Consider the following 230,686-nt stretch of genomic DNA (forward strand, 5'->3'; position numbering starts at 1 on the left):
AACATGCACTCTCAGGTGCGCGGGCCGCCCAGCCGGTAACGCCGCACGTCGTACGTGGTAACCCACGCGGGACGGTAGACCGCGATCAGCGCGGTAGCCATACCAGTGAACCATGCTTCGCCGGTGGCGAGCAGCAGCACGCTGAGTGCGTAGCCGACGGGCACCACCGTCATCGAACCGCCGGAGACCGCGATATGAACGCCGAGCGCTGCGGCGGCGGTCAGCGACACGGCGATGGCGGGTGAAACGAAGCCCTGGCCGCCGATGAACATGAAGAGATTGCGTGGCAGCCACGCGGTGCAGATGCGCTGCAGCAAGGTCGAGATCGCGACGGGCAGTGCGCCGTATACGAGGAACGTCAGCGCGATGCCCTGCCAAGGCGCATCGAAGACGACGGCGGCCAGACCGGTGACCACCGCCATCGCGATCAGGGCGAGCCCCCAGTCGAACAGCGTGACGACGAGCGTGGCGCCGAGCAGGTGCATGACGGTGCCGTCGTCGAGCCAGGCGTTGCTCGCCCACAGCACCGATACGGCGACGATTATTGCGAGCCAGACATGCTGGAGCGTGCCGTCCTGAAGTCTTTTGAAAGGGTTTTTCCACAGCGCGAGCGCGATCACCATCGCAGTGGCAATCCAGCCACCGACAGCGACCCACAACGGAAGCGGTGTGTAGAGGAAACCCATGAATCTCATATTACTCGTTGGACGACAAAAGGTGTGAGCGGATTCCATGCCAGCCTACCGTCAACCTGCGCGCATGCGCATGATCTAGCCGATATGCGCGGCGCGACCCGGCTCATGCGGAGCCCGGCCCGACCGGCTTCGGCTCGGGGCCGCCATGCGGGGCCTCACCATACGACTTGGTGGGCTCCGCGGCCATCGGTAGCGCACTGCTGGTGTCGCTGCCGGGCAACGGATACAGGAAGCGCCCGCGGTTGCGATGCCGGAGCGGGACCGGGCCAGGCTGCCCGCGTATGACGGGCCGCGCGCTGCTCTCGCCGTCGTTGCGTAGAACTTGCAAATGATTCGTGAGCCAGCCGTTGTAAAGCGCGACCGCGGCGGCGCGATTGGGTGCGCCGAGTTGCTGGAATATGCTGGTGAGGTGGATCTTGACCGTGCCTTCGCTAATGCCGAGCGTGCGCGCAATCATCTTGTTGGTGCTGCCCATGTGCACGCACCGCATGATCTGCTCCTGCCGCGGCGACAGTCCGCTCGAGAGTTTGTTGCGGCGGGGCGGCGGAGTTTCTTCATCGAAGGTACGGATCGTGGTGTCGGTCGGCAGCGGCGGATCGATCGCCAGCGCGCCGGGCGGCACATAGTGTCCGCCGAGCAGCACCATTTCCAACGCGCGCACGATCAGGCGCGGATCGGTGTCGCGTGGCACGACGCCGAGCACACCTTCGTCCATCAGCGCGCGCACCAGCGCGGGCAACGTCCCATCGGTGAGGACGCTGATGCGTAGGTCGGGAAAGTGGCTGAGCAACGCGCGAACTTGCGCAACCGACATCCAGTCCTCCCAGTCGATCACGACGAGATCAGGCCGATAACGCTTGAACGGACGTTCGAGCAGGCGCCACTCATCGGCTTCGGTGAAGCGCGCCAGCCGGTCGATCTGCCGCAGCAACGCTTTGAGTCCGTCACGTCGTTCTGCGTTTGAATTGAGAATCGCGAAGCGCATGCATGTCTCCAGATGTATCGGGCGAAATGGCGCGACGCATCTGTGACTCGTGAAGCTGACTTGATCACGGCGATGCGTCGCCGTACCTATGATGACAAATTCCCTTCGTTTTGACGGCTGTCCAAAAGGCATAAGAAAGCCGGACATTTAAAAAAAAGCCCCGCTTGTACGGGGCTTTTTCGCGATAAGGCGTGGATGGCGACGTCGGGATCAGTGGAAATGGGGTTGCGCGGACTCGGCGTCCTCGGGCATTTCCGCATGGACGATTTCGCCGAGCGGGTCCGCATATAGCGGCACGCCGCAGTCGTCGCAATATTCCGGCTCGAAGCGGCCCGCGTGGCGGCGCACATCTGTGATGCCGGTTTCCTTGAGCAGCGCGACGATTTCCTCGAGCGGCTCGTCCGAGCCGGTGATTTCCTGCGGCTCTTCGTCGATGCCCGGCTCGCCGTTTTCGCGGCCGTAGAGTGGCCACACCACCCCGTAGATGACGTCGTTGCTGCCTTTGCGCGTGAAGCCGACGCGGTATTCGTCGATGCGCCGTTCGCCGAAGCCGGCGACCACTGCGCGCAGGTCCTGCGGTGCCGCACCAATTGTGTCGAAAAGATAACGCACGGCGGTACGCACGGTGTGCGGACGCACACTTTCGTCGGCGTCGCGGCAGGCGGAGTAGTACGCATCCGGCAGCAGGCACTCGAACTCGCAACCCGGCAGCACGGCCGACAGATTCGCGCCGCCTTGCGTGGCCCATTGCTCGAGACATTGGCCGCGCTCGATACGAGTGCCATGCTCTTCTTCCTGCCAGCGGAACGTCGCTTCGCCGATGGGCGCGACGACTACGGCGAGCAGGAAGCGCGGGTCTGCCAGAATTGGCGAAGTCTCCGGCAGTTCGCCAAAATTGAGTTTCGCGTTGCCGCCGCTGAGCGCGGCTTGCGCGAGTTGCTGGGCGATGCGCCATGTCTCGACGTGATGGCGCGGCAACTGGTCGATGCTGTAAAGGAACGGAGCCATTGCCACGCGCGTGTTGGCGGCGAGCACGTGCGCTTGCAGGTGCGCGCGCAGGACGTCGGCGGCGTCAGACTTGAGCGGGCCGGACGGAATCACGTAGCGGGTCCAGGCGAGCACGGGCGCGGCGATCAGCAGCGCTTCGTAAGACGCGCCTTCGTGTTCGATGACGAACGATTCGCTATGCGTTTCGGCCATGTCGGCCAGCGCGCCGTAGGCATCGGGATGGTTTTGCTGCAGATGATCGAGCGCGGCATCCAGCGTAGTCTGGTTGGCGTTACGCACGATCTTAGCCAGCAGCGCGTCGAGCTTCGCTTCCCAGAAGCGATCTTCGGTACGGCTGCCCGACGCGAAGAGCGCGAGCGAGAGACCGACGAGCTTGTCGGCGTCGGGAGGGAGACGTTTGGCGATTCGCGAGCGCATAAATCCACAAAATTGGGGGCACGTAACCTTATATTGTAGTCTTTTCCACGGAGCTACATCGGTTGGTCGGCAATCGGCTGGCGATTTGGATACTTTTATCTCAAAAAAATACGTGTGCCATCGGCACGTCGCACTCGACGCAGGTTGCGCTGGCGGGATGGTATAAGACAGCCGCGGACGTCCGACTCGCTTCTATACTGACGGCGTTCAGCGGGCGCCTGACGGGCGTGTGTCATTTTCATTGCCACGGTCTGGCGCTATAGGAGATCCATCGTGAAATCGGACCAACTGATCGAACGACTTGCCGCGGTATTCGCATTGATTGTGCTTGTGGGCGGGTCGCTGCTGGTACTGGCGCCTTTCACGACCGCGTTGCTGTGGGGGGCCATCCTGAGCTACAGCTCCTGGGGACTCTACCGGCGACTCACCGGTGTGGTTGGCGGCCGGCGCAAGTTGGCTGCGACCTTGATCGTGTTAATCATTCTGGTCGTGGTGCTCGGGCCATTCGTCTATGCGGGTTTCGCGTTCGGCGCGCATGTTCACGATATCGTGGCCTTGGTGCAAAGACTTTTCGAGTCGGGGCTGCCCGATCTGCCGCGGTGGGTGCAGCGGATTCCGCTGGTTGGTTCGAGCATCGAGGCCTTTTGGGAGCGCGTGACCAGCAGCAATTCCGAGCTGATCGCGCAAGCGCGCACGCTCGCCGCGCCGGCGGGCAAGTGGATTCTCGCGGCGGCGCTTGCGGTGACGCATGGGCTGGGACTGCTCGCGTTGAGCATCGTGCTCGCGTTCTTCTTTTATACCGGTGGCGAGGGGGCGGCCGCCTGGCTGAACGCAGGCATGCGGCGAGTCGCCGGTGAGCGCGCCGAGTATCTGCTGGCGCTGGCGGGCAGCACCGTGAAGGGCGTGGTCTACGGGATCCTTGGTACGGCCCTCGTGCAGGCGGTTCTCGCGGGATTCGGCTGCTGGATGGCGGGCGTACCGGCGCCGGCGTTGCTTGGGCTCGCGACGTTTTTTCTGTCGGTGATACCGGGCGGTCCGGTCATCGTCTGGTTGCCCGCTGCGATCTGGCTGTATCAGGGTGGCTCGACGGGATGGGCGATTTTTCTGGTCATATGGGGTGTGCTGGTAGTCAGCATGGCAGACAACGTCGTCAAGCCGATCCTGATCGGCAAGAATAGCGACATGCCGTTGATCCTGGTGATGCTCGGTATTCTGGGCGGTGCGTTGGCGTTCGGGTTCCTTGGTGTTTTCATCGGCCCCACGTTATTGGCGGTCGCTTATACCGTGCTGCATGACTGGACTATCGGCGCGTCCGCCGCGCAGCCCCTGTCGCCTGAGGTGAAAAGGCCGGCGATAGACGATCCGGGTCGTATCGGAAAGGCGCCCTAAGGAAAACCCTTGGATTTCGCTTGCATGTTCGAGCTGCGGCGACTAGAATCCCGCTCTTTCGTGCTCCGGATGCCGGGCACGGAGAAGCGGGAAGCCTTTGATGGCGAGGGTTTCAGCGGGTGGGCAGGTTGATCGAGTGATAAAAACCTGTTGACGATCCGAAGGAAATTCTCCATAATCCCGCTTCTCTGCTGCTGATGCAGCGACGCCAGACGAAGCAGTGCCGGGTAGCTGTCATGCCGGTACGGCGGGTTGGGCGGACCGATCTTTAAAAACTAACAGTCGATAAGTGTGGGCGCTTGATGCGCAATGCGGCAGCGGGTTCTGCGGAATCTGCTGTCAGGCAGAAGTATCAAGAAGCCTCACACAGTATCAGAGGAAGGTTGATCTGTCGGAAGACGGATTGATCATCGTCAGTACGTTGAGTGAGCGACCGGTTCAGAGATGGACCGAAAACAGTAACAGGTTTGAACTGAAGAGTTTGATCCTGGCTCAGATTGAACGCTGGCGGCATGCCTTACACATGCAAGTCGGACGGCAGCACGGGGGCAACCCTGGTGGCGAGTGGCGAACGGGTGAGTAATACATCGGAACGTGTCCTGGAGTGGGGGATAGCCCGGCGAAAGCCGGATTAATACCGCATACGCTCGGGAGAGGAAAGCGGGGGATCTTTCGGGACCTCGCGCTCAAGGGGCGGCCGATGGCAGATTAGGTAGTTGGTGGGGTAAAGGCCTACCAAGCCGACGATCTGTAGCTGGTCTGAGAGGACGACCAGCCACACTGGGACTGAGACACGGCCCAGACTCCTACGGGAGGCAGCAGTGGGGAATTTTGGACAATGGGGGCAACCCTGATCCAGCAATGCCGCGTGTGTGAAGAAGGCCTTCGGGTTGTAAAGCACTTTTGTCCGGAAAGAAAGCATCCCTGTTAATACCGGGGGTGGATGACGGTACCGGAAGAATAAGCACCGGCTAACTACGTGCCAGCAGCCGCGGTAATACGTAGGGTGCGAGCGTTAATCGGAATTACTGGGCGTAAAGCGTGCGCAGGCGGTGCTGTAAGACCGATGTGAAATCCCCGGGCTTAACCTGGGAACTGCATTGGTGACTGCAGCGCTGGAGTATGGCAGAGGGGGGTGGAATTCCACGTGTAGCAGTGAAATGCGTAGAGATGTGGAGGAACACCGATGGCGAAGGCAGCCCCCTGGGCCAATACTGACGCTCATGCACGAAAGCGTGGGGAGCAAACAGGATTAGATACCCTGGTAGTCCACGCCCTAAACGATGTCAACTGGTTGTCGGGCCTTCATTGGCTTGGTAACGAAGCTAACGCGTGAAGTTGACCGCCTGGGGAGTACGGTCGCAAGATTAAAACTCAAAGGAATTGACGGGGACCCGCACAAGCGGTGGATGATGTGGATTAATTCGATGCAACGCGAAAAACCTTACCTACCCTTGACATGTATGGAATCCTGGTGAGAGCCGGGAGTGCCCGAAAGGGAGCCATAACACAGGTGCTGCATGGCTGTCGTCAGCTCGTGTCGTGAGATGTTGGGTTAAGTCCCGCAACGAGCGCAACCCTTGTCCCTAGTTGCTACGCAAGAGCACTCCAGGGAGACTGCCGGTGACAAACCGGAGGAAGGTGGGGATGACGTCAAGTCCTCATGGCCCTTATGGGTAGGGCTTCACACGTCATACAATGGTCGGAACAGAGGGTTGCCAAGCCGCGAGGTGGAGCCAATCCCAGAAAACCGATCGTAGTCCGGATCGCACTCTGCAACTCGGGTGCGTGAAGCTGGAATCGCTAGTAATCGCGGATCAGCATGCCGCGGTGAATACGTTCCCGGGTCTTGTACACACCGCCCGTCACACCATGGGAGTGGGTTTTACCAGAAGTGGCTAGTCTAACCGCAAGGAGGACGGTCACCACGGTAGGATTCATGACTGGGGTGAAGTCGTAACAAGGTAGCCGTATCGGAAGGTGCGGCTGGATCACCTCCTTTCCAGAGTCGAGCATTGCTCGCGTCAAGTGCTCACGCTTATCGGCTGTGGTTAAGAAAGCAACGCAGACAGGCTCAGGGGTCTGTAGCTCAGCCGGTTAGAGCACCGTCTTGATAAGGCGGGGGTCGATGGTTCGAATCCATCCAGACCCACCATCCTTGTCTGTGGTGCGGGGCCGGGGGAGTGTGCCCGGGTCTGTGTGGGGCCGGGGGGATTAGCTCAGCTGGGAGAGCACCTGCTTTGCAAGCAGGGGGTCGTCGGTTCGATCCCGTCATCCTCCACCAATCCTCAATGCCAAGGGTTCAGCGCGAAGTGAGGCTGAGTACTTGGCATTGGCGATTGAGCCAGTCAGCGCGGTACGCGATGGAATGTGATACCGGCTGTCGTTCTTTAACAATCAGGAAGAAGTAGTAAGGAGATTCACGAAAGCGTGCCTGGAGATGGGTGCGTGAGTAGGTGAATCAGGGTTGTGATTGTATCGATGTATTTTAAAGGTGATCGAGAGATCGCCTTGGAATACGGCGCAACACGAATACTCAACCTGTAGCGAGTGCGTCTGTCCCCTGCGGGGGATGGGAGCCACGTTAAGCGCCAAGGCGCTAACGTGGGTCGACACAGAGACACACCCGTTATAGGGTCAAGCGAACAAGTGCATGTGGTGGATGCCTTGGCGATCACAGGCGATGAAGGACGCGGTAGCCTGCGAAAAGCGGGGGGGAGCTGGCAAACGAGCTTTGATCCCCCGATATCCGAATGGGGAAACCCGGCCCGTATGGGTCATCCTGAACTGAATCCATAGGTTCAGCGAAGCGAACGCGGTGAACTGAAACATCTAAGTAACCGCAGGAAAAGAAATCAACCGAGATTCCCAGAGTAGTGGCGAGCGAAATGGGACCAGCCTGTACTCTTTATTTGTAGTGCTAGCCGAACGCTCTGGAAAGTGCGGCCATAGCGGGTGATAGCCCCGTAGGCGAAAGCATTATGAAAGAACTGGGTGTACGAGAAGTAGGGCGGGACACGTGAAATCCTGTCTGAAGATGGGGGGACCATCCTCCAAGGCTAAATACTCGTGATCGACCGATAGTGAACCAGTACCGTGAGGGAAAGGCGAAAAGAACCCCGGGAGGGGAGTGAAACAGATCCTGAAACCGCATGCATACAAACAGTCGGAGCCTTTGAAAGAGGGTGACGGCGTACCTTTTGTATAATGGGTCAGCGACTTACATTCAGTGGCGAGCTTAACCGATTAGGGCAGGCGTAGCGAAAGCGAGTCCGAACAGGGCGTCCAGTCGCTGGGTGTAGACCCGAAACCAGGTGATCTATCCATGGCCAGGTTGAAGGCACGGTAACACGTGCTGGAGGACCGAACCCACTAACGTTGAAAAGTTAGGGGATGAGCTGTGGATAGGGGTGAAAGGCTAAACAAACCTGGAAATAGCTGGTTCTCTCCGAAAACTATTTAGGTAGTGCCTCGTGTATCACCTTCGGGGGTAGAGCACTGTCATGGTTGTGGGGTCCATTGCGGATTACTACGCCATAGCAAACTCCGAATACCGAAGAGTGCAATCACGGGAGACAGACATCGGGTGCTAACGTCCGGTGTCAAGAGGGAAACAACCCAGACCGCCAGCTAAGGTCCCCAAATATGGCTAAGTGGGAAACGAAGTGGGAAGGCTAAAACAGTCAGGAGGTTGGCTTAGAAGCAGCCATCCTTTAAAGAAAGCGTAATAGCTCACTGATCGAGTCGTCCTGCGCGGAAGATGTAACGGGGCTAAGCCATATACCGAAGCTGCGGATGCACATTTATGTGCATGGTAGGAGAGCGTTCCGTAAGCCTGCGAAGGTGCACTGGAAAGTGTGCTGGAGGTATCGGAAGTGCGAATGCTGACATGAGTAGCGATAAAGGGGGTGAAAGGCCCCCTCGCCGTAAGCCCAAGGTTTCCTACGCAACGTTCATCGGCGTAGGGTGAGTCGGCCCCTAAGGCGAGGCAGAAATGCGTAGCTGATGGGAAGCAGATTAATATTTCTGCACCATTGTGAAATGCGATGGGGGGACGGATCGCGGAAGGTTGTCCGGGTGTTGGAAGTCCCGGTCGCTGCATTGAAGAGGGTGCTTTGGCAAATCCGGGCACAGGACTCAAGGGTGTGGCGCGAGCTTCTTCGGAAGCGAAGCAACTGGAAGGGGTTCCAGGAAAAGCCTCTAAGCTTCAGTTTCACAGTGACCGTACCGCAAACCGACACAGGTGGGCGAGATGAGTATTCTAAGGCGCTTGAGAGAACTCGGGAGAAGGAACTCGGCAAATTGGTACCGTAACTTCGGGATAAGGTACGCCCTGCTAGCCTGACTGGCCTGCGCCAGAAGGGTGAAGGGGTTGCAATAAACTGGTGGCTGCGACTGTTTAATAAAAACACAGCACTCTGCAAACACGAAAGTGGACGTATAGGGTGTGACGCCTGCCCGGTGCCGGAAGATTAAATGATGGGGTGCAAGCTCCTGATTGAAGTCCCGGTAAACGGCGGCCGTAACTATAACGGTCCTAAGGTAGCGAAATTCCTTGTCGGGTAAGTTCCGACCTGCACGAATGGCGTAACGATGGCCACACTGTCTCCTCCCGAGACTCAGCGAAGTTGAAGTGTTTGTGATGATGCAATCTCCCCGCGGCTAGACGGAAAGACCCCATGAACCTTTACTGTAGCTTTGCATTGGACTTTGAACCGGTCTGTGTAGGATAGGTGGGAGGCTGTGAAGCGTGGACGCCAGTCTGCGTGGAGCCGACCTTGAAATACCACCCTGATCTGTTTGAGGTTCTAACCCTGGTCCGTGATCCGGATCGGGGACAGTGCATGGTAGGCAGTTTGACTGGGGCGGTCTCCTCCCAAAGTGTAACGGAGGAGTACGAAGGTACGCTAGGTACGGTCGGAAATCGTGCTGATAGTGCAATGGCATAAGCGTGCTTGACTGTGAGACTGACAAGTCGAACAGGTGCGAAAGCAGGTCATAGTGATCCGGTGGTTCTGTATGGAAGGGCCATCGCTCAACGGATAAAAGGTACTCTGGGGATAACAGGCTGATACCGCCCAAGAGTTCATATCGACGGCGGTGTTTGGCACCTCGATGTCGGCTCATCTCATCCTGGGGCTGTAGCCGGTCCCAAGGGTATGGCTGTTCGCCATTTAAAGAGGTACGTGAGCTGGGTTTAAAACGTCGTGAGACAGTTTGGTCCCTATCTGCCGTGGGCGCTGGATATTTGAAGGGGGCTGCTCCTAGTACGAGAGGACCGGAGTGGACGAACCTCTGGTGTACCGGTTGTCACGCCAGTGGCATCGCCGGGTAGCTATGTTCGGAAGAGATAACCGCTGAAAGCATCTAAGCGGGAAACTCGCCTTAAGATGAGATATCCCCGGGGCTTCGAGCCCCTTGAAGGGTCGTTCAAGACCAGGACGTTGATAGGTCAGGTGTGCACGTACAGTAATGTACTGAGCTAACTGATACTAATTGCCCGTAAGGCTTGATCCTATAACCGGTGTGTGCCGGCAGCCGTTAGCGCTTGAGCGCTTATGGATGCCCCACCCTGCGCAAGGCGCAGGGTCTTATGCAGACCCCACACGGTTGAGACCGGTGTTGTGCCAGAAACACCACAACCCCCCACACGAATCCCTTACGCTTCTTCCCGATTGGCTGTGGCGCGCCCGGCTGGCTCCAGCCCCGCGACGCAGCAACCCGTCATGCCTGATGACCATAGCGAGTCGGTCCCACCCCTTCCCATCCCGAACAGGACCGTGAAACGACTCCACGCCGATGATAGTGCGGATTGCCCGTGTGAAAGTAGGTAATCGTCAGGCTCCCCAGCACCTCAGAAACCCCACCCCCGCGGTGGGGTTTTTGCGTTTACGCGGCCGTCACCGGAAGAAGCCGGTTTTTCCGTGACGAGCCGACTTTCTTCTGTCCAGCCTGCTGCTTCGCTATCATTCCCTTCACGCAGGCGGCCGGCTCAAACCCGAGTCGCAGGCCTCCGCCGCGCAAGCGCGGCCAGCACCCAGACAGAAATGGGTGAAAGCGTACCTCGGGCCGTGCGGTCCGGTCGCCGGGCTTGCACTCAAGCACGAGGGAGCGCCAACCTGCTGCGCAAATGGACCCGGCTCCACATCCGCAGCGCCTGGCAGACACGTCGCTACAGCCGGCGCCGGCTTGCCACCGCGTGCGCTCCGGTAGCCGGGGTCGCCAGTCACGAAGCGGTGATTGCACCCGAGCCTGCGCGTCACGATGACAACTCCGCCTCGCTAATTCCGCAGGGGTGCGGATCAACGATGCCGAACTGGTTGCCCTAGCAGTCGATGGCTGGCAAAACTGTAGCCGTAGCCTTCGGGCTCCTACGCCCCGTACTCGTTCGACAGCAGGTCGAGCGGTGACGTCTCGAGCCGAGCTCACGGTGGACCAGCGGCCAGTTGCGCAGTTGGCATATACGGCTTAACGACGGTGGCGGCCGAAACAGCTAACGCGATCGTTTACCGAAATCCAGTAGCGCGAGGCGGGACGATCGAGGTAGTCCCCCGACCGACGCGCTCGACAAGTCGATCGTCGCCGCGATCTCGCGCTGGCCGCGTTCGCACATGAAGCGCAGCCGCAGCACTTCCTTGATTTGATGCAAGGATGGCTTCTATTCGGCATTCGCGCGCGCGATAAAAATCGCCGAACGTCCATGGTTAACCCCGCACCGTCCTTCCTCCAGCTCATTTTCGCTTACGTGTGGAAGTCGCGTTCGGCCCATCATGGAATACACAATTTACAGTCGGCAGAAGAGCTGGCTCTTCTATGACACGGTCGCAGGACCGAGAGCCGCAGCCAGCCTGAGTTCCCAGGTCCTGCCCTCCAGGACACATGGCGTCTAACCGTATCGGTATTTCGTTGCGGCGTTTAACGACCTACCGCTTGCAGAAAGAGCCGACGACCACGAGACCCCGGCGCATTGGCCCCTGGGCCCCGGCAGACCAGCGCGCCTTCATTCGCCTTGCATAAGCGACGTCGTGCATTGCCCGCTTACCACCTGCCGGATCGCGATATCGAACGGTGTGCGTCGGCCGATTTGAAACGCCTCCAGACGGCTCGATGCCAGATGACAGTTGTGCGGGCGCGGCGTGGCATCGGTGGCTGCGCGCTGGGGCGTCAGCTGCGCGTCGAGTTGCAAGGCTTTTGCCAGACACACGGCGATTTCGTATTTGTTCATCGGTTCGTCGCCCGACCATTGCACGATGCCAGAGATCGTTTGGCCGCGCGCGTGTCGCTCAAGCATCTGTCGGATGACGAAAGCGACATCGGGCGTGAACGTCGGGTAGCGGATTGCCCAGGCGTCCATCGCGGCGGCTTGGCCGTTCGGCGCGGCCGATGCCACGATCGCAGGCACGAGGCTAGTCACGGCTGATTCCGACCAACTGATAACCGGCCCATACAACAGCGGCAGACGCAGCACGCATCCGCGCTCGGCCGTTTCGGCCAGCGCTCGCTCGCCTTCCAGTTTGCTCCGCCCGTACGCGTTGAGTGGCGCGGGTATGCTGTCGTGACGATAGGGCGGGTGCGTGCCATCGAACACGTAGTCGGTCGAAATCAACAGCGTCCACGCGCCGTGTCGGTTCGCCGCCGCGGCGATCGTCCGCACGGCATCGACGTTGAGCGCACTTGCAAGCTCCGGATCGCGCTCGCAGACATCGGGACGACGCTCCGCCGCGGCAATCACGACAGCATCCGGCGCCACGTGGTCGATGAAACGCTCGACCGCAACGCTATCGCGAACATCCAACGGGATCATCTGCGGCGACGGCCGGCTAAATGCGGTGGCGACGCATTGCCAGCCGGCCTGGCGCGCAAGTTCGTCGTTCAGCGCGCGGCCGAGCAGCCCGGAACCACCGATCACGGCAATCTTGAACATGATCGGCGTGATCAGCCGACAGACTTGACCGTGTATCCGGCTTCTACGATCGCGGCCTTCAACGCATCGACCGGTTGTGCGGACTCCGTGATCACGCGGCCGGTCGCGAGATCCACCTGAACCTGCGCGGCTGCGTCATGCTCGCGAATCGCGTTCGTAACCGCAGCAACACAGTGTTGGCAGCTCATGCCTTCTACATGGAGTTCGATTGTCATTGCAAAGACCTCGACGGAATCAGATAGCGGATAGTCGAATTATGCCTGCTGAGCGATGCGTGGGTAGCTGACTTTCCCACCATGGGAAGGTGTAGGATCGGCTCGGGGTCGGCCATAACTTTGGGGAAACAGCCATGAACATTGGGGAAGCCGCCCGCGCGTCGGGCGTTACGGCAAAAATGATTCGCTACTACGAAAGCGTCGGCCTATTGACCGCAAAGGCGCGCACGAGCGCCGGTTATCGCGTATACGGCCCGCAGGAAGTGCATTCTCTGCGCTTCATTCGCCAGGCGCGCCGGCTCGGATTTCTGGTCGAAGATATCCGACGACTGCTAGCGTTATGGCACGACCGCTCGCGTGCAAGCGCGGAAGTAAAGCGCATTGCGCTCGAACATGTCGCCGAGCTCGATCGCCGCATCGCCGAGCTGACCGACATGCGCGACACGCTCGCGCACCTGGCCGATCACTGCCACGGCGATGATCGCCCGGATTGTCCGATTATCGAGCGACTAGCGGATACGGATCTTGTTTCGGGACACGGTTGCCACCCGCTCTAGCCGTCGGCCGAACGGCAGGCGGAACCAGATCGTATGTTATGCCGGCAATCTGCGCACTGGAACGCGAACAACAAGCGCACGGTCGTTCCGATTGAATGCGCCAAACTAGTGCAACATGCCAAAAAGAATGCACTGCGTGCGGGCATCTCACGAATCGGACCGTGCTTTTGAGCTATAATGCGGGTTAACCCTTTACGGGAAATCCCTAGTGCCAATCACCGGGGGGTTCATCTGATTCCTTGGAGAACATCATGTTTGCATTCATTCTTGACAAGCTCAGCACGTGGTTCGAAACCGCGGAACGTAGCCGTCGCGAGGCGTATCTGGCATCGTCGTCGGATATCGTCCAGCTCGAACAGCGCATCCGTTCGCTGGAGACCAACGGCTATTCACTGTGAGTTTGCGCTTTGCGTTTGATCCGGCGGCGCCTGCTTTTGCGTGGCCATCGCGGTACCCCTGTCGAGCCCCGTCAAAGCGGGGCTTTGTCGTATCTGGACGTCGAAAACAACACGCTTTTGGAGCGGACGGCGCCAGATAGCTGCTGATGGCGAATATCGACTAGCTTCGTAACGCGGGTCGCGGTAAGGTGGGGCGATCTTTCGCGCACGACGGCATTCATAACTCATCGGGGCTGCCCATGTCCTCTGTCCATTCGCTCCAACTTTTCCGACCCGTGATGGCAGTGGCCGCCGTGGCGACGCTCGCGACTTTGTGCGTCGCGTCGGACGCATTCGCGGGCTCCCGTAACGACCGCGCTCCCGTGGTTCTCGATACGCTTGGCGGCGTCAACGATGGCCAGAGCGGCACCGTACTGCTGAGCTCGCCGCCTGCGCCGGAGCCGATCGTCGCCGCGCCGCCGATTGCGGCACCGGTCGAACTACCTCGGGAATCGCCGCCACCGTTCGTGGTCGCGCCGTATATCCAGTTGCCGTCCGCTGGCGGCGCACCGCCGCGGCCGCTGCCTCGGCCGGTGCCGCTTCCATAACAAGGGAGCAAGGCACGAGAGTTCATCGGCGACGCCTCCAGTCGATCCTCTTTCTTCCGCATGCGCGAGCCTGCCTCGCATCCGACACCTCATTCGGGTTTCGGCGCATGGCGCCCGTGAAACCGTCAGACGACAATCGTTGCGCGCGTTGTCGCCGTCAGCGTCGACCGTGGCATATGCGCCTGCATCACCGTTCGAACGGAAAACCAACCAGGAGACGTCCCCATGCCGAATCACTGGATGCAGCGTGCGACGCGCGCCTGCCTGATGCTGCTTGCACTGGCCGCGCTGCCCGGCGCCGGGTTCGCGAAGGACACGCCGGAAAAGCCGACACTGACGATGGCCGTCGGCGGCTTACCCGGCCTCTACTATCTGCCGGTCCTCGCCGCGCAACAGCTCGGCTACTTCAAGGACGAAGGCCTGAACGTCACGCTCGAAGATTTCGCGGGCGGCTCGAAGGCGCTCGAAGCGGTAGTGGGCGGCAGCGCCGACGTCGGCGCGGGGGCGTTCGAGCACACACTATTCATGCAGGCCAAGGGGCAACATTATCGGGCCTTCGCATTGATGGGCCGTGCACCGCAGATCGTGATCGGCGTGGTGAAATCCAAAGCCGACCAGCTCAAGTCGCTGGCGGACTTCAAAGGCGCGAAGGTCGGCGTGAGCGCGCCGGGTTCGTCGACGGATCTCGTCCTCACCGTTGCATTGCGCAAGGCCGGCGTGCAGCGCAGCGATATTTCCGCGATCGGCGTCGGCAGCGGCGCGACGGTGCTGGCCGCGGTGGGCAGCGGGCAGATCGACGCGCTGTCCAATGTGGATCCAATGATGACCAAGCTCACGCGTAGCGGCGCGATCAAGGTGCTGGTGGACACGCGTACCGTGAAGGGCACGAAGGCGTTGTTCGGCGGCACGATGCCCGCGGCGACGCTTTACGCGCCCGAGAGCTTCATCCAGAAAAATCCCAAGACGACGCAGGCGCTGACCAACGCGATCGTGCGCGCGAATCATTGGCTGCAGACCGCGAGCGACGCGGATCTGCTGAAGATGGTGCCGCAAGCCTATCTGTTGGGTGACCCAACGCTCTATCTCGACGCTTTTCACAATGTGCGCGACGCCTATTCGCCGGATGGACTGATGCCCGAGGATGGCCCGGCGACTTCCCTGCGCGCGTTGTCGTCGTTCGATAGTCGGCTCGATCCGAAGAAGATCGATCTGAGCGCGACCTATACGAACCAGTTCGCGAGCAAGGCGGCCGCGCAGCTCAAGTAAGCGTAAGCGGACACCAGCTTGTGCGAGACAAGGTGATGGGCAACCGCGTGCGGCGCGCGCACGCGCCGCGCGTCACGTTCAATTGCCGCGATACTCGACCTTGAACGTCGCTGCCTTGTCCTCGCCGAGCGTCTTGACGAGCCACGGCATCTGATCCTTCAGCGACTTGCCGAGCGTATATGGCGGATTCAGGATAAACATGCCGCTGCCGAACAGGCCATAGCCGTCCTCCGGGGGATTGCTGACGGTCAGGCTGACGTGCAGCCAGTTGTCCTTCTGCAACTGCTTTAGCTGGTCGGGAAACCGCTGCGACTCGGGGCGCTTGACCTGCGGATACCAGACCGCATACGTGCCGGTCGGAAAACGCTTGAGACTTTCTTCGACACAGCGCAGCGTGCGCCCGTAATCGCGCTTGTCTTCATACGACGGGTCGAGCAGGACCAGCGCGCGCCGCGGCGCCGGCGGCAGCAGCGCGAGAATGCCGTCGAAGCCGTCGCCCGCGTACAGCATCGCGCGACGGCCCGCGTCGCGGAAATTGTGGCGCAGCACGTCGATTTCGGTGCTGTGCAATTCGAACAGCCGCATGCGATCCTGCGCGCGCAACTGCCGCCACGCGAGGTACGGCGAGCCCGGATAGAAACGCAGTTCGCCATCTGCGTTGAGCGCGCTGACTTCGTCGACGTATTCGGCGAAAAGCGGCGGCAAATCGTTGCGGCCCCACAGTTTCGCGATGCCCGTCTCGAACTCGCCGGTCTTCGTCGCGTAGCCTTCCTTTAGCGAATACACGCCCGCGCCCGCGTGCGTGTCGATGTACCAGTAGGCCTTGTCCTTCTGGCCAAGGTAGCGCAGCAGCTGCACTACGACGGCGTGCTTGAGAACGTCGGCGTGATTGCCGGCATGAAAGGCGTGGCGGTAGCTGAGCATGATGAAAGGACACTGAGAGAGCGCAGGCCGGCTCGAACGAGCCCGCAACGCGCGGTCGCGTATTGTACGCGACCGGGCGTGCCCGGTTGGCCGCTCGGTGCCTGCCGCTGCGCGCGATTCACTCGTGCGCGTCGCCGATGATCTCCTCGATCCGCTGCTTGATTTCCGGCGTGATGCGCTCGGCCACCTCGGCTGACCGCATGTTTTCGCCGATCTGTTCGACTCGCGAAGCGCCCGTGATCACCGTGCTGACATTCGGATTCTTCAGAATCCACGCGATTGCAAGCTGACCGACCGTGCAGTCGAGCTCATCGGCGAGCGCGCCGAGCTGGCCGACCACGTTGTTTCTCGTCGGGTCGGTGAGTTGCTGACGCAACCAGTCATAGCCCTGCAACTGCGCGCGACTGTCGGCGGGCACGCCCTCACGGTATTTACCGGTGAGCAGACCCGATGCGAGCGGACTCCACGTGGTCAGGCCAAGCCCGATGTCCTCGTAAAGCCGCTGGTATTCCTGTTCGACGCGTTTGCGGTGAAACAGGTTGTATTGCGGCTGCTCCATGACCGGCTTGTGCAGATGGTGCCGCTCGGCGATTTCATAAGCGGCGCGAATTTCGTCGGCGCTCCATTCCGAGGTACCCCAGTACAGCGCCTTGCCGCGCGCGATCATGTCGCTCATTGCCCAGACCGTTTCCTCGACCGGCGTGTTCGGATCGGGACGATGACAGAACACGAGATCGACGTAATCAAGCTGCAAGCGCTTCAGCGACCCGTCGATAGCGTTCATCAGGTATTTGCGGTTCAGCGTGTGGTACTGGTTCGGCGCTTCATTGAGTCCCCAGAAAAATTTCGTCGACACGACGTAGCTGACGCGCGGCCATGCCAGCTCCTTCAACGCATGGCCCATAATTTCCTCGGATTTGCCGCCCGCGTAGACCTCGGCGTTGTCGAAGAAATTGACCCCCGCGTCGCGCGCCGCGGCAAGCGATTCGCGTGCGGCGCGATGATCTACCTGGTTGCCGTACGTGACCCATGAACCGATGGACAACTCGCTCACCTGCAGGCCCGAGCGGCCAAGACGTCGATAATTCATGCATGTCTCCTGGTTGGTGATGCCACGGGAATGGAGCCGGATTTAGCCAGAAAGCGTCCAGTTTAAAGAGATACCATTCGATGCGCGTTTTACCTATGTCGTTCATAGGGTTCATGCACAATAGCAAAATCGGCCGCCGCGCTGCATCGGCCGGACGGTCTATACCGTTTGGCCGACTTTTCGCCGCGCACGGTCTTGTGGTCTCATTGCTCATCAACTGCATGGAGGTTCTGGATGTCGTCTCTGAACACGAATCTGAACGGCAAGGTTGCCGTCGTTACTGGCGCTGCGAGCGGCATCGGCAAACAGGTCGCGTTGACTCTTTCGGCCGCGGGCGCGGCGGTCGCGATCGCCGACCTGAATCAGGACGGCGCGAACGCCGTGGCTGAAGAAATCAGAAAGGGCGGCGGCAAGGCGATCGGCGTGGCAATGGATGTGACGAGCGAAGACGCCGTGAACCAGGGTATCGACAAGGTCGCCGCGGAATTCGGCTCGATCGACATTCTCATTTCCAACGCCGGCATCCAGATCGTCAATCCGATCGAAAACTATTCGTTCTCGGACTGGAAGAAGATGCAAGCCATTCACGTGGACGGCGCGTTCCTGACCACCAAGGCTGCGCTCAAGCACATGTACAAGGACAATCGCGGCGGCGTCGTGATCTACATGGGCTCGGTCCACTCGCATCTCGCCTCGCCGCTGAAGTCGGCGTACGTGACCGCGAAGCATGCTCTGCTGGGGCTGTCGCGCGTGCTCGCCAAGGAGGGCGCTGCGCACAACGTGCGTTCGCACGTCGTGTGTCCGGGCTTCGTGCGCACGCCACTCGTCGACAAGCAGATTCCCGAGCAGGCGAAGGAACTCGGCATCAGCGAAGACGAAGTGATCAAGCGCGTGATGCTGGGCGGTACCGTCGACGGTATCTTTACGACGGTTGAAGATGTCGCGCAGACCGTGCTGTTCCTGTCGACCTTCCCGACGGCGGCGCTGACCGGCCAATCATTCGTGGTGAGCCACGGCTGGTACATGCACTAAGGGGCGGCCCGTGGCGCAACGCAATCTGAAGCGGGCGCGCGTAGGCGTGTCCGGCGAGGGGGAGGGCGCGGGTCCGGCGGTCGCCGCCCACCTGCGCCGGCATCTCCGGTTGCCCAACTACGAAACTGTCGCGCTGATGCTGCAAGGCGGTGGCGCACTGGGCGCCTATCAGGCCGGCGTCTTTCAAGGACTATACGAAGCAGGCATCGAACCGAACTGGGTCGCGGGAATTTCGATCGGCGCGCTGAATACGGCGATCATTGCGGGCAATCCACCGGAACAGCGCGTCGAGCGTCTGCTGCAATTTTGGGAGACGATCTGCCAGCCGGCGTTCGGACCGCCGTTGCCGGCTCCGGTCGAACACGCGCTGTTCAATTCGAGCGAAGCGGTGCGCAAAGCATTTACGGCAGCGCAGGCAATGAGCGCGATCGTCGAAGGGCAAAAGGGTTTCTTCGTGCCGCGCTTCCCACCGCCGCTGCCCACGATGTCCGGTCCGCCGCAACTGGCGAGTTATTACGACACCACGCCGCTGAAGGCCACGCTCGAGTCGCTGTGTGATTTCGACCGGATCAATTCCGGCGAAATACGCGTGTCGGTGGGCGCGGTGAATTGCGGCACGGGAAATTTCGCGTACTTCGACAATACGCACACCACGCTCAGGCCTGAGCATTTCATGGCGTCGGGTGCGTTGCCGCCGGGTTTCGCAGCCGTCGAGATCGACGGTCAGTTCTACTGGGACGGCGGCCTGATGTCGAATACGCCGCTCTACGAGGTGCTCCAATCCACGCCGCGCCGCGACACACTCGCGTTCCAGGTCGATCTATGGAGCGCGGTCGGCCCGGTGCCGGACAACATCACCGACGTTCAGGGGCGCATGAAAGACATCCAGTATTCGAGCCGCACGCGTCTCGTGACCGACATGCTGCAGCGCTCGCAGCGCTTCCGCCACGTGCTGCGCGAGGTGCTGGATCGGGTACCCGTCGAGCAGCGCGACGATCCGTGGTGCAAACTCGCCGAGGATCTGTCGTGCTCGAAGCGCTACAACGTGGTTCACCTGATCTACCGGCACAAGGAATACGAAGGACACTACAAGGACTTTCAGTTCGGTCTGTCCACGATGCGAGAGCATTGGCGAAGCGGTCTCGAAGATATTCGCCATTCGCTCGAGCAACCCGACTGGCTCGATATGCCGGACAACGATGCCGGCTTCGTCACGCACGACATTCATCGGGACTCGCGCTGATCCGTCGCGGGCAGAGCCGGCGCTGCGCGCCCAAGCCGAACAGTCAGGAAACGAAAAAACGGCGCCCTCTTCTGAAAAGGGCGCCGTTTTTATAGGCTGTGGCAGCGGCGAATCTGCTGCACTGGCGCGGCAAACCCCCGCCGTGAGCCGCCTTACTTCAGCACGTGAGCAATCGCGTTCGCGACGACGTCGAGGTTGCGCGTATTGAGCGCAGCCACGCAGATGCGGCCCGTGCTGACCGCGTAGATACCGAATTCTTCGCGCAGGCGGTCCACTTGCGGTGCCGTCAACCCTGAGTACGAGAACATGCCGCGCTGCGCATTCACGAAGCTGAAGTCGCGATCGACGCCGCTTGCCTTCAGACGCTCGACGAGACCGTTGCGCATCGCGCGGATGCGCTCGCGCATCTCGCCCAGTTCGATTTCCCACGTCGCGCGCAATTCCGGCGACGCAAGCACGGCCGCGACCACCGAGCCGCCGTGCGTCGGCGGGTTCGAGTAGTTGGTGCGGATCACGCGCTTGAGTTGCGACAGCACGCGCGCCGCTTCTTCCTTGCTCGCGGTGATGATCGACAGTGCGCCGACGCGCTCGCCGTACAGCGAGAACGACTTGGAGAACGACGACGACACGAACACGTTCAGTTCCTGCGCCGCAAACAGACGCACGGCTGCCGCGTCCGCTTCGATGTTGTCGCCGAAGCCCTGGTAGGCGATATCGAGGAACGGCACGAGGTTGCGCGCCTTGACGAGCTCGACCACCTGCTTCCACTGCTCGACGCTCAGGTCGACGCCGGTCGGGTTGTGGCAGCACGCGTGCAGCACGACGATCGTACCCGCCGGGTAGCTGTTCAGCGCGCTTAGCATGCCGTCGAAGTTCACGCCGTGCGTTTGCGCGTCATAGTACGGATACGATTCCACGACGAAGCCTGCGCCTTCGAACAGCGCGCGATGGTTTTCCCAGCTCGGGTCGCTGATCGCGACCTTGCTGCCCGGATTCACGCGCTTCAGGAAGTCCGCGCCGATCTTCAGCGCACCCGTGCCGCCCAGCGCCTGCGCCGTGACGACGCGGCCGGCCGCGATCAGCGGCGAGTCGTTGCCGAGCAGCAGCTTTTGCACGGCGGCGTCGTAAGCGGCGATACCTTCGATCGGCAGATAACCGCGCGGCAGCGCGGCTTCGACGCGGGCCTTTTCCGCATCGCGCACGGCGCGCAGCAGCGGAATCTTGCCTTCTTCATTGAAGTACACGCCAACGCCGAGGTTGACCTTGGTGGCGCGCGCATCGGCATTGAAAGCTTCGTTCAGGCCCAGAATCGGGTCGCGGGGAGCAAGTTCGACGGCGGAGAACAGAGACATGATGGGTGGCAGGAGTAGTGAAAAGAGGGCGGCTTCGCGCGCGAGCGGCCTCGTCTGGAGCGTCGGCGGCGTTTCGGGCGTGTGGCGTGAGTTCGACGACACGCGAAACGCGGGGACGGCCTATGGACAGCGGCGAGCCAGCGCAACTTCGCATTGTAACGAATCCGGACGCTATTTTCGGACCACGACACGGGCACAAGGCAATTATTTGCTTGAAAAACAGGCACTGGGGAGTCATGTGGCAGTGAGGCGTTCCAGCGGGCTTGGCCGGGGCGAAGGCGCGAGCCGGACGCAATTGCACTCCATCTTCGCTTTCCCCAACCCGTTAGAATGATTCTTTGCCCAAGGCCCGGTGCCGCCCCTCATGTCCGAACACCATCTGACCGAAGCCGACGATACGCTCGATGAATCAAAATTCGTCACGTTCGAAGGTTCGCCGTTCAAGCTCTACCAGCCATATCCGCCCGCCGGCGACCAGCCCACGGCCATCGACACGCTCGTCGAAGGCGTCGGGGACGGCCTCGCGTTCCAGACGCTGCTCGGCGTGACCGGCTCCGGCAAGACCTTCACGATGGCCAACACGATCGCGCGGCTCGGCCGCCCGGCGATCGTGTTCGCGCCGAACAAGACGCTTGCCGCGCAGCTGTATTCGGAGTTCCGGGAATTCTTCCCGCGTAACGCGGTCGAGTACTTCGTCTCGTACTACGACTACTACCAGCCGGAAGCCTATGTACCGCAGCGCGATCTGTTCATCGAAAAAGACTCGTCGATCAACGAGCATATCGAGCAGATGCGGCTGTCGGCGACCAAGAGCCTGATGGAGCGACGCGACGTGGTGATCGTCGCGACGGTGTCGGCGATTTACGGTATCGGCAATCCGTCCGAATACCACAAGATGATCCTGACGCTGCGCACCGGCGACCGGCTCGGCCAGCGCGACGTCATCGCGCGGCTGATCGCGATGCAGTACAGCCGCAACGAAGCCGATTTCCAGCGCGGCTCGTTCCGCGTGCGTGGCGACACGATCGATATCTTCCCGGCCGAGCACGCCGAAATGGCGGTGCGTGTCGAGCTGTTCGACGACGAAGTCGAGACGCTGCAGTTATTCGATCCGCTCACCGGCCGCGTGCGGCAGAAAATTCCGCGCTTTACCGTCTATCCGTCTTCGCACTACGTGACGCCGCGCGATACCGTGCTGCGCGCCGTCGAAACGATCAAGGCCGAGCTGCGCGAGCGCCTCGAGTTCTTCTATAGCCAGGGCAAGCTCGTCGAGGCCCAGCGGCTCGAGCAGCGCACCCGCTTCGACCTCGAAATGCTGCAGGAGCTCGGTTTCTGCAAAGGCATCGAGAACTATTCGCGGCACTTTTCGGGCGCGGCGCCGGGCGAGCCGCCGCCGACGCTCGTCGATTACCTGCCGCCCGACGCGATCATGATGCTCGACGAATCGCACGTGCTGATCGGCCAGCTGAACGGCATGTACAACGGCGACCGCGCGCGCAAGGAAAACCTCGTCGACTACGGTTTCCGGCTGCCGTCGGCGCTCGACAACCGGCCGCTCAAGTTCAACGAGTTCGAGCGCAAGATGCGCCAGGTCGTGTTCGTGTCGGCGACGCCCGCCGATTACGAGAAGAGGACCGCGGGGCAGGTCGCCGAACAGCTGGTGCGTCCGACCGGCCTCGTCGACCCTGAAATCGAGGTGCGGCCGGCGCGCAGCCAGGTCGACGATGTGCTTGGCGAAATCAACGAGCGCATCAAGGCCGGCGAGCGCGTGCTGGTCACGACGCTGACCAAGCGGATGGCCGAACAGCTCACCGAGTTTCTGGCCGACCACGGCATCAAGGTGCGCTATCTCCACAGCGATATCGACACAGTGGAGCGCGTCGAGATCATCCGCGATCTGCGTCTCGGCGCGTTCGACGTGCTGGTCGGGATCAACCTGCTGCGCGAGGGGCTCGATATTCCCGAGGTGTCGCTCGTCGCGATCCTCGACGCGGACAAGGAAGGCTTCCTGCGCGCTGAGCGTTCGCTGATCCAGACCATCGGCCGGGCGGCGCGCAACGTGAACGGCAAGGCGATTCTGTACGGGGACAACATCACGGACTCGATGCGTCGCGCGATCGACGAAACCGAGCGGCGCCGCGCCAAGCAGATCGCGTTCAACGCCGCGCACGGCATTACCCCGCGCGGCGTCGTGAAACGGATTCGCGACATCATCGACGGCGTGTACAACGTCGACGAAGCCCGCGCGGAGTTGAAGGAACAGCAGGCTCGCGCGAAATTCGAGGACATGTCCGAGAAGCAACTCGCCAAGGAAATCAAGCGCCTCGAAAAGCAGATGATGGAGCACGCTAAGAATCTCGAATTCGAGAAGGCCGCGCAGACTCGCGACCAACTGGCGCTGCTGCGTCAGCGCGTATTCGGCGCGAACGTCGGCGACCATGTGTCGGGCGTCGAATAACCGGCGCATCCCTCCACTGGTTTTGTCCATCAGGAAAGGCCGCGGCCGTTCGCCGCGGTTTTTTTCGTTTATGCCGGCGCTCACGCTCCCGCTCGGCCGTCGGCGCGGCCACCCTTGGCCGTCACGACATCCTGTCCGTGTTTCGCCGGCCGCGCGCAGTTTTCTTAAGCGGGCCTTAAGACCCTCATCGCATATCGCTTAGCGTGCCGGCAGGTTTGTTCTGCTCAGCGATCGATGATAAACTCCACCAATATTGAGAATCGTTCGCATTTAAATTTACACTTCGCTTGCGAACGCAGCGTCCCAATGACACCGATTCCAGTCAGATAAGAACAAGGAGTTTTGATGCGGATTTCTTCCTTTGTGCATGGCGGCGTCGCAGTGGCAACCGCTGTCGTGGCGCTGTCGGCCACGGCCGCCGAATATCCGATCGGTAAGCAGCAAATCCAGGGCGGGATGGAAATCGGCGCGGTTTATCTGCAGCCGATCACCATGGAACCCGAAGGCATGATGCGTAAAGCATCGGATTCGGACATCCACCTCGAGTCGGACATCCACGCGGTCAAGAACAATCCGACCGGTTTCGCCGAAGGCGACTGGATGCCGTATCTGCAGGTGCACTACGAACTGACGAAGGCCGGCTCGAACCAGCCGTTGAAGGGCGACCTGATGCCGATGGTCGCGAACGACGGTCCGCACTACGGCGACAACGTCAAGCTGCAAGGCCCGGGCAAGTATCACCTGAAGCTGATCGTCGAACCGCCGATGCAGACGGGCCATATGGCGTTCGGTCGCCACGTCGACAAGGAAACCGGCGTGGGTCCGTGGTTCAAGCCGATTACGCTCGAATATGACTTCACCTTCGCCGGCATCGGCAAGAAGGGCGGTTACTGATCGGCGCGCGGTGCCAGCGCGGTTGATCAACGTATCCATGAATGCAGCAGGCGGCGCGCGGACGTTCGGTGTCATACCTAGAGTCGGTGCGTCGCGTTTTCCGGAAAGGCCAATGGGAATCAACCGAAAGATCGCGATGCTTGCCGCCACGTTTTGCCTGGCGGCCACGGCTCATGCAGTCGACCTGCCGACCTTTAAGCTAGAAATGAACGACGGCAAGCTGAACCCGGCCCGCATCGAAGTGCCAGCCGGCCAGCGTATCAAGATCGAAGTGCGTAACACCGGCAAGGGCGCGGCCGAATTCGAAAGCGTGCAGTTGCGCAAAGAGAAGGTTTTGGCGCCGGGCGCTGATTCGTTCGTCGTCATTGCTCCGCTGGAGCCCGGTGAATACAAGTTTTTCGACGACTTTCACCAGCAGGCGCAGGGCGTGATCGTCGCGAAGTAAGCAGTGGTTCGATCGGCCGCGAGCGCCGCGGGATGCGGGCGCTGTCGGTCGCGCGAGGCAACGGCAGCAGGCGGTAGAAGGATCGAAGGAGAGCTTGAATGGGTCAGATTCTGTTCATCGTGTGGCGGGAAAGTGTCGAGGCGCTGCTGGTCGTCGGCATCCTGTATGCGTGGTTGAAAAACGGCGACGACGACACGCGCCGCGGTTTGCCGTACCTGTGGGGCGGCGTGGCGGCCGGCTTGATCGCCGCGGTGGCGCTGGGCGCGGCGCTGGTCGGCTTCACCGAGGAGCTCTCCGGTGACGCGCAGGATTACTTCCAGACCGCGATGGTGCTGGTCGCCTGCGCGCTGATCGTGCAGATGGTGCTGTGGATGAAGCAACACGGCCGTACGCTGAAGCGCGACATGGAACAGTCGCTGCAGAAGAGCCAGCGCGATTCCAACTGGTGGGGCGTCGCGGTGCTGGTCGCGCTGGCGATCGCGCGCGAAGGCAGCGAAACGGTGATCTTCCTGTACGGCCTCGGCTTCGGCCAGTCGGGGCACGTGGACGGCAGCCAGATGCTCGCTGTGGCGATCGGTCTCGCGCTCGCGTTCCTGACCTTCTACGTGTTGCAGCTGGGCGGCAAGATCGTCTCGTGGCGGCTCTTCTTCCGCGTCACCGAAATCATGTTGCTGTTCCTCGGCGCGGGTCTGTTCCAGACCGGCGTCGACAAGCTGATCGACAAGGAAATCCTGCCGACGCTGGTCGACCAGCTGTGGAATTCGTCGGCGATCCTCGATGACTCGAGCACCTTCGGTTCGCTCGTCGCGACGCTGACCGGGTATCGCGCGCATCCGGCGCTGATGAATCTGCTTGCCTATGGCGTGTACTGGGCGGTCGTTTATCTGCTCGTGCGCCGCGCTAGCCGCAAGCCCGCACGGCAGGCGGCAGGGCGCGCGGCATGAGCGCCGCGATGGCCCCCCGGCCGGGCCGCCTGGCGGCGGCCGGCCAGTGGATGCAGCGCCACGGCGCGGTGATCCGTGGCATCCAATGGATCGTGGTCGCGGTGTACGCGTTCCTGATCATCGTGCCCGCGCTGATGCCGCTGCCGGACGACACCGCGCATCTGTGGAACAACCTGACGCTCGCGGCGCAGTTCGTGTTTTGGGGTATCTGGTGGCCGTTCGTGTTGCTGTCGATGGTGATGCTCGGCCGCGTCTGGTGCGGCGTGCTGTGTCCGGAGGGCGCGCTCGCCGAGTTCGCGAGCAAATTCGGCCGCGGCCGCGCGATTCCACACTGGATGCGCTGGGGCGGCTGGCCCTTCGTCGCGTTCGGCATCACCACGATCTACGGGCAGATGGTGAGCGTCTACCAGTATCCGAAAGCGGTGTTGCTGGTGCTAGGCGGCTCGACTTTCGCGGCGATCGTCATCGGTCTGCTGTACGGACGCGAGAAGCGCGTCTGGTGCAAATACCTGTGCCCCGTCAACGGGGTATTTTCGCTTCTGTCGCGCCTCGCGCCGTTTCACTACAAGGTCGACGAAGACGCCTGGCGTCGCTCGTACAAGAACGGCGAGCAGGGGCATCGCGTGATTCCGATCAACTGCGCGCCGCTCGTGCCATTGCGCAACATGAAGGGCGCGGCGGACTGCCATATGTGTGGCCGTTGCAGCGGACACCGTGATGCGATCGCGCTGACGTGGCGCAAGCCGTCGACGGAAGTCGTGCAGTTGGGCGACCGGAACGCGAACCCGTGGGACACCGCGCTGATCCTGTACGGCCTGCTCGGTATCGCGATCGGCGCGTTCCACTGGACCGCCTCGCGCTGGTTCATCGACCTGAAGATGTTCGCCGCGACATGGCTCGTCGATCACGACATCACGTGGCCCCTCGACACCAACGCACCGTGGTTCCTGTTCACGCATTACCCGGACCAGAACGACGTGTTCTCGTGGCTCGACGGCTCGCTGCTGATCGGCTACATCCTGTCGACGGCGCTCGTCTACGGCACCGCGCTGTTGCTGTTGCTTACGGGCGCGACGCGCATGCTCGGACGTTTTAGCTCGACGCGGCTGCATCATCTGACCCAGGGGCTGATTCCGATCGCGGGCGCGGGCGTGTTCCTCGGTTTGTCGGCGACGACGCTGTCGCTGCTGCGCGCTGAGCATGTGTCGCTGTGGTGGGCGTCGGATCTGCGCATCGCGATTCTCGTGATTGCGAGCGCGTGGAGCGCATGGCTCGCGTGGCTCGTCACGCGCCGGTATAGCGAGCGCTTCGTGCCGCGCGCGCTGGCGATGTTGTGGTTCGTCGCGGCGCTGGCGGTCGTCAATAGCGCATGGTGGCTGATGTTCTGGGGCTGGGCGTCGAAGTAAATCTGTAGCCGCTGTTTGGCGCGAACGTAGGCGCACGCACAAAGAGAAAAGCCGTGGGATGGTGACATCCCACGGCTTTCTCATTTTTACCTTTAGCTATGTGCGCCGTCGCGCGCATCCGCTTTCGAGTGAGAACCAAAAAAACGGCCTGGCTTGCTGCGACGGCTGGCTTGGTGTCTGCACGAAGGGGTCTAGTTCTCGCGTGCAAGCCGTCGTGGCTGGCTAATGCCTAACACCTCTCTGGGAGGTGGTCCCCACAATACCCGGTACTTACCTCGTGTTGTGTTGCTACTTCGTCAAGATCAGCTTGCCGAGGCGAGTTGCACGCAGTTGATACGTCTCGCCGTTGTGCACGATGCTGATGTGACTATGGCCTTGCAGCAGCGCGTCGCTGCGCACGACGCGCTCCGACGTCTCCTCCTGGCCGGTGGTGCGCTGCGCAGCGGGTTTCGTCGCGGCTGCTGCCGTCGTCGACGCTTTCGGTCGGCTGCTTAACGCAGCCGCTGAGCGGCGCAGGCTGAGCGTGGAGGAGCGAGTCATATCGGTCATTCGTTTTAGCTCGGTCGTTGATTCGATGGAGCCATTCTAAATGATAACTATTCCTATTTACAAGGCGCCGAAATTGATCGGATTCCACTTTTGATAGCTGAATGAAAGAACGGCGGCCATAACGCTCGGGGCCATCCCGAACGTGACCCCGCGACAGCGCGGGCGTGGTGCCCGCGCGGCATGTCAGTGCAACGGTCCCGGTTCCTGTTTGGCCGCGACGTACTGGCGGATCAGCCGCACCGTGTCGATATCGTTCTCGCGATACGCCGACTTGACGATCTCCTGCGTTTGCACCGCGTCCTGATCGGTCGTCGAGACGGGTAGCGTGGTCGCGTATTCGAAGCGCAGGAACAGCTGCAGCTCGTCGGGCTGCTCGATCGTCATCGTCAGCGAGCCGCCGACGTACTCGGCGGTCGGAAGGATGTCGTAGCGCACTCTGTCGCTTGCCTCCAACGTGACGCGATCGCGCACGGTGGCCTGGCCGTAGTGCAGTTCGCGCTCGAGCACATTGCCGTCGCGCGACAGGATCGTGCAGCTGTCGAGACCCATCACGAACAGCTGCGGCTGCTCGGCGCGCAGCACCAGCCCTTCCCAAAGCTGTTCGCGCGTCATCGATTCGACGAAGGGATTCAACGGATCGTTGATCTGAATGAGGTGTTCGAAATTCAAGACGACTGCGTCCTATGAAAATGTTGCAATACCCATGGTCCGAGTGGTCGGCGACCGGCTGACTTTCGCTTGCCTGCGGCGTGTCAAGCGACGGCGAGCGCGGAGCGGATCGAAATCGTGTGCGTCAGAATCTTGTGCAACGGGCACGCATTGGCAATTTGCAAAAGCCGTTCCCGCTGTTCGTCGGACAGATCGCCGTCGAGCATGATCTGACGGTCGATGGTCGAGCCCGCGTCGCCGGTTTGCATCGACAGTTTGACGCGTACGCTCGCTAGCGGCCAGGCTTTGCGCTGCGCGTACATCTTCAGCGTGATCGACGTGCATGCGCCGAGGCTCGACAGCAGCAGTGATACGGGCGTCGGACCGCGATCGCCGCCGCCAAGCGATTCCGGTTCGTCGGCGAGCCATGTGTGCTTACCGTCGTCGAACACGACCTGGAAATTCGTCGAGCCGATGTGGGCGGTGACGGTGGACTCTGCCATGCGCGCTCCTGGGCGAGGATCAAATAGCGTCGCGCGCCGCGGACTGTTGCAATCGACGCGGGCCGCGCGACATGAGCCGTTATTGTGAACGAATTTGACGGCGTTCGCGCCCCGGGGCGGGCGATTTGGCGGCGCCAGAGTCGCTGTCGGCGCGCTTCGACTCGGCCGACGGGCGGGAATGACGCGCGGTGCGCGCCAGGCGGTCAATGCGTGATCGCGCCCATCCGTCCCGCCTGATAGTCGACCACCGCTTGACGGATTTCATCCTCGGTATTCATTACGAACGGGCCGTAGCGCACTACCGGCTCCTTCAGCGGCACGCCGCCGAGCAGCAGCACTTCCAGGGGCTCGTCACCAGCCGTGAGCGTCACCGTATCGCCGTCGTCGGCGAAAACCACCATCGTGCGCGCGTCGATGTCGGCGCTCCCGTCGCCTTCCCCATACACGCCTTTGCCGGACAGACCGTAGGCGAACACGCGATAGTCAGCCGGCACCGGCTGGCGGATCGTCGCGCCCGGCTGCAACGAGAAATGCTGATACAGGATCGGCGTATGGGTTTCGATCGCGGCCTTCACGCCGAGCGCTTCGCCCGCGATGACCTTCACGCGCACCTTGCCGTCTTCGGACGTCGCGACCGGAATGCGCGTCGACGGGATCTCCTGATAGCGCGGCGCGATCATCTTGTCGCGACGCGGCAGGTTCACCCAGACTTGCAGCCCGTGCACGCGGCCGCCGGTGCGTGCGAATGCCGGGTCCGGCATTTCGCTATGCACGACGCCCGCGCCCGCGGTCATCCATTGCACGTCGCCGGCGCGCAGCGTGCCGGAATGGCCGGCCGAATCCTTGTGGCCGAACTGGCCCTCGAGCACGTAGGTGACCGTCTCGAAGCCGCGATGCGGATGATCGGGCGCGCCCTTGGCCTCGCCCGGCGCATAGTCGACTGGACCCATTTCGTCGAGCAGCAGGAATGGATCGAAGTCCATCAACAGACGCGTCGGAAACGGTCGGTGAACGATAAATCCGCCGCCTTCCACCGTGCGAACCGATGGGAACGTGCGTTCGATTGTGCGTGACGTGGTCATCGATATCACCTCGAAAAAATGGGGAATAGCGTCATTTCTGAAACATGGGGCTATTATAGGGACCGTTTTTCGCGGTGCCAGCCGGTCCCAAGCAATGGATTGTTCTATTCATGGAACGATGAGATGAAGATCGATTCACACAATCTGAACGACCTCATGTACTTTTCGCAGGTCGTGGAACATGGCGGATTTTCCGCCGCCGAGCGGGTGCTGGGCATCTCGAAGTCGCGGCTATCGCGTCGGCTCACGGAGCTGGAGGCGTCGCTCGGGGTGCGGCTGTTGCAGCGCTCTACGCGCAAGCTGGCGCTGACCGAAGCGGGGCAACTGTTCTATCAGCACTGTCAGGCGATGCTCAGCGAAGCGCAGGCGGCGGTCAACGTCGTGCAGCAACTGCGCTCGTCGCCGCGCGGCACGGTGCGCGTCAGCGTGCCGGTCACGATCTCGCAGACGATTCTGTCGACGATCCTGCCGGAATTCATGCACCGCTATCCGGAGGTGCGCGTCGTGATGCGGGTGACGAATCGCGTGGTCGATCTGTTCGAGGATTCGATCGATGTCGCGTTGCGCGTGCGCTCCGACCCGCCGGAGAGCGCGAACATCGTCGTGCGGCCGCTGTGGCGCACCGAACAGATGCTGGTCGGTGCGCCGAGCCTGTTGCAGCAGAATGCGCCTCCGCTGACGCCGGCCGATCTGAACCGCTTCGAAACACTCGACGTGCCGACGAGCGACGGCCGCCACGTGTACAACCTGATCTCGCCCGATGGCACGCGCCATGCGCACGAGCACGAGCCGCGCCTCGTAACCGCCGATCTGATGACCATCCGCGAGGCGGTGCTCGCCGGGGTCGGCATCGCCGCATTGCCCGAGATGATGTATGGCGCCGCTTTGAGAGCGGGACAGTTGTCGCCCGTGATGCCGGACTGGACCTTTCCGACGCCGCAGTTATATGCGGTGTTCGTATCGCGTCAGGGTATGGTGCCGGCCGTGCGTGCGTTCGTCGATTATCTGGTCGAGATGCTCGATCCGGACGAGGGCAAGCACATCATGGGCGAGTGTCCGGTGCACGATAAAAAACCGGCGGCGCGGGGATCGGTTGCTGCGGCGTCTGCCGTTGCGTCGGCGGCGGTTTGATAACGCGCCCGTGGCAACGCAAGGCCGCAGGCTGCGCTCCGGGGCCGCGATTGCACGGCGTATCGTTTTTAGCATTTAAGCGTGGCCTGTCATCATTACTTTCAATGGCCGTTTGCTTGAATGCGCTCGCGCGCGGACCTATAGTGAAATCCCTTTCGCTAAGGAGCGTCCTATGCGAAAACTCATGGCCGCTATCATAGCGGGCCTGATAGGGCTGACCGCGTTGTCCGTGTCGACCACGGCCCTCGCATGCGGTGACAGAAGCTATCAGTCTTCGGCCGATGGCAAATGATTCCGCCGCCCGAATGCGCCGAGCGCGCACCAAAAAAGGCCTTCATCCGACGATGAAGGCCTTTTACTTATGTTCGCCGTCGCCGCTGCAAGAATTCCTTCGCGTGGACGCGCGTCCTGCCTTAGGTGTCGCGCTACCGGTTACTTTGCCTTGGGCTGCGTAACGAAACCGATCTTCGTGAGTCCGCCAGCCTGCGCAGCCGACATCACCTGCGCGACCTTCTCGTACGGCACCTTGCGATCCGCATCGAGATGCAGCTCCGGCTGCGGGCTTGCCTGCGCGGCCGTGGCGATCTTCGCGGCGAGCGCCGCATCGTCGACCTTGGTGCTGTCCCACAGCACGTTGCCGTCCGCGTCGATCGACACCGTCACCTGCGCGGGCTTCGTATCTTCCTTCTGACTGCTCGCGTGCGGCAGGTCGATCTTGACTGCGTGACGGATCACCGGAATCGTCACCATGAAGACGATCAGCAAAACCAGCATCACGTCGACCAGCGGCGTCATGTTGATCTCGTTCATCAGGCCGTCGTCATCTTCTCCGGCGAAAGGGCTCATTGCCATTGGAATGCCTCGTCGATCAGTTGGCGCGGGCCGCGAGACGCAGGCCGTCGCCGCGTTTGGACGACGACAGGCGCGCGCCCGTCACGAAGAACGCATGCAGGCCGTGGGCGAAGCGGGCGAGCTTCGCGACGATCGCCTTGTTCGCGCGCGTGAGCGCGTTGTAGCCGAGCACCGCCGGAATCGCGACGAACAGACCGAACGCGGTCATGATCAGCGCTTCGCCGACCGGGCCCGCCACCTGGTCTATCGACGACTGGCCGCTTGCGCCGATCGCGAGCAACGCGTGATAGATGCCCCACACGGTGCCGAACAGGCCGACGAACGGCGCGGTGCTCCCGATCGACGCGAGAATCGCGAGACCGCTCTGCATGCGCGCGACGCTTTCGTCCATCGTGTCCTTCAGGCAGCGCGTGATCCAGTCCGACACGTCCATGCGGTCATGCAGATGCGGCTGCGTTTGGTGATGATGGTCGGCCGCTTCCTGTCCCGAAAGCGCGAGCGCGAGGAACGGATTGTCGTGCGGCGTCGAGGCGCCGCCGCCGAGCTTTTTCACGCCGTCGGCGAGGTCGTCGGAATGCCAGAACGCCTGCTCGGCGTTCCTCGTCAGCCGCTTCAGGCGCATCACGTTCCAGCCTTTGACGACGATCACGCTCCACGACATCACCGACATGATCAACAGCGCGAGCGCGATACCGCGCGTCACGAAATCCCCTTGCGCCCACACGTGCGCCAATCCGTAGTTTTGCATTGCAATTCCTTGTTTTTGAAAGCTGCTTCAGTCGGTCAGGCCGAAGTTGAAAGGCTGGGTGTACGCGGCCCTGACAGGCTCGCCGTTCTCGAGATACGGCTTGCAGGCGCTCGCACGCACGGCGGCGACGGCCGCGTCGTCGAGCCGGCTGAAGCCGCTGCTTTTCTTCAACTCGATGTCTTCAAGCTTGCCGGTCAGGCCGACCACGAAATGGACGTACGCAGTGCCTGTCTCGCCGCGGCGCCGCGACAACGTGGGGTAGTCCGGATGGGCAACATTGCAATCGAGATGCGACACGTTCTTCGGCGCGCTGATTTCGAGAGTCGGCTTGCCGATCGCGGGCGCTGCCGCGGCGGGCGGTGTGGCCGGTGTGGCCGGTGCGGCGGGTGCCGGCGGCGTCGGCTCGGGCGCCGCAACCGGCGTCGGCGACGGCGCTGTGGCCTGCGGCAACGGAGTGGGGGTCGGCTTGGGCGTCGGAGCCGGCTTCGGTTGGACTTTCGGCTTCGAATAAACGGGCGGTGTCGGCCGCGGCGGCGGCGGTGCGATCGATTGCAGCGCGACCGGCGCGGCTGGCAGCAGCTCGGCGGTCATCACGTGCGATTCGAGCGCGACCTGCACCGGCTCGTGGCGCAGCGTCATGATCACGGCGAGCAGCGCGATGTGAACCGCGGTGACCACGGCAGTGGCCGTCAGCGCGCGGGAATTCGGTCGGATGAACGACGCCAGCGGGGCGCCGGTGGTAACGGAATGCGGAGCCTGCATGGTCAGTATGGCAGCGCACCGGGCGGGCGGCGCGTCAAACAGGGCATCGTCATGTTCGGAAAATCAGCAGCGAAATGAACAAAGTCATCACGAAACCAATCAGCAATTCCATCTCGAGCTCCTTCGAAGCGGTGAGCGGGTAGCTGGCTGGTACGAATACTGGCTCGCTGACGGCAGTGGGATACGCAGTACGGTGTGCTGCGGTTGTTTTGCAGAGAGGCGGCACATTCAATGTCGCATTCAGCGAGACAACAAATGCAGGTGAGGCATAAGGGCTTCTGGACGCACCGGGCACGGCTCGCGCCGCGCCTGCACAAGCTGAACTCAGGCTGCCTTGCGCTCGTAGAACGTGACTTGCACGACTTGTGCGACGCTCTGCACCTGCTGAGGCTCGACTACGCCGCAACGGCTCGCGCAGACGCCGCTTTGCAGCATCACGTCGCGCACGGATTCCTCGCATTTGCCGCAGCACGACGCGACGCCGAGTTCAAACTGCAACTCGTCGAACGAGTCGATGCCGTCCGCAATCGAGGAGCGGATTGTGCGGTCGGAAACGGATTTGCAGACACAGACGATCATGGCAGGGCGTCATAGCTAACGTTAATGCGAATTATTATCATTCTGTTTGGTCGCATTGGCAAGCGTCCTGCGCGATTTTTTGTAACAAAACCAGTCTCTTAGAATGGATTTCGTCGGAGGGCAGGTCGGCAGCACGCTGCGAGCTGGCGCGTGACGCGCGTCGCTCCCAACTTCTAGGCGACCTGGGAATCCCGTGCGGCGGCGCAGGTGCGGGGAGATGAAATCAGTACCTGTTCGACCGCGGCCTCGATCTGCAGCAGCGTGGCCGCCAGTTGCCGTTGGCGGACGCCGTCGTCGGTGGAGTAGAAGCGCGGCAGCGGTGGGCGCGCGGCCGGCGTGGCGGAGCGCAGTCCGTGCTGCTCGAGCACGCGTTCGAGCTGACGCGCGATCGCCACGCTCGTGTCGATCAGCGCGAGCCGCTCACCGACGATGTCGCGGATCGCCGCATCGAGAAACGGGTAATGGGTGCAGCCGAGCACCAGCGTGTCGGCGCCCGCGTCGAGCATCGGTTCCAGGTAGCTGCGCAGCAATGCGCGCAGCTCGGCCGAGCCGACGTCGCAGCGCTCGACCGCCTGCACGAGCCCGTGGCCAGGCTGGCACAAAAAGCGACAATCGGCGGCGTAGCGTTCGAGCAGCCCCTGGAAGCGGGCGCTGCGCAGCGTCGCTTGGGTCGCCAGCACGCCGGCGACGCGGCTTTTCGATTGCAACGCGGCGGGCTTCACGCCCGGCTCGACGCCGACCAGCGGAATCGGCAGCTTGTCGCGCACCAGCGCGATCGACTGTGCGGTCGCCGTGTTGCACGCGACGACGAGCGCCTTCGCGCCTTGTGCGGCCAGCCACGCGCCGATGGCCAGCGTGCGGTCGGCGATGAAGTCGTCATCGCGCTCGCCGTAGGGCGCGTAAAGCGAGTCGGCGACATACAGTAGCGCCTCGTCAGGCAGTTGCGCGCGCACCGCGCGCAGCACCGACAGCCCGCCAAGCCCCGAATCGAAAATACCGATCGGCGCCTGCGACGCGGCGCCAGCGGCAACACTGCAAACAGTCGGTGACGGCGATGGGGCGGGCATAGGTGAAGAAAACGAGCGTGACGTGGCGGTCGGAAAAAGGTGAAGCCGTGCCGCTACCATGCGGAATGCTTCAGCGCGTTTCGATCAGGATTCGACCGAGCCCATTGCGCTTTGCTGGTAGTTCTGGATGCCGACCTTGTCGATCAGATCGAGCTGCGTTTCGAGCCAGTCGATGTGCTCTTCGGTATCGTCGAGAATCGTCGTGAAGATTTCGCGCGAGACGAAATCGCGCACCGATTCGCAGTACGCAATCGCTTCCTTGCAGGTGTTTTGCGAAATCTGTTCGAGCTTCAGATCGCATTCGAGGATCTCTTTGGTTTCCTCACCGATCAGCAGCTTGTGCAAGTCCTGCAGATTCGGCAGACCGTCGAGCATGAAGATACGTTCGATCAGCATGTCGGCATGCTTCATTTCGCCGATCGACTCGTCGTACTCGTGCTTGCCGAGCTTGTCGAGGCCCCAGTGGCGGTACATCCGCGCATGCAGGAAGTACTGGTTGATCGCGGTCAGCTCGTTCTTGAGCTGCGCGTTCAGGTATTCGATGACCTTCTTGTCGCCTTGCATGTTATTTCCTTTTTCGGGGACCTTGAATTTCCAACAACAATAAACGCCATGCCCAAAAAAGCCAAGAAATCCGACGCGAGTTTTTGGCGGTATTGCGGCTTCGCACGCCATCTCGTGCATGCCTGATGCGCGGCAATAGAAAAGCCGGGACAGCTGTCCCGGCTTTTCTACCGGCCTGAGTGGCGCCGATCGCCAGTCATCAAGCCGTGGCGACCGGAATCTTGCCGATCTTGGCTTGCCATTCCTTCGGGCCGGTCTGGTGCACGGAGGTGCCGTTCGAATCGACGGCGACCGTGACCGGCATATCCTGCACGTCGAACTCGTAAATCGCTTCCATGCCAAGGTCTTCGAACGCGAGCACCTTCGCGCTGCGGATCGCCTTCGACACGAGGTACGCGGCGCCGCCGACGGCCATCAGGTACGCGGCCTTGTGCTTCTTGATCGCCTCGATCGCGACCGGGCCGCGCTCGGCCTTGCCGATCATGGAAATCAGGCCCGTTTGCGCGAGCATGGTCTCGGTGAACTTGTCCATACGTGTCGCGGTGGTCGGGCCTGCCGGGCCGACCGCTTCGTCGCGTACCGGATCGACCGGGCCAACGTAGTAGATCACGCGGTTCGTGAAGTCGACCGGCAACTTCTCGCCCTTCGCGAGCATGTCGGCGATGCGCTTGTGCGCGGCGTCGCGGCCCGTCAACATCTTGCCCGACAGCAGCAGCGTCTGCCCCGGCTTCCAGCCCGCCACCTGTTCCGGCGTCAGCGTGTTCAGATCAACGCGCTGGCTGGTTTCGGTGTTCGGTTCCCAGTGCACCTTCGGCCATGCATCGAGCGACGGCGCTTCGAGCTTCGCGACGCCCGAGCCGTCGAGCGTGAAGTGCGCGTGGCGCGTCGCCGCGCAGTTGGGGATGATCGCGATCGGCTTGGACGCAGCGTGCGTCGGCGCGGCCATGATCTTGACGTCGAGCACGGTTGACAGGCCGCCGAGGCCCTGCGCGCCGATACCGAGCGCGTTGACTTTCTCGTGCAACTCCACGCGCAGCTCTTCGATCCAGTCCTTCGGGCCGCGCGCGATCACGTCCTGAATGTCGATCGGGTCCATCAGCGATTCCTTCGCCATCAACATCGCTTTTTCGGCGGTGCCGCCGATGCCGATGCCGAGCATGCCCGGCGGGCACCAGCCCGCGCCCATCGTCGGCACGGTCTTCAGGATCCAGTCGACGATCGAATCCGACGGGTTCAGCATCGCGAACTTCGACTTGTTCTCCGAGCCGCCGCCCTTGGCCGCCACCTGCACGTCGACCTTGTCGCCCGGCACGATCTCGTAGTGGATCACGGCCGGCGTGTTGTCTTTGGTGTTCTTGCGCGCGCCTTCGGGCGGGCTCACGATCGATGCGCGCAGCACGTTGTCCGGGTTCAGGTAGCCGCGGCGCACCCCTTCGTTGATCATGTCGGTGACGCTCATCGTGGCGCCGTCCCAACGCACGTCCATGCCGACCTTCACGAACACCGTGACGATGCCGGTGTCCTGGCAGATCGGGCGCTTGCCTTCGGCGCACATGCGGCTGTTGGTCAGGATCTGCGCGATCGCGTCCTTCGCTGCGGGGCTCTGTTCGAGCTCGTACGCGCGCCCAAGCGCTTCGATGTAGTCGAGCGGATGGTAATAGCTGATGTACTGCAACGAATCAGCGATGCTCTGAATCAGGTCTTCCTGTTTGATGACGGTCATGGCTAGCTCAGTGGGGAGGGGGCGCTTGTTGTCGGATCGCAGCGCGGTGCGGTCAGTCTTGCGCCTTCATGGGAGTGGAAAGCTTGGTGCCGCCCACGGCGTGCAATGCCGCGGACTCTTCGACATGTTTGGGGTGGGTGTGCGTAGTGAGGCGGTCGACGAGCGCCATCACGAGCGCCGATACGAGGAACGCGACGTGGATGATCACCTGCCACATGATGGTGTGCGTCGTATTCTGGTCGGGGCTGATGAAGGTCTTCAGCAGATGGATCGAGGAGATGCTGATCAGCGCCATCGACAGCTTCACTTTCAGCACGCCGGCGTTCACATGATCGAGCCATTCCGGTTCGTCCGGATGACCGTCGAGGCCGAGTCGCGACACGAACGTTTCATACCCGCCGATGATCACCATGATCAGCAGGTTCGAGATCATCACCACGTCGATCAGGCCCAGCACGACGAGCATGATGCTGGTTTCGTCGAGCTTCATCGAGTCGGTGACCAGATGCCAGACTTCCTTCAGGAACAGCACCACGTAGACGGCCTGCGCGACGATGAGCCCGAGATACAGCGGTACCTGCAGCCAGCGGCTCATGAAAACGAGGCGGGGAAGCGCGCGCATCGGGCGGCGCGGACGGGCGGAGGCGGGTCGCGAAGCGGACATAGGCAACGGTCAGATGAAGCGCGGGTGACGGGAACACGGGCCAGGCGCCGACGGCGGTGCGGGGCGCGGCCATCGAAGGGTCGCGAGACTCGCGACAGGCGCGCTATTGTACAGCGTTGGTCGAATCTGCTGCCGCGCGGCCGGCAGCGCACCCGCCACGCTTACGATGCGGCCGGCGGCACGCGGCGCGCCTTCAGGCTCGCGAGGCCGATACCGGCGATCACGCAGGCGAGCGCGATGCCGTGCGCGAGCGTGGGCCGCTCGCCGAGGAACACGATGCCGTAGAGCGCCGCGGCGACCGGCAACACCGCGCTGAACACGCCGGCGAGACCGCCGGGCACGTGTCGGATGCCCTTCATCCACAGCCAGAACGAGAAGATGCTGGCCGACAGCCCGTACCACAGCACCAGCATCCAGACGCTCGACGGCACCGCGCGATAGTCGAAATGCGCGAGCGCGCCGGCGCCGAGCGGCAGCATCAGCAGCAGGCCGAACAGATGCGTATACGCGCAGATGTCGATCGGCGCGAGCGTTTGCGTGAGGCGGCGCGACAGGATGATGTACAGCGATTCGCAGCACACCGCGCCGAGCACCATGAAGTTGCCCGCAAGTGAGCCGGTGGCGGCCGTCGCATACGCGCCCGCTTCGACGTGCGCGACATTGATGACGACCACGCCGACGATCGCCAGCACGATCGACGCGAGCGCGCGGCCATCCGGGCGCTCCTTCAGGATCAGCCACGACAGCAGCGCGACGACCGCCGGAATGGTGCTGGTGATTACGCCAGCCGCGACCGCGCTGGTACGCGCGACGCCGTTGAGCATCAGCAGCGTGAAGCCGAAGGTGCCGAACAGCGCCTGTAAAAACAGGCCGATCCATTCGTCGCGGTTGACGCGGCGTAGTTTGCTCACGCGCAAGAGCGGCCATAGCACGGCCATCGCGATCACGAAACGCAGCAGCGCGAACAACGGGACGGGGACGAAGGCGACGATGGATTTACCGATTCCGACGTTGCTGCCGACGAGCAGCATCGAGGTAATGAGAAGCAGGGCGTAGCGATTCAAGCTGGAGTCCGGACGGCTAGTTCAGTTAGCATTGTAAAAGGCCGTGCGAGAGAGCGTAAAGGCGCGTGGCTCTCGTCTGATCAACGCCTGAGCGCGTCGATGGCTGACGCGATCTAAGGGTTTTCGCTTGCGGATCAGCGCGATGCGCGTAAGTGGCCGGTAAGTTGCTGCACTTATGGTTAAGCGTCAACGCGGGATAGGACTGAGCAGGCGCCCGCACGCAGGGATGCTGCGATGCCGCACGCACGCGTTGGACGGCATCGCGAGGTAGGAGACAGCGCCGCTCGTGGGCGGCTCGAACAGGATCAGGCCCGCGCGCGCGCCGCGCGCCGGTACAAGGTTTTAGGTTTCATCTTCACCAAGGGGTTGTCGATGTCTGCGATTGAATCGGTTCTTCAGGAACGCCGCGTTTTTCCGCCCTCCACCGACTCCGCGAAGGGTGCCACGATCTCCGGCATGGACGCGTACCGGGCGCTCGCCGCCGAAGCGGAGCGCGACTACGAAGGCTTCTGGGGGCGTCTCGCGAAGGAGACGCTGAGCTGGCACAAGCCGTTCACGAAGGTGCTCGACGAATCGAAGGCGCCGTTCTACACGTGGTTCGAAGACGGCCAGCTGAACGCGTCGTATAACAGCATCGATCGTCATGTCGAGGCCGGCAACGGCGGGCGCGTCGCGATCGTGTTCGAAGCCGACGACGGCACCGTCACCAACGTCACCTATCAGGATCTGCTGCAACGCGTATCGCGCTTCGCGAATGCGCTGAAAAAACGCGGCGTGAAGAAGGGCGACCCGGTCGTCATCTATATGCCGATGTCCATCGAGGGCATCGTCGCGATGCAGGCATGCGCGCGCATCGGCGCCACGCACTCGGTCGTGTTCGGCGGTTTCTCGTCGAAGTCGCTCAACGAGCGGCTCGTCGACGTCGGTGCGGTCGCGCTGATCACTTCCGACGAACAGATGCGCGGCGGCAAGGCCTTGCCGCTGAAGACCATCGCCGACGAAGCGCTCGCGCTCGGCGGCTGCGAGAAGGTCAAGAGCGTGATCGTGTACCGGCGCACCGGCGGCAAGGTCGCGTGGGACGCAGCACGCGACCTGTGGATGCACGAGCTCACGCAGGGCGAGTCGGACCAGTGCGCGCCAGAATGGGTCGACGCCGAGCATCCGCTCTTCATCCTCTATACATCGGGCTCGACCGGCAAGCCGAAGGGCGTGCAGCACAGCACCGGCGGCTATCTGCTGTGGGCCGCGCAAACGCTGAAGTGGACCTTCGACTGGCGTCCCACCGACGTGTTCTGGTGTACCGCCGACATCGGCTGGATCACCGGTCATAGCTACATCACGTACGGACCGTTGACGCTCGGCGGCACCCAGGTCGTGTTCGAAGGCGTGCCGACCTATCCGGATGCCGGACGCTTCTGGCAGATGATCGCGAAGCACAAGGTCACGCTGTTCTACACGGCGCCTACCGCGATCCGCTCGCTGATCAAGGTGTCCGAGGCCGACCCGAAAGTGCATCCGAAGAGCTACGACCTGTCGACGCTGCGCATCATCGGCACGGTCGGCGAGCCGATCAATCCGGAAGCGTGGGTGTGGTACTACGAGAACGTCGGCGGCGGCCGTTGTCCGATCGTCGATACCTGGTGGCAGACCGAGACGGGCGGCCACATGATCGCGCCGATGCCGGGTGCGACGCCGCTCGTGCCGGGTTCATGCACGCTGCCGCTGCCTGGCATCATGGCCGCGGTCGTCGACGAAACCGGCCAGGACGTGCCGAACGGGCAGGGCGGCATTCTGGTGATCAAGCGCCCGTGGCCGGCGATGCTGCGCAATGTGTGGGGCGACCCGGATCGCTACAAAAAGAGCTATTTCCCCGACGAGCTCGGCGGCAAGGTTTACCTGGCCGGCGACGGCGCGGTGCGCGACAAGGAGACCGGCTACTTCACGATCATGGGCCGTATCGACGACGTACTGAACGTATCGGGCCATCGTCTCGGCACCATGGAGATCGAATCGGCGCTGGTCGCCAATCCGCTGGTCGCGGAAGCGGCCGTGGTGGGCCGCCCCGATGCGACGACCGGCGAGGCGGTGTGCGCGTTCGTCGTGCTCAAGCGCGAGCGTCCGCAAGGCGAAGAGGCCGTCAAGCTCGCGAACGAACTGCGCAACTGGGTCGGCAAGGAGATCGGTCCGATCGCGAAGCCGAAGGACATCCGCTTCGGCGAGAACCTGCCGAAGACCCGTTCGGGCAAGATCATGCGTCGTCTGTTGCGTTCGCTCGCGAAGGGTGAGGCGATCACGCAGGACGTATCGACGCTCGAAAATCCGGCGATTCTCGACCAGCTCGGCGAGTCGATTTAAAGCGTTGCAAGCGGGTCTGCGCGAGCCGCGGCGGTGTGTCGATCGACACGCCGCCGGGCGCGCCGGGCAGACCTGTCGTTCGCGCGGCGGTCTTGCATCGTGGCGTCGCGCGGACAATCCCAATTGCCTCGCCGATGCCTTTTTGATACATAGGCGCATGGCCGCGCCACACCTATCCTCCCACGCTACCTTGAACCCCCCGCCCGAACCGCCGCCGGTCTCGGCGGCGATGGCGCTCGCGCATCGCAAGTACTGGCGTTTCAACCTCGCGCTGATCGCGACGCTGATGACGCTCGGCTTTTTCGTCTCCTTCGTCGTGCCGATGCTGGCACCGGCGCTCGCGCAGGTGCGCGTCGGCGGCTTCAGTCTGCCGTTCTACTTCGGCGCGCAAGGGGCGATTCTGATCTACCTCGCGTTGATCGTCGTCTATATCGTGCTGATGCAGCGCGCCGATCGTCGGTTGCAGCGCGCGTTCGAAGTGGATTCGCAGCGCGATGCCGCAAGCGGTCCCGCCGCGGATTCCCCGAGCCGCGCGAACGATGACGTCAAGGCCGGCGCCGACACGCCGGCCGTGCGCGGACGCTGAGCCCATGAAGCGCACGCATCGGCTGATTCGCTCGTACGTGCTCTATACGCTCGCGTTCCTGCTGTTCGTGTACGTGATGTGGCGCATCGAGCGTAGCACCGGCCCTGGAGTCTGGATCGGCTACGTGTTCCTGTTCGTGCCGATCGCGGTGTATGCGGTGATCGGCGTGCTGTCGCGCACGTCCGATCTGGTCGAATACTACGTGGCGGGGCGGCGCGTGCCGTCGGCGTTCAACGGCATGGCGACCGCGGCCGACTGGCTGTCGGCCGCGTCATTCATCGGCCTTGCCGGCTCGATCTACGCGACTGGCTACGACGGCCTCGCCTACGTAATGGGCTGGACCGGCGGCTACTGCCTCGTCGCGTTCCTGCTTGCGCCGTATGTGCGCAAGCTCGCGCGCTACACGATTCCCGACTTTCTCGGCACGCGCTATTCGAGCAACGCGGTGCGCGGCCTCGCGGCGCTTGCGGCGATCCTGTGCTCGTTCGTCTATCTGGTCGCGCAAATCCAGGGCGTCGGGCTGATCGCGACGCGCTTTATCGGCGTCGATTTCGCGGTCGGGATTTTCTGCGGGCTCGCGGGCATTCTGGTGTGCTCGTTTCTGGGCGGCATGCGCGCCGTCACGTGGACCCAGGTCGCGCAGTACATCATCCTGATCCTGGCGATGCTGATACCGGTGTCGATGATCGCGCACAAGGACGGCCTCGGCTGGGTGCCTCAACTCAGCTATGGACGTTTGATGGAGCGCATGGAAGGGCTCGAGAAGCAGGTGCGCGATGCGCCGCTCGAGGCGCGCGTGCGCGACGACTATCGACGCCGTGCCGCGCTGATGCAGCTGCGGCTCGACACGCTGCCGCAATCGTTCGTCGACGAGAAGCAGCGGCTCACGCACGAGGTCGGCGATCTGCGGCGGCATAACGGTCCGTTGCGCGAGATCAAGGAGCGCGAGCGCGCACTCGAACAGTTTCCCCGCGATGCCGCCGCCGCGCAGATCGTCTGGAGCCAGCAGCGCGACGACATGCTGATGCGCGCGACCGCGCCGGTGCCGATGCACGAACCGTTTCCCGCGGTCGGCGACGAAGACCGAAGCACGCATGCGCGTAACTTTCTGTCTCTGCTGCTGTGTCTGTCGCTCGGCACGGCGAGCCTGCCGCACATTTTGACGCGCTATAACACGACCACTTCGGTGGCGTCGGCGCGCCGCTCGGTCGGCTGGACGCTCTTTTTCGTCGCGCTGTTCTATCTGACTGTGCCGGTGCTCGCGGTCTTGATCAAGTACGACATTCTGTCGAATCTGGTCGGGCATCGTTTTGCCGATCTGCCGCAATGGCTGATGCAATGGCGCAAGGTCGAGCCGAGCCTGATCAGCCTCGCCGATACGAACGGCGACGGCATCGTGCGCTGGAGCGAGATCCAGATGCAGCCCGATATGGTCGTGCTCGCGGCGCCTGAGATCGCGGGGCTGCCGTATGTGATGTCCGGCTTGATCGCGGCGGGGGCGCTGGCGGCGGCGCTATCGACCGCGGATGGTCTGCTGCTGACGATTGCGAACGCGCTGTCGCATGACGTGTACTACCACATGGTCGATCCGAACGCGTCGAGCCAGCGGCGTGTGACGATCTCGAAGATTCTGCTGCTGGGGGTCGCGCTGTTCGCGTCGTACGTGGCGTCGTTGAATACGGGAAACATTCTGTTTCTGGTCGGGGCGGCGTTTTCGCTGGCGGCGTCGAGTCTGTTTCCCGCGCTCGTGCTCGGGGTGTTCTGGAAACGTACGACGCGGCTCGGCGCGGTGACGGGGATGGTCGCGGGGCTCGTCGTGTGCATCTACTACATCGTGTCGACGTATCCGTTCTTCACGCAGATGACGGGCTTCACGGGCGCGCGCTGGTTCGGTATCGAGCCGATTAGCTCGGGCGTGTTCGGTGTGCCGGCGGGGTTTCTCGTGGCGATTGGGGTGAGCTTGATCGACCGCAAGGCGGACGCTTATACGATTGCGCTGGTGGACTATATTCGGCATCCGTAGGCCGTTTGCGCGGGGCGTTGGGAGGGGTGTGGCGCGAGGCGCGAAGTTTGCTATAATTCGGCTCCCCGCCGGAGAGATGGATGAGCGGTTTAAGTCGCACGCCTGGAAAGCGTGTATAGGTTAATAGCCTATCCGGGGTTCGAATCCCCGTCTCTCCGCCAGAACGAAACATCAAAACCCTGCAAGTTCAGTGACTTGCAGGGTTTTTGTTTTTCTGGGCTCATCGACACACCTATGCCCCAGTCCGTATTTGAGATGCACTCCGTGGAGCTGTCCTGCCAGCGGCCACCGGGGGCCTGTTATGTCATCTGCGACGAATGGCACTATAAAGCGTGCCTCGGCAAGGCCGCAGACCTTCAGAGGACCAAGGCGGAGACCCGGGAGTTTCTTGACATTGCCCAACTGAATCACAGGGCGTGGCAGAGGACCGGAAACTGATCAGGAATCTCATTGGCAGTCACTGGCTGTTTTTTCATCGCGTACGGGACCGCAACCCTGACGCCGATGGCTGGTGGGTCATCGTCGCGCTTCTCGAGGAGGTGCGCCGGCGTGCCCTGCTTGCCATTAAAGGCCCTCGCGATAGCCTGTTTCCGTCACCCTACCGCAGCACGCCGTTGCGGAATATCGCAGCGAGGGCCGGCAATCGCCGGGACGGCGAATCTGTGCTGTCCGTCCAGTATGACCCGGCCACCTGGCAAGCCCGGTTGAACGCTGCGCGCGCGACCGGGACTGGTGATAGGGGCGCATCAACGCTGCTTGGGGATGCGCCGCCATTCGAGTATCGGCCTTACATGTCTGGCGTGGACGCCGTGCAGATCGCTGGTAGTCAGGAAACAACTCGCAACAATCAGGCACAGAACAAACAAACCGATGGCATCGCTCGAATTTTGCGCCTAACGCCGCGTCAATCCCGGCAGCTTCACGACGACATTACCGGTCAAGGGCTCGGGTGTCATGAAATCATGGAGCGCGCGAAAGATATGTTCAACCTGTGGTGATTAACAAGGTCAGAACAGGAGAATTTTTGATGATTGATACACAGAGAGAAATCGGGCATCGTTTGTCGGCGCTTCAGGGCCTGCAATTGAGCAGCGCGAACCGTGCTGCCGATATGCTGACTTTGGGGTTTGGCGATCTGCGGCCCGTCACCAACTTTCGCGGCGTTATCAAGAATGTCGGCGAATGGGCACTCCATATCCAATGCCCCTGGAGGCTAGAGGAAGCGGCTCATGTTGTGGCAACTGAAGAAGATCTCAGCGGGTCCGACGAAACGGCATACGCGACTGCGGATCGCCTTCGAGAACTGCTGGTAGAGCAGCGGACCTTGTATTGTCGACGGCGTGTCGGTAAGTGATGACGGGGGCATGATCGTTTCGCTGTCGCGCGGATTTCGCCTGGTCGTTACCCCGGATCGAATTGAAGGCGCCGAAGACTGGCGATTTTTCGCCCCAGGCGTTGACGCGGCGCATTTTGTGATTAAAGGTGGGGCCGTCGCTCCTGAGTCTTTCGACTAAAAAACAAAAGCCGCCCCGCGCACCGCAGTTCGATCGTCGTTCGCTACGATACCGAGCAAAAAATGCTGGTGTGCAATGCTGTCGCCGAACTACTTAACGAGAGTTGCCAGTTCTTGCACCCGTACGTCGGCCGATGAGGAGGCGTGTTACCGGCGCGAAGGTCGAACAGGTCTACTCCTCGCGCCTCTCCAACAGCTCCCCCGTATCCCCCCGTTCCGCACAAGCCCCCGTAACAGGCGGCCGCCCGCGCGTCGCCCCCGACAACGGCACCCGCTGCTGAATCCCAGCCTTCGCCAGCATATGAGCACTGATCGGCGCGGTAAGAAACAAAAACGCCGGAATCAGCAGTTCGTGCAGACTCGCAAAGTTGTCGTGCGCACTGAAATACACCACCGACGCGAGCACGATGCCGCCAACCCCCAGCGTGGTCGATTTAGTCGGCCCGTGCAGCCGCATGAAGAAGTCAGGCAGCCGCGCGAGCCCGACCGCCCCGATCAGCGTAAACAGGCTACCGACGAGCAGCAGCACGCAAACGATCGTTTCGATAACGGTTTGCATCGCCCACCTCGCGCTAGTTGAGTTCGATGATGTCGCCGCGCTGCAAATACTTGGTGAGCGCAACAGTGCCGAGAAAACCCATCACCGCGATCAGCAGCGCCACCTCGAAGAGAAGTGTCGAGCGCAAGCTGATCCCGTACACGACGATCAACGCGATCGCATTGATGTTGAGCGTATCGAGCGCGACGATGCGATCGGGCAGCGACGGACCGCGCACGAGGCGCCACAGCGTGAGCAAAAACGCGATACCGAGGATCGCGAGCGAGATCGGAACCACCATGGCTAGCATGCGAAGATCTCCATCAAAGGGGCTTCATAGCGGGACTTGATCAGCGCGATGAGCGCTGCTTCGTCGTCGAGATCGAGCACGTGAACGGCGAGGCGAGTGCGGTCGTCGCTGAGTTCGGCACACAGTGTGCCGGGGCTCAGCGAGACCACGCTGATGAGTATCGTGAGCGCGATCTCGTGGGTGCTATCGAGCGGCACCTCGATGAACGCGGGGCGCAGCCGTTTCGTCGGGCCGAGCACGAGCAGCGCGACCTCGACGTTGGCCACGATGATGTCGATGAACACGTGCCAGGCGAGACGCGCGAGCAGCCACGGCCGACCCACGCGCACCGGCCGCAGCCACAAGCCTTCGGCGACGCTAAACGAGATCACGCCGCCGAGCACCGCGCCGAGCAGCAGATTGCCCGGCGAGACGTCGTTCATCAGCAGCACCCAGCACATGATCAGCACGACGGTGAGCCACGGGTGGGGGAAGAGCCTTTTCAGCATCGTCAGTTCCCCTTAACGGGGTCCGCCGGTGCAGCCTGCGCTGTCGGCGCAGCGCTTGCCCGGGGGCAAGATCGCGTGCACATAAGCGGCGCGATCGAAGAGCTGCGCCGCCGTATCGCTCAGATAGTGCCGCACCGCGCCCGCGCCGAGCGAAATAGCCACGACGCAGCCGAGCAGCAGAGCACAGGCGGCGAGCTTCGCGTTGCTGCCCCTCGGTGCGCGCTCGTGCTGACCGGCGGCGGCGCGCGCGGCCGGCGCGGCCCACATCAGGCGCGTGCCCGCGCGGCTCAGCGCAACGATCGACAGCAGGCTCGACAGCAGAACGGCGGGCCACAGCACGGCAGCCGCGCCGCTCGGCGTGGCGGCCAGCACCATTGCCTTGCCGAGGAAACCCGAAAGCGGCGGCAGGCCCGCGGCGCCCACCGCGGCGATCAGATAGAGCAGCGCGGCGAGGTTCGACGGCCACGGCGCATGCGGCCGCGCGGACGTTGCAACAGTCGCTTCGGTCTCGGCGCGAGCGGCTTGCACGGCAAGCACGGCGAGCGCGCCGGCCGTCTCGACCTGCAGTGGCTGCACGCGCGCAAGTGTCGCTACCGCCTCGCCGTCCGGGGCGGGCGAGATGGCCACCCCAAACGCATCGTCGAGCGCTTCGAGCGAGCCAGGCTCGATCGCAGCGGCATCGGCGGAAACAGTGGCGCGGGCGGCAGGGGCGGCCTGCGGCGTCGAGGCTTGCTCCGGTTCGAGCGTGTCCGCGAGCAGGAACAGCGCGCCTGTGCAGAGCGTCGTGCTGATCAGGTAGTAAAGCAGCGCGCTCCATGCAAGCGGCGTCTGTTGCGCGACCGCCGCGATCAGCAGCCCCACGGAGACCAGCACCAGATAGCCCGTCGTGGTCTTCAGACTCGACACCGCGAGCGCGCCCAGTGCGCCGAACACAATCGTCGCGATCGCGAGCCACCACGCCCACTGATGCATGAAGGCGTCGAGCACGCCGCCCGCCGCGCCGAACACGAGGGCGTCGCAGCGCAGCATCGCGTAAATGCCGACCTTGGTCATGATCGCGAACAGCGCGGCCACCGGACCGATCGCGCTGCGGTATGCCTGCGGCAGCCAGAACGACATCGGAAACACCGCGGCCTTGAGGCCGAACACGAGCATCAGCGTCGCGCCCGCGAACTGCGCGAGCGGCAGCGACGCCGGGCCGAGACGCGTAACGCGTTCGCCCATGTCGGCCATGTTGAGCGTGCCGGTGATGCCGTAGAGCACGCCGATCGCAATCAGGAAGAACGACGAGCCGACGAGGTTCATCAACAGATAGTGCAGCCCGTTGCGCACGCGTCGCGCGCCGCCACCGTGCAGCAGCAGCGCGTACGACGCGATCAGCAGCAGTTCGAAGAACACGAACAGATTGAAGAGGTCGCCCGCGAGAAACGCGCCGTTCAGGCCCATCAGTTGGAACTGGAACAGCGCACGGAAATGACGCCCGCGCCTCGCGTCCTCGCTCGAGGTGCCGAGCAGGCAGCAGAGCGCGAGCACCGCGGTGAGCACCAGCATCAGCGCGCCGAGCCGGTCGAGTTGCAGCACGATGCCGAACGGCGCGGGCCATGCGCCAAGCGCGTAGCTGACGACCTCGCCTTGTGCCGCGCGCGCCATCAACAGACACGCGACGGGCAGCAGCGCGACGCTGGCGGCCACGTTCAGCGCGCGTTGCAGGCGTTTCGCTCGCAACGGCAACGCGACGATGAGCCCCGCGCAGAAAAGCGGAATCAGGATCGGGAGCAGCAGGACGTGATTCATTCGGCGCGCGTCTCCTCGCCATTGACGTGATCGTTGCCCGTGATCGAAAACGAGCGTAGCGCGAGCACCACGGTGAAGGCCGTCATCGCGAAGCCGATCACGATCGCCGTCAGGACCAGCGCCTGCGGCACCGGATCGACGTATTGCGCCCCCGCCACGATGACCGCCGGCTTGCCGATCGCGAGCCGGCCCATGCCGAGCAGGAACAGGTTGATCGCATACGAGAACAGCGTGATGCCAAGAATCACGGGCAATACGCGCGCGCTCAGCAGCAGGTAGATGCCGCAGGTGCAAAGCACGCCGATCGCAATGGCAAAGGCGGCTTCCATCAGCTTTTCTCCACGGATTGCATGTCTTTGTCGCGCACGCCGAGGTGCGAGACGATCGTTAGTGTCGTGCCGACCACCGCGCCCATGACGCCTAGGTCGAACAGCATCGCCGTGGACAGTTCGATTTCTCCGATCAGCGGCACATGCAGGTGCCCGAACGCACTGGTCAAAAACGGCCGGCCGAATGCGAAACTGCCGAGCCCCGTCGTCGCCGCGATCAGCAGGCCGATTCCCGCGAGCGCGCGGTAGTTGACGCGGATGCGCGATTCGGTCCACAGCACGCCGCTCGCGACGTACTGCAGCAACAGCGCGATCGAGATGATCAGCGACGCGATGAAGCCGCCGCCGGGCAGGTTATGGCCGCGCAGGAACACGAATACGGCGACGAGCACCGTGAGCGGCAGCATCAGCCGCGCGAGGATTGCGAGCATCAGCGGATGCGATTGCGACGACCACGGCAAACCGTCCGGCCCCGCCTCGGGCGACTTCAGGCGCAGTCCGCGCAGCAGCGCTTTGACGGCAAGCCCCGCGACCACGAGCACGCTGATTTCGACCATCGTATCGAAGCCGCGGAAGTCCACGAGGATCACGTTGACGACGTTGTGCCCGCCGCTGCCGGGCAGCGCGTTGGCAAGGAAGTACGGTGCGATGCCCGCGACGGGCGCGCTGGTCATGATCCGGTACGTCACACCGGCGAGCAGCAGGCCGCCCGCGAGCGCCAGCACGCCGTTGCGCAGCCGGGCGGGGAGCGGCTCGACGGCGCTTTGCCGCGCGGGCAGAAAATAGACGGCCAGCACGAGCAGCAGGATCGTGACCACTTCGACGGAGATCTGCGTAAGCGCGAGATCAGGCGCGGAGAAGCGCACGAAGGCGAGCGACACGAGCAGACCACAGGTGCTCAGCATGATGAGTGCGTACAGCGTGCGCGCCCGCACCAGCACCACGCCGAGTGCGAGCAGCGACATCAGCACGAGCCCGCCGAGTGTGAGCGGATCGAGCGGCAGGCGCGTGTGGCTGCCGCTCGAGGCGTCGAGCGCGACCGGAGCGATCAGCGACACGCCCGGCACGATCAGCATCGCCGCGATCATCCAGGCAAGGTACGCCGGCAACGAGCGCGTCTCGAACACGCGCACGATCACGCCCGCGCTGCGTTCGAGACGCTGCACGACGTGCTCGAAAATTTCGCTCGCGTTCAACTCGGTGAGCGCGGTGCGATGGTGGCGGAATGCATTGCGGCGAAAGAAAAACAGGGCTGCGCCCGCCGCGAACGACACCGCGCTCATCACGAGCGGCGTATTGATGCCGTGCCACAGGCTCAGGCTGTAGTCGGGCAGCTTGCCGCCGAGTGCGAACCACGCGGCCGACGCGAGCAGCCTGCCGATGCTTTGCTGCGGGAACAGGCCGATCAGCAGGCATAGCGCCACCAGAATTTCGACCGGCAGCCTCATGAAGCGCGGTGCCTCATGCGGCGGATAGTGCGGCAGATCGTGCGGCGTCTCGCCGTCGAAGAACACACCCCAGACGAAGCGCAGCGAGTACGCGACGGACAGCGCCGCGGCCACGACCGCGATGACCGGCACGGCGAAGTTCAGCGGCCCGAACATGCTTTGCGCGAGTGTTTCGCCGAAGAACATTTCCTTGGAGAGAAAGCCGTTGAGCAGCGGCACGCCGGCCATCGACAGCGACGCCACGCACGCGAGCGCGGCCGTATGCGGCAGGTACCTGCGCAGGCCGCGCAGACGGCCCAGATCGCGCGTGCCGGTTTCATGATCGACGATGCCCGCGGCCATGAAGAGCGAGGCCTTGAACACGGCGTGGTTGACCGTATGAAAGAGCGCGGCGACGGTCGAGAGCTGCGTATCGAGGCCGAACAGCAGCACGATCAGGCCGAGATGGCTGATGGTCGAATACGCGAGCAGGCCCTTCAGATCGCGCTGCAACAGCGCCATCCCGGCACCGCCCACGAGCGTGACGAGCCCGGCGAGCGTAGCCGTGTACGCCCACAGGTGCGTCCCTTCGAAGACCGGATAGAGACGCGCGAGCAGGAACACGCCGGCCTTCACCATCGTCGCCGAATGCAGATAGGCCGACACCGGCGTGGGTGCCGACATCGCGTGCGGCAACCAGAAATGGAAAGGGAACTGCGCCGACTTCGTGAACGCCGCGAACAGCGTGAGCAGCACGATGGCGGGGTAGAGCGGATGGTGTTGCACCGTGTCGACCTGGGCGAGGACGTCGTTCAGCTCGTAGCTGCCGCATACGTGGCCGAGCAACAGCACGGCCGCGAGCAGCGCGAGGCCACCCGCGCCGGTGACGGTGAGCGCCATGCGCGCGCCGCGCCTCGCATCGGGCCGCGACGGCCAGGAGCCGATCAGCAGGAACGAGACGAGGCTCGTGAGCTCCCAGAAGATCACGAGCAGCAGCAGGTTGTTCGACAGCACGACGCCGAGCATCGCGCCCATGAAGAGCAGAAGCAGCAGGTACAGACGCGGCAACGCATCGCTGTCGGCGAGGTAATAGCGCGCGTAGATGAACACGAGCAAGCCGATCGCGAGCACCAGCAGCGCAAACATGAACGATAGGCCATCGAGGCGCAGCGACAGCGCGAGGCCGATGTCGGGCACCCAGTCGTGGCGCCATTGCATCACTTCGTGGTCGGCGAGACCCACGCGCGCAGTGAGCAGCAGCCCGCAGCCGAACCACGCCGCCGCGAACGTGATCCACGTGCAGAGCGCGGCAGCGCGCCGCCTCGTGAGCGCAACCAGTGCCGCTGCCATGAACGGAAGCAGGACGAGCCAGCCCAATATCATTCGATGCCCTCCGGAAATTCGAGTGCGCGTTAGACAGTGTGGCTGGCCGGCGGGAGGTAGGCGGGTGTGCCGCCTGGCGGATGGCCGCCCACGGCGCACAATCATAGCCGCAAACAGATCGGCAACTCACATCGATGCATGAGGCATAAATATACGCAGTGATATACGCAGTGCGAGGCGCAGCGAGCCCGACTGATCGCCAATCAAGCTTATCTTCCGATCTTGCTCTAAACTGGCGCCGCCCAATCCACGCCCGATGCGCGACGTCACGAGCAACATCCCATGCCCCCAGTCTTCACCGATCCCGCCGATTCTCCAAATTTCAGCCTGCCGAAACACCCGCCGTTCCAGCGTTTCTGGTGCACCCGGATCCTGTCGTCGCTGTCGTTCCAGATGCTCGCGGTCGCGATGGGCTGGCATGTCTACGCGCTCACGCATAGCGCATTTGCACTTGGCCTCGTCGGCCTCGCGCAGTTCCTGCCGATGTTCCTGCTGACCCTCGTCGTCGGTCATGTCGCCGATCGTTACGATCGGCGCCGCATCGCCGCCGTCTGCCAGAGCCTCGAAAGCGTCGCTGCATTGCTGTTCGCGATCGGCACCTTCAGCGGCTGGATCAGCGCGCCGGTCATCTATGTGCTGGCTGCCTGCGTCGGCGCGGCGCGCGCATTCGAATCGCCGGCCGTATCGTCGCTGCTCCCGGCCGTGGTGCCGCGCGGCTATCTGCCGAAGGCGACCGCATGGGCCACCTCCGCCAATCAGACTGCGCAGATCGCCGGGCCCGCGCTCGGCGGTCTGCTGTATGGCATCGGTCCGGGCGCCGCGTATCTCGCGTGCACCCTGTCGTTCGCGGCTGCGGCGACGTCCGTGTGGCGCATCCCGCTGCAGACGAAGCCGGCGAGCCGCGCGCCTGTCACGCTCGAGTCGATCTTCTCGGGCATCGCGTTCATTCGTCGCGAGCCGGTGATTCTCGGCGCGCTGTCGCTCGATCTGTTCGCGGTGCTGTTCGGCGGCGCGACCGCGTTACTGCCGATCTTCGCGCGCGACGTGCTGCATGCGGGGCCGATCGGTCTCGGCTTATTGCGCTCGGGCACCGCGATCGGCGCGCTCGCGGGCACCATCTGGCTCGCCCATTTCCCGTTGCGCAACCGGCCCGGCGCGGCGATGTTCGGCGGCGTGATCGCGTTCGGCATCGCGACGCTCGTATTCGGGCTGTCGCATCAGTTCCTGGTGTCGCTGCTCGCGCTGATGGTGCTCGGTGCGTCGGACACGATCAGCGTGGTGGTGCGGCTGTCGCTGGTGCAACTGCGCACGCCCGATGACATGCTCGGCCGCGTCAACGCGGTCAACTCGTTGTTCATTGGGACCTCGAATCAATTGGGCGAGTTCGAATCGGGCCTGACCGCCGGATGGTGGGGCGCGCAGCCGGCGGTGCTGGTCGGCGGTGTCGCGACGATCGCGATCGCGCTGTTGTGGATGCGGTTCTTCCCCGAACTGCGGCACACGCGCACGCTCGAACGCGAAGAGGCGCTCGTGGCGAGCGCCTGAGTGCGAGACCTTGGGCGCCATCGCGCGATCGGCTCGCTATCGGGATGCCTGAGCAACGCGCGGCGCTCGACGGCTTTCGTGCGCGCAAGCGGCGCCATACGACGGGCGCCGAGACCGGCCGCATGGACTTCTCGGTCGAGCTTGCCGCGCATCGTTAAAAGCGTCGGCGGGCGGCAGACGTTGCGTTAGCGTCGGCTGCCGCGATCCGGTCCGCTGCTCGGCACCGCAGGCATCAAGCCACCGCCGCGTTCGCCGGCGCAGCGCCCAGCGCATCACGGATCGCATCGGCGAGCTCGCTCGCCGCGAACTTCGCGACATAGCCGTTCGCGCCCGCGTTCTTCACATGCGCCTCATTCGCCGCGCCCGTCAGCGACGAATGAATGATCACCGGAATGTCGCGCGTCCGTTCGTCGGCCTTGATCTGGCGCGTCAGCATGAAGCCGTCCATTTCCGGCATCTCGAGATCGGTCAGTACCAGCGCGATGCTGTCTTTCGCCCGCGTGCCGTTTCGCTGCGCGTCGCGCGCGACCTGCTGGAGCGTTTGCCACGCTTCTTCACCGGTTTTGGTCATGATGTAGTCGGCGCCGATCGCGGCGAGCGCCTGCTCGATCAGCTTGCGCGCGAAGCCCGAGTCGTCGGCGGCGAGAATCTTCGCGCCGTGGCGGATGCCGAGCGCTTCGCCGACCGAGGCCGGATCGACGCTCGGATGCTGCGACGGGAACACGTCGCGCAGCACCTGCTCGACGTCGATCACCTGCGCGAGCCGCGAGTCGCCGGTATTGCCGTCGATGCGCGCGATGCTGGTGACGAGCTTGCCCCCCGCCGAGCCATCGGCCGACAGCACCTGGTTCCATTCGAGCCGCACGATGTCGTCGACTTCCTCGACCGCGAAGGCCTGCGTCGAACGCGCGAACTCGGTGACGAGCAGGATGTTCAGCCCGCGCGTCGGCTCGCAGCCCATCAGTCGCGGCAGATCGATCACGGGAATGATCTGCCCGCGAATGTCGACCGCGCCCATCACGTACGGCGACGATCCGGCGATCGGCGTGACGGTCGGCATCGTCGAGATTTCGCGCACCTTGAACACGTTGATCCCATACAGCTCGTGCGCGTCGCTGCCCGGCACGCAGCCGAGGCGGTAGAGCAGCAGCTCGAACTTGTTGGAGCTCGTGAGGTTGCTTCGTTCGGTGCTGCGCTCGTGGTTGGCACGGTGGTCGTCTGCCATTGGAATCGTCCTCCAGAATTGCGGTGCTGTGCGGTGCCTGTCTATGGTTATCGGCCTCGCTCGAAAAAAGTTCAGCACTGCATGGCGGTTTCGGCGGCGCGCGCGGTTCACGCGCATGCCGCAAACGTGTGCGCATTCCTATGAGGGTTACTTAAGGTTACAGAAGCGACAGCAGCGTTTCACCTCGCTGGCGACGTGCCTCCTAGAATCGGCAGCGATAAAAGCGTATCCGTCGCTTCGCTTTCAGTTGCTTTCACCTCAAGGAGAACGTATGAACCGCCTGCCTTCCGTCCTGTTCGCCCGCATTGCCGCCGCCGCATGCTGCGGCGGTCTTCTGACGCTCGCCTCGGTGGCCAGCGCGCAGGGCGCCGCGCCCGCGGACCCGGCCCGCCTGCATGCCGCAGACCAGACCTTCATCGCGGACGGCACGCAAGCCGTCGCGACGCAGCGTGATGCCGCGCGTATCGCCACCGCGCGCTCGGCCGACCGCGACGTGAAGGCCTTTGCCGAGCGCGTGTCGAGCGACGACGCGAAGATCACCGACGCATTGCGCGCGGCGAGTCCTCGCGGTGTGGACGTGCCGAAGAACGATCCCGACGCGGCGGTGCTCGCGAGCATCAACAACCTGCGCGGCGCGGAGTTCGACAAGAAGTACATCGAGCAGGTCGCGCTCGCGGGTGAACAGAGGGCGCTGTCCGCGTTCCAGGCGGAAATCGCGTCGGGCCGCGACGAGCAGTTGAAGGCCGCCGCGAAACAGGCGCTGCCGACCATCCAGCAGCACTATGCGATGGCGCAGGATCTCGCGAAGCGCAAGCATCTGTCCGTGGCCGCGCAGTAAGCGGCGCGGCGTTGCTACGCGGCAGCGGCGGCGCGTCGAACACCGGCTTTCAGCGATAATCGTGCGCTTCTCCCGACGATTCTTCGCGCCTCCGTTCCAGGTACCGCATGAGCAAGCCCGCCAGTCTGCCGCAACAGTTGGACCATCTGCTTCGACAAGCCGTCGCGCTTCAGAGGAACGGCGCGCTCGTCGAAGCGGAGGAGCTGTATCGCGAGATACTCGAACTGAAGCCGAAGCATGGCGACGCGTTGCGCTGGCTCGGCGAACTCGCGCTGCAAACGGGCCGCTTGCAGGAAGGCGTGGATCTGCTGAAGAAGGCGCTCGCGCTCAACGCCAGGCAGCCCGCCGTGCATTCGAATCTCGCCTATGCGCTGAACGCGTTGCAGCGTCATGACGAAGCGCTCGCCTGCGCCGAGCGGGCGCTCGCGATGCAGCCGGAATTCGCCGATGCGTTGAATCATCGCGGCAACGCATCGGCCGCGCTGAACCGTCCTCTCGACGCGCTCGCGAGCTACGAGCGCGCGCTTTCGCTGGTGCCGGAGTTCGCGCAAGCGTGGAACAATCGCGCGTGCGTGCTGCGCGATCTCGGCCGTTATGCCGATGCGCTCGGCAGCTGCGACCGGGCGCTCGCGTTGCAACCTGACTACCCGGAGGCGTGGAGCAATCGCGGCAACGTGCTCGGCGATCTGAACCAGCCGCACGAAGCGCAGCGCTGCTATCAGCGCGCGCTGGAACTTGCGCCGGCTTTCGTCGATGCATGGAACAACCTCGGTCTCGCGCAGACCGATCTGAATCAGCGCGAGCAGGCGTTGTCGAGCTATCAGCGCGCGCTTGCGTTGAATCCGGCGTCGGTCGAGGCGCACTGGAACCAGGCGCTATGCCTGCTGCAGATGGGGCGCTTCGATACCGGCTGGCGCGAATACGAATGGCGCTGGCAGCGCAACCGCATCAAGTCCGGTAAACGTGCGTTCGCGCAGCCGCTGTGGCTCGGCGATTTTCCGCTCGACGGCAAAACGATCCTGCTGCATGCGGAGCAGGGCCTCGGCGACACGCTGCAGTTCTGCCGCTATGCGACGCTCGTGGCGAAGCTCGGCGCGAGAGTCGTGCTCGAAGTGCCGGGCACGTTGTTGCGCTTGCTGTCGACGCTCGATGGTGTCGATCAGTTGGTCGAAGCGGGGCAGCCGTTGCCGCCGTTCGATTGTCATTGTCCGCTGCTGAGCTTGCCGTTGGCGTTCGGCACGAACGAAGCGAGCATTCCGGCGGCCACGCCCTATCTCTTTGCGCAGACGGCGGCCGTGAGCGAATGGCGGCAGCGTATCGAACCCGACACCAGCGCTAACGCTAGCGCGCATGCCAGCGCAATCCGGCCACTGAAAGTCGGTCTCGTCTGGGCCGGTGAAAACCGCGCGCAGGTCGCAGAGCTGCGCAAGATCGACGCGCGTCGCTCGCTCGCGTTCGAGCAACTCGCGCCGCTCCTCGACGTGCCGAACGTACGCTTCTTCAGCGTGCAGAAGGGTGCGGCCGCCCCGCAGCTTGCCGACAGTGCGCACCGTGAGCGCGTCGCCGATCACACGGACCTGCTGCACGATTTCGCCGATACCGCCGCGCTCGTCGCCAGTCTCGATCTGGTGATTTCGGTCGATACGTCCACCGCGCATCTGGCCGGCGCGCTCGGCAAACCCGTCTGGATCCTGAACCGCTTCGACACCTGCTGGCGTTGGCTGCTCGAACGCAGCGACACGCCGTGGTATCCGTGCGCGCGGTTGTTCCGTCAGCCGGCGCTCGGCGATTGGCGCAGCGCGATCGAGGCCGTGCGCGATGCGCTTGCCGAGCTGAGCGCGTCGCGCTCGTGACGCGTCCGTGCGGACCCGGGTAGACTGAACCTCCGTTCATCGACGGCAATGCCACGGAGATTCTTCAATGGAATACAGACATCTGGGTGCATCGGGATTCAAGGTGCCGGTGCTGAGTTTCGGCACCGGTACGTTCGGCGGCAAGGGCGAATTTTTCCAGGCGTGGGGCGCGACCGACGTCGCCGAAGCGCGGCGTCTGATCGACATCTGCTTCGACGCGGGCGTCACGATGTTCGACACCGCCGACATCTATTCGAAGGGCGCGTCCGAGTCGGTGCTCGGCGAAGCGCTGAAGGGCAAGCGCGACAAGGCGATTGTGTCGACCAAGGCGACGTTTCGTTTCGACGACGATCCGAACGGCGTCGGCTCGTCGCGCTTCCATCTGATCAAGGCGGTCGATTCGGCGCTCAAGCGGCTGCAGACCGATTACATCGACCTGTTCCAGCTGCATGGTTTCGACGCCAAAACACCGATCCCCGAAGTGCTGTCCACGCTCGACGACCTCGTGCGCGCGGGCAAGGTCCGCTATATCGGCGTGTCGAATTTCTCCGGCTGGCATCTGATGAAGTCGCTCGATCTCGCCGACCGTTACGGCTATCCGCGCTATGTCGCGAATCAGACCTACTACTCGCTGGTCGGGCGCGACTACGAGTGGGAACTGATGCCGCTCGGTGTCGACCAGGGCGTCGGTGCGGTGGTGTGGAGTCCGCTCGGCTGGGGGCGATTGACCGGCAAGCTCAAGCGCGGCCAGCCGCTACCGCAGACGAGCCGTCTGCACAAGACCGCCGACATGGGCCCGCCGGTGCCGGAAGACTATCTTTTCCGCGTGCTGGACGCGCTCGACGAAGTCGCCGCCGAAACCGGCAAGACCGTGCCGCAGATCGCGCTGAACTGGCTGCTGCAACGGCCGACCGTCGCGACGGTGCTGATCGGCGCGCGCAACGAGGAGCAACTGCGGCAGAACCTCGGCGCGGTCGGCTGGAATCTGACGCCCGAGCAGGTCGCGAAGCTCGACGCGGCGAGCGCCGTGCGTCCCGCGTATCCGTATTGGCATCAGGAAGGCTTCGCGGAACGCAATCCGAAGGCGGTTTGAGCGGCACGGGTCGTGCACGGCGGCACGCTGGATCGCCGCTTATCCTCAGGCGAGGCCGCCATTGGCCCGCAACACCTGTCCATTGATCCAGCCCGCATCGGGGCCGACCAGAAACGCGACCACGCCGGCCACGTCTTCCGGCTCGCCGAGGCGTTGCAGCGGCGGCATCTTCGCGAACGTCTCGATCTGCTCGTCGGTTTTGCCGTCGAGGAACAGCGCGGTCGCGATCGGTCCCGGCGCGACCGCGTTCACCGTGATGTCGCGCCCGCGCAGCTCCTTCGCGAACACGCGCGTGAACGCTTCGACGGCCGCCTTGGTCGCGGTGTAGATGCCATAGCCGGGCAGGTTCATCGCGAGCACGCTGGTCGAGAAATTGACGATGCGTCCGCCGTCGTTGAGGCGCGCGGCCGCTTCGCGCAGCGTGTTGAAGGTGCCGCGCACGTTGATGTCGAACGTTTGGTCGTAGAGCGCGTCGGGCGTGTCGGCGAGCGGCGTCGGCTTCATGACGCCCGCGTTGTTGACGAGCACGTCGACCGTGCCCAATTCGCGTTCGGTGAGCTCGAACATGCGCCGCACGTCGTCTGGCTTCGACACGTCGGCTTGCACCGCGAGCGCCTTGCCGCCGGCCTCGCGGATCGCGCCGACGAGCGCGTCGGCTTCGGCCGCGCTCGATGCGTAGTTGACGGCGACTGCGTAGCCGTCGTTCGCGAGCCGCTGTGCGACGGCCGTGCCGATGCCGCGCGATGCGCCCGTCACGATGGCGACTTTCGCTGCTTGGTTCGTGTTCATGATGCGTTTCCTCACAGAAGGGGTTGGATCGGTGAGGTGAATCATGACCGCTTTCGGCGTTGAGATAATCCGGTTAGACTGGCGATCAGCATTCCATTCGCTTTAATAATCCGCCGATATGGACCGTTTCGAAGAAATGCGCGTGTTCGTGCGGATCGCTGAGCGGCAGAGCTTCACGCGCGCCGCCGACGATCTGCAGATCCCGCGCGCAACCGTCACCAACCTGATGAAACGCCTGGAGCAGCGGCTCGGCGCGCGGCTGCTCGAACGCACGACGCGCACCGTGCGGCTCACTCCCGACGGCGACGCGCACTACCAGCGCTGCGTGCGCTTGATCGCGGACATGGAGGAGGCCGAGGGGGCGTTTTCCAATCTCGCGCCGAAGGGACTCCTGCGCGTGAACGTGCAGGGCACGCTCGCGCGGCACTTCGTGGTGCCGGCGCTGCCCGCGTTCCTCGCGCGCTTTCCTGACATCGAGCTGATGATCGGCGAGGACGACCGGTTCGTCGACCTGGTGCGCGAGGGCATCGATTGCGTGCTGCGCGCGGGCGTGCTGCAGGACTCGTCGATGGTCGGGCGGCGCGTCGCGCAGCTGCGGCAGGTCACGGTCGCGAGTCCCGCGTACCTGGCCGCGCATGGCGAGCCGGCCGATCCCGGCGCGCTGTCGACGCATCGCGCGGTCAACTACGTGTCGAGCGCGACCGGCAAGCCGGTGCCGCTCGAATTTCGCGTCGATGGGCGCGATACCGCGATCGTGCTGCCGTCGGCGGTGTCGGTCAGCGGCGCCGACCTGTACACGGGCGCGGCTGTCGCCGGGCTCGGCATCGTGCAGGTGCCGCGCTACCGTGTCGATGGCGAGCTGGCGGCGGGGCGGCTGCGGATCATCCTCGCGGACTATCCGCCGCCGCCGCTGCCGGTGTCGGTCCTGTATCCGCAGAACCGGCAGTTGTCGTCGCGGGTGCGGGTGTTCGCGCAATGGCTGCGGGAGATTTTCGAGGCGGTGAGCTGAAGAGCGAAGTGGCTAACCCCCACGCGTCGCTGCGATTTCCTCGTTCCGTCGATCAGCGTGAAAGCGCCTGAGCGCGTCATGGAAAACTGTATAAACATACAGTATAGTATCCCCCTACAGCCACGCTTTCCGGGCGCTTTTCGCGCCGTCCCGGCTGCACCGAACTTGCGCGGTCGCGAGAGCCGGCCGTAAGAGGTGACCCACTCCTTCACACGGTCGAAAAAATTGTCCTCCAACGACGCAACGCCTGACACCCTCGCTGACACCCCCCAACGCGGCAACCCCAGCAGCAACAAGGTTCAGGGCACCATCCGCATTCGCGGCGCCCGCCAGCACAACCTGAAAAACGTCGACCTCGACGTGCGCACCGGCGAAATGACGGTCGTCACCGGGCCGTCGGGCTCGGGCAAGTCGAGCCTCGTGTTCGACACGCTGTATGCAGAGGGCCAGCGCCGCTACGTCGAAACCTTCAGTGCGTACGCGCGCCAGTTCCTCGACCGGATGGACCGGCCGCAGGTCGACCGCGTCGACGGCGTACCGCCCGCCATCGCGATCGACCAGACTAATCCGGTGCGCAGCTCGCGTTCCACGGTCGGCACGATGACCGAGCTCAACGACCATCTGAAGCTGCTGTACGCGCGCGCGGCCGAGTTGTTCGATCGCCAGACCGCGCATCCGGTGCGGCACGACACGCCGGAGACGATCTACGCGGAACTGCTCGAGCGCACCGCGCAGCAGGAGCCCCGCCTCGTCGTCACGTTCCCGGTCGAGCTGCCGGACTCGGCATCCGAGCAGGAGGTCGAGCAATGGCTGTCGGCGAGCGGCTATACCCGCGTGCAGGCGCAGCGCGAAGTCGATTCGGCGACCGGCAAGCGCAAGCTGCTCGACGTCGTCGCCGACCGCTTCCGGCTGCGCTCGGTCGACAAAGCGCGCGCGATCGAGGCGCTCGAGGCGTCGCTCAAGCGCGGCGGCGGGCGCGTCAATATTTACGTGCTGCCGGCCGCGTCGGACGAACCGAACGGTGAAGGCGCCGAGCCGCGCATCTGGCGCTTTTCCACCGGCCTGCACAGCCCCGAAAGCGATCTGCGCTATGCCGACCCGCAGCCCGCGCTGTTCTCGTTCAATTCGGCCTATGGCGCGTGCGACGCCTGCCGCGGCTTCGGCCGCGTGATCGGCGTCGACCTCGGTCTGGTGATTCCGGACGCCCGCAAGACGCTGCGCGCAGGCGCGGTCAAGCCGATGCAGACGCCCGCGTGGAAGGAGTGCCAGGACGACCTGATGCGCTATGCGGCGAAAGCCGACATTCGCCGCGACACGCCGTGGGGCGAGTTGAGCGAGCGCGAGCGCGACTGGGTGATCAATGGCTCGCCCGACTGGAACGGCAAGTGGCAGACGCATTGGTACGGCGTCAAACGCTTCTTCGACTATCTCGAATCGAAGGCGTACAAGATGCACATCCGCGTGCTGTTGTCGAAGTACCGCAGCTATACGCCATGCGAAACCTGCGGCGGCGCGCGTCTGAAAACCGAATCGCTGCTGTGGCGCCTCGGCAGCAAGGCCAACGCGAACGAGGGGCTCGCACCCGCGCAACGCTTCATGCCGCGCGGCGTCAAGTGGTCGCGCGCGCAGCTCGAAGCGTTGCCGGGCCTGACCGTGCACGACCTGATGCTGATGCCGATCGAGCGTATTCGCCGCTTCTTCGACGACATCACGCTGCCGAGCGCCTTGCTCGACGACGCGCTGAAGCTGCTGCTCGCCGAGGTACGCACGCGCCTCAAATATCTCTGCGACGTTGGCCTCGGCTATCTGACACTCGACCGGCAAAGCCGCACGCTGTCGGGCGGCGAGGTGCAGCGCATCAACCTGACCACGGCGCTGGGCACGTCGCTGACCAAGACGCTGTTCGTGCTCGACGAGCCGAGCATCGGTCTGCATCCGCGCGACCTGAACCGCATCGTCGAGGCGATGCACCGGCTGCGCGACGCGGGCAATACGCTCGTCGTCGTCGAGCACGATCCGTCGGTGATGCTCGCGGCGGACCGGCTGATCGACATGGGGCCGGGGCCCGGCGAGCGCGGCGGCTCGATCATTTTCGACGGCGCGCCCGAGGCGATCCGTTCGACCGGCACGCTGACCGGCGAGTACCTCGGCGGGCGGCGCCATGTCGCGGATGCCGCGCACTGGTCGCGTCGCGCGGTCGACGCGAGCACGCCGCGCATCGTGCTCGAAGGCGCGAGCGAGCACAATCTGCGCGACGTCACGGTGGACATCCCATTGCAGCGGCTAGTCTGCGTGACCGGCGTGTCGGGTTCCGGCAAATCGACGCTGCTGCAGGACGTGCTGTATCCGGCGATGGCGCGCCACTTCGGGCTTGCCACGGAAGCACCCGGCACGTTCAAGGCGCTGAAGGGCGCCGATCACGTCACCGACGTCGTGTTCGTCGACCAGTCGCCGATCGGCAAGACCGCGCGCTCGAATCCGGCCAGCTACGTCGGCGCGTTCGACGAAATCCGCAAACTGTTCGCGAAGGCGCCGCTCGCGCAGCAGCGCGGCTATGGCCCCGGCATGTTCAGCTTCAACTCGGGCGACGGCCGCTGCCCGACTTGTGGCGGCTCGGGCTTCGAGCACATCGAAATGCAGTTCCTCTCCGACGTGTACCTGCGCTGCCCCGATTGCGACGGGCGTCGTTATCGTGCGGAAATCCTCGAGGCGAAGATCGAGCGAGGCGAGCCCGCGCGCGCGTTGAGCATTGCCGACGTGCTGGAACTGACCGTCAGCGAGGCCGTCGGGTACTTCGCGAAGGACGCCGAAGTATTGCGCGTGCTGCAGCCCATTGTCGACGTCGGGCTCGAATACGTGAAGCTCGGCCAGCCGGTACCCACGCTGTCGGGCGGCGAGGCGCAGCGGCTCAAGCTCGCGGGCTTTCTCGCGGAATCGGCGCAGGCGCGCGGTACACGCGGCGCGAAGCAGGGGGCCGCGAAGCGTCTGTTCATGTTCGACGAACCGACCACCGGTCTGCATTTCGACGACATCGCGAAGCTGATGCAGGCGTTCGGCAAGCTGCTCGCGAGCGGTCATTCGCTGATCGTGATCGAGCACAATCTCGACGTGATCCGCGCGGCCGACTGGATCATCGACCTCGGTCCCGAAGGCGGCGACGGCGGTGGCCGCGTGCTGTGCGCGGGCACGCCGGACGACGTCAAAGCATGTGCCGAATCGCATACCGGCGAGGCACTGCTGCAATACGACCGCGCGATGGACACCGCAGCCGCCGCGTCGCCGCAAGGCATTCCGCTGCAGAAGGCATTGAGCGCGGCCCGCGCGCGTCGCGCGATCGAAGGCGAGGACGTCGTGCGCATCGTCAACGCGCGCGAGCACAACCTGAAGGCGCTCGACGTCGACATTCCGCACGGCAAGTTCAATGTGATCACCGGCGTATCGGGCTCGGGCAAGTCGACGCTCGCGTTCGACATCCTGTTCCACGAAGGTCAGCGCCGCTACCTCGAATCGCTGAACGCGTATGCGCGCTCGATCGTGCAGCCGGCCGGACGGCCCGAAGTCGACGCGGTGTACGGCATTCCGCCGACCGTCGCGATCGAGCAGCGGTTGTCGCGCGGCGGCCGCAAGAGTACCGTCGCGACGACCTCGGAGGTGTGGCACTTCCTGCGTCTGTTGTACGTGAAGCTCGGTTTGCAGCATTGCGTGCACGACGGCACGCCGGTCACGTCGCAAAGCGCCGAATCGATCGCGGCGCAGTTGCTGCGCGATCACAAGGGCCAGCACGTCGGCTTCCTCGCGCCGCTCGTCGTGAACCGCAAGGGCGTCTACACGGACCTCGCGAAATGGGCAAAAGCGCGCGGCAACACGCACCTGCGAGTGGACGGCGAGTTCGTGCCGGTCGATCCGTGGCCGAAGCTCGACCGCTTCCGCGAGCACACGATCGAGCTGCCGGTCGCGGATCTCGTCATCTCGGCCGATCGTGAACCCGAGCTGCGTGAAGCGCTCGATCAGACGCTCGACATCGGTAAAGGCATCATGCATCTGCTCGCGCCGCTCGACGGCCTGCACGACGCGATCAACGGTGGTCAGTCCACCGCGAAGCTGGGCGGCGTGAAGGTGCTGTCGACGAAGCGCGCGTGTCCGGTATGCGGCACCAGCTACCCTGAACTCGATCCGCGCATGTTCTCGTACAACAGCAAGCATGGCTGGTGCACGAGCTGCGTCGGCACCGGGCTGTCGCTGACGCGCGAGCAGCGCGCCGCGTACGACGACACGATCGTCGTCGACGACAATCGCGGCCGCGAACAGAGCTTGCCGTCCGAGGAGCAGGAACCGGAAGGGCTCGTCGACGAGCCGTGCCCGGATTGCGCGGGCACGCGTCTGAATCCGGTCGCGCGCGCGGTCACGTTCGACTCGCAGGCGATCGTCGATGTCGCGCAATGGACCGTGTCCGACACGCGCGCGTGGATCGATACGCTGCGGCTGACGGGCCGCGATGCGGAAATCGCGCGCGACGTGGTCAGCGAAATCGGCAGCCGGCTGCAGTTCCTCGAAGAGGTCGGGCTCGGCTATCTGAGCCTCGATCGCGCAGCGCCGAGTTTGTCGGGCGGCGAAGCGCAGCGCATCCGGCTCGCCGCGCAGCTTGGCAGCAACCTGCAGGGCGTGTGCTACGTGCTCGACGAGCCCACCATCGGTCTGCATCCGCGCGACAACCAGATCCTGCTGAACGCGCTGCGCAAGCTCGGCGACAAGGGCAATACGCTGGTCGTCGTCGAGCATGACGAAGATACGATTCGACGCGCCGATCACATCATCGATATCGGGCCGGGCGCGGGCAAGCGCGGGGGCACGCTGATCGCGCAGGGCAGCGTCGCGGACCTGTCCGCGCAGCCCGATTCGCTGACCGGGCGCTTCCTCGCACAGCCTATCGTGCACCCGCTGCAGCCGCGCCGCGCGGTCGTCGCGCCGGGCAAGCGCGCAGCCGCGGTGCCGGAGAACTGGCTGACCGTGCACGGCGGCAAGCTGCACAACCTGTGTGACGTGACGGTCGGCATTCCGCTCGCGCGGCTCGTCGCAGTGACGGGCGTCAGCGGTTCCGGTAAATCGACCCTCGCGCGCGACGTGCTGATGACCAATCTGCTCGATGCGGTCGGGCGCTCGGTGCTGTCGTCGCCGGCCACGCGCCGCGCGCGCGCGGCCGCCGAGCAGAAGCCGGCCGCGAACCGGCGCTCGAGCGTGCTCGCGCGCTCGGCGCCGCGCGCGCCGCTGAACGTCACGCACACGTGGCAAGGCTGCGACTCGGTCACCGGCTGGGAAAGCATCGACCGCGTGCTGGAAGTCGATCAGACGCCGATCGGCAAGACGCCGCGTTCGTGTCCCGCCACTTACATCGGCGTGTGGGATGCGATCCGCAAGCTGTTCGCGGGCACGCTTGAGGCGCGCGCGCGCGGCTATACCGCGTCGCGTTTCTCGTTCAACACCGGCGAGGGCCGCTGTCCCGCGTGCGAGGGCCAGGGCGTGCGCACGATCGGTATGAGCTTCCTGCCCGACGTGAAGGTGCCGTGCGACGTTTGCCACGGTCAGCGCTTCAATCCGGAGACGCTCGCGGTCACGTGGCGCGGCAAGAATATCGGCGACGTGCTGACCATGGAGATCGACGAAGCGGTCGAATTCTTCGCGTCGATCACGAACATCGGTCATCCGCTGCAACTGATGAAGGACGTCGGACTCGGCTATCTGACGCTCGGCCAGCCGTCACCGACGCTATCGGGAGGCGAGGCGCAGCGCATCAAGCTCGTCACCGAGCTCAGCAAGGTGCGCGACGACATCACGCGGCGCGGCCAGAAGCCGCCGCACACGCTGTACGTGCTCGACGAGCCGACAGTCGGCCTGCATATGGCGGACGTCGCGAAGCTGATTCGCGTGCTGCATCGGCTCGTGGACGGCGGGCATAGCGTCGTCGTCATCGAGCACGACCTCGACGTGATCGCCGAGGCCGACTGGATCATCGACCTCGGTCCGGAGGGCGGCGTGGGCGGCGGTGCGATCGTTGCGGCAACGGATCCGGAAAGCCTGTCGCGCGTGGCCGCGAGCCACACGGGCGTAGCTTTGCGGCCGGTGCTCGCGCGCACCGCGCCTACGGCGACGCTCGCCGGCGAAGGCACCCACGGCTGACATCAGGCGAGGGGCGGCGGCGCGGCCGTTGCGCCCGCCGCGATTTGCAACGGCAATCGCGCGAGGCCTTGGGCCCCGCGCGATTGCTGCGCCGCATCCAATCATCCGACGTACGGTAGATGCGCCAACCGCGCACATTTAAATCATACGAAAGCCGTCAACGATGTTTCAATATAGAAACATTTTCGGGACGGGCGATAAACCTGCATTTCGATATCAATTTCCGACGCGGAACGAATGCGACGGAAATACCTAATGGCGAAGGTAATAAATTTGCGGTTTGCGAATAAAACGCCGAATTGGGCACGCGTTATCGCCACGATAAGCAGTTCAGAATTGAAACGTTTTGGAATCGCGCAAGAAACGTACTCGGCAACACGGCATCACTGCGCTTCGCATTATCGGTAAGCCTGTCCGAATTCGCGAAGTGCCGTCCGTCAAGGCTCAGCGCTAAGCTCTCCGCACTGCCTTGCACAGTCGCCTTCACCCCGAGCCGCTCATATCGATGGCCCGATAACAACTTTTCGTCAGACATAGGCTGTCGTGATGAGATTCGTTTTTCAAATTTACTATAGCGATCCATTCCGCTAATATCACGCTTAATCCTTTATGCGGCGTGAGTCTGGTTTTCCGCCGTAATAACGCATTCTCTCGTTCCTCCGGTTACGGGGCAAATCGGGGTCCACTACGTATGACCGTTTGGGGAAAGATCATGCCGCACATGCACCTTGATACAACGAGAATTACGTGGCTACACACGCCCGCCTTGAACGTCCGTACTGCAGCGCGGCGAATCGGCATTCTGCTGTTCGACGGCTTCTGGCTGCTCGGCCCCGGTACCGTCGTGGAAATGTTCCAGACCGCCAATGAGTTCGCGGAGACGCGAGCCGGCGAAGATCCACCCTACGAAGTGCAATTCCTGTCGATGGACGGCGGCAATGTCGCCAGTTCGTCGTCGGCGCGCATCTGGACCGACCGCATCGACACCCGCTTCGGCGGCGGTTTCGACGTGCTGTTCATCGCGGGCGGCTACGGCGCCCACGTGGCCGCGCGCGACGAACGCCTGTTGAACTGGCTGCGCAGCGTCCAATCGCGCACCCGCGCGATCGAAACGATCGGCGAGGGACGCCTCGTGCTCGAAGCGGCCGGTCCGACCGAGCATGACGGCCTGATGAGCCGCTATCCGGGCGCGAGCGCGAGCGAAGGCGTGTTCAGCGCGGCCAACGACCGTCACGACTGCGCCCGCAGCGCGCTGATGTTCATCAAGCGCGACCTGGGCGCTGAGCTCGCGCGCAGCGTCGCTGATCGCGTGATGCCCGGCATGGCCGCGACGTGGGTGCCGCTGCCGGCCGAGGGCGGCACGCTGAGCGTCGCCGAAAAGATTCGCGCGGCCGCGCGCTGGATGGAGGCGAACTGCGACCGTCCGGTATCGGTCGCCGACGCCGCGCAGGTCGCCGCGATGAGCGAGCGCAATTTCCTGCGCCGTTTCAAGCACGAGATGCAGGTCACGCCGTCGGACTACCTGCTGCAGGTGCGGCTGCGCATCGCGTGCAACTTCCTGACCGAGACCGAGTTGCCGGTCGACAAGATCGCGCGTCGCAGCGGCACCGGCAACGGCGATCGTCTCGCAAAAATTTTCCGCAAGCGCATGGCCTTGTCGCCAACCGAGTATCGTGCCCGCAGCCGGGCGGCCACTGAGGCGTAGGATGTCTCTTTAGCATGCGATCGCGCGCCCGCGCCGCGGGTGCGCGTCGTCTGTCGGACGCGGCCGCAACAGCGGTCGTAGCTTCGCTGGCTAGCCTTTTACGAGCACAGTGGCGATGGGCAACAGGGTCGTGGCGACGGCATTGCCGGAGGTGAAACTCATCGAGCCGGAAGTGTTCGCCGACGAGTTCGGCTTCTGCTTCGAGAGTTTCAGCGCGGACGAGTTTGCGGACGACGTCGCGCAAGGTTTCAACTTCTTGCAGGACCGCCATCTGCGCGCCGTGCATGGCGTGCTGCGCGGCTTGCACTACCAGGTGCAGCGTCCCCAGGGACGGCTTCTGCGCGTCGTGCGCGGCGAGATCTTCGACGTCGCGGTCGACGTGCGCCTGAATTCACCGAACTTCGGCAGATGGAGCGGCGCGTATCTGAGCGAAGCCAACCAGCGGCAGATCTGGGTGCCGCCCGGTTTCGCACACGGCTTCGTCGTGCTATCCGATGTCGCCGAATGCGTGTGGAAGACCACCGAGTACTGGTTTCCCGAACTCGAGCGCTGCCTGCTGTGGTGCGATCCGGACATCGGCATCGAGTGGCCGATCGATTTTCAGCCGATCCTCGGCAGCAAGGATGCGGCGGGCCGGCGTCTCTATGAAGCGGAAAACATCGCGTGAACGATTCGTCGGCGCGATGACGCTGTGTGCTGTGGATGACGAAGAATCGGAAGAAAAATTGAGGCGCCCGATGCGTCGGCAAGTCTTGCAATATGCTGCGGCAAGTATTGCAACGGCGATAGGAGCGGTGCAAACCTCGCCGCCGCCCCTCACAGCGGCCCCGGTTCGCATCGGGCGAGGCGTGAATTCACCGAACGCTGTATTCGACCGTCAGCGTCGGATCACGCCCATCAGCAGGGTGACGAGGAAGATCACCAGGAAGATGAAGAACAATACCTTGGCGATTTCGGTTGCGCCCGCGGCGATGCCGCCAAAGCCGAACACCGCGGCGATGATGGCGATGATGAAAAAAATCACAGCGTATCGAAGCATGGTGCCTCCACCGGTGGATTGTTTGAAATGACGCTTGAACGGCGCCCCGTTGCATGTGTCACGCGGCTTCACGGGTGAGATGCCGGCGAGCGGAGTTCAGCAATAGATGTGCCATCGCTGTGTAGCCGCCAACGTTTGCGCCCGTATCACGGAGCGCACAACGAAGCAACCAGGCTATACACACACGTGGAACGCGTCGCGCATCAGCCACGCAGCCAGTGATACGCAAGCGGCCCGCACAACCCACCCCATGTCAACACGCAGATGAGCAGCGCGATGGTGACGGCCGCGCTGCCGCAATCTTTCGCGCGTTTTGACAATTCATGTCGCTCGAACGAGATCCGGTCGATGGCGGCCTCGATCGCCGAATTCAACAGCTCGACCAGCAGGACGAGCAGCACCGATCCGGTCAGCAGCACGCGCGCGATTGCGTCGACCGGCATCAGGAATGCGGCCGGCACGAGGATCGCCGCGAGCACGGCTTCCTGACGGAAAGCGCTTTCCGCGCGCAATGTCGCGACGATGCCAGCGTACGAATGCCGTAACGCGAATAACCCGCGTAGTACGCCGCTGCGCTTCGCGGGCGGCGTGATGGACGAGTGATCGGTGGACTGCATAGTGCAGGGCGACGCGGGGGAATCGGCCGGATCGGGCATAGGTCGGGGTGCTTAAGAAGTGCGGCAGCGGATTTGGATCTTACAAGATGTCAACTTTTTTGCAATTGTGATATCTTTGCGCCGCCCAACAGCGGCAGGCAGTCGCCCCCTTCTTGACAACCCGCTTTCGAAGCACGAATAGAGCGCATACCGGTTAGTGCTACTGCCGATCGCGCTCGCGTGTTGCCGCTGCCGTCGCTCGTTCCGCTCAAGGTTTCGCCGGATCTTCCGTATACGAGGTATAGCGCGCCGCCACCTGCATCGCCGGTGGGGCGTACCCGGCAGTCCGTTTTCCCAATTCGCGCGTTGCGCGGCAGATCGGATTCGCACCGTCATTGGCCCACTCGGGCGCGCACGGTCGCGATCCAACACGTTGAGCTGTTCATGAAACCAGTTGTGTCGTTGTGTCTTTCGCTGACAGTCGCTGTCGGTGCGCTGTATACGGCCGGCTCCGGCGCCACGCCGCCAGTGTCTGCCTCCGGCAAGCCGGCGAATGCGTCGGCCGCATCGAGCGCGCCCACCGTTGCGAGCGACGCCAACGCCAACGCCAACTACCTCGACAACGATGCCAGCCTGCCAACGCCCGCATCCGGGGCCAGCACATCGCGCGTTTCGTTCGCGGCGCTAGGCGCTTATCAGCCGCTTACGCTGCGGGGCCTCGAAGACGCGCGCGCCGTCAATCTCGGTGTGCGGCTCGACCGCGTGGTCACGGCCGCGCGCCTGCGCTTGCGCTACACGTACTCGCCCGCGCTCGTGTTCGCGATGTCGCATCTGAAGGTGTCGATCAACAACGAAGTGGTCGCGACCGTGCCGTTCGACCGCGATCACGCGGGCAAGCTCGTCACGCAGGACATCCCGCTCGATCCGCGGTTTCTGACCGACTACAACCAGATCGGCCTGCGCCTGATCGCGCATTACACGCTCGATCATTGCGAAGATCCTGAGAACTCGGCGCTGTGGGCCGACGTGAGCCCGTCGAGCGAGTTCATCATCGACACCGCGCCGATCCGCCTACCCGACGATCTCGCGCTGCTGCCCGCGCCGTTCTTCGATCAGCGCGACGCGGCCCGGCTGCGCCTGCCGTTCGTGCTGCCGGCCGCTGCCGACAACGCGACGCTGCGTAGCGCGGGCGTGCTCGCCTCGTGGTTCGGCGCCCAGGCCGATTACCGGCAGGCGCGTTTTCCGGCGCTGTCGACGTTGCCCACCGACTCGCACGCGGTAGTCGTCGCGCGCAGCGAGCAGTTGCCCGCCGGCCTGACGCTGCCGCCGATCAACGGCCCGATGCTGATCGTTGCCGACAATCCCGTCGCGCCCAACCGCAAGCTGCTGATCGTGACCGGCCGCAGCGCCGCCGAAGTCGACGAAGCGAGCACCGCGCTGGTGCTCGGCACGACCGCGCTCGCGGGGCCTGCGGTGCGCATCACGCAGCTTGCCGCCGGTGCGCCGCGCAAGCCGTACGACGCGCCGCGCTGGCTGCCGATCGACCGGCCGGTCGCGTTCAAGGAGCTGATCGACGATCCGTCGCAACTGCAGGTGCGCGGCAGCGCGCCCGACGCGATCCGCCTGAACCTGCGGGTGCCCGCCGACCTGTACTCATGGAACGGCGCGGGCGTGCCGCTGCATCTCAAGTACCGTTATACGGCGCCGACCGTGCAGAACAATTCGGCGCTCGCGGTGCAGATCAACGACCAGCTCGTCAAGTCGTACCGGCTCGCACTCGCGACCGCCGACGACGCGCAGGGCCGCCTGCAACTACCGGTGCTGTCGAACAACGCCAACCGTTCGACGAGCGCGCTCGACATCCCGGCATTCCGCGTCGGCAGCTCGAACCAGTTGCAGCTTCGCTTCAATCTCGATTCGCAGAAGACCGGGCTATGCCAGAGCGTTGCCAGCAACCCGGTGCAGGCCGCGGTCGATCCCGACTCGACGATCGACTTCTCGGACTTCGTCCACTTCGCGCAGATGCCGAACCTCGCGTTCTTCGCGAACAGCGGCTTTCCGTTCACGCGCTACGCGGACCTGTCGCAAACGGCCGTCGTGATTCCCGAGCATCCCGCGCCGCAGGAGCTCGAAAGCTTGCTGACGATGCTGGGGCACATGGGGCAGTGGACCGGCTATCCGGCGCTGCGCGTGCAGGTCGCGCGGCCGCGCGAGCTCGCGCAGTTAAGCGGCAAGGATCTGCTCGTGATCGGCGGCAACGGCTCGGCGCCGTGGCTTGCGCGCTGGCCGCACGCGCTGCCGCTCACGATCGGCGCTCAGACAGGCGCTCAGACCGGCGACCCCGATGCGCCGAGCCCGATCGCGCGCACCTCGTTCGCGATCGACGAGCAATGGCGCAGCGGCGCCCGGCGCGACGGTGCGCATCGGCCGGACGGCGGCGCGCGCATCGAACGCGACGGACCGCTCGCCGCGCTGATGGGCTTCGAATTGCCTGGCAGCCACGGACGCAGCGTCGTCGCATTGAGCGCCACCGATCCGCAGCAACTGTCGCAACTGCTCGACATGCTCGAAAAGCCGGACCGCGTCGCGCAATTGCAGGGCGACGTCGCGTTGCTGCGCGATGGCAAGGTGGACAGCATGCGGGTCGGCGACACCTACGTGGTCGGCTACGTGCCCTGGTATGCGCAGCTATGGAGCAAGGCGATCCAGCATCCGGTGATGCTCGGCGTGCTTGGCGCGTTCGCCGGCTTGATGCTGGCGATCGGCGCGTTCACCGCGTTGCAGGAACTGGCCGCGCGGCGCCGGGGAGTCTGATCGATGAGCCAGGAAAAGGGCGGGGCGCTGCTGCGAGCAGCGCGCGGCGGGGTGGCCGTGCGAGTCGATGCCGGCGCCGAGGCGAGCGTCGGCGGACGTGCCCGCTTGCGCGCGAAGTTCCGGGTCAAGCGCGTGCGAACAGCAGCGGCGGCGCCAGCCGCGGTGCTTGCCACGATGCTGACGCTCGCGAGCTGTCACAACGCGTTCGCCGCGCAAGCGTTAGAGCCCGGCCGCGCCAGCGTCACCGCTTGCACCGCCGCGCCGTGGCCGCGCTGGCAGGACTTCAAGCGCGATTTCGTGTCCGCGGATGGCCGCGTGATCGACGTCGGCTCGCCCGACGAGCGCACGGTTTCCGAGGGGCAATCGTACGCATTGTTTTTCGCGCTGGTCGCGAACGACCGGGCAGCCTTCGATACGATCCTGCGCTGGACCGAGCAGCATCTCGCGCAAGGCGACCTGACCGCGCGTCTGCCGGCATGGCTGTGGGGCCGCTCAGCCGACGGCAACTGGCAAGTGCTCGACGCGAATGCCTCGTCGGATGCCGACCTGTGGATCGCCTATGCGCTGCTCGAAGCCGGCGACGCGTGGCGCGAGCGCAGCTACACGGCGCGCGGCGCGGTGCTCGCGCGGCGCGTGCTCGACGAGGAAACGGCCAACGCGCCGGGGCTCGGACTGACCTTGCTGCCTGGCCCGGTCGGCTTTCATCCGGACGCGGGCGTGTGGCGCGTCAATCCAAGTTACGCCCCGCCGCAGCTGCTGCGCGGCCTCGCCACGCGGCTGCCCGACGATCCGCGCTGGCCGCGTCTGCTCGCCAGCACCAGCCGCATGCTGATCGATACCGCACCACATGGCTTCGCGCCTGACTGGGCGTTGTACCGCGCGCACCGCGGCTTCGCACCCGATGCGCAGACCCACGCCGAGAGCGCCTACAACGCGATCCGCGTGTATCTGTGGGCCGGCATGCTCGACCGGCGCGATCCGCTCGCGCCGACGCTGCTCGCGCGGTTCGCGCCATTCGCAAGCTTCATCGCCGCACACGGTGCGCCGCCCGAAACAGTCGACACGACCAGCGGCCGTGCCGGCATCAACCTGGGTAACGCGGGCTTTTCAGCCGCGGCCGTGCCGTTTCTCGATGCGCGCGGTCAACGCGCGCTTGCCGATGCGCAGATCGCGCGGGTTGCAACGCTCGATCGCGAGACGGCCGCCGGCTATTACTCGAGCGTGCTGAGCCTGTTCGCGCTCGGTTGGCGCGAAGGCCGCTACCGCTTCGCGGCCGACGGCACCCTCGATCCGAACTGGAGCACATCGTGCCGCGCCGCGCCGCAGTAACGCGCGCGGCGCGCCTTGGCGTGCTCGCGTGCGCGGGCGGCGCGGCGATCACGGGCTCCGCATACGGCAATACCGGGGAATCGGAAGCGCTGCATACGACGGTCGCGCGCACGGCTGCCGTTGACCCAGTGGCGGCGAGCGCTGCGTCGCCAACCATTGCGCCATCGCCAAACCCCGTCGCGCAACGCCTGTTCGCGACCGCGCGCATGTGGTCGACCAAACATCGCGACGACCTCGCGTTGCAGGCGATCGACAAGGCGCTGCTCGCCGCGCCCGGCGATCCGTCCTTGCTTGCCGAGCAAATGCGCATCGAGTTGCGCCTCGGGCATGCGCAAGCCGCGCAAGCGACGCTCGCGCGCCTGCGCGCCCAAGCCCCGGGCAGCGCGGCGATCGAGCAGCTCGACGACGAGTTGCGCGTCGCCACGAACGGCCGCGAGGAATTTGCGACCGTGCGTCTGCTCGCGCGCAGCGGTCAGTCCAGCGAAGCGGCGCGGCGTTTGCGGCTATTGTTTCCGCACGGCGCGCCGTCGGGCTCGCTCGGCGCCGAGTACTACCAGATTCTCGCGGGCACGCCGGAGGGCCGCGAACAGGCGCTCGTCGCGCTGCATCGGCGTATCGCCGCCGATCCGTCGGACGTCGATGCGGCGCTCGTGCTCGCGAATTTGCTGAACACGCGCGGCGAGACCCGCGCGGAGGCCAACCGCATCGCGTGGAATCTGGCGACACGGCCCGACTCCGATCGCACCGCCTCGCTCGACACGTGGCGTCACGTGCTGCAATCGGCGGGCGCGGACCTCGCGTATCTGCCGGCGTTGCGCGCCTATCTGCAACTCGTGCCGGACGACACCGAATTCCGCGAGCGCGTCGCGACGCTCGAAGCGCGCCTCGACGCGCAACGGCAACTGGAACGCAACCCCGACTACATCGCGCAGCAGCGCGGTGTGCAGGCGCTCGCGCGCAACGATCTGGCGGCCGCCGAGCCGCTGCTCGCGCGCGCCGCGAGCGCGCGTCCCGACGATGCCGAAGCGGTGGGCGGTCTCGGCATCGCGCGCATGCGGGCGGGGCGGCATGACGAAGCGCACGCGCTGTTTCTGCGCGCGGCCGCGCTTGCGCCCGACAATCGCGCGAAATGGCAAAGCCTCGCGCGCACCGCGCAATTCTGGGGAGTGCTCGGGCAAGGCCGCGCGGCCGCCGCGGCGGGTCACGCGCAGGACGCCGAGCGGGCGGCGCGCGCGGCGCTCGCGATGGAGCCGGACAACGCGGACGCGAAGCTGATGCTCGCCGACGCGCTGCTCGCGCAGCACGATTGGCATGCGGCTGAACCGCTGCTGCGCGACATGCTGAATTCGCGTGCGCCGAGCGTGGCGGCGCTGCGCAGCACGCAGACGTTGTTCGAGAACACCGGTCGCGCGGACCGGGTCGAGCCGTTGATCGACGCGTTGCAAAGCCGCTTCACCGCCGCCGACGATCGCCGCAGCCTCGCTCGTCTGCGTGCCGGTCTGCTCACCCAACAGGCGGACCAGTTGCTCGCCGCCGGCGAGCGCGGTCCCGCTGCGCAGCGCTACGAAGCGGCGCTGCGCAGCGAGCCCGACTCGCCGTGGACGCGTTTCGCGCTCGCGCGTCTGTACCGCGATCTCGGCCTGCCGCAACTCGGCCGCAACGTGATGGACGACGGTCTCGCGCTCGCACCATCGCCCGAGATGCGCTACGCGAGCGCGCTGTATCGCAATTCGCTCGATGATCTGAGCGGCGCGCAAGCGGTGCTTGCGCTGATCCCGGAGCAAGACCGCACCGATGGCATGCGCGCGCTCGATCGCAATCTGCGCACGCAGCAGCGGCTGGCCGACGCGCGCGCTGCATTCGCGCGCGACGATCGCGCAAGCGCGGGCCGACAGCTCGACGAGGCGCGTGTGTTGGCCGGCGACGATCCGACTCTGCTCGCGTCGGTCGGCGCGCAGTGGATCGACGCGGGCGACCCTGCACGCGGTCTCGCGCTGCTGCGCGACTGGATCGACGCGCATCCGCAACAGGCCGACGCGGACGTGCGGCTGCGCTACGGCGATCTGCTCGGCAGCGCGCGACGCGACGCGGAGCTGTCCGCATGGCTTCAGCAACTGCGTGACGATCCGCGGCTGAAACTGGACGCCGCGCAACGCGCGCGCCTGGAGGATCAGGCGCTGCGCGTCGCGCTGCGGCAAACCGACGATGCGATCGATCATCAGGATTACGATGCGGCCCAGCAACGACTCGCGGCGGTGAGCCCGGCCGGTCGGCGCGACAAACGCTATGCGCTCGAACTCGCCGATCTGGAGCGGGTGCAGGGCCACTACGCGGCCGCGCGGGCGACCTTGGCGCCGCTGCTCGCCGCGCAGCCCAGCGATGCGGACGCGCAGCTTGCGCTCGCCCGCGTGCTGGAGCAGAGCGGCCAGCGCCGCGCCGCGCTGGGCGTCGTCCACGACGTGCTCGACAGCGCCGCGCCCGACGACGTCGACACCCGGCTCTCCGCCGCGCGCCGCCTCGCCGCGTTGAACCAGGCGCGCGATGCGCAGCAGATCACGGCGGCGCTGCGCGTCGCGTATCCGGCGCGGCCGGACGTCACGGTACAGAGCGGCCGCATCGCCGAAGACCTCGGGCAGTACGAGGATGCCGCCTCGCTGTTCCGTTTGTCGCGCGCTCAGGAACGCACGGCGGGCGTGACGGCGGGGCCCGCTGGCACTCCCGCGCAGGTCGCGCTCGACGATCTCGAACAGCGCCGCGATCCGTCGATCGAGACCGGCTGGCTGCCCGCGTATAAATCCGGCGATGCCGGCATCTCGCAGCTGCGCGCCTGGCAGGTGCCGGTCTACGTGCAGATACCCTATCGCTACGACGGCCATTTCTTCGCGCACATCGACACCGTGCGTCTCGATGCGGGCACGCTCGACGTCAGCGACGCCAACGCGTCCACGCGCGACACCTTCGGCACTTTCGGTGCGGCCGACAAGCTCGGCACGGCGCTCGGCTTTTCGCCGCAGCAACTCGCCGCGCGGGCCGCGCTCTTGCGGGATCTGCATCAGCCGGCCACCGGCGTTGCGCTCGGCGCGGGCTACACGTCCGACGCGTGGCGCTTCGACTTTGGCACGACGCCGCTCGGTTTCCCCGTGTCTTATCTCGTCGGCGGCGTGCGCTATCAGTTCGACGCGGGACCGGCGAGCTTTTCGCTCAGCGGCTCGCGCCGTCCGGAAACCGGCAGTCAGCTGTCTTATGCGGGCATGCATGATCCCGTGACCCGCAAGGTATGGGGTGGCGTGCGCCGCGACGGCATCGACCTGCATTCGTCGATCGATCTCGGCGCGACGAACCTGTTCGCCAATCTTGGCGCGGGCCAACTCACCGGGCGCAACGTCGCGAGTAATCAGGAACTCACGCTGCGCACCGGCTTCACGGTGCCTGTATATCGGCGCGCGAATGCGCTGGTGAGCACCGGCCTCATCGGCAACGTGTGGCACTACACGAACAACTTGCGCTTCTATTCGTTCGGGCAGGGCGGCTACTACAGCCCGCAGCGCTATCTGTCGCTCGGTGTGCCGCTCGAATGGCTGGGACGGCGTGGCGCGCTGAAGTGGGATCTGAGCGCGACCGTCGGCGTGTCCAACTCGTACGAGAAGAGTTCGCCGTACTACCCGAACGGTCTGCCCCCCGTGCTCGCCGCGGCACCGGGGCTCGCGAGCCTCGTCAATGCCGGCAGTTCGACACGCGGCGTTGCGTTTTCGTATGGGCTCGCGGGCATCGTCGAATATCGCTGCGACCCGCATCTGGTGATCGGCGCTCAACTGAGCATCGATCGTTCGCACGACTACGCACCAAGCACCGCCCTCGTCTATCTGCGCTACGCGTTCGATGCGCGCAGGCAGGACAACCGTCTGTCGCCACAGCCGGTACGGCTTTATTCGAGCTATTGAATGGCGATGCAACGAGATCGGGGACAGCAGACGTGAACACCGTTTCGAATCCAGGCCAGGCGCGCGTGCGCGCATTCATGCGACGCTGGCTGCACGCATTCGCCGGCACCGCCGCGCCGCGACGCACGCAGCAGGTCGGCCATCTCGCGATCGACGCATTGCCCGACGAATGGGCCGCGCTCGAAACCGGCAAGCTATACGCGATCTATGCGGCGCCGCGCACGCCGGGCGTCGACACGCCGGGCGTTGTGGCGCCTGCCGTCGACACACTGATCTGGGAAAGCGCACGTGCCGCGCAAACGCGCGACGTCACGGTCGTGCTCGCGCGCGAGCGCGCGGACGTTGCCCAGCGTCTGCGCGAATTGGGCTTTAGCGCCGGCGCGCCGGCTACGGGCTGGCCGCGCAATCTGAACGTGCTCGCGATGCCGGCCGTCGCCGACGAGCAAGCGCGGGAGCCGCGCGCCGACAGCGCCGCGACGCACGGCAAACTGTTCGGCGGTCTGCGCGCGCTGAAGCGCTTCGGTTTTCGTGCTCGCTCGCTGTATTTCATCGAAGGCGCCGAGCGCTGGTTCGACTGGCACGATGCTGCCGCGCTCGCGCACGAAGGCAGCATGCTGGCGAACTGGTGCGCGGCGCGCCGTATCACGCTGGTGCTGCTGCTCGGCGTCGATGGCGATGGCGATGGCGGCGCTTCACTCGATGCGCGCGACGCGCCCGCCGGCACCGTCGATGCGTCGCGCCGCAACGCGTTCCATGCGGCGTGCGCGGGCGTCGCGCGGATGGAGCGCACACACGGCGAGCTGCTGTGGCATGCGGACTTCTGGCGCGCCGATCGCACGCTCGTGACCGGCGAAGTCCGCTCGCTGCGCTTTACCGGTAGCGGCCGCCTGAGCGTCGCGCCCGATGCACCGACCGACGGTGCCGCGCGCGGCGATCGCCTGCTCGCGCGCGACGAACAGCGGGTGGTGGTGAGCCGCGCGGTGGTGCGAGGTCACGAGGCGTGGCTGCCGCCGCATTGGGAAGTGTGCGCCGATCAGGCCGCGGTATTGACCGCGTGCGCCCATGCACAGGCCGCGACCGTCGTGCTCGATTACGTGGGCGGTGCGCAGCTCGACGCGTTGTGCGCGACGATTCACGCGCTGCGCCGTCAGGCCGGGAGCGCGCTGAAGATCGTCGTCGCCGAACGGGGGGAAGTGCTGCGGCATCAATATGAGTTGCTCGTGCTGACGCTCGGCGCGAACCTTGTGTTGGGCCGCGACCTGCCGTTCTCGCGGCTGCAGTCGCTGCTGCAGTCGTTGCAGGGGCAACTCCGTACGCGACCGGTCGCCGCCGACTATCGCAGCGCGTTGAGCGCCGCGTTGAGCGACGACGTGCGCGGCTATCTGCCAGTCGGCGCGTTCTGCGAGCGCGTGCGCGTCGTGCTTGCACGCAGCGTGACGCTGCACTTGCCGCATGTGCTCGTGAAGCTGACGCTGCTGCCGCAATGCGCGCACGTCGATGCGCTCAAGCACTGCGTGCCGCGCCGCGCGGGCGACGTGCTGAGCGTCGACGCAGCGCATCTGTACGTGTTTCTGTTCGCATGCCGGCTCGCCGATGCGGACGCCGCGCTGGCGCGAATCGTCGATGTGCCGGTCGAACGGATCGCCGATACCGTCGTGCATCTGGCGGAGCAGAGCATCGGCGCCGAACTCGACGCGCTTGACGCGGCCAACCGGCGCACGCGAATCGCGGACTACAGCGACATGTTTGCGGCGGTCGCGCGTGACGGTGCGCCTTTGCGCTCGCCGCTCGCGGCTTCGTCGGATGACGCAGCGCGCGAACCGGCGCAGGTGGCCGCCGTGCGATTGGCGCGAGTGGAACAGGCGTTGGTTCATGCGCGCGCTGAACTCGCAGTCGACGCCCCTGCGACGCAGCCACTGGCGTCCGGGCCACTACCATCCCACCCCCCGCGGGCGCGGCGTCACGCCGAACCCAGCGCGATGCCGGTGCGCGCGAGGAGCATCGAATGATCGAACTGGTTCTCATGTGTTTCGTAGCCGGCATGGTCGTCGGGCTGCCGGTCTGGATCGTCTGGCAGCGCGTCGGCGCACGGCGCGGCCTCGCGGCGATGCGCGGCTTCAACCCGCGCGATGCGGTGCCGTGCGGCATCGAACCGGTCGCGCTGCGCGCGCGTCTGCTGCCCGCGCTCGACGACGCCCAGCACGAGGTGTCGCGATGAAAACGATCGCCATTGTCTCCACCGCGGGTGGCACCGGCCGCACCACCTTGACCGCCGCGCTTGCGGTATTGCTCGCGCGCCGCGGCCGCCAGGTCGTCGCGCTCGACTTCGATCCGCAGAACATGCTCGGCGCGCAGCTCGGCATCGACGGTCTCGCGGCGACCGGTGTGTCGCAAGCGCTGCTCGATGCGCAGACCGCGTGGCATGGGTACACCTGGCGCAATGCGGACGGCGTGCTGTTCGTGCCGTACGGCGCGGTGTCCGCCGCGCAAAGCGCGCAGTGCGACGCACGCCTTGGCGCCGCTCCGCGCTGGCTCGCCGACGCGCTCGCCGAGCTCGATCTGCCGCGCGATGGCGTCGTGCTGATCGACACCGCGCGCTATCCGTCGCAGCAGGCCGAGCATGCGCTGCGTTGCGCCGACCTCGCGCTATGCGTGACGCCACCCGAGCCGGCCGCCTGCGCGACGCTGATCGCGCGACTCGCGGCGCTGCGCGGCGCATGCGCGCATCTGCGGATCGTCGTGAACCGGCTAAACCCCGCGCGCGACATGCAGCGCGACGTGCTCGCGATGCTCGGCGCGGCGCTCGACGATAACCTGCCGCTCGCGCAGCGCGTGCATGTCGATGCCGCGATGCCCGAGTCGTTCGCGCGCGGCACCTGGCTATTCGACGACGCCCCGCATTCGCAGGCCTCACACGACCTGCAGGGGCTCGCGAATTGGCTCGACGCGTGGCTCACCGAGGCCGCCGCGCCGCTCGATCGGCCGGACGGCGCGTCATGAGCGCGCGGGTATCGCGCTTGTCGCGTGAGCGTGTGCTCGACTGGCTCGCGCGTGGGCTCGGCCTGCCCGCGACGCGCACGCCGCTCGACTGGTTCGTGCGCCTGTTCTTCCAGCCGCCCGCGCCCGGCAAGCCCGATTGCGCGCGCCGCTGGATTCGCGCGGCCGTGCTGCATTTCGCGCTGCAATGGGGCGTGCTCGAGCCGCATCGACCGCGCGCATGGTTGTGGCGTGCGATCGTGCGCGCGCCGCGCTCGGCGTCAAAGAGCGCTGCCGCGAGCGTCCAGGCGCTGGCCGGCTGGATCGACCGTTGGCTGGTGCCGCTATGGTTGCTCGGGCGACGCGGGCGCGAGCGCATCGACGCACTGCTGGCGAGCTTGCCGTGGCAGCGCTGGGGCGCGCGGCTCGAAGACGCGACACAGCGCGTCGGCCGTGCTCGCTGGCTGCTGCCGTTGCTGGCCGTCGGCGGTGTCGGCTTGTGGGCGATGATCGGCTCGTCGCCGCTGCAATCCGGCGGCCAGTTCGAATTCTTCGCGGTCCTCGTGATCGTCGCGCTGATCGTGCGACGCTTGCCGGGCCGCATGCCGGTGTTGATCCTGACGACGCTTGCGCTGCTCGCGATGATGCGCTACGTCTGGTGGCGCGTCACGCAGACCTTGTCGTTTCAGACGCCGGGCGAGGCGATCCTCGGCTATCTGCTGTTCGGCGCGGAGGCGTATACGTGGGCGATTCTGCTGCTCGGTTTCGTGCAGACCGCATGGCCGCTGAAACGCGCGGTCGCGAGTCTGCCCATCGACACGTCGAGCTGGCCGAGCGTCGACATCTATATTCCGACCTACAACGAGCCAATGGCCGTCGTGCGGCCGACCGTGTTCGCCGCGCAAGGCATCGACTGGCCCGCCGACAAACTGCGCGTGTATCTGCTCGACGACGGCCGCCGCGACGAATTCAAAGCGTTCGCGCACGCGTGCGGTATCGGCTATCTGACGCGCGACGACAACCGTCATGCGAAAGCCGGCAACATCAATAGCGCGCTCGCCAGCACGCAAGGCGAGTACGTCGCGATCTTCGATTGCGATCACGTGCCGACGCGCTCGTTCCTGCAAACGACGATGGGCACCTTCCTGCGCGACGCGCGCTGCGCGATGGTGCAGACGCCGCATCACTTCTTCTCGCCGGACCCGTTCGAGCGCAACCTCGGCACCTTCCGCCGCGTGCCCAACGAAGGCAACCTGTTCTACGGGCTCGTGCAGTCGGGCAACGATCTGTGGAACGCGTCGTTCTTCTGCGGCTCCTGCGCGGTCCTCAAACGCGCGGCGCTCGAAGAAGTGGGCGGCATCGCGGTGGAGACGGTCACCGAAGACGCGCACACCGCGCTCAAGCTGCACCGGCGCGGCTACACGACCGCCTATCTGCCGACCGTGCAGGCCGCCGGTCTCGCGACCGAAAGCCTCGCGGGCCATATTCGCCAGCGCACGCGCTGGGCGCGCGGGATGGCGCAGATTTTCCGCATCGATAATCCGTTCCTCGGACGCGGGCTGAGCTTTTTCCAGCGGCTCTGCTACGGCAACGCGATGCTGCATTTCTTCTACGGCGTACCGCGGCTCGTGTTTCTGACGATGCCGATGGCGTACCTGTTCTTCCAGATGTACTTCATCAACGCATCGGCCACGACGATCGCGGGATTCGTGCTGCCGTACATCGTGCTCGCGAACGTTGCGAACTCGCGCATGCAGGGCAAGTTCCGTCATTCGTTCTGGGCCGAAGTCTACGAGTCGGTGCTGGCGTGGTACATCGCGCTGCCGACCACGATCGCGTTCTTCAGCCCCAAGCACGGCAAGTTCAACGTGACCGACAAGGGCGGGCGCATCGGCGAAAGCCACTTCGACTGGTCGACCTCGAAGCCGTATCTGGTGCTGCTCGCGCTGAACACCGGCGCACTCGCCGCCGGCGTGTACCGGCTCATGTTCGGGCCGGGCGGCGAAACGGCGACGATCCTGATGAACGTGTTCTGGACGCTCTACAACCTCGTGATGCTCGGCGCGGCCGCGAGCGTCGCGCGCGAGGCGAAGCAGGTGCGCGTCACGCACCGGATCGCGATGCGTGCGGCGGCGACGCTGCTGCTCGCGGACGGCACGACGCTCGCGTGCGCGACCAGCGACTATTCGACCGGCGGCCTCGGTCTCGACGTCGAGCCGGGTCTGAATCTCGCGCCGGGGGACAGCCTCGGCGTGTGCCTGAGCCGCGGCGACCGCCAGTTCCATTTTCCGGTGCACGTGAGCCGTTGCGCAGGCCGGCACCTCGGCGTGCGCTTCGACGGCCTCACGCTCGAACAGGAGCGGCAACTCGTGCAATGCACGTTCGGCCGCGCCGACGCGTGGCTCGACTGGGACGCGCAAACGAGCGAGGATGCGCCGCTGCGCGGTTTGAAGGAAGTGCTCGCGATGGGCGTCGAAGGCTATTCGCGGCTGTGGGGCGGGCTTGCGCGTGCCTGCGAGACGCTGCTCGCGCTCGACCGCACCCGATATTGATGCCGCCTCTCGCGCAGCGTCGCGCGCCAGGCCAATGAGAGAACCCGTTCATGACTCTGTGGAACCTGTACTTCATCCTCAAGCTGTATCTGTTCGCGGGCGGCCATCTGCAGCCGCTGTGGCTCGCCAACCTCGGCTTCGCGCTCGCGCTCGTCGTCAGCTCGACGCTGCGCCGGCGCGCGCTGCGCATCGTGCGCAACCTGCTCGGCCTCGCGCTCGGCGTGCCGCTGATGTACCACGAGGCAAACGTGCCGCCGTTCTCGCGTCTTACCGAGGAGTTCGGCAATCTGACGACGTTCAGCTTCGGCTACTGGCTCGAACTGGCGCAGCGCTTCTTGCCGCCGATGCTGCTGCTCGCCACGCTGGGCGCGCTCGTCGGCTATCTGATCGTGAATCGCTGGATGCGGGTTACGAGCTTCGTGCTGATCGCGCTGGTCGCGATTCCGTTGTGGCACGAGGGCGGGCTGGTGCTCGCGCAATGGCGTGACGCGTCGGCGCGTACCGCGGCGACGAGCGGCGCGAATGCAGGGAACAACCCGCTCGCCGCTCAGCCGCTCGACCATAACGCGGCGCTCGCCGCGTTCCGCACGCAGGAGTCGCAACGGCAGGTCAGCTTCGGCCATCTCGCCGCCGACCCTAACGCGCAGTTCGATGTGATCGTGCTGCATATCTGCTCGCTGTCGTGGGACGACCTCGATGTGGCGAAGGCTCGCAATCATCCGCTGCTCTCCCACTTCGACTATCTGTTCACGAACTTCAGCACCGCGGCGAGCTACAGCGGGCCGGCCGCGATTCGCGTGCTGCGCGCGAGCTGCGGTCAGCAGGCGCACGCGGACCTCTACAAAAACGCGCCGCCGCAGTGCTACCTGCTCGCCGATCTTGCACAGGCCGGCTACACGACGCAGACGATGCTGAACCATGACGGCCACTTCGACAACTTCCTGGAACTGGTCCACGACAACGCCGGCGGGCCGAACGTGCCGCTGATTCCGAACACGAGCGTGCCGGTCGCGATGCATGCGTTCGACGGCTCGCCGATCCGCGACGACTACGAGACGCTCGCCGCCTGGTACGCGCAGCGCGCGAGCATCGCGGGGCCGGTCGCGCTGTACTACAACACGATCAGCCTGCACGACGGCAACCGGCTGCCGAACAGCAGCCTGACGAGTATCGATTCGTATCCGCTGCGCGTGAACAAACTGATGAGCGACTTCGACCGCTTCGCCGATCTGATCGCGTCGTCGGGGCGGCGCGCGGTGATCGTGTTCGTGCCCGAGCACGGCGCGGCGCTGCGCGGCGACGCGAACCAGGTGGCGGGCCTGCGCGAGATTCCGACGCCGCGCATCGTGCATGGGCCGGTCGGCGTGCGCATCGTCGGTTTCAACGGAAATCATGGGCCGACCACGGTGATCGACAATCCGACGAGCTTCCTCGCGGTGGCGCAGCTGCTGTCGAACCTTGTGTCGAACAGTCCGTTCAAGCCGGGCGTGAGCTTGTCGCAGTACGCGACGAACCTGCCGCAAACGCAGATGGTCGGCGAAAACGAAGGGACCGTGACAATGAAGACCGCATCCGGCTATGTGGTGAAGACGCCGGACGGCGTGTGGGTGGACGGCAAATGACGAACCCGCAACATGCCGCCAAAGACGCCGCGCACGGCGCTTGGCCCGTCGACGACATCAGCGGCCTCGCGCTGCGCTTGCCGGAGGTCGAGCCACGCCGCTATTTCGATGCCCAGGCGAAGGAGGCCTACCAGGAGTCGCTGCTGAAGTGGCCGGTGCTCGCGCGGCTGATGAATCTCGTACCGCGCGACGAAGCCGATGTGCAAGCCGCGCGAGGCGAGCGGCAAGCATCGGCGCTGAAATAAGGCCCGCGTCGAACGCTCATCGCAACTGCGTGAACGCGAGCAGCAACACCATGCTGCCGATCGCGCCATCCAGTACACGCCACGCCGTTGCGCGGCGAAACAGCGGCGCGAGCACGCGCGCCCCATAGCCGAGGCCGACGAACCACACGGCGCTGACCGTCATCGCGCCGAGCGCGAAGGCGACCCGCGCGCCTTGCGGCTCGCGCGCGCCGGCTGTGCCGATCAGCAGGAACGTGTCCAGATAGACGTGCGGATTGAGCCACGTGAACGCAAGCGTCATCAGCACGATCGGCAGCGCGCGTTGCGCGGGCGGCGCTTCACCGGCGCAGGCGCCCGCCGAGCCATCGAGCACCGCGTGTCCCGGCCGCACGGCGCGGCGCAGCGCGCTGATGCCGAACCAGGCGAGATACGCGAGCCCGACATAGAGCATCGCGTGCACGAAGCGCGGGTAACGCTCCATCAGCACCGCGGCACCGCCGACGCCCGCGCCGATCAGAATGAAATCCGATAGCGTGCACAACAGCACGATCTTGCCGACGTGCGAGCGCACGATCCCTTGCCGCAGCACGAACGCGTTCTGCGCGCCGATCGTGACGATCAGCGACGCGCACAGCGCCGCGCCGTGGGAAAAAGACAACCAGTTCATAAACGGTCCGAGAAAATGGAAGCAGTGGGATAGACGGGGCCCTCCAACAGCGTTAGTCTGCGTGTCGATACCTCGTAAGAGAAGCTAATTTACTTAATGCCGATTAAGGAACGCTAATGCTCGATTACGCGTTGCTCGACGCGCTGGCCGCCGTGGTCCGTCACGGCTCGTTCGACCGCGCCGCGAGCGAGCTCAATGTCACGCCGTCGGCGGTGTCGCAGCGAGTCAAACTGCTCGAGGAGCGCGTCGGCAGTGTGCTCGTGAAGCGTGGCCAGCCGTGCGTCGCGACCACCTCGGGCGCGCTGCTGTGCCGCCATACCGAGCGTGTGCAATTGCTCGAAGCAGAGCTGAACGGCCGCGTGCCGGCGCTGCCCGGCGCGCTCGGGCAGCCGTGGCCGGCATTGCGCGTTGCGGTCAACGACGACAGCGTCGGCACCTGGTTCATCGACGCGGTCGCGCCGTTCTGCGTCGAACGCGAGATGCTGCTCGACCTCGTGATCGACGATCAGGACTACACCGCGCAGCGCATTCGCGACGGCAGCGTGCAGGGCGCGATCACGACGCAGGCCGAACCGGTGCAAGGCTGCCGCTCCACCCGGCTGGGCCGCATGCGCTACCTCGCGGTCTGCTCGCCCGGGTTTTTCGCGCGCTATTTCGCCGACGGCGTTACGCGCGACAGCCTGCGGCGCACGCCGTGCGTCGACTTCAATCCGAAAGATCAGTTGCAAAGGCGCTTCATGCGACGCATCACGCGCGCGGAGCTCGATCCGCCGCTGCACTGGATTCCGCACGTCGCCGGTTTTTTGCGCGCGTGCGCGACGAGCCTCGGCTGGGGCATGTGCCCCGAGCGGATGATCGCCGGGCATCTGCAGCGCGGCGAACTGGTGGAGATCGCGCCGGGCAAGCCTATCGACGTCGATCTGTACTGGCAGAGCTGGCGTCTGTCGATCGGCTGGCTGGACGATTTCAGCGCGATGCTCAGAAAGCGGGCGGCAGAGTTTCTGGATTGACCACGCGGCGTGCCGCATGGAAAACCGCGGCAGCCGCTACGGCAATAGCCCGGTGTGTCGCTGGATAGCTACAACGGACTGCGCAGCAGCTGCTGCCGCAGGCGATTTGTACATGAAGCGCGCCTTTACATCCTGTACCCGGGTTTCTTGTAGATCGTTTGAGAACGCTCCTCAATGTCCGGCCGATAGACTTCCTCCTTCCATCGGTCAGACGGGATTTCCTCAAAGCCGACTGAAACGGATTGCTCGCCGTAGCCAAGGATCTGCATCACATCACGGGTGATGGCCTCGGCCAGACGTCGCTTCTGGTCCTCCGTCTTTCCGGGCCAGGCTTTCACGATGACATGGGGCATGGCGTCTTTCTCCTGTAGTGGAAAAGACCGGGCAGGTGAAGTCGCGCGCCCGGTCGGACAGCGCTCAATATGCTTGTGTAGTGGAACGGGAAAGCACTTCGTTGATGTCTACGTCGTCGGGCTGGCTGATGGCGAAGGCCACTACGCGCGCAAACGAACTGGCCGCGATGGCCTTCTCATACGTCTTGGCCATGCCCGCGGCCACGTCCTGATCGGTCGCCGCTGCCGAGATACTGCTCGTCCGTGACCTTTTCCAGCCATTCGACGTTCTTGCCGTCGAGCGCTTCCTGAATGGCGATATGCGTCATCGCGGTCGTCGAGGTTGCGCCATGCCAGTGCTTGTGGCTCGGCGGACACCAGATCACGTCGCCGGCACGGATTTCGACGCGCGGCTCGCCTTCGCATTGGGTCCAGCCACAGCCGGCCGTAACGATCAAGGTTTGACCAAGCGGATGGGTGTGCCAGTGGGTCCGCGCGCCGGGTTCGAACGTGACGCTTGCACACGAAACGCGCGCCGGCGGGGGCGGGGCGTTCAGCGGGTCGAGCCGCACCGTACCCGTAAACCATTCTTCAGGACCTTTCTTCGAGGGCTGCGAGCCCGCACGTTTCAATTCCATGACTGTTCCTCGTGGGTGCCGGTGTGGGTGTACACCAGTTCCAGCTAATCTAACGCCTGGCAATTGATGCGACTAGATGGCAATATCGGCATGCCCTTATGCGCTGGAGCATTAATTGAAAGAGGATTTGAACGACCTAGTCGGCTTCATGAACGTCGCGCGTGAGCGCAACTTCACGCGGGCGGCCGCTCAACTGGGCGTCTCGCAGTCGGCCTTGAGCCGTACGGTTGCCGGCCTCGAAAAGCGGATGGGCCTTCAATTGCTGACGCGCACTACCCGCAGTGTCTCCTTGACGGAGGTAGGCGAACGGCTACTGGCGGCGATTGCCCCGCGTTTCCAGGAAATCGAAGCGGAGCTTGATTCCTTGCGCGCGATGACAAGCCGCCCGGGCGGAACCGTCCGAATCACGACCACCGATTACGCGGCAAACTCGTATGTTTGGCCGCGTCTGCAACCGTTGCTGCGCCAGTACCCCAACCTGAAGATCGAATTGGTCAATGACTACGGGTTGGCGGACATCGTCGCCGATCGGTACGACATCGGCGTGCGGCTAGGCGACCAGGTGGCCAAAGACATGGTTGCGGTGCGAATCGCGCCTGACATGACGATGGCAATCGTGGGCTCTCCAGGGTACCTGCAATCGACCGCACCTGCCAGGAAGCCGCAGGATCTGACGCTGCACAACTGCATTAATCTGAGACTGCCAACGCGAGATTCACTGCTGCCTTGGGAATTACAGAAGGGCCGCCGAGAACTGCAGGTGCGGGTCGAAGGCCAGCTCACGTTCAATAATGTCTACCAGATGTTGGACGCGGCACTCGAAGGGTTTGGGCTCGCGTACGTGCCCAAAGACCTGGCCGAGGTGCATGTCCGGGCAGGGCGTCTGCGTTGGGTGCTGGAAGACTGGTTTCCCACGTTCGTTGGGCATCACGTCTATTATCCGGGTCGCCGCAGATCATCCCGAGCAGTCGAGCTTGTCGTCGACGCATTGAAGAGCGGCTATAAGCGTCGAGCGCAGTGACCGGCAATCTCCCGCACCTCACCTCGCTGCCGACTTCCCCCGACCGGCCACCGCCGCGCCATTACCATCGCCGTTACTGGTTGCCGCCGCATCACGCGTCTCGGGCATCGCCGCCCACACCAGCAGCACCGCGAGCGCACCGGCCGCCGCGAGACAGAAGAAGCTCACCGCATTGCCGAAATGATCGGCGACGAAGCCCGCCGCCGTCGTGCTCAGCGTCGCGCCGATGCCGGCCGCGAGCCCGAACAGGCCGATACAGAGGTTGTAGCGGCCCTTGTCGCCGGCGACGTCGGCGGCGATCAGCGGCAGCATCACGCCGAACACCGCGGCGCTCAGGCCGTCGAGCATCTGCACCGGCACGAGCAGATAAGGGCTGCTGATGCCGGCGAACAGCAGCGCGCGGACCGGCAGCGCGGAGAAGCCGAGCAGCAGGATCGGCCGGCGGCCCCAGCGTTCGGCCGAGCGCCCGACCCACGGCGACATCATCGCGACGATCGCCTGGGGCACGATGATGCACGCCGCGATCACGAGCTGCACGTTGTCGCCCATGCCGGCCGTCACTTCGCCTGCGGCCAGGTTCAGCATCGCCGCGTTCGACAGATGGAACAGCACGATGCAGGCGGCGAACAGCAGCATGCGCCGGTCGCGCAGCAGCGCGCGCAGGCTTTCGCGCCGCTCGAGCTGCTCGGGTGTCGGCGCCGCTTGCGGCAGTTGGATCGTATCGGTGCGCTGGATCATCGCGAGCGCGATCAGTGCGGGAACCGCGAGGCCCGCGGTCAGAAAGAACACCGCGCGCGGCGAGTAGTACTCGCCGAACAGACCCATCAGGCCGGCCGCGACCGCGCTGCCGATCGACGCCCAGCGCGCATTGCGCCCGAGCCGGTCGCCGAGATTGGCGCGGCCCACGAGCGCGAACGAGATCGCCGCGAGCGCCGGGGTCAGCATGCAGCTCGCGAAGCCGTGGAACACCTCGGCGGCGATCACCGGCAGCACGGTCGGACTGATCCCGAGCAGCATCGCGCTCAGGATGATCGCGCCGATCGCCCACGCCGCCGCGGCCTTCTTGTTGCGCAACGCGTCGACCGCGGCGCCGCCGGGCACCTGGCTGACCATCGCGCTGATCGTGCCGACCGACAGCACCATGCCGATCTCGCCCTGGGTCCACTTATGCGACGCGAGGTACGACGCGATGAACGGCCCGAAGCCCGTCTGCACGTTGGCGACGAAGAAGTTGAGCCAATCGAGCGCGCGCAGACTTCGCGCCGTGACCAGAGTGCGGACCGTCATCGGACCGCCCGTGCGTTGGAAACCGCGACCGCGGTCGACGCGGCCGGCGGCGCCGTGGCCGCCGGCGCGGCAGGTGGCGCCGGCGACACCGCGCGGATCGGCTTGTCGCTCGCATAGGCCGGTGCCGCGTTGATCTGCGCGTCGCTCAGATCGATCTGCGGATGCAGTTCCTTGTCGCGCGTGACGAAGCGCAGCGCCGACCAGTTCGCGGCGATCGTGCGCCGGTCGGTGCTGACCATGCCGCTCACGTCGAGCACGATCGCCTGCGGCTGCGCGTTGCCGTCGATCAGCACGTCGACTACGCGACCCACCTTCGCGCCGTTCGCGCGCTCGACGGTCGAATCGAGCAGCGGCAATTCCAGCGGGCTCAGCTTGTTCGCGCTGATCGGCACGGCTGTCGCGTTCAGCGTGATCGGCGGACCCTTCGCGCTCGGCGTGAAGTGGAACGCGCCCCACTGAAAGTTCACCTTGCGGTCGCCGACGCCGAGGAAGCCTTGCAGATTGACGACCATCTCGCGCGGCTTGCCGGCCGCGTCGGCGATCAGGTCGACCGCGCGGCCGACCACCTTGCCGTCGGGCTTCTGCACCTGGCTGTCGAGCAGCGCGCGCGCGTCGCTGCGCTCGATCGTGCGCAGCACGATCAGCGGCGGCGGCGGCGGGGGCGGCGGCGGGGCGGGCACGACGATCGGCGGCGGCGGCTCGACCTTGCGCGGCTTCACCACCGGCTTCTTCGGTTTCTTCGGCTGCTCGGGCCCTTCGTTCGCCTCGGTCTCGACCGGTTCAGGCGCGGACGCGGCGACCGGCGCGCTCGCCGGCTCGACCGGCATCACCGTCGCCTCGACGATCGGCGCCTGCTGCGTACCCCACAGCAGGCTGCTGCAACCGGACAGCGCGGCGAGCGCGAACAGCGCGGACATCACGCACAGCCAGCGGAACAGACGAAGCAGATCGAGCGAATCGGGCGAATCGAGCGGGACAATCGGCAGGCGCCGGGCGGGGCGCGGAAAACCGCCAGTCATCAGGAAAAACTCCACGAGCTGTGCGGACAGGCGCGATGAGCCGCCGCGGTTGGATGGGCACGGCCCAGAGTTTAACCTGCGCTGCCACGCGGGCAGGCTTTCGCGAGCTGCATGCAATGCTGTTTCGCCGATGCTCTGGTGGCGTTTCGCCGGTGGCCGGATGCGGTAGGTGTAAACGCGCGGCGCGCTCGCGCGAGCGACCGTCGCGCACAAGTTATAAGTCGCGCGACATGTCCGGCATGCCGTCCATGCGATTGGACCCATAGTTGTGTTCACCTACATTTCGACTCAGAACAGCGCTACCCACACCGACAAATCCACGAGACGAACCTGATGACGGCCGCTCCAGCGGCCGTTTCAGCACGCTGATAAAGGAGGCACTCATCATGATGGAACCCCAGGCCCTCGCGAATTCCGAGGTCGCGAACGAATCCTTCGACACGAAAACATTTCACCCCACGGGCTTTCTAGACCGCTACTTCGACATTTCCGCGCGCGGCAGCACGCAGCGCCAGGAGATCGTCGCGGGCATCACGACCTTCCTCGCGATGGTCTATTCCGTGTTCGTCGTGCCGGGCATGCTGGGTAAGGCGGGCTTCGATACCAGCGCGGTGTTCGTCGCCGTCTGTTTGACCACGGCGTTCGGCTCGCTGCTGATGGGCGCGTGGGCGCGTCTGCCGATCGCGATCGGCTGCGCGATCTCGCTGACCGCGTTTACCGCGTTCGGGCTGGTGCTCGGCAAGGGCCTGCATCCGAGCGTCGCGCTGGGCGCGGTGTTTCTGATGGGCGTCGTGTTCACCGCGATTTCGGTGACCGGCGTGCGCTCGTGGATCTTGCGCAATTTGCCGGCCGGCATCGCGCATGGCACGGGAATCGGCATCGGTCTGTTCCTGCTGCTGATCGCCGCGAACGACGTCGGGCTCGTGGTCAAGAATCCGGGGGCCGGGCTGCCGGTGTCGCTCGGGCAGATCACGGCATTGCCGGCGTTGATGTCGGTCGCCGGACTCGCCGCGATCGTCGGGCTGGTGCGGCGGCGTGTGCCGGGTTCGATCCTGATCGTGATCGTCGCGATCTCGGCGATCGGGCTCGCGATCGATCCGGCTGTGGTGTTTCACGGCGTGTTCGCGGTGCCGTCGTTGAGCGCGCCGGGTCATGCGTCGCTGATCGGCGCGATGGACGTGAAGGGCGCGCTGTCGATGGCGGTGCTGCCGAGCGTGCTCGCGCTCGTGATGACCGCCGTGTTCGACGCGACCGGCACGATCCGCGCGGTCGCGGGCCAGGCGGGACAGCTCGACGAGAACGGCCGCATCATCAACGGCGGCCGCGCGCTGACCGCCGATTCGCTGAGCTCGATCTTCTCGGGTCTGCTCGGCGGCGCGCCGGCGGCCGCGTATATCGAGTCGACGGTCGGCGTCGCGGCGGGCGCGAAGACGGGGATGGCGGCGGCGGTGGTCGGTCTACTGTTTTTCGTGGTGATGTTTTTCTCGCCGCTCGCCGCGTTGGTGCCGTCGTATGCGACCGCGCCCGCGCTGATGTACGTGGGGCTGCTGATGCTGTCGAACGTCAGCAAGCTGCATATGGACGACATGGTCGACGCGATGGCCGGTCTCGTGTGCGCGGTATTCATCGTGCTGACCGCGAACATCGTGACCGGCATCATGCTCGGCTTCGCGACGCTGGTGATCGGACGCGTGGTTAGCGGCGAGTATCGCAAGCTCAACGTGGGCACCGTGGCGATCGCGGCGGTGCTGGTCGGGTTTTATCTGGGCGGCTGGGCGATCTGAGTTGGGTTGGGTTCATTTCACTGCTGCGCACCTGTCCTTGACTTTCCCGCCAGCGCTTCTAAACCATAACCGTATGGTCACGAGGAAAGGAGACGCAGATGGAACCGCAACATCGCATCGCCAGTCGCGAGGAGTGGCTCGCCGCGAGCCGCGCGCTGCTCGCCGAAGAAAAAGCGCATATGCGCGCGGGCGACGAACTCGCGCGCAAGCGTCGCGAATTGCCGTGGGTGAAGGTCGACAAGCTGTATACCTTCGAAACGCCGGAGGGCCGCAAGACGCTCGCGGAACTGTTCGATGGCCGCAGCCAGCTGATCGTTTATCACTTCATGCTGGGCCCCGACTGGCAGGAGGGTTGCGTCGGCTGCTCGTTCCTGTCGGACCATATGAGCGGCATTCTCACGCATCTGGTTCACCACGACGTGAGCTACGTGACGGTATCGCACGCGCCGCTCGCGAAGATCGACGCGTTCAAGCGGCGGATGGGATGGACCTTCCCGTGGGTGTCGTCGAGCGGAAGCGATTTCAATTTCGACTACCACGTGTCGTTCACGCCGGAGCAGCTGGCGAGCAGGAAGGCGTTCTATAACTTCACCGAGCAGGACGTCGGCATCGACGAACAGCACGGCCACAGCGTGTTTTACAAGGACGAAAACGGCGATGTGTACCACACGTACTCATGCTTCGGACGCGGCGACGAGCGTTTCGTGACCACGTACGCGCTTCTGGATATCACGCCGAAAGGCCGTAACGAGAAGATTAGTCTGACGGACTGGGTCAGGCATCACGACCGCTACGACGACCACGCGCAGGCGGTTTGCCCGGCGTGCGGATCGTATACGGTGTGAAAGAGGTGAAAGCGGTGAACCGTGTGGACGAAGAGTGCGAGGGGCGCGCGCCGCGCTAGCCGGCGCGCCGCCTCCGCGCTGCTTGAACGCGCTACAGCGCCATCTCGAAGGCGGGTCTGAGGAACAGCTCCATCGCCATGACGATGAGGCTCATCGTCGCGGCGGCGAGCGTCAGAACGCCGTATTCGTCGTAGCGCGTGTCGTACAGACACGCGACCACGAACAGAATCGCCATGATGTTGGTCAGCCAGTCGAAGTTCAGCGCGAGGCTCATCGGTCGAGTCGGGGCGTGTGTGCGACGGTGCAAGCGCACCGTCAAGTGGCCGCGATTCTATCGAAACGAGCTTACGGATTCGCAACGCCCCCGCTTACACAGCTTACGCGGCGCGGCGCGCAAAGCCGCGTCAAACGGTGCTTTGCGGCACCATCATGTCGCGTTCGATCCATTCGATTACCCACGTGCGCCGCGGTTGAGCGTGCGCGAAAACCGGCGCGGGTCAAGCGGTAATCGCGCGTCGGGAAATCCCCAAGCACCGAAACTTTAAAAACGAGTTGTATATACAAGGCTCGCCGGCTAGACTTGTTTGAACTTGTATAGACAGGACGACAACCATGATTCTGAAGCCCGGCTACCTGACCCTCCCGCAACTGCGCCGGATCGCGCGTGAACAGCTCACCCTGCAACTCGATCCCGCGAGCCACGCCGCCATCGACGCATGCGCGCAGGCTGTCGCCGATATCACCGCCAAGGGTGAGCCGGCCTACGGCATCAACACCGGTTTCGGCCGCCTCGCCAGCACGCACATCCCGCGCGATCAGCTCGAACTGTTGCAGCGCAATCTGGTGCTGTCGCACGCGGTCGGCGTCGGCGAGCCGATGTCGCGCCCCGTCGTGCGTCTGTTGATCGCGCTGAAGCTGTCCAGCCTCGGCCGCGGCCACTCGGGCATCCGCCGCGAAGTGATGGAAGCGCTGATCGCGCTGTTCAACGCGGACGTGCTGCCGGTGATCCCGGTCAAGGGCTCGGTCGGCGCCTCGGGCGACCTCGCGCCGCTCGCGCATATGTCGGCGACCCTGCTCGGCGTCGGCGAGGTGTTCGCGAAGGGCGAGCGTATGCCGGCCACCGAAGGCCTCGCGCTCGTCGGTCTGAAGCCGCTCACACTGCAGGCGAAGGAAGGCCTCGCGCTGCTCAACGGCACGCAGGCTTCGACGGCGCTCGCGCTCTACAACATGTTCGCGATCGAAGACCTGTTCCGCACGGCGCTGGTGACCGGCGCGCTGTCGGTCGATGCGGCGATGGGCTCCGTCAAGCCGTTCGATGCGCGCATCCACGAACTGCGCGGCCATCAAGGCCAGATCGACGCGGCGGCGGCGTATCGCTCGCTGCTGCAGGGCTCGGCGATCAACGTGTCGCATATCGACTGCGACAAGGTGCAGGACCCGTACAGCCTGCGCTGCCAGCCGCAGGTGATGGGCGCGTGTCTCGACCAGATGCGTCAGTCCGCCGACACGCTGCTGAAGGAAGCGAACGCGGTCTCCGATAATCCGCTGATCTTCCCGGACACCGGCGAGGTGCTGTCGGGCGGCAACTTCCACGCCGAGCCGGTCGCGTTCGCCGCGGACAACCTCGCGCTCGCCGCGTCGGAAATCGGCGCACTCGCGGAACGCCGCATCGCACTGCTGATCGACGCGACGCTGTCGGGGCTGCCGCCGTTCCTCGTCAAGGATGGCGGCGTGAACTCCGGCTTCATGATCGCGCACGTGACGGCCGCCGCGCTCGCGTCGGAAAACAAGACACTCGCGCATCCGGCCTCGGTCGATTCGCTGCCTACGTCGGCGAACCAGGAAGACCACGTGTCGATGGCGACGTTCGCCGCGCGCAAGCTCGGCGATATCGCCGAGAACACTGCGAACATCCTGTCGATCGAACTACTCGCCGCCGCCCAGGGCGTCGATCTGCGCGCGCCGCACAAGACCAGCCCGAGCCTGCAGAAGGTGATGGAGCTCGTGCGCAAGGACGTTGCGCACTACGAGATCGATCACTACTTCGCGCCGGACATCGCCGCGGTCACGAAGCTCGTGCAGGCCGGCGCGGTCGCGAAACTGAGCCCGTTCTCGTTCGCGTCGGAACAATAACGCATCGACAGCGCGGATCACACTGATGAACGCACCCGCTTATCAGGGCATCAAGGACTTCATCCTCGCACGCATTCATGCGGGCGAGTGGGCCGAAGGCGACCAGGTGCCCTCTGAAAACGAGCTGGCGCGCGAGTTCAGCGTCGCGCGCATGACGGTCAATCGTGCGTTGCGCGAATTGACCGCTGAGCAGGTGCTCACGCGCGTACAGGGCTCGGGCACTTTCGTCGCGCGGACCAAGTACGAGTCGACCCTGGTGGCGATCCGCAGCATCTCCGATGAAATCGTCGCGCGCGGTCATCGCTATCAGGCGAAGGTGCTGAACCTCGGCGCAAGCATCGCCGATGCGGCGCTCGCCGAAGAGATGCAAGTGAGCGCCGGCAGCCCCGTGTTTCATTCGCGGCTGCTGCATTTCGAAAACGACGAGCCGGTGCAGCTCGAGGAACGCTGGGTCAATCCAGCCGTCGCGCCCGACTATGCGTTGCAGGACTTCACGAACACGACGCCGAACCAGTATCTGGTGCGCGTCGCGCCGCTGCAGCGCGTCGAATACCGCATCGAGGCGCTCGTGGCCGACGATACGACGCGCGAGCTGCTGAGCATGAGTGAACGCGAGCCGTGTCTCGTGCTGCACCGGCGCACGTGGTCGCAGGGCGAGGTCGCCTCGATCGCGAACCTGTGGCATCCGGGCAGCCGTTACCGCTTCACTGGGCATTTCTGAATTCGCTGGCTGGTCTTCGCCGAATCTTTATCGAACATCTTCGCATTCCGAGGGACACCATGAACGATCCGAAACACATCGATCCGCGTCTTGATCCGACTCGCACGATCCGCGCACCGCGCGGCGCCGAAAAGACCTGCAAGACCTGGATCGCGGAAGCCGCGTACCGGATGATCCAGAATAATCTGGACCCCGAAGTCGCCGAGCACCCGCACGCGCTCGTCGTGTACGGCGGCATTGGCCGCGCCGCGCGCAACTGGGATTGCTTCGACCAGATCCTCGCATCGCTGAAGGATCTGAATGAGGACGAAACGCTGCTGATTCAATCGGGCAAGCCGGTCGGCGTGTTCCGCACGCATGCGGACGCACCGCGTGTGCTGCTCGCCAACTCGAACCTCGTGCCGCACTGGGCGACGTGGGAACACTTTCACGAACTGGACCGCAAGGGCCTGATGATGTACGGCCAGATGACGGCGGGCAGCTGGATCTACATCGGCAGCCAGGGCATCGTGCAGGGCACCTACGAGACGTTCTTCGCGGTCGCCAACCAGCACTTCAACGGCGATCCGCAAGGCCGGTGGATTCTGACCGGTGGTCTCGGCGGCATGGGCGGCGCGCAGCCGCTCGCGGCGACGATGGCGGGCTTCTCGATGATCGCGGTCGAATGCGACGAGACGCGCATCGACTTGCGTCTGAAGACGCGCTACGTCGACAGGAAAGCGAACACGCTCGACGAGGCGCTCGCGATGCTCGACGAAGCGAAGCGCGCCGGCAAGCCGGTGTCGGTCGGCCTGCTCGGCAATGCCGCCGACGTGTTCGGCGAGTGCGTCGCGCGCGGCATCACGCCGGACTGCGTGACCGACCAGACCAGCGCGCACGACCCGATCCACGGCTACCTGCCGCAAGGCTGGACCGTGGAAGACTGGCGCGTGCGCATGAAGACCGCGCCGGAGAGCATCGTCACGCCGGCGAAGCAGTCGATGGCGAAACAGGTCCAGGCGATGCTGACGCTGCAGGAGCGCGGCGCGGCAACGCTCGACTACGGCAACAACATCCGCCAGATTGCGCTCGACATGGGCGTGGAAAACGCGTTCGATTTCCCGGGCTTCGTGCCGGCGTATATCCGTCCGCTGTTCTGCGAAGGCAAAGGGCCGTTCCGCTGGGTTGCGCTGTCGGGGGACCCCGAGGACATCTACAAGACCGATGCGAAGGTCAAGGAACTGATCCCCGACGATCCGCATCTGCATCACTGGCTCGACATGGCGCGCGAGCGCATCGCATTCCAGGGTTTGCCGGCGCGGATCTGCTGGGTCGGCGTGAAGGATCGTTATCGCCTCGGCCAGGCGTTCAACGAAATGGTCAGGAACGGCGAGCTCAAAGCGCCGATCGTGATCGGCCGCGATCACCTCGATACCGGTTCGGTCGCGAGCCCGAACCGCGAAACCGAATCGATGCAGGACGGCTCGGACGCTGTCAGCGACTGGCCGCTGCTCAACGCGCTGCTCAATACCGCGGGCGGCGCGTCGTGGGTCTCGCTGCATCACGGCGGCGGCGTCGGCATGGGCTTCTCGCAGCACGCGGGCGTCGTGATCGTCGCGGACGGCACGCAAGCCGCGCATGAGCGCCTCGGCCGCGTGCTGCTGAACGATCCGGCAACCGGCGTGATGCGTCACGCGGATGCGGGCTATGAACTCGCGCAGCAAACCGCGCGCGAGGCCGGCCTCAAGCTGCCGATGCTGGGCCGCTGATCGTGAGCGTTGCCAACCACGCCGGCGACATGGCAAGCATCACGCTGATTCGCGGCGCCGACCTCGTGGCGGCGCCGTGGAAAAATGGCGGCGGGGTGACGCGCGAAGTCGCGGCGTTTCCGTCGGCCGGCGGCGGGCAGGGCGCGGCGAGCCACGATTTCCTCTGGCGCGTGAGCGTCGCCGATGTCGCGCGAGCGGGGCCGTTCTCGCGCTTCGACGGCGTGGACCGGACGCTCGTGTTGCTCTCTGGCGCGGGCATGCTGCTCGATGAGCTGGGCGATGCGGGCGTCGTCGACACGCATGCGTTGCGCGAGCCGCTCGACATTGCGCGCTTCGACGGCGAAGCGCGTATCGACGCTCGGCTCGTCGACGGCGCGACGCGCGACTTCAACCTGATGGTTCGGCGCGATGCGGCGCAGGGCGAGCTGGAAGTGTGGCGCACCGGCACGCAGCCGGATGCGCGGCGCATACTCGACAGCGACGTGGTCCTGCTGTTTTGCGCGGGTGGCGCGGTGACGGTCGCGTTGGCGGCGGGCCACGCACAAGCTAAGCAGCTCGGCACCGGCGACACACTGCGCATCGACCGGCCGAACGCGCTTGCTTGCACGCTGACGGGCGATGGCGCGGTGCTCGCGATCACGATCCGCTACACGCGCTGACGATTGAACCATAACCGGGCACCGCATGCGGTCTACCAAGGCGAACCCATTCACCGACACGCAACGAGCTGCAACGAGCACGCAATGAAGCAAACCGTCTGGCATCACCTGAATCTGTGTCCGCAGGGCGATCCTCGCCACACCCTCGCCGATGCCGCGATCGCGGTCGAAGACGGCCGCATCGCGTGGCTCGGCGTGGCGGCTGAAATGCCCGCGCACTATGCCGGATGGCCGCGTGAAGACTTGCGTGGCGCGTGGGTGACGCCGGGTTTGATCGATTGTCATACGCACCTCGTGTATGGCGGCCAGCGCGCCGACGAATTCGCGCAGCGGCTCGCGGGCGTCAGCTACGAAGAAATCGCGCGACAGGGCGGCGGTATCGTATCGACGGTGCGCGCGACGCGCGCGGCGGATGAAGCGTCACTGTTCGCGCAAGCGGCCGCGCGGCTCGAACCGCTGCTCGCCGAAGGCGTGACGGCGATCGAAATCAAATCGGGCTATGGCCTCGACCTCGCGAGCGAGCGCAAGATGCTGCGCGTCGCGCGGCAACTCGGCGAGCGCTATCCGCTCACGGTCTATACGACGTTTCTCGGCGCGCACGCGTTGCCGCCCGAATTCACGGGCCGCGCTGACGCGTATATCGACGAAGTCTGCAACACGATGCTGCCCGCGCTCGTGGACGAAGGCCTCGTCGATGCGGTCGACGTGTTCTGCGAGCGCATCGGTTTTTCGCTGCAACAAAGCGAGCGGGTGTTCAACGCGGCGGCGCGCCACCAGCTGCCGGTCAAGATGCACGCCGAGCAGTTGTCGAACGGCGGCGGCACCGCGCTCGCGGCGCGGCATCGCGCGCTGTCGGCGGATCATCTGGAGTTTCTCGACGAAGCCGGCGTCGCGGCGATGAAACAAGCCGGCACCGTCGCGGTGCTGCTGCCGGGCGCGTACTACTTCATTCGCGAGACGCAATTGCCGCCGCTCGAACTGCTGCGGCGCTACGAGGTGCCGATCGCGATCTCGACCGACAGCAACCCGGGCACGTCGCCGTCCACGTCTTTGCTGCTGATGATGAACATGGCGAGCACGCTGTTTCGCATGACCGTGCCCGAGGTGCTGCAAGGCGTCACCGCGCATGCGGCGCGCGCGCTCGGCAAGCACGATCGGCACGGCGCGCTGCAGGCCGGGCGCGCGGCCGACTTCGCGGTGTGGTCCGTCGATTCGCTGGCCGAGCTCGCTTACTGGATTGGCCGGCCGCTGTGCGCGCGCGTCGTGCGCGCGGGTGAAACCGTTTATACGCGGCGCGAGTCGGGTGCGACCTCAACGAGAAGCTGACAGATGACGCAATCCAATCAATCGCTGTTCGCCGCCGACGCGTACTTGCCCGAGGGCTGGCGCCGCAACGTGCTGCTCGAATGGGACGCGCACGGCACGCTGAGCGCGGTCACGCCAGATCGAGCCGAAGCGCCGTCGGGCGTGCCGAAGGCAGCGGGCCCGCTGATGCCCGGCATGCCGAATCTTCACTCACACGCGTTTCAGCGCGCGATGGCGGGGCTCACCGAATATCGCGCCAACGCGACGGATAACTTCTGGTCATGGCGCGAGCTGATGTATCGCTTCGCTGCGCGCATGACGCCGGAAGGCCTCGCGAGCGTCGCGCAGTGGCTCTACATCGAAATGCTGAAGGCAGGTTATACGTCGGTGTGCGAGTTCCACTACGTGCATCACGCGCCGGACGGTCAGCGCTATGCGAATCACGCCGAGCTTGCGCAACGCGTGGTGGACGCGGCATCGGCGAGCGGCATCGGCGTCACGATGCTGCCGGTGCTGTATCAGTACAGCGGCTTCGGCGCGCGCGCGCCGCGCGACGACCAGCGGCGTTTCATCAATACGCCGGAGAGCCTGCTCGATCTGCTCGGCACGCTGCGCGCGGCGCGCCCCGAACATGCGGCGCTGCGTTACGGCGTGGCGCCGCATTCGCTGCGCGCGGTGTCGGCGGCGTCGTTGCGGGCGTTGCTTGGCGGCATCGATGCCAGCGCGCCCGTGCATATCCATATCGCCGAACAGACCGCCGAGGTCGACGCGTGCATCGAAACCGAAGGCGCGCGGCCCGTGCAATGGCTGCTCGATCGTTTCGATGTGGACAGCCGCTGGTGTCTCGTGCACGCGACCCATGTCGATGCGAACGAAACGCTCGCGCTCGCGAACAGCGGCGCGGTCGCGGGATTGTGTCTGATCACCGAGGCCAATCTCGGCGACGGCATTTTTCCCGCCCGCGACTATCTCGATGCGCACGGGCGCATCGGCGTCGGCTCCGACAGCCATATCGCCGTCGACTGGCGCGCCGAGCTGCGTCTGCTCGAATACGGCCAGCGTCTGACGCGCCGGCAGCGCAACGTGCTGGCGTCGGCGCAGGCCACGCATGTCGCGGACCGTCTGTATGCAGCCGCGCTCGACGGCGGCGCGCGCGCGAGCGGCCGTGCGGTCGGCGCATTGCGGCCCGGCCATCGCGCGGACTGGCTCGTGCTCGATGCCGCTCATTCGAGCATTGCCGAGCATGCGCGTGAGGCGTGGCTGTCGGGCGTCGTGTTCTGCGAGCACGGCGACACGCCGATTCGCGATGTCTACGCGGGCGGCGTCAAGGTCGTCGACGATCGCAGGCATCGCGACGAAGAGGGCGCGTATGCGCGCTACCGCGCGGCACTCGCGGAACTGCTCAAATAAGGTCATGACCTGCCGAGCCAATTCTCCGAAACCACCGATTCCGGACTGACATGACTGCTTCGAACCTCACGCCGGTTTTCTCGCTGCATCAGGGAAGCCTGCCGCTTCTGATCTCGATCCCGCATGTGGGCACCCAGATTCCCGCCGACATCGCCGCGACGATGACGCCGGTCGCGCAACGCACCGACGATTGCGACTGGCATCTCGATCGCCTGTATGCATTCGCGAAGCGCCTCGGCGCGTCGATCCTGACGCCGGCCTACGCGCGCTACGTGATCGACCTGAACCGTCCGCCCGACGGCGCGAACCTGTACCCGGGGCAGGACACCACAGGTCTGCTGCCGGTCGATACGTTCGACAAGGAGCCGCTCTATCGTGACGGCCATCTGCCCGACGATGCGGAAATCGCGCGCCGTCGCGACGCGTACTGGCGGCCGTATCACGACGCGCTCACCGGCGAGCTCGCGGCGCTGAAAGCGAAGCACGGCAAGGTGCTGTTGTGGGAAGCGCATTCGATCCGCTCGCAGGTGCCGCGTTTTTTCGACGGACGTCTGCCGGACTTCAACTTCGGCACCTCGGACGGGGCGAGCGCGGCGCCGGGCATGGCCGAAGCGCTGGCGGCGCTGGTCGAGCGTCACGGCGGGTATTCGGCGATTGCGAATGGCCGCTTCAAGGGCGGCTATATCACGCGGCAATACGGACAGCCCGAACAGGGCGTGCATGCGGTGCAACTCGAGCTGTCGCAGATCACGTACATGGAAGAGCGCCTGCCCTATGGGTACGATGAAAAGCTCGCCGCGCACGTCGCGCCGCTGCTCGAAGCGCTGCTGACGACGGCTCTCGCGCGCGTGACGGCAGCCTGAGGTCAACGCATTCGCGTATCACGAAGGTGTAACAGCATGTGTCTGTGATTGCATGCCGGCGCGGTCGTATGGAATGTTTGAACGTCGAGCGCGCAAAGCGTATCGTGCGCCGGCTGGTCCCACGACGCGGCGGGCAATGAAAAAAGCCCCGCGAAAGCGGGGCTTTTTGATGTGCACCGCGTCCTTGGACACGGTTTCACCGCCATTAGTGGCAGCGCTTTTCCCAATGATGATGCACGCGCACCTTGTGGCACTCGTGACGATGCTCATCAGCTTGAGCGGGAGCGATCGCGCTCAGGGTGGCGACGGCTGCGGCGATGGCGAGAACGATTTTCTTCATTACAAAACCCTTAAGTCAGTGTTGGGGAGCAACCGATACAGCACGACGCGTGCCGCGGCGGCGTGTAAGCATGCCACAATCGCGCGGCCGCTGGCAGGAACGGCGCGCGCGTACGTGTGTCGATGCAACACGCGATGTGTCGTACGCCCCGTTTTAACGCCGCGACACCACGAGGCGACTATCCTTTCACAACGATGAGGTGCGCGACGCAGTCATCGGTTCATCAGGCGAAAAGATGGAAGACCCAGCGATGGAAGATTCCGACGAATTGCTGCTGCCAGTCTGGCGCGCGAACCTGGTGTTGCTGACCAGCGAGGTCGGCGCCGCGAGCCGGCTCGCGCGCATGATGACGTTTTCCGCGAGCTATCTGAAGTTGATGCTGTCCGGCAAGCGCGAATTCAGCGAGGAATTCGTGCGCGGCGTCGAGGCGGTCACCGGTTTGCCGGCCGGCTGGATGAACGTGCCGCACGCCGATCACGAGATTCCGTCGAATGCGCGCGAGGCGATCGACAACGAGCAGCCGCTCGCGCGCTTTCGCGGCACCGCGCATCCGGTGCGCAAGAAAACGGTGCTGCGGCCCGAGCCGATTTTTGGGCAGCCGGGGCCCGCGCGGCGCATCGACGAAGGAACGCTCGATGTCGAAGCGCACCGCCGGCACGCGCATTTTCGCAAGGTGCGCGATCTCGCGACACAGGAAGTGCGGCGCTTCGAGCGGCATCTGCTGCATGCGCCGGTGGAGCTGGCGTCGATGCGCGCGAAGGTCGAGGACGTGGTGGCCGCGGCCGAGCTCGACGACCGCATTCAGGCCGATCTCGAGGGCCGGCTCGAACAGATCGACAAGCACCGGCATCTGCTGCTCAGGCACGTGGAAAAATTGCAGGCGCTGTTGAGCCAGCTCGACGACGGCGAGTGAAGGCGGCCGCTGAAACGCGCGTGCCGGCGTTGTGCTACAACCACGACACGAACCTGGCCGAGGTGGAGCTTGCGGAACATCGTCGTCACGTTGGCGCGCACGTCGATCGTCGGCGTCGGGCTCGCGTGCGTCGCCTTCCCTTTGTGCGCGGCCGCAGGCGAAATCGCCACCTCCGCCGACGAACGCGCCCCTTCGACGATCGAGCGCGACGTCCACCTGTTCGTGATTCAGAAAGACGGCTCCATCGAGGAACACGACGACACGCTGATGCGCGCGGACACGGCCAGCGGCGTCGACGCTATCGCGCAACGCTACGTGTGGTTCAACAAGGACATCGAGCAGGTGCAACTGTTGGCCGCCGAAACGATCGATCCCGACGGCACCGCGCATGCGGTTGGCCCCGAGGCGATCCGCGACGTGGAGGAGCCGCGCTCGGCCGGCGCGCCGAGCTTCGAGGACGGCGTGCTGCGCACCGTGATTTTCCCGGGCGTCCAGACCGGCTCGCGCGTACATCTCGCGTTTCGCAAGACCCGCGCGAAGGCGCTACAGGCGGGTACCTTCGCGTATCTGGTCGAACCGTCGCTCGAGCCCATCGACGAGCAGCGTCTGATCTTCGATCTGCCCGCCGACCTGCCGCTCCATGCGGACGCGCGTGGCTACGTCGCGCTGCCGCCCGTCACCGCGAACGGCCGCACCCGCTACGAGTTCGACTATCGGCACGGCCCGTATCCGCGGCTGGAAGCGGGCGCGGTCGGCTATGCGAACTGGGGCGACCGGCTGATGGTATCGACGGTGCCGGACTTCGCGAGCTTTGCCGCGCGCTATCGCGGCCCCGCCGACAACGACCCGACCCGCGACGACCCCACGATCGTCCGTCTCGCGCAGCAACTGACGGCAGGCCTGACCGATCCTCGCGACAAAGCCCGCGCGCTGTACGACTGGATGCGTCTGAACATCCGCTACGTCGCGCTTTTTCTCGGCGAGACGGCGGCGATTCCGCACAAGGCCGCCGACATCCTGCGCAACCGCTATGGCGACTGCAAGGACCACGTCGCGCTATACGGCGCGCTGCTCGCGGCCGCCGGCATTGGCAGCGAGCCGGTGCTGCTCAATCTCGGCCCGTACTACACGCTGCCCGACGTGCCCGGCTACGGCGCGAGCGCGATCAATCACGCGATCATCTGGATTCCTGAACTGGCGCAATTCGCGGATACGTCGGCGGGGGGCACCGAGTTCGGCTATCTGCCTGGCGGCGTGATGGACCGCCCGGTGCTGCTCGTCGACGACGGCGTGCTCGCGCGCACGCCCGCCACGCAACGGCGCGAACGCAACGCGCGGGTGCAGATCGACGTCGACGAAAACGGCACCGCGCACTACGCGTACCGCGTCGAGGACGCGGGCTATACCGCGGAACTCGAGCGCAACACGCTGCGCCGCGCGACGCGCCAGGGCGCGCAGCAGCTTGCCGCGAGCCGTCTGCTGCAAACGGGCCTGCACGGCACCGCGCAGTTGCAGACCGACGACGTCGCCGTGACCGGCGGACCGTTCGCGACGTCGATGCAAGGCAGCGTGCCGCATCTGATCTGGCCGGACGGCACGACCGCCGTGCCGGCGCTGACGAGCCTCGCCGGCGGCATGCGCTCGCAGATCGAGGCGTGGCTCGCGGAGCCCGTCAGAACGCAGCCGTGGGCGTGCATCGGCGGGCAGTTCGATGAAACGCTGGAAATGAGCTTGCCGCGCTTCGTGCGCGTGACGGCGCTGCCGACCGACGGCACGGTCGAGGACCCGCAGATCACGTTTGCGTCGCATTACGTTTTCGATCCGGCGACGCACACCTTGCAGGTCAACCGGCATCTGCGCGCCGCGTTCGGGCACCAGATGTGTACGGCAAACGAATTCGCGGCGATTCGCGAGGATCTCGTGCGCATCGAGCGTGATCTCGATGCCGAGCTGGTCGTGCGGGCGGCGAGCGCAACCCGGTAGCGCGCCCCGCGCCGGCCGCCAACCGGGCAGGGCCGCCACGATTCGTCGCACGGGAAGCTTAGGTGCCGCTCTTCGTCACGACCGGCACCCACGCACCGTTCTTCACCTGATACAGCGTCGATGCGCCGCTCTTCAACGCGCCGGTGCCGTCGAACGAGATCTTGCCGGTCACGCCGTCGTAGTCGATCGTCTTGAGCACCGGACGGTACACGTTCGGCGAATCGGATTTCGCTTGCTGCATCGCCTTGATCGCGACCCACGCGCCGTCATAGCCGAACGGCGCATAGGACAGCACATCCACGCCGAAGCGCTTCTTGAACTTCGCGTTGAAGTCCTTGCCACCCGGCAGTTGCGCGAGCGGACGGCCGTATTCCCAGGCCATCGCGCCGTCGGACGCATCGCCCGCGAGCTTGATGAAGTCCTCGTCCATCACGCCGCCGCCACCGACCAGTTGCGCGTTCAGGCCGAGCTGCTTCATGCGTCGCGCGAAGCCCGCCGCCTGGCTGTCGAGACCGGCGAAGAACACGAGGTCGACATTGGCGCCCTTGAACTTGGTGATCTGCGTGCTGAAGTCGACCGCGTGGTTGTCCGTGTAGTCGCGCGCGACGATCGTGCCGCCGTGCGCCTTCACGGCCTTCTCGAATTCGTCGGCCTCGCCCTGGCCGAACGCGGTGCGATCGTCGATGATCGCGATGCGCTTGGCCTTCGTCACGTCGACCGCATAGGCGCCGGCGTTGCCGGCGTTCTGCGCATCGGTCGAAATCACCATGAAGGTGTTCGCGAAGCCGCGGCCGGTGATGATCGGGTTCGTCGCCGCGGGGTCGAGCACCGGAATGCCAGCCTGCTCATAGACCTGCGAGGCAGGGATCGTCGTGCCGGAGTTGAAGTGGCCGACGACCACCGCGACGCCCGAGTCGACCAGCTTCTGCGCGGCCTGCACGCCGACGCGCGGGTCGGCCTGGTCGTCCTGCGAGACGATCTCGAAGTGCGCGACCTTGTCGCCGATCTTGATCTTCTGCGCGTTGGCTTCGTCGATCGCCAGCCGCACGCCGTTTTCCAGGTCCTTGCCGTAGCCGGCATTGGCGCCCGTCAGCGGCGCGGCAAAGCCGATCTTGACCGGCAGGTCGGCGGCGAAACTGGCGGCAGGCGCAACGGCAAACATCGCGCCCACGAGCAGCGCCAAGGGTTTTAGCGGGTTGCGAAGACTCATGGTCTCTCCTTGCATCGACGGTTGTTGTGAAAGCGGTCAGACGGCGAAGCGATACGACACGTGAAGCAGAGCTCGGAGCCTCGTGCATTGCGAGACTACAAAGGATCGGCCGCCGCTCACCGTGCTGGAATACACGCAGTCGCGTTGCGCTTCGCAGCGTGTTTGCGCGGTCACTGTGGGGCGAATATAGAAAGCCAAATTGCCGTCGTCTTGGCAATTCGTGGCGTGTTGAATGAGCATTTCGGCATAGGCGGCAACACGCGCATCACGTGCGTATGGAGCGTGCGTCAGGCTAGCGAGGGGGCGTGCCGTGCGAAGGTCCGCGGCGGCTGCGGATTACGGCACATGCTTAAGAAGCCGGCGCGAGCGCGCCGGCCGGTGTGGCGGTGTCGGGTCGACGCCGCGTGATGCGAGTCTTGTGCCTAGCGCTCGCCCTGCTGACGCAGCAGCTCTTCACGCAGACGTAACAGCGGCGCCTTGGTGTCTTCGTCGGCCCACGTGTCGAGGTCGTCGATCGCGCGCTGGCAGCCGTCCAGCACGACGTCGAGATCGACCGGCACGCCGTTGTTCAGCGCGAATTCGATCGTCTCCGCGAACTGTTGGCACTCGTCCTCGCCGTACGCGATGTCGAGATTGTCGGCGATGATTTCGGCGATGTTGCTGCGCGCCTTGTCGTCGGCCGTCACCATCTCGACGATGCCGCGCGCGACGGCGGGCGAGTAGTAGAGCGCGATATCGAGCCATTGCGCCGGATCGAAGTCGGGCTGGTCGAACTGGTTCTCGAAGAACTCGATCGCTTCCTGTTCGTGCGCTTCGTCCGCGTCGACGCTCATGCACAACTGCTCAAAAAATTCTTCCCGCTCGCTGCGGATGTGACCGTCCATCGATGCCTCGTGTGCTGTATGCCGGGTGCTGAAAATGCGGTGGAGTGCGGGCGCAAGCCCTAGTCCACCACGCGGCACGCATTATAGGACGGCCGCCAGCAAGGCGTGGCGAGGGTGCCCGGTCACGCGCGATGTGCCTAAGCGGCCTAAGCCGTCTCCGCGACCCAGGCGTCGAACCACTCGCGCGGCTGGGCGATTTCATTTTGCATCGCCACGAGTTCGAGTTCATAGCGCCCGGCCTGCCAGGTCGCCTTGACCACCGCGTTCACCGCGGCGAGCGTGTGCTCGAAGGCCGAGCGGATCGAATCGCCGAGCAGCGTGCGCGCGACGAATATCGCGCTCGTCAGATCGCCGACGCCGACCGGTTGGCGCGCGAACGGATAGAGCGGGCGCTGCCCCATCCACGCTTCGCGCTCAGTGACGACGAGCATGTTGAAGCGGTCTGCGGGACTGTTGCGATCGAGCAGATGCTTGACGAGCACGAGCTTCGGCCCGCGCGCGAGCAACTCGCGGCACGCGGCCACGGCTTCCTCGAGCGTCTCGATCTCGCGGCCGACGAGGCGCTGTAATTCGATGTGATTCGGCGCGATCGCGTCGGCGACTTGCGGCATCTCGCGCACTAGGAATGCCTGGATGCCCGGCTCGGTCTTGTAGCCACCCGCGGCACCCATCACCGGATCGCAGAAGTACCAGGCACGAGGATTGACCGCCTTGACCGCCTTGACGATTTCGATCACCGCGCGCGCCTGTTCCGTCGTGCCGAGATAGCCCGAAAGCACCGCGTCGCAGCGCGGCAGCATGCCGATCGCGCCGATGCCTTCGACGAGCTCCTCCATCTGCGATGCGTCGATCGCGCTGCCGCTCCAGTGCCCGTATTGGGTGTGATTCGAGAACTGCATGGTGTTGAGCGGCCACACGTTGACGCCGAGCCGGCGCATCGGAAACACGGCCGCGCTGTTGCCGGCGTGACCGAATACGACATGGGACTGAATGCTCAGAACGTTTTTCGTCATGGTAAGGCTCGCGCAACCGGTCATGCGCGCTCAGCAAAACAGGGAGAGAGGCCCGCGCGCCGCGCGGCAGACATGCCTGATACAGATGGTGCAGGAAAAATGCACAAACTGCATCGCCGGCAAGTTAGCAAACGATACAGGAGTTTGACAGCCGCGAGTTGATCCGTCCCCGTGCTGTTGCGCCGAACCATCAAACGCGCGCGAAAATGAATAAAACCTGGCGGATACGCGCGCGGGCGATGCGTCAGAGGAGCTCGCGATACAAGGCCAGATAGCGCTCGGCCGACGCGCCCCAGCCGAAGTCCTGGCGCATCGCGCGGCGCTGCGTGGCCTTCCATTCGGTGCGGCGCGCGTAGAGCGCGAACGCGCGGCGGATCGCCCCGGCGAGTCCCTTCGGATCGAAGCGGTCGAACACGAAGCCGGTGGCGAAATCGTCGGCGAGGTTTTCGAGCGATGCGTCGGCGACGGTATCCGCGAGACCGCCGACGCAGTGCACGAGCGGCAGCGAGCCATAGGCGAGGGCATAGAGCTGGGTGAGCCCGCACGGCTCGAAGCGCGACGGCACCGCGACCACGTCGCTGCCGGCGATGATCGTATGCGCGAGCGTTTCGTCGAAGCCGAGCTCGACCGCGACCGATTCGGGGTGCGCCTGCGCGACCATCTTCAGGCCGTTCTCGAGCGCCGGATCGCCGGTGCCGAACACGACCAGTTGCCCGCCGCGCTTGACGATCTCCGGCACCGCGCCGAGCAGCAGGTCGAGGCCTTTCTGCTCGGTCAGCCGGCTGACGACGCCGAACAGCAGCGCATCGCTTTTCTGCGCGAGGCCGAAGCGCTTTTGCAGCGCTTCCTTGCAGGCGAGCTTGCCTGCCAGCCGCGACGCGCTGTAGTGCGTCGCGAGCAGCTGATCGGCGGCGGGGTTCCACACCGTGTAGTCGACGCCGTTCAGGATGCCGCTCAGATCGTGCGCGCGATGGCGCAGCAGCGCATCGAGCCCGCCGCCGTGCGCGAGCGTCTGGATTTCGCGCGCATAGGTCGGGCTGACGGTCGTGATGCGGTCGGTGTAGTAGAGCCCCGCCTTCAGGAACGACAGCTGCCCATAGAACTCGACACCGTGCATGTTGAAGAAATCGTGCGGCAGGCCGAGCAGGCTGAACTGATGGGCGGGAAAGATCCCCTGGTAGGCGAGGTTGTGGATCGTGAACACGCTGCGCGCGGGCGCGCGGCCGTGCTCGCGTTCGGCGGCCTTCAGATAGGCGGGCGCGAGCCCCGCGTGCCAGTCGTGCGCGTGAACGATCTGCGGCGACCACGTCGGGTCCAGCTGCTGCGCGAGCTGCGCGGCGATCCAGCCGAGCAACGCGAAACGCTGCGCGTTGTCGCCGTATGGCACGTGTTCGTCGTTCAGATACGGGTTGCCGGGCCGGTCGTACAGCGACGCGGCGCGGATCACGTAGACGGCGAGCCCGTTGGTGGGCAGCGTGCCGCGTTCGAGCGTCACGTCCGGCGCGCCGAAGCGGCTGCCCAGCTGCGCGACCGGCTGCAGATCGCGCAGGCCCGCGAGCACGGCCGGGAAGCCCGGCAGCAGCACCCGCACGTCGGCGCCGCGCTCGATCAGCGCGGACGGAAGCGCGCCCGCGACGTCGGCGAGACCGCCCGTTTTGAGGAGGGGATACAGCTCGCTTGCGACGTGCAGGGCGCGAATCGTCATAGGCCGGGTCTTGGTTGGGACGGCAGGGTTGCTCGGGGTTGGCACAGAGTCGACACGGCGGTTGCGTGCGGCGCGCGCTACTGCGGATGCTTGCGCAACGCCTCCTGCGTGACCAGCACGACGCCTTCGTCGGTGCGATAAAAGCGCTCAGCGTCGCGCGCCGGGTCTTCGCCGATCACCGTGCCTTCCGGAATCGTGCAGCCCCGGTCGATCACCACTTTCTGCAGGCGGCAGCTCGGGCCGACCATGACCTGCGGCAACAAGACTGCCTCATTGATGTTACAGAACGAACTCACTTTCACGTTCGACGACAGCACCGAGCGCGAAATCTGCGAGCCTGAGATCACGCAGCCGCCGCAGACGATCAGATTGTTGCCCGTGCCCTGCAACCCCTTCATGTCGCGGACGAACTTCGCGGGCGGTAACTGTTCCTGGTACGTCCAGATCGGCCATGACTCGTCGTACAGGTCGAGCGTCGGGATCGTCGACGCGAGGTCGAGGTTCGCGGCCCAGTACGCGTCGATCGTGCCGACGTCGCGCCAGTACGGCTCGACGCTCGGGTCCGACGACACGCACGACATGCTGAACGGATGCGCGATCGCGACGCCCTGCGTGACGACGCGCGGCAGGATGTCCTTGCCGAAGTCGTGATCGGTGTCGATCGCGGCGATGTTCTCTTCGAGCAACCTGTACAGGTAGTCGGCGTTGAACACGTAGATGCCCATACTCGCGAGCGCCGTGTCGGGGCGGCCAGGCATCGCGGGCGGGTCGGCCGGCTTTTCGACGAAGCCGGTCACGCGGCGGTTTTCGTCGACCGCCATCACGCCGAACGCGACCGCTTCCATGCGCGGCACCTCGATGCAGCCTACCGTGCAGTCGGCGCCGCTGTCCGCGTGATCGGCGATCATGCGCGTGTAGTCCATCTTGTAGACGTGGTCGCCCGCGAGCACGACCACGTACTTCGGGCGGATCGAGTGGATGATGTCGAGGTTCTGGAACACCGCGTCGGCGGTGCCGCGATACCAATGCGCGCCTTCGACGCGCTGCTGCGCGGGCCATAGGTCGATGAACTCGCCCATCTCGCCGCGCAGGAAGCTCCAGCCGCGCTGTAGATGCCGCAGCAGCGAATGCGCCTTGTACTGCGTGACCACCGCGATGCGGCGGATGCCGGAGTTCAGGCAGTTGGACAGCGCGAAATCGATGATCCGGTATTTGCCGCCGAAGTGCACCGCCGGCTTCACGCGCTTGTTCGTGAGCGGCCCGAGCCGGGTGCCGCGGCCGCCTGCGAGGACGATCGCGAGGGTAGTGCGCTGTAAGTCGTTCAGCCGTGCGGGGGTATTCATAGGTGTCTCCTGTGGACCGAAGCGAACACTGCGGTGCTTGCTTCGCTCCGATGCAAGATGGTTGCTTGATTGATATACCCCCGGGATGATCTGGTCGCTTCTTCGGCGCAGGTGATTCGTGCTGCCTGGCAGTCGTGCCGCGTTACGGTTGTCGGCTGCCTGCTTCTCGCGCGTCCGTCAGTCTGTTCTAGCACCGATTGGACGCGAGCGAATAGTGTTTATTGCCGGGCCGCGCGGCGGACCATCCTCTAACGATGGGCTGTTGCGGCGCGCCAATCGGTGCGGCGCAACACATAGGGCGCAAGGTTGCGCGCGGACAACGCGTGGTCCTACCTGCCGCAATGTGCATGCCACACCACCCGAGCCGCGAGGCCCCGCGGTTGCGCGACCGGCGTCACAGCTCGGCGGCGCGTCGTAGAATCATGTGCTCCGAGCCTCGTGCCTTCCTTGTTGCATCTTTTCCAGACCATCCGATGACTCTTCGCCGCCCATTCCTGCTTGCCGTATCGAGTGTCTGCGCTTGTGCGATGCTCTGCGCGGCGTCTGTCGCGGCGGCCGCCGCGAGCGCCGCGGCCGCGTCTTCTGTCGACGATCCGGGCAGGGCCTACGGTCCGGAGCTGCAGGGCTACGACTATCCGGCGCCGGTAGAACGCTTCGAATTCACCTCGCAGGGCGTGTCTTTGCAGATGGCCTTCATGGACGTGAAGCCGGCGCATGGGAACGGCCGCACCGTGGTGTTGCTGCACGGCAAGAATTTCTGTTCGGCGACGTGGGACGCGACGATTCGCCGGTTGAGCGATGCCGGCTATCGCGTGATCGCACCGGATCAGATCGGCTTTTGCAAATCGAGCAAGCCCGAGCATTACCAGTACAGCTTCCAGCAGCTCGCGCGCAATACCCATGCGTTACTCGAGTCGCTCGGCGTCAGCGACGTGACGATGGTCGGCCATTCGACGGGCGGCATGCTCGCCGTGCGCTATGCGCTGATGTATCCGCGCGAGACGCAGCAGCTGGTGCTCGTGAACCCGATTGGGCTCGAGGACTGGAAGGCCAAGGGCGTGCCGTCGCTGTCGGTCGACCAGTGGTATCAGCGCGAGCTGAAGACCACCGCCGACGGCATCCGCCGCTATGAACAGGCGACGTACTACGCGGGGCAATGGCGCGCGGACTATGAACCGTGGGTGCAGATGCTCGCGGGCATGTATCGCGGGCCGGGCAAGCAGGTGGTCGCGTGGAATTCCGCGCTGCTCTACGACATGATTTACACCCAGCCGGTTTTCTATGAGCTAGGGCAGCTCAGCATGCCGACGCTGCTGCTGATCGGTCAGAAGGACACGAGCGCGGTCGGCAAGGATGCGGCGCCCCCCGAAGTGCGCGCGACGCTCGGCCATTACCCGGAACTAGGCCGCGCGGCCGCGAAAGCGATTCCGCATGCGACGCTCGTCGAGTTCGCGGGGCTCGGTCACGCGCCGCAGATGCAGGACCCGCAAGCGTTTCATCAGGCGCTGCTGGATGGGATGGCGGCGGTGCCGGCGAATCGGTGAGCGTTCAAAAGGCTTTCTGTCCCGCCACCATAGTCCTACGTCGTTCACCGCTGGGCGAAACTTCTTAGCGGCTACTTTATGCCTCCGGCAGCTCGACGTGCACGCGTATCTGCTCACCGAGCGGTTCGTGCACGAGTGCGCCGGCAACCAGCAGTTCCGTGGCCGCTTCAACTTGAACCGCGCGCATACGCTGCTGAATGACTCATGGAATGCCGAACGTCTGCTGCTCGGTGACGGCGCTGACTACTGGAGGAGCCTGGACGGCCGAGGACTTGGGGGCGAGGTTCATCCGACGGAGCACAACTGGGTCGACTACGACTCGTTGGGCCACATCGTGTTGTGCGTGTTGAAAGACATCCCTGATTGGCGCGAGTACGCACTTGCCAATCACAGCGACGACGTCCAGCGGATTGCGGCGTGTGGTTCGTGGGCAGCTCGTGAAATTTTGGGGACTGCGCAAGATGCGCAGTTGCCGCGCTTGCCGGATACCGAGAGCGCCAAGCGGTTCTTCGATGGCGACGTCGCGCTTTTCACGGCGCTTCGGGACGCTTACTGGAATCGAAAGCCGAAGACTTGAGTCGCAAAGCCGTGGCCAGCCGCTGTGGCCGTTTAATGCTGCCCACATCGGGTCGGCACTAGCCGGTCAGCCACGAAATCTCGCGCGTGCCCTGCTTAACTTGCCCGCTTGGGAGCGCTGAACAGCGCAGTCCAACCAGCGAAGCAGGGTGGGTAACTTGTTACCCTCGCGGATGTGACAGTCCATACAATCCCAATCCTGCCTACTTTCACGGGATTTGAAAATGTGTCGGCTCTACGCGTTCGTTGGCGCGGGTAGCAAAGCTATCCACCTTACGCCTCTGAGCTTCCGCTTCGGGTCGAGAGTACGCACTGCCGACTGGCTGCTTCCGGGCCGCTGAATTCCAGCGGCCGCTTTGGAGCGATGAGTTCGAAGAGCCGACCGACGCTGCCCCGACCCCAAAGAGACGGTCGGTTTTGCGGAAAGCCGCCGTTCAGAACCGTTGCAGACTGTCCGGCAGACGATGGGACGAATTACCGCGGCGACCTACTGGCGGACCGGCGTTGATGTCTTCTCTTCATACGACGCTGTCAGAACGTTTCCCAGTCCGCGCCCTCGACCGTCACCGGCGAGTCAGCGCGCCGCGGTATCGGCGCGGGGACTTTCGTGGTTGATACGGCACGCTCGGCTACACAGACGGGCCGCTTCGCTGCTGGCGGCTTCGCAACAGACAGCGGGCGCGCTGCTGGCGCGGCGATATCGGTCTGCGCCGTGCGGAACACCGCTACCGCAGCGCGCAACTGCTTCGCCTGGTCCTCCAGCGAGCCAGCCGCGGCCGCCGCCTCTTCGACCAGCGCCGCGTTCTGCTGCGTGACTTGGTCCATTTGGCTGATCGCCTGGTGCACCTGTTCAATGCCGCGGCTCTGCTCGCTCGAAGCCGACGCGATCTCGCCCATGATGTCGGTCACGCGCTGAATCGCTGTGCCAACCTTGTCCATCGTCTCTCCTGCCCGCGCGACCAAGTCGGTTCCGGCTTGCACGCGGCTGCCCGAGGTCTCGATGAGCTCCTTGATTTCCTTCGCCGCTACCGACGAGCGCTGCGCCAGAGAGCGCACTTCGCTGGCTACTACCGCAAAGCCCCGACCCTGCTCGCCCGCCCGCGCCGCCTCCACCGCCGCATTGAGTGCGAGGATGTTGGTCTGGAATGCGATGCCCTCGATCACGCCGGTGATTTCGGCGATCTTGCCCGCGCTTTCCTCGATGCCCGCCATCGTCCCGACTACCTCCCCGACGATTGCCGAACCTTCTTTGGCAACAGCATGCGCACTGTCCGCGAGGCCGCTCGCCTGGCGAGCGTTCTCCGAATTCTGCTTGACAGTGGCCGTGAGTTCCTCCATGCTCGCCGCCGTTTCCTGCAGCGACGCCGCCTGTTCCTCCGTGCGAGAAGATAGGTCGGTGTTGCCCTGCGCGATCTGTCGCGCGCCCGTCATTACCGACTCGGCGCCCATGCGGATCTCGCCGACGGTGTTAGACAGGCTTTCGGTCATGGTGCGAAGCGAGCGAAGCAGTTGCCCCGTCTCGTCCCTGCCATCTGCGTCGATCCCCGTGGCCAGGTTGCCCTGCGCAACTTTCTCAGCCGCGTCGACGGCTACATGCAGCGGCCGAACGATCGAGCGCGTGACCAGCAGCGCGCAAACCCCTCCGATCGCCAGCGCGAGCGCCGCGAGCACCAGTACGAGCATGCGAGCGTCGGCATACGATGCGCTCGATGCGTCGTGCTCGGTCGCTACCTGGTTGCCGACATAATCGATCAGGGCTTGGACTGCGCCGAGATACTGGTTCTCCAGCGGCACCTGTTCGCTCAGTAACTTCTGGCGTGCCCCTTCGGCGTCGCCGGCCTTGATCTGCGCGATGACTGCCGCCCGGTCGGACAAATACGCCTGACGGGCGGACGCTACATTGGCCCAGAGCTCTTTGCCCTGGTCCGTGTCAAGGAGTTGCTGGATTTCTTCGACTGCCTTGGACACGATATCGTGACCATTGCCGATCGATTGCAGATTGCCGCTTACGACCTCCGACTGGTTGCCTGCCAACGCGGCCAATGCGTCGCGTTCCATCACCGCCTGCCCTCGAGTGATTTCGAGCAGCTTGTGCAGATCCCACAACACCGGCATGCGCGAGCGCGTGACGTTATTGACGTCCTGGTTGAAGCCACTCAGTCCACTCAGTGATACGGCTGCAAGTGCGAACGTTAGCAGCAACGTGACTGCGAACGCCAGCGCGAGGCGCGCTCCTATTTTCATGTTGCTCAATCGCATATGAGAGTTCCATCTTTCAATATCTGCCACCTGGCCACCGGCTTGCCGGGCAATTGTGTTAACGACAAGAAGGACGGAAACTTAAGGGTTAGTACTTATAGTTTGGCTGCAAAGTAGCCGATTGTCGCGAATGCGACCGTCCACTTAGCGACCGATGATCAACTGCCCCTAGCTCAGATTGCATAAGATCGAATCGGGCTCATGTCGACCCTATATAGATAGTCCTTCACGGGTTCTGATAATGGCCGTTCGATGACACCATTACTGGCCCGGTATGATGCCCGGCGAGACCCGGTCGCAAAAGTTGGGCAATGGTTGATGCAGTAAACCCGATGGAAGCTTGGGCGTCATTCGACACCTTCGCTGCGATCGCCAGCATCCCCCGCTCGCGATATGCCACTGGCGTTGGGACCAACGTCAAATGCAGGATGCCCACGATTGTGGACGAGATAAACCGCTGCCCTTCGCAGTCGGCGGAGCTTGACCCCGGGCAGCCGGGATACCGCCCGGTCGACATCTAACGGCAAAGTTCTCCGCTCAGATACGCAGCCACTGGCGCTGTCAGTCCGAAGCCATGCAATTCCTCCGGCGTTGCCAGATGCGCGGCGACAATCTCGCGATTATCAATTCGCAGCTCGGGTAGGCGCTCGAGGTGTAGTTCGAAGAAATGCACCCGGTCTCGTCGTCCGTCCCAGGCGCCGCAGACGCTGCCCACCGGGAGCAATGTGTACGACGACAGACCAATTTCCTCTTCCATTTCGCGCTGCGCGGCTGCCTCGGGCGTCTCTCCGGGATGGACACTTCCTCCCGGAAGATTCCACGCGGTCCGGTACGATGCTTTCACGAGCAATAGCGACTGCCCGACATAGATTGCGACAAGCGCGCCCTGATGGGTGGGTCGTCGAAGGTGCCACCAGACACGAGCAAGCGGATATCCGATGCGAAGTGCCATACGCCAGACAAAGTCGATGATCATGGAACCGTAGTTTAGGCAGCGTTTGATATTGCTCAGGATAGCGATGGACGGCAATTCCGAGGCGTATGTCGACCGGCCGTCGATGGCCGAACTGGGTCCGATGACGATTGGCTCAGGTCAACCCGTTATAGATAGTCCGTCCCGCTGCGGATCGTGGTGATGGTCGGCGAGAAGATCGGCAGCAGGACGAGATCTCATGTGGACGCCTCATGAACGCGGCGGGACGCGACACCACGTGACTGCCACGACCAGCAGGAACACCGCGTAGGCCATCGCGAACACCCCCGAAGCCCTGTGGGCCGACGCATCCGGTACGAAGCCAGTCCTCCAGGACCGTCAGCGGACACGGTATGTCAAGAATAGCGAGAGTCGCGACGACGCCTATCTCGGTGAGATGCGCGATCCGGAACACGCGGTTGCGTATCCAGTCGCGTTTCAACCATGCGCCTGTCCAGATAGCGATTAACCCGCCGACGATAAACAGTACGATCAGCGCGTGCAACACAAGAACGGTATTGGCCAGCCAGTTCATGATGCGGGCGTCCGGTTCGATATCGCCAACGTCGACCAATGTCGGCCCCGCCTACGGCAGCTTCAGAGCGATCGTTCAGTATAAAAGCCCCTCGAACGGAACGCGGTACCCATACTTCACGCGATTGTCGCCAATTCTCACTTGACGCTCGAATGTCTGTTGTTGGCCGATCGGGTGAGGTCGCCAACGGTCGCTTAGTGGCGCTCCTGTTTGCAAAATCGGGGTTTGGCCGACTGACCGGTTTCGAGAAAGTCGTCTGACCGGAGTGGGTCGGCTGCGGAAGTTGGACGCAGCGGTGCAGCCGGCGATCACCGGAGGCCGCTCGATTTCCGGGATCGGCCATGAACGGTCTCTCACAACCGGTTCGCGAAGGTCCGCTCACGAAGGGCGAGCCGCCCTTTGACGCCGCGCGGGCGAGAAAAGCCTGCGCACATCTCACGGCACGCGTGGATGGTAGCGTTGTTTCTGTAGCGGCACGGCGTTATGCCTGATGGATGTCAGGCCCACCCGCGCGTGCCGCATTCGTGCCGGTCCGTGCGATCAGAACTGGTGCCGCAGGCCTGCTATAACAGCCACTTGCGTGCCCGTCGAAGACGGCGACAGCGTGTTGAGCATCGCATGCGACAGCACGGAATCCGCAGGCGCGCCATGCACGTTCTGATACACGCCTTCAACATAGAAGTCGGTGCGCTTGCTGAGTGCGTAATCGGTTTGCAGCATGGCCGTATTCCATCCCGGCGACGAGCCGTTATACGCGCCATGCGTGAACGTGTACGCACCCGATACGCTCAACGCCGGCGTGAACGCATACTTCGCGTTCACTTCATAGTTGTCGAGGCGCAGGGAACCGGCGAGGGTGCCGGCAGTGCTGTCGTTCGCGCCGAGATAGCTGCCCGTGCCGAACGAGAATACGCCCGCCACGTTGTCGATCTGCGTATGGCTCCAGACCAGCCCGACAGTGGCCGCCCCGAAGGTGTAGTTGCCGCCGAGCGACCAGATACGCTGGCGTTCCGCGATGAAGTTCGCGCTCGTATCGGCCGTGGTCACCGCGCCGCTGCCGTTGCCTGCGTTGTTCAGTTGCAGGTAGCCGGCGGCGAGATTCAGCGGGCCTTGCGCATAGGACAGGCCGAAGCCGTATGAGCGATTGTTCGCGAAGTTGCCGGCCTTGTTGCTGAACGAGTACATCGTTTCGAACGTGACGCCGCGGTAGACCGGGCTCGCGTACTTGACCGAGTTATTGACGACGACCGAATTCGCAGCAAGGTTGTCGTTATCGAACGGATGTGCAGCGATGCTGCCGCCCCACGTGTTGAACCCGGCCGTGAGCGGTCCGACGGCGTCGTTCATCACGTCGAACTGGCGACCGAATGTCAACGTGCCGTACGGATCGCTTTGCAATCCCACCCATGCCTGCGAACCGAACGCGCTACCTGAGAAAGCCTGCGCGCCGTTGTTCAGCAGGAAGCCTTGCTCCAGTTTGAAGATCGTGTGCAAGCCCGCACCCAGATCTTCCGAACCCTTGAGGCCGAACACCGTGTTCTGCGTCGAACTGGTGGCCATTTGCCAGGCGCTGTGACCAGTCTGGTTGTTCGTATAGACGATGCCTGTATCGATGAGACCGTACAGGGTCACGCTGCTTTGGGCATGTGCCGATACTGCAAATGCTGCGGATAGCGTGAGTGTCAGTAAAGATTTTTTCATAGTTATTCGCCGTGATTTAGCCGAAACCGCGAAAATAATTGCCTTGGCCAGCAGTGTCAGCCGTCAACCCCGCTGCGCCTGGTCCCAGATGTCGGGACGAGGAACAGATGCAAGTGATATGCCACCCGAGGACCTCGACTCATCCTGGGGCCGTCCCGCGGCCCATAGACGCCAGAAAGGTCGGGCCCACCGCCGTTCGCCGCATGAGGTGGCCGCAACACCCACTGACGGGGCGCCCAAAGTGGACAAAAGTGCACTGGAGTCGGGCGTGCCATCGGGCCTCTTGCCTAGCCAAGGTGCAGCCGACGAAGCGATGCACGCCGCCTCGCTGCCATCTCCGGTACGTCGCTCGCGAACGGCGAGCGCAGCGGCTGGCCTCTGTCGAACGGTGCGACGCGCGGCGACCGCTCGGCTGGATATCGCTCAACGGTGCCAGCCGCGATATGCGAGGTGCGACCGAGCCCAGCGGGGCGCCGCACCCTAGGCCGCGTTTTCGAGTTTGCATCTGAAGACAAAACAACAGCGTCGGCAGCCATCATTCGGCTTGCTAACTGGATGCCTGTCGATTTGGCGAATCTGGAACCGAGTTGTGCGCCGGCCCATTGGGGGATGGTGTAAGGCGTCGGGTAGTAGAAAAGCGCGCTTGACCAGGTTCGCGACCACGGCGAAACCTCTGCCTGCGTTCCCGGCGCGGGCGGCCTCGATCAGCGCGTTGAGTGCGAGAAATGTGGTTTCCCTGTTAATGTCGTTGATGTCCGAAATCTTGCCGGTGGCGAGGCGTTTCACCTCTGCGTCAGATCGACGATGGCTTGCGGGTTTGAAGGACACGACCGCGATCGGCAAGGATGCGGCGCCCCCCGAAGTGCGCGCGAAGCTCGGCCATTACCCGTCGAGTTCGCGGGGCTCGGTCACGCGCCGCAGATGCAGGATCCGAACGCGTTTCACAAGGCGCTGCTCGACGGACTGGCGGCGGTGCCGGCGAACCGCTGATGGTGCCCTCGAGCTGAGACGCGGGGCCGCTGCGTCCGGCGTGGTCCAACCCGGTGCAAAAACAAGGGCGGCTCGCGATGAGCCGCCCTTTTTTCGTGCGTTGCGGTGTGCGCCGATCGGTTCGCGAACCGCTTATTTGCCCGCCGCCAATTCATCGCGCACCTCGGCGCCGATCTCGAACGAGCGCAGCCGCGCTTCGTGATCGTAGATCTGCGCAGTGAGCATCAACTCGTTCGCGCCAGTCTGCTCGATGATCGATTGCAGGCCTTCGCGGATTGCGTCGCGATCGCCGAGCACCGTGCAGGCGAGCGCGCGTGCGACGTTGTTCAGCTCCATCTCCGACGCATCGAGCCGCGCGACCGGCGGCTGCAACTGCCCCGGCGTGCCGCGCCGCAGATTGATGAACTGCTGCTGCAGCGACGTAAAGAGCCGCGCGGCTTCGTCGTTCGTGTCGGCGGCGAACAGATTGACGCCGACCATCGCGTAGGGTAGCGCTAGCGTCGCCGACGGCCGGAACTGCGAGCGATACACCTGCAGCGCGGTCATCATGTAGTCGGGCGCGAAGTGCGACGCGAACGCGAACGGCAGCCCGAGCGCCGCGGCCAGTTGGGCGCTATACAGCGACGAGCCGAGCAGCCACAGCGGCACGTTCAGGCCCGCGCCCGGCACCGCGCGAATGCGCTGGCCCTCGACCGGCTCGGCGAAGTAACGCTGCAATTCGACGACGTCGTCGGGGAAGGTTTCGGCGCTCGCCTGCAGATCGCGGCGCAGCGCGCGGGCCGTGGTCTGGTCGGTGCCGGGCGCGCGGCCGAGGCCGAGATCGATCCGCCCCGGATACAGCGACGCGAGCGTGCCGAACTGTTCGGCGATCACGAGCGGCGCATGGTTCGGCAGCATGATGCCGCCGGAGCCGACCCGAATCTTCCTGGTGCCGCCGGCCACGTAGCCGATCACGACCGAGGTCGCCGCGCTTGCGATGCCGGTCATGTTGTGATGCTCGGCGAGCCAGTAGCGCTTGTAGTTCAGCTTTTCCGCGTGCTGCGCGAGCGATAGCGTGTTCCTGAACGCGTCAGCGGGCGTGGCGCCCGCGGTGACCGGCGAAAGATCGAGAACCGAAAAGGGGATCATTGTCTTGGATGGCTAGAGGCGGCGCTTTCGCGCGATGCGGCATTGTGGCAAAGCGGCGGTTTTTCTGCTGGCGGCGCGGCGATGTCCATGCCGGCCGAAGGGTCGGCAAGAGCCGACGCGGCGCGATACGTGGTGCGCTACGTGGCGCGGAAATTGCGCGTGCATCGGGTGTTGGCGCGGCGGTGCTTCGCATTCGCAGTGCGCCCGAATAAGCAATCCAGCGAGTGATCGTGCGCCGATCGGAATTCGAGTGTACGGTTAAGTATGGGTGCGGTGACGCGACCCGTTGCCGGAAACCTGGAATGTAGCGAAGGAGTTTTGGATCCCATGAATGTCGTCAAAGAGTTTCGTACCCGGTCATTCCGAGACGTGTGCCACGCATTGCTCGACCGAGAAGAGATCGCGCTCATCGACGTGCGTGAGGAAGATCCGCACGCGCGCAGTCATCCGTTGTTCGCGGCCAATCTGCCGCTATCGCGGCTCGAACTCGACGCACCGCTGCGGCTGCCGCGCCCGGCCGTGCCGATCGTCGTATTCGATGCCGGCGAAGGTCTCGCGACGCGTGCCGCCGAGCGACTCGCCGAACTCGGTTATACGAACGTCGCATTGCTCGAGGGCGGGCTGCAAGGCTGGCGCGAAGCAGGCGGCGAATTGTTCAGAGACGTCAACGTGCCGAGCAAGGCGTTCGGCGAACTGGTCGAAAGCGTGCGTCACACGCCGTCGCTGTCCGCGCAGCAGGTGCAGGCGCTGCTCGATCAGGAGGCCAATATCGTGGTGCTCGACGCACGCCGCTTCGAGGAGTTTCAGACCATGAACATCCCCGGCAGCATCAGCGTGCCCGGCGCGGAGCTGGTGCTGCGCGCCCGGCAGTTGGCGCCGGATCCGGCCACGCGCATCATCGTCAATTGCGCGGGGCGCACGCGCAGCATCATCGGCGCGCAGTCGCTGATCAACGCCGGCGTGCCGAATCCGGTGGCCGCGCTGCGCAATGGCACGATGGGCTGGACGCTCGCCGGGCAGCCGCTCGCGCATGGCAGCGCGCGGCGCATCGAAGGCGCGGTCGACGACGTCTCCCGTCTCGCCGCCGCCGACGGCGCGCGCACGGTCGCCGACCGGGCGCGCGTGCGCCGTACGTCGCGCGACGAAGCGCGCCGCTGGGCCGACGAAGCGGTGCGCACCGTGTATCGCTTCGACGTGCGCACGCCCGACGAATACGAGGCGGGCCACGTGCCCGGTTTTCGCAGCGCGCCGGGCGGCCAGCTCGTGCAGGAAACCGACCTGTTCGTGACGGTGCGCGGCGCGCGCGTGATCCTTGCGGACAGCGACGGCGTGCGCGCCAACATGAGCGCATCGTGGCTCGCGCAGATGAACGTCGAGGTGTACGTGGTCGATGGCCTGACGGCGGCCGATTTCGCCGAGAAGGGCACGCCGCCCGCGCGCAATGCGGTCACGCCGCCCGACGTCGACGAGATCGGTCCGGCGGAGCTCGTCGCGCTGCTGCAGTCGCACGGTACCGTCGTGCTCGATTTCACGAGCAGCGCGAACTATCTGACCCGGCACATTCCGGGCGCGTGGTTCGTGATCCGCAGCCAGCTCGCCGACGCGCTGCGCACGCTGCCCGACGCGAAGCGCTATGTGCTCACGTGCGGCAGCGACGCGCTCGCGCGCTTCGTCGCGCCGGAGCTCGCCGCGGCGACCGGGCGGCCGGTGCAGGTGCTGCGCGGCGGCACGAATGCGTGGATCGACGCGGGCTTGCCGGTGGAGTCGGGCGGCATGCGGATGGCGTCGCCGCGCATCGATCGATATCAACGGCCGTATGACGGCGCGGAGAACGCACGCGAAGCAATGAGCGCGTATCTGGAGTGGGAGCATGGGCTCGTCGCGCAACTGGCGCGCGACGGCACGCATGGCTTTCGGGTGATCTGATCGGATGGCGATCCCGCGAGCCCCTCGCGTCGCGCGAATCTTCTGCCGATTCCGTGTAAACGCGCTCTCGTCGAAAGCCTCCAATGCGTTTAGATTAGGGGCATCTGGAAGGCTTATCGAGGGACCAGGGCGGCCATAAAAGGCAGCGGTTTGTCATTCGGCGATGGCGCAAGGTGAGTAGCCAAGGTTGCTCATCGCTTCGTCTGGAGCAGGCCGCTGCGCGTCGTCCGCGGTGCTTCGCGCAAGGCGGCTAACGAGCCGCCGTCACTTCCGGTTGATCGCATCGACCGACATGGCGACGCTGTTTACAGCGTCGCCTTTTTGCTTCTGGCATGCCCACCTCAGTTGATCCTCAGGCACTCTTTTAGCGCTGCGCGCGACACGTTGCGTGCGTAGCCGCACTCGTCGCGCCCGCGTCGCTCGCGGTTTTCTCCGTGCACGGTTATGCTTGTAGTACACACTACACACCGGCCCTGCGCGGCGACGGCAAATCCCGCGCATCCGGACAGGAACCGATGTGAGCCTCAAACCGCTGAGCGCGGCGCTGCTGATGGCGTGCGTTGCGCTGACCGGCTGCGACCAACAGCAGAGCGATCAAGCCGTGCAAAAACTCAAGGACTTTTTCAACGCGGTCAAACCCGACGCGTTGCTGCTCAAGGACATGACGCCGGGCGTCACAACCGAAGCGCAGATCCTCGCGCAGATGGGCAAGCCCGAAACCGCGCGCACCTTCACCGACGGCTCGAAGCGCTTCGAATATCCGCGTGGCCCGCAAGGCCTGAACACGTACATGGTCGACGTCGACCGCGACGGCAAGCTGCAAGCGATCACGCAGGTACTGACCGCGGCCAACTTCGCGAAGATCCGCGCCGGCATGACCGAAGACGAGGTGCGGCGCTTGCTCGGCAAGCCTGGAGAGATCGCGGTATTTCCGCTGAAGCCCGAAACCGTGTGGAGCTGGAAATGGCGCGAGGGCGGGGTGACCGAAGAAGGCATCTTCAACGTTCACTTCGACCGGAGCCAGAGGGTGTACACCACGTCACGCTCGGACGTGATTCGAGGGCGATAGGCGGGGAAAAGTCGGCCAGAAGATGGCCGGATAAGCGGGCCGCACAAGCTGGCCGAAAAAGCGGGGTAAGCATGATACGTCGACGTCGATACAGCCGGATCGGGCTGGTGCTGGGGGGCGGCGCCGCGCGCGGCTGGGCGCATATCGGCGCGATTCGCGCGCTGCAAGACGCTGGCATCAAGCCCGACGTCGTGTGCGGCACGTCGATCGGCGCGCTGGTCGGTGCGGTCTATGCGAACGGCGACCTCGACTGGCTCGAGGAGTGGGTGTCGCGTCTTACGTGGCAGACCGTGGTGCGGCTGCTCGATCTGCGCATCTCGGGCGGCCTGCTGGGCGGGCGCAAGGTGATCCAGCTGTTCGCCGACAAATTCGCCGGCAGCTCGATCGCGCAATTGCAGATGCCGTTCGCGGCGGTCGCGACCGAACTCGACACGGGCCGCGAAATCTGGCTCCAGGACGGCAGCACGATCGACTCGGTGCGCGCGTCGATTGCGATTCCGGGCATTTTCACGCCGGTATGGCACAACGGCGTGTGGCTCGTCGACGGCGGGCTCAGCAACCCGGTGCCGGTGTCGGTCGCGCGTGGCATGCGCGCCGACTGCGTGATCGCGATCGATCTGAACAACGACATCCTCAACGGCCGCGACTTCGGCGGTGCGGTCATCGAAACGCCCGCGCTCGATCCCACCGCGCCGCCGCCCGTGGCGTTGCGCCGCAACGGCAAGCCGTGGCCGCGCTGGCTCGCGCCGGCCGAAGCGAGCGCGACCGACGACGTGCGCGTGCCGCCCAAGCCAAGCGCGCACGTGCCGTCGATGTTGAGTTCGATCGCGCAAAGCATCGACATCATGCAGGTGCGCATCACGCGCAGCCGGCTGGCCGGCGAGCCGGCCGATATCCTGATCCAGCCGCGTCTCGGCGGCATGGGCATCTTCGATTTTCATCGCGCGGCACCAGCCATCGCGGAAGGGCGCGACGCGGTCGAGCAGATGCTGCCGGCGATTCGTGCGCGGCTCGGGATCGACTGAACGCGCGTGGTTCGGCATCGGCGCCGGCGCGGCCGCGCTAATGCAGCAGCGCCGCGAGTTCGGGCGGAGCGCCTTCGAATGCGAACGGATTCAGGAACTGGCGCCGCCACATCAGGCCGCGATCGATCTCGCTCAACTGCGCATCGGTGCAGACCGCGTCCCAGTGCGCCAGAATGACCTCGATTTGCTGTCGCGCGATGGCCACCGCTTCATCGCGCGACAGCAGAAAGAATGGCGCCGCTCGCAGACACGTGTCGATGCGGCTGAAGCGATCGTCGCCGACGACCAGCATCGCCTGGGTCGCTTCGTTGCCGGCGCGTGCCTGCGGGCAGATGTCGTAGGCGGGCGTCAGCGTCAGCTCGCGGCCGTCCCAGTAAGCGGCGTGATTGCGGGCATGGTCGTCGGTATTGCCGCACAGCACGTTGAACAGCAGCCGCGCGAAAAGCTGCCTGAGCGTCGCGCCCGGGTTCGTGAAGCGATGGCGGATCAGCGTCGCGAATTCCTGGTAGCTCGCGTAGCGCGCCATCATCTCGTCGAGTTCGAACAGGGTTAGCGCCGACACCATCGCGCGGCGCTGCCAGCCTTGTGCGTCGCCGGTACGATCGAAGCGCTCGATCAGCAGCACGTCCTTGCCGCCGACATGCTCGAGCTTCACCGGCGCGGCATCGATGCCCACCAACGACGCGATGCGCATCGCAATGTATTCCGCCTTCACGACGCTGTAGACGTCGCTTTGCGACGAAAACTTCGCGATGAACTTGCGCTCGTGCGTGGTGATCATCGCCTTTGGGCGCGCGCCGCCGATCGAGCTGCCATGAAACAGCGCGCGTTCGAGGTCGGGGCTGAGCTTCACGCCGCGCTCGACACCCGACACCGCGTTTTGCAGATCGTCGAGCGACGCGCTCGCCGTTTCGCGCGGCGCATATTCGCTCGGCGACAGCTGAAAGTCGAGCGCACCGATGCGGTCGGAGCCGGATTCGAGCAGATAGGTCATCTCGTCGAGCTCGCCGGTGTCGATCTGCGCGCCGCGCATGCCGAGCTTGCGATTGATGATCACGCGCCGGCCCCATGCATCGGGCGCCGCATCGCGGATGCAGCCGGGCATCGTGAGGCCGCTGAGCAGCGGTAAGGTGCCGCGCCGCAGCGGCAATTCGGGCACATAGAGCGGGATCGCGTCGTCGCGCGCGAGGTAGCTTTGGCCGTAGTTGAACAGCATCTGACCGCCGGCCGCCACGAGGCGCCCGGCGACCACCGGCTCGGTCGCGCCAGGCAGCCAGGTCCATACGAAGGCTTCGTTATAGGCGGACTTAGAAATCATCCTTGGCTTCCGGGCGAGGCGCGCGCACCGCGCGCGGCAACAGCGTCAGCACGTCGGCGTTGGCGCGGATTGCGCTGCCGAGGGCGGACGTGTCGGCGTCGAACAGCCGCACACCGACCACCGCCGCGGCTTCGAACACCGCGCCGATAGAGCAGCGCGGATCGCCTTTTTCTATCCGCTGCACGAGGCTGCGCGACAGCCCGGCGCGCTCGGCCAACTGCGCGGCGGTGATCCTGCGCTCGAGCCGCGCGCGACGGATCAGCTGGCCGAGCAGGCGGGCAGCGTCCAGACTGTAACGCGAGGCAGCGCGGGTAGCGGGAGTGGGCATGGCAACGTGGGATGGCTCACCTGTGAGTCATATGACGCATTCGGGACTCACTTATGACTCATTATCGGACTTTTTGGGCCAAGACACAAACAATGACTCATGAATGGGCCATAAACCGCTTTCGCGACTCATACATGAGTCATTCACGCGCGCACCGGCCCTATACCTCGGATGCCAGCGGCCGTCCGCGCGGTCTATCGGAAAAGCGACCGGAAACTGGCCAAATCGCCGCACGGCCCAGCGCGCGCGGCGCGCCTCGCCCAACGATAATTCACCTGAAACCTAGCGCCATCAGTGTTGCGCCCCCCGCCGCCGCGTCATATTGCATCGCAGCAAAGGCACCGCCCGGGATTTGAGAAATTGATTTTCGCTTGCGAGACTCCGCGCCATGCGGGAGCAGCGGCAGGCCTTGAAGCCTCCGCGCCAATTCAACCCACCTGGATGGAGACAAGCATGTTCCTATACGGCTTTGGTCCCGTGCTGCTCGCCGGCACGATCCAGACGATCGAACTATCCGTTCTGTCGCTGGCGGCCGCCGTGTTGCTCGGCCTCGCGGGCGCGGCGGCGAAACTCTCGTTGAACCGACCCTTGCGGGCCGTCGCGACCGGCTACACGACGCTGATCCGCTCGGTGCCCGACCTCGTGCTGATGCTGCTGTTGTTCTACAGCATCCAGATCTGGCTCAATGATCTGACCGACATGTTCAGCATGGAGCAGATCGACATCGATCCGTTTCTCGCCGGCGTGCTGACGCTCGGCTTCATCTACGGCGCGTACTTCACCGAGACATTTCGCGGCGCGTTTCTCGCGGTGCCGCGCGGCCAGCTCGAAGCGGGCAGCGCGTACGGCATGAGCGGCGTGCGCGTGTTCGCACGCATCCTGTTCCCACAGATGATGCGCTTCGCGCTGCCCGGCATCGGCAACAACTGGCAGGTGCTCGTGAAGGCCACCGCGCTGGTGTCGATCATCGGACTCGCCGACGTCGTCAAGGCCGCGCAGGACGCGGGCAAGAGCACCTTCAACATGTTCTTCTTCATTCTCGTCGCCGCGTTGATCTATCTGGCGATCACCACCGTATCGAACCTCGTGCTGATCTGGCTGAACCGCCGCTATTCGATCGGCGTGCGACACGCGGAGCTCTGAGCGTCATGATCGACATCCTGAACCAATTCTGGAAGGCGTATCTGTTCTGGGACGGCCAGCGCCTGTCGGGTCTCGCGGTCACGTTGTGGCTGCTGGTCGCGTCGATTGGGATCGGCTTCGTATGCGCGGTGCCGCTCGCGGTGGCGCGCGTGTCGAACCAGCGCTGGCTGTCGACGCCGGTACGTCTGTACACCTACGTATTTCGCGGCACGCCGCTCTACGTGCAGCTGTTGTTGATCTACACCGGCGTATACAGTCTCGCGTTCGTGCGCTCGCACAGTCTGCTCGACGCGTTCTTTCGCAGCGGCTTTCATTGCGCGATTCTCGCCTTCGCATTGAACACCTGCGCGTACACGACGGAGATTTTCGCGGGCGCGATCCGCTCGAGCTCGCATGGCGAAGTCGAAGCGGCGCGCGCCTACGGCATGAGCTGGTTCACGATGTACCGGCGCATTGTGATACCGTCCGCGCTGCGCCGCGCATTGCCGTTGTACAGTAACGAAGTGATCCTGATGCTGCACGCGACCACGGTCGCATTCACGGCCACGGTGCCCGACATTCTGAAGGTCGCGCGCGATGCCAACTCGGCGACCTACCAGTCGTTCAACGCATTCGGGCTCGCGGCGCTGATGTATCTCGTGGTGTCGTTCGCGCTGGTTGCGCTGTTCCGGCGCGCCGAGCGTCGCTGGCTCGCGCATCTTGCGGTGCGCGCGCGATGAGCGCGCGTTGACCTTGCATCGGGCGCCGCGCGCTTCGCCGCGGCGGCGTCTGCACCCGACCGATCCGTATTCTCACTGGGAGAGCATCTTGCTCCATACCACGCAAACCGACGCTTGCAAGCTCGCCGTGCAGGACATCCACAAGCGCTACGGCGACAACGAAGTGCTCAAGGGTGTGTCGCTGAACGCGAACAAGGGCGACGTGATCAGCATCATCGGCGCGAGCGGCTCGGGCAAGAGTACTTTCCTGCGTTGCATCAATTTTCTCGAGCGGCCGAACGCAGGGCAAATCGTCGTCGATGGCGAGGCGGTGAAGACCAAAGCCGATCGCGCCGGCAATCTCGAAGTCGCCGATCACAAGCAGCTGCAACGCATCCGCACGAAGCTCGCGATGGTGTTTCAGCACTTCAACCTGTGGGCGCACATGAACGTGCTCGAGAACGTGATCGAAGCGCCGATTCATGTGCTCGGCCTGAAGCGCAAGGACGCCGAGGACCGTGCGCGCGAATATCTGGAAAAGGTCGGTCTCGCGCCGCGTCTCGAGAAGCAGTATCCGTCGCATCTGTCGGGCGGCCAGCAGCAGCGCGTCGCGATTGCGCGCGCGCTCGCGATGGACCCGGACGTCATGCTGTTCGACGAACCGACCTCCGCGCTCGACCCCGAACTCGTCGGCGAAGTGCTGAAGGTGATGCAGAAGCTCGCCGAGGAAGGCCGCACGATGATCGTCGTGACGCACGAAATGGGCTTCGCGCGCAATGTGTCGAACCATGTGATGTTCTTGCATCAGGGCCGTACCGAGGAAGAGGGCGATCCGGCCACGGTGCTGAGCGCGCCGCGCAGCGAGCGCCTGAAGCAGTTTCTGTCCGGCAGCCTGAAGTAACGCGCGCGTTTTTCACTGACCACCGATGCCCCGCACGTCCAGCCCGGCTCGCACGACGCAGGTTGCGATCGTCGCACTGCCGCCCGTGTCCATGTCGGGCGTCGGCCCGATCGTCGACGCGCTCAATCTTGCCAATGAAATCGACGGCCGCGCGCTGTATCGCGTGCAGGTGTGTTCGTGGGACGGCCGCGCCGTGCCGCTGTCGGGCGGCGCGCAGTGGCCGGCCGATGCCGCCTTCGGCGACGCGCTCGTGTGCGACTGGCTGATCGTCGTCAGCGAGCGGTTTCGGCAGTTCGCCGACTACCGTCTGTTTCTCGCCAGCCTCGCGCGCGTCGGCCAGCGCACGCCGCTCGTCACCGGCATTCATCACGGCGTGTGGTGGCTCGCAATGGCCGGGCAGCTGTCCGGCTATCGCGTCAGCGTGAACTGGGAAACCTATCAGCAGTTCTCCGAACAATTCGAACGCTCGATCGTCACGCAGCAGATCTTCGAAATCGATCGCGATCGCGCGACCTGCGCGGGCGGTCAGGCGAGCGTCGACTTCATGCTCGCGATGATCGGGCGCGAGCACGGGCCCGAACTCGCCGAGCGCATCGCCGATACGCTCGGCGTAGGCGTGCTGCGCGCGGGCGAGGAGCGTCAGCGCATTCCGTTCGTGACCGCACCGGGCGAGCGTCATCCGCGCCTGAACGACGCGCTGCTGCTGATGGAAGCGAACATCGAGGACCCGCTGACGACCGATGAGATCGCCGGCCTCGTCGGCGTATCGCGGCGCCAGCTCGAGCGCCTGTTTCGCCAGTATCTCGGCGCTATGCCGTCCAAATACTATCTGGGGCTGCGGCTGTCGAAGGCGCGCACTCAATTGCAGCGCACCAGCAAATCGGTCGTGCAGATCAGCCTCGCGTGCGGGTTTTCGTCGGCGGCGCACTTTTCGAATGCGTATCGCGAGCGCTTCGGTGTCACGCCGCGCGAGGATCGCCGCAACTGGATCGAGCGGCACACCGGCGCGCACGGCGGCGCAAGCGAACCGCGGCCCGCTGCGCTGCTCGAACGGTCCGAGGACGATTGATGCAAAGTGGCGTGCGAAGCGGGCGTGGCTCGTGCGCCCTGCAAGCCATCTGTAAGCGAAGCCGCGACTAGCGCGCAGGCGCGGCAGCTACGCCGCGCGGAACCTCATAGAACGCGTCGCGTATGCGCAAGACTTGCCGCGCGCGGTTTCCTACACTAGCTGTATTACCTGTCACCCGTAAAAGGATTAGCTATGAACGACCCGACTGTGACACGCCAGACCTTCGACGAAGTCATGGTGCCGGTGTTTTCCCCCGCCGCCTTCGTACCGGATCGCGGTCTCGGCTCGCGCGTGTGGGACACGCAAGGCCGCGACTATATCGACTTCGCCGGCGGCATCGCCGTCACCGCGCTCGGTCATGCGCATCCCGAGCTGCTGAAAGTGTTGCATGACCAGGGCGGCAAGCTGTGGCACATCGGCAATGGCTACACGAATGAGCCGGTGCTGCGCCTCGCGAAGCGCCTCGAAAGCCTCACGTTCGCCGACCGCGCGTTCTTCGCGAACTCGGGCGCCGAAGCGAACGAGGCCGCGCTCAAGCTCGCGCGCCGCGTCGCGTTCGACCGTCATGGCGCGCAGAAAGCCGAAATCATTTCGTTCACGCAGTCGTTCCACGGCCGCACGCTGTTTACCGTCAGCGTCGGCGGCCAGCCGAAGTACTCGGAAGGCTTCGGCCCGGTGCCCGCCGGCATCACGCATTTGCCGTACAACGATGTCGAAGCGGCGAAGAAGGCGATCGGCGCGCAGACCTGCGCGGTGATCGTCGAGCCGATCCAGGGCGAGGGTGGCGTGATTCCGGCCGAACCAGCGTTCCTCCAGGCGCTGCGCGAAGCGTGCGATCAACACAACGCGCTGTTGATTTTCGACGAAGTGCAAACCGGCGTGGGCCGCAGCGGCTACTTCTACGCACACGAGGACACGGGCGTGACGCCCGACATCCTGACGAGCGCGAAGGCGCTCGGCAACGGCTTCCCGATCGGCGCGATGCTGACCACGAAAGAACTCGCCGCGCACTTCAAGGTGGGCGTGCACGGCACGACGTACGGCGGCAATCCGCTCGGCTCGGCGATCGCGGACAAAGTGGTCGAGCTCGTCAGCGACCCGAAGCTGCTCGAAGGCGTGCGCTCGCGCAGCGAAGTGCTGAAGGGCCACCTCGCGAAATTGAACGAGCGCTTCGGGCTTTTCACCGAAGTGCGCGGCAAGGGTCTGCTGATCGGCGCGGAACTGAGCGACCCGTTCCAGGGCCGCGCGAAGGACTTCGTCACCGCGGCTGGGCAGCATGGCGTGATCATGCTGATGGCGGGCCCGGACGTGCTGCGCTTCGTGCCGTCGCTGATCATGCCGCTCGACGACATGGCCGAAGGCTTCGCGCGTCTCGAGAAGGCGTTCGGCGAACTCGTCGGCGCGAATGCGCAGGCGGCGTCGCATTGACGTTCAGGCAGTCCCGCACGCCCACGCTGATGCAGCGGATCATGCGTCACATTCAATAGGAACGATGATGCTCTTCGTACGTCCAGGCCGCCTTGCCGATCTCGATGCGCTCGAGCATATGGCGCGCACCGCGCAACCGGTGCTGCATTCACTGCCGCACGACCGGCGCGCGCTCGAAGCGCGGGTCGCGTTGTCGGAAGACTCGTTTCGCGCCGAGGTCGACTTTCCGGGCGAGGAGTTCTATCTGTTCGTGCTCGAAGACTCGCGGACCGGCGAGCTGATGGGCACCGCGAGCATTGTGGCGGCGGCCGGTTACGCGGACCCGTTCTACGTGTTTCGCAACGACGCGCTGATTCATGCGTCGCGCGAGCTGCACGTGAATCGCAAGATTCACGCGCTGACGATGTCGCACGAGCTGACCGGCAAGAGCCGGCTCGCGGGCTACTACATCGACCCGTCGCTGCGCGGCGACTCGGCGGCGCAGCTGATGTCGCGCGCGCGGATGATGTACATCGCCGCGAATCGCAAGCGCTTCACGCCCGAGGTGTTCTCGCTGCTGCTCGGCGTCACCGACGAAAACGGCGTGTCGCCGTTCTGGGAGGCGGTGGGCCGCAAGTTTTTCGGCCGCAACTTCGCCGACATCGAAGTCGAATCGGGCGGCCGCAGCCGCACCTTCATCGCCGAAGTGATGCCGACCTATCCCGTCTATGTGCCGCTGTTGCCCGAAGCGGCGCAGCGTGTGCTCGGCGAGCCGGACGCTAACGCGCTGCTCGCGTACGAAATCCACCTCGAGGAAGGCTTCGAGACGGATCGCTACGTCGACATCTTCGACGCGGGTCCGGTACTGACCGCGCAGGTGGATCGCAGTGTCAGCGTGAAGCACAACCAGACCCGCGTGGTGCGCGAGGCACCGGTGACCCACGGCGAGACTTACCTGATCGCGCACAACGGCGCCCACGGCGAATTCCGTTGCGTGCTCGGCGATCTCGCGCCCGGCAAGGAGGCGGGCGCCGGGTTGGCGGAAGCGGCGCGCGCCGCGCTTGGCGTACGGGAAGGCGATGCGGTGCGCTGCGTGCCGCTGCACCAGCCGCAGGACGAACCATCGGGAGACGCGCAATGATCGTCGTTCGCGTAGTACAACGAGGCGATGTGGATGCGCTGATGCGACTCGCGCAGGAAACCGGGCCGGGCCTGACCACTTTCAAGCCGGATCGCGATGCGCTCGCGGCGCGTGTCGAACGCGCGCGCCGCACGATGGAAGGTGAGGCCGAGCCGCACGAGGCCGGCTATTTCTTCGTGATGGAAGATACCGCGACCGGCGACGTGGCGGGAGTCTGCGGTATCGAAACGGCGGTGGGTCTGCGGCAGCCGTTCTACAACTATCGCGTGAGCACGGTCGTGCACGCGAGCCAGGATCTGGGCATCTGGACGCGCATGCACGCGCTGAACATTTCGCATGACCTCACCGGTTATGCGGAGGTGTGCTCGCTGTTTCTGAGCCCGCGTTATCGCGCGAGCGGCGTCGGCGGTTTGCTGTCGCGCTCGCGCTTCATGTTTCTCGCGCAGTTTCGGGAGCGTTTTCCGCAGCGTCTGTGCGCGGAGCTGCGCGGCCATTTCGACGAGCAGGGGACGTCGCCGTTCTGGCGCGCGGTCGGCTCGCATTTTTACCAGATCGATTTCAACGCGGCCGACTATCTCAGTTCGCACGGCCGCAAGGCGTTTCTCGCCGAGCTGATGCCGCGCTATCCGGTGTACGTCGAACTTTTGCCGGAAGAGGCACAGCGCTGTGTCGGCCTCACGCATAACGACACGATCCCCGCGCGTCGGATGCTCGAAGCCGAAGGGCTGCGCTACGAGAACCACGTCGATATTTTCGACGCGGGCCCGGTGCTCGAATGCCATATCGCGGACCTGCGCACGGTGCGCGAGAGCGTGCTGGTGACGACCGGGATTGGCGAGGCATCGGAGCAAGCCGCGCAGGACGGACCGAAGTCGATGGTGTCGAACACGTCGCTCGGCGATTTTCGCGTCGGCGTGGTGGCGGGCGCGCCGCGCGACGGTGTGTTCCGCCTGAGCGCGGTCGAGGCCGATGCACTTCGCGTGAAGACCGGCGATCCGCTGCGGGTGCTGCCGTTGAAACACAAACAAGGATGATCATGAGCGAGCTTTTCATCGACGGCGAATGGATCGCCGGCACAGGACCCGTATTCGCATCGCACGATCCCGGCACGGGTGCGGTGGTATGGCAAGGCAACAGCGCGTCGGCGGACGACGTCGATCGCGCCGTACGCAGCGCGCGCCGCGCGTTCGCCGCATGGTCGGCGCTGGCGCTCGACGAGCGCTGCGCGGTGGTGCGCCGCTTCGCCGCGCTCGTGAGCGAGCGCAAGGAAGCGCTCGCCGAAGCGATCGGCCGCGAAACCGGCAAGCCGCTGTGGGAAGCACGCACCGAAGCGGCCTCGATGGCCGCGAAGGTCGACATTTCGATTCAGTCCTATAACGAACGCACCGGCGAAAGGCGCTCGGCGATGGCCGATGGCACCGCGGTGCTGCGGCATCGTCCGCATGGCGTGGTCGCAGTGTTCGGGCCGTACAACTTCCCGGGCCATTTGCCGAACGGGCACATCGTGCCCGCGCTGATCGCCGGTAACGCGGTCGTGTTCAAGCCATCCGAACTGGCGCCCGGGGTCGCGGCGCTCACCGTGCGGATCTGGCGCGATGCGGGGCTGCCCGCCGGTGTGCTGAATCTCGTGCAGGGTGAGAAGGAGACCGGCATCGCGCTCGCGAATCACCGGCAGATCGACGGTTTGTTTTTCACGGGTAGTTCGGATACCGGAACATTGCTGCACAAACAGTTCGGCGGACGGCCGGAGATCGTGCTGGCGCTCGAGATGGGCGGCAACAATCCGCTCGTGATCGGCCCAGTGGCGGACCTCGACGCCGCCGTGCACCACACCATTCAATCGGCGTTTCTGTCGGCGGGGCAGCGCTGCACCTGCGCGCGCCGCATCTTCGTGCCCGACGATGGGTTCGGCGAGCGTTACCTCGCGCGCTTGACGGAAGTGACCGCGCGCATCGGCGTCGGTGCATACAACGCGGAGCCGCAGCCGTTCATGGGCGCCGTGGTGTCGGCGCGCGCGGCCTCGCGTTTGATCGGCGCGCAAGAGCGTCTGCTCGCGAGCGGCGCGAAGGCGCTGCTGAAGATGGCGCAGCGCGATCCGCAACTCGGCTTCGTCACACCGGCGATTCTCGACGTGACCGACGTGCGGGACCTGCCCGACGAGGAGCACTTCGGTCCGCTCGCGCAGATCGTCCGCTACCGCAGTTTCGACGACGCGCTAGAACAGGCGAACGACACCGAGTTCGGTCTCTCCGCGGGCCTGCTCGCCGACGACGAAGCGCTGTGGACGCATTTCCAGCGCACGATTCGCGCGGGCATCGTCAACTGGAACCGGCCGACCAACGGCGCTTCCTCGGGCGCGCCGTTCGGCGGTCCTGGCCGCTCGGGCAATCATCGGCCGAGCGCGTACTATGCGGCCGACTACTGCGCGTACCCGATGGCTTCCGTCGAGAGCGCGCAACTGAGCATGCCCGCGAGCGTCTCGCCGGGCCTCCAATTCTAAGGATCGACGATGCTGCAAGCCACTGAAGCCAATTTCGACGGCCTGGTCGGCCCGACTCACAACTACGCGGGCTTGTCGTTCGGCAACGTCGCGTCGCAAAGCAACGAGAAGTCGGTCGCGAATCCGAAGGCCGCGGCACGCCAGGGTCTGCGCAAGATGAAGCAGTTGGCGGACCTCGGGTTTCATCAGGGCGTGCTGCCGCCGCAGGAGCGTCCGTCGATGCGTCTGTTGCGCGAGCTCGGTTTTTCCGGCGACGACGCTTCGGTGATCGCGCGTGTCGCGAACAACGCTCCCGAGTTGCTCGCGGCGGCGAGCTCGGCCTCGGCGATGTGGACCGCGAACGCCGCGACCGTGAGCCCGTCTGCGGATACGCACGACGGCCGCGTACATTTCACGCCGGCCAATCTGTGCAGCAAGCTGCATCGCGCGATCGAGCATGAATCGACACGCCGCACGCTGCGCGCGATGTTCAGCGACACCGACCGTTTCGTCGTCCACGAGGCGCTGCCGGGCACGCCCGCGCTCGGCGACGAGGGCGCGGCGAATCACACGCGCTTTTGTGACGAATACCGGGCGCGCGGTGTCGAATTCTTCGTGTACGGGCGCAGCGAGTATCGGCGAGGGCCGGAGCCGAAGCGCTATCCGGCACGCCAGACCTTCGAGGCGAGCCGCGCGGTTGCGCATCGTCATGGCTTGCAGGAAGCGGCGACGGTGTACGCGCAGCAGAACCCCGAAGTGATTGACGCGGGCGTGTTCCATAACGACGTGATCGCGGTTGGCAATCGCAACACGCTGTTCTGCCATCAGCTCGCGTTCGTCGAGCAGCAGGCGGTGTACGACGAGCTTCGCGCGAAGCTCGCGAGCCTGCACGCTGGCTTGAACGTGATCGAAGTGCCCGACGCGCAGGTCAGCGTCGCCGATGCGGTGACGTCGTATCTGTTCAACAGCCAACTGCTGACCCGGCCCGATGGCAAGCAGGTGCTGGTCGTGCCCCAGGAGTGCCGCGAGAATCCGCGCGTGGCCGCGTATCTGGATGAGCTCACTTCGCACAGCGGTCCGATCGACGAGGTGCTCGTGTTCGATCTGCGCGAGAGCATGAAGAACGGCGGCGGTCCCGCGTGTCTGCGTCTGCGCGTTGTACTCGACGACACTGAGCGCGCGGCGGTCGCGCCGGGTGTGTGGATCGACGACACGCTATTCGGCCGTCTCGATGCGTGGATCGAAAAGCACTACCGCGATCGTCTGGCACCGGCCGATCTCACCGATCCGAAGCTGCTGGTCGAGTCGCGAACCGCGCTCGATGAGCTGACGCAAATCCTCGATCTGGGCTCGCTGTATGACTTCCAGCGCTGAGCACGCGATGCCGGCCCCGAGCGCGATGCTCGACGATTTTCTCGCGTGGACGCTCGCGGGTTCCCGGCCTGCCGCGCATGAAGCGCAAGGCACATGCGCAAACGGCGTGCGCTGGACGTGGCAGGATGACGGTGTACTCGTCATCGAGCCCGCGAAGCAGCACGCAGACCTGTGCAGCGTGCTCGTCTCGGCTGGCGTGCATGGCGATGAAACCGCGCCGATCGAGCTGCTGTCGCGCATCGTCGCCGATATCGCACGGGGCCGCGCCGCGCTCGCGTGCCGGCTGCTCGTGATTCTCGGCAACATCGAGGCGATGCGCGACGGCGGCCGCTATCGCGACGACGATCTGAACCGGCTTTTCAGCGGCCGTCATCTGCAACTGCCGCACAGTCATGAAGCGCCGCGCGCGGCCGCGCTCGAACAGGCCGCGATGCGCTTTTTCGCGCCCGCGTGCGCCGCGCCCGGCGCGCGCTGGCATATCGACATGCATACGGCGATCCGCGCGTCGGTGTTCGAGCGCTTCGCGCTGCTGCCGCATACCGGCAAACCCTTTTCGCGTGCGATGTTCGAGTGGCTCCGCGACGCGCGCATCGGCGCGGTGCTGCTGCACACGACCAAGGGCAACACCTATTCGCACTTCACCGCGCAAGCGTGCGGCGCGGCGGCCTGCACGCTCGAACTTGGCAAGGTTCGGCCGTTCGGCGAAAACGATCTGACACGCTTCGAGGGCGCGGATCTCGCGGTGCGCGCGCTACTGGCCGGCACGCGGGTGGGTTCGCGAACCGACACGCAAACCGACGCACAAGCTGCGCTGCCGCGTGTGTTCACCGTCATCGATCAGCTGACCAAGCAAAGCGACGCATTCGAACTGCTGCTCGCACCCGATGTGCCGAACTTCACGCCGCTCGCAAAGGGCACCTTGCTCGCGCGCGACGGCGACTATCAATACACGGTGCAGCACGACGACGAGCGCGTCATGTTCCCGAATCCGACGGTCAAGCCCGGGCTGCGCGCGGGTCTGCTGGTCGTCGAGACCACCGCCGATACGCTGTCGAAGCTAGTCTAGACGCGCCATGCGTATCGCACACGCTCAGCAAATATTTCGAGATATTGCCTCGTAAGCCTGTTTTGCCCAATGACGCTGCGATAAAATCGCAACGCACGCTGCCGCGCGCGACCGCACTCCGTGCGTCGCACAAACGCGCCACCGTGCAACGAAAAACAGAACATAGCGGCCAGGCGCCAGCGGCGCCGAGCGGGGACTGGAATGACCACCATCGCAATCGAGACTCCGAGCCAAGGCGGCACGACCGACGACGCATCGCTCACCGCCAGCTTCGCGCGGCAGCCCATTCTGAATCGGGACGGCATGCTGTGCGGCTACGAGATCAAGGTCCGTACGCCCGCGCTGCCGGCCGTCGAAGCCGATCAACGCGTACCGCAAGCGGATCCCGATACCCAACCCGACGCCTTGCCGGGCCGCGCACCGACGCCGGGGCAACGCGTCGCGCGCGCGACCGTGCACGGCCTCTTGCAGGGCGACGTGCGCGGCGCGCTGACCGGCCATCCCGCTTACGTCGATGTGAACCGCGAGCTGCTGCTCGACGACGCGATCCTCAGGCTGCCCCCCGAGCGCTTCATGCTCGAACTGCCTTTGTCGCTCGAAGTCGACGACGCGTTGACCGCGCGGGTCGTCTATCTGCACGGCCGCCGCTACCGCTTCGCGCTCGACGACGTCGCGCAGCCCAATGAGACGTTCGCGAAGCTGCTGCCGTACGCCGAAGTCGTCAAGATCGACGTCATGCGTGCGCCGCGCGCGCTGCTGCCGAAACTCGCGAGCGTGCTGAAGTCGGCGGGCAAGCTGCTGCTCGCGTCGGGCGTCGATACGCAGGCCGATTTCGAAACGGCGCATGAGCTCGGCTTCGACCGCTTCCAGGGCTATTACTTCGCGCATGCGCAAAGCTCGGCGACGCGCCGCGTCAGCGCGCCACGGCACGCGCTGCTCAATCTGCTGCAACTGCTGGCGGGCGACCCGACGGTCGCGCAGCTCGAAGCCGAACTGAAACTGAACCCGGTGCTGGTCATGCATCTGATGAAGCTCGCGAATTCGAGCGGCCTCGCGGTCGGTCACAAGGTGACGACGCTGCGCGACGCAATCAACGCCACCGGCACCGACCGCATCGCGCGCTGGACGCAACTGCTGCTTTACGCCGACGGCCGCAAGGTCGCGCTCGAGGACGATCCGCTGCTGCAACTCGCGGCCACGCGCGCGCGCTTCATGGAGCTTGCGATCGAGCGCATGCCCGAGGCGGGCCGCGACGAAGCCGACGCGGCATTCCTGACCGGTGTGTTTTCGTTCGTCGATGCGGTGTTCGGCGGCTCGCTCGAAAAGACGCTGAACATCCTCACGCTGTCGCGGCCGATCCAGGCCGCGATCCTGCATCGCGAGGGCAGGCTGGGTTTGCTGCTGAGCGCGGTCGAAGCGCTCGAAGGCGGCGCATGGGAGCGCGTCGCCACGCTATGCGAGCGTCTTGCGCCGTTGACGGTGGAAGAGGTCGCGCAGATGGGTCTCGCGGCCGGCGCATGGGCCGGCGTCGCGGATCGCAGCGCGGAAGGGTTGGAGCGGATCGAGGATTGAGTGGGGCAAAAAAGCCCCACACGTGGCCCGAATTAAATCGTTTTCGGGCAAACACGGAAAAGGTTGAAAGTGAAGCGGGGTGATCAACGATCACGCCAGGTCTTCACATCGTCTCCATTTCCCGCATCTGCCCCTGGCCGAAAAAACGTCCTAACTCCTGAGCCAGTTCGTTGAGCACCCCCATCTCCTTCTGTGAGATGCGGCGCGCCTCCTGGGTGTGCGACCAGTCGCCGTAGAGCAGCGCGACCGTTTGATCCGTTTCGTCGAGGACCGGCAGCAGCACGAACGCGCGAGCATCGTCGAACGAGCGGCGGAACCACTCCGGCAGCCGCGCGACCATCTTCGGATCGCGCGCATTCTCGATGAAAATGCCCACCGAGTTCGCGATCGCGAGGTGGAACACGTCGGGCTCGAACGCGGTGTTGAACGTGAGCCGCGGCATCGCCGCGTCGATCTTCGGCCCGAGACCCAAACGCGCCTTGAAGGTGCCGTTGCTGTGCTTGACGAACACCACGACGCGCGCGAAGCCAAGGCCCGCGAGCACGGTCTCCGCTGCCATCGCGAGCGCCGGCGCGAGTGGGCTGCCCTCGGGCAGGTCGCGCAGGTCCTTTACGCCGACCGCGATGCGCGCCTCGGGCGTGAGCGCCTCGCGCGCGATCGCATCGGCATTCGCGCGCAGCTCGACGATTTCCGCCATCACGCCGTCGCCGCCTTCCTCGCGCGCGAGCGCGACGCTCATCTGCAGCAGCACCTCGGCATCCGTGTTCAGCGCGCCGCTGAACTCGTGCGCAAGCTCGCCGATGCGTGCCTCGCGTTCCCACTCGGGCATGTTCTGCTGCGTGAGCACGTCGGCGACCGCGGTCGAGTAATTGGTGATCGCGCGCAGCCACTGCACCTGGCGCGGTTGCGTCACGTCCTGCGGATCGAACTCGCGCATGCCCGCGCGGATCGTGTCGGGCAGGCGCCAGCGCACGGCGGCTTCGGCGCCGATTTCATCGAACGTGACGCCGAGCACCAGCACGCACGCATCGGCTTCGGGCGCGCCGGCGTCGATATGGCGGCGAATCTGGTCCCATTCCGCGTCGAGATAGAACACGACGAGCAGCTTGCCGATTTGCCGCATCAGCGTGCAGACCACCGCTTCCTCGCCGGCGCGCAGGTCGCCGCGCTCGGTCAGCTTGCGCGCGACGCAGCCCGACAGCAGCGTGCGGTTCAGTTCGAGCTTCGCGTCGATGCGGCGCGGCGCGCTGTGATGAAAGTGATCGACGATCTTCAGACCGACGACCAGATGGCCGACCGCGTCCATGCCGAGCACCATCAGCGCGCGCGACACGGTCGTGATGTTGCCGCCGAACGCCATGTACATCGCCGAGTTCGCGAGCCGCAGTACTTTCTGCGTGAGCGCGAAGTCCGACAGCACCACCTGCACGAGGCCGGTGAAGTCGAGGTCGTCGTTGGTCACTGCCGCCATGGTGGTGCGCAGCGATTGCGACAGCATAGGGAAATCGCCGCGCTCGCTCATTCGCGTCCAGAGCCGGTCGAGCACTGCCGCCTTTACCATGTGAGTCCCGCAAAAGCCATACGTATTCCAGTGAATGCCACGCCGGTCGTGGGCCGGCTTGTTCCGCTGCCTGGGCGCCGCGTTTGCATCGCCCGTTACGCGCCGTGTAGCTGAAGCTCGCGCGTCTCGAAGCGCTGCGCGAGTTCTTCGGACGGCAGCGCCTTGCAGACGAGCCAGCCCTGAATGTGATCGCAGCCCATCTCGGTGAGCAGCGTGCGTTGCGCTTCTGTTTCGACGCCCTCGGCAACCAGTTCGAGGTCGAGCGTTTGCGCAAGGCCGACGACAGCGCTAACGATTGCCTGATCGTTTCGCGAGGTTAGCAGATTCTCGACGAAACTCCGGTCGATCTTGAGCTTCGCGAGCGGAAAACGCTGCAGGTACGCGAGGCTCGAATAGCCGGTGCCGAAGTCGTCGACGGCGAAGCGGATGCCCATCGCGGTCAGCTCTTCGAGCAAGGCCTTCGCGTGCGCCGGGTCGTGCATCAGCAGACTTTCGGTGATCTCGAACACGAGGCGGCGCGGATCGATGCCGGTCAGCTCGATCGCCTCGCGCACCGAGTCCTTGAAGCGCGGATCGCGAAACTGCTGCGGCGATACGTTGACGGCCACGTACTGCAGCGCGATGCCCTTCGCGTCCCACTGGATCAGCTGCATGCACGCGACCTTCAGCACCCAGTTGCCGAGGAAGTTGATGAGCCCGATCGACTCGGCGAGCGGAATGAACATCGACGGCGGCACGAGGCCATGCACCGGATGCGTCCAGCGGATCAACGCCTCGACACCGACCACGCCCCGCGTGCGGCTGCTCGTGATCGGCTGGAAGTGTAGCGAAAACTCGCCGTTGCGTACGCCGTCGTAGAGGTCGGCCTCCAGCTTCAGGCGCTCGGCGTCGGCCGGGTTGTCGTCGGGCACGTAGAACGCGAGCGTGTTGCCGCCCGCGGCCTTCGCCTGCAACAGCGCGTGGTCGGCCCAGCGCAGCAGGTGCGTGTCGTGGCCGCCGGTGTCGTTGGCGTGGCGCACGTCCGGGTACAGCGCGATGCCGATGCTGGCCGACAGGTGCACCTGCTGACCCTTGAACACGTACGGCTGCTGGATCGCGGTGAGCAGACGCCGCGCCAGCGCTTCCGCGGTGGCCGCCGCGTCGGTACGGCTCGCGGCCGGCTTCACGAGGATGGCGAACTCGTCGCTCGCGACGCGCGCGATCGTTTCGTTCGGGCTCGTCATGTTCAACAGGCGCCGCGACGTGTCACGCAGCATCTCGTCGCCGGCGTCGTAGCCCAGCGCGCGGTTCACGCGCTGATAGTCGTCCAGATCGAGCAGCAGCAACGCGACCGGCGTGCCGTGCGCGTCGGCCTTCTGTTGCGCGTCGAGCAACGCGTGCAGCAAACCCGACTGGTTCGGCAGGCTGGTCAGCCGGTCCAGATGCAACGCCTGGGTCAGGCGCTCTTCGGTGGCGCGCCACGACGACACGTCGAAGCCGGCGATCGCATAGCCGTCGACGCCGTCGTGGCTGCTGCGCACGACGCGCAGCTCGACCGTGATCGGGTAGGTCAGCGACTTGACGAGCCCGAGCGTCGCTTTTTCGACGTTGCCCGAGGCCGCCGCTTGCTTGAGCAGCGCGTCGAGGCGCGGCACGTCGGCGGGCGCAACCAGATCGTGCAGCGTGGCGGTTTTGAGGTACTCGCGGTGATAGCCGATGAAGCGCAGGCTCGCGTCGGACACGTAGATGAAGCGCAACGCATCGTCGACGTGCGCGAGCAGGTCGACCGCGCCGACCACCTGTTCCAGCGGGGGCGTGCGGTTCGCGCTGCTCGGTCGCTCGTCGTCCGCGCGCCGGCCGAACGCTCGCAGCCGGTCCATGACCGTGCGCAAGGAGCCCCGGCGGGGCGCGGTGATCGTGTTCGCTTCCATATGTGTGGCTGGCAACCTGGGTTCGTCCGGCGGGCGGGGCTGCTTGTCCGCCGGTCCGGGCGGCCGGCAGATAGCAGGCCACCCTATCAGAACGAGATAACGACGCGTGCGGGAAAATCTTTAGCGGCCCGCGGAGAAAAACATCGGGTAAGGGACGCTCGGCGCCGTCGCCGGGACGATTCGGTTAAAGTGACGCCGCTTCGCGGCCGTTAATATGGCGGTCTCCCTTATACCGCGACGCTGACGGCGCCGCGCAGCGTAGACTTTCCGAACCTTGCACCGATGATCCATGTCTGAACGCCCCGTCGTCAGGTCCGCCAGATCTCCACGGCCCATCCCGCGGGACGTCGAGGTGCGTGATGCATTCGCCGGCTCGTCGGCCGGCTATGCTGAGCACGAGCACCCGGACCTGGCCGCGCAATACGTCTATGTCGGTCGCCAGCCGATTCTCGATCGCGACGGCGCGCTCCATGCCTACGAGCTGCTGTTTCGTGCCGGAACGTACAACTACGCCGAAATCAGCGACGACGCGCAGGCCACCGCGCAGGTGGTCGCGCGCACGATCGGCGGAATCGGCGTGCCGGCCGTGCTCGGCCAGCATCGCGGCTTCGTCAATATCGATCGCGCGCTGCTCTTTAGCGACATCGTCCATTTGATGCCGCCCGAGCGCTTCGTGCTCGAAATCCTCGAAACCGTGCACTACGACGCCTCGCTCGCGCGGCGTCTGCACGAACTGCGCCGCGCCGGCTTCCAGGTTGCGCTCGACGACGTGCACGATCTGTCCGACGAGCTGAGCGCGATGCTGCCATACGCCGACATCGTCAAGATCGACTTCCTGCAGACGCCGCGCCGCACGGTCGCGAAGCTCGCAGCGATGCTGCGCGCCCACGGCAAGACGCTGCTCGCCGAAAAGGTCGAGACGCGCGAGGACTTCGCGCTCGCCCACCAACTCGGCTTCGATCTGTTCCAGGGCTACTTCTTCGCGCGGCCGCAGGTGCTGGCCGCGCCGCGCAACCGCTCGTTGCGCCCGGGCCTGTTGCGGCTGCTCGCGCTGCTCTCGCGCGACGCCGGCATCGTCGAGCTCGAGGCGGAGCTGAAGTTGAACCCAGGCGTGGTCGTGCAACTGCTGCGGCTCGTCAATTCGAGCGCATTCGGCCTCGGGCGCAACATCGCGTCGCTGCGCGAGGCGATCATCGCGACCGGCACGCGGCAGATCGCGCGCTGGGCGCAGCTGTTGCTGTACGCGGACACGGGCGAACTGCCGTGGCGTGCCGATCCGCTCGTGCATCTGGCCGCGACGCGCTCGCGTTTCATGGAGCTTGCCGCGAACTGGCTGCGTCCGGCCGACAGCGAATTCGCCGACGCCGCATTCATGACCGGGATTTTTTCGCTCGTGCACATCGTGCTCGACAGCACACCCGATGCGGTGCTCGAAAAGCTCGGCCTCGCGCCGCAGATCTGCGAGGCGATCGTCGCGCGCAAGGGCGAGCTGGGCGCGCTGCTGCTGATCGCCGAGGTCGCGGGCGAGGGCGGCGACGCCGCGCCGGTCGCGAGGGCGGCGGGCTTCCCGGCGCTGACGCCCGACGTGATGTCGGAGCTGAACCTGTCGGCGGCGGCGTGGTTCGGCGCGCACGTGGCGGAGTCGGGCGTTTGACGCGCTGAGCTCGCGCCGCATGCTTGCGATTCGCTTGTGATCCGGACGGCGACTGACGCCGCGCGCGCATCCGTGATCCAATAGCAAGCTCAGCGACGGCCCGCGAGGCCGGCCGAAGCTGTATCCGATTGACCGGATCAAACGCGTGCGCTCACGCATGGAGAAGCAGATGAAGACAAAACACATACCGGCAGCACTGGCAGCCGTCATGGCGTTCGGATTCGCAATGCATTCGCCGCTCGCTTGCGCAACCCTGAAGCCCGGCGACGTGGCACCGACGTTTACCGCCGAGGCCTCGCTCGGCGGCAAGACCTACACGTATTCGCTTGGCGACGAACTGAAGAAAGGCCCGGTCGTGCTGTACTTCTATCCGGCCGCGTTCACGAAGGGCTGCACGATCGAGGCGCACCAGTTCGCCGATGCGGTCGACGAGTACAAGAAATACGGCGCGTCGGTGATCGGCGTGTCGCACGACAACATCGATACGCTGACGAAGTTTTCGGTCAGCGAATGCCGCAGCAAATTCCCGGTCGCGGCCGACGCCGACGCGAAGGTGATCGGCGCGTACGACGCGGGCATGCCGATGAAGGCCGGCATGGCGAACCGCGTGTCTTACGTGATTTCGCCCGACGGCAAGATCATCTACGAGTACACGAGCCTGTCGCCCGAAAAGCATGTCGAGAACACGCTGAACGCGCTCAAGCAGTGGGCGGCCGCGCATAAGGGTCAATGAAGGGCCGCGTGTGCCGCGTGTGGCATCGCGTATCGCCTGTGCCAGGCTAGAACCTTTCACCGGATGAGCTTGCCATGCCGATTGTCGTTGCGTTGATTGCGCTAATCGCGCTGGGGTACGGCGCCGTGCGCGCCTTTGATGCGCTGCGAGCCGTTTTCGGGCTGGCGGTGGCCGAGGGCGTCGCCGTGCTGGTTGCGTTGCTGATCGCCGGTGCGCTCGCGTACTGGCGGCAGCGCCGCCGCGAAGTCGCGCCGAACGTGCGCGACGGCGACTGGACGCACGAGCTGAAGGGCAGTTGGGGCTCGGTGCGGCTCGCGGCGGCCAAGCGGTTCTGTGAGATTCGCGTCGGCGACCAGCAGGGCGCGTACATCTTTGCCGATCTGCTCGGCGCCGAAGCACAGGGCCGCGACGCGCAGGCGCGGCTCGCGCTGAAGGTCAGGGACACACGGCACGGCGAGTGGCTCGTGCCGATGCCGAACGAACGGATGGCGCGCCAATGGCAGCGGATTTTCTCGCTGGCCATCGAGCAGAAGCTGTGAGCGCCACCGCCTCTGCATCATGACGACGTCGGTGCCGCGCCGCCCGCGCGGCGTGCCTTTCTCGCCTCCCAGCGCACGCGGATGCGATCCATGTACAGATAGACGACGGGCGTCGTATACAGCGTCAGCATCTGGCTGACGATCAGCCCGCCGACGATCGAAATACCGAGCGGCGCGCGCATCTCCGCGCCTTCACCGCTGCCGAACGCGAGCGGCAATGCGCCGAGCAGCGCGGCGAAGGTCGTCATCATGATCGGCCGGAAGCGCAGCAGGCAGGCCTGATAGATCGCGTCACGCGACGACATTCCCTTGCGCGACGCGTCGATCGCGAAGTCCACCATCATGATCGCGTTCTTCTTTACGATGCCGATCAGAAGGATCACGCCGATCAGCGCGATGATGCTGAACTCGGTCTTGAACAGCAGCAGCGCGAGCAGCGCGCCGACCCCTGCGGACGGCAGCGTCGAGAGGATCGTCAGCGGGTGGATGTAACTCTCGTACAGGATGCCGAGCACGATATACACCGCCGCGAGCGCAGCGAGGATCAGGATCGGCTGATCGGACATCGACTGCTGGAACGCTTGCGCGGTGCCCTGGAAGCTGCCGTGAATCGTGGCGGGCATGCCGATCTGGGCCATGGTGTCGTAGATCGCCTGGGTCGCGGTGGACAACGACACGCCCGGCGGCAGGTTGAACGAGATCGTCGAGGCGACGAACTGGCTCTGGTGATTGACCGACAGCGGCGTGGTGCCCGGCCCGAAGCTCGCGATCGCCGACAGCGGCACCATCGTTTCCTTCGCGGTCGATACCGCCGCGCCAGACGACGCGCTCGACTTGCCGCTCGCCGCGATCGAATTGATCGCCTGATTGCGCGCGGAGTCGGCCGCGATGCTGGCCGCGCTCGTCGCCGTGGTGGCCGCGGTGCCGCCGGTTGCCGCGCTCGTCGTGGCCGCCGTGCTGGTCGCTTTCGACGTCACGGTGCCGGCCGGCGCATTGGTGGTTTGCGCGCCGCTCGCGCTGCCGCCCGAGGTGCTGACGAAAATCTGCTTGAGCATCTCCGGGCTCTGCCAGTAGCGCGGCGCGACTTCCATCACGACGTGATACTGATTCAGCGGGTTGTAGATCGTCGACACCTGGCGCTGGCCGAATGCGTCGTACAGCGTGTTGTCGATCTGCGCGGGCTTGATGCCGAGGCGCGATGCCGTGGCGCGGTCGATCGTCACCATCGCTTCGAGACCGCCTTGCTGCTGGTCGGAGTTCACGTCCGCGAGCTCCTTGCGCGCCTGCAGCGCCTCGGTGAGCTTCGGCCCCCACTTGTACAGGTCGGGCGTCGAGTCGGCGAGCAGCGTGAACTGATACTGCGCGTTCGATTGCCGGCCGCCGACGCGAATGTCCTGCACCGCCTGCAGGAACGTGCGCGCGCCGGCCACGTCGCCGAGCGGCGCGCGCAGTTGCTGGATCACCTGGTCGGCGGAGAGCTTGCGTTCGCTCTTCGGCTTCAGCGACACGAACATGAAGCCCGAGTTGGTCTGCCGGCCGCCGGTGAAGCCGACCACGCTGTCGACCGCCGGGTTCTTGCCGACGATCGCCATCATCTCCGAGAACTTGCCCTTCATCGCCTGGAACGACGTACTCTGGTCGGCCTGGATGCCGCCGACGAGGCGCCCCGTGTCCTGCTGCGGGAAGAAGCCCTTCGGCACGATGATATAAAGCGCGACGTTCAGCGCGATGGTCAGCAGCAGAACCATGACGATCAGCAGCGGATGCAGGAGCGCCCAGCCGAGCGTGCGCTCGTAGCCGCGCTGCATCGACGTGAAGCCGCCTTCGAGCCAGCGGCCGAAGCGGTTTTCCTGATGCTTTTCGTGCGGCTCGCGCAACAGGCGCGAGCACATCATCGGCGTGAGCGTCAGCGATACGACTAGCGAGACCGCGATCGCGAGCGACAGCGTCAGCGCGAACTCGCGAAACAGCCGTCCGACGATGCCGCCCATCAGCAGGATCGGCAAGAACACGGCGACCAGCGAGATGCTGATCGACATCACCGTGAAGCCGACCTCGCGCGCGCCGAGGAACGCGGCCTTCATGCGCGGCACGCCGTCTTCGATGTGGCGCGAGATGTTTTCGAGCACGACGATCGCGTCGTCGACGACGAAGCCGGTCGCGATGGTCAATGCCATCAGCGATAGATTGTCGATCGAAAAGCCCATCAGGTACATCGCGCCGAAGGTGCCGACGATCGAGATCGGCACGGCCACGCTCGGAATCAACGTGGCGCGCCAGTTGCGCAGGAACAGGAAGACGACCATCACGACCAGCGCGACCGCGATCACCAGCGTGCGCTCGGTGTCGTGCAGCGACGCGCGGATAGTAATGGAACGGTCCGAGGTCGGTGAAATGTCGACGTCGGCGGGCAGCGACGCGTGCAGCTGCGGCAGCATCGCCTTCACGCGGTCGACGGTCTCGATGATGTTCGCGCCCGGCTGCCGGTACAAAATCACCAGCACTGAGCGCTTGCCATTGAAGAGACCGAGGTTGCGCAGGTCCTCGACCGAATCGACGACCTCGCCCATGTCGGAGAGTTTCACCGGCGCGCCGTTGCGATAGGCGATCACGAGGTCCTTGTACTGCGACGCCTTGCTCGCCTGGTCGTTCGTGTACAACTGCACGCGGTTCTCGCCGAACTCGATGGAGCCCTTCGGGCTGTTCGCGTTGGCCGCGGCGAGCGCCGCGCGCACGTCTTCGAGGCCGATGCCGTAATGCGACAACGCGTGCGGCAGCAGCTCGACGCGCACGGCCGGATTGGCCGACCCGCTCACGTCCACTTCGCCGACCCCCTGAACCTGCGACAGCGACTGCTGCAGCACGGTGGCGGCCGAATCGTAGAGCTGGCCGGCCGTGAGCGTACTCGACGTGAGCGCGAGAATCAGGATCGGCGCGTCGGCCGGGTTGACCTTGTGGTAGGTCGGGTTGCTGCGCAGGCTCGTGGGCAGGTCGGCACGCGCCGCGTTGATCGCCGCCTGCACGTCGCGCGCTGCGCCGTCGATGTTGCGGTTCAGGCCGAACTGCAGCGTAATGCGCGTCGAGCCGACCGAGCTTTGCGACGTCATCTCGGTCACGTCGGCGATCGAGCCCAGATGCCGTTCCAGCGGACTCGCGACGCTCGTCGCGACGGTCTCCGGGCTCGCGCCCGGCAGCGTCGCCTGCACCGAGATGGTCGGGAAGTCGACCTGCGGCAGCGGCGCGACCGGCAGCTTCGTGAACGCGAACACGCCCGACAGCGCGATGCCGATGGCCAGCAGCGTGGTGGCGACCGGTCGGGAGATAAACGGACGCGACAGGTTCATCGCTCAGTTCCCTGCATCGGTGGCGGGGGGCGTGGCGCTACCGGACGAATCGCCGCGGTGAAAGCGCTCGCGCAGCCGACGGCCGAGCGAATCGAACGCGAGATAGATCACCGGCGTCGTGAACAGCGTCAGCAGCTGGCTCACGATCAGACCGCCGGCGATCGCGATACCGAGCGGACGGCGCAGCTCCGAACCCGCGCCGGTGCCGAGCATCAGCGGCAATGCGCCGAGCAGCGCGGCGAGCGTGGTCATCAGGATCGGCCGGAAGCGCAGCAGACACGCCTGGAAGATCGCCTCGCGCGGCGGCTTGCCTTCCTCGCGCTCGGCATAGAGCGCGAAGTCGATCATCATGATCGCGTTCTTCTTCACGATACCGATCAGCAGCACGATGCCGATGATGCCGATGATGTCGAGATCGTGGCCGGTGATCAGCAGCGCGAGCAGCGCGCCGACACCGGCCGACGGCAGCGTCGACAGAATCGTGATCGGATGGATGAAGCTCTCGTACAGCACGCCGAGCACGATATACATCGTGATGATCGCCGCGAGGATCAGGAACAGCTCGTTCGCGAGCGACGCCTGGAACGCGAGCGCCGCGCCCTGGAAGCGCGTCTGGAACGACGCGGGCAGGCCGACGTCCTTTTCGGCCTGCTGGATCGCCTTCACGGCCGCGCCGAGCGACGAACCCGGCGCGAGGTTGAACGACACGGTGGTGGCGGGGAACTGGCTCAGGTGCGTGACCAGCAGCGGCGCGGGCCGCTCGATGAACTTCGCGATCGACGACAACGGCACCTGGCCGCCCGTCGACGTGGAAGAGGGCAGGTAGATCGAGTTCAGCGACGTGGTGTAGTGCTGCATCGTCGGCTGCGCTTCGAGAATCACGCGGTACTGGTTCGACTGCGTGAAGATCGTCGAAATGATGCGCTGGCCGAACGCGTCGTACAACGCGCTGTCGATCGTGGCCGGCGTGATGCCGAAGCGCGCCGCGGTCGCTCGGTCGATGTCGATGAACACCGAGCGGCCGTTGTCCTGCAGATTGGTTGCGACGTCGGCGAGCTCGGGCGACTGCTTGAGCCGCTCGACCAGCTTCGGCACCCACGTCGTGAATTCGCCGATGTTCGGATCGGTCAGCATGAACTGATACTGCGTCGGGCTCACGGTCGAGTCGATCGTCAGGTCCTGCACCGGCTGCATGTACAGCGACGCGCCCGGAATGTGCGCGACGTCTTTCTGCAACTGGCGGATCACGTCGCTCGCGGTGTTGCTGCGGTCGTCGCGCGGCTTCAGGTTGATCAGCATGCGGCCGCTGTTCAGCGTGATGTTGCTGCCGTCCACGCCGATGAACGAGGTCAGGCTTTCGACGTCCGGGTTCTTCAGGATCTGGTCGGCGAGCGCCTGCTGACGCTCGGCCATCGACGCGAACGACACCGACTGCGGCATCTGCGTGATCGCCTGGATCACGCCGGTGTCCTGCACCGGGAAGAAGCCTTTCGGCACGACCACGTACAGCAGGCCGGTCAGCACGAGAGTGAGCAGCGCCACGACCAGCGTGGCGCGTTGACGGTTCAGCACCCACGTGAGCGCGACCGCGTAGCGCGCGATCACCCAGTCGATCGCGCGGTGCGCCTTCGCCTCGAAGCGGTGGCTGTCGTGCGGCGGCGTGTGGCGCAACAGCTTCGCGCACATCATCGGCACCAGCGTCAGCGACACGATCGCCGAAATGACGATCGTCACCGCCAGCGTGATCGCGAATTCATGGAACAGGCGTCCGACCACGTCGCCCATGAAGAGCAGCGGAATCAGCACCGCGATCAGCGAGACCGTCAGCGAAATGATCGTGAAGCCGATCTGCTTCGAGCCTTTCAGCGCGGCTTCGAGCGCCGTTTCGCCTTCCTCGACATAGCGTGCGATGTTCTCGATCATCACGATCGCGTCGTCGACGACGAAGCCGGTGGCGATGGTCAGCGCCATCAGCGACAGGTTGTCGAGCGAGAAGCCGCACAGGTACATCACGGCGAGCGTGCCGATCAGCGACAGCGGCACCGACAGACTCGGAATGATCGTCGCGTAGACGTTGGCGAGGAACAGGTACATCACGAGCACGACCAGCACGACCGACATCGCCAGTTCGAACTGCACGTCGCGCACCGACGCGCGAATCGTCGTGGTGCGGTCGGTGACGACCTGCACGTCGAGCGCGGCGGGCAACGACTGCTGCAACTGCGGCAACAGCGCCTTGATGCTGTCGACCACCTGGATCACGTTCGCGCCCGGCTGGCGCTGCACGTTCAGGATGATCGCGGGCGTGTTGTCGACCCACGCGCCGAGCTTCGTATTCTCCGGTCCCGACACGATGCTCGCGACGTCGGTCAGCATCACCGGACGCCCGTTCTTGTACGCGACCACGGCGCCCTTGTACTCGTCGGCGTCGGTCAGCTGGTCGTTCGAGTTGATCGTGTAGTTGCGCGTCGGGCCGTCGAAATTGCCCTTCGGGGTGTTGACGTTCAGGTTCGAGATCGTGGTGCGCAGGTCGTCGAGATTCAGGCCGTACGCGGCGAGCGCGCGCGGGTTCGCCTGAATGCGGATCGCCGGGCGCTGGCCGCCCGACAGGCTCACCAGACCCACGCCCGCCACCTGCGAGATCTTCTGCGCAAGACGCGTGTCGGCGAGATCCTGCACCTGCGTGAGCGGCAGCGTCTTCGACGTGATCGCGAGCGTGATGATCGGCGCATCGGCCGGGTTGACCTTCGCGTAGATCGGCGGCGCGGGCAGGTCGGACGGCAGCAGGTTGCCCGCCGCGTTGATCGCCGCCTGGACTTCCTGCTCGGCGATGTCGAGCGGCAGGTCGAGGCTGAACTGCAGCGTGATGATCGACGAGCCGGCCGAGCTTTGCGACGACATCTGGTTCAGCGACGGCATCTGCCCGAACTGCCGTTCCAGCGGCGCCGTCACGGACGAGGTCATTACGTCCGGGCTCGCGCCCGGATAGAAGGTCTGCACCTGGATCGTCGGATAGTCGACCTCGGGCAGCGCGGAAAGCGGCAAAAAGCGCAGCGCGACGAGGCCGACCAGCATGATCGCCGCCATCAGCAGCGCGGTGCCGACGGGACGCAGAATAAAAGCGCGGGATGGATTCATGCGGTAAGTGCCGTGCCTTTACCTTATTGCGATGCTTGCGACGCGTGCCGGCCGTGATGCGCGCGCGCGCCCGAGGCGCTCGCCGGGGCGCTCGCGCCGTGCGCGGCGGATGCGCCACGCGGCCGCTCGGCCGGGATGGTGATCTTCGCGCCTTCGCGCAGCCGGTCCGAACCGTCGATCACGACGCGCTCGCCGACCGCGAGGCCCGACTGGATGCTGGTGCGCTCGCCGTCGACCGGGCCGACCTTGACCTGGCGCACGGTCACCGTGTTGTCGGGCTTCACGACGTACACGAAGGTCCCCATCGAGCCGTTGAGCACCGCCGAGGTCGGCACGATCACCGCGTTCCTGATGGTATCGACGAGCAGCCGCGTGTTGACGAACTGGTTCGGGAACAAGCCGTTGTCCTTGTTCTCGAAGATCGCGCGCAGCTTGATGGTGCCGGTGGTCGTGTCGATCTGGTTGTCCATCGTTTTCAGCGAGCCGACTTCGAGCGGGTGGGTGTTGCTGCGGTCGTACGCGGTGGCCGAAAGCTGCTCGCCATTCCGCGTGTGCTGGATGATCTGCTGCAGGTTGTCTTCCGAGGTCGTGAAGACCACGCTGATCGGATCGAGCTGCGTAATCACGACGATGCCGTTCGTGAGGCCCGAGGTCACGTAGTTGCCCGGGTCGACCTGGCGCAGACCGACGCGTCCCGACACCGGCGCGGTGATGCGCGCGTAGACGAGGTCGAGCTTGAAGCTGTCGACGTTCGCCTGGTCGGCCTTGACGGTGCCCTCGTATTGCCGCACCAGCGAGGCCTGCGTGTCGACCTGCTGGCTCGCGATCGAGTCCTGCGCGAGCAGCGTCTGATAGCGCTTCAGATCGAGACGCGCGGTGGCGAGCAGCGCCTGGTCGCGCACCAGCGTGCCCTCGGCGTTGCGCAGCGAAATCTCATACGGGCGCGGGTCGATCTGGGCCAGCACGTCGCCCTTCTTGACCATCTGGCCTTCCTTGAAATAGACATCCTGCAGCACGCCGCTCAACTGCGGCAGCACGGTGACGGTGGCGAGCGGCGTGACCGTGCCGAGCGCGGTCAGCACGACCGGCATCTCGCCCTGCGTCGCGGCGGCGACGTGCACCGGCTGCGCCATGTTGGCCATCGCGTTCGGACCGCCGCGGCCGAAGCGGCCGCCGCGCGCGCCGCTCGCGCCAGCCGGCGCGCTGGCGCCGCTGCCGGCTCCGCCCCACGGATGCCAGCGCCACAGCACGACGCCGAGCACGACCAGCGCCGCGACGATCAGCGCGATAGTACGGCCTCGGTGGCGTTTCACCGCGCCGGGCGCGCCCGCTTGCGGATCGCTCGCGGATGGCTGGGAAGCGGCAGGGCGTTGGGTTTCCGGGTGCTTTTGTTGTTCGTCCATCGGTTCGGTCAGGTGGCTGGCTTTATGATGTGAGCCGCGCATGCGGGCGCCGCCATTCGAAGGGCGGCGCCCGCATGCGCGGCATGTCAGGCGGTCATGGTGGCGGGCGCCGCGCAATATTCAGCGCGATGCTACCCGAGGCGCGGGACAGAGATGTTAACGCAACGCGGAATCATCTCGGATGGGCGAGGCCCTTTTCGACCGGGCTCGCGGCTCGCCGCGCGCGTTCCCGCGACGGGATGCGTGATCGTACGTTGCGGCGTCTGTAACAGTCCAGCCGCGTATTTTTCCTTCGATTACGAAGGTTACAGGATCCTGGCGAAGCGTCGGGCGAGGGCGGTCTGGCGTCGCCACTGCGCAAATTACCGCGGGTGCCGCCGACGGCCTATTCGTCGAGCCGGCGCCCCGGGGCGCCGCCGATCTCCAGCACGATCTTGTCGATGCATTCGAGCAGCGCGGGCGCGGCGCGCGAGATCAGCCAGTCGCGCGGACATTGGTCGGCCGAGCCGCCGCAGTTGACCGCGTAGCGCTCGCCCGATGGACCGACGAAGCCAAGCGCGATCGCATTCAAACCGTCATACCACTCGCCGGTGGCGATCGCGAAGCCGCGCTCCAGGGTGTCCTGGATCGCTCTTTCGAGACGGCTGCCGATGTGGCCCCAGTCGTCACCTTCGTTCGTTTGCAGGCCGGCGAGCAGACGGTCGCGGTCCGGCTGCGCGAGCGACGCGAGGTACGCCCGACCGACGGCGGTGCGCGTCAAGCTCATGCGCGAGCCAATTTCGAGCCGCGACACGAGCACCGCCGAACGCGGACGGATCGTGTCGATCACGACCATGTCGTAGCGGTCGCGCACCGCGAGATGGACCGACAACGCGGTGCGTTCCGCGAGTTCGATCAGGAACGGCCGCGCGCGCGAGCGGATGTCGAAATTGCGCAGAAAGCCGTTGCTCAGTTCCAGCACTGACGAGGTCAGCACGAAGCGCTCGCTGTCGGGCAGTCGCAGCAGAAAACCGGTGCCCACGAGGGTCGCGGTGATGCGCGACATGGTGGGCTTCGGTATGCCGGTCAACTCGGCCAGTTCACGATTGCTGAGTGGCGCATGCGCGGCGGCGACGGCGCGCAGTACGGTTAGTCCGCGCGCGAGGGCGGTGACTTCATCGCCCGAGCCTTCACGCTCTTTGCTGGCGGGGACCTTGGCGGCGACGGTTTGGCTAGGTGCGGATCGGTTCATGCTTTTTTTCGGAACAGTATTTCAAAATGTTCGTTCGACAACGTGTCGGTAGCCGGTCATGGAGGGCGAGGACATCTCGAAGCCGGGGCACCTGTTCGATTATTTTTGGGAAATTCATTGTATCGGAACAAATTGCCGATTGGCTCGCCAATAGATCTTTTTGCTTGACTTAGTCAGCATAACCATAAAAAATGGAACCTTATTTCGAAAGTCGCTGCCGCATTGCATTTTGCGCGCATGAGTGGAAAAAATCCCGGAATCCAGGACCAATTGCGCATTCTAGAGGCCCGCTCCTTTCGAATACCTTCTCTCAGGTTCTAGCACGGCCCTCGGAATGGCTAGAACTTTTAAGGCGTCACGGCAACGTGACGCCTTTTTTTTGTCGTGAAAAGAGCGGTCGCGAGAACCGCACGCTTGCGGAGAAGCATACGGTCGAGACGATAGGACGCTGCGAGTCTCGACGGTTGTCGCAGGAATTATGGTCTACCGGGCATGGGCGTTGCGCGTTGTCGACGGCGGGTACGAGCTGCCCATAAGGTCAGGAACGCGGGAGGGGCCATGCAGGCGATTGGAAAAACCCGATGGGCGATTGCCGAGGGCTATCTGCCGCAATACAGTACTGGCGATGGTCCCGATTTGATCAGCCATGAGGCAGCGTGCATTCTTAACGCCGGGGATGAAGATGCGCATATCGAGTTGACGATTTTTTTCGGGGATCGTGATCCGGCTGGTCCATACCATTTCACGGTTCCTGCGAAGCGGACACTGCACATGCGCTTCAACGACCTGAACGAGCCCGAGACGATTCCGACGGGCACAGAATACGCCAGCCTATTCGAGTCGGACGTTCCGGTAGTGGTACAGCACACCCGCCTCGATTCACGCCAGGCCGCGTTGGCACTGCTGTCCACCGTGGCATTCGCCAGTGATTGACGTGCGGGCCGTGCCTTTCTGCGCACCGATCGTAGAACCTTCGGTCAGATTGCCGAGGTGGTCAGCTTCATTCGGAATACATGGAGCAATCACGCGGAGCCGGTCTCCGACCGCGACGTCGAACGGCTCCGCTCAAAGATCCACCGATAACCGCAGCGATTGCTAGGAACTTTGCCTTGCCGGACTTCGTTTTCCAGACACGCTCGCACGCCGGAAGGGGGCGATGAGGGAAACGGATGTGACGGACTCTTCATATCGTTGCTCATGGAAGACTCCAATGGAAAGGAGACACTGCCTGCGTCAGTGAACAAACGCTGTTCCGTTTAATGCGCGGCTGACAACGCTTGCCTCGGCAGGTCACCCGCCGCCCCGTCGCAAGGCAGGTCCGCATAAGCCTATCGCAGTGTTGACCACAGCGAGGTGCGTCAGCGCCTGAGGAAAGTTGCCGGCCATCTGCCGATGTTGTGTGTTGTACTGCTCGGAAAAAAGACCGAGATCGTTCGCCACCGCAAGCACCCGTTCAAACTGTTCCCGTGCTTCCGAATCCCGACCCTGCATTTTCAAACAGTCCGCCATCCAGCACGAGCAGGCCAGGAAGGCGCCTTCATTCGGCCCACGCGGGTCCTTCTTGCGTCGTCGGATTAGACCGCCTTCGGTCAGCTCCCGGCGGATCGTGTCAATCGTCGATGCCATGCGCGGGTCGTCGGCGGGTAAAAAGCCGACGAGCGGCATCAGCAGCAGGCTTGCATCCAGAGTCTCACTGCCGTAATACTGCGTGAACGTGCCGAGGCCATCGTTCCAGGCTTCGCGACAGACCTCTTCGTGAATCGTTTCCCTCAGCGCGCGCAGGCGTTCTTCGAGCGGTGAGGCTGGCGGGTCACCGGTTGAGCGGTGCGTGATGAAACGATCCACCGCGACCCACGCCATCACGCGAGAATAAGTGTAGTGGTGAGGTTCCGAACGCGACTCCCAGATTCCCGAGCCGCGCGTATTCCATACGGTCTCGAGGTGCTCGACGATACGTCTTTCAATCTCTTCTTCGTGACTGGGCGACGGCAATCCGGCACGCCGCGCGACCGACAGACAGTCGATGATCTCTCCCAGTATGTCGATCTGATGCTGCGCAGCCGCCGCATTGCCGACACGCACGGGGCTTGCATAACGGTAGCCTTGTAACCAGTCGATAGTCCGCTCATGCAAATGGCGGTTGCCATCGACGCGATACATGACCCGAATGTTCTCGGGTGAACCGCTAATTGCGAGCAGCAGCCAGTCGCGCCACGCGAGTGCCTCCTCGTGAAGCCCTGCATTGAGCAATGCGACCAACGCGAAACTCGTGTCGCGCAGCCAGCAATAACGGTAGTCCCAGTTCAGCTGGCCAGCCGGTGCTTCCGGCAGCGACGTCGTGGGCGCGGCGACTATCGCGCCCGTCTTTCGGTAGATGAGCGCTTTGAGCGTTAGGAGTGAACGCCGGACCTCGTTCGGCCACGTCGTTCGTGTGTTGTCGAACTGGCCGATCCACTTACGCCAGTGGCGTTGCGTAGCCAGCAGGGCGGATTCAGCATCAAGACGTTCCGGTGCGGGCTCGTGCGAAGAACCATACCTGATGCAAAAGGCAACCCGCTTGCCAGCTTCCACATCGAAAACGGCGTCGACCGACTCATGGTTCACGTTCAGCTGGACGTCTGTGTGCAATACGACAAGGTCCGGTCCGACGCGCGCCTGCACCGTTCCATCGACTCGCGCGATCCACGGCGACAACAGACCGTAATCGAAACGTAGCCGAAGTCGAGACCGCATCCTGACGATGCCGCGCAGTCCCGTCACAATGCGCACGAGCGAACTTGGACCGTCGCCCAGTGGCATGAAGTCGATCACCCGCACTGCACCGCTGTCCACTTCGAAGTCGGTTTCAACGACGAGCGTGTCTTGCTGGTAGCGGCGCCGCTGGTGGATTGCCCGGTCGACCGGCGCGATCGACCAGCAACCATTGTCGGCCGTGCCGAGCAACGCGGCAAAACAGGCGCCACCGTCGAAACGTGGCCAGCACAACCAGTCGACGGAGCCGTCGCGACTGACCAGTGCGGCCGTCTCGCCGTCGCCCAACAGTGCATAGTCTTCGATTGCGCGGCTCATCGCGGTCGGCTCCGTCGGCGTGTAATGGCTGAAATCGCTATAGCGGCCGCGCTGATCCTGGGCATTCGCTGGCCTTGTCTAGCTGTCACATTTAGACCTGAATCGGTCACGCGCCGCAATATCGAGCAAAACCTGCGCCGCGAAGTTCCGTCGCTGGCGAGGGGCGGGACGAATGCCGCTTCTTCGCCCTGGCCGCCCGGCGGTCCCACCGATGCCGGGATTCCCCGTCTTCGCGCTAAAGCTCCCCGCGCGCGGCGAGCGCTTCAATTCGGTCCGCAGTACGGAGCGCGATAGCCTGAATGGTCAGCGATGGATTAACGCCGCCGACCGTCGGAAATACGGATCCGTCGCAAATCCACAGGTTGTCGATGTCCCAACTGCGGCAGTCCGCGTTGACCACGCTAGTTGCCCGGTTCTCGCCCATGCGCGCGGTACCGTGCAGATGCGCGGTATCGTCCGTCTGCGTCCAAAGTTCGCGGCCGCCGGCCGCTTCCATCGCAGTGCTCATGAACCTCAGCGAATGGTCGATCAGACGGCGGTCGTTATCGCAGTACGAATGCGTGACGCGCGTAACCGGCAGCCCATACTGATCTTTCTCGTCGGCGAGCGTCACGCGATTGCGCTCCTGGGGCAGCGTTTCGCCGACGATCCGCAAGCCTGCCTGATGGTTGTACTTCTTCATCTCGTCGATCAACGCGCGGCCCCACAAGCCGCGACCGTTCTGCACCGCGGCCCATGCAACCGGCAACGGTCCCTAGCTCATGAACGCATAGCCGCCGAAGAAATCCTTGCCTTTGTCCTCGTAATTCCAGTGCTCCGTCAGCGCGAGCGAAGGCGGCCCCTTGTACCAGCGAATCTCTTCGTCCATGGTGCCCCAGACAGCCTGATTGCTCTGCACCATCAGGTTCTTGCCGACGAGGCCGGAGCTATTCGCGAGGCCGTCGGGGAAGCGGTCGGTCGCAGACATGAGCAGCAAACGCGGCGTCTCGATTGCATAGCCCGCCACCACGACGTTGCGCGCGCGCTGGAATTGCCAGCGTCCTTCTCGGAAAATTCGACGCCGCTCGCGCGGCCGTCGTCGCCCATGACGACGCGGCCGACCATCGCGAGATCGCGAATTTCGGCGCCCGCGCGGACCGCGCGTGGAATCCAGGTGACTAGCGCGCTCTGCTTCGCGTTGGTCGCGCAGCCGGTGACGCAAAAGCCGCGATAGACGCAGGGATGCGCGTCGCCGCGCGGCGCGGAAAGGGTCGCGAGCGGCGTCGTGGCCCATCGAATGCCGAGCGCTTCGCAGCCGCGCGCGAGCACCAGCGCGGCGGCATTCGGCTCATGCGGCCGATACGGATAACGCGGTCGTTTCGGTCCCCACGGATAGTTGACCGGCCCGGCGATTTTCAGCGCGTTCTCGACCTCGCCGTAATAGCGCCACATTTCGCGCCAGTCCAGCGGCCAGTCCGCGCCGGAGCCCAGTAACGTACGCGACTTGAACCATTGCGGGCGGAACCGCAGCGACACCATCGCGAAGTGGACCGTGCTGCCCCCGACTGCCTTGCCGCTGTTATTGTTGCCGAGCTGGAGCGGATCATCGCCGTCGCAGAGGCGCTCGTCGGTCCAGTACAGCTTGCTTTGATGGGTTTCGTCCGACGCGAATTCCTCGAGCGGACGCCACCACGCGCCGGCATCGAGAGCGACGACTTTGAAGCCTTTCTCTGCGAGCCGGCAGGCCAGTGTGCCGCCGCCAGCACCGTTACCGACGATCGCGAAATCGACCGCCTCCTGCTGCCGGTATTCGCGCATCGGCAGCCACCCGCCGGGGCGCATCACATCGGGTGCGCGTCCGTTCTTGCCGCGCGGCGCCTCGCGCGCGTCGTCGTGCGCAGTGTGCATATCGTCGTGCGAATCAGCGGATACGGCGATTCTCCTTGCGGGCCTCGTCCTCGTGACCGGCCTTCGCTTCGGCGGCCTCCCACGGGTCCCGCCGGTCGAAGTACAGGCGCACGTAGCCGCGCAGATTCGCCGGGCCGCCGAAGCCAATCTCGCTCCAGGAATGCGGGTGCGCGTAATGCATGCTGCAGATGTCGTGCAGCACGCAGCCGCCCTGATTGCGCGCGACGCCGCGTGCGTGAAAGCCGACGCCGACGAAACAGAGCGCGGTCGTGATGCGCAACCAGATGCGCGTGAACCATCGCGGAATGCAGTAGCGCGACTTCGCCCAAGGTGCCGGCCAGACCGGCGCTGGTCAGCAGCGCGAGGGCTTGCCCGGCGGGCATGCCAAGGAGGCGTGGCTCGTGCGCGGGTTGATCGCGCAGCTTTTCTGCGACGGCGCCGAGCGCGCCTGACAGTAGCAGCGCCATCGGCGCGCGATCGGCGCGGCATAGAAGAGATTGGGCCAGCTCCATCCACCGGGGCGCTTGGTGATGTTGTACAGATGAAACCCGGTACCGGCCACGCCGGTCAGCGCGGCGCCGAGGTAGATCGGACCGCGCACCGGATGGCGCGCCGATTCGCGGTCTGAGCCGCCATGCAAGCCGGCGAGCAAGGACAGCGACGAGACGACCAATGGGCGCGTACATCGCGGGATTGTCGAACGAGCCGCGGTAGTGTTCCATGGCGCTGTCGGCGAGCACGGACAGCGCCAGCAGCGCTGAACTGCGGTTGAAGGCGGTCGACAAGGAAATCGCCAACTGTGGCTGCCATAACTCGGTCCTCCGGCGCAAAACCCGCAAAAAACTCGCAGCCGCATTTTTCGGACCACGCGTCGCCGCAGTCGAGTTCAGGTACGGCCCGCAGCAGACACGGATAGAGGCAGTCAGCATGCCGGGGCCGCCTTGCGAGTCAGCCGACGCGCCACGCATTGTCTAGCGGCACCGAGTGATCCCCAATGACTAGGGCGTCGATTCCGCGGCGCCCCCGGCGGCATGCAGGTGCAGGAAAGCGCGTTTTGCAAACACTTGAAAAAATGGCACACCGTGACATGTTTTGGGGAGCGCAGCCGCGAAGTAGCTGACGGCTGTAGTTGTGGTTTTCCTGTGGCCTTGGGTGAAGCAGATCCCGATGGGAGCGCTAGTGGCCGTCATTATCATGGTATCGATCAGCGCATTTAGCTGGCGCTCGATCCGGAACATTCGCTCACATCCGAAAAGCTCGTCGGTCGTGATGATCGCGACCGTCATCGTGGTGGTTGCAACGGGAAATCTGGCGATAGGGGTGCTCATCGGTGTTGATGAGCGCAGCGTGCGCTTTATGGGCGTCGCTCTCTAGGCCTAAGTGAAAAGGAAACGACGTGCTTCTTCCAGACAGCACAGGAAGCCGTGACAGGAATCCACACATACTTTTGTCGAAGCTTGGCGACTGCCGGCATATCTACCGTTGCATCGACTGTTGCCGATCGCCCTGATTCTTGCGCGCCTCTCCCGGGCAATACTTTTGCGTGTAACGCATTGCCTGCCGAGACGATAATTGAATCGTAGCGCTGCCCCGTTCGAACCCATTGGTCGAACGCCGCGATGCAATTTACGACCGCTTCGCGAACATGGATGCGCCTGAGAAAGGCGTAGTCGGCTAGTGGTGAGGGTTTCGGTTGCGCATGAGCCAGGTGATAGGTCCAGCAACATACGAGGAGAAAAAAAAGACTAGTGATAACCTTCATTCGGTAGCAAGCCCGCAGGGGCACTTATCCACACGGCAACAAACCGTGAGTATACACAGCGCCTGAAGCAAACGTTCTGTCGGCCGGCTAATGGCTCGAGATCGCGTCCCATGCGCTGTCGTTAGCGGTCGACACCTGGCAATCCTTTTATCGTAACTGGCCGCCGCAGACGGACCGCTTTCATTCTTCGTTGACGCCTGCTGCCCGGCGGATGACCCAGCCAACCGTGAGCCCCTGACCCAGGATCGACGAAACGACCACACAGTACGTCAACGCGAGGACGATGTCGCGCTCCGGTCCGGGCTGAATCGATAGTGCCAGTGCAACGGAAATGCCACCACGAAGCCCGCCCCATGTAAGCACACTCCACGCTCCTTTCGGTAGCCGCGACGCCCGCCCAAGAAACATGACAGGCAATCCCACCGACACCAGTCGCGCGAGCAGTGCGACCAGTGCCACACCGGCCCCAGCGAGTAGTATCCGGCCGGGAAACTCGACGAGCAAAACCTCCATGCCGATCAATACGAAAAGAACGGCATTCAGAATCTCATCGATCAACTCCCAGAACATGTCCACGTATCGCCGGGTCGTCTCGGACATCGCGTCGGCGCGGCCGCGGTTGCCGATCATCACGCCCGCAACCACCATGGCGAGTGGCCCGGAGACATGCAGATGATTAGCGAGCGCGTAACCGCCGATCACCGATGCGAGCGTCATCAGGACTTCGACCTGGTAATGGTCGACGCTTTTGAGCAGCCGATATGTCAGATAGCCTACGACCCCGCCGAATAACAGGCCGCCGCCGGCTTCCAGAATAAATGCAGCCAACCCCTTCTGGACGGATGGCGTGACGCCCGTGCTGGCCATCGTGAGCAGCAGAGAGAAAAGCACGACCCCGACGCCGTCGTTGAAGAGCGACTCTCCAGTAATGACCACCTTCAGGCCTTCGGGCGCGCCTGCGGACTTCAGGATGCCCATCACCGCGACGGGGTCCGTCGGCGAGATCAGGGCGCCGAACAGCAGGCAGAAGGGCAGCGCGAGTTCAACTCCGCAAAGGGGGAGCAGTTTCCACATCGCGAATCCGATCAGCAGCGTGGAGGTCGCCGTACTCAGCACAGCCAGACTGATGATCTGGTTCCGGAAAGCCTTCAGCTTGCGTAAATCCACATGCATCGCGCCGGCGAACAGCAAAAGCGACAGCATGCCTTGCAGAAGCACCTCTCTGAAATTGATCGAGTTGATGAGATGCTCTTCTGCGACGCGCAAACCGTGCGCGACGCCGAGCTTGTCCAGTCCAACGATCGCAAGGGAGAGTCCGAGCGCCGTTACCATGACGCCGATCGTCGTCGGAAGCCTTAGAAAGCGGTGATTCACATACGCCAGTAGCGCGGTGACGACCAGACAGATGGCAATGATGTCGAGCATGCGGCGTGGTGGGGGATGAAGGTTCTGGGCTGGATCGAGCGGACCAGCGGCGCTGGATCATGTGATCGGATTCGCACGCGAAATCTATGTTGAATTTTCTGCATCCGGACTCCAGCCGTGCGTTGGGAAACGGGAGTATGCACGGTTGCCAAACAGGTCATCCGGCAGATGCGTGGGACAGCGAGGCGCCTGAATCGTGTCCCAGGCATTAACCGTAACACGCTCAGGAACGGCCCGGGCGGTATTCGGAAGCGTGCCTTCAATGACCTGGACGAGCGTATCGTCGAAACAGGTCGACACTTCACGGAATTCATAAAACCTGAGCGGTGTAAGCGCGGAACGCCGTAAATAATGCGACGGAATGCCGGTGTCTCACTGATTTCGCCATTTTCCGAATTATTTTTCGCCTCGATTATGCCGTTGGCGGGGAAAGCGTCGATGTAAAACGCGAATTTTATCGATGCACCCAACGGCGCGGATTTTTGCAGCTCCATTGGGTGCGAAACCGCACATACCGCTTGCCGCGCTCAATGAATGATGCTTCGCGTAACGAAGCGGTTAAATTCTTTCAATTTTAAAAATAAGCCACATTAAAACGAAAGGAATCGCAATGAAGAGATATTTCCGCGTAAGGAAAAGGAAATTGAAATGAAGGCGATGCTCCCGGGCCTGGACGTCCTGCGATTCCTGTTGGCCTGCTATCTGGTCGTCTTCCACACGCTCGTTACCTATCCCGAGGCGCGCGCGATACCGCTGGTCGACCTCTTCCGGTTCGGCGGCTGCGCGACGAGTATCTTCTTTGTTCTGTCAGGATTTATTTTGTCGCACGTTTCGGCGGAAAGGAAAACCGGCGAAACGATGACCGTTGCGGCACCAAGGTTCCTTATCAACCGTTTTAGCAATATCTATCCGATTCACATCATTACGTTAGCGCTGAGCGTTGCGTTAATGGCCGTGAATTCCCATCCATTCGACACCGAATTGAGCAACCTCGATTCAGCGCCGCCGATTGTGCACACGATGAGCGGTGCGGAATTCGCCGTCAATGCGGTTCTACAGATCCTGTTATTGCAGGCGTGGAATCCCTTTTATCTCTCGTTCAATATTCCTTCATGGTCGCTGTCGACGCTGTTCTTTTTCTATTTGCTGTTTCCGTCGCTCGCGCCACGCCTGCTGTCGATGCGCCGCAAGTGGGCGATGCTGGCGGCGATGTGGGGCGCCAGCCTGTTGCCGGCCTTGATCGTGGTGGCGAGCGGCCGGTACGAGGTGTGGCCGATCGGCGTGTTGCATACGAATCCGCTGGTACGTCTGCCGGAATTTCTGGCTGGCATTCTTGCTTACGGGATATTTGAAGCGAACGTCGACAACATTACCCGCACGATCGCGCGTTATCGGTGGATCGTATTCGCGGCTTTAGGGGCGATTTTTGTCGGCGCGGCCTTTTTGTTTGCGGATGGTCTGCGTTCATGGGAAGTGCTGCTTCACAACGGCGCATTGTTGCCAGCGCAAATGGCGGTGATTTTCGTTTGCGCGAACGCGCTGCAAACCGGCTCGCCGCGCGTGACCGTCTGGACGAGACGGCTCGGCAACGCGTCGTTGTCCATCTTCGCTCTGCAATACCCGCTGTTTATCGGCTTTCTCAAAGTGCAGAAGCTGCTGGGTATTCGGTATTCGATGTTGTCATGCGTGCATCAACCGCATCTGTGCAGCGCGGCGGCAAGCCGGGTGCAGGTGCATTTCTCGGCCTATCCGCTGTATCTGATCCTGGTACTGGTGACGTCGGTGCTGTTTCAGGAGCGCATCGTGGTGCCCCTGAGGACCCTGTTGAGGCGCGTGCTGAAAAGCCGCTGGGACGCGGCGCGGCCCGCGCCGCTGCCTGCGACGTCGATGCCGAAGACACAGTGAGACGCACATGAGCGATGCGGGGGTGCAACTCAGCACAGCGGCGTCGCCTCAGAAGGCGCGTTCGAGGGCGTTTCTTCAGCGCGCCAGCAAAGAAACCGTCGCGATGCCGAGAATCGTCATGATCAGCGACGCGCTCACGTGAATCGCTACTTCGCCCGCCGCCCAGCCCAGTCGACCGTCTTGCAGGCGCTGCACGACCTCAGCGGAGAACGTCGAGAACGTCGACAGGCCGCCCATCAGACCGGTGATGACGAACAGCCGCCATTCCGGCGCGAGCTGCGGCACCCGCGCGAACCCCGCGACCGCCACGCCGATGACGTAACCGGCAATGATGTTGGCGGCGAGGGTGCCGAGCGGCAAGTCGCCAAAGACCGCGTTCAGTCGAAAGCCGAGGAACCAGCGAAACAGCGAGCCGAGTGCGCCGCCAATCGCGACAGCGAGAAATGACCAATACATGAAAGAGAATCGAAACCGGAACGTCGACAAACCGGTTGATGGCGGGCAAGTTGATGCCGCGTCCGCATAACCGGGCGTAGCAGGCATCATCAGCCCAAAGGGCGGTTAAGGGAGAATGCCATCTCCAGCCGCGAAGTCTAGCATCGGCGCGCGCATTTGGGGACAGGCGCGCGGTCCGCGTCTGTCCCATTTCCGGCGAGCGCCGCCCGGGTTCACTCAGGCGTCGCCGAGATCTTGTGAATCGACAGATCGGCGCCGTTGTACTCCTCTTCCTGGTCGAGCCGCAAACCGACCGTCATCCGGATCACGCCATACACGAGGGTGCCGCCGAGCCCCGACACGACGATCCCGCCGAGCGTGCCGATGACCTGCGAGGCGAGCGATACACCACCCAGCCCGCCGAGCGCGTGAGTGCCGAAGATCCCGGCCGCGATGCCGCCCCATGCGCCGCACAAGCCGTGCAGCGGCCACACGCCGAGCACGTCGTCGATGCGCCAGCGGTTTTGCACGCAGGTGAACATATAGACGAACAGCGCGCCGGCGATGCCCCCCGTGACCAGCGCGCCGAGCGGATGCATCAGATCGGAGCCCGCGCACACGGCCACGAGTCCCGCGAGCGGGCCGTTGTACGTGAAGCCCGGATCGTTGCGGCCCGCGAACCACGCGGTCAGCGTGCCGCCGACCATGGCCATCAGCGAGTTGACGGCAACGAGGCCGCTGATTTTGTCGAGTGTCTGCGCGCTCATCACGTTGAAGCCGAACCAGCCGACCGTCAGCACCCAGGCGCCGAGCGCGAGAAACGGAATGTTCGACGGCGGATGAGCGGCGATGCCGCCGTCGCGGTGATAGCGACCGTGGCGCGCGCCGAGCAGCAGCACGGCCGGCAACGCGACCCAGCCGCCAAACGCGTGCACCACCACCGAGCCCGCGAAGTCATGGAACGGCGCGCCGAACGCCTGGGTGAGCCAGTCCTGGATGCCGAAGCGGTCATTCCATGCGATGCCTTCGAAGAATGGATAGACGAAGCCGACCAGCACGAACGTCGCGAACAGTTGCGGGTTGAATCTGGCGCGCTCGGCGATGCCGCCGGATACGATCGCGGGGATCGCGGCGGCGAACGTCAGCAGGAAGAAAAAGCGCACGAGGGCGTAGCCGTTGTGCTCGGCGAGCGTCGCCGCGTTGCCGAAAAACTGCACGCCGTAGGCGATCGTGTAGCCGATGAAAAAATACGCGATCGTCGAGACCGCGAAGTCCACCAGAATCTTGACCAGTGCATTGACCTGGTTCTTCTTGCGCACGGTGCCGAGCTCAAGGAAGGCGAACCCCGCGTGCATCGCCAGCACCATGGCGGCGCCGAGCAGAAGAAACTCGGTATCGGCGCCGTATTTCAGACTTTCCATCGATATGTCCCGCTTATGCAAAAAAAGTGGGCTATGGGAGCAAGAAGCGGGCCAAACTTGTGCCGAACGCGTCGACACGGTGCAAACCGGCACCAGCATGGAAATCCGGCGGGTCTGCGTCATGCGCCGCATGGGAACGTCATGCACCCTGACGGATACCAAAAGCACAAGAAAAGTGCATGAAGCATGCATCGCAGTGCGGGATGTCCCAGTCAAGGGCGAAACATTCGATTCTAATTACATTCAGATTCGGAATCCTGACGCATCGAGCGCATTTCCGGCTGGGCGATTCCCATTTATGCCCCGCCGACCCGCCGTCGTCGGAAGCAGCGGTCGGCCGGCTCGTCCCGCTTTATTTTCCAGCGCAAACGCCGACATAATGTGCCGACTCGGTGCTCGAGCCGCCGGCCAACCCGTCAATAGACCGCATGAGACTGACCACTAAAGGCCTGTTGCTGATCGCGATCCCGGCCGTCTTCGAACTCGGCTTGCTCGCCGGCCTCGTGAAGGCGCAAGCCGACGCGACTTTGGCGGAGCGCTGGGCGATGCATAGCGAAGAGGTGCTACACCAGGCCATGGCGATTCTCGATCCGGTGCTGTCTGAATCGGTCGCGCTGCGTGGCGCGGTGCTCGGCAACGACACGCACTTCACGACCCCGCTGGCGGTGTGGGTGGACGTCGACCGGCGCATCGACGAGCTGGCCGAACTCGTCGCCGACAGTCCCGCCCAGGTCGAGCGCGTGGTCGAGGTGCGCCAGGCGGTGCAGGCATATCGCCAGTGGTCGGACCGGATCCAGGACATGCTGCACGCCGGACGGCGCAGCGAGATTCTCGAGCGCTTCCACGATCTGGCGCGGGCCGACGTGCTCGACCATTTCCGTTTTGAGGTGACTGCATTCCAGGCCGAAGAGCGACGCCTCGATACCTCGCGCTCGAACGCCGTCGCCGCCGTGCGCGAGCGCGAACAGACGCTGATCGTCGCGGCCGCGCTGGGTTCACTGCTGTTCGTCGCGCTCGCCATCTGGATATTCACGCGCGGCGTGCGCGGCCGGCTTGCGCTGCTGTCCGACAACGCGGGCCGGCTCGCCGGCAACGAGCCGCTCGCGCCGATCGGTGCGGGCCGCGATGAAATCGCGCGGCTCGACCTGACCTTGCACGAGACGAGCCGGCGTTTGCTCGAAGCCGAGCGCATCGAGGCGCGCTTTCACGCGGACCTCGAGCGCCGTGCCGCCGAACTCGCGCGCATCAACGAGACGCTGCGCCAGCAGACCCAGGAAAACGAAATGTTCATTTACAGCGTGTCGCACGATCTGCGCGCGCCGCTGGTGAATCTGCAGGGCTTTTCGCAGGAACTGATTCGCGCATGCGACGAGTTGCGCGACGCGGCGCGCGACTCGTCGCTCGCGATGAACACGCGCGCGCGTATCGAGCGGATCGTCGACGAGGACATCGGCGAGGCGCTGCACTTTCTGCAGACCGCGGTGTTGCGCGCGTCGCACATCATCGACGCGCTGTTGCGGCTGTCGCGCGTCGGACGGGTCGAGTACCGGCGCCAGAAGGTCGACGTGCGCGACATCGTGCAGCGTGTCGTCGATGCGATGCAGGGCTCCATTCGCGCGCGCCGCGCGCGCGTGAGCGTGGGCGAACTGCCCGCGGTATGGGGCGATCCGACCGCGCTCGAACAGATCTTCGCGAACCTGGTCGGCAATGCGGTCAACTATCTGGACCCGGCGCGCGCGGGCCGCATCGAAATCGGCACGACGCCCGCGCCGCCTGGCGTGCATTCGCTGCGGATCTTCTACGTGCGCGACAACGGCCTCGGCATTCCGGCGATCGCGCTGCCGCGCCTGTTCACCGCCTTCCAGCGTCTGCATGGCAATGCGGCGGCCGGCGAGGGCATTGGCCTCGCTCTCGTACGGCGGATGGTCGAGCGGCACGGCGGGCGGGTGTGGGCGGAATCGAAGGAGAGGGTGGGCACGACGTTCTATCTGTCGCTGCCCGAGGCCGGTCCGGTTCAGGCGGCGCGCGCTGTGCGCGAGAGCGGGCACCGCGGTAACGAGGCTGGCGTCGGCGCAGGCAGCGAGTCGCCCGTGCCTTCACTCGACGCGGTGCGACGAATCAGTGTGCGCTAGGCGTCGCCTGCTCGTGCGGTGCCGCTTGCGCCCGCCCGCTCAGCAACCGGCGAAAATCTGCCGCGGCCTGAGCAGTCTGCTGCCGCGCACCGACCAGTAGCAACTGCATGCGAGCAGCACGGCAATGCCGGCCAACGATTCGATCGGCGTCGGCCGGACGCCGGCAACACCCTCGACGGCAAGCAGGCCGCGGCTGAGGATCAGCAGTGCCGCCCACAGTGCGCAAGCGGCCTGCATCAGCAGACGCGTGCCGGTCATGTGCCGCGCGCGGTCGTTGTGCGGCCAGGTGGGTGGCCGGCGGGCGCAGAAAAAAGCGATCGCCATCAGCACGATGACGAGCGTGACGGCCCAGTCGATCAGTTTCATCAAGACAGCACTCCCCAAAGCAGCCGCGACTATAGGGAGGCGTTTTGCTTGCAACGATCAGAGGATTCTGAATTGTGGGGCGCTTTTAAGCGAGGTTGCGGCGAGCGTCGCTGCATGTCGACGCTCGCCACTGGACCGATCGGCGCGACTCAGTGCTCGATCCGCGTGCCGAGCAGCACGAGGAACTGCCGCAGCCACTCGGGATGCGCGGGCCAGGCAGGCGCGGTGACGAAGTTCGCGTCGGTGATCGCGGCGTCGACGGGGATGTCGGCGTACTCGCCGCCGGCAAGCTTGACGTCGGGCGCACAGGCCGGATACGCGGAAATGCGCTTGCCGCGGATCACGTCGGCGGCAGCAAGCAACTGCGCCGCGTGGCAGATCGCGGCGATCGGCTTGCCCGCCTCGGCGAACTGCCGCACAAGGTCGATCACCTTTGGATTGAGCCGAAGATACTCGGGCGCGCGGCCGCCGGCGATGCCGAGCGCGTCGTATTGGTTCGGATCGACGTCGTCGAAGGTGGCGTTCAGCGTGAACTGGTGGCCGGGCTTTTCGGTGTAGGTCTGGTCGCCCTCGAAATCGTGGATCGCGGTCTTCACGCGCTCGCCCGCCTTCTTGTCCGGACAGACTGCATCGACGACGTGGCCGACCGCCTGCAGTGCCTGAAACGGCACCATCGTTTCGTAGTCTTCGGCGAAGTCGCCGGTCAGGAACAGGATTTTCTTTGCCGCCATCGTATGCCTCCAGTTGATCAACGGAACACCGAGATGCTGAGAGATGCTGGTCATTGCTCAGCGAGTCTACTCCATCACGTTTGACAGGACCGCGACCGGTTTGTCGGGGCGAGTCGAAGCGGCCCTGCGGCGCAACGGCGGTATCATGAGCACCTCTTCGCCTACGCGAGCCGCCCGGCGCGGCTCCTTCCTGATCATGATTTCATCCGTTTCGTCATCGTTATTGCGCCGCGCGGCGGTCCTGGTCCTCGTATTCGGCGCGCTGGCCGCGTGCCAGAAGAACGACGCGTCGGCCGGCCAGGTCGCGGGCAAGCTCAATGACGCCGCGCAGCTCGCCGGTCAGAAGCTCGATCAGGCCGCGAGCTATGTCGGCCAGCAAGTCGATGCGACCAAGGACGCCGCGCAGCAGAACCTCGCATCGGCCTCCGCGCCATCGATCAAGATCGACCCGGCCGCGCTCGCGTCGAGCGCGCAGGCCAACCTGCAGAACGCGGCGAGCGCGGCCAACACACAGCTCGGCAAGGCTGCGTCGATCACAGGCCAAGGACTCGAAACGGCGGGGCGCAAGCTGCAGGCCTGGTCCGCGCAGAATGCGGGCTCGTCGGCTTCGTCGAGCGCGTCGACCGATGCCGCCGACGCGCAGAAGCAGATGGACAAATGAGCCGCACCGTTCGATCCGGTTTTCGAAGTTTGACTTCAGCAATAAATGTAATTAGGATGGTTACACATTGCCGTTGCGGGACGGATCTGCTGTGAACACGAGTAGCCGGTTTGCCTTTGCCGTGCATGTGCTCGCGCTGCTGTCGTTGCAGGGCGGCGTGCCGCTGTCGTCGGAGATGATCGCGGGCAGCGTGAACACGAACGCCGTGCTCATTCGCCGGCTTCTGACCATGCTCGCCGACGCCGGTCTCACCACCTCGCAGATGGGCGCCGGTGGCGGTGCGTTGCTCGCGCGGCGGCCGGAACAGATCACGCTGCTCGACGTTTATCGCGCCGTGGAAGATGCCCGGTTGTTCGCATTGCATCGCGAGGAGCCGAATCCTGCGTGCATGGTGGGGCGCAATATCCAGAGCGTGCTGCGCGGCGTCATCGACGAAGCGCAGCAGGCGATGGAGGCGGCGCTGGCCGCACGCACGCTCGCCGATGCGACCGCCGACGTCGTGCGCTCCGAGAAGCAGCGCGAGCGCAAGCGCCGTGCTCGAGAGCACGCGTAACGATCAACGGGGTGAGCGCCCCGCTTTTTTTCTCCTTATATGTAACTAGTCCAGTTACATATAAGATAACCTGAGGAGTACGCTGATATGAGCAAGCAACTGAAGATCGCCTTGTTTGGCGCGACCGGCATGATCGGTTCGCGGATTGCCGCGGAAGCGGCGGGTCGCGGGCATCAGGTGACGGCGCTCGTGCGCGATCCGGCGCGCGTGCCGGCCGGCGTCGCGAATCTGCATGCGTCGCAGGCCGATCTGCTCGACGCCGCGAGTGTCGGCGCGGCGGTGCGCGGTCAGGACGTCGTCGCAAGCGCGTATGCACCGCCGCAAGACGATCTCGCCACGCTGGCGCAAGCCACGCGCGCGCTGGTCGACGGTGTGCGCGCGGCCGGGTTGAAGCGCGTCGTCGTGGTGGGCGGCGCAGGTTCTCTCGAGGTCGCGCCAGGCAAGCAACTGGTCGATACCGACAGTTTTCCGGACGCGTACAAGGGCATTGCGCTCGCGCACCGCGACGCTTTGGACTACTACCGCGGCGTGACGGATCTCGACTGGACGTTTTTCGCGCCGGCCGCGCTGATCGCGCCGGGCGAGCGCACCGGCAAGTTCCGCACGGGCGTGAACACGCTCATCGTGGATGCGGAGGGCAATAGCCGCATTTCGGCCGAAGACTACGCGATCGCGTTCGTCGACGAACTGGAGCAGGGCCGCTTCATCCGCCAGCTCGCGACGCTCGCGTACTGACGACTAGGGTACCGATTCGCCGCCTGTGCAAGCGAACTAACATTCGGTTACGCATGTCCGGGCGCGCCGGGCAAAACTGCGGCTACACTGGCGTCTGCCGTTTTCTTACGGATTGCCATGCAGTCATGCCCGTCACGGCGTGAGTTCGAGGCTGCACCGTCTGGCGGCGGGCAGCAGCCGGCGATTCTCACCGCCACCCCTCTCTTCTCCGATCCCACCGCTCGCGACACTTCCAGCGGCGACACCCGCCCACGCGCGAGCGCATACGCGCGCGGCTGGTTCAGCGCGCTCCTGTGCGCCGCGCTGGTTCTGTGCCTCGGCGGGCTGCCGCGCATGGCGCAAGCCGCGGGTCCCGCGGTCGGTGCCGGCACGCCGGTGATCCCGGCGTTGCAGAGCCTGATCAACAGCGCGACGGTGAGCGCCATGCCCGCGTCGGCGGCATCGGGTGCCTCGGCGGCCGAGGCCGCGTCGGCGCCTTCGCCCGCAAGCCAGGCCGAACTCGCGCACTCGCTCGACAGCGTGATCGCGACGCTCGACAACGACCGCCAGCGCAGCGCGCTCGTCACCCAGCTGAAAAAGCTCCGCGACGTGTCGCGAAACGCCGCGCAAACCGTTGGCCCGGGCGCGCCCCCGCAACCGAGCCCGGGCCTGCTCGGCGCGATCGCGTCGGGCATCGCGTCGTTCGAATCCGACGTGCACCAGGGCCGCACGCCGGTGCGCTACTGGAGCGGGCGCGTGACCGCGGCCGGCAACGAGCTGTTCACGATCGTCTCGGGCCAGGGACGCGAGGGCTTCGGCACGATTCTGCTGGCGATGCTGGCGATGCTGGCCGGCTGGGGCGCCTGTGCCGGCGCGCTGATCTATCTGCAGCAGCGGCTGTACCGGCGCTTCGGTATCGAGCTGGTGCTGCGGCCCAATCCCACCACACTCGAGCTCGTGATCTTCGCGCTGCGCCGCGTCGGTCCGTGGATCATCGCGTTCATCGCGGCGCTGCTGTTCGTGCGGGCGATGCCCGATGCGCTCGGCCGCACGCTCGGCATGGTGGTCGCGTATGCGATCGTCGCGGGCGCGGTGTTTTCCGCGATCTGTCTGATCATGTTTTCGCTGTTCGGCTCGGGCCATCGGCGCATCGCGGTGCGCCTGCTCATCGATCACGCGCGCCGCGTGCTGTTCGTGATCGGCGTGTGCGGCGCGCTCGGCGACGCGGCGGTCAATTACGACGTCGAGCATCAGCTCGGCACGAACCTCGCGGCGCTGATTTCGACCGCGGCCAACATGACGGCCGCCGTGCTGACCGGCTATTTCGCGCTCGCGTTCCGCCGCCCGGTCGCGCACCTGATCCGCAACCGGCCGTACGAGCAGCGCAACGACCACAAGGCCGCGACTGATGCGTTCGACGTGCTCGCCGCGCTGTGGCATGTGCCGGTGCTGGTGCTCGCGACGGCGTCGGTGGTCGCGACGCTCGGCGGCTCCGGCTCCAGCGAAAACGTACTGCAGATCTCGATCGTCACCGCGTTGTTGCTGGTGCTGGCGTTCTTTCTGTCGGCGATCGCGCTGCGCGTGACGCGGCCGCGCAGCGCCCGCGCGCGGCGCCGCTCGCCGTACCTGACGCGGCTGCTGCGCTTTTGCGGCACGCTGCTGACGCTGTTCATCTGGCTGTTCTTCTTCGAATTCGCGGCGCGTCTGTGGGGCGTGTCGCTGGTCGCGGTGATCGAAGAGAACGTCGCCGCGCGCGGCATCGCGCATGCGCTGACGGCGATCGTCGCGACCTTGTTCATCGCGTGGCTGCTGTGGATCCTGGTCGACACCGCGATCACCGAGGCGCTCAATCCGGGCGGTCCACGCAACAAGGGGCGCAGCCCGAGCATGCGCGCGCGTACCATGCTGCCGCTCGTGCGCAACGTGTTGCTGGTGACGATCATGACGATCGCGAGCATCGTCACCGCGGCGAACCTCGGCATCAACGTGACGCCGCTGCTCGCGGGCGCGGGCGTGATCGGTCTGGCGATCGGTTTCGGCGCGCAGTCGCTGGTGACCGATCTGATCACTGGTCTCTTCATCATCATCGAGGACACGATCTCGGTCGGAGACTGGATCGACGTCGACGGCGGGCATGCGGGTACGGTCGAGCATCTGTCGATTCGCACCGTGCGGCTGCGCGACGGGCAGGGCGCGATCCACGCGATTCCGTTCTCGCAGATCAAGATCGTGAAGAACCTGTCGCGCGATTTCGCGTATGCGGTGTTCGAGGTGCGCATGTCGTTCTCCACCGATGTCGATGAGATCACGCAGTTGATCCGCGAAGTCGGCGCGGAGCTGATGGCCGATTTCCGCTACCGGCGCGAGATGCTCGGGCCGATCGAGGTGTGGGGGCTCGACCGCTTCGATCCGAACTGGATGGTCGTCAAAGGGCAGATCAAGACGCGGCCGCTGCAGCAATGGAGCGTCGCGCGCGCGTTCAACCTGCGGCTCAAGCGCAGGATGGACGAGGCGGGCATCGAGATTCCGGTCGCGCAGATGCGGGTGTACACGTCGTCGAAGGATAGCGAGGGCGAGCCGTTGCGCGACGATGAGATGACCGGCTTCGTCGCGCCTGTGGACGCCGTTGTCGACGACAGCAGGCACGCACGTGGCGATGCGCATCAGCGGGCGCGGGACGGCGGTCACGGCAAAGCCCATGACAGGGTGCATGAACCCACGCGCGAACGAGCCCACGAAGCGGCGCACGAGCATCCGCGCGAAGCTGAGCATGAAGTGGACGTAGTGGGCCCGTCGGCGCGCGCATCGACACATGTGCCGCTTGCGCCCGCGCGTGACGTGTCGCACGAACCGCGTCCGGCGCCGGCGCCCACCGGACAGACCGCGCCGATTCCGCCGCAGATTCCGACGGCGGGTGACGTGAGCGGGAAGAGTTGAGGCGGGCGTTTGCCGGGGGCTGTGCGACGACGGCCGGGGTGCTCGTATTTCGCGTAACCGCGTCATCGCGCGATCACGTCACGTCGTGACGTGCAACCGTCGAACCAGCTCCGCCGCATCGGCTACACGCACGGTATCGTTCACGTGCGTGCCGATCCGCGCCCCTTCGACGCCATAGATGTGCAGCGACACGGCCTGCGCATCGCTGCCGTTGCCGAGCCGATGAATCGCGCCGCGGCCGCTGCGCACGAACGACACCGCGCCGCGCTTGCGCGCCTGGGCGCGCAGCGCGCTTGCGCACTGCCGCGCGTCGTCCCATTCGAAGATCGTTTCGCGCAGCTTGCCTTCGACCACCGCGTAACCGCACCAGGTGTGGTGCGCGTGCACGGGGCTCGCCTGGCCCGGTTGCCAGACCAGCGCGGCAATCGCGTAGCGGCCTCGCGGATCAGCGATCAGCAGATGGCGCCGATAGCTGCCGGCGGAGCCTTCACGTTGCATCGGTGTGAGCAGCGCCGGGTCGGCGGCCGCCTCGGCGAGTGCGAGCCGCATGCTGCGCGCGAAAAACGTCGAATGCGACGGTTCCGGGAATGTCGCGCAGGCTTCGAAGATCGCGTCGAGCGTGTCGCACAGCCGCTCGAGCGGCGTGCGCCCGATATCGCCCTGCGTGTGCATCGGCAGCGCGGCGGCTTCAAGTCGGGCCGGGTCGGATAGCGGCTTCAGGCAGTGGGGAAGATGCGCACAAGCGGTGGCGCGAAGGTCGTCGCTCATAGTTTTTATGCAGCGTGTCTGCTGCTGGTCGGCAGTTTTCGGTATCGATATTTATACCGGTATGAGCGGAGAAAGAGTTTCCATATAATTCCCCCGACCGTCAGAAAAGTAGAATAATTTCCTATTAGGGGTGGTGGTATGGGTATGGATATCATCGATCGGAAGCTGCTCGAACTGCTACAGGCGGACGCGACGATGCCGATCGCCGAACTCGCGCAGCGCGTGAACCTGTCACAAACGCCTTGCTGGAAGCGGCTGCAGCGCCTGAAGGAGGCGGGCGTGATTCGCGCGCAGGTGGCGCTGTGCGACGCGCGCAAGCTCGGCGTCGGCACTACGGTGTTCGTGGCGGTGCGTACCAATCAGCACACGGAGACGTGGGCCGCCGCGTTTACGCAAGCGGTGCGTGACATCCCGGAAGTGGTCGAGGTCTACCGGATGAGCGGCGAGACCGACTATCTGCTGCGCGTGGTGGTCTCCGACATTGACGACTACGACAGGATCTACAAGCAGTTGATCACGGCCGTGCCGCTATACGACGTGAGTTCGAGCTTTGCGATGGAGCAGATCAAGTATTCGACGGCGTTGCCGGTGCGTTCTTCGGCGGTGACCTGATCGTCGTGGACGATTGATGGACACCGGGTGTGCCGCTTGCTGCCTCTCGAGCGGGCACGCCACCGTCATTCTCGTCACTCGCTCGCGTCGGCTGCAAGCCGCGTGCAAGCCCACTGGGCGTAGAATGCCGCCTTCCCGACCCACCCGCGACTGCTTCGCGAACCGAGCCCGCTTCATGACCAAACCGCCGCGCACCAAGAACCCGACTTTTGGCATCGCCGTCTTCATCGTGGTGGCGATCCTGTTCGTGATCGCCACGTTGATCTACAACGCGATCCGCGGAAAGCACGAGTTCGAGAGCCAGAACGCGCAGGTGCCGTCGGTCACTTCGGCGGCGGCCGCGGCGGCCAACGCGATGAAACCGGCGAGCGGCGCCGCGCAATAACGCCACCGCGCTTCCTGCTTCATTGCTCCGGCAACCGGATCATGCTCGCGTCCTTGCGAATCTGCGCGGACGCCGCGAGCATCTGCTTGCATTGATGCGCGAGCAGCTTCGTGTCGTGCACGGCATCGGCCGTATAGTCCGGCGATTTCTCCGTTTGGACGACCATCGCGTCGAGCTCGCGACTCATCAGTTTGATCTGCTCGCCTTGCTCGGCAGGCAACGCCGTGCCGGCTTCGGCGGCGCTCAGGTTGTCGCGCACGAGGCTCAAAGCGCGCTGCAGCGGCTGTAGCGAGATGTCCTCGACCTGTTGCTGCTGTTGCGCGGAGGTGCGCAACAGCGGTGCGGCGGCCGTGATCTGCGACGCGAGCACGTGGCTGCGCACCAGCAGACCGTTCAACTCCGGCACGAACTTCTGCGCGGACTTCGGTTCGAGCATCATTCGCTGGAATGCCTGGCCGAGGTTGGCGAAAGCAACGTGGACGTTCTTGCGCGCGAGGCGATAACGGTAATCGCGGTCGAGCGCGGTCGCCGCCGCGATCGCAGCGGCCGATGCGCCGCTCGCCGGGCGCGCGGTCGCGCTGCGGATCGTGGTGGTGTCAGGGTTGGCGTTGCCTGGCTTCGCCTTGTCGCTAGCGCCGGCGATCTGCTGTGCCAGACCGGCGCGCCCAGCGCCGCGCGCACCGACGCCGCCATCCGCTTCCGCGGCCGGTTCCGCTTCCGCTTCGGCGCCAGCGACGACAAACGCCGGCCCGCCAAAGCCGATCGCGGGGTCTGCCATCGCCGCCGCCGGCGCGCGCGCGCCCGCTTCGGTCACGGTCGCGACCACCGCCGCGGCCGGTTTGCCGCTCCACCACCAGCTCGCTTCCAGATACTGCCGCGTCGCGCTGATCATGTTGTTGACGAGCTTGCCCATCAAGCGGTACTCCCAGTACGGGAACAGGTGGCTCGCCGCGATCGCGATCGCGCAGCCGACCACGGTGTCGATCGCGCGCTCGCCGATGATGCGCATGCTGCCCGGCGCGAGCAGATGGAACAGCAGCAGCACATACGACGACGTGAACACGACGCTCGCCGCGTAGTTGAACAGCAGCAGGCTATAGCTCATCACCATCGACGCGAACATCACGACCATCAGGATGTGCGGCTCCTTCACGAAGATGATCAGCGCGATGCTCGCCGCGCAGCCGATCAGCGTGCCGATGATCCGCTGCCCGTTGCGCTGCTTGGTGAGCGAGTAGCCGGGTTTCAGGATGATCACGGTGGTCATCACGATCCAGTACGCGTTCGTGAGCGGCAGCAGACGGCCGAGCCAGAAGCCCACCGCGACCGCGATCGTCACGCGCAATGCGTGGCGAAAGCTCGGCGAGGCCATCGTCAGATTCGAGAAGATCTGCCCGAACGGCACGCGCCGGCTCGATACGAAGCGGCTTAGCGCCTGGTCGATGCGTAGTTCGGTTTCGGTCGGGCCCGGCTCGGAGGCCAGGCTGCGGCGCATCTTGTCGATCAGCCGCGTGGCGCTCCAGATGCGGCGGAAATTCGCCGACACCGCCGAATACGCCTCCGGGTTCTGCGCGGGCAGCGCCTGCTTGCGCATCAGCTCGATTTCATACTCGATCGCGCGCAATTCCGCCTTCACGTTCACGCGCTTGCGCGGCGCCTGGTTTTGCAGCACCGCGAGGCCGATCTCCTCGAGGTCTTCGGCCGCCTTGCGGATCAGATCGCGATAGAACACCAGCAGATCGGAGCCGCCGAACGTGCTGCGCACGAGCGTGTAATCGGTGTGCGCGCCGACGAACAGCTCGTGCAGATCGACGGTATTGATGAACAGGTTGTAGAGCATCGCGCGGCGTGGTTCGAGCTTGCCGCGCTTCAACTTGGGCAGATTGCGCAACACGATGTCGCGCGCGGCGTCCTGGCGATCGACCGCGGAAATCTGCTTGTCGACGAGGTTGCGATAGCACTCGTCGAGATCGTTGTCGAGGTCGTAGAACGCGGCGCGCGCGAGCAGATAGTCCGCGCACGCGAACACGCTTTCGGCGAGCGCCTGCTGCTCGATCCGATGCATCATCCAGCGGCTCACGAAGGTCGACCAGTACGTGTACCAGAGACCGCCGAGCAGGATCCACGATGCGTTGACGAGCGCCTGCAGCGGCGTGAAGTGCTCCTCCAGCGTCATGATCATCATGAACAGTGTCGCGAAGCTGATCTGCGGCCAGCGGTTGCCGTAGACGACGATCAGCGACAGCACGAACGTGAGCGGCACCACCGTGCACCAGAGCGCGATCGGACTGACGGTGGCGAGGCCGGTGGCGAGCGCGGACAGAAAGCCGATCACCGAGCAGGCCAGCATCTCGTTGTGCTTGTACTTGAGCGGGCCCGGCATGTCGACGACGCAGGCGCCGAGCGCGCCGGTCGCGATCGTGAAGCCGAGCTCGCGATCGTGGAACACGATCAGGCACAAGATGGCCGGTAACGACACGCCGACCGCGATGCGCAGGCCGCCATAAAAATACTGGCTATAAAGGAATTTTCTTATTTCGACCGAATAGCGCATCGACTACCTGAATCCATTCACCGAGAAAACCGCAGTTGGAAAGACAGCGCGAAACTGCCGTCGAGTCTAACTGATTTCGCGCGCGTTCCGAGCTCGTCCGTTCGGCCAGGTGATGCCCTGGGGATGGGTTTGTTATGCTGTCGCTTCAATGTCCGTGAAGGCTCGCGCGCATCGCTCACTGACCCTCCGCGTGCCAAATGTCATCTGGAATCCATGCTTCAGCTCTTCTACTCGAACCGCTATGAAACGCTGGTCGACGCGCTGCTCGGCGACCTCGCGCACGCGCCGTCCGACCCGTGGACCGCACGGCCCGTGATCGTGCCGAGCGCGGCCGTGCGCCGGCGGCTCGAGCTCGATATCGCCGCGCGCCAAGGTATCTGCGCAAATGTTAACTTTGGTTATCTCGCGCAATGGCTATGGGCCCAAATCGGCGGCGTGATCGAGGTGCCGAAGCATTCGCCGTTCGCGCCGGACCGGCTCGTGTGGCGCTGCTATCGGCTGCTCGACGACTCGGACGAAGCGCTGCCGTGGAACGCGTCGCCGCGTCTGCGCACCTATCTCGATGCGGCCGACGCTTCGATGCGCTACGAGCTCGCGCGGCGGGTCGCGACTGTGCTCGATCACTATCTGACCTATCGCCCCGAATGGCTGCTGCAATGGCAGAAGGGCGGCTCGATCTTCTCGACTGGCGCGGCCGACCAGACCGGTCCGCGTCTTACCGGCGCGAGCGACGCGGCGCGCGAGGACGAGCGCTGGCAGGCGGCGCTGTGGCGTGCGGTGCTTGCGGAACTCGCGCAAGCCGGCGCTCACGCGCAAACTTCCGCGGCCGCGCTGCCGCCCGCGTATCGGTTCCTCGATGAAATCGGCGCGCTCGATCTCGAGGCCATCTCGAACGCGCAATGGCCCGAGGCGGTCAGCGTGTTCGCGCTGCCCACCATGCCGCCGCTGCATATCGCGTTGCTGCGTGCGCTGTCGCGCTGGATCGACGTGCGTCTTTACGTGATGAACCCATGCCGCGAGTTCTGGTTCGACGTGGTCAGCGAAGGGCGCGTGCAGGCGCTCGACGCGGCGGGACAACTCGACTATCAGGAAGTCGGTCATCCGTTGCTCGCCGAATGGGGCCGCCAGACTCAGGCGCAACTGCATATGCTGCACGAGCTGACTGAAAGCGCCGCATCGGCCGAGACCGGCGAGTTCACCGAAAACCCCGAGTCGAGCTGGCTCGCGGCCGTGCAGAACGGCATCCTCGATCTGCGCGACGAAGCCGATGCCGACGAGCGGCCGCTCGAGCGCGGTATCGAGGTGCATGTCTGCCATAGCCTGTCGCGGCAACTCGAAGTGCTGCACGATCGGCTGCTCGGCTGGTTTGACGAGTTCGACGATCTGCAGCCGTCCGACGTGCTGGTCGCCGTGTCAGATCTGGCGGCGGCCGGCCCGCTGATCGACGCGGTGTTCGGCACGACTCCCGCGGGCGACACGCGCCGCATTCCGTACCGGATCACCGGCTTGCCGCCGTCGCAGGCCAATCCGGTCGCGCGTGTGCTGCTCGACTGGCTCGCGCTGCCGGAGCGCAGCGTCGGCGCGCCGGATCTGATCGAATGGCTGCGCGTCGATGCGATCGCGGTGCGGTACGGCATCGATGCGAATTCGCTCGAAGCCGCGCAGGAATGGCTGGCGGCGGCCGGCGCGCGGCGCGGGCTCGCGCCGCTCGAACCGGCTGGCGAGCACGTGCCGGTCGCGCGTCACACGTTCGCCGATGCGCTGACGCGCCTGTACCTCGGCTACGCGATGCCGGCCGGCGGCGAGCCGGTCGATGCGTGGCTGCCGGTCGAAGGCGCGGACGGTTCGGACGCCGAATTGCTCGGCCGCCTGTCGCGTTTCGTCGACGACATCGATAGCTTCGCGGCGAGCTGCGCGATCGAGCGCACGCCGGCCGCCTGGTCGCAGCTGCTGCTCGACACGCTCGGTCAGTGCTTCGACGGCGGCGTCGAGTTCGCCGATTCGCTCGCGGCCGCGCGTGACGCGCTCGACGCGATGAGTGCCGCGATGCAAGCCGGCGCGCAGCACGTATTGCTGCCGGCGTCGGTGGTGCGCACCGCGCTCACCGAAGCGCTCGACGACCCCGCGCGCGGCGGTGTGCCCTGGGGCAGCGTGACGTTTTCTTCGCTGACCAGCTTGCGTGGTTTGCCGTTCCGGGTGGTCTGCCTGCTCGGCATGGACGACGGCGTGTTGCCGTCGCTCGCGCGTGCCGACGAGTTCGATCTGATGGCCGCATTCGGCAAGGCCGGCGATCGTCAGCGCCGCGACGACGAGCGCAATCTGTTCCTCGATCTACTGCTTGCCGCGCGCGAGCGGTTCTTCATCGCCTACACGGGCCGTAGCATTCGCGATAACGCGCCGCTGCCGCCGGCCGCTCTCGTCGACGAACTGCTCGATCATCTCGCGCAGGTGTCGGCGGGCGAGCATGCGAGTCCGGTCGAGGTCGACAGCGCGCGGCGCGAGTTCATCGTCGAGCATCCGTTGCAGGCGTTCGCGTCGGACTATTTTTCGGCGCAGCCCGACTTGTTTACGTACGATGCCGATCGCGCCGAACTGGCCACGCTGCTCGCCGAACCCCACCGTGCCGCCGCCGCGCCGTTCTTCGATCAACCGCTGCCGCCCGAAGACGCGCACGAGATCGGCTTCGACGACTTCGTGCGCTTCTGGCGCCATCCGGCGCGCGCGCTGCTGCGCGACCGGCTCGGTATCGCGTTGTCGGATGCGCAGGGCGAGTTGCTCGACACCGAGCCGTTCGATCTCGACTACGCGGGCCGCGACGCGCTCGCCGAGCGGCTGCTGCCGGTGCTGCTCGACGCCGATATCGAAGACGACGTGATGTTCAGCCGCGTGCAGCGCGTCGCCGAGGCGAGCCCCGAGCTGCCCGGCGGCGCGACCGGCGCGGTGTGGCGCGCGCGCGAACTGTCGGCGCTGCGGCAGTTGGCGCAAAGCGTGCGACGCGAGGTGGCCGACGGCGTCGAGCGTTTGCCGTTCGTGCTCGACGTCGCGCCGCGCTGGCCGCGGGGCGGCGACGGCATGGATAGCACCGTCAACCTGTTCGGAGAGCACGATGCGCTGCTGCGCGAGTCCGCGGAAACGCCGCTGCAATTGCGCGGCACGTTGAACCTGCTGACCGGAACGGGACAGGTGATCTTTCGTTATGCCAAAGCCAGCGCGCGCGACTATCTGTCCGCGTGGCTCTCGCATCTGGCCTATTGCGCGGCGCAGCCGGGCGGTCCGCGCCGCACCGTATGGCACGGTAGCGGCGAGAGCTTCGAGCTCGCGCCCGTCGCGGCGCCGCTCGACGAACTCGCGCCGTTGGCTGCGCTCTTCAACGCGGGACGCCGACTGCCGCTGCGCTTTTTCCCGAAAAGCGCATGGGCGAGGGTCAGCGAAAGCGAATCGGCGGCGCAGGGCGTGTGGATCAACGACCGCGTGCGTGGCGAATCCGACGACCCCGCGTTGCGCATCGCGCTGCGCGGCACACCGCTTACGCTCGACGAACCGTTCGGCAGCCTCGCCGCGATCGTCTTCAAGCCACTGATCCAGCATGTGCGGAGCGTCTCATGAGCGACGCGCTGCGCCATCAAAGCCTGGCCGCCGACGAACTCGACGTGTTCGCCTGTCCGCTCGACGGCGTGAACCAGATCGAAGCCTCGGCGGGCACCGGCAAGACCTGGAACATCTGCGCGCTGTACGTGCGGCTGCTGCTCGAAAAGAACCTGAACGCGGATCAGATTCTCGTCGTCACGTTCACGAAGGCCGCGACCGCGGAGCTGCACGAGCGCATTCGCGGTCGTCTCGCGGAACTGCATCGCGCGATCGAGCTGGACGATGCCGGCGACGATCCGTTCATCCGCCGGCTGTTCGAAACGACGCTCGCGCCCGAGCACGGCATCGAGCGCGCAGCCGCATTGAAAGTCGTGCGTCGCGCGCTGCGCACCTTCGATCAGGCCGCGATCCACACGATCCATGCGTTCTGTCAGCGCGCGTTGCAGGAAGCGCCGTTCGCCGCCGCGATGCCGTTTGCGTTCGAGATGGAAGCCGACGACGCGGCACTGCGTTTCGAGCTCGCCGCCGATTTCTGGCGCGAGCAGGTCGAGCCGGTCGCGCATGCGCATCCGGCGTTCGCCGCATGGCTGGTGGCGAGGCGCGCCGGTCCCGCATCGCTCGACGAGCAGTTGGCGCGGCGGCTGAAAAAGCCGCTCGCCCAGTTGCGCTGGGGCAGCGTCGACGCGGACGGCGCAAACGCCGATCCGCAGGCCGGCTTCGATCTCGCGTGCGCAATCTGGCAGGCCGAACGCGATGCGATCGTCGCGCTGCTCGCCGAGGCCCAGGAGCGTCTGAGCAAGACTACGCACAAGCCCGATCACGTGAGCGCGGCGATCGCCGCGTGGACCGAGTACTTCGCGCACGGCGACTGCCATGTGCCGCCGCCGCGCGCCGCGTTGAAGCTGACGGCCTCGGCATTGAAGAAGGCGACCAAGGTCAAGTTCGAGCCGCCCGCGCATCCGTTCTTCGAGCACGCCGAGGCGCTCGCCGCAGCCGTCGTCGCGGCCGAGGCCGCGCAGCGCGCCCGCTGGCTCGCGCTCGTGCAGACATGGCTCGACTACGCTCCGGCGGAGTTGGTGGCGCGCAAGCGCGCGCGCCGCGTCGTGTCGTTCGACGATCTGCTCGCGAATCTGTATCGCGCGCTGGCCGCGCATGGCTGGCTCGCCGATGCATTGCGCAGCCGCTATCCGGCCGCGCTGATCGACGAGTTCCAGGACACGGATCCGCTGCAGTTCGCCATCTTCAGCCGCATCTTTGCGCCGGCCGGCCCGCTATTCCTCGTCGGCGATCCGAAGCAGGCGATCTATAGTTTCCGCGCGGCGGATCTGCACACGTATCTGGCGGCGCGCGAGTCGGCCTCCGCGCGCTACACGCTCGCGGTCAACCAGCGCTCGACCGCGCCGATCGTCGAGGCCTGCAACCGGATCTTCGAGGCAAACCGCCAGGCGTTCGTGCTCGACGGGCTCGACTATCAGCCAGTGCGTGCGGGCGAGCGGCGCCGCGCGCCGTTTGCCGAGCCGGAGTCGAGCGGCGGCGATTTCCGCATCTGGACGTTGCCGCAAGGCGAGGCGACGTTGAGCAAACGCGACGCGCAGCGCGCGGCGAGCGAAGCGTGCGCGGCGGAAATCGTGCGGCTGTTGCGCGGCGCGCGTGAAAGCCTGGTGATGATCGGCGACCAGCCGCTCGCCCCGGGCGATATCGCGGTGCTCGTGCAGACGCACAAGCAGGGCAGCCTCGTCAAACGCGTGCTCGCCGCGTGGGGCGTCGGCAGCGTGGAGCTTGCGCAGGCGTCGGTGTTCGCGACGCTCGACGCCGAGCAGATCGAGCGCGTGCTGGCCGCCATCGACACACCCGGGGATCTGCGCCGCCTGCGCGCCGCGCTCGCGACCGACTGGCTCGGGCTCGACGCCGCCGCGCTGTGGCGTCTCACACAGGTCGCCGATGCGCCCATGGCCATCGGCGAATCGACGCCAGCGCTCGATCCCGCCGACGCGATGGGCTGGGTCGAGCGTTTTTCACGCTACCGGATGCTGTGGCACGAACGCGGCTTCGCGGTGATGTGGCGCACGCTGATGCGCGAGCTGCGTGTCGCGCAGCGGCTCGTCGCGGGTGTCGACGGTGAGCGTCGGCTGACCAACGTGAATCATCTCGCCGAACTCGTGCAGGCGCGCGCGGCCACCCTGCCCGGCATTGCGCCGACCTTGCGCTGGCTCGCCGCGCAGCGCGAGCAGGGCGGCGGTGACGAGGCGCAGCTGCGGCTCGAGTCGGATCGCAATCTCGTGCAGATCGTGACGGTCCATAAATCGAAGGGACTCGAATACGCAGTCGTGTTCTGTCCGTTTCTGAACGATGGGGGTTTGCGCGAGCCGCCATCGTCGGGCTTGCCGGATGCGCGTGAGTATCACGATGACAGCGGCGACGCGGTGCTGCACTACGGTTGCGATGAAGAGCAAACCGAGCGCGCCTCGTGTTACGCGCTGCGCGAGCAGGCCGCGGAACGCGCGCGGCTCGTCTATGTGGCGCTCACGCGCGCGGTGTATCGCTGCTACCTGGTCGCGGGCACGTATCTGTCGTCGCGCTCGACGAAGGAATCGCGTCGCAGCGTGCTGAATTGGCTCGTCGGCGGCAGCGGCCACAGCTTCGTCGGATGGCTCGCCGAGCCGCCCGACGAAGCCGCGCTCGCGGCGAGCTGGCAGGCGCTGGCGGGTGGGCCGGTCAGGTTGCAGGCGCTGCCCGAAGTGACCCGCCGCATGCCGCTGGAAAGTCTGCAGGACCACGGCGCGCATCTGCGCGCTCGCGCGAATCGGCGGCCGTTGCGCGATCAGTGGCGCATCGCGAGCTTTAGCGGCCTGATCGCGGCCGGCGGCAGGAGCGGGGAGGCGCCCGCGCCACAGGAAGACGTGCGGCCCGATCACGACGAAATCGCCGATGCGCTCGAGTCCGCGCCGCTGCTCGCGCCGGTCGCCGTGGCCAACCCCGCGGCACATGCCGATGACGACATCCTCGCGTTCCCGCGCGGCGCGGCGGCCGGCGATTGCCTGCATCGCATGTTCGAACTGGCCGATTTCAGCGACGCGCGCACGTGGCCCGAGGCGATCCGTGGCGCGCTGCGCGAGCGTCCGGCCCCGGCCGCGCCCGAGCTCGCCGCGCGTTTGCCCGCGATGATGCATCGGCTGATCGCCGACGTCGTCTCCACCGAACTCGTGCCCGGCATGACGCTCGCGCGGCTCGATCCGCATCGGCGCCTGAATGAACTCGAGTTTTTGTTCGCGGCGCCGTCGCTCGATTTGCCGGCGTTGCGCAAGCTGCTGATCGAATACGGCTATCCCGACGTCGCGCTGGAGCCTGGCGCGCTGCGGGGGTTCGTCAAAGGATTTATCGACATGATCGTCGAGCACGACGGCCGCTTCTGGATCGTCGACTGGAAATCGAACCATCTCGGCGACACCGCCGCGGACTACGCGGCCGCGCCGCTCGAAGCGGCGATGGCCAGTCACGCGTATCACCTGCAGGCGTTGCTTTATACGGTCGCACTGCATCGCTATCTGAAGACGCGCGTGCGCGATTACGCGTACGACACGCATATCGGCGGCTATCTGTATCTGTTCGTGCGCGGCGTGCGGCCCGACTGGCGCGATATCGACGGTGCCGCCGGTGTGCATAGGCGGCGCGCGCCGTTCGAACTCGTGGCGCTGCTCGACGCGGCGATGATCGGAGGTGGCGCATGAGCACGTCCGGCACGCTTGACGAGCGCGCGGCCGCGCCGCTCGGGCTCGAAGACATCGGCGTCAATCTGCCTGCGCCGGCCGATTTCAGCATCGCGCTCGCCGAAGGTTTCGCGCGCCGCATCGGCATGCTCGCGCGGCGCGGTGGCGCGTCGGCCGAGGTGGTGAAGTGGGCCGCGCGTGCCGCGTTCGCGGCGAGCCGCGCGACCGCCGAAGGGCACGTGTGCGTGCCGCTCGCGACGCTCGCGCGCCGCTTCGACGCGTCGAGCGCCGAGGTGCGCGCGGCGCTCCTCGCGAGCGGCATGGCAAGCGACGGTGCAGCGCACGCGGCGGCCTTACGCCCGCTCGTGATCGACGCGCAGGGGCGTCTCTACCTCGCGCGCTATTACGACTACGAGCGGCGTCTGGCGCACGCACTCGTCGCGCATGCGACGGGTGAGGCGAGCCCCGCCAAGGCCGACCTCGACACAGCCCCCGCCGCGTTGCGCGAACGTCTGCTGCGCTACTTCGGGCCGCCGAAAGACGACGGCGTCGACTGGCAACGCGTCGCGGCCGTGATGGCGCTGTCGGGGCGGCTCACGATCGTGAGCGGCGGGCCGGGCACCGGCAAGACCACGACCGTGGTCGGCGTGCTAGCGTGCCTGCTCGATGCGCGCGTCGATCTGCGCATTGCGCTCGCGGCGCCGACCGGCAAGGCGGCGCAACGGATGCAGGAGGCGCTGCTCGCGCGCGCGGGCGATCTGCCGCCCGAACTCGCCGCGCGTTTGCCGCAGACGTCGTACACGCTGCATCGTTTGCTGGGCTCGGGGCCGGGCGGGCGCTTCCGCCATCATCGCGACAATCCGTTGCCGTATGACGTCGTCGTGATCGACGAGGCGTCGATGATCGACGTCGCGATGGCGACCCATTTGCTCGACGCGATCGCGCCGCAGACGCGGCTCGTGATGCTCGGCGACAAGGATCAGCTCGCCGCGGTCGAGGCCGGCGCGGTGTTCGCCGAGCTCAGCGCGCGGCCGGCGCTGAGCGCAAGCGGACTGCGGCGCGTTGCACTGGCGCTCGACATCGATGAGGCGCGGCTCGCGCGGGCTTTGCCGCGCGCGTCCCGTGACGTTGACGAAGCGCCGTCGGATGATTTTTTTGCGTCGCCCGAGGCGCTGCAAACATTCGAGCCAGCCCCATCGGGCGATCTGTTCGACAGCGGTGCGACAGCGGCCACCGGCGAGCAGGCGGACCGCGATGCGCGAGCGGCGAACGAACGCAACCCGCTCGCGGACTGCGTCGTCTGGCTCGAGCGCAACTACCGGTTCGGACTCGACTCGCCGATCGGCCGTTTGTCGGTCGCGATTCGCGACGGCTCTCCGAGCGCGGCGCTCGACGTATTACAGATCGAGCCAGCCGACGTCTGTCCCGCGGCGCTGCACGAGGACGCGCACACGGCGCTGGCCGAGCGAACCATCGCACGGCTTGCCGCTGGCTTCGCGCCGTACGCCGACGCGCTCGCAGCGACGCTCGCCGTTGATACGCCCGATCCCTTGCCGCTTTTCGACGCGCTCAACCGCTTCCGCATCCTGGCTGCGACGCGACTCGGACCTCGCGGTGTCGATCACGTGAACGCGGCGATGGCGGCTCAGGTGCGCCGCGCCGCGGGCGTGACGCTCGCGGTCGGCGCGCAGTGGTTTGCCGGACGGGCGGTGATGGTCACGCGCAACGACTACGCGCTGGGTCTGTTCAACGGCGACATCGGCATTGCGCTGCCGGGCGCGGGCGGCGCGCTGCGCGTGTACTTTCGCACCGGCGACGGCGGTGTGCGCGCGGTGTCGCCGGCCGCGCTGCCGCCGCACGACACCGCGTTCGCGCTGACGGTCCACAAGTCGCAAGGCTCGGAGTTCGAGCACGCAGTGCTGGTGCTGCCGTCGGCGTTTAGCCGGGTGTTGTCGCGTGAACTCGTGTACACGGCGATTACCCGGGCGCGCGAACGCGTCGAGGTGATCGGCGCGCGGGGCGTGCTCGCACAGGCCATTGCGACGCCGTCGCAGCGCGATTCGGGACTGGCCGCGCGGATTGCGGATGCGTCGCGTTGATCGCGCGACAACCCGCGGAACGGCTGGCGTGGAGGCTTATCGCGCGAGCGGTGCTCAACCGGCGATGCCGCCGGCCCGCTCGATGGCGTCGACGCGGCTGCGCATCGTCTTGCGATACCACAGCGTCCAGAGCGCGAGTCCCGCGTAAATGCCATAGCCGATAAAGGGCGACACGACGAGGAAGCGTTCGATCGGCCACGTCAACGCCATCCACGCGCGCAGCGCGGTTTCGGCGCTCAGGCCGACGCCCCACACGAGCGTCATCGTTCGCATCGCGGTGGGCAGACCCGGGCGTTCGCGCCACAGCGCCTCGAAATGCGCGGCGCCGCCTTCCATTTCGCGCGCGACCGTTGCGCGCGCGAGGTAGAAGATCAGCGGCCGGCGCATCGGCAGCGACAGCAGGAAGCCGACGCCGATCGCGCCGGACACGAGCGACTCGCGTAACAGCAGCATGCGTGGACTGCCGCCGAGCGCCATGGCCGCGACCGACAGCACGATGCCGGCTACCACCATCAAGCTGAGCGCGTCGACGCGCCGGAAGCGCGCGAGCTCGATCGCGCTCCATACGAGCGGCGGCACGGCGGATGCGATCAGCGCGCCGGTCTCGCCGATTCGCGGTAGCGCGAGCCGGTAGGCAAGCCACGGCAGCAGGAAGTTGACGGCCAGCTCGAGCACGAAACCGGGACGGATTTTCATGTGAATTTACGCCGTAAGCGAAAGACCCAGTATCGATGAATCGGTCGCGCCGACGCAAATGGTTTTTTTCGTAGCGTTCGCTAGCCAGTGGCCCCCGGCTTCACGTGTGTGCGCCGAGCGGGCAGCGTCCATCGGACATCTCGCGTGGAGCGCTTGTACACTGACGCATCTTCCTTCGCTGCCACCCATGACATCCCGCTACCGGATCCCGCCGAATGAAATCGAATTGACCGCCGTGCGCGCGCAGGGGGCGGGTGGTCAGAACGTGAACAAGGTGTCCAGCGCGATCCATCTGCGTTTCGACGTGCGCGCTTCGTCGCTGCCGGAGGTGCTGAAGATGCGTCTGCTCGCGCTGTCTGACCACCGGCTCACGCGCGACGGCGTCGTCATCATCAAGGCGCAGGAGCATCGGACCCAGGAGATGAACCGCGCGGCGGCGCTCGCGCGGCTCGATGAGCTGATCGAAAGCGTCAGCGTGACCCGCAAGCCGCGGGTCGCGACGCGTCCGACCCGCGCGTCGAACGTGCGGCGGCTCGACAGCAAGACGAAGCGCAGCGAGGTCAAGTCCGGGCGCGGGCGCGTGCACGAGTAGCGGCGCGGGCCGCTAACGGCTGGCGCTGCGTCTGCCGGCGCGCGCCTCCGGCGGCGAGGCCTGCGGCACGAAGTCGACGCACAGCACGTGCATGCCGTCACGCTCGAACGCGATCGCCGCGGTGTAGCAGTCCTGACCATCGGCGAGCGAGTAGTGCGGCCCCATCATCGCGACGCGGCCCGGCGCCGCGAGCGCGTGCCGGAAATACGCACGACGCGACCAGTTGCTGCGCGTGCGCGCATAAAGCGGCGCGAGCCGCTTCGGTGGAGCGGGTACCGATGCGGCCGTCACCGAAGGCTGGGTCTGTTCGCCCTGGCCGTCCGTGACGAACACCCGGCGCGCCTCGGGCAGATGCCAGACTTTTTGTGCGGCCTGTTCGAGCTCGCCGGTCGTCTCGTAGGTATCGGCGGCGGCCAGCACCGCTTCGGCGAAGCCCTCGAAACCGAGCTGCTGGTGGCTGGCGTGCGCGCGCTCGTACTCGGCGAACCTGCTCCAGATCGACGCGACGAGCGCCGGCACCTCCGTGCAGGCGGCTTGAACGCTGCTCTTCGGCTGACCGAACCTGAAACCCTGTACGAAATCCACGTCGGCCTCCATCAGCATCATCAGCTCTTCATCCGTTTCGACGCCTTCGGCGAGCACGAGCGTGCCCGACTGATGCAGCATCGCGATCAGATGGCTGATCATCGATTCATCGCCCTCGCGCTTCCCCGCGCGCACGACGAGCGAGCGGTCGAGCTTGACGATGTCGGGGCGGAAGCGCCACACGCGGTCGAAGTTCGAGAAGCCGGTGCCGAAGTCGTCGATCGCGATCAGGAAGTCGCGCGGCTGCGAGGCGGCGAGCATGCTGGCGACGGCGGATTCATCGTCGGCGGGCTGCTCGAGCACTTCGATCACGATGCGCTCCTGGGGCAGCCCGAAATGCGCGGACAGCTCGTCGATGAACGCGCGCTGGGGCCAGCCGGTTTCGAACACCTGCGGGCGCGTGTTGAGAAACAGCCACCCGGTGTCGATGCCTTGCTCGATGAAATTCGCGACATGCAGGCAACGCGCGATGCGGTCGAGCTCGCACGCTTCGGCGGCCGAGCGCGTGCGCGAGAACAGCACTTCGGGCGAGACGGGCAGACCGACCGGATCGAACGCGCGCAACAGCCCCTCGTAGCCGACCACGCACTGATGGGTGACCGACAGCACCGGCTGGAACACGCTGTGCAAAGTCAGCGCGCGCCAGCTCGCGGTCCAGCCCGATTCGCCGCGGACCAGGTGCGGGAGCAGGCCGCTCACGGTCAATTCGCTGACGGATGGCATAGAAGCGGGCATGAGAGCTGACATGGGATTCTTGCGGCTAGGGGGTGAAGGGGCACGCAAATCCATTCGACGCGCCGCGCTCGCATACCCGAAGCGTCGAGGGGGCGAGATGATGGGTCCCGCAAACACGGAGGGTGGTACCAGCCACGCTGGGCTCCGGCGAATTGGTCAAAACGAGTCTAGCAGTTTGCAGCGCGCAACAATGTGCGGGTTATCACACACGCACGGGCGCGAAAATTGTCCGCGACCCGGCTGTCTCCCGCCGTGCGGCAACGCATTGCGGCAGTGCGCCGGAGCGCTTTTGCCAGCTGGTCCCGCGCGAAACGGATTCTCTATCGCAATGCGTTGCCGTACAAGCCGAGCGTAGCAGCGCGCCAAGCGGTCGCCCGCCAAACTCCAGGCGCCGATGCGGCATGGCGGGCGCAGGCGGGATTCGTGCGTCGTGATGCTGAGCGGCGCACTCGCAGGCAGGTTCAGCGATCGGCGGGTATGCTGCTGGTTTTCAAATACAGGAGATCAAGGCATGGCGGAAATCGCGGTGGTCGCAATTTCGGTGGCGAAACCGGGGCATGAGGAGTCGTTGCGCGAGGCGCTCGAAGGCATCGTCGAACCGACGCGCAACGAGGAGGGGGTGCTGCAGTACGATCTGCACCGCGACGTGCAGGAGCCGCGTCGGTTTGTCTTCGTCGAGCGTTGGGAAAGCCAGGATGCGCTTGCGGCGCATGCGAAATCCGCGCATATCCAGACTTATAAGAAGGCCGCCGCGGATTGGATCGAGCACGCGGAGATTCGCGTGGTGTCGAAGATCGCCTGAGTTCGGGCCCGGCCGTCTGGCGCGAGGACGCACTGACCGGGTGCTGCGGCCCGCGGGCCGCCGGCGCGCGGTCAGCGATCAGTGGGTCGCTTGCGGGACATCGAGAATCAGGATGACGGTCCAGTCCGCGTCGCCGTCATGGTGATATTGGCGCTCCGCGACGATGAACGGCTCCTGCTTGCCGGCCGGGCCGAGAAACAGAACGTCGCCTTCCATCGGCAGGCATTCGATGGGCGGCAAAGCGAGGTACGCTTCCTGACCGCCACGCGGCATCAGTTTTTCGATCTTGCGTGATGCTGCTTCGGTCCATTCGATATCAAGCTGGATGTTGCTCATGCTGTCCTCCGCACCAAGGTGCGCACGGGTTAGAGATGCCGGCGGCTCGCCGGTCGGTGCGCGACTTTAGCATACAGAAAGCGGAGCGCCGGCGGCTTTGCGAAGCCGGTGGGCATTCGGACTGACTCGTCGGCATCGAGCGGATCGCGCAAATAAAAAAGCCGAAACTGGCGCTGCCAGCTTCGGCTTTTTCACCTTCACGACGAGGCCGCGAGGCGAGCTCCACGAAGTCGTTCAGGTTCCCGAAGCGCCGGCACCCTTCTTCGGATGATGCGGAGCCATCTTGTGATGCCTGGTCGGCGCGGCGGGGGCGCTTCCCATCGACTGCTCGCGGTTTTGCAAATCTTGCGCACGCTGCTCGACGTCCGCGGCCTTTGCCGGATCGGTGCTTGTCGTGATGCCGTTGTCCTGCGCGTAAGCCGCGCCGGCTGCGGCGCACAGGGAAACCAGGATCGCCAGGGACACTTTCTTCATCGTTAGCTCCGTAGAGTGGTGGTGGACCCAAAAGACAATGCATTCTATCGAGCAAACTCTGCTCCAGCCGATGGCTTTGTAACTGGGTTCAACATTTGTTACGTCTTGTAATAGCTCGACTGGGTTCGTTATCGAGCAGCTATGTCAGAACCAGCCGAACGCGCGATACAGGTGGAATTGCGCGAGGCCGGCCAGCTCGTGCAACGCGATCTCCGCGGCCACGAGATTATCGAAGCGCGGCAGCACGCCGAGCCGCGCGCGCCGCGCGCTCGAAATCTGCGGCTGCGGCTCGACGCCGAAGCACTGAAAGTCGAGTAGCGCGCGCGGCATGTGATACGCAGATGTGACCAGTATCAACGTATCGTAATGTGATTGGTCGACAATGGCCGACACGTTGCGCGCATTTTCGTAAGTCGTGCGGCTGTTTTTCTCGAGCAGGATGTCCGCGCGAGCCACCTGCTGGCGCAGCAGATAGGGCAGGTAGGTGTCGGCTTCGGTCGCGCTATGCCGCTGTGGATTGCCGCCGCTGACGATGACCCGACACGTGCTCGCAGTGCGCTTGCAGGCCGCGTAGTTCCGCGCGGTGAGCTCGATGCGCGCAAGCACGTCGCGCGGTGGCACGAGTACGTGGTCGCCGTCGTAGACGGTACCGCCGCCGAGCAGAATGATCGCGGTGCGCGGCGCGAAAGTGGCAGACGCGGGGCTCTGTCGCTGCGGCTGGGCCAGAGCGAGCAGTGGCGCGGTCAGCCAGCCGGCCGCGAGCAGCCAGAACAGCGCGATCGTGCAGACGATGAGCGGCCGGCGAGCCCTTTTACATAGCACGATTGCTGCAAAAAAAAGCGCTAATAAAGTGAATAGAATCAATTTAAATGGGGTAACGTATGTCTTTCGGGACAAATCCAAGGGCCAGCCATCGCGCCGCGGCGGTTGCATCGTCGGTTCGTGGAGAGAACGCTAACATGCCGTTCTGACGGGGGTTCCGAAGACCAGACCAGGCAGCACCTGGCGGAAATCCGCTGTCAGACAGGCGGCGAGCTTCTGACCAGGCGCGGGTGCTACGCGCGTCGCCGGTGGCGCAGTGACGCGTGTGCATGAATGTGTCATAGCTGCACTTTAAGAAAGAAGTGAGATGACCACGTATTCCAACGAAGCGGTACTTGAAGCGCTGCGGCGAGCCCAATATCGTCAGGTTCCCTGGGCCAGAAGGCCGGGTGTCTTCCAATATCTTCGCGCGCTGGGGCTGATGGACACCGTTCGGCAGCGAACCGTCGCACCGGCGCCGGGCTTTCATGCCCCCGTCGACATCGCCGTGCTGACCGAGCGGGGCAGAGCGGAGTTTGCGCGGCTCGAGCACGACGAGCGTCTGCTCACATGGACAGCGCAACGCATGAACGATTATGTTCTCGGCGCGGCCGAACCGCGGTCCGCCGCGACAGCCGAAGTCAGGTCTTAGCTCAAGGTTCATCGCTTATCCGAATCACTGTCCGCTCGGGCCTGTCGTCCCGTCGGCGGGCCGTGTCTTCCGGCGACCGGTCGCCGTGTACGTCCCGCGGGCGAATCTCTGCTTACCCATCGATGCAGCGGCGAGGCGACTCGCGCCGGCCGTTGCCGTTGCGTGCCTTCCACGCCATCAACGCCTTGGGGCGAAAAAAAGCCCGTATCACGAAGATACGGGCATACCGGAATTACTACTGCCACGCTGTGCTAATGGCGTTGAGTCTGACTGGCGCCGCGCCGGGTGGTTCCCCAAACGCGCATGCGCAATGCACGACGCCGAACACCGCCCCGCACGACGCGCCGTTCGAGCGACACACCAACGACATCAACGCCGGCGCTGATCCTCGCGCGGTGCATCGGGCCGTGCACGCACGTTGCTGGCGATGTCGCCGCGCAGGTCGCCACGCGGCGTCGGCGGCGTGAAGTCGCGATTGTGCGCCTCGCTTTGCTGCCATGCTTCCAGCGTGGCCTGGCGGTCCGGCCGCCAGTTCCATCCTTGCGGGCGTTGTTGCGCAAATGCCGGCACGGCCATTGATGAAATCACAATGCCGCACAACAGCAGTGACATTGGTTTCATTCCGAATCCCCCTCAGCCTGAACCCGTCGGATCAGGCCTGTTTGCATAAGTATTAAGATATGCCGGGGGACGAAAGCACAGTGTAATTAATAGTAAATGGTTGTTTCACCCGGAGCTGCCAGGCGGTTTGAGAGTCGGAGGCGACGCGGACTGACCGCGGTGGCGGCCGGGCGGCGAGCGCGCTGAAATTGATTGGCGCGACGCAGAGAAGGCAGCGTGTCGCGGCGACCGTCAGACGCTGACGGGTCGTGGGCGTGCGCGCACCGTGCGTTAAGTTGGCGGATAAAAAACCGGGCGCCCTAGGGCGCCCGGTCACAATGGAGTTCCGCGTCAGGCCATCTTGACCGGCGCGCGCCACGATTCAGGATTGGTCCAGAATGCGCCGCGCAGACGGTCGCGACTCGGCGGTGCAGGCGGTTTCGCGGCCGTTGCGCCGATCCTGCCGCGCAGCGAAATCTGGCGGCCGCTCGTGCCAAGCCGCTTGACAATTTCAGCGAGCGTGCCATCGGCCTGCCACTCGTCGAAGCGCCGGCGGCAAGTCGGCGGGGACGGATAGCGGCCCGGCAGCTTGGACCACCCTTCGCCCGTCGACAACACCCAAAGCACTGCGTTGACCACCGCCCGAGCTTCGACGCGAGGCCGACCGCGCCGTTCGCTGCGCGCCGGCTCGGCACAGAACAAAGCCTCGACCAGCGCCCACTCGTTATCTCTCAAATCGTCGAACAGCATCATGTTTCACCTCAGCGAAGCTAACTCCGGTGCGCTGCCCCGCGCCGCGCACTCTTCATGCACTCGATAGGCGAGTGCCGAAAGGGACGGGCTAGCCACGGATTGCCTTCAGTCGGACATCGTGGCGCCGGCCCTGTGCGTCTCATAACGCACGAAGCGTGCCAAATTGATATCCATTGCCTCAAAGCCCCGTAGCGGCGGGCCAACGCGGGCGCCAACCAGGGCCGTATAAGAATCCAAAAAACCCATTGCGCAAATCGGGACAATCACCAATCTTGTGCAGGCAGGCCCGGCCAGCGTGCGTTCGCGCCGTTTTGCTGCGTCGCAGCGATCCCTTGGCAGGCTCCGTGCCGCACGCAATTGACCGTACAATACGCATCAAATTGCCCTATTGATGAGACCGACAAATGAATGTGACACTGCGACAGCTTAGGGTTTTCATTGAGGTGGCGCGCCTGCAGAGCTTCAGCCGGGCCGGCGACGAAATCGGCTTGACACAGTCGGCGGTCAGTCGCTGCGTGCGCGAGCTCGAAAGCGAGATCGGCATGAAGCTCATCGATCGCACGACACGCGAAGTGCAATTGACCGACGTCGGCGGAAATCTGGTCTCGAGCGTGTCGCGGCTGCTGTCGGATCTCGACGATGCGTTGCGCGAGATCCGCGAAATCGGTGAGCAGCGCCGCGGACGCGTGGTGGTCGCGGCGAGTCCGACCGTCGCGTGCCGGCTGATGCCGCGTGTCGTCGCGTCATGCGTGGAGCAGTTTCCCTACGTGACGCTTGGCCTGCGCGACGACGTGCAAAGCGACGTGGTGCGCAAGGTCAAGTCGGGTGAGGTGGACTTCGGCGTGATCATCGGCCCCTTCTCCGACGACGATTTGCTCAGCGAGACGCTGATGACCGATTCATTCTGCATTGTGTCGCGTGACGATCATCGGCTCGCCGCGCACAAGCAGGTCACATGGAAGGACCTCGACGGCGAGCAACTCGTGATGCTCGATTACGCATCCGGCAGCCGCCCGCTCATCGACGCCGTGATGCAGGCGCAGGGCGTGAATGCCACCGTCGTGCAGGAACTCGGCCATTCGGCCACCGTGTTCGGGCTCGTCGAGGCGGGCGTCGGAATCAGCGTACTGCCATGGCTAGCGCTGCCGCTGCCGGCGGGGGCGTCGCTGGTCGCCCGTGCGCTGGTGCCGCGCGCGGAACGCCGCGTCGAGCTGGTGCGGCGGCGCGACCGGTCGCTATCACCCGCCGCCGAGGCGGTGTGGGATCTGATCCGGCAGTTGCCGGGGCGGGCCGAGGAGTTGAATTGACGGGGTCGATCGGTGCGTTCGGGCGCGGCCTGTCCGTCCGCGGGGTTGACGGCGGGCATGACCGCCCGCGCCCGCTGCCGGCTTCGCCGCTGCCCGGCCATCCGGCGCGCTAAACTACCGGCTTCACCGCGCACGCCTTCACGGTTGCGCCCAGAGCCTTCCATCCTTCACCCCCCCCCGACAGCCTTGATGAGCGAACTGCATCTGCCCGTGCCCTCCGTCCCGAATGCGCGCGACGCCGTGCGCGCGTTGCGTCCCTCGCAAATCCGTGAAGTCGCGAACGCCGGCTTCGGCGTCGACGACGTGCTGCCGTTCTGGTTCGGCGAGTCCGACCGCGTGACACCGGCATTCATCCGTGACGCCGCGAGCGCGGCGCTCGCCGCCGGCGCGACGTTCTACACGCACAACCTCGGCATCGCGCCGTTGCGCGCGGCACTCGCCGGCTACGTCAGCGAGTTGCATGGCGCGACGTCGCCGGAGCACATCGCGGTGACGAGCGCCGGCGTCAACGCGCTGATGCTCGCCGCGCAACTGGTGGTCGGCGCCGGCGACCGGGTGGTCGCGGTGACGCCGCTATGGCCGAATCTGGTCGAAATTCCGAAGATTCTCGGCGCGCACGTCGAAACGGTCGCGCTCGGCTACGGCGACCGCGGCTGGCAGCTCGAGGTCGGGCAATTGCTGGCTGCGCTGACGCCCGACACCAAGATGCTGATGATCAACTCGCCGAACAATCCGACTGGCTGGGTGATGAATCGCGACGATCAGCGCACTGTGCTGGACCACTGCCGGCGTCACGGCATCTGGATCGTCGCCGACGAAGTCTACGAGCGGCTTTACTATCCCGACGATCGCGCCGCCCAGGCGGCCGGCGCGCAGACTGCGCCGTCCTTTCTCGACCTCGCGACGCGCGACGAACGCGTGATCTGCGTGAATTCGTTTTCGAAAGCCTGGCTGATGACCGGGTGGCGGCTGGGCTGGATCGTCGCGCCGACCGCGTTGATGGATGACCTGGCGAAACTGGTCGAGTACAACACGTCGTGCGCGCCGTCGTTCGTGCAGCAGGCGGGAATTGCGGCGCTCCAGCAGGGCGGGCGTTTTACGCAGGAGCTGGTGCGCGACCTGAGGGGGTCGCGCGATCATCTGGTGCGCGCGCTGTCGGCGGTGCCCGGTGTCGATGTGAAGATTCCGCTCGGCGCGATGTATCTATTCTTCTCGATGCCGGGCTCGACACGCAGTCTCGATCTGTGCAAGGCGATGGTACGCGAGGTCGGGCTCGGCGTGGCACCGGGCAGCGCGTTCGGGCCGCAAGGCGAGGGGTTCGTGCGCTGGTGCTATGCGTGCGATACGGCGCGGCTCGATGCGGGCGTCGAGCGCTTGGCGCGCTTTCTGGCGCGCGACGCCGGCGCCTGAACGCACGGCCTGGCGGGCGGGGTCGCGCTGCGTCTTATGCACCGCGAGCGGCGAAAAGCTGCGAATCGTGAAAATCTCGTTTGCGGCGATTCGGCCCAGGTGGGCGCGGGGCACACCCGTCGGCGGCACAGCGGACGACGCACGGGGATCGCGGCTTTACGCCCCGGTCGTTTTTGCGTAATATGGCGCTCAGTCACGCGATTCCTTTTCAGGAATGTCGCCGCTCCGTCCGGCTGGGTCTGGCTCGATAAGTCTGTTCGCCGCCCCCCGGTGCGTGCTCCCATCAATATGACCGATCAGAATCGGGCGAGCGCGTCTTCAGTTCCACATCGTCTGTTTGATCCGGTTCTTTGACCACAGGGTCTGACCTAGCTGCATGAATACCCAAGAGGCGAAGATCGTCCTCGAGACTGCCTTGATCTGCGCGCAGGAGCCGTTAAAGCTCGGCGACTTGCGCAAGCTCTTTGCCGACGGCGTGTCGGCAGACACTGTTCGGACCTTGCTCGAAGACCTGAAGCAGGACTGGTCTGGGCGCGGTGTGGAGCTGGTCGGGCTGGCGTCGGGCTGGCGGTTTCAAAGCAAGCCCGCGATGCGTTCGTATCTGGATCGGTTGCATCCGGAAAAACCGCCGAAATACTCTCGGGCGGTGCTCGAAACGCTCGCGATCATTGCCTACCGGCAACCCGTGACACGGGGCGATATCGAAGAAATTCGCGGTGTGACGGTGAATACGCAGGTCGTCAAGCAGCTCGAGGATCGCGGCTGGATCGAGGTGATCGGTCATCGCGACGTGCCGGGGCGTCCGGCGCTGTATGCGACCACGCGTCAGTTCCTCGACGACCTCGGCTTAACTGCGCTCGACGAGCTGCCGCCGCTTGCCGATCCGTCCGCGCAGCTGAACGCGGATCTGCTGGGTCAGCACGCGATCGAGTTTGCCGAGGGCGACGCGAAGAACGTGCAGCAAGCCGGGCACGAGACGGCGGGTGAGACTGGCGAGCCGGCCTCACTGGAACCGGTGCGGCACGCCACATCGGGACTCGAAGCAGAGTCGAACGAGACCGTATCCGAGTCCACGTTCCAGCCGGAGTCCCACGGGGAGGCGGCCGGGCAGGCCGGCACGGCGAATGCTTCAGATCTGTCAGGCGCGTCGAGCGCGCCGCACGACTCACAACAACAGCCCGAACTGGCACCGACGGCAGCGCAGACCGGCGTCGCCGGCTCGGCACAGCATCACGATCCGGTCGTCCAGACCGATCCGGCAACACCCGCGCACGACCCAGGCGTATCTCGCAATACGGAGAACGCCGCCGAGCCGAACCCGATCGAGGCGGCGCACGACGATCCCGAGGATCGCCGCGATGCCGCGCAAGACGCAGGTTTTCTGACCGACGACGAAACCGAGTCGCGCAGCGCCTGACGTAACCGAACTTTTTTGCCGCGCCCGCAACGGGCGCGCGCGACCTGACATTTTGAGGTTGTTTTGACACATACCCACGACACCGATTCGTCCGAATCCGAGCGCCCCGTGCCGTCAACGCGGACCGACGAACGCACTACGCAAGCGTCCGCAGGCGAGGGCGAGCGCCCGGCTCACGGCGCGGAAGCAGACGGCGAAGAGCGTCCGCGCCGCGGTTTGCGTCGCGGGCCGCGCAGCCTGATCGCGCGACGCCGCGCCGGCGCGAAGACGAAGGCAGCCGAGGGCGCGCCCGCGCAAGGCGCACCGGTCGTCGCCGAAACGCCGCCGGACGGCGAGGTCGTCGCCCAAGTGCGCACTCCGCGCAAGGACGCGGGCGCCAAACAGGGCGGACGACGTAATCCGGGCGGTGCGAAGCGTGAGGGCGCATCACGTGAAGGCCAGCGCGAGCGTCAGTCTCAGTCGCGCGAAGGCCAGCGTGAAGGTCAACGCGAGGGCCAGCGCCAGAACCGTCGAGGGGCCGATGCGTCCGCGGCGACGGAGCCAGCTCAGGACGATCTGTTCTCATACGTGACGTCGCCCGCGTTCGATGCCGACAACGGCACGACCGGCGGCGTGCGCGCGCCGATGCTGCGCCGTGGCAAGGTGGCGGGACCGAAGCGTGTGCTGTCGCCCGACGAGGACGCGCCGAAGCTGCACAAGGTGCTCGCCGAGGCGGGCATGGGCTCGCGCCGCGATATGGAAGAGCTGATCATCGCCGGCCGCGTGTCGGTGAACGGTGAACCGGCGCACATCGGCCAGCGCATCATGCCGACCGACCAGGTCCGGATCAACGGCAAGCCGGTCAAGCGCAAGATTGCGGGCAAGCCGCCGCGCGTGCTGCTGTATCACAAACCGACCGGCGAAATCGTCAGCCACGCGGATCCCGAAGGCCGTCCGTCGGTGTTCGACAAGCTGCCGCCGATGAAGACCGCCAAGTGGGTCGCGGTCGGCCGTCTCGACTTCAACACCGAAGGTCTGCTGATGTTGACCACCTCGGGGGACCTCGCGAACCGCTTCATGCACCCGCGTTATAGCGTGGAACGCGAATACGCGGTGCGCGTCGTCGGCGAACTCGCGGAGGGCATGCGCCAGAAGCTACTTCACGGCGTCGAACTCGAAGACGGTCCGGCAAATTTCCTGCGCATCCGCGACGGCGGCGGCGAAGGCACCAATCACTGGTACCACGTCGCGCTCGCCGAAGGGCGAAATCGCGAAGTGCGCCGCATGTTCGAAGCGGCGGGCCTGATGGTCAGCCGGCTGATCCGCACGCGCCACGGCCCGATCTCGCTGCCGCGTGGTCTGAAGCGCGGCCGCTGGGAAGAACTCGAGGACAATCAGGTGCGCGCGCTGATGGCATCGGTCGGCCTGAAGGCGCCGACCGAGGAGCACGGCAGCCGCAATGCGGCGCCGGAGCGTCGTCAGCCGGATCCGATGCAGACGTCGATGGGATTCATCAACCGCGAGCCGGTGCTGATGTCGCATAGCCGTTTCGAGCAGCAGCCCCGCGGACAGGGCCGCCGTGGCTCCGCAGGTGGCGGCTTCGGCGCGGGCATGGGGAGCGGCACTGGTTTCGGTGCGGGCGTGAGCAATCGCGGCACCGGCGGCCAACGCGGCCGCGACGTCGACGGCAATCGCGCGCCGTCGCCCAATGGCAACCGTGCGCGCACTGGCGGTAAGCGTGCCGGCGCGGCGGGCAACAGCGGTGGCAGCGGCAATCGTGGCGGCAACGCGAACCGCGCCGGCGGCAACGCGGGTCCAGGCGGCGCGAATCGTGGTGGCGGGACGGCCCGTGGTCGCTCGCGCAGCCGCTAAGCGGGGGCTGTACTGCGTTCGACAACGGGGCGTTGAACGGCCCGGCCCCTTCGTGCCGTTCGCATGACCTGCCACGCTAGCGGCTCTTCGCACGGCTCGTTCGGCAATTGTGCGGCCTCAATGCCGAGTGCTTGCCGGGCGAGCCGTTTATCGTTTTGGAGACTTTGCGCGGGCTTTCATTTGCCGCATTCGAGCGGCTTTCGGAGGCGTCAAGTGCCGTGCGAAACTGCGCGGAACACCCAAAGCACGGTTCGCTCGAAAGTGTTGGCGCAGGCGTCCGGCCCCCTTTCCGCAGAGCTCTGGCAAGCTTGCGAAAGCTCGGATTGGCCGCCACTTTGTCGAAACATTCCCATCAAATCAAGCGGAAATGCGCGTCGCCGGGCCTTCTGCGAATTGCGTTTGGGCCGAAAAATGGCTACAATCGCGAAGTCGCTGGGCGTACGGTTTGATGTGCGGCTCAGGTGCGACCACCGGCAATAAGATGATGGGCGTTCAGCCCATTTTTTTTTGCCGCTCAGTTCATCGTGGTTCGGCATCTCGGGTTCGTATGAACTGCGCCGGCTTGGTGCGCGGCCCGCATTGGTTGTTTGCAGAAGAGGCGAGGCTCGCTGCGCGAACATCTATGAGGGCACTGTGCAACTGACGGAACTGATTGAAACCACGGTCGTGGGACTCGGCTACGAGCTCGTCGATCTCGAGCGCACCGGGCGCGGCATGCTGTGTATCTATATCGACCAGCCGGCCGGCATCGCAATCGAAGACTGCGAGAAAGTCACGCGTCAGCTCCAGCACGTTCTGACGGTCGAAAATATCGATTACGAGCGGCTCGAAGTATCGTCACCCGGTCTCGACCGCCCGCTGAAAAAACTGGCGGATTTTGAACGTTTCGCGGGCAGCGAAGCGGTTATCACACTGAAAAAGCCATTTGACGGTCGGAAATCGTACCGGGGCATTTTGCATGCTCCGCGGGGCGAGACGATCGGTCTCGAATTTGAAGGAAAAGAAGGCGCCGCGATGCTCGATTTCACGCTCGCGGACATGGACAAGGCGCGCCTTGTTCCGAAAGTTGACTTTAGGAGCCGCAAACAATGAGTCGCGAAGTGTTGATGCTGGTGGATGCGCTGGCACGCGAGAAAAATGTCGACAAGGACGTGGTATTTGCCGCGCTCGAAGCGGCTCTCGCTTCGGCCTCCAAGAAACTCTTCGAAGAAGATGCGGATATCCGCGTCCACATCGACCGTGAAAGCGGCGAACACGAAACGTTTCGCCGCTGGAAGGTGGTGCCGGACGAAGCCGGTCTGCAGGAGCCGGATCAGGAAATCCTGCTGTTCGAGGCGCGCGAACAGCAACCCGATATCGAACTCGACGAGTACATCGAGGAGCCGGTGCCGTCGATCGAATTCGGCCGTATCGGCGCACAGGCCGCCAAGCAGGTGATCCTGCAGAAGGTGCGCGACGCCGAGCGCGAGCAAATCCTGAACGACTTCCTCGAGCGCGGCGAACACATCATGACCGGCTCGGTGAAACGCCTCGACAAGGGCAACTTCATCGTCGAATCGGGCCGCGTCGAAGCGCTCCTGCGCCGCGATCAGTTGATCCCGAAGGAAAACCTTCGCGTGGGCGACCGCGTGCGCGCCTACATCGCGAAGGTCGACCGCACCGCGCGTGGTCCGCAGATCGAGCTGTCGCGTACTGCGCCGGAATTCCTGATGAAGCTGTTCGAGATGGAAGTGCCGGAGATCGAGCAGGGCTTGCTCGAAATCAAGGCGGCGGCTCGCGATCCGGGCGTGCGCGCGAAGATCGGCGTGATCGCTTACGACAAGCGCATCGATCCGATCGGCACCTGCGTCGGTATCCGCGGCTCGCGCGTGCAGGCCGTGCGCAACGAGCTCGGTGGCGAAAACGTCGACATCGTGCTATGGTCAGAAGACCCCGCCCAGTTCGTGATCGGCGCGCTCGCGCCGGCAGCCGTGCAGTCGATCGTCGTCGATGAAGAAAAGCATTCGATGGACGTCGTCGTCGACGAAAGCGAACTCGCGGTCGCGATCGGCCGCAGCGGCCAGAACGTGCGGCTTGCCAGCGAGCTCACGGGCTGGCAGATCAACATCATGACGCCGGACGAATCTGCGCAGAAGCAGAATCAGGAGCGCGGCGTCCTGCGCGACCTGTTCATGGCGCGTCTCGATGTCGACGAAGAAGTCGCCGACATCCTGATCGACGAAGGCTTCACGAGCCTCGAAGAGATCGCCTACGTGCCGCTCAACGAAATGCTCGAAATTGAGGCATTCGACGAAGACACCGTTCACGAACTGCGCAACCGCTCGCGCGACGCGCTGTTGACGATGGCGATCGCGAACGAAGAAAAGGTCGAAAATGTAGCGCTCGACCTGAAGAGCCTGGACGGCATGGACGCCGACCTGCTCGCGAAACTGGCCGAACATCAGATCCAGACGCGCGACGAACTCGCCGAGCTGGCCGTGGATGAACTGGTCGAGATGACTGGGATGGGAGAGGATGCCGCTAAGGCGTTGATCATGAAAGCACGTGAACACTGGTTCCAGTGAGAAATGACCATGGCGCACTGAATTGAACGCGGCCGCGAGGCCGCATGACCCGATGCTAACCGCAAGGAATCGGTCCTTGCATTAAGAGGAATGAATGGCGAGTAACAACGTAGCCCAATTTGCCGCGGAACTGAAAATGCCTGCTGGCGTGCTGCTCGAGCAGCTACAGGCAGCGGGCGTCCAGAAAGCGAGCGAAGACGACAACCTGTCCGAGGCGGACAAGGCGCGTCTGCTCGATCACTTGCGCAAGTCGCACGGCTCGAACGATGCCGACAAGCGCAAGATCACGCTGACGCGCCGGCACACGTCGGAGATCAAGCAGTCCGATGCGACGGGCAAAGCTCGCACCATTCAGGTCGAGGTGCGCAAGAAGCGCACGTTCGTCCGCCGCGACGAGACCGTCGCGGAAGGCGGGGACGCATCGAATCATGTAGCCGAAAACGCGGACGCCGAAGATCTCGAACTGCAGCGTCGTGAGGAAGAAGCGCGTCACGAAGCCGAACTGCTCGAAAAGCAGGCGCAGCAGCTGCAGGCACGTCAGGAACAGCTCGAGCGCGAAGAGGCTGAGCGTCAGGCGCGCGAGCACGCTGCGGAAGCCGAGCGCCAGCGCGCGGAAGACGAAGCGAATAAACGCGTAGCGGCCGAGACGGCGGCTCGCGAGAAGGCCCAACAGGCGGCGCAAGCTGCGGCACCGGCTGCCGCGAAGTCAACTGAGCAGGACGACGAACGCGCGGCAGCGGAACGCGCCGCGCAACGCGAAGCCGCGAAGAAGGCGGAAGACGCCGCGCGTCTGGCCGCCGAAAAGGCGCGCGCCGAACAGGAAGAAATCGCCAAACGCCGCGCGGCCGCCGAAGCCGAAGCGCGCGCAATTCGCGAAATGATGAACACGCCGCGCAAGGCGCAGGTGAAGGCTCCGGAGCCGGCACCGAAGCCTGCGGAGCCGGCCAAGGTGGCCGAAGCGAAAGGCACGCTGCACAAGCCGGCGCGTCCGGCTGGCGAAGCGCCGGCGCGCCCGGCAGCCCGGAAGCCGGCAGCTGCGGCTCCGGCGCCCGCAAGCGCACCGTCCGCCGGCGACAAGAAGAAGCCGGGTGCTGGCGGCAAAGGTGGTAACTGGCAGGACGACGCAGCAAAGCGCCGCGGCATCAAGACGCGCGGCGACTCGAGCGGCGGCGTCGATCGTGGCTGGCGCGGTGGTCCTAAGGGTCGTGGCAAGCATCAGGAGCAGAGCACTACGTTCCAGGCGCCGACCGAACCGATCGTGCGTGAAGTGCACGTGCCGGAAACCATCACGGTCGCGGATCTGGCGCACAAGATGGCGGTGAAGGCGTCGGAAGTCATCAAGGTGATGATGAAGCTCGGCCAGATGGTCACGATCAACCAGATGCTGGACCAGGAAACGGCGATGATCATCGTCGAGGAACTGGGCCACCGTGCGCTCGCGGCGAAGCTGGACGATCCGGAAGCGATGCTGGTCGAAGGCGAAGCGACCGACGCGGAAGCACTGCCGCGTCCGCCGGTCGTCACGGTGATGGGCCACGTCGACCACGGCAAGACCTCGCTGCTCGACTACATTCGTCGCGCGAAGGTTGCGGCAGGCGAGGCGGGCGGTATTACGCAGCACATCGGCGCTTATCACGTCGAAACGCCACGCGGCGTGATCACGTTCCTCGACACACCGGGTCACGAAGCCTTTACGGCAATGCGTGCCCGCGGTGCGAAGGCAACCGACATCGTGATTCTGGTGGTGGCCGCCGACGACGGCGTGATGCCGCAGACGAAGGAAGCGATCTCCCACGCGAAGGCCGGCGGCGTGCCGCTGGTCGTAGCGATCAACAAGATCGACAAACCGGACGCGAATCTGGAGCGCGTGAAACAGGAACTCGTCACGGAAGGCGTCGTGCCGGAAGAGTACGGCGGCGATTCGCCGTTCGTGCCGGTGTCGGCGAAGACCGGCGCGGGCATCGACGATCTGCTCGAAAACGTGCTGTTGCAGGCCGAAGTGCTGGAGCTGAAGGCACCGGTCGAATCGCCGGCCAAGGGTCTCGTGATCGAAGCGAAGCTCGACAAGGGTAAGGGTCCAGTCGCAACCATCCTCGTCCAGTCGGGTACGCTGAATCGCGGCGACGTCGTGTTGGCAGGCAGCGCCTACGGTCGCGTGCGTGCCATGCTCGACGAAACCGGCAAGCCGACCAAGTCCGCTGGCCCGTCGATCCCGGTCGAAATCCAGGGTCTGTCGGAAGTCCCGCAGGCTGGCGAAGAAGTGATCGTGATGCCGGACGAGCGCAAGGCGCGTGAAGTGGCACTGTTCCGTCAGGGCAAGTTCCGCGACGTCAAGCTCGCGAAGCAGCAGGCCGCGAAGCTCGAGAACATGCTCGAGCAGATGGGCGAAGGCGAAGTGCAGTACATGCCGCTCATCGTCAAGGCCGACGTGCAGGGTTCGCAGGAAGCGCTGGTGCAGTCGCTGCAAAAGCTGTCCACTGACGAAGTGCGCGTGCAGATCGTGCACGGCGCGGTCGGCGGCATCAGCGAGTCGGACGTCAACCTCGCGACGGCGTCGAAGGCGGTCATCATTGGCTTCAACACCCGCGCGGATGCGCAGGCGCGCAAGCTCGCGGAAGCCAATGGCGTCGACATCCGCTACTACAACATCATCTACGACGCCGTGGATGAGGTGAAGGCGGCGATGTCGGGCATGCTGGCGCCCGAGAAACGCGAAGTCGTGACGGGCACGGTCGAAGTTCGCCAGGTCTTCAAGGTGCCGAAGGTCGGCACGGTGGCCGGCTGTATGGTCACGGACGGTTTCGTCAAGCGCTCGTCGTCGGTGCGCGTGCTGCGCAATAACGTCGTCATCTTTACGGGCGAGCTCGACTCGCTCAAGCGCTTCAAGGACGATGTGAAGGAAGTCCGTCAGGGCTTCGAGTGCGGTATGTCGGTCAGGAACTTCAACGACATCGTCGAAGGCGATCAGTTCGAAGTCTTCGAGGTCACCGAAGTCGCGCGTACGCTGTAATTCACGCGGCGCGGCACAACGGGCGGAACGGGCTTGACGCCCGCTCCGCCCGTTGTTTTTGAGCCCGCTGCGCCGAGTTTGCCGCTGGCTTCGATGCCGCGTTCGTCGTGAATCGGCACATGGCGCGAGACCATCGCACCGACGTGTCGTTCACAGGCCGCGGCGATCGCGACGCCGTCGTATCCAATGGATAACAAACACGGCTCGCGCGAACCCATTTTTGCATCCGTTATCACGGAGCACACAACACCATGCCTAAGAAACGTACCAGTCCCAATCGCAACGTGCAGATCGCCGATCAGATCCAGCGCGACCTGGCCGAGCTGCTGCGCGAGGTCAAAGATCCGCGCATCGGCCTTGTCACATTCCAGAGCGTCGAGCTGACGCCCGACTACGCGCACGCGAAGGTCTATTTCACGACGCTGACGGGCGATCCGCAGCAGACGCTGGAAGCGCTGACGCACGCGGCCGGCCATCTGCGCAATCTGCTCTTCAAGCGCCTGCATATTCATACGGTGCCGACACTGCATTTTCACTACGACAAGACGATCGAGCGCGCGGTCGAGATGTCACGTCTGATCGACGAGGCGAATTCCACGCGCGCGAAAGACGACTGAGCGTCTCCTCTGCCGCGGCGCTCCATGCAGCGCGCGGCGCGGTTTTGCGCATTTCCCGAACGTTCCGCCTCACTCGACATGACCGCTCCTCAACGCCCCCGCGTGCCCCGTCGCGCGCTCGACGGCGTACTGCTACTCGATAAGCCGCTCGGCCTGTCGAGCAACGACGCGCTGGTTCGCGTCAAACGTCTGTATCTGGCGAAAAAGGCCGGCCACACCGGCACGCTCGACCCGCTCGCAACCGGCCTGTTACCTCTGTGCTTCGGCGAGGCCACCAAGTTTTCACAGGACCTGCTCGAAGCCGACAAGACCTACGAGGCGACGATGCGCCTCGGCATCCGCACGACTACCGGCGATGCCGAGGGCGAGCCACTCGACGTCCGCGCGGTCGATTGCGACGAGGCGGCGGTGCGGGCGAGCCTGCAGCGGTTCATCGGCGAGATTGTTCAGATTCCGCCGATGTACTCGGCGCTCAAGCGTGACGGCAAGCCGCTGTACGAGTACGCGCGCGCCGGTCAGACGGTCGAACGGGAAGGGCGGCAGGTGACGATTCGCGCGCTCGAGCTGATCGCGTGCGCGTTGCCGGATGTGACGTTTCGAGTGACGTGCAGCAAGGGCACCTATGTGCGTACGCTTGCCGAGGATATCGGCGAGGCGCTCGGCTGCGGCGCGCATCTGGTCGCGCTGCGTCGCACGGGCGTCGGCGCGCTAACGCTCGACCATTCGGTCACGCTCGAAGCGTTGTCCGAGGCGACCCAGTTCGAGCGCGACTCATGGCTGCAACCGGTCGACGCGTTGCTGTCGACGTTCCCGCAAGTCTGTCTCAGCGACGACGACATGCGCCGCTTCCTGCACGGCCAGCGGCTGAAGCTATCGTCGTTGACGATCGCTGCCGAAGCGGTGAATGCAGCGCGCGTGAGGGTGTACTCGGCGCAGGGGCGGCTTCTCGGTGTCGCGAAGCCGGGCGAAGGCGTGCTTGCGCCCGAGCGTCTGGTCGTTACGACAGAGAGCTAGGCGTGGCCGCTTTGTCAGCCAGGCACGGACAATAAAAAAAGCGGGATCTGCCGTCGAGCGATCCCGCTTTTTTGGATGCCATCCGGTGCAGGGTGCCGAACTGAAGCAGCACCCGAACAACGCCTTCAATGCGCCGCAGCGGCTGCCGCTCCTCCATCGCCACCTGCCCGTTCTGGTCGCGTGATCCAGATCAGCGCGATCAGCGCGACAAAAATGCCGGCCGAAATGAAGAACAGATCGTTCACGCCGAGTTGCGCGGCCTGCTGCGTAACCATGGTATTGAACAGACCATACGTCTGCTGCTGATCCAGGCCCGCCGCGCCCATCTGATGAATCGACTGACCAAACGCCGGGTTGTAAGCGTTAGCCTGCTCGGTCAGTTGCGCATGATGCATGATCGCGCGGTGATCCCATGCGGTCTGGAAGATCGACGTACCGATACCGCCGCACATGATGCGCACGAAGTTCGACAGCCCTGAGGCCGCCGGAATCCGATGGCCCGGCAAGCCAGACAGCGTGATCGACACGAGCGGAATGAAGAAGCCAGCCATGCCGATGCCCTGAATCAGCGTCGGCAGCATCAGCGAGTACGTGTCGACGCCCGTCGTATAGCGCGAGCGCATCCAGAAACACAGCGCGAAAATCAGGAAGGACAGCGTCGCGATATAGCGCGGATCGGTGCGCGGCAGCACCTTGCCGGTGAGCGGCGACAGCAGGATCGCGAATACACCGACGGGTGCCATGACGAGTCCGGCTTCGGTCGCGGTGTAGCCGATATCGGTCTGCAGCCACAGCGGCAGTAGCACGAGATTGCCGAAATAAAGCCCATAGCCGATCGACAGCGCGATCGTGCCGCCGGTGAAATTACGCCGGCTAAAGAGCGACAGGTCGACCACCGGATGCTCGGCCGTCAGCTCCCACACGATGAAGAACGCGAGCGCGATGAGCGCGACGAGCGCGAGCACGACGATCGTCGTCGACGAGAACCAGTCGAGATCTTTGCCCTTGTCGAGCATGACCTGAAGGGAGCCGACCCAGACGATCAGAAGACCAAGGCCGACGCCATCGATCGGCGCCTTCCTGATGACCGAATCGCGGTTACGAAAGATCATCCACGTCGCGACAGCCGCGATCGCGCCGACGGGAATATTGACGTAGAAAATCCAGGGCCACGAGATGTTGTCGGAAATCCAGCCGCCGAGAATCGGACCCGCGACCGGCGCGATCAGCGTGGTCATCGCCCACATCGAGAGCGCCATCGGCGCCTTCGCGCGCGGATAGCTCGCGAGCAGCAGCGTCTGCGACAGCGGGATCATCGGGCCGGCCACCGCGCCTTGCAGCACGCGCGACGCGAGCAGGAAGGGCAGGTTCGGCGACAGCCCGCACATCCACGACGACAGCACGAACAGCACGATCGACGCCATGAACAGCCGAACCTGGCCGATGCGATCGGTGAGCCAGCCGGTCAGCGGCACTGAGATCGCGTTGGCTACCGCGAACGACGTAATCACCCACGTGCCCTGATCGGACGACACGCCGAGGTCGCCGGAAATCGACGGGATCGACACGTTCGCGATCGACGTGTCGAGCACGTTCATGAACACGGCGAGCGATACCGCGATGGTGCCGATCACAAGTTGCGCGCCCTCGAGCGGCGGGTGAGCGGCTTGCGCCTGAGCCTGAGCCATTAAAAGAGCCTTCTATGAATCGTCGGGCGGAGCCTTAGCTCTTATGGGCCACCGGTTTCACGGTCGCGCCGCTCGCCGAGGTCGACTTCTGCGGGCCGCCGTTGGCGTTCGAGCCGGCGTTTTCCGAAATGATGCGCACGATTTCCGCGTCGGCTTCCGCGCCGTACTTGTCGAAAACGTTGGTCTGGTAGGCCGTGGTCGGCGCCTGACCGAGCTGGCCGCCGGTGTCGTCCTTGATGTTGACGTCAGCCTGCATCGACAGACCGATACGCAGCGGATGCTTCTCGAGCTCCTGCGGATCGAGCGCAATTCGCACCGGCAGACGCTGCACCACCTTGATCCAGTTGCCGGTCGCGTTCTGCGCGGGCAATAGCGAGAACGCCGAACCCGTGCCGGCCGAGAAGCCGACCACCTTGCCGTGATACGGTACCGACGAGCCGTACACGTCAGCCGTCAGTTCGACCGGCTGGCCGATGCGCATGTGCTTGAGTTGCACTTCCTTGAAGTTCGCGTCGACCCACACGTCATGCAGCGGCACGATCGCCATCAGCGGCGTGCCCGGCGACACGCGTTGGCCGAGCTGCACCGAGCGCTTCGCGACATAGCCGGTGACCGGCGCTGGCAGCGTGTTGCGAGCGTGGTTCAGGTACGCGTCGCGCAACTTTGCGGCGGCGGCCTGCACATTCGGGTGATCCGCGATCGTGGTGTTCGCGGTCAGCGCGCGGTTTGCTGCGAGTTGCTGTTTAGCGGCGTCGAGCGCGGCCTGCGCGGACTTCACGGAGTCGCGTGCGTGAGAAATTTCTTCCTGCGATACGGCGCCGGTCTGCGCGACGGTCATACGGCGCTTGAGGTCGTCCTGGGCACGCGACAGGTCGGCCTCGCGCGCTGCAACCTGCGCTTCGTACTGGCTGTCGTCGGCGAACAGGCCGCGCACCTGACGCACCACCTGGGCGAGATTGGCCTCCGCCTGTTCGAGCGCGACGCGCGCGTCGGCCGGGTCGAGGACGACAAGCGGATCGCCGGCCTTGACCACCTGAGTGTCGTCCGCGTTGACCGCGATCACGGTCCCCGTGACTTGCGGCGTGATCTGCACGACGTTGCCGCTTACGTAGGCGTCGTCGGTGTCTTCGTGGTAGCGAGCGACGAGGAAGTAGTACAGGCCGTACGCGACCGCGGCTATCAGGATCACGATGACGAGCAGCGTCATCATGCGCTTGCGTTTGCCGTTGTTCGCGGCTTGCGGTGGAGTGGCAGGCTGCTGGGGGGTGCTCATTGATGTGCTCCGGGGTCTCTTGAACGTCGTCGTTTATTCGGGTGTTCGTGTGGATGCGTGTGCGTCGGCGCGGGCCGCGCTCAGTTCGCGGCGGTGCTCGTGGTGTGCTTCGCTGCGGTGGCCGATGCCGAGGCATCGGTCGGCACCACGAGGCCTGTCTGGGTCGCGTCGAAGCCGCCGCCCAGCGCCTTGATCAGACCGATCTGCAGACTGCGGCGGCGCATCTGCAGACCCGTGACCGTTTGCTCGGCGGCGAGCCGGTTTTCGTCGGCGGTCAGCACCTGCAGTTGCGGCGACAGACCGGCCTTGTAGCGCACCACGGCGAGCTGGTAGGCCTTGCTCGACGCGTCGAGCGCGCGCTGGGCGTCGCCTTCCTGGCGGTCGATCGAGCGGATCGACGAGACCTGTGTCGATACGTCCTGCAGCGCGTTGATCAGTGTCTGGTTGTAGTTCGCGACGTCGCCCTCGAAGTCGGCGTAGCGGCCCTTCAGTTGCGCGCGCAACGCGCCGGCGTCGAAGATCGGCAGGTGGATTGCCGGGCCGAACTGTATCTGACGGCTCGACGCGGTCAGGAAACGACCCCAGCCGAACGCGTCGAAACCGAAGCCGGCCGCGAGGTTCACATCGGGGTAGAACTCCGCCTTCGCTTCCTTCACGTCGTGCATTGCGGCTTCGACCTGCCAACGCGCCGCGACGATGTCCGCGCGGCGCGCCACAAGGTCGGCCGGGATGTTGTCGGGCAGCGCGACCGCGTCGCCGCCGGTGAGCACCGGCTTGTCGATCTGCAGGCCGCGGTCCGGACCTTTGCCCAGCAGCGCGCCCAACTGGTAGCGCACGACGGTGATCTGGCCGTCGAGGTCCGTCAGGTTGGCTTGGCTCGTCGCGATGTTGCCGGTAGCGGTCTGCTTCTCGACGTTGGTGTCGAGGCCGGCCGTCACGCGGTTATTGGTGATGCGGCCGACGTCCTGGCGGTTGGCGATTTCGCGCGCGGCGATGTCGCGGAACGCATACAGCTGCGCGAGCTGGTTGTAGGTGCTCGCCACCGACGCCGCGAGCGTCACGCGCGCCTGCTGCATGTCGGCTTCGGCGGCTTTCTGCTGCGATACGGCCTGGCCGAGGCGCTGACGGTTCTTGCCCCACAGGTCGAGGTCCCACGACGCGCTAGCGAGCACGTTGTTTTCGCTATACCAGGAGCCGCCGTACGGAGGGGGGTAGAGGCCGTTCGCCGAGAACAACTCGCGGGTCCAGGAATAGCTTGCGTTGACCTTCGGAAACAGCGCCGAGCGGGAGCTTTCAATATACGACGAAGCCTTCGCGAGCCGCGCTTGCGCCTGGGCGATCGACGGGCTGCCCTCGAGCGCTTCAGCGATCAGCTTCGGCAGCTGCGGGTCGCCGAACTGGTTGGCCCAGTCGAGCGAAGGCCACTGGCCGCCCTCGTTGGGCAGGCTCTGCGTCGACTCGTACTGCGTCGGCGGCGCGATCTGTTTGTCGCTTTTGACGCCGAAGTAGTTCGCGCACCCCGTGAGGGCGAGCGCTGTCACCGCGGCGGCGACAGCGGCCCGGCTCGACAGCGCGGGCGCGGACAGGGAAAGGGATTTCATCGCTCGACTCTTTGAGTGGAATGTAATGGTGGACGCCGCAAGCAAGTTATTAGGATTTGCTATCGGGATGGCTTGCGGCATCGCGGGTAAGTCCCGTCTGCTCACCAGAATTGACGAGCACGCGGCGCAGCATGCTCTTCAGAAAGCCCACTTCTTCGGGGGTGAACCCGTTCAGTAGGTTATCGAGCACGCCATTGAAAATGCCCGGCATGCGGGCGGCGATTGCGTGGCCTTCCGGCGTCAACGCGAGGCGCACGACGCGTCGGTCCTCGTTACTGCGCACCCGCGTGAGCAGGCCGCGCTTTTCGAGCCGGTCGATCAGGCGCGTGACGGCGCTTGCGTCGATCCCGTATTCACGCGCCAGCTCGGCTGCGAGCAGGCATTTGCCGCTCGCCACCATGAACAGGATGCTGCCTTGCTGGCTGGTGATGCCGAGTTCGGCCATGCTGCGTTGCGTGATCAGATTCGACAGCGTCGATTTCACCCGCGAGATGAGATAGCCGACGCTTTCGCCGAGTTGGTACTCGCTGATATTCGGCGTGGGTTCGTTGGTCGGCTCCGTCATGGTTCTCGTGCGAATGCAATGGTTGACTAGGCATTAGTATAGTCGGCTGTTGATTGACGCGACAAGCGTTATTACAGCTTAGGCAAGGAATATTTCGCGCTCACGCAGCAATGGATTAGCGTACGGCGCGGCGCGGTCTATCGGGGAATACCAGAAAGGATCATCCGCGCGTGCTATAATTTTGGGTTCCCAAAAGTGCGCTTTGGGCTTGTTGTCGTGGTTTATCTCCTCAACCAGCAGCATAAGCAAGCGGCGCACTCAACCGTCTTCAGGTTTCCTATGACCCGCGCCCTACGCAACATCGCCATCATTGCTCACGTCGACCACGGCAAGACCACGCTCGTCGACCAGCTTCTCCGTCAGACCGCCACGTTCCGCGAGAACCAGCAGATCGCCGAGCGCGTGATGGACTCGAACGACATCGAAAAAGAGCGCGGCATCACGATCCTGTCGAAGAACTGCGCGGTGGAGTACGAAGGCACGCACATCAACATCGTCGACACGCCGGGACACGCTGACTTCGGCGGCGAAGTGGAGCGCGTGCTGTCGATGGTCGACTCGGTGCTGCTGCTCGTCGATGCGGTGGAAGGCCCGATGCCGCAGACCCGCTTCGTCACGAAGAAGGCGCTCGCGCTAGGCCTGAAGCCGATCGTCGTGATCAACAAGGTCGACCGTCCGGGCGCGCGGATCGACTGGGTGATCAACCAGACTTTCGACCTGTTCGACAAGCTCGGTGCAAGCGAAGAGCAGCTCGACTTCCCGATCGTCTACGCATCGGGCCTGAACGGCTACGCGGGTCTCACGCCGGAGGTGCGCGACGGCGACATGCGTCCGCTGTTCGAGGCGATCCTCGAGCACGTGCCGGTTCGCCCGGCCGATCCGGAAGGTCCGCTGCAACTGCAGATCACCTCGCTCGACTACTCGTCGTACGTCGGCCGTATCGGCATTGGCCGTATCACGCGCGGCCGCATCAAGCCGGGCATGGCGGTCGCGGTGCGCTCGGGCCCGGAAGGCGAGATCCTCAATCGCAAGATCAACCAGGTGCTGTCGTTCAAGGGCCTCGATCGCGTGCAGGTGGACTCCGCTGAAGCGGGGGACATCGTGCTGATCAACGGTATCGAGGAAGTCGGCATCGGCGTGACGATCTGCTCGCCGGAACAGCCGGAAGCGCTGCCGATGATCACGGTCGACGAACCCACGCTGACCATGAACTTCCTCGTCAACTCGTCGCCACTGGCTGGCCGCGAAGGCAAGTTCGTCACGAGCCGTCAGATTCGCGACCGCCTGATGAAGGAACTGAATCACAACGTCGCGCTGCGCGTGCGCGATACCGGCGACGAAACCACGTTTGAAGTGGCAGGCCGCGGTGAGTTGCACCTGACCATTCTGGTCGAAAACATGCGTCGCGAAGGCTATGAGCTGGCTGTGTCGCGTCCGCGCGTCGTGATGCAGGAAATCGACGGCGAGAAGCACGAGCCGTACGAAAATCTGACCGTCGACATGGAAGACACGCACCAGGGCGGCGTGATGGAAGAGCTCGGCCGCCGCAAGGGCGAAATGCTCGACATGGCGTCGGACGGCCGCGGCCGCACGCGTCTCGAATACCGTATTTCGGCGCGCGGTCTGATCGGCTTCCAGTCGGAATTCCTCACGCTCACGCGTGGCACGGGTCTGATGAGCCACACGTTCGATTCCTACCAGCCGGTCAAGGAGGGCGCGGTCGGTGAGCGTCGCAACGGCGTGCTAATTTCGCAGGACGACGGCGCGGCAGTCGCGTACGCTCTATGGAAGCTGCAGGATCGCGGCCGCATGTTCGTGTCGCCGGGCGAGGCGCTGTATGAAGGCATGATCATCGGCATCCACAGCCGCGACAACGACCTTGTCGTGAACCCGATCAAGGGCAAGCAGCTCACGAACGTGCGCGCGTCGGGCACTGATGAAGCCGTGCGTCTGGTGCCGCCGGTTCAGCTGTCGCTCGAATACGCGGTCGAGTTCATCGACGACGACGAGCTGGTCGAAGTTACGCCGAAATCGATCCGTCTGCGCAAGCGCTACCTGAAGGAACACGAGCGCCGCAGCGCGAGCCGCAACAAGGTTGCCAGCGAATAAGCGGAACTTGAACCCGGCTGGATAAAAGGCAACGGAAGCCACCTTCGGGTGGCTTCCGTGTTTTTGGCGCATTCAAACCTTGTGGCACTTGCATCATGACGCCACTCCATTTCCCACAGAACATTATTGCGCGCTTTGAAAAGGCACCCGGCCATCCGTGAAACGCCCGCCGTCAGGGGCTTTGGGCCTTTGCTGTCCGCTATGTGGACTATTCGTTCTGTGCTATGCTCTCGGGTGCAAAGTTTTAGGTCCTTCCAAGCAAGACTTGATTCGCGCAATCCGCTAAACGGTCAGGCCGTGTCGCGGAAGGTTCGGTAACCCGCTATTTCTCGAGAAGCTCGAAGAAAGGTGAGCGTAAAAATGATGAAGCAATTCCAGTCGAACTCTTATCTGTTCGGCGGCAATGCTCCGTACGTTGAAGAAATGTACGAAGCGTATCTCGATAATCCGGCGTCAGTGCCCGAGACCTGGCGCAGCTATTTCGATGCGTTGCAGAACGTACCCGCATCGGACGGCAGCAACGCCAACGACGTGGCCCACGGCCCCATCGTCGAATCGTTTGCACAGCGCGCCAAGGCCAATGCGTTCCTGCCGCGCGCAACGGCCGGCGGCGAAGATCTTGCAACTGCCCGCAAGCAGGTTTACGTCCAATCCCTCATCGGCGCATATCGCTTCCTCGGCTCGCAATGGGCCAATCTCGATCCTCTGAAGCGCCGCGAACGTCCCGCGATCCCCGAACTTGAACCCGCGTTCTACGACTTCACCGAAGCCGACATGGACCAGGAGTTCAGCGCAACGAATCTGTACTTCGGGTTCGAGCGCGCGACGCTGCGCGAGATCGTCAAAGCCCTGCGCGATACGTACTGCGGCACGATCGGCGCCGAGTACATGTACATCAGCGATCCGGAGCAGAAGCGCTGGTGGAAGGAACGCCTCGAATCGATCCGTTCGACGCCGAACTTCAGCAACGAAAAGAAGAAGCACATCCTGAACCGCCTGACGGCCGCCGAAGGCCTCGAGCGTTTCCTGCATACCAAGTACGTCGGTCAGAAGCGCTTCTCGCTCGAAGGCGGCGAGAGCTTCATCGCGGCGATGGACGAAGTCGTGCGTCACGGCGGTCTGCGCGGCGTACAGGAAATCGTCATCGCGATGGCGCACCGCGGCCGTCTGAACGTGCTGGTCAACACGCTCGGCAAGATGCCGGCTGACCTGTTCGCTGAATTCGAAGGCAAGCACGTCGACGATCTGCCGGCTGGCGACGTGAAGTACCACAAGGGCTTCTCGTCGGACGTCGCGACCGAAGGCGGCCCCGTTCATCTGTCGCTCGCGTTCAACCCGTCTCACCTCGAAATCGTCAACCCGGTGGTCGAGGGCTCGGCGAAGGCGCGGATGGACCGCCGCGGCGACGAAGACGGCCTTCAGGTGCTGCCGGTGCAGATCCACGGCGACGCGGCTTTCGCGGGCCAGGGCGTCGTGATGGAAACGCTGAACCTCGCGCAAACGCGCGGTTACGGCACGCACGGCACGCTGCACATCGTCATCAACAACCAGATCGGCTTCACGACGTCGGATCCGCGCGACTCGCGCTCCACGTTGTACTGCTCGGACGTCGTCAAGATGATCGAAGCGCCGGTGCTGCACGTGAACGGTGACGATCCGGAGGCGGTCGTGATGGCCATCCAGATGGCGATCGACTTCCGCACGCAGTTCCACAAGGACGTCGTCGTCGACATCGTCTGCTTCCGCAAGCTGGGCCATAACGAGCAGGACACCCCGGCGGTCACGCAGCCGCTGATGTACAAGACGATCTCGAAGCACCCGGGCACCCGCGCGCTGTACGCTGAAAAGCTCGTGCAACAGGGCGTCATCACGGCCGAGGAGGGCGAGGAGTTCGTCAAGGCCTATCGCAAGGCGATGGACGAAGGCCATCATACGGTCGACCCGGTGCTCTCGAACTACAAGAGCAAGTACGCGGTGGACTGGGTGCCGTTCCTGAACCGCAAGTGGACCGATGCCGCCGACACGGCCGTGCCGCTCGCGGAACTGAAGCGCTTGGCCGAGCGCATCACCACGATTCCGGAAAACTTCAAGGTTCACCCGCTCGTCGAGCGCGTGATCAACGACCGTCGCGCAATGGGCCGCGGCGAAGCGAAGCTCGACTGGGGCATGGGCGAGCACCTCGCGTTCGCATCGCTGGTCGCATCCGGTTATGCCGTGCGCCTGACCGGTCAGGATTCGGGCCGCGGCACGTTCACGCACCGTCACGCCGTGCTGCACGACCAGAACCGCGAGCGCTGGAACGACGGCACCTACGTGCCGCTGCAGAACATCGCCGAAGGTCAGGCGAAGTTCACGGTGATCGACTCGGTGCTGTCGGAAGAAGCGGTGCTCGGCTTCGAATACGGTTACTCGACCGCTGAACCGAACACGTTCGTCGCATGGGAAGCGCAGTTCGGCGACTTCGTGAACGGCGCGCAGGTCGTGATCGACCAGTTCATCTCGTCGGGCGAAGTGAAGTGGGGCCGCGTGTCGGGCCTGACCATGCTGCTGCCGCACGGCTACGAAGGCCAGGGTCCGGAGCACTCGTCGGCGCGTATCGAGCGTTTCCTGCAACTGTGCGCGGACCACAACATGCAGGTCGTTCAACCTACCACGCCGGCGCAGGTCTTCCACCTGCTGCGTCGCCAGATGATCCGCCTGTTCCGCAAGCCGCTGATCGTCGCAACGCCGAAGTCGTTGCTGCGTCACAAGGAAGCCGTGTCCGATCTGTCGGAACTCGCGAAGGGCTCGTTCCAGCCGGTCATCGGCGAAGTGGACGAAGCCATCGACGCGAAGAAGGTCAAGCGCGTGCTGGCCTGCTCGGGCCGCGTGTACTACGACCTGATCGCGCATCGCCGCGAAGCGAAGGCGAACGACGTCGCGATCATCCGTATCGAACAGCTCTATCCGTTCGCGCACAAGCAGTTCGAAGCGGAAATAAAGAAGTACGACAACGCAACGGAAGTCGTGTGGGTGCAGGACGAGCCGCAGAATCAGGGCCCGTGGTTCTACATCGAGCACCATCTGAAGGAAGGTATGAAGGAAGGGCAAAAGCTGGCGTACAGCGGCCGTCCGGCTTCGGCTTCGCCTGCGGTCGGCTACTACGCGAAGCACTATGAACAGCAGAAGGCGCTGGTTGAAGGCGCTTTCGGCCGCCTCAAGAGCGCGTCGATCGCTAAATAAAGAAACAGACGAGCCGGGAGCGCGCAGCGCGCGCTCCCGCGCCGCGCCGAACGTTTCCCATGTGGTTCAGGCGCAGCGCCCACGGTTCGCAGGCGGTCGTGAAGAAGCGCCGTCACCCGATACGTATTCAGGATACTCATAATGGCTATTGTTGAAGTCAAGGTTCCCCAGCTCTCCGAGTCGGTCTCGGAAGCGACCATGCTGCAGTGGAAGAAGAAGCCCGGCGAGGCTGTCGCTCAGGACGAAATCCTCATCGAAATCGAGACCGACAAGGTCGTGCTCGAAGTGCCGGCACCGGCTGCAGGCGTGCTGGCGCAAGTCATCTCGAACGACGGCGACACGGTCACGGCCGAGCAGGTGATCGCGAAGATCGACACCGAAGGCACCGCAAGCGCCGCCGCTGTCGAAGCGGAAGTCAAACCGGCTCCGGTCGCCGCACCGGCAGCGGCTGCGCCGGCTGCTCAGGCTGCTGCCGCAACGGGCTCGAGCACCGCTGCTTCGCCCGCTGCCGGCAAGCTGATGGCCGAGAAGGGCCTGGCTGCTGGCGACGTCGCCGGCACGGGCCGCGACGGCCGCATCACGAAGGGCGACGTGCTCGCCGCCGGCCAGGCTGCCCCGACGGCCACCAAGGCTGCACCGGCGCCGGCTGCCGCGCCGAAGGCTGCCAAGCCGGCGCTGCCCGACGTCAAGGCTCCGGCATCGGCCGACCAGTGGCTGAAAGATCGTCCGGAACAGCGCGTGCCGATGTCGCGTCTGCGCGCGCGTATCGCCGAGCGTCTGCTCGAATCGCAGCAAACCAACGCCATCCTCACGACGTTCAACGAAGTGAACATGGCGCCGGTCATGGATCTGCGCAACAAGTACAAGGACAAGTTCGAGAAGGAACATGGCGTGAAGCTCGGCTTTATGTCGTTCTTCGTGAAAGCGGCTGTTCACGCGCTGAAGAAGTTCCCGCTCGTGAACGCGTCGATCGACGGTAACGACATCGTCTATCACGGCTACTTCGACATCGGTATCGCTGTCGGCTCGCCGCGCGGTCTGGTGGTGCCGATCCTGCGCAATGCAGATCAGCTGAGCCTCGCCGACATCGAGAAGAAGATCGCCGAATTCGGTCAGAAGGCGAAGGACGGCAAGCTGTCCATCGAAGAAATGACCGGTGGTACGTTCTCGATCTCGAACGGCGGCGTGTTCGGCTCGATGCTGTCCACCCCGATCATCAACCCGCCGCAGTCCGCGATTCTCGGCGTGCACGCCACCAAGGAGCGCGCCGTGGTCGAAAACGGCCAGATCGTGATCCGCCCGATGAACTACCTCGCGCTGTCGTACGACCACCGCATCATCGACGGCCGCGAAGCAGTGCTGTCGCTGGTCGCAATGAAGGACGCGCTGGAAGATCCGGCTCGCCTGCTGCTCGACCTGTAAGCGCACGTTCCACTGGCGCCGGCCTGCCGTTTGCGCGGGCCGGCGTCATCGGTAGCACGTCTTTAGCATTCCGCAGTACAGGAACGGCGCGCGCCACGTCGAGTGGCCCGGCGCCGTTCCGCCATCAAAGGGATTGTCATGTCCAAAGAATTTGACGTCGTCGTGATCGGCGCAGGCCCGGGCGGTTATATCGCCGCCATCCGCGCAGCGCAACTCGGCAAGACCGTCGCATGTATCGAAAAGTGGAAGAACCCGGCCGGTACGCTGAAGCTCGGCGGCACCTGCCTGAACGTCGGGTGCATTCCGTCGAAGGCGCTGCTAGCGTCGTCGGAAGAGTTTGAAAACGCATCGCATCACCTCGCCGACCACGGCATCTCGGTGGAGAACGTCTCGGTCGATATCTCGAAGATGATGGGCCGCAAGGACGGCATCGTCGAGAAGATGACCAAGGGCATCGAATTCCTGTTCCGCAAGAACAAGATCACGTGGCTCAAGGGCCATGGCAAGTTCACCGGCAAGACGGACGCCGGCGTGCAGATCGAAGTGAGCGGCGAAGGCGAGGGCGGTGCAAGCAGCGAAGTCGTCACGGCGAAGAACGTGATCATCGCAACGGGTTCGAAGGCGCGTCATCTGCCGGGCATTCCGGTCGACAATAAGCTGATCGCCGACAACGAAGGCGCACTGTCGTTCGACACGGCGCCGAAGAAGCTCGCCGTGATCGGCGCAGGTGTGATCGGTCTGGAACTCGGCTCGGTTTGGCGCCGCCTCGGCGCGGACGTGACCGTGCTCGAAGCGCTGCCGGAATTCCTCGGCGCGGCTGATCAGGCGCTGGCGAAGGAAGCGGCCAAGCAGTTCAAGAAGCAAGGTCTCGACATCCACGTCGGCGTGAAGGTCGGCGAAGTGAAGACGAGCGAGAACGGCGTGACGATCGCCTACACGGACAAGGACGGCAACGCGCAGACGCTCGAAGCCGACCGCCTGATCGTGTCGGTCGGCCGCGTGCCGAACACCGACAACCTCGGCCTCGAAGCGATCGGCCTGAAGGCCAACGAGCGCGGCTTCATCGACGTGGACGATCACTGCGCGACGGCTGTGCCGAACGTGTATGCGATCGGCGACGTGGTGCGCGGCCCGATGCTCGCGCACAAGGCTGAAGACGAAGGCGTGCTGGTCGCGGAAGTGATCGACGGCCAGAAGCCGCACATCGACTACAACTGCATTCCGTGGGTGATCTACACCGAGCCGGAAATCGCCTGGGTCGGCAAGACCGAACAGCAGCTGAAGGCCGAAGGCCGCGAGATCAAGACCGGCCAGTTCCCGTTCATGGCGAACGGCCGCGCGCTCGGCATCAATAAGGCGGACGGTTTCGTCAAGATGATCGCCGACGCGAAGACCGACGAACTGCTCGGCGTGCACATCATCTCGGCGAACGCATCGGACCTGATCGCGGAAGCCGTCGTGGCGATGGAGTTCAAGGCGGCGTCGGAAGACATCGGCCGTATTTGCCATCCGCACCCGTCGCTGTCGGAAGTCATGCGCGAGGCGGCACTCGCCGTCGACAAGCGCGCGTTGAACATGTAAGCGCGCACGCCTGACCGAAACGCAATCTTGGCATCACCAAAGGCGGGCGGGGTTCACTCCCTCCCGCCTTTCTTTTTGCAGCAACACGATGAACGTCACCGAATACTACGAAAAAGAACTGCAGACGCGCGGTTATCAATCCGATCCGGCGCAGCGCGCGGCGGTCGACCGCCTGCAGCGGTGCTATGAAGAGTGGGTCGAATACAAGTCGCGCCGCTCGAACGCGTTCAAGAAGCTGATCATTCGCCCGGATCTGCCGCGCGGCGTATACATGTGGGGCGGCGTGGGCCGCGGCAAGAGCTTCCTGATGGACAGCTTCTACATGATCGTGCCGTTGCATCGCAAAACGCGTCTGCATTTCCACGAGTTCATGCGCGAAGTGCATCGCGAGCTCGAAGAACTCAAAGGCCGGGCCGATCCGCTCGACGAACTCGCGCGCCGCATCGCGAAGCGCTATCGGCTGATCTGTTTCGACGAATTCCACGTGTCGGATATCGCCGACGCGATGATCCTGTATCGACTGCTCGACAAGCTGTTCGAGAACGGCGTGCAGTTCGTGATGACGTCCAACTACGATCCCGACACGCTGTACCCGGACGGCCTGCATCGGGACCGCATGCTGCCCGCGATCGATCTGATCAAGCAGAAGCTCGACGTGATCAACGTCGACGCGGGGATCGACTACCGCCAGCGCACGCTTGCGCAGGTGGAGGTCTATCACACGCCGCTGGACGCCGCCGCCGGCAAGGCGCTGCGCGACGCCTTCGCGCGCCTCGCCGCCGTGCCCGACGAAAGCCCACTGCTGCATATCGAGAAGCGCGAGCTGAAGGCGTTGCGCCGCGCGGACGGCGTCGTCTGGTTCGATTTCGCGACGCTGTGCGGCGGTCCGCGCTCGCAGAACGACTACCTCGAGCTCGCGACCCGCTTTCACGCGGTGATCCTGTCGGACGTGCCGCAGATGTCGGCGCGCATGGCGTCGGAAGCGCGCCGCTTCACCTGGCTCATCGACGTGTTCTACGACCACAAGGTCAAGCTGTTGATGTCGGCTGCAGTGCCGCCGGAGCAGTTGTACGTCGACGGTCCGATGGCCAACGAATTCACACGTACGGTGTCGCGCATCGTCGAGATGCAGTCGAAAGAGTATCTCGACGCGCCACGCCGGATCGTCGATACGTCTCTGACCTGAGCCTCGGCGCACGACACGTTTTCAGGATTCAGAGTGGTCTTATAGTCCGCGCACGGATCACTAGCTATCTTTTGTCGTTGTTCTGACAAAGGAGGAAGCATGAATCCGTACCGCGAAATCACCGATGAAGAATGGCAGCGCGTTGCGCCACTGCTGCCAGAACTCCGGCCGCGTACCGAGATGCGTGGCCGTCCGCTTGCCAATACCCGCTCGGTGCTCAACGGCGTGCTGTGGGTCATGTGTAGCGGGGCCGCCTGGTCCGCAATGCCGCGCCGCTACCCGTCGTATCAAACCTGTCATCGCCGCTTCAAGTCATGGTACGCATCGGGCGCGCTCAAGCACGTTACGGAGCAACTGCTCGGCGCCGGGAGCAAAGATCTCTGCAGTTCGATGGAAGCGCGTATGCGTACGTACACTAGCGCATCGCGCAAGCGCGCCGCGGCTAGGCGCGCGGCCGCGGCGTTCCGTGTTCCGCCCGCCGCACATCATCCCGCATCGGCCACGCCAGCGCCGGCGTCGCCGTCCGCTTGCGCTGCATCGTTCGAGCAGGCCGCATGAGCGTCACAAACAGCTTGCCACTATGAAAACGGCCGCGCGATTCGTGATCGCCGGCCGCTTTTTTTTATGTTGCACCTCCTGATGCGGAGCGCGCCATCGTTGCAGCGTGATGCGCTCAGTCAGGCGACGTGCGAAGCGCCATGCATGCGCCGCACGCCGGACCTCACTGCTGCCGGATCCACGTCTGCGAGCGGCCCAGCAGCGCGACACCAATATAGCCTCGCACCACGAGCTTGTTGCCGCCGTCTTCGAGATGCATCTTGCACTTGTAGAGTTTGCCGTTTTCAGGATCGAGAATCCGGCCGTGATCCCAGACATCGCCGTCCTTCTTCATGCTGTCGATGATGGTCATGCCGAGAATCGGTTGATCCTTGCGCGCGCCAGTGCATTCGGTGCAGCGGCGATCCGGCTGGTCGTTGGCGCCGAGACCCTTGATAAGCTTGCCGTTCAGTTCGCCGTTGCCGTCTTGGGTGATCTGCACGAGAGCCTTCGGCTGCCCGGTGTGATCGTCGATGGTTTGCCACGTGCCGATCGGTGTATCGGTCTGCGCCATCGCGGTCACGGCGCTGGCAAGCAGGGCGCCGGCGAGTGCGGCGTGACGGGCGGTGCGCAGCGCGAACGCACGGCCACGTTGAGTGAATTGCGTCATTGCCTTCCTCCTTGATGAGAGACAGCGCGATCATGGTCGCGCGGCGTTATGGGCATCGCTCAGATGCGGGCACCGGCCTTCGCGATGCGGGACGATGTCTGCGGCGAGCCGTTCGTATCGTCAGCGCAGAATACGCGAAAGTGCATGTGACGTTTGATAGTGGAGCGTCTAATTAGCACGCGGCACTTCGCAAGCGTGTCAATTCAGCAGCCGCGAGAGCGTCGCGTTGATGAGCGGACTGCGTGACGCCCTCGCCCGCGGCGCATCGCCGAGCGCTTTCACAACGCACAGAAATGCGCAAGCACCAAATTTTCGATGAAGAGCCCGGAACCCGCGAAAGTGAGTAATAATGCCCCGTTTCAACTAAAACAAAATCTGTTCACAGCAGGTACTACATGGACCGAAAGTCAAAGCTACGAAAGATTGTTCTGGCCGCATGCATCGTATTGGGGGCCCTTGAGGGCGCGAATGCACAGGCTGTGCAGAACAGTGGCGCAAGCAGTGCAGTCGTGTCCCAGCCGGATACGACGACCGCATTGCCCGACGCGCAGCAGACCGGCCAGGCGGAGACCACTGCACTGACGCCGGATGAAAACCGGCAGTCCGCCACCGGCAACGTGGCGGAATTGCAGCAGATGATGCACGGCTCGGTTCTCACCGAATTGCGCACCACGTATAACGGCACGTATGGCGCGAGCCTGCTGTTTTACGGCAAGGAGATGACCTACTACGTCGCGCTGTTCCAGCAGAAAAACTTCTGGCGCGTGATCAAGACGCAGGACGCCGCGCGCGCCGGGCTCATCTACAAGGATTTCGTGCGCCAGACGATGCAGCTGTCGGATGTCGAGATCCGTCGAACTCAACTCGAAGCGCAGAAGGCGTTCACGCAGCGGATGGTCGCGCTGTCGCAGGACCGCGCGAGCCGGCTGCAGGCCGACCTCGACGTCGCGCGTCAACAGCAGAGCATCGTGGCGAGCCAGCAGGAACAGAAGCGCACCGAGGCGACCGAATTGGCGCAGCAAAAGGCCGTTGCACAGGATCAGCTGCGCGCCGCGCAGCGTCAGGTGCGCGACCTGCAGCGTCAGCTCGACAGCGGCTTGCCGGCGCATTGAGGACGACGGTGTGAGCCTTCGTGGAGAGCGGGATGGCGCGGCAATCGATGCGCCGTCCGGCTCGTCCGCGGGATAGGGTGGTCGGTGCTTGGCGCGGGCCGCTAGCCGGCGCATCGCGGGCATCGCATTTGCGCCGCCGGGCGCTTCGGCATCTGTACTGTCACGACGCAGGACGGCTCGACTTCAATGCCGCTTGCGCTTATCCGCCTGAGTCTTGCGCATCCGCTCGCGAGTCGGCTCCGTCATGTCGACGGCGATCGGATCGCTGGCGGGGAAGCTTTCCATCAGCGCTTCGTCGAGCCGCGTATCGGCGGACGTCGGCGGCGTCCGGCGCGTGCGCGCAGGCTGGGAGGCCTGCTGGCGTTTGCTGGTCATGGTGCGCTCCTTGAGTAGAGAGTCGATCATTCAGCATAGCCCATCGAGTCCCGAACGACACCTCCATCGATCCATCACGCAGCGAGCCACATAAACGGGGAACAGCCGGCGCGTACGCGACGTGTGACATGTGCTCGCAGCGCATATCATGGAAGCCGAACTGGAACACCTGGATTGGGCGACGCGCCCACCGGCGCCGCACCTGTTCGCCGCCGGTTAATGGCAGCGTCGCGTGCGGGCGGTCACGGGAAGATTCGAGCTGACCGAGCGGCAGCTGATGCAACTGAAGAGAATTCTGCTGCGCCTCGGTCCGTTCACGGAGTCGCGAGGCGCGGCCGTTACCGCGGTTTCCTGTTTATTCGTGATTGCCGCCGGGGCTGCCGCCGCCGTGGTTGCCGCCATGATTGCCGCCTTCCCCGCCCGTGCCGAACAGACGACGGCGCCGTGTGACGACCACCGGGCCTTCCGAGTTGCCGCTGCCGCGCTCGTTCGGCGCACGCTCCGACGACGGCGCGCCGTACGATTCACGCGGCTCGCGATGTTCGCGCGAACCGTGCGGACCTCGCGCGCCATGTTCGCCATGCGACGTCCGCCCGGTGCGCGGCGCCGGCCGCGTGCCGGTGTCGAGCTGGATCGTGGAGATCGCGCGCTTGTAGATGCCTTGCAGGCCAACCGGCGTGCGCAGCATCACCAGGTACTGATCGAACGACTCGATGCATCCGGTCAGGCGAATGCCGTTGACCAGATAGATCTCGACGCGCTTTCGTTCCTTGCGCGCAGCGTTCATGAAGTCGTTTTGCGGATGCGATTCTGCGGAAGCCATGGACAATTCAGGTTAGATAGACGGTGGTTCGCCGGGATTTTACCCTTTCTACTCTATGCGGGGGCTGAACGCGTCGACGGGGCGAACTTTGTCCACTATAACGACTTGTGAGGACATAAGCACCCGATAACGCGGCACTGTAACGTTGAGTTACGAATCTGCTGTTCAATGGCGTCTTCTTCCGGCTTCGCCAGGCTTTGCCGGCACGGTTGGCGGAAAAAGCAAGGACGCCGCGGGGTGCAACGAAACAGTGCATGGAGATCAGCGCCGCGAGGGCGATGGAATAAACCGCGCGATCGCGGCGTTAAGTAGGGTATGGCAGCACCGCATGTCGCGGCCTGCCGCCCGCCGCGCCGGTCAGTCGATCGCGCGCCGGGCATCCGCCAGGAGGCTCACCATGAAAGCATCCCGTATTCTGTCAGCGCTCTTCGTCCTGCTCGCGCTCGCGTGTGGCTCGCCCGCGCACGCGGCCGATACCGACACCGCCGCGTCGAGCTCGAGCAGCAACAGCAGCAGCGGCGGCGGCTACTAACGCCGCGGCCGGGCCTGGCACGCCGGGTGACATTCGAAGCGGAAGTGATCGCGTGGCTGCCGCAGCTGCGCCGCTATGCGCGCGCACTGACCGGCGACCACGCCTGGGCCGACGATCTCGTGCAGGATACGGCGGAGCGTGCGCTTGCGCGCTGGTCGGCATTCCGGCCGAACAGTAACCTGCGCGCATGGCTGCTGACGATCCTGCGGCATCTGTATATCGACCAGCTGCGCGGACGCCGCGAGATCGCCGTCGACGACGAAAGCGCGCCGTGGCGCAATCTCGAGGCGCCGCACGGCGAGGTCGACGGTCTGGTGCTGCGCGACGTGCAGCGTGCGCTGTACTGCCTGCCGCTCGAGCAGCGTGAGGTGCTGCTGCTGGTGTGCGTCGAGGAGCTGTCGTACCAGGAGGCGTCGAGCGCGCTGGGGGTGCCGATCGGTACGGTGATGTCGCGGCTGTCGCGCGCGCGCGAGCATATGCGCACGTTGCTGTGCGAGGAGCCGCCGGGCCCAATGCACGGACCGCAGCCCGATGCGCCGCGAGCGGCGCATACAGTCGCGCCGCTGAAAGTGGTGAGAAACCGATAATGAACAACGACGACTTCCATTCCGACTTGCCCGCCGAGCTCGATCTGCGCGCGCTGTCGGCCTATGTCGATGGCGAATTGCCGGATGACCGGCGCGCCGCGATCGAAATGCAGCTTGGCGAGCATCCGCAGGCCGCCGCGCGCGTCGCCGCGTGGCGCGCGCAGAAGGCGGCGCTGCGCGCGCTGTGCGGCGCGCCGGGCCGCGATGCGCGGCAAGCGCAAGCAGGGCAGCAGGCCGGCGATCGGCAAGTAGCTGCCGAATCCGGCGAGCGACCTGATACAGGCAGCCAGCCCGCTCAGGCGCCGCAGCCGGCTTTTATCGTCGTGCGCCGTACGCGGCCGTGGTGGCAGCGCGCGGGTCTCGCCGCCTGCTGGCTCGCGGCCGGCGCCGGGCTGGCGCTGGCGCTCGGTCCGCTCGCGCCGCGGCTGAGCGGCGGCGCATGGAGCGGCTTCGGCGGCCAGCCGGCCGGTTTTGCGCAGCGCGCGGATATCGCGTACGCGGTGTACACGCCCGAGCGGCGGCATCCGGTCGAAGTCGCCGCAAGCGAGGAAGCGCATCTGATCACGTGGCTGTCGAAGCGACTGAACCGCCCGCTATCCGTGCCGTCGTTGCAGGAGTATGGTTATTCGCTGGTGGGCGGCCGGCTATTGCCCGGCGAGGCCGGGCCCGCCGCCCAGTTCATGTACGAGAACCAGGCCGGCGCGCGCCTGACGCTGTACGTGACCGGCATCGGGCGCGACGAAACCGCGTTCCGCCTGTTTCGCGACGGCAACCGCCGCACCTTTTACTGGATCAGCGACGGCATGGGCTACGCGCTGTCCGGCGCGATCGCGGAAGGCAAGCTGCGCGAGATCGCGATCGACGTATGCAGCGAGCTCGGTGGTAAGCCCGAGACGTGGCAGCAGTAGCGGGCGGTAGCGCGTCGTCAAGGCCGTCGGTGGCCATATGCGAATCGCCGCCCGCGCGACTGCGCCCGCCGGGTGCCCGACAAGGAGACGCCTTGCCCCAGACGCTGCCGCCCAACCTGTCCGCCGCGCAGTTCGACGGCGCGCTCGCCGCCTGGCGCGCGATCGTCGGCGACGCGCAGGTGCTGAGTTCCGACGCCGGCCTCGCCGCCTATCGCGATCCATTCGCGCCTGGCGAGCGCGGCGCGTTTGCCGCTAGCGCCGCGCTGCTGCCCGCGTCGGTCGATGAAATCCGCGCGGTGCTGCGCATCGCCAATCAATACCGGATTCCGCTGTGGACCGTATCGACCGGACGCAACTTCGCGTACGGCGGCGCCGCGCCGCGTCTGACCGGCTCGGTCGTGCTCGACTTGCAGCGCATGAACCGCATCCTCGACGTCAACGAAACGCTCGCCTACGCGCTCGTCGAGCCCGGCGTCAGCTATTTCGACCTGTACGCGCATCTGCGCGACAAGGGCTACAAGCTGTGGGTCGATCCACCGGCCGCCGGCTGGGGCAGCGTGGTCGGCAACACGCTCGAGCGCGGCTTCGGCTATACCGACTATGGCGATCACGCGGCCGCGCAATGCGGGATGGAAGTGGTGCTCGCCAACGGCGACGTGCTGCGCACCGGCATGGGCGGCGTCGAGATCGGCACCGCCTGGCAGCTGTATCAGCCGGGCTACGGGCCGTCCTTCGATGCGATGTTCATGCAGTCGAACTACGGCA

181 protein-coding genes, 3 tRNA genes, 3 rRNA genes, 7 pseudogenes and 1 riboswitch (1 of these 195 cut by a window edge) are annotated in these 230,686 nt (G+C 64.9%); of the genes and pseudogenes, 111 read left to right on the forward strand and 83 right to left on the reverse strand.

Annotation, left to right across the window (positions count from 1 at the left end; genetic code table 11):
* Positions 1-11: 11 nt before the first annotated feature.
* The 3 genes from BJG93_RS05040 to BJG93_RS05050 form a co-directional block, all read right to left on the reverse strand.
* Positions 12-686, reverse strand: coding sequence for an energy-coupling factor ABC transporter permease (locus BJG93_RS05040; RefSeq protein WP_027197244.1), 675 nt, complete (start codon positions 684-686; stop codon positions 12-14).
* A 112-nt stretch (positions 687-798) separates the two neighbouring features.
* Positions 799-1,680, reverse strand: coding sequence for a response regulator transcription factor (locus BJG93_RS05045; RefSeq protein ID WP_027197245.1), 882 nt, complete (start codon positions 1,678-1,680; stop codon positions 799-801).
* Positions 1,681-1,890: 210 nt separating this feature from the next.
* Positions 1,891-3,105, reverse strand: a complete 1,215-nt coding sequence (locus BJG93_RS05050) for a DUF2863 family protein (protein WP_027197246.1) — start codon at positions 3,103-3,105, stop codon at positions 1,891-1,893.
* Between the two features lie 273 nt (positions 3,106-3,378).
* Between BJG93_RS05050 and BJG93_RS05055 the strand changes: the two genes are divergently transcribed.
* From BJG93_RS05055 to rrf, 6 genes are all read left to right on the forward strand, one after another.
* Entirely contained in the window at positions 3,379-4,494 is a 1,116-nt protein-coding gene (locus tag BJG93_RS05055) for an AI-2E family transporter (RefSeq protein WP_027197247.1), read from the forward strand.
* Between the two features lie 469 nt (positions 4,495-4,963).
* Positions 4,964-6,496, forward strand: a 16S ribosomal RNA gene (locus tag BJG93_RS05060).
* A gap of 76 nt (positions 6,497-6,572) precedes the next feature.
* Positions 6,573-6,649, forward strand: a tRNA-Ile gene (locus BJG93_RS05065).
* A gap of 53 nt (positions 6,650-6,702) precedes the next feature.
* A tRNA-Ala gene (locus tag BJG93_RS05070) sits at positions 6,703-6,778 on the forward strand.
* A gap of 351 nt (positions 6,779-7,129) precedes the next feature.
* Positions 7,130-10,011: ribosomal RNA gene (locus BJG93_RS05075) — 23S ribosomal RNA — on the forward strand.
* Positions 10,012-10,223: 212 nt separating this feature from the next.
* Positions 10,224-10,337: ribosomal RNA gene (gene rrf / locus BJG93_RS05080) — 5S ribosomal RNA — on the forward strand.
* Together the 16S, 23S and 5S rRNA genes with 2 tRNA genes alongside form the textbook arrangement of a ribosomal RNA operon.
* 1,157 nt (positions 10,338-11,494) lie before the next feature.
* On the opposite strand, the gene BJG93_RS05085 is transcribed toward rrf, so the two are convergent.
* Together BJG93_RS05085 and BJG93_RS05090 are read right to left on the reverse strand one after the other, a co-directional pair.
* Positions 11,495-12,418: a dTDP-4-dehydrorhamnose reductase family protein gene (locus tag BJG93_RS05085; protein WP_027197248.1), complete on the reverse strand. Its 924-nt coding sequence runs from the start codon at positions 12,416-12,418 to the stop codon at positions 11,495-11,497.
* An 11-nt stretch (positions 12,419-12,429) separates the two neighbouring features.
* Positions 12,430-12,633 (reverse strand): heavy-metal-associated domain-containing protein, encoded by a 204-nt coding sequence (locus BJG93_RS05090; protein ID WP_027197249.1) that lies wholly within the window; start codon positions 12,631-12,633, stop codon positions 12,430-12,432.
* A 134-nt stretch (positions 12,634-12,767) separates the two neighbouring features.
* Here BJG93_RS05090 and cueR point away from each other — a divergent pair, with 134 nt between their 5' ends.
* The 4 genes from cueR to BJG93_RS05110 all read left to right on the forward strand — a co-directional run bounded on the left by cueR (position 12,768) and on the right by BJG93_RS05110 (position 15,441).
* A complete protein-coding gene (gene cueR, locus BJG93_RS05095; RefSeq protein WP_027197250.1) occupies positions 12,768-13,190 on the forward strand; it encodes a Cu(I)-responsive transcriptional regulator in 423 nt (140 codons plus the stop codon).
* Between the two features lie 251 nt (positions 13,191-13,441).
* Positions 13,442-13,588, forward strand: coding sequence for a DUF3563 family protein (locus BJG93_RS05100; RefSeq protein WP_082194618.1), 147 nt, complete (start codon positions 13,442-13,444; stop codon positions 13,586-13,588).
* A 278-nt stretch (positions 13,589-13,866) separates the two neighbouring features.
* Complete coding sequence (locus BJG93_RS05105; RefSeq protein ID WP_082194619.1) at positions 13,867-14,175, forward strand: hypothetical protein; 309 nt, start codon at positions 13,867-13,869, stop codon at positions 14,173-14,175.
* A 225-nt stretch (positions 14,176-14,400) separates the two neighbouring features.
* Positions 14,401-15,441, forward strand: a complete 1,041-nt coding sequence (locus BJG93_RS05110) for an ABC transporter substrate-binding protein (protein WP_027197252.1) — start codon at positions 14,401-14,403, stop codon at positions 15,439-15,441.
* A 78-nt stretch (positions 15,442-15,519) separates the two neighbouring features.
* On the opposite strand, the gene BJG93_RS05115 is transcribed toward BJG93_RS05110, so the two are convergent.
* Both BJG93_RS05115 and BJG93_RS05120 read right to left on the reverse strand, forming a co-directional pair.
* Positions 15,520-16,365: a 23S rRNA (adenine(2030)-N(6))-methyltransferase RlmJ gene (locus BJG93_RS05115; protein ID WP_027197253.1), complete on the reverse strand. Its 846-nt coding sequence runs from the start codon at positions 16,363-16,365 to the stop codon at positions 15,520-15,522.
* A gap of 118 nt (positions 16,366-16,483) precedes the next feature.
* On the reverse strand, positions 16,484-17,455 hold the full coding sequence (locus BJG93_RS05120) for a potassium channel beta subunit family protein (protein ID WP_027197254.1): 972 nt from the start codon (positions 17,453-17,455) through the stop codon (positions 16,484-16,486).
* Between the two features lie 234 nt (positions 17,456-17,689).
* On the opposite strand from BJG93_RS05120, the gene BJG93_RS05125 reads away from it, so the two are divergent.
* Entirely contained in the window at positions 17,690-18,487 is a 798-nt protein-coding gene (locus BJG93_RS05125) for a 3-hydroxybutyrate dehydrogenase (RefSeq protein ID WP_027197255.1), read from the forward strand.
* Between the two features lie 10 nt (positions 18,488-18,497).
* Positions 18,498-19,730 (forward strand): DUF3734 domain-containing protein, encoded by a 1,233-nt coding sequence (locus BJG93_RS05130; RefSeq protein ID WP_027197256.1) that lies wholly within the window; start codon positions 18,498-18,500, stop codon positions 19,728-19,730.
* 152 nt (positions 19,731-19,882) lie between these two features.
* Here BJG93_RS05130 and BJG93_RS05135 read toward each other — a convergent pair whose 3' ends face one another.
* A complete protein-coding gene (locus tag BJG93_RS05135; protein WP_027197257.1) occupies positions 19,883-21,082 on the reverse strand; it encodes an amino acid aminotransferase in 1,200 nt (399 codons plus the stop codon).
* 364 nt (positions 21,083-21,446) lie between these two features.
* Here BJG93_RS05135 and uvrB point away from each other — a divergent pair, with 364 nt between their 5' ends.
* The 5 genes from uvrB to BJG93_RS05160 all read left to right on the forward strand — a co-directional run bounded on the left by uvrB (position 21,447) and on the right by BJG93_RS05160 (position 27,229).
* Positions 21,447-23,540: an excinuclease ABC subunit UvrB gene (gene uvrB, locus BJG93_RS05140; protein WP_027197258.1), complete on the forward strand. Its 2,094-nt coding sequence runs from the start codon at positions 21,447-21,449 to the stop codon at positions 23,538-23,540.
* A gap of 345 nt (positions 23,541-23,885) precedes the next feature.
* Positions 23,886-24,434, forward strand: a complete 549-nt coding sequence (locus tag BJG93_RS05145) for an iron transporter (protein ID WP_027197259.1) — start codon at positions 23,886-23,888, stop codon at positions 24,432-24,434.
* A gap of 112 nt (positions 24,435-24,546) precedes the next feature.
* The gene (locus BJG93_RS05150) at positions 24,547-24,879 is read left to right on the forward strand and encodes a cupredoxin domain-containing protein (RefSeq protein ID WP_027197260.1); all 333 of its coding nucleotides are present in this window, start codon (positions 24,547-24,549) and stop codon (positions 24,877-24,879) included.
* A 98-nt stretch (positions 24,880-24,977) separates the two neighbouring features.
* Positions 24,978-25,823 carry an FTR1 family iron permease gene (locus BJG93_RS05155; protein WP_027197261.1) on the forward strand — a complete coding sequence of 282 codons (846 nt, stop codon included), beginning with the start codon at positions 24,978-24,980 and terminating at the stop codon, positions 25,821-25,823.
* On the forward strand, positions 25,820-27,229 hold the full coding sequence (locus BJG93_RS05160) for a 4Fe-4S binding protein (RefSeq protein ID WP_027197262.1): 1,410 nt from the start codon (positions 25,820-25,822) through the stop codon (positions 27,227-27,229). Before BJG93_RS05155 ends, BJG93_RS05160 begins: the two co-directional genes overlap by 4 nt.
* A gap of 288 nt (positions 27,230-27,517) precedes the next feature.
* On the opposite strand, the gene hemP is transcribed toward BJG93_RS05160, so the two are convergent.
* The 4 genes from hemP to BJG93_RS05180 all read right to left on the reverse strand — a co-directional run bounded on the left by hemP (position 27,518) and on the right by BJG93_RS05180 (position 30,011).
* On the reverse strand, positions 27,518-27,778 hold the full coding sequence (gene hemP, locus BJG93_RS05165; RefSeq protein WP_027197263.1) for a hemin uptake protein HemP: 261 nt from the start codon (positions 27,776-27,778) through the stop codon (positions 27,518-27,520).
* A 183-nt stretch (positions 27,779-27,961) separates the two neighbouring features.
* Entirely contained in the window at positions 27,962-28,447 is a 486-nt protein-coding gene (locus tag BJG93_RS05170) for an SRPBCC family protein (protein WP_027197264.1), read from the reverse strand.
* Between the two features lie 83 nt (positions 28,448-28,530).
* On the reverse strand, positions 28,531-28,929 hold the full coding sequence (locus BJG93_RS05175; RefSeq protein WP_027197265.1) for an OsmC family protein: 399 nt from the start codon (positions 28,927-28,929) through the stop codon (positions 28,531-28,533).
* A 203-nt stretch (positions 28,930-29,132) separates the two neighbouring features.
* Positions 29,133-30,011, reverse strand: coding sequence for a pirin family protein (locus BJG93_RS05180; RefSeq protein WP_027197266.1), 879 nt, complete (start codon positions 30,009-30,011; stop codon positions 29,133-29,135).
* Positions 30,012-30,134: 123 nt separating this feature from the next.
* On the opposite strand from BJG93_RS05180, the gene BJG93_RS05185 reads away from it, so the two are divergent.
* Complete coding sequence (locus BJG93_RS05185) at positions 30,135-31,142, forward strand: LysR family transcriptional regulator (protein WP_027197267.1); 1,008 nt, start codon at positions 30,135-30,137, stop codon at positions 31,140-31,142.
* Positions 31,143-31,574: 432 nt separating this feature from the next.
* On the opposite strand, the gene BJG93_RS05190 is transcribed toward BJG93_RS05185, so the two are convergent.
* From BJG93_RS05190 to BJG93_RS05230, 9 genes are all read right to left on the reverse strand, one after another.
* Positions 31,575-31,994 carry an ExbD/TolR family protein gene (locus BJG93_RS05190; protein ID WP_027197268.1) on the reverse strand — a complete coding sequence of 140 codons (420 nt, stop codon included), beginning with the start codon at positions 31,992-31,994 and terminating at the stop codon, positions 31,575-31,577.
* Positions 31,995-32,010: 16 nt separating this feature from the next.
* Complete coding sequence (locus tag BJG93_RS05195) at positions 32,011-32,742, reverse strand: MotA/TolQ/ExbB proton channel family protein (RefSeq protein WP_027197269.1); 732 nt, start codon at positions 32,740-32,742, stop codon at positions 32,011-32,013.
* Between the two features lie 27 nt (positions 32,743-32,769).
* Positions 32,770-33,504 carry an energy transducer TonB gene (locus BJG93_RS05200; RefSeq protein ID WP_027197270.1) on the reverse strand — a complete coding sequence of 245 codons (735 nt, stop codon included), beginning with the start codon at positions 33,502-33,504 and terminating at the stop codon, positions 32,770-32,772.
* Positions 33,505-33,828: 324 nt separating this feature from the next.
* Positions 33,829-34,083, reverse strand: a complete 255-nt coding sequence (locus tag BJG93_RS05205; RefSeq protein ID WP_027197271.1) for a (2Fe-2S)-binding protein — start codon at positions 34,081-34,083, stop codon at positions 33,829-33,831.
* A 173-nt stretch (positions 34,084-34,256) separates the two neighbouring features.
* A complete protein-coding gene (gene murI, locus BJG93_RS05210; RefSeq protein WP_027197272.1) occupies positions 34,257-35,150 on the reverse strand; it encodes a glutamate racemase in 894 nt (297 codons plus the stop codon).
* An 84-nt stretch (positions 35,151-35,234) separates the two neighbouring features.
* Positions 35,235-35,714, reverse strand: coding sequence for a bacterioferritin (gene bfr, locus BJG93_RS05215; RefSeq protein WP_027197273.1), 480 nt, complete (start codon positions 35,712-35,714; stop codon positions 35,235-35,237).
* A 199-nt stretch (positions 35,715-35,913) separates the two neighbouring features.
* Positions 35,914-37,437 carry a fumarate hydratase gene (locus tag BJG93_RS05220; RefSeq protein ID WP_027197274.1) on the reverse strand — a complete coding sequence of 508 codons (1,524 nt, stop codon included), beginning with the start codon at positions 37,435-37,437 and terminating at the stop codon, positions 35,914-35,916.
* A gap of 52 nt (positions 37,438-37,489) precedes the next feature.
* Positions 37,490-38,059 carry a TIGR00645 family protein gene (locus BJG93_RS05225; protein WP_027197275.1) on the reverse strand — a complete coding sequence of 190 codons (570 nt, stop codon included), beginning with the start codon at positions 38,057-38,059 and terminating at the stop codon, positions 37,490-37,492.
* Between the two features lie 203 nt (positions 38,060-38,262).
* Entirely contained in the window at positions 38,263-39,165 is a 903-nt protein-coding gene (locus BJG93_RS05230; protein WP_027197276.1) for a DMT family transporter, read from the reverse strand.
* Positions 39,166-39,537: 372 nt separating this feature from the next.
* On the opposite strand from BJG93_RS05230, the gene acs reads away from it, so the two are divergent.
* The 7 genes from acs to BJG93_RS05265 all read left to right on the forward strand — a co-directional run bounded on the left by acs (position 39,538) and on the right by BJG93_RS05265 (position 45,643).
* Complete coding sequence (gene acs, locus BJG93_RS05235; RefSeq protein ID WP_027197277.1) at positions 39,538-41,520, forward strand: acetate--CoA ligase; 1,983 nt, start codon at positions 39,538-39,540, stop codon at positions 41,518-41,520.
* Between the two features lie 157 nt (positions 41,521-41,677).
* Entirely contained in the window at positions 41,678-42,106 is a 429-nt protein-coding gene (locus BJG93_RS05240) for a DUF4212 domain-containing protein (RefSeq protein ID WP_027197278.1), read from the forward strand.
* A gap of 4 nt (positions 42,107-42,110) precedes the next feature.
* The gene (locus BJG93_RS05245; protein ID WP_027197279.1) at positions 42,111-44,129 is read left to right on the forward strand and encodes a sodium:solute symporter family protein; all 2,019 of its coding nucleotides are present in this window, start codon (positions 42,111-42,113) and stop codon (positions 44,127-44,129) included.
* 70 nt (positions 44,130-44,199) lie between these two features.
* A tRNA-Ser gene (locus BJG93_RS05250) sits at positions 44,200-44,290 on the forward strand.
* A gap of 255 nt (positions 44,291-44,545) precedes the next feature.
* The gene (locus tag BJG93_RS05255) at positions 44,546-45,127 is read left to right on the forward strand and encodes a hypothetical protein (RefSeq protein ID WP_231337435.1); all 582 of its coding nucleotides are present in this window, start codon (positions 44,546-44,548) and stop codon (positions 45,125-45,127) included.
* Positions 45,128-45,156: 29 nt separating this feature from the next.
* Complete coding sequence (locus tag BJG93_RS05260; RefSeq protein ID WP_231337436.1) at positions 45,157-45,483, forward strand: hypothetical protein; 327 nt, start codon at positions 45,157-45,159, stop codon at positions 45,481-45,483.
* 10 nt (positions 45,484-45,493) lie between these two features.
* Positions 45,494-45,643, forward strand: coding sequence for a hypothetical protein (locus BJG93_RS05265; RefSeq protein ID WP_231337437.1), 150 nt, complete (start codon positions 45,494-45,496; stop codon positions 45,641-45,643).
* Between the two features lie 171 nt (positions 45,644-45,814).
* On the opposite strand, the gene BJG93_RS05270 is transcribed toward BJG93_RS05265, so the two are convergent.
* From BJG93_RS05270 to BJG93_RS05295, 6 genes are read right to left on the reverse strand one after another with little or no spacing between them, the layout of a single operon-like run.
* On the reverse strand, positions 45,815-46,201 hold the full coding sequence (locus BJG93_RS05270) for a Na+/H+ antiporter subunit G (protein ID WP_027197280.1): 387 nt from the start codon (positions 46,199-46,201) through the stop codon (positions 45,815-45,817).
* Positions 46,202-46,214: 13 nt separating this feature from the next.
* Positions 46,215-46,490, reverse strand: a complete 276-nt coding sequence (locus BJG93_RS05275; protein WP_027197281.1) for a K+/H+ antiporter subunit F — start codon at positions 46,488-46,490, stop codon at positions 46,215-46,217.
* The gene (locus tag BJG93_RS05280) at positions 46,484-46,978 is read right to left on the reverse strand and encodes a Na+/H+ antiporter subunit E (RefSeq protein ID WP_027197282.1); all 495 of its coding nucleotides are present in this window, start codon (positions 46,976-46,978) and stop codon (positions 46,484-46,486) included. The genes BJG93_RS05275 and BJG93_RS05280 overlap by 7 nt, the downstream gene beginning before the upstream one ends.
* Positions 46,979-46,990: 12 nt before the next feature.
* Positions 46,991-48,772, reverse strand: a complete 1,782-nt coding sequence (locus BJG93_RS05285) for a monovalent cation/H+ antiporter subunit D (RefSeq protein WP_027197283.1) — start codon at positions 48,770-48,772, stop codon at positions 46,991-46,993.
* The gene (locus tag BJG93_RS05290; protein ID WP_027197284.1) at positions 48,769-49,101 is read right to left on the reverse strand and encodes a Na+/H+ antiporter subunit C; all 333 of its coding nucleotides are present in this window, start codon (positions 49,099-49,101) and stop codon (positions 48,769-48,771) included. The genes BJG93_RS05285 and BJG93_RS05290 overlap by 4 nt, the downstream gene beginning before the upstream one ends.
* The gene (locus BJG93_RS05295; protein WP_027197285.1) at positions 49,101-51,911 is read right to left on the reverse strand and encodes a monovalent cation/H+ antiporter subunit A; all 2,811 of its coding nucleotides are present in this window, start codon (positions 51,909-51,911) and stop codon (positions 49,101-49,103) included. Before BJG93_RS05295 ends, BJG93_RS05290 begins: the two co-directional genes overlap by 1 nt.
* A 282-nt stretch (positions 51,912-52,193) precedes the next feature.
* Between BJG93_RS05295 and BJG93_RS05300 the strand changes: the two genes are divergently transcribed.
* Positions 52,194-53,456, forward strand: a complete 1,263-nt coding sequence (locus BJG93_RS05300) for an MFS transporter (protein ID WP_027197286.1) — start codon at positions 52,194-52,196, stop codon at positions 53,454-53,456.
* A 232-nt stretch (positions 53,457-53,688) separates the two neighbouring features.
* Here the strand turns inward: BJG93_RS05300 and BJG93_RS05305 are convergent, their stop codons facing one another.
* Positions 53,689-54,681 (reverse strand): chemotaxis protein, encoded by a 993-nt coding sequence (locus tag BJG93_RS05305; protein ID WP_027197287.1) that lies wholly within the window; start codon positions 54,679-54,681, stop codon positions 53,689-53,691.
* A gap of 271 nt (positions 54,682-54,952) precedes the next feature.
* Between BJG93_RS05305 and BJG93_RS05310 the strand changes: the two genes are divergently transcribed.
* The 3 genes from BJG93_RS05310 (at position 54,953) to BJG93_RS05320 (ending at position 58,465) form a co-directional block, all read left to right on the forward strand.
* Complete coding sequence (locus BJG93_RS05310; protein WP_027197288.1) at positions 54,953-55,519, forward strand: DUF4142 domain-containing protein; 567 nt, start codon at positions 54,953-54,955, stop codon at positions 55,517-55,519.
* Between the two features lie 107 nt (positions 55,520-55,626).
* Complete coding sequence (locus BJG93_RS05315; RefSeq protein WP_027197289.1) at positions 55,627-57,372, forward strand: tetratricopeptide repeat protein; 1,746 nt, start codon at positions 55,627-55,629, stop codon at positions 57,370-57,372.
* Between the two features lie 67 nt (positions 57,373-57,439).
* Positions 57,440-58,465, forward strand: coding sequence for an aldo/keto reductase (locus BJG93_RS05320; RefSeq protein WP_027197290.1), 1,026 nt, complete (start codon positions 57,440-57,442; stop codon positions 58,463-58,465).
* 45 nt (positions 58,466-58,510) lie between these two features.
* Here BJG93_RS05320 and BJG93_RS05325 read toward each other — a convergent pair whose 3' ends face one another.
* Positions 58,511-59,254, reverse strand: a complete 744-nt coding sequence (locus tag BJG93_RS05325) for an SDR family oxidoreductase (RefSeq protein WP_027197291.1) — start codon at positions 59,252-59,254, stop codon at positions 58,511-58,513.
* Between the two features lie 118 nt (positions 59,255-59,372).
* Here BJG93_RS05325 and BJG93_RS05330 point away from each other — a divergent pair, with 118 nt between their 5' ends.
* The 4 genes from BJG93_RS05330 (at position 59,373) to rfbC (ending at position 68,809) form a co-directional block, all read left to right on the forward strand.
* On the forward strand, positions 59,373-60,263 hold the full coding sequence (locus tag BJG93_RS05330) for a LysR family transcriptional regulator (protein ID WP_027197292.1): 891 nt from the start codon (positions 59,373-59,375) through the stop codon (positions 60,261-60,263).
* A gap of 225 nt (positions 60,264-60,488) precedes the next feature.
* Positions 60,489-66,437 carry an excinuclease ABC subunit UvrA gene (gene uvrA / locus BJG93_RS05335; RefSeq protein ID WP_071336548.1) on the forward strand — a complete coding sequence of 1,983 codons (5,949 nt, stop codon included), beginning with the start codon at positions 60,489-60,491 and terminating at the stop codon, positions 66,435-66,437.
* Positions 66,438-67,149: 712 nt separating this feature from the next.
* Positions 67,150-68,142 (forward strand): GlxA family transcriptional regulator, encoded by a 993-nt coding sequence (locus BJG93_RS05340; RefSeq protein WP_027197294.1) that lies wholly within the window; start codon positions 67,150-67,152, stop codon positions 68,140-68,142.
* 115 nt (positions 68,143-68,257) lie between these two features.
* Complete coding sequence (gene rfbC / locus BJG93_RS05345) at positions 68,258-68,809, forward strand: dTDP-4-dehydrorhamnose 3,5-epimerase (protein WP_027197295.1); 552 nt, start codon at positions 68,258-68,260, stop codon at positions 68,807-68,809.
* A gap of 210 nt (positions 68,810-69,019) precedes the next feature.
* On the opposite strand, the gene BJG93_RS05350 is transcribed toward rfbC, so the two are convergent.
* Together BJG93_RS05350 and BJG93_RS05355 are read right to left on the reverse strand one after the other, a co-directional pair.
* Positions 69,020-69,181, reverse strand: coding sequence for a DUF1328 domain-containing protein (locus BJG93_RS05350; protein WP_013089029.1), 162 nt, complete (start codon positions 69,179-69,181; stop codon positions 69,020-69,022).
* Positions 69,182-69,384: 203 nt separating this feature from the next.
* Positions 69,385-69,837 carry a diacylglycerol kinase gene (locus tag BJG93_RS05355; protein ID WP_027197296.1) on the reverse strand — a complete coding sequence of 151 codons (453 nt, stop codon included), beginning with the start codon at positions 69,835-69,837 and terminating at the stop codon, positions 69,385-69,387.
* A 384-nt stretch (positions 69,838-70,221) separates the two neighbouring features.
* On the opposite strand from BJG93_RS05355, the gene bcsB reads away from it, so the two are divergent.
* The 9 genes from bcsB to BJG93_RS05400 all read left to right on the forward strand — a co-directional run bounded on the left by bcsB (position 70,222) and on the right by BJG93_RS05400 (position 85,256).
* A complete protein-coding gene (bcsB, locus tag BJG93_RS05360) occupies positions 70,222-72,591 on the forward strand; it encodes a cellulose biosynthesis cyclic di-GMP-binding regulatory protein BcsB (RefSeq protein ID WP_027197297.1) in 2,370 nt (789 codons plus the stop codon).
* 3 nt (positions 72,592-72,594) lie between these two features.
* Complete coding sequence (gene bcsZ / locus BJG93_RS05365) at positions 72,595-73,920, forward strand: cellulose synthase complex periplasmic endoglucanase BcsZ (RefSeq protein ID WP_027197298.1); 1,326 nt, start codon at positions 72,595-72,597, stop codon at positions 73,918-73,920.
* Positions 73,899-77,861, forward strand: coding sequence for a cellulose synthase subunit BcsC-related outer membrane protein (locus tag BJG93_RS05370; protein WP_071336546.1), 3,963 nt, complete (start codon positions 73,899-73,901; stop codon positions 77,859-77,861). The genes bcsZ and BJG93_RS05370 overlap by 22 nt, the downstream gene beginning before the upstream one ends.
* 77 nt (positions 77,862-77,938) lie before the next feature.
* On the forward strand, positions 77,939-79,870 hold the full coding sequence (gene bcsE / locus BJG93_RS05375; protein ID WP_034479928.1) for a cellulose biosynthesis protein BcsE: 1,932 nt from the start codon (positions 77,939-77,941) through the stop codon (positions 79,868-79,870).
* Positions 79,867-80,079, forward strand: a complete 213-nt coding sequence (locus BJG93_RS05380) for a hypothetical protein (RefSeq protein WP_027197300.1) — start codon at positions 79,867-79,869, stop codon at positions 80,077-80,079. The genes bcsE and BJG93_RS05380 overlap by 4 nt, the downstream gene beginning before the upstream one ends.
* Positions 80,076-80,861, forward strand: a complete 786-nt coding sequence (gene bcsQ, locus BJG93_RS05385) for a cellulose biosynthesis protein BcsQ (protein ID WP_027197301.1) — start codon at positions 80,076-80,078, stop codon at positions 80,859-80,861. The genes BJG93_RS05380 and bcsQ overlap by 4 nt, the downstream gene beginning before the upstream one ends.
* Positions 80,858-83,389: a UDP-forming cellulose synthase catalytic subunit gene (bcsA, locus tag BJG93_RS05390; RefSeq protein WP_027197302.1), complete on the forward strand. Its 2,532-nt coding sequence runs from the start codon at positions 80,858-80,860 to the stop codon at positions 83,387-83,389. Before bcsQ ends, bcsA begins: the two co-directional genes overlap by 4 nt.
* A 50-nt stretch (positions 83,390-83,439) precedes the next feature.
* On the forward strand, positions 83,440-85,011 hold the full coding sequence (gene bcsG, locus BJG93_RS05395; protein WP_027197303.1) for a cellulose biosynthesis protein BcsG: 1,572 nt from the start codon (positions 83,440-83,442) through the stop codon (positions 85,009-85,011).
* On the forward strand, positions 85,008-85,256 hold the full coding sequence (locus BJG93_RS05400) for a hypothetical protein (RefSeq protein WP_027197304.1): 249 nt from the start codon (positions 85,008-85,010) through the stop codon (positions 85,254-85,256). The genes bcsG and BJG93_RS05400 overlap by 4 nt, the downstream gene beginning before the upstream one ends.
* 16 nt (positions 85,257-85,272) lie before the next feature.
* Here BJG93_RS05400 and BJG93_RS05405 read toward each other — a convergent pair whose 3' ends face one another.
* Positions 85,273-85,902 (reverse strand): LysE/ArgO family amino acid transporter, encoded by a 630-nt coding sequence (locus tag BJG93_RS05405; RefSeq protein WP_027197305.1) that lies wholly within the window; start codon positions 85,900-85,902, stop codon positions 85,273-85,275.
* 116 nt (positions 85,903-86,018) lie between these two features.
* Here BJG93_RS05405 and BJG93_RS05410 point away from each other — a divergent pair, with 116 nt between their 5' ends.
* Positions 86,019-86,912 carry a LysR family transcriptional regulator ArgP gene (locus tag BJG93_RS05410; RefSeq protein ID WP_027197306.1) on the forward strand — a complete coding sequence of 298 codons (894 nt, stop codon included), beginning with the start codon at positions 86,019-86,021 and terminating at the stop codon, positions 86,910-86,912.
* A gap of 125 nt (positions 86,913-87,037) precedes the next feature.
* On the opposite strand, the gene BJG93_RS05415 is transcribed toward BJG93_RS05410, so the two are convergent.
* The gene (locus tag BJG93_RS05415; RefSeq protein ID WP_027197307.1) at positions 87,038-87,265 is read right to left on the reverse strand and encodes a tautomerase family protein; all 228 of its coding nucleotides are present in this window, start codon (positions 87,263-87,265) and stop codon (positions 87,038-87,040) included.
* Between the two features lie 176 nt (positions 87,266-87,441).
* A complete protein-coding gene (locus BJG93_RS05425; RefSeq protein WP_027197308.1) occupies positions 87,442-87,882 on the reverse strand; it encodes a (R)-mandelonitrile lyase in 441 nt (146 codons plus the stop codon).
* A 115-nt stretch (positions 87,883-87,997) separates the two neighbouring features.
* Between BJG93_RS05425 and BJG93_RS05430 the strand changes: the two genes are divergently transcribed.
* The gene (locus BJG93_RS05430; RefSeq protein WP_027197309.1) at positions 87,998-88,903 is read left to right on the forward strand and encodes a LysR family transcriptional regulator; all 906 of its coding nucleotides are present in this window, start codon (positions 87,998-88,000) and stop codon (positions 88,901-88,903) included.
* Positions 88,904-88,921: 18 nt separating this feature from the next.
* Here the strand turns inward: BJG93_RS05430 and BJG93_RS05435 are convergent, their stop codons facing one another.
* Together BJG93_RS05435 and BJG93_RS05440 are read right to left on the reverse strand one after the other, a co-directional pair.
* On the reverse strand, positions 88,922-90,190 hold the full coding sequence (locus BJG93_RS05435; RefSeq protein ID WP_027197310.1) for an MFS transporter: 1,269 nt from the start codon (positions 90,188-90,190) through the stop codon (positions 88,922-88,924).
* Entirely contained in the window at positions 90,187-91,107 is a 921-nt protein-coding gene (locus tag BJG93_RS05440; RefSeq protein WP_051374465.1) for a cytochrome c oxidase subunit 3 family protein, read from the reverse strand. The genes BJG93_RS05435 and BJG93_RS05440 overlap by 4 nt, the downstream gene beginning before the upstream one ends.
* A gap of 488 nt (positions 91,108-91,595) precedes the next feature.
* On the opposite strand from BJG93_RS05440, the gene BJG93_RS05445 reads away from it, so the two are divergent.
* Both BJG93_RS05445 and BJG93_RS05450 read left to right on the forward strand, forming a co-directional pair.
* Positions 91,596-92,993, forward strand: a complete 1,398-nt coding sequence (locus BJG93_RS05445; protein ID WP_027197312.1) for an NCS2 family permease — start codon at positions 91,596-91,598, stop codon at positions 92,991-92,993.
* Between the two features lie 98 nt (positions 92,994-93,091).
* Positions 93,092-93,838 carry a DUF899 domain-containing protein gene (locus BJG93_RS05450; RefSeq protein WP_027197313.1) on the forward strand — a complete coding sequence of 249 codons (747 nt, stop codon included), beginning with the start codon at positions 93,092-93,094 and terminating at the stop codon, positions 93,836-93,838.
* A gap of 91 nt (positions 93,839-93,929) precedes the next feature.
* On the opposite strand, the gene BJG93_RS05455 is transcribed toward BJG93_RS05450, so the two are convergent.
* Positions 93,930-94,112, reverse strand: a complete 183-nt coding sequence (locus BJG93_RS05455) for a hypothetical protein (RefSeq protein ID WP_027197314.1) — start codon at positions 94,110-94,112, stop codon at positions 93,930-93,932.
* A 338-nt stretch (positions 94,113-94,450) separates the two neighbouring features.
* Between BJG93_RS05455 and hutH the strand changes: the two genes are divergently transcribed.
* The 7 genes from hutH (at position 94,451) to hutG (ending at position 102,677) form a co-directional block, all read left to right on the forward strand.
* Complete coding sequence (gene hutH / locus BJG93_RS05460; protein ID WP_027197315.1) at positions 94,451-95,971, forward strand: histidine ammonia-lyase; 1,521 nt, start codon at positions 94,451-94,453, stop codon at positions 95,969-95,971.
* A 25-nt stretch (positions 95,972-95,996) separates the two neighbouring features.
* The gene (hutC, locus tag BJG93_RS05465) at positions 95,997-96,692 is read left to right on the forward strand and encodes a histidine utilization repressor (RefSeq protein WP_027197316.1); all 696 of its coding nucleotides are present in this window, start codon (positions 95,997-95,999) and stop codon (positions 96,690-96,692) included.
* Between the two features lie 59 nt (positions 96,693-96,751).
* Positions 96,752-98,440 (forward strand): urocanate hydratase, encoded by a 1,689-nt coding sequence (gene hutU / locus BJG93_RS05470; RefSeq protein WP_027197317.1) that lies wholly within the window; start codon positions 96,752-96,754, stop codon positions 98,438-98,440.
* Between the two features lie 29 nt (positions 98,441-98,469).
* Positions 98,470-99,099 (forward strand): HutD/Ves family protein, encoded by a 630-nt coding sequence (locus BJG93_RS05475; protein WP_027197318.1) that lies wholly within the window; start codon positions 98,470-98,472, stop codon positions 99,097-99,099.
* 84 nt (positions 99,100-99,183) lie between these two features.
* Positions 99,184-100,425, forward strand: coding sequence for an imidazolonepropionase (hutI, locus tag BJG93_RS05480; protein ID WP_027197319.1), 1,242 nt, complete (start codon positions 99,184-99,186; stop codon positions 100,423-100,425).
* 3 nt (positions 100,426-100,428) lie between these two features.
* Positions 100,429-101,814, forward strand: a complete 1,386-nt coding sequence (locus BJG93_RS05485) for a formimidoylglutamate deiminase (protein ID WP_027197320.1) — start codon at positions 100,429-100,431, stop codon at positions 101,812-101,814.
* 50 nt (positions 101,815-101,864) lie between these two features.
* Positions 101,865-102,677, forward strand: coding sequence for an N-formylglutamate deformylase (gene hutG, locus BJG93_RS05490; RefSeq protein ID WP_027197321.1), 813 nt, complete (start codon positions 101,865-101,867; stop codon positions 102,675-102,677).
* Positions 102,678-102,882: 205 nt separating this feature from the next.
* Here hutG and BJG93_RS36020 read toward each other — a convergent pair whose 3' ends face one another.
* On the reverse strand, positions 102,883-103,017 hold the full coding sequence (locus BJG93_RS36020; protein ID WP_269217457.1) for a hypothetical protein: 135 nt from the start codon (positions 103,015-103,017) through the stop codon (positions 102,883-102,885).
* A 250-nt stretch (positions 103,018-103,267) separates the two neighbouring features.
* On the opposite strand from BJG93_RS36020, the gene BJG93_RS05495 reads away from it, so the two are divergent.
* Positions 103,268-103,930 (forward strand): hypothetical protein, encoded by a 663-nt coding sequence (locus BJG93_RS05495; protein ID WP_027197322.1) that lies wholly within the window; start codon positions 103,268-103,270, stop codon positions 103,928-103,930.
* A gap of 69 nt (positions 103,931-103,999) precedes the next feature.
* Entirely contained in the window at positions 104,000-105,913 is a 1,914-nt protein-coding gene (locus BJG93_RS05500) for a DUF3857 domain-containing transglutaminase family protein (RefSeq protein WP_027197323.1), read from the forward strand.
* 58 nt (positions 105,914-105,971) lie between these two features.
* Here the strand turns inward: BJG93_RS05500 and BJG93_RS05505 are convergent, their stop codons facing one another.
* The 5 genes from BJG93_RS05505 to glgC all read right to left on the reverse strand — a co-directional run bounded on the left by BJG93_RS05505 (position 105,972) and on the right by glgC (position 112,068).
* Positions 105,972-107,123, reverse strand: a complete 1,152-nt coding sequence (locus tag BJG93_RS05505; protein ID WP_027197324.1) for a branched-chain amino acid ABC transporter substrate-binding protein — start codon at positions 107,121-107,123, stop codon at positions 105,972-105,974.
* A 422-nt stretch (positions 107,124-107,545) separates the two neighbouring features.
* Positions 107,546-108,007: a hypothetical protein gene (locus BJG93_RS05510; protein ID WP_027197325.1), complete on the reverse strand. Its 462-nt coding sequence runs from the start codon at positions 108,005-108,007 to the stop codon at positions 107,546-107,548.
* Positions 108,008-108,153: 146 nt separating this feature from the next.
* Entirely contained in the window at positions 108,154-109,020 is an 867-nt protein-coding gene (pdxY, locus tag BJG93_RS05515; protein WP_027197326.1) for a pyridoxal kinase PdxY, read from the reverse strand.
* Between the two features lie 244 nt (positions 109,021-109,264).
* Positions 109,265-110,725 carry a glycogen synthase GlgA gene (glgA, locus tag BJG93_RS05520; RefSeq protein ID WP_027197327.1) on the reverse strand — a complete coding sequence of 487 codons (1,461 nt, stop codon included), beginning with the start codon at positions 110,723-110,725 and terminating at the stop codon, positions 109,265-109,267.
* Positions 110,726-110,802: 77 nt separating this feature from the next.
* Entirely contained in the window at positions 110,803-112,068 is a 1,266-nt protein-coding gene (gene glgC, locus BJG93_RS05525) for a glucose-1-phosphate adenylyltransferase (protein WP_027197328.1), read from the reverse strand.
* A gap of 473 nt (positions 112,069-112,541) precedes the next feature.
* Here glgC and BJG93_RS05530 point away from each other — a divergent pair, with 473 nt between their 5' ends.
* Together BJG93_RS05530 and BJG93_RS05535 are read left to right on the forward strand one after the other, a co-directional pair.
* Positions 112,542-113,612, forward strand: a complete 1,071-nt coding sequence (locus BJG93_RS05530; RefSeq protein WP_027197329.1) for an alpha/beta fold hydrolase — start codon at positions 112,542-112,544, stop codon at positions 113,610-113,612.
* A gap of 97 nt (positions 113,613-113,709) precedes the next feature.
* Complete coding sequence (locus BJG93_RS05535) at positions 113,710-114,189, forward strand: hypothetical protein (protein WP_027197330.1); 480 nt, start codon at positions 113,710-113,712, stop codon at positions 114,187-114,189.
* A gap of 530 nt (positions 114,190-114,719) precedes the next feature.
* Here BJG93_RS05535 and BJG93_RS05540 read toward each other — a convergent pair.
* The 5 genes and pseudogenes from BJG93_RS05540 to BJG93_RS05560 form a co-directional block, all read right to left on the reverse strand.
* Positions 114,720-116,447, reverse strand: coding sequence for a methyl-accepting chemotaxis protein (locus BJG93_RS05540; RefSeq protein WP_071336545.1), 1,728 nt, complete (start codon positions 116,445-116,447; stop codon positions 114,720-114,722).
* A gap of 517 nt (positions 116,448-116,964) precedes the next feature.
* Positions 116,965-117,423 carry an NUDIX domain-containing protein gene (locus tag BJG93_RS05545; protein WP_154671814.1) on the reverse strand — a complete coding sequence of 153 codons (459 nt, stop codon included), beginning with the start codon at positions 117,421-117,423 and terminating at the stop codon, positions 116,965-116,967.
* Positions 117,424-117,630: 207 nt separating this feature from the next.
* Positions 117,631-117,955: pseudogene (locus tag BJG93_RS05550) on the reverse strand (DUF2784 family protein).
* A 540-nt stretch (positions 117,956-118,495) separates the two neighbouring features.
* Positions 118,496-119,656: a porin gene (locus tag BJG93_RS05555; RefSeq protein WP_027197333.1), complete on the reverse strand. Its 1,161-nt coding sequence runs from the start codon at positions 119,654-119,656 to the stop codon at positions 118,496-118,498.
* A gap of 642 nt (positions 119,657-120,298) precedes the next feature.
* Positions 120,299-120,462, reverse strand: a pseudogene (locus BJG93_RS05560) (methyl-accepting chemotaxis protein); the annotation flags it as partial.
* A 2-nt stretch (positions 120,463-120,464) separates the two neighbouring features.
* On the opposite strand from BJG93_RS05560, the pseudogene BJG93_RS05565 reads away from it, so the two are divergent.
* Positions 120,465-120,646 (forward strand): annotated as a pseudogene (locus tag BJG93_RS05565) (alpha/beta fold hydrolase); the annotation flags it as partial.
* A gap of 132 nt (positions 120,647-120,778) precedes the next feature.
* Here the strand turns inward: BJG93_RS05565 and BJG93_RS05570 are convergent.
* Positions 120,779-121,774 carry an LLM class flavin-dependent oxidoreductase gene (locus BJG93_RS05570; RefSeq protein WP_027197335.1) on the reverse strand — a complete coding sequence of 332 codons (996 nt, stop codon included), beginning with the start codon at positions 121,772-121,774 and terminating at the stop codon, positions 120,779-120,781.
* Positions 121,775-122,101: 327 nt separating this feature from the next.
* Here BJG93_RS05570 and BJG93_RS05575 point away from each other — a divergent pair, with 327 nt between their 5' ends.
* The 3 genes from BJG93_RS05575 to BJG93_RS05585 all read left to right on the forward strand — a co-directional run bounded on the left by BJG93_RS05575 (position 122,102) and on the right by BJG93_RS05585 (position 125,794).
* Complete coding sequence (locus tag BJG93_RS05575; protein WP_027197337.1) at positions 122,102-123,700, forward strand: rhodanese-related sulfurtransferase; 1,599 nt, start codon at positions 122,102-122,104, stop codon at positions 123,698-123,700.
* A 517-nt stretch (positions 123,701-124,217) separates the two neighbouring features.
* Positions 124,218-124,769 carry an outer membrane protein assembly factor BamE domain-containing protein gene (gene bamE / locus BJG93_RS05580; RefSeq protein WP_027197338.1) on the forward strand — a complete coding sequence of 184 codons (552 nt, stop codon included), beginning with the start codon at positions 124,218-124,220 and terminating at the stop codon, positions 124,767-124,769.
* A gap of 71 nt (positions 124,770-124,840) precedes the next feature.
* Positions 124,841-125,794: a patatin-like phospholipase family protein gene (locus tag BJG93_RS05585; RefSeq protein ID WP_027197339.1), complete on the forward strand. Its 954-nt coding sequence runs from the start codon at positions 124,841-124,843 to the stop codon at positions 125,792-125,794.
* 37 nt (positions 125,795-125,831) lie between these two features.
* Here BJG93_RS05585 and BJG93_RS05590 read toward each other — a convergent pair whose 3' ends face one another.
* Positions 125,832-127,112 carry a type II toxin-antitoxin system HipA family toxin gene (locus tag BJG93_RS05590; protein ID WP_027197340.1) on the reverse strand — a complete coding sequence of 427 codons (1,281 nt, stop codon included), beginning with the start codon at positions 127,110-127,112 and terminating at the stop codon, positions 125,832-125,834.
* Positions 127,102-127,440, reverse strand: coding sequence for a helix-turn-helix transcriptional regulator (locus BJG93_RS05595; protein ID WP_027197341.1), 339 nt, complete (start codon positions 127,438-127,440; stop codon positions 127,102-127,104). Before BJG93_RS05595 ends, BJG93_RS05590 begins: the two co-directional genes overlap by 11 nt.
* Before the next feature lie 453 nt (positions 127,441-127,893).
* On the opposite strand from BJG93_RS05595, the gene BJG93_RS05600 reads away from it, so the two are divergent.
* The 11 genes from BJG93_RS05600 to BJG93_RS05650 all read left to right on the forward strand — a co-directional run bounded on the left by BJG93_RS05600 (position 127,894) and on the right by BJG93_RS05650 (position 140,290).
* Positions 127,894-128,583: an ABC transporter permease gene (locus tag BJG93_RS05600; protein ID WP_027197342.1), complete on the forward strand. Its 690-nt coding sequence runs from the start codon at positions 127,894-127,896 to the stop codon at positions 128,581-128,583.
* Between the two features lie 5 nt (positions 128,584-128,588).
* Positions 128,589-129,302, forward strand: a complete 714-nt coding sequence (locus tag BJG93_RS05605; protein ID WP_027197343.1) for an ABC transporter permease — start codon at positions 128,589-128,591, stop codon at positions 129,300-129,302.
* Positions 129,303-129,390: 88 nt separating this feature from the next.
* Complete coding sequence (locus BJG93_RS05610; RefSeq protein WP_027197344.1) at positions 129,391-130,182, forward strand: ABC transporter ATP-binding protein; 792 nt, start codon at positions 129,391-129,393, stop codon at positions 130,180-130,182.
* Between the two features lie 25 nt (positions 130,183-130,207).
* Complete coding sequence (locus tag BJG93_RS05615; RefSeq protein WP_027197345.1) at positions 130,208-131,251, forward strand: GlxA family transcriptional regulator; 1,044 nt, start codon at positions 130,208-130,210, stop codon at positions 131,249-131,251.
* 192 nt (positions 131,252-131,443) lie between these two features.
* On the forward strand, positions 131,444-132,679 hold the full coding sequence (locus BJG93_RS05620) for an aspartate aminotransferase family protein (RefSeq protein ID WP_027197346.1): 1,236 nt from the start codon (positions 131,444-131,446) through the stop codon (positions 132,677-132,679).
* Positions 132,680-132,746: 67 nt separating this feature from the next.
* Positions 132,747-133,799, forward strand: a complete 1,053-nt coding sequence (gene aruF / locus BJG93_RS05625; protein ID WP_027197347.1) for an arginine/ornithine succinyltransferase subunit alpha — start codon at positions 132,747-132,749, stop codon at positions 133,797-133,799.
* Entirely contained in the window at positions 133,796-134,833 is a 1,038-nt protein-coding gene (gene astA, locus BJG93_RS05630; RefSeq protein WP_027197348.1) for an arginine N-succinyltransferase, read from the forward strand. Before aruF ends, astA begins: the two co-directional genes overlap by 4 nt.
* A gap of 2 nt (positions 134,834-134,835) precedes the next feature.
* Positions 134,836-136,299, forward strand: a complete 1,464-nt coding sequence (astD, locus tag BJG93_RS05635; protein ID WP_027197349.1) for a succinylglutamate-semialdehyde dehydrogenase — start codon at positions 134,836-134,838, stop codon at positions 136,297-136,299.
* A gap of 12 nt (positions 136,300-136,311) precedes the next feature.
* On the forward strand, positions 136,312-137,652 hold the full coding sequence (astB, locus tag BJG93_RS05640) for an N-succinylarginine dihydrolase (RefSeq protein WP_027197350.1): 1,341 nt from the start codon (positions 136,312-136,314) through the stop codon (positions 137,650-137,652).
* Positions 137,636-138,718 carry a succinylglutamate desuccinylase gene (gene astE, locus BJG93_RS05645; protein WP_027197351.1) on the forward strand — a complete coding sequence of 361 codons (1,083 nt, stop codon included), beginning with the start codon at positions 137,636-137,638 and terminating at the stop codon, positions 138,716-138,718. Before astB ends, astE begins: the two co-directional genes overlap by 17 nt.
* 201 nt (positions 138,719-138,919) lie before the next feature.
* Entirely contained in the window at positions 138,920-140,290 is a 1,371-nt protein-coding gene (locus tag BJG93_RS05650) for an EAL and HDOD domain-containing protein (RefSeq protein WP_027197352.1), read from the forward strand.
* A 103-nt stretch (positions 140,291-140,393) separates the two neighbouring features.
* On the opposite strand, the gene BJG93_RS05655 is transcribed toward BJG93_RS05650, so the two are convergent.
* Both BJG93_RS05655 and BJG93_RS05660 read right to left on the reverse strand, forming a co-directional pair.
* Positions 140,394-141,851 (reverse strand): HDOD domain-containing protein, encoded by a 1,458-nt coding sequence (locus tag BJG93_RS05655; protein WP_027197353.1) that lies wholly within the window; start codon positions 141,849-141,851, stop codon positions 140,394-140,396.
* A 95-nt stretch (positions 141,852-141,946) separates the two neighbouring features.
* Positions 141,947-143,761 carry a putative bifunctional diguanylate cyclase/phosphodiesterase gene (locus BJG93_RS05660; protein WP_027197354.1) on the reverse strand — a complete coding sequence of 605 codons (1,815 nt, stop codon included), beginning with the start codon at positions 143,759-143,761 and terminating at the stop codon, positions 141,947-141,949.
* A 289-nt stretch (positions 143,762-144,050) separates the two neighbouring features.
* Here BJG93_RS05660 and BJG93_RS05665 point away from each other — a divergent pair, with 289 nt between their 5' ends.
* The 3 genes from BJG93_RS05665 (at position 144,051) to BJG93_RS05675 (ending at position 146,687) form a co-directional block, all read left to right on the forward strand.
* On the forward strand, positions 144,051-145,415 hold the full coding sequence (locus BJG93_RS05665) for an EAL and HDOD domain-containing protein (RefSeq protein WP_027197355.1): 1,365 nt from the start codon (positions 144,051-144,053) through the stop codon (positions 145,413-145,415).
* A gap of 169 nt (positions 145,416-145,584) precedes the next feature.
* Positions 145,585-146,148 (forward strand): peroxiredoxin, encoded by a 564-nt coding sequence (locus BJG93_RS05670; protein WP_027197356.1) that lies wholly within the window; start codon positions 145,585-145,587, stop codon positions 146,146-146,148.
* A 74-nt stretch (positions 146,149-146,222) separates the two neighbouring features.
* Positions 146,223-146,687 carry a hypothetical protein gene (locus BJG93_RS05675; protein ID WP_027197357.1) on the forward strand — a complete coding sequence of 155 codons (465 nt, stop codon included), beginning with the start codon at positions 146,223-146,225 and terminating at the stop codon, positions 146,685-146,687.
* A gap of 17 nt (positions 146,688-146,704) precedes the next feature.
* Here BJG93_RS05675 and BJG93_RS05680 read toward each other — a convergent pair whose 3' ends face one another.
* The 4 genes from BJG93_RS05680 to BJG93_RS05695 form a co-directional block, all read right to left on the reverse strand.
* Positions 146,705-150,031, reverse strand: coding sequence for an efflux RND transporter permease subunit (locus tag BJG93_RS05680; RefSeq protein WP_027197358.1), 3,327 nt, complete (start codon positions 150,029-150,031; stop codon positions 146,705-146,707).
* 3 nt (positions 150,032-150,034) lie between these two features.
* Positions 150,035-153,169 carry an MdtB/MuxB family multidrug efflux RND transporter permease subunit gene (locus BJG93_RS05685; RefSeq protein ID WP_027197359.1) on the reverse strand — a complete coding sequence of 1,045 codons (3,135 nt, stop codon included), beginning with the start codon at positions 153,167-153,169 and terminating at the stop codon, positions 150,035-150,037.
* Positions 153,170-153,192: 23 nt separating this feature from the next.
* Positions 153,193-154,572 carry an MdtA/MuxA family multidrug efflux RND transporter periplasmic adaptor subunit gene (locus BJG93_RS05690; protein ID WP_071336589.1) on the reverse strand — a complete coding sequence of 460 codons (1,380 nt, stop codon included), beginning with the start codon at positions 154,570-154,572 and terminating at the stop codon, positions 153,193-153,195.
* Between the two features lie 385 nt (positions 154,573-154,957).
* Positions 154,958-155,803 carry an IclR family transcriptional regulator gene (locus tag BJG93_RS05695; protein WP_027197360.1) on the reverse strand — a complete coding sequence of 282 codons (846 nt, stop codon included), beginning with the start codon at positions 155,801-155,803 and terminating at the stop codon, positions 154,958-154,960.
* A 558-nt stretch (positions 155,804-156,361) separates the two neighbouring features.
* Between BJG93_RS05695 and BJG93_RS05700 the strand changes: the two genes are divergently transcribed.
* Positions 156,362-156,736, forward strand: coding sequence for a sensory rhodopsin transducer (locus BJG93_RS05700; protein ID WP_027197361.1), 375 nt, complete (start codon positions 156,362-156,364; stop codon positions 156,734-156,736).
* 357 nt (positions 156,737-157,093) lie between these two features.
* Here the strand turns inward: BJG93_RS05700 and BJG93_RS05705 are convergent, their stop codons facing one another.
* From BJG93_RS05705 to BJG93_RS36355, 4 genes and pseudogenes are all read right to left on the reverse strand, one after another.
* Positions 157,094-158,872, reverse strand: coding sequence for a glycoside hydrolase family 15 protein (locus BJG93_RS05705; protein WP_027197362.1), 1,779 nt, complete (start codon positions 158,870-158,872; stop codon positions 157,094-157,096).
* Positions 158,873-159,107: 235 nt separating this feature from the next.
* A pseudogene (locus BJG93_RS05710) lies at positions 159,108-160,759 on the reverse strand (GMC family oxidoreductase).
* Positions 160,760-160,772: 13 nt separating this feature from the next.
* A pseudogene (locus BJG93_RS05715) lies at positions 160,773-160,961 on the reverse strand (gluconate 2-dehydrogenase subunit 3 family protein); the annotation flags it as partial.
* A 150-nt stretch (positions 160,962-161,111) separates the two neighbouring features.
* Positions 161,112-161,432 carry a hypothetical protein gene (locus BJG93_RS36355; RefSeq protein WP_027197364.1) on the reverse strand — a complete coding sequence of 107 codons (321 nt, stop codon included), beginning with the start codon at positions 161,430-161,432 and terminating at the stop codon, positions 161,112-161,114.
* 452 nt (positions 161,433-161,884) lie between these two features.
* On the opposite strand from BJG93_RS36355, the pseudogene BJG93_RS05725 reads away from it, so the two are divergent.
* Positions 161,885-162,094: pseudogene (locus BJG93_RS05725) on the forward strand (sodium-independent anion transporter); the annotation flags it as partial.
* A gap of 19 nt (positions 162,095-162,113) precedes the next feature.
* Here the strand turns inward: BJG93_RS05725 and BJG93_RS36360 are convergent.
* Positions 162,114-162,521 carry a BspC domain-containing protein gene (locus tag BJG93_RS36360; protein WP_407675289.1) on the reverse strand — a complete coding sequence of 136 codons (408 nt, stop codon included), beginning with the start codon at positions 162,519-162,521 and terminating at the stop codon, positions 162,114-162,116.
* Positions 162,522-162,701: 180 nt separating this feature from the next.
* Complete coding sequence (locus BJG93_RS05730; protein ID WP_027197367.1) at positions 162,702-163,946, reverse strand: cation:proton antiporter; 1,245 nt, start codon at positions 163,944-163,946, stop codon at positions 162,702-162,704.
* A 648-nt stretch (positions 163,947-164,594) separates the two neighbouring features.
* Between BJG93_RS05730 and BJG93_RS05735 the strand changes: the two genes are divergently transcribed.
* Positions 164,595-165,851 carry an acyltransferase family protein gene (locus tag BJG93_RS05735; protein WP_027197368.1) on the forward strand — a complete coding sequence of 419 codons (1,257 nt, stop codon included), beginning with the start codon at positions 164,595-164,597 and terminating at the stop codon, positions 165,849-165,851.
* Positions 165,852-165,926: 75 nt separating this feature from the next.
* On the opposite strand, the gene crcB is transcribed toward BJG93_RS05735, so the two are convergent.
* A complete protein-coding gene (crcB, locus tag BJG93_RS05740; protein ID WP_027197369.1) occupies positions 165,927-166,307 on the reverse strand; it encodes a fluoride efflux transporter CrcB in 381 nt (126 codons plus the stop codon).
* A gap of 73 nt (positions 166,308-166,380) precedes the next feature.
* A riboswitch (Fluoride riboswitch) is annotated at positions 166,381-166,442 on the reverse strand.
* A 77-nt stretch (positions 166,443-166,519) separates the two neighbouring features.
* Positions 166,520-167,707 carry an ammonium transporter gene (locus tag BJG93_RS05745; protein WP_027197370.1) on the reverse strand — a complete coding sequence of 396 codons (1,188 nt, stop codon included), beginning with the start codon at positions 167,705-167,707 and terminating at the stop codon, positions 166,520-166,522.
* Between the two features lie 428 nt (positions 167,708-168,135).
* Here BJG93_RS05745 and BJG93_RS05750 point away from each other — a divergent pair, with 428 nt between their 5' ends.
* Complete coding sequence (locus BJG93_RS05750) at positions 168,136-169,839, forward strand: sensor histidine kinase (protein ID WP_027197371.1); 1,704 nt, start codon at positions 168,136-168,138, stop codon at positions 169,837-169,839.
* Positions 169,840-169,878: 39 nt separating this feature from the next.
* Here the strand turns inward: BJG93_RS05750 and BJG93_RS05755 are convergent, their stop codons facing one another.
* Both BJG93_RS05755 and BJG93_RS05760 read right to left on the reverse strand, forming a co-directional pair.
* Positions 169,879-170,205, reverse strand: a complete 327-nt coding sequence (locus BJG93_RS05755) for a hypothetical protein (protein ID WP_027197372.1) — start codon at positions 170,203-170,205, stop codon at positions 169,879-169,881.
* 149 nt (positions 170,206-170,354) lie between these two features.
* Positions 170,355-170,936 carry a DJ-1/PfpI family protein gene (locus BJG93_RS05760; protein WP_027197373.1) on the reverse strand — a complete coding sequence of 194 codons (582 nt, stop codon included), beginning with the start codon at positions 170,934-170,936 and terminating at the stop codon, positions 170,355-170,357.
* Between the two features lie 196 nt (positions 170,937-171,132).
* On the opposite strand from BJG93_RS05760, the gene BJG93_RS05765 reads away from it, so the two are divergent.
* The 4 genes from BJG93_RS05765 (at position 171,133) to BJG93_RS05780 (ending at position 175,801) form a co-directional block, all read left to right on the forward strand.
* Positions 171,133-171,597: a hypothetical protein gene (locus tag BJG93_RS05765; RefSeq protein WP_027197374.1), complete on the forward strand. Its 465-nt coding sequence runs from the start codon at positions 171,133-171,135 to the stop codon at positions 171,595-171,597.
* A 91-nt stretch (positions 171,598-171,688) separates the two neighbouring features.
* Positions 171,689-172,150, forward strand: coding sequence for an Rrf2 family transcriptional regulator (locus tag BJG93_RS05770; RefSeq protein ID WP_027197375.1), 462 nt, complete (start codon positions 171,689-171,691; stop codon positions 172,148-172,150).
* 87 nt (positions 172,151-172,237) lie between these two features.
* Positions 172,238-172,885, forward strand: a complete 648-nt coding sequence (locus tag BJG93_RS05775; protein ID WP_027197376.1) for an NAD(P)-dependent oxidoreductase — start codon at positions 172,238-172,240, stop codon at positions 172,883-172,885.
* A 117-nt stretch (positions 172,886-173,002) separates the two neighbouring features.
* Positions 173,003-175,801 (forward strand): mechanosensitive ion channel family protein, encoded by a 2,799-nt coding sequence (locus tag BJG93_RS05780; protein WP_027197377.1) that lies wholly within the window; start codon positions 173,003-173,005, stop codon positions 175,799-175,801.
* A gap of 78 nt (positions 175,802-175,879) precedes the next feature.
* Here the strand turns inward: BJG93_RS05780 and BJG93_RS05785 are convergent, their stop codons facing one another.
* Positions 175,880-176,569 carry a cysteine dioxygenase family protein gene (locus BJG93_RS05785; protein ID WP_027197378.1) on the reverse strand — a complete coding sequence of 230 codons (690 nt, stop codon included), beginning with the start codon at positions 176,567-176,569 and terminating at the stop codon, positions 175,880-175,882.
* Positions 176,570-176,707: 138 nt separating this feature from the next.
* On the opposite strand from BJG93_RS05785, the gene BJG93_RS05790 reads away from it, so the two are divergent.
* Together BJG93_RS05790 and BJG93_RS05795 are read left to right on the forward strand one after the other, a co-directional pair.
* Entirely contained in the window at positions 176,708-177,181 is a 474-nt protein-coding gene (locus tag BJG93_RS05790; RefSeq protein ID WP_013089133.1) for an Lrp/AsnC family transcriptional regulator, read from the forward strand.
* 175 nt (positions 177,182-177,356) lie between these two features.
* On the forward strand, positions 177,357-177,566 hold the full coding sequence (locus tag BJG93_RS05795; RefSeq protein ID WP_027197379.1) for a hypothetical protein: 210 nt from the start codon (positions 177,357-177,359) through the stop codon (positions 177,564-177,566).
* Between the two features lie 19 nt (positions 177,567-177,585).
* Here BJG93_RS05795 and BJG93_RS05800 read toward each other — a convergent pair whose 3' ends face one another.
* Positions 177,586-180,120, reverse strand: a complete 2,535-nt coding sequence (locus BJG93_RS05800) for an FUSC family protein (RefSeq protein ID WP_027197380.1) — start codon at positions 180,118-180,120, stop codon at positions 177,586-177,588.
* A 213-nt stretch (positions 180,121-180,333) separates the two neighbouring features.
* On the opposite strand from BJG93_RS05800, the gene recC reads away from it, so the two are divergent.
* The 3 genes from recC to BJG93_RS05815 are packed head-to-tail and all read left to right on the forward strand — an operon-like array spanning position 180,334 to position 189,514.
* On the forward strand, positions 180,334-183,726 hold the full coding sequence (gene recC, locus BJG93_RS05805) for an exodeoxyribonuclease V subunit gamma (protein ID WP_027197381.1): 3,393 nt from the start codon (positions 180,334-180,336) through the stop codon (positions 183,724-183,726).
* On the forward strand, positions 183,723-187,436 hold the full coding sequence (recB, locus tag BJG93_RS05810; protein WP_027197382.1) for an exodeoxyribonuclease V subunit beta: 3,714 nt from the start codon (positions 183,723-183,725) through the stop codon (positions 187,434-187,436). The genes recC and recB overlap by 4 nt, the downstream gene beginning before the upstream one ends.
* Complete coding sequence (locus tag BJG93_RS05815) at positions 187,433-189,514, forward strand: AAA family ATPase (protein ID WP_071336542.1); 2,082 nt, start codon at positions 187,433-187,435, stop codon at positions 189,512-189,514. The genes recB and BJG93_RS05815 overlap by 4 nt, the downstream gene beginning before the upstream one ends.
* A gap of 54 nt (positions 189,515-189,568) precedes the next feature.
* Here the strand turns inward: BJG93_RS05815 and BJG93_RS05820 are convergent, their stop codons facing one another.
* On the reverse strand, positions 189,569-190,210 hold the full coding sequence (locus BJG93_RS05820) for a VC0807 family protein (RefSeq protein ID WP_027197383.1): 642 nt from the start codon (positions 190,208-190,210) through the stop codon (positions 189,569-189,571).
* A gap of 187 nt (positions 190,211-190,397) precedes the next feature.
* Here BJG93_RS05820 and arfB point away from each other — a divergent pair, with 187 nt between their 5' ends.
* A complete protein-coding gene (gene arfB / locus BJG93_RS05825) occupies positions 190,398-190,802 on the forward strand; it encodes an alternative ribosome rescue aminoacyl-tRNA hydrolase ArfB (RefSeq protein WP_027197384.1) in 405 nt (134 codons plus the stop codon).
* 12 nt (positions 190,803-190,814) lie between these two features.
* Here the strand turns inward: arfB and BJG93_RS05830 are convergent, their stop codons facing one another.
* Complete coding sequence (locus BJG93_RS05830) at positions 190,815-192,110, reverse strand: sensor domain-containing phosphodiesterase (RefSeq protein ID WP_027197385.1); 1,296 nt, start codon at positions 192,108-192,110, stop codon at positions 190,815-190,817.
* A 523-nt stretch (positions 192,111-192,633) separates the two neighbouring features.
* Here BJG93_RS05830 and BJG93_RS05835 point away from each other — a divergent pair.
* Positions 192,634-192,924 carry a putative quinol monooxygenase gene (locus BJG93_RS05835; protein WP_027197386.1) on the forward strand — a complete coding sequence of 97 codons (291 nt, stop codon included), beginning with the start codon at positions 192,634-192,636 and terminating at the stop codon, positions 192,922-192,924.
* A 78-nt stretch (positions 192,925-193,002) separates the two neighbouring features.
* Here BJG93_RS05835 and BJG93_RS05840 read toward each other — a convergent pair whose 3' ends face one another.
* The 3 genes from BJG93_RS05840 to BJG93_RS05850 form a co-directional block, all read right to left on the reverse strand.
* Positions 193,003-193,260 (reverse strand): hypothetical protein, encoded by a 258-nt coding sequence (locus BJG93_RS05840; protein WP_027197387.1) that lies wholly within the window; start codon positions 193,258-193,260, stop codon positions 193,003-193,005.
* A gap of 234 nt (positions 193,261-193,494) precedes the next feature.
* A complete protein-coding gene (locus BJG93_RS05845) occupies positions 193,495-193,734 on the reverse strand; it encodes a hypothetical protein (protein ID WP_027197388.1) in 240 nt (79 codons plus the stop codon).
* Between the two features lie 144 nt (positions 193,735-193,878).
* Complete coding sequence (locus tag BJG93_RS05850; protein ID WP_231337439.1) at positions 193,879-194,598, reverse strand: YdcF family protein; 720 nt, start codon at positions 194,596-194,598, stop codon at positions 193,879-193,881.
* A gap of 265 nt (positions 194,599-194,863) precedes the next feature.
* Here BJG93_RS05850 and BJG93_RS05855 point away from each other — a divergent pair, with 265 nt between their 5' ends.
* Positions 194,864-195,187 carry a hypothetical protein gene (locus BJG93_RS05855; RefSeq protein WP_027197390.1) on the forward strand — a complete coding sequence of 108 codons (324 nt, stop codon included), beginning with the start codon at positions 194,864-194,866 and terminating at the stop codon, positions 195,185-195,187.
* A gap of 369 nt (positions 195,188-195,556) precedes the next feature.
* On the opposite strand, the gene BJG93_RS05860 is transcribed toward BJG93_RS05855, so the two are convergent.
* Both BJG93_RS05860 and BJG93_RS05865 read right to left on the reverse strand, forming a co-directional pair.
* Positions 195,557-195,808 (reverse strand): hypothetical protein, encoded by a 252-nt coding sequence (locus tag BJG93_RS05860; protein ID WP_027197391.1) that lies wholly within the window; start codon positions 195,806-195,808, stop codon positions 195,557-195,559.
* Between the two features lie 333 nt (positions 195,809-196,141).
* Positions 196,142-196,537 (reverse strand): annotated as a pseudogene (locus tag BJG93_RS05865) (transposase); the annotation flags it as partial.
* Positions 196,538-196,944: 407 nt separating this feature from the next.
* Between BJG93_RS05865 and BJG93_RS05870 the strand changes: the two are divergent.
* From BJG93_RS05870 to truB, 9 genes are all read left to right on the forward strand, one after another.
* A complete protein-coding gene (locus tag BJG93_RS05870; RefSeq protein ID WP_027197393.1) occupies positions 196,945-197,847 on the forward strand; it encodes a LysR family transcriptional regulator in 903 nt (300 codons plus the stop codon).
* A 189-nt stretch (positions 197,848-198,036) separates the two neighbouring features.
* Complete coding sequence (locus tag BJG93_RS05875) at positions 198,037-199,257, forward strand: pyridoxal phosphate-dependent aminotransferase (RefSeq protein WP_027197394.1); 1,221 nt, start codon at positions 198,037-198,039, stop codon at positions 199,255-199,257.
* A gap of 376 nt (positions 199,258-199,633) precedes the next feature.
* Positions 199,634-200,674, forward strand: a complete 1,041-nt coding sequence (gene scpB / locus BJG93_RS05880; RefSeq protein ID WP_027197395.1) for an SMC-Scp complex subunit ScpB — start codon at positions 199,634-199,636, stop codon at positions 200,672-200,674.
* 63 nt (positions 200,675-200,737) lie between these two features.
* Positions 200,738-202,525 (forward strand): 23S rRNA pseudouridine(2605) synthase RluB, encoded by a 1,788-nt coding sequence (gene rluB, locus BJG93_RS05885; RefSeq protein WP_027197396.1) that lies wholly within the window; start codon positions 200,738-200,740, stop codon positions 202,523-202,525.
* A 633-nt stretch (positions 202,526-203,158) separates the two neighbouring features.
* On the forward strand, positions 203,159-203,617 hold the full coding sequence (rimP, locus tag BJG93_RS05890; RefSeq protein WP_027197397.1) for a ribosome maturation factor RimP: 459 nt from the start codon (positions 203,159-203,161) through the stop codon (positions 203,615-203,617).
* Positions 203,614-205,089, forward strand: coding sequence for a transcription termination factor NusA (gene nusA, locus BJG93_RS05895; protein WP_027197398.1), 1,476 nt, complete (start codon positions 203,614-203,616; stop codon positions 205,087-205,089). Before rimP ends, nusA begins: the two co-directional genes overlap by 4 nt.
* Positions 205,090-205,183: 94 nt before the next feature.
* Complete coding sequence (gene infB / locus BJG93_RS05900; protein WP_027197399.1) at positions 205,184-208,099, forward strand: translation initiation factor IF-2; 2,916 nt, start codon at positions 205,184-205,186, stop codon at positions 208,097-208,099.
* A 251-nt stretch (positions 208,100-208,350) separates the two neighbouring features.
* Complete coding sequence (rbfA, locus tag BJG93_RS05905) at positions 208,351-208,716, forward strand: 30S ribosome-binding factor RbfA (protein ID WP_027197401.1); 366 nt, start codon at positions 208,351-208,353, stop codon at positions 208,714-208,716.
* Between the two features lie 78 nt (positions 208,717-208,794).
* On the forward strand, positions 208,795-209,730 hold the full coding sequence (gene truB / locus BJG93_RS05910) for a tRNA pseudouridine(55) synthase TruB (protein ID WP_027197402.1): 936 nt from the start codon (positions 208,795-208,797) through the stop codon (positions 209,728-209,730).
* A 125-nt stretch (positions 209,731-209,855) separates the two neighbouring features.
* Here the strand turns inward: truB and BJG93_RS05915 are convergent, their stop codons facing one another.
* The 4 genes from BJG93_RS05915 to BJG93_RS05930 all read right to left on the reverse strand — a co-directional run bounded on the left by BJG93_RS05915 (position 209,856) and on the right by BJG93_RS05930 (position 214,857).
* Entirely contained in the window at positions 209,856-211,418 is a 1,563-nt protein-coding gene (locus BJG93_RS05915) for a DHA2 family efflux MFS transporter permease subunit (RefSeq protein ID WP_027197403.1), read from the reverse strand.
* Between the two features lie 34 nt (positions 211,419-211,452).
* The gene (locus BJG93_RS05920; RefSeq protein ID WP_027197404.1) at positions 211,453-212,691 is read right to left on the reverse strand and encodes an EmrA/EmrK family multidrug efflux transporter periplasmic adaptor subunit; all 1,239 of its coding nucleotides are present in this window, start codon (positions 212,689-212,691) and stop codon (positions 211,453-211,455) included.
* 80 nt (positions 212,692-212,771) lie between these two features.
* Positions 212,772-214,292, reverse strand: a complete 1,521-nt coding sequence (locus BJG93_RS05925; RefSeq protein ID WP_027197405.1) for an efflux transporter outer membrane subunit — start codon at positions 214,290-214,292, stop codon at positions 212,772-212,774.
* Positions 214,293-214,341: 49 nt separating this feature from the next.
* Positions 214,342-214,857 (reverse strand): MarR family winged helix-turn-helix transcriptional regulator, encoded by a 516-nt coding sequence (locus tag BJG93_RS05930; protein ID WP_027197406.1) that lies wholly within the window; start codon positions 214,855-214,857, stop codon positions 214,342-214,344.
* A gap of 279 nt (positions 214,858-215,136) precedes the next feature.
* Between BJG93_RS05930 and typA the strand changes: the two genes are divergently transcribed.
* The 6 genes from typA to BJG93_RS05960 all read left to right on the forward strand — a co-directional run bounded on the left by typA (position 215,137) and on the right by BJG93_RS05960 (position 224,935).
* A complete protein-coding gene (typA, locus tag BJG93_RS05935; RefSeq protein WP_027197407.1) occupies positions 215,137-216,966 on the forward strand; it encodes a translational GTPase TypA in 1,830 nt (609 codons plus the stop codon).
* A 360-nt stretch (positions 216,967-217,326) separates the two neighbouring features.
* On the forward strand, positions 217,327-220,188 hold the full coding sequence (locus BJG93_RS05940) for a 2-oxoglutarate dehydrogenase E1 component (RefSeq protein WP_027197408.1): 2,862 nt from the start codon (positions 217,327-217,329) through the stop codon (positions 220,186-220,188).
* A gap of 141 nt (positions 220,189-220,329) precedes the next feature.
* Positions 220,330-221,610: a 2-oxoglutarate dehydrogenase complex dihydrolipoyllysine-residue succinyltransferase gene (gene odhB / locus BJG93_RS05945; protein ID WP_027197409.1), complete on the forward strand. Its 1,281-nt coding sequence runs from the start codon at positions 220,330-220,332 to the stop codon at positions 221,608-221,610.
* A gap of 138 nt (positions 221,611-221,748) precedes the next feature.
* Complete coding sequence (gene lpdA / locus BJG93_RS05950) at positions 221,749-223,191, forward strand: dihydrolipoyl dehydrogenase (protein WP_027197410.1); 1,443 nt, start codon at positions 221,749-221,751, stop codon at positions 223,189-223,191.
* Between the two features lie 88 nt (positions 223,192-223,279).
* Entirely contained in the window at positions 223,280-224,377 is a 1,098-nt protein-coding gene (gene zapE / locus BJG93_RS05955) for a cell division protein ZapE (protein WP_027197411.1), read from the forward strand.
* A 99-nt stretch (positions 224,378-224,476) separates the two neighbouring features.
* A complete protein-coding gene (locus tag BJG93_RS05960) occupies positions 224,477-224,935 on the forward strand; it encodes a transposase (protein ID WP_027197412.1) in 459 nt (152 codons plus the stop codon).
* 163 nt (positions 224,936-225,098) lie between these two features.
* Here the strand turns inward: BJG93_RS05960 and BJG93_RS05965 are convergent, their stop codons facing one another.
* Entirely contained in the window at positions 225,099-225,584 is a 486-nt protein-coding gene (locus BJG93_RS05965; RefSeq protein ID WP_027197413.1) for a DUF2147 domain-containing protein, read from the reverse strand.
* A gap of 395 nt (positions 225,585-225,979) precedes the next feature.
* Here BJG93_RS05965 and BJG93_RS05970 point away from each other — a divergent pair, with 395 nt between their 5' ends.
* On the forward strand, positions 225,980-226,696 hold the full coding sequence (locus BJG93_RS05970) for a DUF2968 domain-containing protein (RefSeq protein WP_027197414.1): 717 nt from the start codon (positions 225,980-225,982) through the stop codon (positions 226,694-226,696).
* A 183-nt stretch (positions 226,697-226,879) separates the two neighbouring features.
* Here BJG93_RS05970 and BJG93_RS05975 read toward each other — a convergent pair whose 3' ends face one another.
* Positions 226,880-227,071: a hypothetical protein gene (locus tag BJG93_RS05975; RefSeq protein ID WP_027197415.1), complete on the reverse strand. Its 192-nt coding sequence runs from the start codon at positions 227,069-227,071 to the stop codon at positions 226,880-226,882.
* A 355-nt stretch (positions 227,072-227,426) separates the two neighbouring features.
* On the reverse strand, positions 227,427-227,894 hold the full coding sequence (gene hfq / locus BJG93_RS05985) for an RNA chaperone Hfq (RefSeq protein WP_027197416.1): 468 nt from the start codon (positions 227,892-227,894) through the stop codon (positions 227,427-227,429).
* A gap of 397 nt (positions 227,895-228,291) precedes the next feature.
* Here hfq and BJG93_RS36025 point away from each other — a divergent pair, with 397 nt between their 5' ends.
* The 4 genes from BJG93_RS36025 to BJG93_RS06000 all read left to right on the forward strand — a co-directional run.
* On the forward strand, positions 228,292-228,426 hold the full coding sequence (locus tag BJG93_RS36025) for a hypothetical protein (protein WP_269217458.1): 135 nt from the start codon (positions 228,292-228,294) through the stop codon (positions 228,424-228,426).
* A gap of 26 nt (positions 228,427-228,452) precedes the next feature.
* Positions 228,453-229,013, forward strand: coding sequence for a sigma-70 family RNA polymerase sigma factor (locus BJG93_RS05990; protein WP_027197417.1), 561 nt, complete (start codon positions 228,453-228,455; stop codon positions 229,011-229,013).
* On the forward strand, positions 229,013-229,921 hold the full coding sequence (locus BJG93_RS05995; RefSeq protein ID WP_027197418.1) for an anti-sigma factor family protein: 909 nt from the start codon (positions 229,013-229,015) through the stop codon (positions 229,919-229,921). Before BJG93_RS05990 ends, BJG93_RS05995 begins: the two co-directional genes overlap by 1 nt.
* Before the next feature lie 92 nt (positions 229,922-230,013).
* A protein-coding gene (locus BJG93_RS06000) for an FAD-binding oxidoreductase (protein WP_027197419.1) crosses the window boundary here: on the forward strand, positions 230,014-230,686 show its 5' portion. Its footprint extends 905 nt past the window's final position; the window shows 673 of its 1,578 coding nt (coding positions 1-673); its start codon is at positions 230,014-230,016; its stop codon lies beyond the right edge, outside the window.

Origin of the sequence: Paraburkholderia sprentiae WSM5005 (genome assembly GCF_001865575.2) — a bacterium.
In the GTDB taxonomy this organism is placed as follows: Bacteria; Pseudomonadota; Gammaproteobacteria; order Burkholderiales; family Burkholderiaceae; genus Paraburkholderia; species Paraburkholderia sprentiae.

Bases quoted from the DNA above. Each gene is read 5' to 3' on its own strand.
- BJG93_RS05040 (WP_027197244.1), bottom strand. From the start codon at position 686: ATGGGTTTCCTCTACACACCGCTTCCGTTGTGGGTCGCTGTCGGTGGC.
- BJG93_RS05045 (WP_027197245.1), bottom strand. From the start codon at position 1,680: ATGCGCTTCGCGATTCTCAATTCAAACGCAGAACGACGTGACGGACTC.
- BJG93_RS05050 (WP_027197246.1), bottom strand. From the start codon at position 3,105: ATGCGCTCGCGAATCGCCAAACGTCTCCCTCCCGACGCCGACAAGCTC.
- BJG93_RS05085 (WP_027197248.1), bottom strand. From the start codon at position 12,418: ATGTTCAAGATTGCCGTGATCGGTGGTTCCGGGCTGCTCGGCCGCGCG.
- BJG93_RS05090 (WP_027197249.1), bottom strand. From the start codon at position 12,633: ATGACAATCGAACTCCATGTAGAAGGCATGAGCTGCCAACACTGTGTT.
- cueR (WP_027197250.1), top strand. From the start codon at position 12,768: ATGAACATTGGGGAAGCCGCCCGCGCGTCGGGCGTTACGGCAAAAATG.
- BJG93_RS05100 (WP_082194618.1), top strand. From the start codon at position 13,442: ATGTTTGCATTCATTCTTGACAAGCTCAGCACGTGGTTCGAAACCGCG.
- BJG93_RS05105 (WP_082194619.1), top strand. From the start codon at position 13,867: ATGGCAGTGGCCGCCGTGGCGACGCTCGCGACTTTGTGCGTCGCGTCG.
- BJG93_RS05110 (WP_027197252.1), top strand. From the start codon at position 14,401: ATGCCGAATCACTGGATGCAGCGTGCGACGCGCGCCTGCCTGATGCTG.
- BJG93_RS05115 (WP_027197253.1), bottom strand. From the start codon at position 16,365: ATGCTCAGCTACCGCCACGCCTTTCATGCCGGCAATCACGCCGACGTT.
- BJG93_RS05120 (WP_027197254.1), bottom strand. From the start codon at position 17,455: ATGAATTATCGACGTCTTGGCCGCTCGGGCCTGCAGGTGAGCGAGTTG.
- BJG93_RS05125 (WP_027197255.1), top strand. From the start codon at position 17,690: ATGTCGTCTCTGAACACGAATCTGAACGGCAAGGTTGCCGTCGTTACT.
- BJG93_RS05135 (WP_027197257.1), bottom strand. From the start codon at position 21,082: ATGTCTCTGTTCTCCGCCGTCGAACTTGCTCCCCGCGACCCGATTCTG.
- uvrB (WP_027197258.1), top strand. From the start codon at position 21,447: ATGTCCGAACACCATCTGACCGAAGCCGACGATACGCTCGATGAATCA.
- BJG93_RS05145 (WP_027197259.1), top strand. From the start codon at position 23,886: ATGCGGATTTCTTCCTTTGTGCATGGCGGCGTCGCAGTGGCAACCGCT.
- BJG93_RS05150 (WP_027197260.1), top strand. From the start codon at position 24,547: ATGGGAATCAACCGAAAGATCGCGATGCTTGCCGCCACGTTTTGCCTG.
- BJG93_RS05155 (WP_027197261.1), top strand. From the start codon at position 24,978: ATGGGTCAGATTCTGTTCATCGTGTGGCGGGAAAGTGTCGAGGCGCTG.
- BJG93_RS05160 (WP_027197262.1), top strand. From the start codon at position 25,820: ATGAGCGCCGCGATGGCCCCCCGGCCGGGCCGCCTGGCGGCGGCCGGC.
- hemP (WP_027197263.1), bottom strand. From the start codon at position 27,778: ATGACCGATATGACTCGCTCCTCCACGCTCAGCCTGCGCCGCTCAGCG.
- BJG93_RS05175 (WP_027197265.1), bottom strand. From the start codon at position 28,929: ATGGCAGAGTCCACCGTCACCGCCCACATCGGCTCGACGAATTTCCAG.
- BJG93_RS05180 (WP_027197266.1), bottom strand. From the start codon at position 30,011: ATGACCACGTCACGCACAATCGAACGCACGTTCCCATCGGTTCGCACG.
- BJG93_RS05185 (WP_027197267.1), top strand. From the start codon at position 30,135: ATGAAGATCGATTCACACAATCTGAACGACCTCATGTACTTTTCGCAG.
- BJG93_RS05190 (WP_027197268.1), bottom strand. From the start codon at position 31,994: ATGGCAATGAGCCCTTTCGCCGGAGAAGATGACGACGGCCTGATGAAC.
- BJG93_RS05195 (WP_027197269.1), bottom strand. From the start codon at position 32,742: ATGCAAAACTACGGATTGGCGCACGTGTGGGCGCAAGGGGATTTCGTG.
- BJG93_RS05200 (WP_027197270.1), bottom strand. From the start codon at position 33,504: ATGCAGGCTCCGCATTCCGTTACCACCGGCGCCCCGCTGGCGTCGTTC.
- BJG93_RS05205 (WP_027197271.1), bottom strand. From the start codon at position 34,083: ATGATCGTCTGTGTCTGCAAATCCGTTTCCGACCGCACAATCCGCTCC.
- murI (WP_027197272.1), bottom strand. From the start codon at position 35,150: ATGCCCGCCCCATCGCCGTCACCGACTGTTTGCAGTGTTGCCGCTGGC.
- bfr (WP_027197273.1), bottom strand. From the start codon at position 35,714: ATGCAAGGCGACAAGAAGGTCATCGAATACCTGAACGCGCAGCTCAAG.
- BJG93_RS05220 (WP_027197274.1), bottom strand. From the start codon at position 37,437: ATGACCGTCATCAAACAGGAAGACCTGATTCAGAGCATCGCTGATTCG.
- BJG93_RS05225 (WP_027197275.1), bottom strand. From the start codon at position 38,059: ATGCGCGCGCTTCCCCGCCTCGTTTTCATGAGCCGCTGGCTGCAGGTA.
- acs (WP_027197277.1), top strand. From the start codon at position 39,538: ATGTCTGCGATTGAATCGGTTCTTCAGGAACGCCGCGTTTTTCCGCCC.
- BJG93_RS05240 (WP_027197278.1), top strand. From the start codon at position 41,678: ATGGCCGCGCCACACCTATCCTCCCACGCTACCTTGAACCCCCCGCCC.
- BJG93_RS05245 (WP_027197279.1), top strand. From the start codon at position 42,111: ATGAAGCGCACGCATCGGCTGATTCGCTCGTACGTGCTCTATACGCTC.
- BJG93_RS05260 (WP_231337436.1), top strand. From the start codon at position 45,157: ATGATTGATACACAGAGAGAAATCGGGCATCGTTTGTCGGCGCTTCAG.
- BJG93_RS05265 (WP_231337437.1), top strand. From the start codon at position 45,494: ATGATCGTTTCGCTGTCGCGCGGATTTCGCCTGGTCGTTACCCCGGAT.
- BJG93_RS05270 (WP_027197280.1), bottom strand. From the start codon at position 46,201: ATGCAAACCGTTATCGAAACGATCGTTTGCGTGCTGCTGCTCGTCGGT.
- BJG93_RS05275 (WP_027197281.1), bottom strand. From the start codon at position 46,490: ATGCTAGCCATGGTGGTTCCGATCTCGCTCGCGATCCTCGGTATCGCG.
- BJG93_RS05280 (WP_027197282.1), bottom strand. From the start codon at position 46,978: ATGCTGAAAAGGCTCTTCCCCCACCCGTGGCTCACCGTCGTGCTGATC.
- BJG93_RS05285 (WP_027197283.1), bottom strand. From the start codon at position 48,772: ATGAATCACGTCCTGCTGCTCCCGATCCTGATTCCGCTTTTCTGCGCG.
- BJG93_RS05290 (WP_027197284.1), bottom strand. From the start codon at position 49,101: ATGGAAGCCGCCTTTGCCATTGCGATCGGCGTGCTTTGCACCTGCGGC.
- BJG93_RS05295 (WP_027197285.1), bottom strand. From the start codon at position 51,911: ATGATATTGGGCTGGCTCGTCCTGCTTCCGTTCATGGCAGCGGCACTG.
- BJG93_RS05300 (WP_027197286.1), top strand. From the start codon at position 52,194: ATGCCCCCAGTCTTCACCGATCCCGCCGATTCTCCAAATTTCAGCCTG.
- BJG93_RS05305 (WP_027197287.1), bottom strand. From the start codon at position 54,681: ATGGCAGACGACCACCGTGCCAACCACGAGCGCAGCACCGAACGAAGC.
- BJG93_RS05310 (WP_027197288.1), top strand. From the start codon at position 54,953: ATGAACCGCCTGCCTTCCGTCCTGTTCGCCCGCATTGCCGCCGCCGCA.
- BJG93_RS05315 (WP_027197289.1), top strand. From the start codon at position 55,627: ATGAGCAAGCCCGCCAGTCTGCCGCAACAGTTGGACCATCTGCTTCGA.
- BJG93_RS05320 (WP_027197290.1), top strand. From the start codon at position 57,440: ATGGAATACAGACATCTGGGTGCATCGGGATTCAAGGTGCCGGTGCTG.
- BJG93_RS05325 (WP_027197291.1), bottom strand. From the start codon at position 59,254: ATGAACACGAACCAAGCAGCGAAAGTCGCCATCGTGACGGGCGCATCG.
- BJG93_RS05330 (WP_027197292.1), top strand. From the start codon at position 59,373: ATGGACCGTTTCGAAGAAATGCGCGTGTTCGTGCGGATCGCTGAGCGG.
- BJG93_RS05340 (WP_027197294.1), top strand. From the start codon at position 67,150: ATGCCGCACATGCACCTTGATACAACGAGAATTACGTGGCTACACACG.
- rfbC (WP_027197295.1), top strand. From the start codon at position 68,258: ATGGGCAACAGGGTCGTGGCGACGGCATTGCCGGAGGTGAAACTCATC.
- BJG93_RS05350 (WP_013089029.1), bottom strand. From the start codon at position 69,181: ATGCTTCGATACGCTGTGATTTTTTTCATCATCGCCATCATCGCCGCG.
- BJG93_RS05355 (WP_027197296.1), bottom strand. From the start codon at position 69,837: ATGCCCGATCCGGCCGATTCCCCCGCGTCGCCCTGCACTATGCAGTCC.
- bcsB (WP_027197297.1), top strand. From the start codon at position 70,222: ATGAAACCAGTTGTGTCGTTGTGTCTTTCGCTGACAGTCGCTGTCGGT.
- bcsZ (WP_027197298.1), top strand. From the start codon at position 72,595: ATGAGCCAGGAAAAGGGCGGGGCGCTGCTGCGAGCAGCGCGCGGCGGG.
- bcsE (WP_034479928.1), top strand. From the start codon at position 77,939: ATGCGACGCTGGCTGCACGCATTCGCCGGCACCGCCGCGCCGCGACGC.
- BJG93_RS05380 (WP_027197300.1), top strand. From the start codon at position 79,867: ATGATCGAACTGGTTCTCATGTGTTTCGTAGCCGGCATGGTCGTCGGG.
- bcsQ (WP_027197301.1), top strand. From the start codon at position 80,076: ATGAAAACGATCGCCATTGTCTCCACCGCGGGTGGCACCGGCCGCACC.
- bcsA (WP_027197302.1), top strand. From the start codon at position 80,858: ATGAGCGCGCGGGTATCGCGCTTGTCGCGTGAGCGTGTGCTCGACTGG.
- bcsG (WP_027197303.1), top strand. From the start codon at position 83,440: ATGACTCTGTGGAACCTGTACTTCATCCTCAAGCTGTATCTGTTCGCG.
- BJG93_RS05400 (WP_027197304.1), top strand. From the start codon at position 85,008: ATGACGAACCCGCAACATGCCGCCAAAGACGCCGCGCACGGCGCTTGG.
- BJG93_RS05405 (WP_027197305.1), bottom strand. From the start codon at position 85,902: ATGAACTGGTTGTCTTTTTCCCACGGCGCGGCGCTGTGCGCGTCGCTG.
- BJG93_RS05410 (WP_027197306.1), top strand. From the start codon at position 86,019: ATGCTCGATTACGCGTTGCTCGACGCGCTGGCCGCCGTGGTCCGTCAC.
- BJG93_RS05415 (WP_027197307.1), bottom strand. From the start codon at position 87,265: ATGCCCCATGTCATCGTGAAAGCCTGGCCCGGAAAGACGGAGGACCAG.
- BJG93_RS05425 (WP_027197308.1), bottom strand. From the start codon at position 87,882: ATGGAATTGAAACGTGCGGGCTCGCAGCCCTCGAAGAAAGGTCCTGAA.
- BJG93_RS05435 (WP_027197310.1), bottom strand. From the start codon at position 90,190: ATGACGGTCCGCACTCTGGTCACGGCGCGAAGTCTGCGCGCGCTCGAT.
- BJG93_RS05440 (WP_051374465.1), bottom strand. From the start codon at position 91,107: ATGTCCGCGCTGTTCGCGCTCGCCGCGCTGTCCGGTTGCAGCAGCCTG.
- BJG93_RS05445 (WP_027197312.1), top strand. From the start codon at position 91,596: ATGATGGAACCCCAGGCCCTCGCGAATTCCGAGGTCGCGAACGAATCC.
- BJG93_RS05450 (WP_027197313.1), top strand. From the start codon at position 93,092: ATGGAACCGCAACATCGCATCGCCAGTCGCGAGGAGTGGCTCGCCGCG.
- BJG93_RS05455 (WP_027197314.1), bottom strand. From the start codon at position 94,112: ATGAGCCTCGCGCTGAACTTCGACTGGCTGACCAACATCATGGCGATT.
- hutH (WP_027197315.1), top strand. From the start codon at position 94,451: ATGATTCTGAAGCCCGGCTACCTGACCCTCCCGCAACTGCGCCGGATC.
- hutC (WP_027197316.1), top strand. From the start codon at position 95,997: ATGAACGCACCCGCTTATCAGGGCATCAAGGACTTCATCCTCGCACGC.
- hutU (WP_027197317.1), top strand. From the start codon at position 96,752: ATGAACGATCCGAAACACATCGATCCGCGTCTTGATCCGACTCGCACG.
- BJG93_RS05475 (WP_027197318.1), top strand. From the start codon at position 98,470: ATGGCAAGCATCACGCTGATTCGCGGCGCCGACCTCGTGGCGGCGCCG.
- hutI (WP_027197319.1), top strand. From the start codon at position 99,184: ATGAAGCAAACCGTCTGGCATCACCTGAATCTGTGTCCGCAGGGCGAT.
- BJG93_RS05485 (WP_027197320.1), top strand. From the start codon at position 100,429: ATGACGCAATCCAATCAATCGCTGTTCGCCGCCGACGCGTACTTGCCC.
- hutG (WP_027197321.1), top strand. From the start codon at position 101,865: ATGACTGCTTCGAACCTCACGCCGGTTTTCTCGCTGCATCAGGGAAGC.
- BJG93_RS36020 (WP_269217457.1), bottom strand. From the start codon at position 103,017: ATGAAGAAAATCGTTCTCGCCATCGCCGCAGCCGTCGCCACCCTGAGC.
- BJG93_RS05495 (WP_027197322.1), top strand. From the start codon at position 103,268: ATGGAAGATTCCGACGAATTGCTGCTGCCAGTCTGGCGCGCGAACCTG.
- BJG93_RS05505 (WP_027197324.1), bottom strand. From the start codon at position 107,123: ATGAGTCTTCGCAACCCGCTAAAACCCTTGGCGCTGCTCGTGGGCGCG.
- BJG93_RS05510 (WP_027197325.1), bottom strand. From the start codon at position 108,007: ATGGACGGTCACATCCGCAGCGAGCGGGAAGAATTTTTTGAGCAGTTG.
- pdxY (WP_027197326.1), bottom strand. From the start codon at position 109,020: ATGACGAAAAACGTTCTGAGCATTCAGTCCCATGTCGTATTCGGTCAC.
- glgA (WP_027197327.1), bottom strand. From the start codon at position 110,725: ATGACGATTCGCGCCCTGCACGTCGCAAGCGAGCTGTATCCCCTCCTC.
- glgC (WP_027197328.1), bottom strand. From the start codon at position 112,068: ATGAATACCCCCGCACGGCTGAACGACTTACAGCGCACTACCCTCGCG.
- BJG93_RS05530 (WP_027197329.1), top strand. From the start codon at position 112,542: ATGACTCTTCGCCGCCCATTCCTGCTTGCCGTATCGAGTGTCTGCGCT.
- BJG93_RS05540 (WP_071336545.1), bottom strand. From the start codon at position 116,447: ATGCGATTGAGCAACATGAAAATAGGAGCGCGCCTCGCGCTGGCGTTC.
- BJG93_RS05545 (WP_154671814.1), bottom strand. From the start codon at position 117,423: ATGATCATCGACTTTGTCTGGCGTATGGCACTTCGCATCGGATATCCG.
- BJG93_RS05555 (WP_027197333.1), bottom strand. From the start codon at position 119,656: ATGAAAAAATCTTTACTGACACTCACGCTATCCGCAGCATTTGCAGTA.
- BJG93_RS05570 (WP_027197335.1), bottom strand. From the start codon at position 121,774: ATGATCCCCTTTTCGGTTCTCGATCTTTCGCCGGTCACCGCGGGCGCC.
- BJG93_RS05575 (WP_027197337.1), top strand. From the start codon at position 122,102: ATGAATGTCGTCAAAGAGTTTCGTACCCGGTCATTCCGAGACGTGTGC.
- BJG93_RS05585 (WP_027197339.1), top strand. From the start codon at position 124,841: ATGATACGTCGACGTCGATACAGCCGGATCGGGCTGGTGCTGGGGGGC.
- BJG93_RS05590 (WP_027197340.1), bottom strand. From the start codon at position 127,112: ATGATTTCTAAGTCCGCCTATAACGAAGCCTTCGTATGGACCTGGCTG.
- BJG93_RS05595 (WP_027197341.1), bottom strand. From the start codon at position 127,440: ATGCCCACTCCCGCTACCCGCGCTGCCTCGCGTTACAGTCTGGACGCT.
- BJG93_RS05600 (WP_027197342.1), top strand. From the start codon at position 127,894: ATGTTCCTATACGGCTTTGGTCCCGTGCTGCTCGCCGGCACGATCCAG.
- BJG93_RS05605 (WP_027197343.1), top strand. From the start codon at position 128,589: ATGATCGACATCCTGAACCAATTCTGGAAGGCGTATCTGTTCTGGGAC.
- BJG93_RS05615 (WP_027197345.1), top strand. From the start codon at position 130,208: ATGCCCCGCACGTCCAGCCCGGCTCGCACGACGCAGGTTGCGATCGTC.
- BJG93_RS05620 (WP_027197346.1), top strand. From the start codon at position 131,444: ATGAACGACCCGACTGTGACACGCCAGACCTTCGACGAAGTCATGGTG.
- aruF (WP_027197347.1), top strand. From the start codon at position 132,747: ATGCTCTTCGTACGTCCAGGCCGCCTTGCCGATCTCGATGCGCTCGAG.
- astA (WP_027197348.1), top strand. From the start codon at position 133,796: ATGATCGTCGTTCGCGTAGTACAACGAGGCGATGTGGATGCGCTGATG.
- astD (WP_027197349.1), top strand. From the start codon at position 134,836: ATGAGCGAGCTTTTCATCGACGGCGAATGGATCGCCGGCACAGGACCC.
- astE (WP_027197351.1), top strand. From the start codon at position 137,636: ATGACTTCCAGCGCTGAGCACGCGATGCCGGCCCCGAGCGCGATGCTC.
- BJG93_RS05650 (WP_027197352.1), top strand. From the start codon at position 138,920: ATGACCACCATCGCAATCGAGACTCCGAGCCAAGGCGGCACGACCGAC.
- BJG93_RS05655 (WP_027197353.1), bottom strand. From the start codon at position 141,851: ATGGTAAAGGCGGCAGTGCTCGACCGGCTCTGGACGCGAATGAGCGAG.
- BJG93_RS05660 (WP_027197354.1), bottom strand. From the start codon at position 143,761: ATGGAAGCGAACACGATCACCGCGCCCCGCCGGGGCTCCTTGCGCACG.
- BJG93_RS05665 (WP_027197355.1), top strand. From the start codon at position 144,051: ATGTCTGAACGCCCCGTCGTCAGGTCCGCCAGATCTCCACGGCCCATC.
- BJG93_RS05670 (WP_027197356.1), top strand. From the start codon at position 145,585: ATGAAGACAAAACACATACCGGCAGCACTGGCAGCCGTCATGGCGTTC.
- BJG93_RS05675 (WP_027197357.1), top strand. From the start codon at position 146,223: ATGCCGATTGTCGTTGCGTTGATTGCGCTAATCGCGCTGGGGTACGGC.
- BJG93_RS05680 (WP_027197358.1), bottom strand. From the start codon at position 150,031: ATGAACCTGTCGCGTCCGTTTATCTCCCGACCGGTCGCCACCACGCTG.
- BJG93_RS05685 (WP_027197359.1), bottom strand. From the start codon at position 153,169: ATGAATCCATCCCGCGCTTTTATTCTGCGTCCCGTCGGCACCGCGCTG.
- BJG93_RS05690 (WP_071336589.1), bottom strand. From the start codon at position 154,572: ATGGACGAACAACAAAAGCACCCGGAAACCCAACGCCCTGCCGCTTCC.
- BJG93_RS05695 (WP_027197360.1), bottom strand. From the start codon at position 155,803: ATGAACCGATCCGCACCTAGCCAAACCGTCGCCGCCAAGGTCCCCGCC.
- BJG93_RS05700 (WP_027197361.1), top strand. From the start codon at position 156,362: ATGCAGGCGATTGGAAAAACCCGATGGGCGATTGCCGAGGGCTATCTG.
- BJG93_RS05705 (WP_027197362.1), bottom strand. From the start codon at position 158,872: ATGAGCCGCGCAATCGAAGACTATGCACTGTTGGGCGACGGCGAGACG.
- BJG93_RS36360 (WP_407675289.1), bottom strand. From the start codon at position 162,521: ATGAAGGTTATCACTAGTCTTTTTTTTCTCCTCGTATGTTGCTGGACC.
- BJG93_RS05730 (WP_027197367.1), bottom strand. From the start codon at position 163,946: ATGCTCGACATCATTGCCATCTGTCTGGTCGTCACCGCGCTACTGGCG.
- BJG93_RS05735 (WP_027197368.1), top strand. From the start codon at position 164,595: ATGAAGGCGATGCTCCCGGGCCTGGACGTCCTGCGATTCCTGTTGGCC.
- crcB (WP_027197369.1), bottom strand. From the start codon at position 166,307: ATGTATTGGTCATTTCTCGCTGTCGCGATTGGCGGCGCACTCGGCTCG.
- BJG93_RS05745 (WP_027197370.1), bottom strand. From the start codon at position 167,707: ATGGAAAGTCTGAAATACGGCGCCGATACCGAGTTTCTTCTGCTCGGC.
- BJG93_RS05750 (WP_027197371.1), top strand. From the start codon at position 168,136: ATGAGACTGACCACTAAAGGCCTGTTGCTGATCGCGATCCCGGCCGTC.
- BJG93_RS05755 (WP_027197372.1), bottom strand. From the start codon at position 170,205: ATGAAACTGATCGACTGGGCCGTCACGCTCGTCATCGTGCTGATGGCG.
- BJG93_RS05760 (WP_027197373.1), bottom strand. From the start codon at position 170,936: ATGGCGGCAAAGAAAATCCTGTTCCTGACCGGCGACTTCGCCGAAGAC.
- BJG93_RS05765 (WP_027197374.1), top strand. From the start codon at position 171,133: ATGATTTCATCCGTTTCGTCATCGTTATTGCGCCGCGCGGCGGTCCTG.
- BJG93_RS05775 (WP_027197376.1), top strand. From the start codon at position 172,238: ATGAGCAAGCAACTGAAGATCGCCTTGTTTGGCGCGACCGGCATGATC.
- BJG93_RS05780 (WP_027197377.1), top strand. From the start codon at position 173,003: ATGCAGTCATGCCCGTCACGGCGTGAGTTCGAGGCTGCACCGTCTGGC.
- BJG93_RS05785 (WP_027197378.1), bottom strand. From the start codon at position 176,569: ATGAGCGACGACCTTCGCGCCACCGCTTGTGCGCATCTTCCCCACTGC.
- BJG93_RS05790 (WP_013089133.1), top strand. From the start codon at position 176,708: ATGGGTATGGATATCATCGATCGGAAGCTGCTCGAACTGCTACAGGCG.
- BJG93_RS05795 (WP_027197379.1), top strand. From the start codon at position 177,357: ATGACCAAACCGCCGCGCACCAAGAACCCGACTTTTGGCATCGCCGTC.
- BJG93_RS05800 (WP_027197380.1), bottom strand. From the start codon at position 180,120: ATGCGCTATTCGGTCGAAATAAGAAAATTCCTTTATAGCCAGTATTTT.
- recC (WP_027197381.1), top strand. From the start codon at position 180,334: ATGCTTCAGCTCTTCTACTCGAACCGCTATGAAACGCTGGTCGACGCG.
- recB (WP_027197382.1), top strand. From the start codon at position 183,723: ATGAGCGACGCGCTGCGCCATCAAAGCCTGGCCGCCGACGAACTCGAC.
- BJG93_RS05815 (WP_071336542.1), top strand. From the start codon at position 187,433: ATGAGCACGTCCGGCACGCTTGACGAGCGCGCGGCCGCGCCGCTCGGG.
- BJG93_RS05820 (WP_027197383.1), bottom strand. From the start codon at position 190,210: ATGAAAATCCGTCCCGGTTTCGTGCTCGAGCTGGCCGTCAACTTCCTG.
- arfB (WP_027197384.1), top strand. From the start codon at position 190,398: ATGACATCCCGCTACCGGATCCCGCCGAATGAAATCGAATTGACCGCC.
- BJG93_RS05830 (WP_027197385.1), bottom strand. From the start codon at position 192,110: ATGCCATCCGTCAGCGAATTGACCGTGAGCGGCCTGCTCCCGCACCTG.
- BJG93_RS05835 (WP_027197386.1), top strand. From the start codon at position 192,634: ATGGCGGAAATCGCGGTGGTCGCAATTTCGGTGGCGAAACCGGGGCAT.
- BJG93_RS05840 (WP_027197387.1), bottom strand. From the start codon at position 193,260: ATGAGCAACATCCAGCTTGATATCGAATGGACCGAAGCAGCATCACGC.
- BJG93_RS05845 (WP_027197388.1), bottom strand. From the start codon at position 193,734: ATGAAGAAAGTGTCCCTGGCGATCCTGGTTTCCCTGTGCGCCGCAGCC.
- BJG93_RS05855 (WP_027197390.1), top strand. From the start codon at position 194,864: ATGACCACGTATTCCAACGAAGCGGTACTTGAAGCGCTGCGGCGAGCC.
- BJG93_RS05860 (WP_027197391.1), bottom strand. From the start codon at position 195,808: ATGAAACCAATGTCACTGCTGTTGTGCGGCATTGTGATTTCATCAATG.
- BJG93_RS05870 (WP_027197393.1), top strand. From the start codon at position 196,945: ATGAATGTGACACTGCGACAGCTTAGGGTTTTCATTGAGGTGGCGCGC.
- BJG93_RS05875 (WP_027197394.1), top strand. From the start codon at position 198,037: ATGAGCGAACTGCATCTGCCCGTGCCCTCCGTCCCGAATGCGCGCGAC.
- scpB (WP_027197395.1), top strand. From the start codon at position 199,634: ATGAATACCCAAGAGGCGAAGATCGTCCTCGAGACTGCCTTGATCTGC.
- nusA (WP_027197398.1), top strand. From the start codon at position 203,614: ATGAGTCGCGAAGTGTTGATGCTGGTGGATGCGCTGGCACGCGAGAAA.
- infB (WP_027197399.1), top strand. From the start codon at position 205,184: ATGGCGAGTAACAACGTAGCCCAATTTGCCGCGGAACTGAAAATGCCT.
- rbfA (WP_027197401.1), top strand. From the start codon at position 208,351: ATGCCTAAGAAACGTACCAGTCCCAATCGCAACGTGCAGATCGCCGAT.
- truB (WP_027197402.1), top strand. From the start codon at position 208,795: ATGACCGCTCCTCAACGCCCCCGCGTGCCCCGTCGCGCGCTCGACGGC.
- BJG93_RS05915 (WP_027197403.1), bottom strand. From the start codon at position 211,418: ATGGCTCAGGCTCAGGCGCAAGCCGCTCACCCGCCGCTCGAGGGCGCG.
- BJG93_RS05920 (WP_027197404.1), bottom strand. From the start codon at position 212,691: ATGAGCACCCCCCAGCAGCCTGCCACTCCACCGCAAGCCGCGAACAAC.
- BJG93_RS05925 (WP_027197405.1), bottom strand. From the start codon at position 214,292: ATGAAATCCCTTTCCCTGTCCGCGCCCGCGCTGTCGAGCCGGGCCGCT.
- BJG93_RS05930 (WP_027197406.1), bottom strand. From the start codon at position 214,857: ATGACGGAGCCGACCAACGAACCCACGCCGAATATCAGCGAGTACCAA.
- typA (WP_027197407.1), top strand. From the start codon at position 215,137: ATGACCCGCGCCCTACGCAACATCGCCATCATTGCTCACGTCGACCAC.
- BJG93_RS05940 (WP_027197408.1), top strand. From the start codon at position 217,327: ATGATGAAGCAATTCCAGTCGAACTCTTATCTGTTCGGCGGCAATGCT.
- odhB (WP_027197409.1), top strand. From the start codon at position 220,330: ATGGCTATTGTTGAAGTCAAGGTTCCCCAGCTCTCCGAGTCGGTCTCG.
- lpdA (WP_027197410.1), top strand. From the start codon at position 221,749: ATGTCCAAAGAATTTGACGTCGTCGTGATCGGCGCAGGCCCGGGCGGT.
- zapE (WP_027197411.1), top strand. From the start codon at position 223,280: ATGAACGTCACCGAATACTACGAAAAAGAACTGCAGACGCGCGGTTAT.
- BJG93_RS05960 (WP_027197412.1), top strand. From the start codon at position 224,477: ATGAATCCGTACCGCGAAATCACCGATGAAGAATGGCAGCGCGTTGCG.
- BJG93_RS05965 (WP_027197413.1), bottom strand. From the start codon at position 225,584: ATGACGCAATTCACTCAACGTGGCCGTGCGTTCGCGCTGCGCACCGCC.
- BJG93_RS05970 (WP_027197414.1), top strand. From the start codon at position 225,980: ATGGACCGAAAGTCAAAGCTACGAAAGATTGTTCTGGCCGCATGCATC.
- BJG93_RS05975 (WP_027197415.1), bottom strand. From the start codon at position 227,071: ATGACCAGCAAACGCCAGCAGGCCTCCCAGCCTGCGCGCACGCGCCGG.
- hfq (WP_027197416.1), bottom strand. From the start codon at position 227,894: ATGGCTTCCGCAGAATCGCATCCGCAAAACGACTTCATGAACGCTGCG.
- BJG93_RS36025 (WP_269217458.1), top strand. From the start codon at position 228,292: ATGAAAGCATCCCGTATTCTGTCAGCGCTCTTCGTCCTGCTCGCGCTC.
- BJG93_RS05995 (WP_027197418.1), top strand. From the start codon at position 229,013: ATGAACAACGACGACTTCCATTCCGACTTGCCCGCCGAGCTCGATCTG.